General features: G+C 37.1%; 191 protein-coding genes and 1 tRNA gene (1 of these 192 cut by a window edge). 111 read left to right on the top strand and 81 right to left on the bottom strand.

The genetic code is table 11. The features are described 5' to 3' along the window. Window positions 1–9: 9 nt before the first annotated feature. The 5 genes from JR347_RS07165 (at window position 10) to JR347_RS07145 (ending at window position 3,857) form a co-directional block, all read left to right on the top strand. Window positions 10–465: a GNAT family N-acetyltransferase gene (locus tag JR347_RS07165; protein ID WP_205723366.1), complete on the top strand. Its 456-nt coding sequence runs from the start codon at window positions 10–12 to the stop codon at window positions 463–465. Between the two features lie 15 nt (window positions 466–480). Beyond that, the gene (locus JR347_RS07160; protein ID WP_205723365.1) at window positions 481–1,230 is read left to right on the top strand and encodes a DUF6090 family protein; all 750 of its coding nucleotides are present in this window, start codon (window positions 481–483) and stop codon (window positions 1,228–1,230) included. A 144-nt stretch (window positions 1,231–1,374) separates the two neighbouring features. Further along, window positions 1,375–2,526, top strand: coding sequence for an immunity 49 family protein (locus tag JR347_RS07155; protein WP_205723364.1), 1,152 nt, complete (start codon window positions 1,375–1,377; stop codon window positions 2,524–2,526). A 190-nt stretch (window positions 2,527–2,716) separates the two neighbouring features. Then, on the top strand, window positions 2,717–3,190 hold the full coding sequence (locus JR347_RS07150) for a GNAT family N-acetyltransferase (protein WP_205723363.1): 474 nt from the start codon (window positions 2,717–2,719) through the stop codon (window positions 3,188–3,190). 43 nt (window positions 3,191–3,233) lie between these two features. Next, window positions 3,234–3,857: a DUF4386 domain-containing protein gene (locus tag JR347_RS07145; protein ID WP_205723362.1), complete on the top strand. Its 624-nt coding sequence runs from the start codon at window positions 3,234–3,236 to the stop codon at window positions 3,855–3,857. Between the two features lie 55 nt (window positions 3,858–3,912). Here JR347_RS07145 and JR347_RS07140 read toward each other — a convergent pair whose 3' ends face one another. Together JR347_RS07140 and JR347_RS07135 are read right to left on the bottom strand one after the other, a co-directional pair. Then, window positions 3,913–7,908: an AAA domain-containing protein gene (locus tag JR347_RS07140; protein WP_205723361.1), complete on the bottom strand. Its 3,996-nt coding sequence runs from the start codon at window positions 7,906–7,908 to the stop codon at window positions 3,913–3,915. A gap of 66 nt (window positions 7,909–7,974) precedes the next feature. Next, the gene (locus tag JR347_RS07135; RefSeq protein ID WP_205723360.1) at window positions 7,975–8,742 is read right to left on the bottom strand and encodes a ComEA family DNA-binding protein; all 768 of its coding nucleotides are present in this window, start codon (window positions 8,740–8,742) and stop codon (window positions 7,975–7,977) included. A gap of 194 nt (window positions 8,743–8,936) precedes the next feature. Here JR347_RS07135 and hemA point away from each other — a divergent pair, with 194 nt between their 5' ends. The 3 genes from hemA to JR347_RS07120 all read left to right on the top strand — a co-directional run bounded on the left by hemA (window position 8,937) and on the right by JR347_RS07120 (window position 11,736). Then, on the top strand, window positions 8,937–10,202 hold the full coding sequence (hemA, locus tag JR347_RS07130) for a glutamyl-tRNA reductase (RefSeq protein ID WP_205723359.1): 1,266 nt from the start codon (window positions 8,937–8,939) through the stop codon (window positions 10,200–10,202). An 89-nt stretch (window positions 10,203–10,291) separates the two neighbouring features. Further along, window positions 10,292–11,059: a S1/P1 nuclease gene (locus JR347_RS07125; protein WP_205723358.1), complete on the top strand. Its 768-nt coding sequence runs from the start codon at window positions 10,292–10,294 to the stop codon at window positions 11,057–11,059. Continuing rightward, window positions 11,056–11,736: a DUF2461 domain-containing protein gene (locus JR347_RS07120; RefSeq protein WP_205723357.1), complete on the top strand. Its 681-nt coding sequence runs from the start codon at window positions 11,056–11,058 to the stop codon at window positions 11,734–11,736. The genes JR347_RS07125 and JR347_RS07120 overlap by 4 nt, the downstream gene beginning before the upstream one ends. Window positions 11,737–11,889: 153 nt before the next feature. Here the strand turns inward: JR347_RS07120 and JR347_RS07115 are convergent, their stop codons facing one another. From JR347_RS07115 to JR347_RS07105, 3 genes are all read right to left on the bottom strand, one after another. Beyond that, a complete protein-coding gene (locus tag JR347_RS07115) occupies window positions 11,890–12,759 on the bottom strand; it encodes a M57 family metalloprotease (RefSeq protein ID WP_205723356.1) in 870 nt (289 codons plus the stop codon). 224 nt (window positions 12,760–12,983) lie between these two features. Then, a complete protein-coding gene (locus tag JR347_RS07110; RefSeq protein WP_205723355.1) occupies window positions 12,984–13,805 on the bottom strand; it encodes a M57 family metalloprotease in 822 nt (273 codons plus the stop codon). A 227-nt stretch (window positions 13,806–14,032) separates the two neighbouring features. Further along, complete coding sequence (locus JR347_RS07105) at window positions 14,033–14,803, bottom strand: exodeoxyribonuclease III (RefSeq protein WP_205723354.1); 771 nt, start codon at window positions 14,801–14,803, stop codon at window positions 14,033–14,035. A 71-nt stretch (window positions 14,804–14,874) separates the two neighbouring features. Here JR347_RS07105 and JR347_RS07100 point away from each other — a divergent pair, with 71 nt between their 5' ends. Next, entirely contained in the window at window positions 14,875–15,249 is a 375-nt protein-coding gene (locus JR347_RS07100) for a group III truncated hemoglobin (RefSeq protein WP_205723353.1), read from the top strand. 125 nt (window positions 15,250–15,374) lie between these two features. On the opposite strand, the gene floA is transcribed toward JR347_RS07100, so the two are convergent. The 7 genes from floA to JR347_RS07065 all read right to left on the bottom strand — a co-directional run bounded on the left by floA (window position 15,375) and on the right by JR347_RS07065 (window position 25,187). Beyond that, window positions 15,375–16,370 carry a flotillin-like protein FloA gene (floA, locus tag JR347_RS07095; RefSeq protein WP_205723352.1) on the bottom strand — a complete coding sequence of 332 codons (996 nt, stop codon included), beginning with the start codon at window positions 16,368–16,370 and terminating at the stop codon, window positions 15,375–15,377. 7 nt (window positions 16,371–16,377) lie between these two features. Next, window positions 16,378–16,848 (bottom strand): NfeD family protein, encoded by a 471-nt coding sequence (locus JR347_RS07090; RefSeq protein ID WP_205723351.1) that lies wholly within the window; start codon window positions 16,846–16,848, stop codon window positions 16,378–16,380. Between the two features lie 26 nt (window positions 16,849–16,874). Continuing rightward, window positions 16,875–18,977 carry a WG repeat-containing protein gene (locus JR347_RS07085; protein WP_205723350.1) on the bottom strand — a complete coding sequence of 701 codons (2,103 nt, stop codon included), beginning with the start codon at window positions 18,975–18,977 and terminating at the stop codon, window positions 16,875–16,877. A 289-nt stretch (window positions 18,978–19,266) separates the two neighbouring features. Further along, complete coding sequence (locus tag JR347_RS07080; protein ID WP_205723349.1) at window positions 19,267–19,380, bottom strand: MetS family NSS transporter small subunit; 114 nt, start codon at window positions 19,378–19,380, stop codon at window positions 19,267–19,269. Continuing rightward, the gene (locus JR347_RS07075; RefSeq protein WP_205723348.1) at window positions 19,377–20,879 is read right to left on the bottom strand and encodes a sodium-dependent transporter; all 1,503 of its coding nucleotides are present in this window, start codon (window positions 20,877–20,879) and stop codon (window positions 19,377–19,379) included. The genes JR347_RS07080 and JR347_RS07075 overlap by 4 nt, the downstream gene beginning before the upstream one ends. Window positions 20,880–20,938: 59 nt before the next feature. Next, window positions 20,939–22,552 (bottom strand): alkaline phosphatase PafA, encoded by a 1,614-nt coding sequence (gene pafA / locus JR347_RS07070; RefSeq protein ID WP_205723347.1) that lies wholly within the window; start codon window positions 22,550–22,552, stop codon window positions 20,939–20,941. A gap of 58 nt (window positions 22,553–22,610) precedes the next feature. Next, complete coding sequence (locus tag JR347_RS07065) at window positions 22,611–25,187, bottom strand: WG repeat-containing protein (protein ID WP_205723346.1); 2,577 nt, start codon at window positions 25,185–25,187, stop codon at window positions 22,611–22,613. 77 nt (window positions 25,188–25,264) lie between these two features. Here JR347_RS07065 and JR347_RS07060 point away from each other — a divergent pair, with 77 nt between their 5' ends. Both JR347_RS07060 and JR347_RS07055 read left to right on the top strand, forming a co-directional pair. After that, the gene (locus JR347_RS07060; RefSeq protein ID WP_205723345.1) at window positions 25,265–28,210 is read left to right on the top strand and encodes a PAS domain S-box protein; all 2,946 of its coding nucleotides are present in this window, start codon (window positions 25,265–25,267) and stop codon (window positions 28,208–28,210) included. A gap of 31 nt (window positions 28,211–28,241) precedes the next feature. Next, complete coding sequence (locus JR347_RS07055; protein WP_205723344.1) at window positions 28,242–29,351, top strand: hybrid sensor histidine kinase/response regulator; 1,110 nt, start codon at window positions 28,242–28,244, stop codon at window positions 29,349–29,351. On the opposite strand, the gene JR347_RS07050 is transcribed toward JR347_RS07055, so the two are convergent. Further along, window positions 29,352–29,792, bottom strand: a complete 441-nt coding sequence (locus JR347_RS07050) for a hypothetical protein (RefSeq protein WP_205723343.1) — start codon at window positions 29,790–29,792, stop codon at window positions 29,352–29,354. Between the two features lie 128 nt (window positions 29,793–29,920). Between JR347_RS07050 and JR347_RS07045 the strand changes: the two genes are divergently transcribed. Then, a tRNA-Pro gene (locus tag JR347_RS07045) sits at window positions 29,921–29,995 on the top strand. Between the two features lie 53 nt (window positions 29,996–30,048). Here JR347_RS07045 and JR347_RS07040 read toward each other — a convergent pair. The 7 genes from JR347_RS07040 to JR347_RS07010 form a co-directional block, all read right to left on the bottom strand. Next, entirely contained in the window at window positions 30,049–30,705 is a 657-nt protein-coding gene (locus JR347_RS07040; RefSeq protein WP_205723342.1) for a response regulator transcription factor, read from the bottom strand. An 81-nt stretch (window positions 30,706–30,786) separates the two neighbouring features. Beyond that, window positions 30,787–31,239 carry a response regulator gene (locus JR347_RS07035; RefSeq protein WP_205723341.1) on the bottom strand — a complete coding sequence of 151 codons (453 nt, stop codon included), beginning with the start codon at window positions 31,237–31,239 and terminating at the stop codon, window positions 30,787–30,789. Further along, window positions 31,236–32,825 (bottom strand): sensor histidine kinase, encoded by a 1,590-nt coding sequence (locus JR347_RS07030; RefSeq protein ID WP_205723340.1) that lies wholly within the window; start codon window positions 32,823–32,825, stop codon window positions 31,236–31,238. Before JR347_RS07030 ends, JR347_RS07035 begins: the two co-directional genes overlap by 4 nt. Continuing rightward, window positions 32,822–34,633, bottom strand: coding sequence for a hybrid sensor histidine kinase/response regulator (locus JR347_RS07025; protein WP_205723339.1), 1,812 nt, complete (start codon window positions 34,631–34,633; stop codon window positions 32,822–32,824). Before JR347_RS07025 ends, JR347_RS07030 begins: the two co-directional genes overlap by 4 nt. Beyond that, complete coding sequence (locus JR347_RS07020; protein WP_205723338.1) at window positions 34,630–35,028, bottom strand: DUF7793 family protein; 399 nt, start codon at window positions 35,026–35,028, stop codon at window positions 34,630–34,632. The genes JR347_RS07025 and JR347_RS07020 overlap by 4 nt, the downstream gene beginning before the upstream one ends. Before the next feature lie 171 nt (window positions 35,029–35,199). Beyond that, window positions 35,200–39,063 (bottom strand): sigma 54-interacting transcriptional regulator, encoded by a 3,864-nt coding sequence (locus JR347_RS07015; RefSeq protein ID WP_205723337.1) that lies wholly within the window; start codon window positions 39,061–39,063, stop codon window positions 35,200–35,202. A gap of 194 nt (window positions 39,064–39,257) precedes the next feature. After that, window positions 39,258–39,878, bottom strand: a complete 621-nt coding sequence (locus JR347_RS07010; RefSeq protein WP_205723336.1) for a hypothetical protein — start codon at window positions 39,876–39,878, stop codon at window positions 39,258–39,260. A gap of 406 nt (window positions 39,879–40,284) precedes the next feature. On the opposite strand from JR347_RS07010, the gene JR347_RS07005 reads away from it, so the two are divergent. The 10 genes from JR347_RS07005 to JR347_RS06960 all read left to right on the top strand — a co-directional run bounded on the left by JR347_RS07005 (window position 40,285) and on the right by JR347_RS06960 (window position 54,994). Next, window positions 40,285–42,063, top strand: coding sequence for a sensor histidine kinase (locus JR347_RS07005; RefSeq protein WP_205723335.1), 1,779 nt, complete (start codon window positions 40,285–40,287; stop codon window positions 42,061–42,063). Continuing rightward, complete coding sequence (locus JR347_RS07000) at window positions 42,060–42,488, top strand: response regulator (RefSeq protein ID WP_205723334.1); 429 nt, start codon at window positions 42,060–42,062, stop codon at window positions 42,486–42,488. The genes JR347_RS07005 and JR347_RS07000 overlap by 4 nt, the downstream gene beginning before the upstream one ends. Window positions 42,489–42,491: 3 nt before the next feature. After that, window positions 42,492–43,949 (top strand): hybrid sensor histidine kinase/response regulator, encoded by a 1,458-nt coding sequence (locus JR347_RS06995; protein ID WP_205723333.1) that lies wholly within the window; start codon window positions 42,492–42,494, stop codon window positions 43,947–43,949. A 1-nt stretch (window position 43,950) separates the two neighbouring features. Beyond that, a complete protein-coding gene (locus tag JR347_RS06990; protein ID WP_205723332.1) occupies window positions 43,951–46,326 on the top strand; it encodes a PAS domain S-box protein in 2,376 nt (791 codons plus the stop codon). Beyond that, the gene (locus JR347_RS06985) at window positions 46,323–46,688 is read left to right on the top strand and encodes a response regulator (RefSeq protein WP_205723331.1); all 366 of its coding nucleotides are present in this window, start codon (window positions 46,323–46,325) and stop codon (window positions 46,686–46,688) included. The genes JR347_RS06990 and JR347_RS06985 overlap by 4 nt, the downstream gene beginning before the upstream one ends. Beyond that, window positions 46,688–47,344 (top strand): response regulator, encoded by a 657-nt coding sequence (locus JR347_RS06980; RefSeq protein ID WP_205723330.1) that lies wholly within the window; start codon window positions 46,688–46,690, stop codon window positions 47,342–47,344. Before JR347_RS06985 ends, JR347_RS06980 begins: the two co-directional genes overlap by 1 nt. Window positions 47,345–47,439: 95 nt before the next feature. Next, complete coding sequence (locus JR347_RS06975; RefSeq protein WP_205723329.1) at window positions 47,440–48,045, top strand: sensor histidine kinase; 606 nt, start codon at window positions 47,440–47,442, stop codon at window positions 48,043–48,045. 244 nt (window positions 48,046–48,289) lie between these two features. After that, the gene (locus JR347_RS06970; RefSeq protein ID WP_205723328.1) at window positions 48,290–49,264 is read left to right on the top strand and encodes a PorP/SprF family type IX secretion system membrane protein; all 975 of its coding nucleotides are present in this window, start codon (window positions 48,290–48,292) and stop codon (window positions 49,262–49,264) included. A gap of 35 nt (window positions 49,265–49,299) precedes the next feature. Then, window positions 49,300–49,728, top strand: coding sequence for a T9SS type B sorting domain-containing protein (locus tag JR347_RS06965; RefSeq protein ID WP_205723327.1), 429 nt, complete (start codon window positions 49,300–49,302; stop codon window positions 49,726–49,728). 13 nt (window positions 49,729–49,741) lie between these two features. Next, the gene (locus tag JR347_RS06960) at window positions 49,742–54,994 is read left to right on the top strand and encodes a PKD domain-containing protein (protein ID WP_205723326.1); all 5,253 of its coding nucleotides are present in this window, start codon (window positions 49,742–49,744) and stop codon (window positions 54,992–54,994) included. A gap of 215 nt (window positions 54,995–55,209) precedes the next feature. On the opposite strand, the gene JR347_RS06955 is transcribed toward JR347_RS06960, so the two are convergent. Genes JR347_RS06955 through JR347_RS06945 form a run of 3 tightly spaced genes read right to left on the bottom strand, consistent with a single transcriptional unit; the run spans window position 55,210 to window position 56,996 of the window. Beyond that, window positions 55,210–55,551 (bottom strand): 5-carboxymethyl-2-hydroxymuconate Delta-isomerase, encoded by a 342-nt coding sequence (locus tag JR347_RS06955; RefSeq protein WP_205723325.1) that lies wholly within the window; start codon window positions 55,549–55,551, stop codon window positions 55,210–55,212. 6 nt (window positions 55,552–55,557) lie between these two features. After that, window positions 55,558–56,319, bottom strand: a complete 762-nt coding sequence (locus JR347_RS06950; RefSeq protein ID WP_205723324.1) for a type 1 glutamine amidotransferase domain-containing protein — start codon at window positions 56,317–56,319, stop codon at window positions 55,558–55,560. Window positions 56,320–56,354: 35 nt separating this feature from the next. Beyond that, window positions 56,355–56,996, bottom strand: a complete 642-nt coding sequence (locus tag JR347_RS06945; protein ID WP_205723323.1) for a pirin family protein — start codon at window positions 56,994–56,996, stop codon at window positions 56,355–56,357. A gap of 97 nt (window positions 56,997–57,093) precedes the next feature. On the opposite strand from JR347_RS06945, the gene JR347_RS06940 reads away from it, so the two are divergent. From JR347_RS06940 to JR347_RS06905, 8 genes are all read left to right on the top strand, one after another. Beyond that, a complete protein-coding gene (locus JR347_RS06940; protein ID WP_205723322.1) occupies window positions 57,094–57,681 on the top strand; it encodes a Crp/Fnr family transcriptional regulator in 588 nt (195 codons plus the stop codon). 64 nt (window positions 57,682–57,745) lie between these two features. Continuing rightward, on the top strand, window positions 57,746–58,732 hold the full coding sequence (locus JR347_RS06935; protein WP_205723321.1) for a cyclase family protein: 987 nt from the start codon (window positions 57,746–57,748) through the stop codon (window positions 58,730–58,732). Window positions 58,733–58,740: 8 nt separating this feature from the next. Then, window positions 58,741–59,184, top strand: a complete 444-nt coding sequence (locus tag JR347_RS06930; protein ID WP_205723320.1) for a DMT family transporter — start codon at window positions 58,741–58,743, stop codon at window positions 59,182–59,184. 5 nt (window positions 59,185–59,189) lie between these two features. Then, a complete protein-coding gene (locus tag JR347_RS06925; RefSeq protein ID WP_205723319.1) occupies window positions 59,190–59,918 on the top strand; it encodes a GNAT family N-acetyltransferase in 729 nt (242 codons plus the stop codon). Window positions 59,919–59,922: 4 nt separating this feature from the next. Further along, window positions 59,923–60,552: an NAD(P)H-dependent oxidoreductase gene (locus JR347_RS06920; protein ID WP_205723318.1), complete on the top strand. Its 630-nt coding sequence runs from the start codon at window positions 59,923–59,925 to the stop codon at window positions 60,550–60,552. Window positions 60,553–60,554: 2 nt separating this feature from the next. Further along, window positions 60,555–61,235, top strand: a complete 681-nt coding sequence (locus tag JR347_RS06915) for a DUF4386 domain-containing protein (protein ID WP_205723317.1) — start codon at window positions 60,555–60,557, stop codon at window positions 61,233–61,235. An 18-nt stretch (window positions 61,236–61,253) separates the two neighbouring features. After that, window positions 61,254–61,601 (top strand): 5-carboxymethyl-2-hydroxymuconate Delta-isomerase, encoded by a 348-nt coding sequence (locus JR347_RS06910; RefSeq protein WP_205723316.1) that lies wholly within the window; start codon window positions 61,254–61,256, stop codon window positions 61,599–61,601. After that, window positions 61,601–62,257 (top strand): SDR family NAD(P)-dependent oxidoreductase, encoded by a 657-nt coding sequence (locus JR347_RS06905; RefSeq protein ID WP_205723315.1) that lies wholly within the window; start codon window positions 61,601–61,603, stop codon window positions 62,255–62,257. The genes JR347_RS06910 and JR347_RS06905 overlap by 1 nt, the downstream gene beginning before the upstream one ends. Before the next feature lie 67 nt (window positions 62,258–62,324). Here JR347_RS06905 and JR347_RS06900 read toward each other — a convergent pair whose 3' ends face one another. Then, window positions 62,325–63,416, bottom strand: a complete 1,092-nt coding sequence (locus JR347_RS06900) for a PAS domain S-box protein (RefSeq protein ID WP_205723314.1) — start codon at window positions 63,414–63,416, stop codon at window positions 62,325–62,327. Window positions 63,417–63,759: 343 nt separating this feature from the next. Continuing rightward, a complete protein-coding gene (locus JR347_RS06895) occupies window positions 63,760–66,261 on the bottom strand; it encodes a heavy metal translocating P-type ATPase (protein WP_205723313.1) in 2,502 nt (833 codons plus the stop codon). Between the two features lie 560 nt (window positions 66,262–66,821). On the opposite strand from JR347_RS06895, the gene JR347_RS06890 reads away from it, so the two are divergent. The 6 genes from JR347_RS06890 (at window position 66,822) to JR347_RS06865 (ending at window position 71,029) form a co-directional block, all read left to right on the top strand. After that, the gene (locus tag JR347_RS06890; RefSeq protein WP_205723312.1) at window positions 66,822–67,808 is read left to right on the top strand and encodes an AraC family transcriptional regulator; all 987 of its coding nucleotides are present in this window, start codon (window positions 66,822–66,824) and stop codon (window positions 67,806–67,808) included. Between the two features lie 99 nt (window positions 67,809–67,907). Then, window positions 67,908–68,837, top strand: coding sequence for a TolB-like translocation protein (locus JR347_RS06885; RefSeq protein ID WP_205723311.1), 930 nt, complete (start codon window positions 67,908–67,910; stop codon window positions 68,835–68,837). A 94-nt stretch (window positions 68,838–68,931) separates the two neighbouring features. Next, window positions 68,932–69,270 (top strand): hypothetical protein, encoded by a 339-nt coding sequence (locus tag JR347_RS06880; protein ID WP_205723310.1) that lies wholly within the window; start codon window positions 68,932–68,934, stop codon window positions 69,268–69,270. A 4-nt stretch (window positions 69,271–69,274) separates the two neighbouring features. After that, complete coding sequence (locus JR347_RS06875; RefSeq protein ID WP_205723309.1) at window positions 69,275–69,766, top strand: anthrone oxygenase family protein; 492 nt, start codon at window positions 69,275–69,277, stop codon at window positions 69,764–69,766. Between the two features lies 1 nt (window position 69,767). Further along, complete coding sequence (locus JR347_RS06870; protein ID WP_205723308.1) at window positions 69,768–70,610, top strand: NmrA family NAD(P)-binding protein; 843 nt, start codon at window positions 69,768–69,770, stop codon at window positions 70,608–70,610. Between the two features lie 11 nt (window positions 70,611–70,621). Then, complete coding sequence (locus tag JR347_RS06865; RefSeq protein WP_205723307.1) at window positions 70,622–71,029, top strand: DUF5367 family protein; 408 nt, start codon at window positions 70,622–70,624, stop codon at window positions 71,027–71,029. A 97-nt stretch (window positions 71,030–71,126) separates the two neighbouring features. Here JR347_RS06865 and JR347_RS06860 read toward each other — a convergent pair whose 3' ends face one another. From JR347_RS06860 to JR347_RS06845, 4 genes are all read right to left on the bottom strand, one after another. Further along, on the bottom strand, window positions 71,127–72,068 hold the full coding sequence (locus tag JR347_RS06860; protein WP_205723306.1) for a PorP/SprF family type IX secretion system membrane protein: 942 nt from the start codon (window positions 72,066–72,068) through the stop codon (window positions 71,127–71,129). 58 nt (window positions 72,069–72,126) lie between these two features. Next, complete coding sequence (locus JR347_RS06855) at window positions 72,127–75,570, bottom strand: FG-GAP-like repeat-containing protein (protein WP_205723305.1); 3,444 nt, start codon at window positions 75,568–75,570, stop codon at window positions 72,127–72,129. Between the two features lie 310 nt (window positions 75,571–75,880). Beyond that, on the bottom strand, window positions 75,881–76,648 hold the full coding sequence (locus JR347_RS06850) for a LytR/AlgR family response regulator transcription factor (RefSeq protein ID WP_205723304.1): 768 nt from the start codon (window positions 76,646–76,648) through the stop codon (window positions 75,881–75,883). Between the two features lie 22 nt (window positions 76,649–76,670). Then, window positions 76,671–78,692: a tetratricopeptide repeat-containing sensor histidine kinase gene (locus tag JR347_RS06845; RefSeq protein WP_205723303.1), complete on the bottom strand. Its 2,022-nt coding sequence runs from the start codon at window positions 78,690–78,692 to the stop codon at window positions 76,671–76,673. A 249-nt stretch (window positions 78,693–78,941) separates the two neighbouring features. Here JR347_RS06845 and JR347_RS06840 point away from each other — a divergent pair, with 249 nt between their 5' ends. The 6 genes from JR347_RS06840 (at window position 78,942) to JR347_RS06815 (ending at window position 85,289) form a co-directional block, all read left to right on the top strand. Then, window positions 78,942–81,101, top strand: a complete 2,160-nt coding sequence (locus JR347_RS06840) for a TonB-dependent receptor (protein WP_205723302.1) — start codon at window positions 78,942–78,944, stop codon at window positions 81,099–81,101. Between the two features lie 22 nt (window positions 81,102–81,123). Next, window positions 81,124–81,765, top strand: coding sequence for a tetratricopeptide repeat protein (locus JR347_RS06835; protein ID WP_205723301.1), 642 nt, complete (start codon window positions 81,124–81,126; stop codon window positions 81,763–81,765). A 28-nt stretch (window positions 81,766–81,793) separates the two neighbouring features. Continuing rightward, window positions 81,794–82,852, top strand: a complete 1,059-nt coding sequence (locus JR347_RS06830) for a sensor histidine kinase (RefSeq protein ID WP_205723300.1) — start codon at window positions 81,794–81,796, stop codon at window positions 82,850–82,852. Then, the gene (locus tag JR347_RS06825; RefSeq protein ID WP_205723299.1) at window positions 82,849–83,604 is read left to right on the top strand and encodes a LytR/AlgR family response regulator transcription factor; all 756 of its coding nucleotides are present in this window, start codon (window positions 82,849–82,851) and stop codon (window positions 83,602–83,604) included. Before JR347_RS06830 ends, JR347_RS06825 begins: the two co-directional genes overlap by 4 nt. A 99-nt stretch (window positions 83,605–83,703) precedes the next feature. Then, on the top strand, window positions 83,704–84,024 hold the full coding sequence (locus JR347_RS06820; RefSeq protein ID WP_205723298.1) for a helix-turn-helix domain-containing protein: 321 nt from the start codon (window positions 83,704–83,706) through the stop codon (window positions 84,022–84,024). Further along, window positions 84,021–85,289, top strand: coding sequence for a type II toxin-antitoxin system HipA family toxin (locus tag JR347_RS06815; protein WP_235689772.1), 1,269 nt, complete (start codon window positions 84,021–84,023; stop codon window positions 85,287–85,289). Before JR347_RS06820 ends, JR347_RS06815 begins: the two co-directional genes overlap by 4 nt. A 9-nt stretch (window positions 85,290–85,298) precedes the next feature. Here JR347_RS06815 and JR347_RS06810 read toward each other — a convergent pair whose 3' ends face one another. Together JR347_RS06810 and JR347_RS06805 are read right to left on the bottom strand one after the other, a co-directional pair. Further along, entirely contained in the window at window positions 85,299–85,814 is a 516-nt protein-coding gene (locus tag JR347_RS06810; RefSeq protein ID WP_205723297.1) for a hypothetical protein, read from the bottom strand. 345 nt (window positions 85,815–86,159) lie between these two features. Beyond that, on the bottom strand, window positions 86,160–86,963 hold the full coding sequence (locus JR347_RS06805) for a restriction endonuclease (RefSeq protein WP_205723296.1): 804 nt from the start codon (window positions 86,961–86,963) through the stop codon (window positions 86,160–86,162). Window positions 86,964–86,978: 15 nt separating this feature from the next. Here JR347_RS06805 and JR347_RS06800 point away from each other — a divergent pair, with 15 nt between their 5' ends. From JR347_RS06800 to JR347_RS06725, 15 genes are all read left to right on the top strand, one after another. Then, window positions 86,979–87,236: a hypothetical protein gene (locus JR347_RS06800; RefSeq protein WP_205723295.1), complete on the top strand. Its 258-nt coding sequence runs from the start codon at window positions 86,979–86,981 to the stop codon at window positions 87,234–87,236. A gap of 170 nt (window positions 87,237–87,406) precedes the next feature. Beyond that, window positions 87,407–88,618 carry an adenylate/guanylate cyclase domain-containing protein gene (locus JR347_RS06795; protein ID WP_205723294.1) on the top strand — a complete coding sequence of 404 codons (1,212 nt, stop codon included), beginning with the start codon at window positions 87,407–87,409 and terminating at the stop codon, window positions 88,616–88,618. Between the two features lie 280 nt (window positions 88,619–88,898). Beyond that, window positions 88,899–89,462 (top strand): helix-turn-helix domain-containing protein, encoded by a 564-nt coding sequence (locus tag JR347_RS06790; protein WP_205723293.1) that lies wholly within the window; start codon window positions 88,899–88,901, stop codon window positions 89,460–89,462. Between the two features lie 113 nt (window positions 89,463–89,575). Beyond that, on the top strand, window positions 89,576–89,788 hold the full coding sequence (locus tag JR347_RS06785; protein WP_205723292.1) for a hypothetical protein: 213 nt from the start codon (window positions 89,576–89,578) through the stop codon (window positions 89,786–89,788). Between the two features lie 57 nt (window positions 89,789–89,845). Continuing rightward, a complete protein-coding gene (locus JR347_RS06780; protein WP_449528492.1) occupies window positions 89,846–90,259 on the top strand; it encodes an HYC_CC_PP family protein in 414 nt (137 codons plus the stop codon). 98 nt (window positions 90,260–90,357) lie between these two features. Further along, window positions 90,358–94,182 (top strand): efflux RND transporter permease subunit, encoded by a 3,825-nt coding sequence (locus JR347_RS06775; RefSeq protein ID WP_205723290.1) that lies wholly within the window; start codon window positions 90,358–90,360, stop codon window positions 94,180–94,182. Next, window positions 94,179–95,408 (top strand): TolC family protein, encoded by a 1,230-nt coding sequence (locus JR347_RS06770; RefSeq protein ID WP_205723289.1) that lies wholly within the window; start codon window positions 94,179–94,181, stop codon window positions 95,406–95,408. The genes JR347_RS06775 and JR347_RS06770 overlap by 4 nt, the downstream gene beginning before the upstream one ends. Window positions 95,409–95,410: 2 nt before the next feature. Further along, on the top strand, window positions 95,411–96,637 hold the full coding sequence (locus JR347_RS06765; RefSeq protein ID WP_205723288.1) for a permease: 1,227 nt from the start codon (window positions 95,411–95,413) through the stop codon (window positions 96,635–96,637). A gap of 4 nt (window positions 96,638–96,641) precedes the next feature. Continuing rightward, window positions 96,642–98,909, top strand: coding sequence for an efflux RND transporter periplasmic adaptor subunit (locus tag JR347_RS06760; RefSeq protein ID WP_317192618.1), 2,268 nt, complete (start codon window positions 96,642–96,644; stop codon window positions 98,907–98,909). Between the two features lie 19 nt (window positions 98,910–98,928). Then, a complete protein-coding gene (locus tag JR347_RS06750; RefSeq protein WP_205723287.1) occupies window positions 98,929–99,450 on the top strand; it encodes a DUF3347 domain-containing protein in 522 nt (173 codons plus the stop codon). Then, window positions 99,434–99,919, top strand: a complete 486-nt coding sequence (locus JR347_RS06745) for a TlpA family protein disulfide reductase (protein WP_235689771.1) — start codon at window positions 99,434–99,436, stop codon at window positions 99,917–99,919. Before JR347_RS06750 ends, JR347_RS06745 begins: the two co-directional genes overlap by 17 nt. Then, window positions 99,912–101,111, top strand: a complete 1,200-nt coding sequence (locus tag JR347_RS06740) for a sialidase family protein (RefSeq protein WP_205723286.1) — start codon at window positions 99,912–99,914, stop codon at window positions 101,109–101,111. The genes JR347_RS06745 and JR347_RS06740 overlap by 8 nt, the downstream gene beginning before the upstream one ends. Window positions 101,112–101,215: 104 nt before the next feature. Further along, the gene (locus JR347_RS06735) at window positions 101,216–102,307 is read left to right on the top strand and encodes a serine hydrolase domain-containing protein (protein ID WP_205723285.1); all 1,092 of its coding nucleotides are present in this window, start codon (window positions 101,216–101,218) and stop codon (window positions 102,305–102,307) included. A gap of 67 nt (window positions 102,308–102,374) precedes the next feature. Further along, entirely contained in the window at window positions 102,375–103,442 is a 1,068-nt protein-coding gene (locus tag JR347_RS06730; protein WP_205723284.1) for a sensor histidine kinase, read from the top strand. Further along, complete coding sequence (locus JR347_RS06725) at window positions 103,439–104,134, top strand: LytR/AlgR family response regulator transcription factor (protein WP_205723283.1); 696 nt, start codon at window positions 103,439–103,441, stop codon at window positions 104,132–104,134. Before JR347_RS06730 ends, JR347_RS06725 begins: the two co-directional genes overlap by 4 nt. Window positions 104,135–104,155: 21 nt before the next feature. On the opposite strand, the gene JR347_RS06720 is transcribed toward JR347_RS06725, so the two are convergent. Both JR347_RS06720 and JR347_RS06715 read right to left on the bottom strand, forming a co-directional pair. Next, entirely contained in the window at window positions 104,156–105,250 is a 1,095-nt protein-coding gene (locus tag JR347_RS06720; RefSeq protein WP_205723282.1) for an adenylate/guanylate cyclase domain-containing protein, read from the bottom strand. A gap of 77 nt (window positions 105,251–105,327) precedes the next feature. After that, complete coding sequence (locus JR347_RS06715; RefSeq protein WP_205723281.1) at window positions 105,328–105,720, bottom strand: hypothetical protein; 393 nt, start codon at window positions 105,718–105,720, stop codon at window positions 105,328–105,330. A gap of 210 nt (window positions 105,721–105,930) precedes the next feature. On the opposite strand from JR347_RS06715, the gene JR347_RS06710 reads away from it, so the two are divergent. Further along, the gene (locus tag JR347_RS06710) at window positions 105,931–106,905 is read left to right on the top strand and encodes a hypothetical protein (protein WP_205723280.1); all 975 of its coding nucleotides are present in this window, start codon (window positions 105,931–105,933) and stop codon (window positions 106,903–106,905) included. A 65-nt stretch (window positions 106,906–106,970) separates the two neighbouring features. On the opposite strand, the gene JR347_RS06705 is transcribed toward JR347_RS06710, so the two are convergent. Together JR347_RS06705 and JR347_RS06700 are read right to left on the bottom strand one after the other, a co-directional pair. After that, window positions 106,971–109,037 (bottom strand): TonB-dependent receptor plug domain-containing protein, encoded by a 2,067-nt coding sequence (locus JR347_RS06705; protein WP_205723279.1) that lies wholly within the window; start codon window positions 109,035–109,037, stop codon window positions 106,971–106,973. Window positions 109,038–109,061: 24 nt separating this feature from the next. Then, the gene (locus JR347_RS06700) at window positions 109,062–109,565 is read right to left on the bottom strand and encodes a YfiR family protein (RefSeq protein WP_205723278.1); all 504 of its coding nucleotides are present in this window, start codon (window positions 109,563–109,565) and stop codon (window positions 109,062–109,064) included. A 124-nt stretch (window positions 109,566–109,689) separates the two neighbouring features. Here JR347_RS06700 and JR347_RS06695 point away from each other — a divergent pair, with 124 nt between their 5' ends. The 3 genes from JR347_RS06695 to JR347_RS06685 all read left to right on the top strand — a co-directional run bounded on the left by JR347_RS06695 (window position 109,690) and on the right by JR347_RS06685 (window position 113,162). Next, window positions 109,690–112,050 carry a PAS domain S-box protein gene (locus tag JR347_RS06695; protein WP_205723277.1) on the top strand — a complete coding sequence of 787 codons (2,361 nt, stop codon included), beginning with the start codon at window positions 109,690–109,692 and terminating at the stop codon, window positions 112,048–112,050. Next, window positions 112,047–112,688 carry a response regulator transcription factor gene (locus JR347_RS06690; protein ID WP_205723276.1) on the top strand — a complete coding sequence of 214 codons (642 nt, stop codon included), beginning with the start codon at window positions 112,047–112,049 and terminating at the stop codon, window positions 112,686–112,688. Before JR347_RS06695 ends, JR347_RS06690 begins: the two co-directional genes overlap by 4 nt. A gap of 102 nt (window positions 112,689–112,790) precedes the next feature. After that, complete coding sequence (locus JR347_RS06685; RefSeq protein WP_205723275.1) at window positions 112,791–113,162, top strand: hypothetical protein; 372 nt, start codon at window positions 112,791–112,793, stop codon at window positions 113,160–113,162. 331 nt (window positions 113,163–113,493) lie between these two features. On the opposite strand, the gene JR347_RS06680 is transcribed toward JR347_RS06685, so the two are convergent. The 8 genes from JR347_RS06680 to JR347_RS06645 all read right to left on the bottom strand — a co-directional run bounded on the left by JR347_RS06680 (window position 113,494) and on the right by JR347_RS06645 (window position 125,849). Then, a complete protein-coding gene (locus JR347_RS06680) occupies window positions 113,494–114,966 on the bottom strand; it encodes an SLC13 family permease (RefSeq protein WP_205723274.1) in 1,473 nt (490 codons plus the stop codon). After that, on the bottom strand, window positions 114,963–115,721 hold the full coding sequence (locus tag JR347_RS06675; protein ID WP_205723273.1) for a DUF4886 domain-containing protein: 759 nt from the start codon (window positions 115,719–115,721) through the stop codon (window positions 114,963–114,965). Before JR347_RS06675 ends, JR347_RS06680 begins: the two co-directional genes overlap by 4 nt. A 12-nt stretch (window positions 115,722–115,733) precedes the next feature. Then, window positions 115,734–116,840 carry a hypothetical protein gene (locus JR347_RS06670; RefSeq protein WP_205723272.1) on the bottom strand — a complete coding sequence of 369 codons (1,107 nt, stop codon included), beginning with the start codon at window positions 116,838–116,840 and terminating at the stop codon, window positions 115,734–115,736. Then, window positions 116,840–118,102, bottom strand: a complete 1,263-nt coding sequence (locus JR347_RS06665) for a hypothetical protein (protein WP_205723271.1) — start codon at window positions 118,100–118,102, stop codon at window positions 116,840–116,842. The genes JR347_RS06670 and JR347_RS06665 overlap by 1 nt, the downstream gene beginning before the upstream one ends. A gap of 10 nt (window positions 118,103–118,112) precedes the next feature. After that, window positions 118,113–119,666, bottom strand: coding sequence for a M14 family zinc carboxypeptidase (locus tag JR347_RS06660; RefSeq protein WP_205723270.1), 1,554 nt, complete (start codon window positions 119,664–119,666; stop codon window positions 118,113–118,115). Between the two features lie 2 nt (window positions 119,667–119,668). After that, entirely contained in the window at window positions 119,669–121,093 is a 1,425-nt protein-coding gene (locus JR347_RS06655; RefSeq protein WP_205723269.1) for a porin family protein, read from the bottom strand. A gap of 17 nt (window positions 121,094–121,110) precedes the next feature. Continuing rightward, entirely contained in the window at window positions 121,111–122,340 is a 1,230-nt protein-coding gene (locus JR347_RS06650) for a GLUG motif-containing protein (RefSeq protein ID WP_205723268.1), read from the bottom strand. A 206-nt stretch (window positions 122,341–122,546) separates the two neighbouring features. Next, window positions 122,547–125,849 (bottom strand): Ig-like domain-containing protein, encoded by a 3,303-nt coding sequence (locus tag JR347_RS06645; protein ID WP_205723267.1) that lies wholly within the window; start codon window positions 125,847–125,849, stop codon window positions 122,547–122,549. Between the two features lie 121 nt (window positions 125,850–125,970). On the opposite strand from JR347_RS06645, the gene JR347_RS06640 reads away from it, so the two are divergent. Further along, a complete protein-coding gene (locus JR347_RS06640; protein WP_205723266.1) occupies window positions 125,971–127,104 on the top strand; it encodes a hypothetical protein in 1,134 nt (377 codons plus the stop codon). 58 nt (window positions 127,105–127,162) lie between these two features. Here the strand turns inward: JR347_RS06640 and JR347_RS06635 are convergent, their stop codons facing one another. The 4 genes from JR347_RS06635 to JR347_RS06620 form a co-directional block, all read right to left on the bottom strand. Next, window positions 127,163–127,576: a DUF6691 family protein gene (locus tag JR347_RS06635; protein ID WP_205723265.1), complete on the bottom strand. Its 414-nt coding sequence runs from the start codon at window positions 127,574–127,576 to the stop codon at window positions 127,163–127,165. Window positions 127,577–127,580: 4 nt separating this feature from the next. Next, entirely contained in the window at window positions 127,581–128,156 is a 576-nt protein-coding gene (locus JR347_RS06630; RefSeq protein ID WP_205723264.1) for a YeeE/YedE family protein, read from the bottom strand. 60 nt (window positions 128,157–128,216) lie between these two features. Then, window positions 128,217–129,944 carry a SulP family inorganic anion transporter gene (locus JR347_RS06625; RefSeq protein WP_205723263.1) on the bottom strand — a complete coding sequence of 576 codons (1,728 nt, stop codon included), beginning with the start codon at window positions 129,942–129,944 and terminating at the stop codon, window positions 128,217–128,219. Between the two features lie 133 nt (window positions 129,945–130,077). Further along, entirely contained in the window at window positions 130,078–130,797 is a 720-nt protein-coding gene (locus JR347_RS06620) for a DUF2490 domain-containing protein (protein ID WP_205723262.1), read from the bottom strand. A gap of 132 nt (window positions 130,798–130,929) precedes the next feature. On the opposite strand from JR347_RS06620, the gene JR347_RS06615 reads away from it, so the two are divergent. Continuing rightward, window positions 130,930–132,234: an aspartate kinase gene (locus tag JR347_RS06615; protein ID WP_205723261.1), complete on the top strand. Its 1,305-nt coding sequence runs from the start codon at window positions 130,930–130,932 to the stop codon at window positions 132,232–132,234. Here the strand turns inward: JR347_RS06615 and JR347_RS06610 are convergent, their stop codons facing one another. From JR347_RS06610 to JR347_RS06595, 4 genes are all read right to left on the bottom strand, one after another. Next, on the bottom strand, window positions 132,235–133,677 hold the full coding sequence (locus tag JR347_RS06610) for a sodium:proton antiporter (protein ID WP_235689798.1): 1,443 nt from the start codon (window positions 133,675–133,677) through the stop codon (window positions 132,235–132,237). A 180-nt stretch (window positions 133,678–133,857) separates the two neighbouring features. After that, a complete protein-coding gene (locus JR347_RS06605) occupies window positions 133,858–134,664 on the bottom strand; it encodes a hypothetical protein (protein WP_205723260.1) in 807 nt (268 codons plus the stop codon). Window positions 134,665–134,782: 118 nt separating this feature from the next. Further along, window positions 134,783–136,009 (bottom strand): Glu/Leu/Phe/Val dehydrogenase dimerization domain-containing protein, encoded by a 1,227-nt coding sequence (locus JR347_RS06600; protein ID WP_205723259.1) that lies wholly within the window; start codon window positions 136,007–136,009, stop codon window positions 134,783–134,785. A 45-nt stretch (window positions 136,010–136,054) separates the two neighbouring features. Further along, entirely contained in the window at window positions 136,055–137,125 is a 1,071-nt protein-coding gene (locus tag JR347_RS06595; protein ID WP_205723258.1) for an anhydro-N-acetylmuramic acid kinase, read from the bottom strand. A gap of 48 nt (window positions 137,126–137,173) precedes the next feature. Between JR347_RS06595 and JR347_RS06590 the strand changes: the two genes are divergently transcribed. The 12 genes from JR347_RS06590 (at window position 137,174) to JR347_RS18465 (ending at window position 147,632) form a co-directional block, all read left to right on the top strand. Then, a complete protein-coding gene (locus JR347_RS06590; protein ID WP_205723257.1) occupies window positions 137,174–137,881 on the top strand; it encodes a type III pantothenate kinase in 708 nt (235 codons plus the stop codon). Further along, a complete protein-coding gene (locus JR347_RS06585; RefSeq protein WP_205723256.1) occupies window positions 137,871–139,157 on the top strand; it encodes a hypothetical protein in 1,287 nt (428 codons plus the stop codon). The genes JR347_RS06590 and JR347_RS06585 overlap by 11 nt, the downstream gene beginning before the upstream one ends. 10 nt (window positions 139,158–139,167) lie before the next feature. Then, window positions 139,168–140,466, top strand: a complete 1,299-nt coding sequence (locus JR347_RS06580; RefSeq protein WP_205723255.1) for a tetratricopeptide repeat protein — start codon at window positions 139,168–139,170, stop codon at window positions 140,464–140,466. 56 nt (window positions 140,467–140,522) lie between these two features. Beyond that, on the top strand, window positions 140,523–141,047 hold the full coding sequence (gene lptC, locus JR347_RS06575) for an LPS export ABC transporter periplasmic protein LptC (RefSeq protein ID WP_205723254.1): 525 nt from the start codon (window positions 140,523–140,525) through the stop codon (window positions 141,045–141,047). A gap of 168 nt (window positions 141,048–141,215) precedes the next feature. Then, window positions 141,216–142,487 carry a hemolysin family protein gene (locus tag JR347_RS06570; protein WP_205723253.1) on the top strand — a complete coding sequence of 424 codons (1,272 nt, stop codon included), beginning with the start codon at window positions 141,216–141,218 and terminating at the stop codon, window positions 142,485–142,487. A gap of 110 nt (window positions 142,488–142,597) precedes the next feature. After that, on the top strand, window positions 142,598–144,685 hold the full coding sequence (locus JR347_RS06565) for a peptidylprolyl isomerase (RefSeq protein WP_205723252.1): 2,088 nt from the start codon (window positions 142,598–142,600) through the stop codon (window positions 144,683–144,685). A gap of 63 nt (window positions 144,686–144,748) precedes the next feature. Next, window positions 144,749–145,021, top strand: coding sequence for a DUF493 family protein (locus tag JR347_RS06560; RefSeq protein WP_205723251.1), 273 nt, complete (start codon window positions 144,749–144,751; stop codon window positions 145,019–145,021). 2 nt (window positions 145,022–145,023) lie between these two features. Next, entirely contained in the window at window positions 145,024–145,263 is a 240-nt protein-coding gene (locus JR347_RS06555) for a 4a-hydroxytetrahydrobiopterin dehydratase (protein WP_205723250.1), read from the top strand. Beyond that, window positions 145,260–145,937: a 16S rRNA (cytidine(1402)-2'-O)-methyltransferase gene (gene rsmI / locus JR347_RS06550; RefSeq protein ID WP_205723249.1), complete on the top strand. Its 678-nt coding sequence runs from the start codon at window positions 145,260–145,262 to the stop codon at window positions 145,935–145,937. The genes JR347_RS06555 and rsmI overlap by 4 nt, the downstream gene beginning before the upstream one ends. Then, window positions 145,927–146,688 (top strand): hypothetical protein, encoded by a 762-nt coding sequence (locus JR347_RS06545; RefSeq protein WP_205723248.1) that lies wholly within the window; start codon window positions 145,927–145,929, stop codon window positions 146,686–146,688. Before rsmI ends, JR347_RS06545 begins: the two co-directional genes overlap by 11 nt. After that, entirely contained in the window at window positions 146,685–147,494 is an 810-nt protein-coding gene (locus JR347_RS06540) for an inositol monophosphatase family protein (RefSeq protein WP_205723247.1), read from the top strand. The genes JR347_RS06545 and JR347_RS06540 overlap by 4 nt, the downstream gene beginning before the upstream one ends. A gap of 18 nt (window positions 147,495–147,512) precedes the next feature. Further along, entirely contained in the window at window positions 147,513–147,632 is a 120-nt protein-coding gene (locus JR347_RS18465) for a FeoB-associated Cys-rich membrane protein (RefSeq protein WP_205723246.1), read from the top strand. On the opposite strand, the gene JR347_RS06530 is transcribed toward JR347_RS18465, so the two are convergent. Further along, window positions 147,629–148,654, bottom strand: a complete 1,026-nt coding sequence (locus JR347_RS06530) for a radical SAM/SPASM domain-containing protein (RefSeq protein ID WP_394369448.1) — start codon at window positions 148,652–148,654, stop codon at window positions 147,629–147,631. The two genes, JR347_RS18465 and JR347_RS06530, sit on opposite strands and share 4 nt — an antisense overlap. 109 nt (window positions 148,655–148,763) lie before the next feature. On the opposite strand from JR347_RS06530, the gene JR347_RS06525 reads away from it, so the two are divergent. The 5 genes from JR347_RS06525 to JR347_RS06505 all read left to right on the top strand — a co-directional run bounded on the left by JR347_RS06525 (window position 148,764) and on the right by JR347_RS06505 (window position 157,744). Continuing rightward, window positions 148,764–151,928, top strand: coding sequence for a VPS10 domain-containing protein (locus tag JR347_RS06525; RefSeq protein WP_205723245.1), 3,165 nt, complete (start codon window positions 148,764–148,766; stop codon window positions 151,926–151,928). Between the two features lie 61 nt (window positions 151,929–151,989). Further along, window positions 151,990–153,195 (top strand): lipoprotein N-acyltransferase Lnb domain-containing protein, encoded by a 1,206-nt coding sequence (locus tag JR347_RS06520; RefSeq protein WP_235689770.1) that lies wholly within the window; start codon window positions 151,990–151,992, stop codon window positions 153,193–153,195. After that, window positions 153,192–155,120 (top strand): DUF3857 domain-containing protein, encoded by a 1,929-nt coding sequence (locus tag JR347_RS06515; RefSeq protein ID WP_205723244.1) that lies wholly within the window; start codon window positions 153,192–153,194, stop codon window positions 155,118–155,120. The genes JR347_RS06520 and JR347_RS06515 overlap by 4 nt, the downstream gene beginning before the upstream one ends. A 10-nt stretch (window positions 155,121–155,130) precedes the next feature. Beyond that, window positions 155,131–157,083 carry a DUF3857 domain-containing protein gene (locus tag JR347_RS06510; RefSeq protein ID WP_205723243.1) on the top strand — a complete coding sequence of 651 codons (1,953 nt, stop codon included), beginning with the start codon at window positions 155,131–155,133 and terminating at the stop codon, window positions 157,081–157,083. Between the two features lies 1 nt (window position 157,084). Further along, window positions 157,085–157,744 (top strand): SRPBCC family protein, encoded by a 660-nt coding sequence (locus JR347_RS06505; RefSeq protein ID WP_205723242.1) that lies wholly within the window; start codon window positions 157,085–157,087, stop codon window positions 157,742–157,744. Between the two features lie 202 nt (window positions 157,745–157,946). On the opposite strand, the gene JR347_RS06500 is transcribed toward JR347_RS06505, so the two are convergent. From JR347_RS06500 to JR347_RS06415, 18 genes are all read right to left on the bottom strand, one after another. Further along, on the bottom strand, window positions 157,947–158,825 hold the full coding sequence (locus JR347_RS06500) for a hypothetical protein (RefSeq protein WP_205723241.1): 879 nt from the start codon (window positions 158,823–158,825) through the stop codon (window positions 157,947–157,949). Window positions 158,826–158,832: 7 nt separating this feature from the next. Beyond that, window positions 158,833–159,660, bottom strand: a complete 828-nt coding sequence (locus JR347_RS06495; protein WP_205723240.1) for a hypothetical protein — start codon at window positions 159,658–159,660, stop codon at window positions 158,833–158,835. A 15-nt stretch (window positions 159,661–159,675) separates the two neighbouring features. After that, entirely contained in the window at window positions 159,676–160,080 is a 405-nt protein-coding gene (locus JR347_RS06490) for a hypothetical protein (RefSeq protein ID WP_205723239.1), read from the bottom strand. 388 nt (window positions 160,081–160,468) lie between these two features. Beyond that, window positions 160,469–161,083 carry a hypothetical protein gene (locus tag JR347_RS06485; protein WP_205723238.1) on the bottom strand — a complete coding sequence of 205 codons (615 nt, stop codon included), beginning with the start codon at window positions 161,081–161,083 and terminating at the stop codon, window positions 160,469–160,471. A gap of 5 nt (window positions 161,084–161,088) precedes the next feature. After that, window positions 161,089–164,826 carry a fibronectin type III domain-containing protein gene (locus JR347_RS06480; protein ID WP_205723237.1) on the bottom strand — a complete coding sequence of 1,246 codons (3,738 nt, stop codon included), beginning with the start codon at window positions 164,824–164,826 and terminating at the stop codon, window positions 161,089–161,091. A gap of 34 nt (window positions 164,827–164,860) precedes the next feature. After that, window positions 164,861–165,325, bottom strand: coding sequence for a four helix bundle protein (locus tag JR347_RS06475; protein ID WP_205723236.1), 465 nt, complete (start codon window positions 165,323–165,325; stop codon window positions 164,861–164,863). A gap of 88 nt (window positions 165,326–165,413) precedes the next feature. Then, window positions 165,414–167,090: a porin family protein gene (locus JR347_RS06470; protein WP_205723235.1), complete on the bottom strand. Its 1,677-nt coding sequence runs from the start codon at window positions 167,088–167,090 to the stop codon at window positions 165,414–165,416. 113 nt (window positions 167,091–167,203) lie between these two features. Further along, window positions 167,204–168,703, bottom strand: coding sequence for a PorP/SprF family type IX secretion system membrane protein (locus JR347_RS06465; protein ID WP_205723234.1), 1,500 nt, complete (start codon window positions 168,701–168,703; stop codon window positions 167,204–167,206). Beyond that, window positions 168,703–173,043 carry an FG-GAP-like repeat-containing protein gene (locus JR347_RS06460; RefSeq protein WP_205723233.1) on the bottom strand — a complete coding sequence of 1,447 codons (4,341 nt, stop codon included), beginning with the start codon at window positions 173,041–173,043 and terminating at the stop codon, window positions 168,703–168,705. Before JR347_RS06460 ends, JR347_RS06465 begins: the two co-directional genes overlap by 1 nt. Then, window positions 173,043–179,417, bottom strand: coding sequence for a T9SS type A sorting domain-containing protein (locus JR347_RS06455; RefSeq protein WP_205723232.1), 6,375 nt, complete (start codon window positions 179,415–179,417; stop codon window positions 173,043–173,045). The genes JR347_RS06460 and JR347_RS06455 overlap by 1 nt, the downstream gene beginning before the upstream one ends. A 31-nt stretch (window positions 179,418–179,448) precedes the next feature. Further along, a complete protein-coding gene (locus JR347_RS06450; protein ID WP_205723231.1) occupies window positions 179,449–180,204 on the bottom strand; it encodes a hypothetical protein in 756 nt (251 codons plus the stop codon). A 10-nt stretch (window positions 180,205–180,214) separates the two neighbouring features. Next, window positions 180,215–182,278 carry a fibronectin type III domain-containing protein gene (locus JR347_RS06445; protein WP_205723230.1) on the bottom strand — a complete coding sequence of 688 codons (2,064 nt, stop codon included), beginning with the start codon at window positions 182,276–182,278 and terminating at the stop codon, window positions 180,215–180,217. Between the two features lie 31 nt (window positions 182,279–182,309). Further along, window positions 182,310–186,821, bottom strand: coding sequence for a hypothetical protein (locus tag JR347_RS06440; RefSeq protein ID WP_205723229.1), 4,512 nt, complete (start codon window positions 186,819–186,821; stop codon window positions 182,310–182,312). 460 nt (window positions 186,822–187,281) lie between these two features. Continuing rightward, the gene (locus tag JR347_RS06435) at window positions 187,282–187,692 is read right to left on the bottom strand and encodes a hypothetical protein (protein ID WP_205723228.1); all 411 of its coding nucleotides are present in this window, start codon (window positions 187,690–187,692) and stop codon (window positions 187,282–187,284) included. A 266-nt stretch (window positions 187,693–187,958) separates the two neighbouring features. Then, entirely contained in the window at window positions 187,959–188,828 is an 870-nt protein-coding gene (locus JR347_RS06430; protein WP_205723227.1) for a DUF5777 family beta-barrel protein, read from the bottom strand. Window positions 188,829–188,830: 2 nt separating this feature from the next. After that, on the bottom strand, window positions 188,831–189,388 hold the full coding sequence (locus tag JR347_RS06425) for a YceI family protein (RefSeq protein ID WP_205723226.1): 558 nt from the start codon (window positions 189,386–189,388) through the stop codon (window positions 188,831–188,833). A 40-nt stretch (window positions 189,389–189,428) separates the two neighbouring features. Continuing rightward, window positions 189,429–190,220 carry a hypothetical protein gene (locus JR347_RS06420; protein WP_205723225.1) on the bottom strand — a complete coding sequence of 264 codons (792 nt, stop codon included), beginning with the start codon at window positions 190,218–190,220 and terminating at the stop codon, window positions 189,429–189,431. Between the two features lie 236 nt (window positions 190,221–190,456). Continuing rightward, on the bottom strand, window positions 190,457–192,127 hold the full coding sequence (locus tag JR347_RS06415; protein ID WP_205723224.1) for an alpha/beta fold hydrolase: 1,671 nt from the start codon (window positions 192,125–192,127) through the stop codon (window positions 190,457–190,459). Window positions 192,128–192,340: 213 nt separating this feature from the next. Here JR347_RS06415 and JR347_RS06410 point away from each other — a divergent pair, with 213 nt between their 5' ends. From JR347_RS06410 to JR347_RS06400, 3 genes are all read left to right on the top strand, one after another. Then, window positions 192,341–193,216 (top strand): sterol desaturase family protein, encoded by an 876-nt coding sequence (locus tag JR347_RS06410; protein WP_205723223.1) that lies wholly within the window; start codon window positions 192,341–192,343, stop codon window positions 193,214–193,216. A gap of 366 nt (window positions 193,217–193,582) precedes the next feature. Beyond that, on the top strand, window positions 193,583–194,275 hold the full coding sequence (locus JR347_RS06405; protein WP_205723222.1) for an energy transducer TonB: 693 nt from the start codon (window positions 193,583–193,585) through the stop codon (window positions 194,273–194,275). Window positions 194,276–194,401: 126 nt separating this feature from the next. Next, window positions 194,402–194,953: a hypothetical protein gene (locus JR347_RS06400; protein ID WP_205723221.1), complete on the top strand. Its 552-nt coding sequence runs from the start codon at window positions 194,402–194,404 to the stop codon at window positions 194,951–194,953. Window positions 194,954–195,045: 92 nt separating this feature from the next. Here the strand turns inward: JR347_RS06400 and JR347_RS06395 are convergent, their stop codons facing one another. The 4 genes from JR347_RS06395 to JR347_RS06385 all read right to left on the bottom strand — a co-directional run bounded on the left by JR347_RS06395 (window position 195,046) and on the right by JR347_RS06385 (window position 198,464). After that, on the bottom strand, window positions 195,046–195,609 hold the full coding sequence (locus JR347_RS06395) for a type 1 glutamine amidotransferase domain-containing protein (RefSeq protein ID WP_205723220.1): 564 nt from the start codon (window positions 195,607–195,609) through the stop codon (window positions 195,046–195,048). Between the two features lie 204 nt (window positions 195,610–195,813). After that, a complete protein-coding gene (locus JR347_RS06390; RefSeq protein ID WP_205723219.1) occupies window positions 195,814–197,541 on the bottom strand; it encodes an ATP-binding protein in 1,728 nt (575 codons plus the stop codon). A 34-nt stretch (window positions 197,542–197,575) separates the two neighbouring features. Next, a complete protein-coding gene (locus tag JR347_RS18410) occupies window positions 197,576–197,710 on the bottom strand; it encodes a hypothetical protein (protein WP_262897032.1) in 135 nt (44 codons plus the stop codon). A gap of 118 nt (window positions 197,711–197,828) precedes the next feature. Next, on the bottom strand, window positions 197,829–198,464 hold the full coding sequence (locus tag JR347_RS06385) for a response regulator transcription factor (protein WP_205723218.1): 636 nt from the start codon (window positions 198,462–198,464) through the stop codon (window positions 197,829–197,831). 213 nt (window positions 198,465–198,677) lie between these two features. Here JR347_RS06385 and JR347_RS06380 point away from each other — a divergent pair, with 213 nt between their 5' ends. From JR347_RS06380 to JR347_RS06320, 13 genes are all read left to right on the top strand, one after another. Next, window positions 198,678–199,829 (top strand): hypothetical protein, encoded by a 1,152-nt coding sequence (locus JR347_RS06380; RefSeq protein WP_205723217.1) that lies wholly within the window; start codon window positions 198,678–198,680, stop codon window positions 199,827–199,829. A 327-nt stretch (window positions 199,830–200,156) separates the two neighbouring features. Next, the gene (locus JR347_RS06375; protein ID WP_205723216.1) at window positions 200,157–200,861 is read left to right on the top strand and encodes a hypothetical protein; all 705 of its coding nucleotides are present in this window, start codon (window positions 200,157–200,159) and stop codon (window positions 200,859–200,861) included. Window positions 200,862–201,131: 270 nt separating this feature from the next. Then, window positions 201,132–201,392, top strand: coding sequence for a hypothetical protein (locus tag JR347_RS06370; protein ID WP_205723215.1), 261 nt, complete (start codon window positions 201,132–201,134; stop codon window positions 201,390–201,392). 22 nt (window positions 201,393–201,414) lie between these two features. Then, window positions 201,415–202,149 carry a DNA/RNA non-specific endonuclease gene (locus JR347_RS06365; RefSeq protein ID WP_205723214.1) on the top strand — a complete coding sequence of 245 codons (735 nt, stop codon included), beginning with the start codon at window positions 201,415–201,417 and terminating at the stop codon, window positions 202,147–202,149. Between the two features lie 93 nt (window positions 202,150–202,242). Then, window positions 202,243–202,470, top strand: a complete 228-nt coding sequence (locus tag JR347_RS06360; protein WP_205723213.1) for a hypothetical protein — start codon at window positions 202,243–202,245, stop codon at window positions 202,468–202,470. Window positions 202,471–202,837: 367 nt separating this feature from the next. Next, a complete protein-coding gene (locus JR347_RS06355; protein WP_205723212.1) occupies window positions 202,838–204,052 on the top strand; it encodes a site-specific integrase in 1,215 nt (404 codons plus the stop codon). A 133-nt stretch (window positions 204,053–204,185) separates the two neighbouring features. Beyond that, window positions 204,186–204,767, top strand: coding sequence for a type 1 glutamine amidotransferase family protein (locus JR347_RS06350; RefSeq protein ID WP_205723211.1), 582 nt, complete (start codon window positions 204,186–204,188; stop codon window positions 204,765–204,767). A gap of 110 nt (window positions 204,768–204,877) precedes the next feature. Further along, on the top strand, window positions 204,878–205,741 hold the full coding sequence (locus JR347_RS06345) for a helix-turn-helix transcriptional regulator (protein ID WP_205723210.1): 864 nt from the start codon (window positions 204,878–204,880) through the stop codon (window positions 205,739–205,741). Window positions 205,742–205,834: 93 nt separating this feature from the next. Further along, a complete protein-coding gene (locus JR347_RS06340; RefSeq protein ID WP_205723209.1) occupies window positions 205,835–206,926 on the top strand; it encodes a hypothetical protein in 1,092 nt (363 codons plus the stop codon). A 127-nt stretch (window positions 206,927–207,053) separates the two neighbouring features. Further along, complete coding sequence (locus tag JR347_RS06335) at window positions 207,054–207,467, top strand: hypothetical protein (RefSeq protein WP_205723208.1); 414 nt, start codon at window positions 207,054–207,056, stop codon at window positions 207,465–207,467. A 48-nt stretch (window positions 207,468–207,515) separates the two neighbouring features. Continuing rightward, complete coding sequence (locus JR347_RS06330) at window positions 207,516–208,271, top strand: MBL fold metallo-hydrolase (RefSeq protein ID WP_205723207.1); 756 nt, start codon at window positions 207,516–207,518, stop codon at window positions 208,269–208,271. Between the two features lie 226 nt (window positions 208,272–208,497). Further along, window positions 208,498–209,163, top strand: a complete 666-nt coding sequence (locus tag JR347_RS06325) for a hypothetical protein (RefSeq protein WP_205723206.1) — start codon at window positions 208,498–208,500, stop codon at window positions 209,161–209,163. A gap of 270 nt (window positions 209,164–209,433) precedes the next feature. Then, window positions 209,434–209,811, top strand: a complete 378-nt coding sequence (locus JR347_RS06320; protein ID WP_205723205.1) for a VOC family protein — start codon at window positions 209,434–209,436, stop codon at window positions 209,809–209,811. A 22-nt stretch (window positions 209,812–209,833) separates the two neighbouring features. On the opposite strand, the gene JR347_RS06315 is transcribed toward JR347_RS06320, so the two are convergent. Both JR347_RS06315 and JR347_RS06310 read right to left on the bottom strand, forming a co-directional pair. Next, the gene (locus tag JR347_RS06315) at window positions 209,834–210,637 is read right to left on the bottom strand and encodes an arylamine N-acetyltransferase family protein (protein ID WP_205723204.1); all 804 of its coding nucleotides are present in this window, start codon (window positions 210,635–210,637) and stop codon (window positions 209,834–209,836) included. Between the two features lie 66 nt (window positions 210,638–210,703). Beyond that, window positions 210,704–211,267: a TlpA family protein disulfide reductase gene (locus JR347_RS06310; protein WP_205723203.1), complete on the bottom strand. Its 564-nt coding sequence runs from the start codon at window positions 211,265–211,267 to the stop codon at window positions 210,704–210,706. Window positions 211,268–211,445: 178 nt separating this feature from the next. On the opposite strand from JR347_RS06310, the gene JR347_RS06305 reads away from it, so the two are divergent. The 4 genes from JR347_RS06305 (at window position 211,446) to JR347_RS06290 (ending at window position 216,152) form a co-directional block, all read left to right on the top strand. Next, entirely contained in the window at window positions 211,446–213,788 is a 2,343-nt protein-coding gene (locus JR347_RS06305) for an ABC transporter permease (RefSeq protein WP_205723202.1), read from the top strand. Between the two features lie 133 nt (window positions 213,789–213,921). Beyond that, a complete protein-coding gene (locus tag JR347_RS06300; RefSeq protein WP_205723201.1) occupies window positions 213,922–214,806 on the top strand; it encodes a hypothetical protein in 885 nt (294 codons plus the stop codon). Between the two features lie 32 nt (window positions 214,807–214,838). Further along, window positions 214,839–215,351, top strand: a complete 513-nt coding sequence (locus JR347_RS06295; protein WP_205723200.1) for a GNAT family N-acetyltransferase — start codon at window positions 214,839–214,841, stop codon at window positions 215,349–215,351. Window positions 215,352–215,372: 21 nt separating this feature from the next. Beyond that, entirely contained in the window at window positions 215,373–216,152 is a 780-nt protein-coding gene (locus JR347_RS06290) for a hypothetical protein (RefSeq protein WP_205723199.1), read from the top strand. Window positions 216,153–216,553: 401 nt separating this feature from the next. Here the strand turns inward: JR347_RS06290 and JR347_RS06285 are convergent, their stop codons facing one another. Both JR347_RS06285 and JR347_RS06280 read right to left on the bottom strand, forming a co-directional pair. Continuing rightward, window positions 216,554–216,961, bottom strand: coding sequence for a VOC family protein (locus tag JR347_RS06285; protein WP_205723198.1), 408 nt, complete (start codon window positions 216,959–216,961; stop codon window positions 216,554–216,556). Between the two features lie 15 nt (window positions 216,962–216,976). Next, window positions 216,977–217,807 (bottom strand): type II toxin-antitoxin system RatA family toxin, encoded by an 831-nt coding sequence (locus JR347_RS06280; RefSeq protein WP_205723197.1) that lies wholly within the window; start codon window positions 217,805–217,807, stop codon window positions 216,977–216,979. 104 nt (window positions 217,808–217,911) lie between these two features. Here JR347_RS06280 and JR347_RS06275 point away from each other — a divergent pair, with 104 nt between their 5' ends. The 9 genes from JR347_RS06275 (at window position 217,912) to JR347_RS06235 (ending at window position 226,717) form a co-directional block, all read left to right on the top strand. Next, window positions 217,912–218,868 (top strand): AraC family transcriptional regulator ligand-binding domain-containing protein, encoded by a 957-nt coding sequence (locus tag JR347_RS06275; RefSeq protein ID WP_205723196.1) that lies wholly within the window; start codon window positions 217,912–217,914, stop codon window positions 218,866–218,868. Window position 218,869: 1 nt separating this feature from the next. Beyond that, a complete protein-coding gene (gene bla, locus JR347_RS06270) occupies window positions 218,870–219,778 on the top strand; it encodes a class A beta-lactamase, subclass A2 (protein ID WP_394369451.1) in 909 nt (302 codons plus the stop codon). Between the two features lie 348 nt (window positions 219,779–220,126). Beyond that, window positions 220,127–220,465: a PadR family transcriptional regulator gene (locus JR347_RS06265; RefSeq protein ID WP_205723195.1), complete on the top strand. Its 339-nt coding sequence runs from the start codon at window positions 220,127–220,129 to the stop codon at window positions 220,463–220,465. Between the two features lie 4 nt (window positions 220,466–220,469). Then, window positions 220,470–223,097, top strand: a complete 2,628-nt coding sequence (locus tag JR347_RS06260) for an ABC transporter permease (protein ID WP_205723194.1) — start codon at window positions 220,470–220,472, stop codon at window positions 223,095–223,097. 78 nt (window positions 223,098–223,175) lie between these two features. Further along, window positions 223,176–223,709, top strand: coding sequence for a DinB family protein (locus JR347_RS06255; RefSeq protein WP_205723193.1), 534 nt, complete (start codon window positions 223,176–223,178; stop codon window positions 223,707–223,709). 330 nt (window positions 223,710–224,039) lie between these two features. Continuing rightward, on the top strand, window positions 224,040–224,756 hold the full coding sequence (locus JR347_RS06250) for a hypothetical protein (protein ID WP_205723192.1): 717 nt from the start codon (window positions 224,040–224,042) through the stop codon (window positions 224,754–224,756). After that, window positions 224,711–225,370, top strand: a complete 660-nt coding sequence (locus JR347_RS06245) for a hypothetical protein (RefSeq protein WP_205723191.1) — start codon at window positions 224,711–224,713, stop codon at window positions 225,368–225,370. The genes JR347_RS06250 and JR347_RS06245 overlap by 46 nt, the downstream gene beginning before the upstream one ends. Beyond that, on the top strand, window positions 225,357–225,917 hold the full coding sequence (locus JR347_RS06240) for a hypothetical protein (RefSeq protein WP_205723190.1): 561 nt from the start codon (window positions 225,357–225,359) through the stop codon (window positions 225,915–225,917). The genes JR347_RS06245 and JR347_RS06240 overlap by 14 nt, the downstream gene beginning before the upstream one ends. Continuing rightward, window positions 225,914–226,717, top strand: a complete 804-nt coding sequence (locus tag JR347_RS06235) for a hypothetical protein (RefSeq protein WP_205723189.1) — start codon at window positions 225,914–225,916, stop codon at window positions 226,715–226,717. Before JR347_RS06240 ends, JR347_RS06235 begins: the two co-directional genes overlap by 4 nt. Before the next feature lie 236 nt (window positions 226,718–226,953). Here JR347_RS06235 and JR347_RS06230 read toward each other — a convergent pair whose 3' ends face one another. After that, window positions 226,954–227,514 carry a TlpA family protein disulfide reductase gene (locus JR347_RS06230; protein WP_205723188.1) on the bottom strand — a complete coding sequence of 187 codons (561 nt, stop codon included), beginning with the start codon at window positions 227,512–227,514 and terminating at the stop codon, window positions 226,954–226,956. 190 nt (window positions 227,515–227,704) lie between these two features. Beyond that, window positions 227,705–228,865, bottom strand: coding sequence for a DJ-1/PfpI family protein (locus tag JR347_RS06225; RefSeq protein WP_205723187.1), 1,161 nt, complete (start codon window positions 228,863–228,865; stop codon window positions 227,705–227,707). A 241-nt stretch (window positions 228,866–229,106) separates the two neighbouring features. Here JR347_RS06225 and JR347_RS06220 point away from each other — a divergent pair, with 241 nt between their 5' ends. Together JR347_RS06220 and JR347_RS06215 are read left to right on the top strand one after the other, a co-directional pair. After that, window positions 229,107–229,682, top strand: a complete 576-nt coding sequence (locus JR347_RS06220; protein ID WP_205723186.1) for a Crp/Fnr family transcriptional regulator — start codon at window positions 229,107–229,109, stop codon at window positions 229,680–229,682. Between the two features lie 66 nt (window positions 229,683–229,748). Beyond that, the gene (locus JR347_RS06215; RefSeq protein WP_205723185.1) at window positions 229,749–230,507 is read left to right on the top strand and encodes an arylamine N-acetyltransferase family protein; all 759 of its coding nucleotides are present in this window, start codon (window positions 229,749–229,751) and stop codon (window positions 230,505–230,507) included. Window positions 230,508–230,568: 61 nt separating this feature from the next. Here JR347_RS06215 and JR347_RS06210 read toward each other — a convergent pair whose 3' ends face one another. After that, window positions 230,569–230,686, bottom strand: the 3' end of a protein-coding gene (locus tag JR347_RS06210; RefSeq protein WP_205723184.1) for a S41 family peptidase. 1,118 nt of this gene lie beyond the right edge of the window; the window shows 118 of its 1,236 coding nt (coding positions 1,119–1,236); its start codon lies beyond the right edge, outside the window — the gene reads right to left on this strand; the stop codon is at window positions 230,569–230,571.

Here is a 230,686-nt window from a genome sequence, read left to right as displayed (position 1 = left end):
TACCCTCCAATGATTGAAATTCTTAAAACCGACTCTTCACATAGCGATTTTCAGGTACTTGTAAAACAATTAGATGCCTATTTGGCCGAAATAGATGGTGAGGAACATAGCTTCTACCATCAGTATAACAAGGTGGATGCATTGAAACATGTGGTGGTCATTTATGAAAATAATCAACCGGTAGGTTGTGGTGCTTTTAAAGAGCTTGACTCAAATACCGTTGAAATTAAAAGGATGTATGTGTTGCCTGAGCAAAGAGGTAAAGGCTACGCCACAAAAATTCTGAAAGCTTTGGAAAACTGGGCTGCAGAAAGTGAATACCAAAGTTGTAAACTAGAAACAGGAAGGCGCATGCCCGATGCCGTGGCTTTTTATCAATCTCAGGGCTATGCACCAATTCCTAATTATGGCCAATATGTGGGCGTGGAAAATAGCGTTTGCTTTGAAAAACAGCTTTCTCAATAATTTGTATCTTTAATAATGATCAATTTTTTTAGAGCTCTCCGAAAAGACTCATCAGCCGATAAGAACATAGGAATGTATCTTGCATATGCCTTAGGTGAAATTGTGCTGGTAGTTATAGGTATTCTCATTGCCTTGCAGGTGGATAATTGGAATAAGGAAAACGAGAACAGGGAGAAGGAAAGAAAATATTTAAGTGAAATTAGAACCAACCTGCAAGAAGACCTTCGAAATATTGATATGGTTTTTAGCTATAATAAAGGTAAGACCGCTTGCATTAATAATGTGTTAAATGATTTTGGCAAGATGAAGAATACTCCACAAATGGTTGTCAGGTTTTCTTCAAGCATGGATACGCTTTCCTCCTTTGAAGTGTTTAACACCAACAAAATTGCCTTTCAAAACCTCATGTCTTCGGCCAGTATTGATCTTATTCAGAACGATTCTTTAAGAACGCTCTTGCCCAGGTATTATAATGAGGTGAGTTTAAGTGTACAAAGCGGTACACAACAAAGAGTGGCGCAGTCATCCAGGAAATTTGTGGATGAAGTAGGGCCTCATTTAATGAATAGAGATATGCTTCAACGCTTTTTTAATGTAGAGATCCCCATCAAATCGATCACAGAAGTTAACCTGGCTAATAACGAATTAGTTGTCCACGATCTGTTTTTTATGGAGCGGATGATCGTTTCTCAAAATGCTGAAATAAAGCAGTATAGAGAAGATGTAATGCAGCTAATAGCCATCATTAATGCAGAACTGGAATAGTTTTATCATTATTTATTGAAATTTTATTTAGTATTTTTGATAAAGTCGTTTAATCAGCAATAGTAAACATTTGTAAATGATTACAAATAGAAAGGTGTTGTTATGCGGTTGTTATATGCCATCAAGTGTTACTTTTAGCTCCACATGAAAACATTAATTGAAGCTCACAGTTCAGGACAGGAACGCCTAAAAAGATATGCCAATAGTGATTACATTTTAAAAAATTGCTTATCATCCATATGGGAATCTTACGAAGCATCAGCTTGGTATTATGGACTTATTGAGAATGATGAATTGATGGCAAAACAATACTTTAATAATTGTGGATTTGTTGATTTAGAAGAATGTTTGTTTAATAAAGACATTTTTGGCTATAAACTAAATAGTCCAATTTACGCAGCGCTGTCCGACAATATTGACCTAATTAATCAATTTGCAAATGCTGATTATATTATCCAAAGTGGACCAAATAATAAAAAGACGTTTAAAGAAATTGCTAAAATAGGTGAAAGTCACATTTATATAGATACGATCATCAAATCTATGAATAAGGATCACAAAGGCCTATCGTTGAACATTCAATCAATGAAAGACGTCTTTATCAAAAAAAAGAAAAATGCTGTATTTGCTCCCGACATGAATTTCTTTGAAGGTATAATAAAGAATGATAAAGATAAGATATTCAAATCAATTCAATTATTGGCTACCACTTGGCATAGTTCAAGAAATAAACACTCCTCTATCTACCAGAATTTTGTCTCACAACCAGCTATGGGTTATGCTAAAATTGCTTGGATTAATGGTTTTGAACTTGAATTTAACTCTCCTCTAATTCATAATCATCTACTGCCACTAAAAGCTTTACCAAAATACTCCAATGACTTATTACTACTCAAAAAAGTCATGACCTATGAGCCTACTAATTCTGATTACAATGGAAGAAAAATAATTGAGTTAACTCAGAATAATAATGTGGACTTGGATAAATCCCAAGTAAATCCTTTAGTAATAGAAAATGACCAAGTCCTTAAAAAACCAAATTTAAAAAGTCTGGTTTTGATGTTGATATGCTTTGTTTTAGCTAGTTCTTTGCTTTTTGAACTTACATCTTCTGCGTTTCCGAATATAGATCCTACTCAAGGCACAACAAAAGGCAAATTGGGCAAATTACTTATTCATACATTCTCCAGAATTGAAGGAACTCCCCTCGGATATATTATTGGAATTTTATTGACTGTTATTGGTGTTTTTCAACTAAAAAGTAACATAAAATCAATTTTAAAAAAAGGCATATAACACATGCTATGAATGAATGGTGGTTTATCGGTCAGGATATTTTCGTGGGGATTGGAAAGTCCGCCACAAGTTTTAAATTTAAATCAAGGTGTGGCTATGTGCGAAACGAGAGGTTAGTGCTTTCTAATCCCCACTCATCATAGCTGGTCGTTGTATCGATTAGCGAAGCTTAAAAAAAATAACTATAAAATTGCTTCAACCGAAACTATCTATAGAGCAGTTATCGCAAACCACTGATATTCCATTCGATTTGCTTGAACTGGCTGATCCATCAAGGGTTCAGATAGATAAATATCTAAAAACAGGAACTTGCTATGTTGCAAAAATTGCATCAAAAACGGTGGGTGTTGTAGTTCTGAATGAAATAGACTCATTTCATATTGAAGTAAAAAATATAGCCGTTAGAACAAAGGAACAAGGCAAAGGAATTGGTAAAGCACTTTTAAGACACTCCGAAAGTAGAGGTCGAGATTTAGGCTATTCAAAACTCATAATAGGAACTGGAAATTCCAGTATCAGACAACTCGCACTTTATCAGAAAGAAGGGTTTGAGATGGATAGAATTGAGAAAGATTTTTTCCTCAAAAATTATTCAACCCCCATTTTCGAAAACGGAATACAGTGCAAACACTTAGTTATTCTGAAAAAGGATTTGTCAAAATAAGGATAAATGACCGAAATTGGACTAATTACGTTAGTATAAAGAGATGAATTTAACACCCAGAAACTTATCGATAATTACCGGACTTAGCTATTTGGTCATCTTTTTTGCCGCCATTTTCGCCAATTTCTTTGCCCTCGAATCCATCATCAACTCCCCGGTTGAAACGATACAGCTGAATGACTTTGTGGTAAGGTTGGGAATAGTGGCCTTTCTCATAACCGTTGTATTTGATGTTGTAATTGCCTGGGCGCTCAAAGAATTGTATACAAATCATCCGCTAACCACCTTAAGCACTTATTTCAGAATGATGCATGCCGCCATTATGGGAGTAGCCATTTTTGCCCTTCCCCTTGCACTCAAAGCAGCAACAGAATCTGAAATTCTTGCCTACATTGATACCTTTAATATCATTTGGCTCATTGGATTATTCTTTTTTGGAATTCACCTAATATTGTTAAGCAACATAGCAAATAGCCCTCGTTGGATACTAGTTTTCCTGGCCATTGCCGGTGTTATGTACATGGCAGATACAATTGCGCATTTCTCCCTTTCAAATTACGAAAATTATGCCTCTGTATTTTTGGCTTTAGTTGCCTTCCCAAGTATTGTAGGAGAAATGTCATTTGCGCTATGGCTGCTCCTTAAAGGAGGAAAAAACAGCCAATAAAAAGGTTTATAAGTAATTTTGGTATTAGGCAAACAACTTCATTTAGAGGTTTGGACTAGCTCCCCTCTACAAATCGTAAGATCGTTTCTTCCACCTGCTCGCGGTGGCTCCACCATTCCCTGCTAAAGAAGCCCCTAAATCGCCAGTTCTTTTTACTCAGCGTAAATGGAGTATATACGTGCACATCTTTAATCGATGGACTCTGGTAGTATAAATCGTCATCCGTCAGTAGTAATGCCTTGTATTGATCGCCTTGTTTTACAGTAATATCTGTAAAAGGTAGTTCTTCGGTTAGTGTGAAATTTTCTGAATGGTCGTTTACCCAGCTCATTAGCTGCGTTTTTAAATACCAATTGGCGGAATGTGGTTTTATGGCAGGCAAGGTAGGCTGGAAATTACCTTCCGATACCATATAAGCATACTCTAAATACTTTTTAAGAAGCTTCGGTCCTTCGTTTTTAGTGTCCTCCACTTTCAGTTGTTGTGGCATGAGACTACTTACAATAATCACTTTCTCACGTGCTCTGGTTACTGCTACATTTAATCGATTCTCCCCACCGCTGGCATTCAGGCTACCAAATTGCATGACTATCTTACCTTTTGGGTCCGGCCCGTAGGCTGTTGAGAAAATGATGATGTCTTTTTCATCACCCTGCACATTTTCAATATTTTTCACAAACCACCCCTCCGGCCATAAAACGCCTTGTTCTATGAACTTCTCATCAATTTTATCTAAAATATGCTGCTGTTGTTTGGCATTAAATGTTACCACCCCCACACTACTCTTATTAGAACTACCCGCAATTTTCAAGAGTAAATCCACCACCTTATCGGCTTCCATGTCATTGGTATTATTCTCCCAAACTCCATCTACTTTAAGGTATTCAATACCAGGCTCAGTGGTGTTCACCACATCAAAATCAGGTAGGAGTTTTAATTTGCCCTGGTAAAAATGTTGGTTAGAAAAATCAATGAGATCTAACGACCTACTTCTGTAATGGCCGTTCAGTTGAATGTTCATCAGATACCTTTCGGCCAGCTCCAACAAAGAGTCTACCTCCAACTCCGGTAGTTCAGATTCATCATCAAAGCGCACCTGATACAGGTCATTAGGTCTTAGCTGTTTGGAATCACCGGCAATGAGCACCTTACGCCCGCGATACATCGCAGGAATGCCCTTCTCTGCAAAACATTGAGACGCCTCATCAAATATAACGAGGTCAAACATTTCCCGCATCGGAAATATAGCCGAGACAGATTCCGGTGATGCTAACCAGCATGGCACCAGATCAAACAACTCATTACTATGCTCTGATATTAGTTTTCTGAGCGGCCACACTCTTCTTTTCTTCGTCACCTGATGGTACAAATCGCGATACGTAACCATATTGTTCAGGCGATTGTGCTCTGCGTTTACATAAGTTTTTTCACGCGCCCTGAGCAGGAGCATATCATTGGTGACAGAAAGCTTTTCCTTTACAGCATTCTGTAGTTCCGCTTCCAGTTTATGAAACTTGCGCGATGAAACCGATCTTAAAATGGGGTACTTCGTTTCAATATGATCTATCCAGGCTAGGCGAATGCTATTTTGGAATACGGTTTCCAAATCCTTTGTAGAAGTCACTTTCGCATCCTGAATCAACTTATCTAAAGCCTTTATTTGCCCCGGCTCCATTTCATCCTGCACCCTGTCAAAGTCGCAAAGCTCCTCAAAATCCTTTTTTAAAGATTCCTTCATTACCGCAGCCATTTCCGTATTGTTTTCAATACTTAAAATCTGGCCCTCCGTTAAATACAATAACCATTTCTCTTTGCGCTGTGGTGTTTCTTTGATGATTTCAAAAAGTTGCTCAATCTTATCCTTCAGTTCGCCATAGGTAATTTTCTGAACATTAAAATACTGCTTGAAATTTCTCAGTGAATTAAAAATCAACTTGGCTTTAATGGTGAGCTTAAACAGATGGAACCATGTTTGAAACTGTACTTTCTCATAGTTGGTAGGTATTCCAATAATCCAACCACGCTCCTTCATTTTGGTAATATTATGCTCCAGGTTTAAGCGGTTATCAATGCGCTCAACTAAAGTTTTGAATCCTTCCTTATTCCTTTTCAAGCCATTCTCTACCAATACTCTTTTAATCCAGTATTTATCCTTTGAAAACAATCGCCACTTAATCAGCCTAAAAAGGTTTTTACGGGCGTCCATATTTCGGTGCAGTGTTTCCTGGAATTTGCCCAACTGATCGGATGGAATAGATACTTCAGGCCCCTCGCCTTTGTAGCATTCCATCACCACGCGCTCTATATTGGAAAGCCAAAGTGCCGATGTTTCTGAATCGCTATAGTTATTGAGATGCTGAAAGTATTCATAGGCATTTGGATCTTTAAGTGTACCCAGCATCTGCACAATATAATCGCGCTTGCTCAGTATGAATTCAAAATCTTCCAAGGTGAGCTTAGAGCCAACAATATTCAATGCCCGTTCAGCAATCTCGTCCTGATAGGCAGGTATTTCATCCAGAATTTCATTGAGACGCTGACGTTCCGCCACGCCATAATCTTTGAAAGATCGTCTGTCTGACCATTCGTATTCAGGGCGACCAAACTTGTCAACATATTCTGTGTAATCCCTTAGTCTGATGATAAAATCATCTATTTCATTTAACCTGAACTGGGTATATTCTTGCTTGAAATTAACAGTTTGGGCATCCTGATCTGAAGTAAGGTAAAGTTCTTTCACAGCCACACCACATTCCGACTCATCGAATAAGGCAAACTTAAATTCCTCCAATTCTTCGGAAATCTGATCGATTCTACGGCTTACTTGCAAAAACTTTCTTTCCAACTGAATGGAGTCAAGACCGTTATTCAGCATTTTGTATTCATCGATACGATCTACCTGCCGGGCTATATTTTCAAAAATGGTCTTTCTATCATTTTTAAAATCATGTACCAACCCTAAAAACGGAGTTATTTCCTTTTCCTTCATTCGGTTGTACACAACATCTAAGGCTGCTCTTTTTTGGCTCACTACCAGCACCTTTTTACCCGTAGCAATGTGGTCAGATATCAGGTTACAGATCAGTTGAGATTTACCGGTTCCGGGAGGGCCTTGCACCACAATAGACTTACCCTTTTTTATCGCCTTTAAGGCATTTTCCTGGTGGGCATCCATTTTAAAAGGAGTAAACGTTTTCTCCTCGTCCACGCTATCTAAAAAACCATAACTCCTAGTGCTCTCTTCAGGTTGAGCGGATATAAAAAACTGTTCTATATCCTGGATGGTTTTGTTAGATAGTAGTGTATTATAATCAGGAACCAAATACGAACCTGATTGCGGGAAAATTCCCAGCACAGCCTCTGGAAATAACTTCAGCTCGCCAGTACCAAAGGCTTCTTCGTAATCGGACTTGGTATATTCCTCAAATTTTTGAAGCGTATCTTGAAAATTATCCTGGTTGAAATTCAGCTCAATATCGCTATCCTTAAAGAGTTGATAGAGTGACGTTCTAAATACGGTGCTGTCCGTGTCAAAGTCTTCGAGGTTTCGATCAATGAAGTCGTCCTCGATAGGCACATTATTATAATGTGAATAAGCCAGCAAAAAAGACTTGTTAAAGGAAGGTCCTTCGTCCGCTCTGGGTTTCAGCAGCCATTTGGAGGATTGTAACTCTAGATCAACGGGGAAAAACAAAAGCGGGCAACGGACAGGCGTTCCATCTGAAAGTTTACCCTTTACAAATGGCCAGCCTACATATAAATCTTTGGAGCCTCGCTCTTCGTAAATAAACTTCTCCGTTCTGGAAATTCTTTTCAGTCGGCTACTAGCCACATTAGTTTCTTCATCTCGGCTATCAAATTGCTGGCATAATGACAGTCGATTACCTGAAATTAGAGATTCTATAATCTGGAATGAACCATCTTTTATATTAAAATTAAAATCGTATAAATCAATAAACTGATCTTTGTTTTGCCGCAGCAGAAATAACGACCGGTTATTCAGCGTGAGGTTAGTAAGACGTTTTAAATATGATTTTAAAATTTCGTGCATAGCAGAAGCTCAAATAACAAAAAATTATCAGAATAACTGGACATTAAATGCAAATTCCTTTTGAGACTAAAAAGTGATGTAAGGCAAAAGTCGGCTTATTTTAGACGAGTCCAGCAGATGAATCTTTCGAAGGTCTTCGGCCGATTTAAATTCACCATGCTGATATCTGTAATTGATAATAGCATTGGCCTCTTTCCAAGAAAAGTAGGGATGCTTCTTCAATGTATTTTCATCTAACTGATTAATGTTCAATTGACTAGGGTTAAACGTATCGCCAATATAAGCCAAGGTGTCTAATGCCAATATCACGGAGTCCTGCAGCCCATAAACCTCTCTTAGCTGACTTTTGGATGTAAAACCACCCAATAACTCTCTATACTTTACAATTCTGTTTGCCAATACGGGCCCAATACCATAAACGCGCTTCAATCCAGTAGTATCAACCATATTCAAATCGAACGAAGTAATTACGGGTTTGGTGTATTTAGTTGTGGTTCTCTCAGTATTGTCAAATCTCTTTTCAGGATATTTATTAGTCAGATACTCAAACTTCTTACTTTTATTCGTTTCATACCGTTTATACGTTTTGAACGAAAGGGAGTCCTTTTTCTTAATCCTGGCTTCCATTTCTGTGGTGAGTTTATCCATTTCTGCATAATCCAACGCAATTGCCTCACCAAGCATTGCGTATTGATAAAAATATGGTGATGCAATGAGCATAAACATGACAGGGATCAGTAACATAATACCGTTGGCCTCTGTTTTAGAGATACCCAATGCAGACCTAAGGAGATAGTTCAATTTATTCACCGCTGCAATTTTAACTATAATCAATCAATTAATATATTGATATAGTTATATTAAGTAATCATCATGACAAAAATCAGTATAATTACTGATAGGCAGGTACTACCAACACTATTAAATTGACCAATCTTTGAAGACAAATTGGGAAAGACTTATTTGTACACATTCTAAATAATAAGATATCTTTTTTAGTATACGTGTACTATATAAATTTGCAAAACATGGAAAATGCCTTTAAAATCAGCGGGTTTTCATTTAAAAACACTCCTTTAGAAATAAGGGAGAAATTGGCTTTAAATGAGCCTGAAGCAAAACAATTGATGCAGTTTTTAAATCAAACTGTTCAAGCCAATGATTTAATGGTGTTATCTACCTGTAATAGAACTGAAATCTATTACGACCATGAACTAGACCTTAACAACGAAATTGCTACTTCGCTTTCACTTATTAAGGGCTTAAATAAAGAGGAAATTCTAAAACACCTGACATGCACTTCTGATTCGGAAGAGGCTGTTAACCACCTTTTTGAGGTGGCTATGGGCCTGGACGCTCAGGTTGTTGGAGATATTCAAATTAGCAATCAGGTTAAGAAAGCCTACCAGTGGAGTGCAGATGAAAATGTTGCAGGCCCATTCTTGCACCGTTTAATGCACACAATTTTTTATGCGAATAAAAGAGTCGTGCAAGAAACAGCCTTTAGAGATGGTGCGGCATCTGTTTCTTACGCAGCTAAAGAATTAATCGAAGACTTAACTTCTGAATTCAAAGAGCCGAAAATATTGATCTTAGGTCTTGGTGAAATTGGTGAGGATGTTTGCAGAAACTACGCAGGCACTACCAAAAGTGTCACCATTGCAAATCGCACAAAAGAGAAGGCTGTTACTTTGGGTGTTGAGTGCAATTTTCCTGTCATAGATTTTAACAAAGCATTAGAAACACTCGCAGACTATGACGTAATCGTTTCATCAGTCGCACATTCAGAGCCCATAATCACCAGAGATATGATTGTTTCTATGAACATTCTGTCTCACAAGTTTTTCATTGACCTTTCAGTGCCAAGAAGCATTGAAACCTCTATTGAAGATCATGCTGGTGCTTTATTATATAATATTGACAACATTCAAAGCAAAGCATCGGAAGCACTGAATAAGCGAATAGCTGCAGTGCCTGATGTAAAAAGAATTATTTCTGAAACTCAGGAAGAATTTGGCGAATGGTCGAGAGAAATGGCTGTTTCTCCAACCATTAAAAAACTTAAGAATGCGTTAGAAGCAATCCGCCAAGAAGAGCTAAAACGTTATTTAAAAGACGGTGATAGTACAGAGGCCAAAGTAATCGACACGGTTACAAAGAGCATGATGCAAAAAATTATCAAATTACCTGTTCTTCAGCTAAAAGCAGCATGCAAAAGAGGTGAAGCCGAAACACTTATCGATGTGCTGAATGATCTTTTTGATCTGGACAAAGCCGATCAAAAGGTAAAATAGTTCATTACTCTAATTAATATTTCTTTAACAGATTACTCTCCTATCTATCGCTGAGATTGTATAGATTTGAATGGATTTAACATTTTGCCATGAGAATTATTGCACTTCTAGTATTTAGCACGCTATTATCTATCCCATCTTTTGGTTGGGGACCTATTGGACACAGAACCATTGGGTTAGTAGCACAACAACATCTATCGAAAAAGACTAAGCGTAAGCTAAGGGAAATTTTAAAACATGAATCACTGGCGGTTGTAAGTATGTGGATGGATGAAGAACGCTCCAACCCGAACTATAAACACATGGAAGATTGGCACTGGGTAGACATACCGGACGGTAAAACCTATGCCGAATCTGAAAAGAACCCCAATGGTGATGCTATTCAAACGATCAACCGATTAATTGATGAACTGGAAAGTGGAACACTCTCATTGGAAGAAGAAAAGATTAACATAAAAATGCTTGTACACATAATCGGTGATATACACATGCCTTTACATGTTGGTAAAACTGGTGACCAGGGTGGTAACAAAGTAAAAGTTCGATTCTTTGGTGATGAAACGAACCTTCATACCGTATGGGATTCTAAAATTATCGACAGTAAAAAATTCAGCTATACCGAACTTGCTGCTGCCATAGATCATTTCGATGATGAAAGTACGATAGAAAAATGGCAAAGTGATGATGTGATGGTATGGGTAGAAGAATCTATGAGCTACAGGGATTTGATTTACGATCTACCTGAAGACAAATACATCGGGTATTATTATATCTATGATGCATGGCCGGTAATTCAGGAAAGGCTACACAAAGCTGGAGTTAGATTAGCAGGAGTACTGAACAAGATATACGGATGAGTTTATCAAAAGAAACGTTCACTTTCTTGAATGACCTTTCTCAAAATAATAACAGAGAGTGGTTTAATGCCAATAAAGATAGATATGTGAGCGCTCATGAAAAGGCCATTTCGTTTGCGGATGAGCTCATCGAACAAATGAAAAAGCATGATGATATTGAAACTCCTAATGGCAAAAAGTCGCTTTTTCGTATTTATAGAGATGTTCGTTTTTCTAAAGATAAATCTCCCTACAAAAATCACTTTAGTGGCAACCTAAAAAGGGCTACCAAATGGTTAAGAGGTGGTTATTATTTTCACCTGGAGCCAGGCAACGTTTTGATAGCTGGTGGCTTTTTCGATCCCAACAAAGATGATTTATTAAGAATCCGACAGGAAATTGCAGCTGATGCAGGGCCTTTAAGAGACATATTAAATAATGCAGCTTTTAAAAAAGCCTTTGGAACATTACAGGGTGATCAACTTAAAACTGCACCGAAAGGATTTGATAAGGATCATCCGGATATCGATCTAATAAACTATAAAAACTACTATGTGGTTAGCAAGTTTTCAGACACAGAAGCTCTTAAACCTGACTTTGCTCAAAAGGTATCTGAGCGCTTTCAAATTTTACGGCCTTACTTGAATTATTTTAGCGAGGTGCTTACTACCGATGAAAATGGTTTGCCGATAGAATAGGCAAATCGGCTGGCTGTTTTTAGAATTTCAGTTTAATGTAATTATTCCAATAATAAATTAAACAGTAAAAAATCAGAAAAGTGTGAAAATATAAAAGCATTCTGACGATAAAATCAGAATGCTTTTTTGGTTTACAGTGTTGAAATTATGCTATTAGTAAAGATAATCTAAAGCAGTTTTGTCTGCATTTGTGAAAGGTCTGTTTCCACCGTCAGTACAAGCTAACATCCAAGATCCGGCACCTTGCAAATCAGCACCAGTTGGAGTTCCAGGAATGTGGTTTGCTCCGATACTTCCAGCACCTTCGTTAGCAGTTCCACCACCACAGCTAATGCTTCTGTCGAAGAAGTCTGTGTGACGGAATCCGATGCAGTGACCCATTTCGTGAGCAATGATCGTAGCAATTCCGTTTGTACTTAGTCCGTAAGAAGACTCAAGAACACCACTCATTTTAATCTCACCGTAAGGATTGCAATTTGTAGGGAATCCGGCAGATCCTAACACACCTTGTCTTTCATCTCTTTTACTCAATCGAGTCATTACAATATCCGCGCCTGAAGCACTTGTAACTCGTTGGAAAGAAATAGTAAGGTTCTCAGAGTTATATCTAGAGATAGCCTCGTCAAGTCCGGCAATCATAGCAGGACTGTAGCCTCCGCTACCTCCGCCACCTTTTTTACCTTTTCCGCCACCACCGGAAGTTGCACCTTCTTCAGGAGCATAGATAGTGATTACTCTTGAGCCACATACTAATTCGTTAGTGCTGTACTGCTCAACAGTTGGAATGTAATTAGGCTCACTCATACTCGCAATTGAAGCGTCAGTTAGATAAATATCATTTTCTACAAGGTATCCCTCTTCGAATCTGATAACGCCTTCAGTACTGAACCCTAAAGATTTGATTTGTGACATAGTTTCTAAAGAGATTGGCTCTTCAGATGGAGCTACTTCTGCATTGTCACAAGAATAGAAAATACTACCTGCAAAAACGGTAGCTACAATGAAAGAATTAAACTTCTTCATAATGTAATATTTGGTTTAGGTTGAAAATTGAAATTCCCCGCAATATGGGGGATACATTTCTAACCTGCAAATTTTCTATTGCCGTAAACTTCTAACTCAAGTTTATAATCTTACTTTAGGATTAATCACAGTAGATTATTTAGGTGAAAAAAAATTTTACAAAATATAATAAATTAAAAAAGGCGACTTGTAAGTCGCCTTTAATTATTAAACTATTCTAACAATTAATATAAATAGTTAAGAGCAGTTTTGTCATCATTATTAAATGGTCTGTCGCCACCATCTGTACAAGCAAGCATCCAAGATTTAGCAGCAGCTGAAGCGCCTGTTGGAGTACCAGGGATGTGGTTTGCACCTACAGTGCTGGCACCTTCATTTGCAGGACCTCCACCACAGCTTATGCTTCTATCGAAGAAGTCAGTATGACGGAAACCGATGCAGTGACCCATTTCATGAGCAATAATAGTAGCGATGCCACCAGTGCTTAGCCCGTAAGAAGACTCAAGCACACCACTCATTTTAATTTGTCCATAAGGATTACAGCTAGAAGGAAATCCTGCAGATCCTAAAACTCCTTGTCTTTCATCTCTCTTGCTCAATCTTGTCATTACAATGTCAGCATTGTTAGAAGAAGATACTCTTTGGAAAGATATAGTAAGGTTTTCTGCGTTGTATCTAGCAATGGCTAAATCCAAACCAGCAATCATGCCTGCGCTATATCCACTTCTTCCACCAACAGGTGCATATACAGTAATTACTCTCGAACCACACACTAGTTCGTTGGTGCTATACTGCTCAACTGTTGGGATAAAGTTAGGCTCACTCATAGATGCGATAGAGGCATCAGTAAGATATATATCATTTTCAACGAGATATCCTTGCTCGAATCTAATCGCTCCTTCTGTGCTGAAGCCTAAAGACTTAATTTGTGATAATGTAGTTTCTGAGATTGGTTCTTCGGAAGGTGCAATTTCAGCATTGTCACAAGAATAGAAAATACTACCAGCGAAAACGGTAGCTAGAATGAAAGAATTAAACTTTCTCATAATAGTTATTTTGGTTAGGTTGAAAATTAAAAATCTCCGCAATATGCAATCGGGAAAAATATAAAACAAATATTATTTTATAATTTTTTGTATCTACCAAAACATCTAATTCATTATCAGCTTTTTAACATATATAATTTTATAATATCTGTTATTGTAAAATATTATAGTAAATAAAAAAAGCGCCTTATGGCGCTTTTGACTTTTATAACAATTATGCTGCAAATTTACTTCAAGTCTGCTGTAATGCTTACCGGACAATGGTCTGATCCGTAGTACTCATTATGTATTTCAGCTTTATTAACTTTAGGCATAAGTGACTCATTAACAAGGAAATAGTCGATCCTCCAGCCTACATTCCTTTCTCTTGATTTGAACATCTGATTCCAGTAAGAGTACTTCACTTCATCTGGGTGTTGTGCTCTAAAAGAATCAACTAATCCGTAATCTAAATACTTTTCCAAACCATCAATTTCAGCCTGAGTATAGCCGGCCGATTTATTGTAATTTGACTTTGGTCTGGCGATGTCCATTTCGGTGTGTGCAACGTTTAAATCACCACAGACAATTACCGGTTTCTTCTTTTCCAATTTCTTTAAATAATCCAAAAATGAGGCATCCCAGTCCTGGCGGTAATCTAACCGCTTTAAGCCCGACCCTGAGTTTGGTGTATAGACATTTACTAGCTGAAATTCCTCAAATTCGGCCATCACAATTCTGCCTTCCTGATCGTGTTCTTCAACACCCATATCATGTTCCACATTCAAGGGTTCAGTTTTACTCAAAATAGCTGTCCCGGAATAACCCTTTCTAGCCTTGGAATAGTTAATATAGCTATTATAACCGTCCATAACAGTGAGAGCTGTTTTAGCATCTTCGAGTTGAGCTTTTGTCTCTTGCAAACACAAAACATCTGGTGCCATATCGGCTACACTTTTTTGAAATTCTTTTTTCATAATGGCTCGTATGCCATTTACATTCCAGGAAACAAGCTTCATAATTCTATTTTTGTTTACCGCAAATTGAGGCAATAAGGATGAATTGTCAACCAAATCAATAACTTTAAATCGTGAGAGATATAGAGAACAGAGAAGATATAGAAAACCTGATGACCCAGTTCTACACCAAGGTTTTAAATGATAAAACCATCGGGTATATATTTACTGATATTGCCCAAATAGATTTAACAGAGCATTTGCCTATTATCTGTGACTTTTGGGAAACCATCATTCTGCATAATCAAGCATATAAAAAAGATGTGATGGCTATACACCTTGATTTAAATTCAAAGGTTACTTTAACCACCGATCACTTCAAACAATGGCTCTATTTATTTAATGAAACAGTAGAAGCCAATTATAGTGGCTCTAATGCAGACCTTATTAAAATCAGGGCGCAATCTATTGCTACTGTTATGCAGGTGAAATTGAAGCAATCTATGTGATTCTTGTTGACTTTCATACTGGTAAAGATTTCTTCGTTTCACTGCGAAATGACAACATATTTTTGAATTTTATTCATATAAAAAAGGCTCTGATTTCTCAGAGCCTTTAATGAAACTAATCTATTTTACTCGCCTTTACCTTTTGATTTTGATGAGCCTTTGCTGCCAGGTTTGGCGATGGACTCTCTCATTTCAGTATCAGCCTTTATATTATCCATTTTGTAGTAATCCATTATTCCAAGATTACCCTGACGGAACGCTTCTGCCATCGCTTTAGGCACTTCCGCTTCCGCTTCAATTACCTTCGCTCTGGCTTCCTGAGCTTTCGCTTTCATTTCCTGTTCGTGGGCAACGGCCATGGCTCTTCTCTCCTCCGCTTTAGCTTCCGCTACTTTTAAGTCGGCACTAGCCTGATCTGTTTGAAGCTCAGCACCAATGTTCTTACCAACATCCACATCGGCAATATCAATAGAAAGTATTTCAAATGCAGTACCAGCATCCAATCCTCTTTGCAGTACCAGTTTCGATATCTTATCAGGGTTTTCTAATACTTCTTTATGTGTATTTGCTGATCCAATAGATGTTACAATACCTTCACCCACTCTGGCCAGAATAGTATCTTCACCTGCACCACCAACAAGTTGCTGAATGTTTGCTCTTACTGTAACCCTTGCTATAGCTATCAACTGAATACCATCAGCTGCCACAGCAGCTACCTTAGGGGTAGTTATTACTTTTGGATTAACTGATATTTGAACGGCCTCAAATACATCTCTACCTGCCAAGTCAATAGCAGTTGCTTGCTTAAAATCAAGGTTAATATTTGCCTTGTCTGCCGAAATTAAAGCCTTAATTACTGACGGCACATGCCCACCAGCCAGATAGTGCGTTTCCAATTCTTTTGTACTAACTACCAACCCTGCCTTAGTGGCGGTAATTAATGAGTTAACAATGACACTCGGTGGTACTTTACGTATTCTCATAAACATTAGCTCAAATAAGCCTACACTCACGTTTGAGAATCTTGCAGTAATCCACAAGCCTACCGGAATGAAATACAGGAATATAAAAAACCCTATAATTCCGAGAAAAATAATTATGATTAATCCTAGTCCTTCCATTTAGATTTTAGTTGATTGGTTCTACTATTATATTGTTCTTGTCTATTTTAATGATTTTCAAACTCTGGCCGCTATCTACATATTCGCCCAAAGTTTTTACTTCATATACTACATCTTTGATTTCCGCTTTGCCTACAGGTTTTAATGAGCTGATGGCTATACCTTCTAAACCAACTTCTAATGTTGAAGTCAGGTTTTCGTTTACTTTGCCCGAGTTGGTGTCTTTTAAAGAGAAACGTTCCCAGGTTTTACTTTTAAAACTATAATAGAGAGCTAAGGCAAAACCTATTGTTGAACCCACAGTAAACCAACTTGCAGTAGCAGTCCCAAAATATTCGAAGCTCAGATAAACACCGAAAATGGCACACCCTACACCAAGAATTCCTACTAATGTAGTACCTGGCACAAATAGCACCTCGGCTATTAACAAAAGAATACCCGCAACAACAAGGGCAATTACTGTGATCCACTCTCCCATAACGAAAGGCTAAAGTACTAAATAAATCAGTTGGATAAATTTTCCCATTCAGATTTTTTCATTGCCAAATACTGATCAAACCGATGATCATAGATTAGTTGATCGTACATGACTGGTATGATATCTACTCCTTGACCAGTTAGAACACCATACTTATCGAAGAGTTTGACTTTCACCTCACCATTGGACAACTCCTCCAACTGCTGATACTTAGCGTGAATCATCAATGAGCCGTCTTTGGCAAGCATACCTAACTTGCCATCCTTTTCTGCAAGGAATTTACCATTTGGCAATCGGGAAATACCATCATACACAAAGGCAGATAATTTATTTCCCTTCTTATCAATCAGGCCATATTTCCCATTTTCTTGAACTACTGCCATGCCACTCTCAAAGTCTGAAGTACTTTGAAAAGTGGGTTGGATTACGATATTCTCATACCTATCGATAAATCCCCATTTACCTATCAACTTAACTGCCATGAGGTCTTCCTTAAAATCTCCCACATCTTCGTATCTGTTGGCAATGATCAGTCGATTCAGATGATCTACAAAGCCATATCTATTGTTAATTTTAACAGCAAATAAGCCGTTGGAAGAAGCTCTTATCTCTTCAAATTTTTGCTGAGGCAATTCTCTATTAACGATTCTGCCGCCAAAATCAATTTTCCATAATCCTCCATAACTCAAATACTCTAAAAGGTGATCTTCTTTTACTTCCACTCTATTTTCTGTGAAGTAGATAGTTTCATCATCAAAGCTTTTTAACGTGGTAAGCGTTTTGGTTTTCACCAGATACAACTTATCATTAATTATTTGAAGTCTTCCATTTTGGGGTAGCACAACCCAATCACCCTGCTTATTTAAAATGCCATACTGACCATGAAATTTAACAACTACTTTACCATGCTGTATATCTCCGATCTCATCATATACACAGTGGATAATTTCTTCGCCTTCACGATTTAAAAAGCCCCACTTATTATTCTTTTTTATGGCAAAGTAATTACCATAATGCTGTCCAATAGCCTGATAATTTTGAGTTGATTTCTCTACTCCATAGCGATCATAGATTGACCAGAACCCGTTCTTTAGCGCATAAAAATCAGTATTCACAACAACAAGCGAATCGAATGTTGGTGAGAGAACAATAGAGCTATCACTAGAAACTACTCCCCATTTGTTGTTATATCTAAACTTCAGACTACCGTTTTCTAGTAATTCTACATTGGAATAAGTTGGTGATGAAAGCAAATTTTGCGTTTTGTCAACAATCCATTCTCTGTTATTTGATGTGACTTTGAACAGATTATCGCCAACCAACGCTACCTTATCATAGTTCCATACTTTATTCCCATTGCCTTTTGAAATAAACTCCCACGAATTAAATTTCTTAATTTGAACTTCATCTTTCCACTGAACATCTTTAAACTGTGGGTCAGCTATAATTTGTCCGCTACTACTTATAATTCCTCTTAAATGATTATCATAAATTATGGCGTGCCCTTTATGAAATCGAGAAATGCTGTCTAGTGTAAAGCCCATGATCTCCCTGCCTGAATCAGTATATATGGCATACTTGTCTTCATGATTCTTGATGGCGTATCTCAAATTTCCTAATGAGCTAATTTCTTTATACTTAACCGGCAATATTGTTTTACCACCCATATCTACAATGCCGTAGAGATAACCTTCGCCTGATTTCATACTTACTATTGCTCTTAACCCAGACAAGGTGATGGAGGTATATTTGAAAGGCAGCACTACTTTACCTTTACTGTTAATCATTCCGAGAAAATCCTGATGGCTATACTTTCCCTTTTTTGCCGCTACAAAGAGTTCGCTACCTGCAGGGTATAATTGAGAATATTGATTGGATACTACTACTTCGTTTTGTGTGGTAATAAGACCCCAGTAAGACCCTTTTCTGAAACCTAAATACGTGCCTTTTACTTCCTGTGAGCCGTAACTCCATCCAAGCTGGTCATACTGTGTGGGTATTACAATGGTACCTGCAGAATCGGCCAGACCAACCTTCCCATTATCATAAACAAAATCGAAATTTGATGATTGTGCGACTGATGAAATGGCTAAAAGTAAAAAAGGAAGTACTCTAAAAAATAATCGCATTAATTAATAAAATTTCTCAAAATTAAGCCTTTACAATGAATCATGACTCAATTAAATAACTAATCTAGGGCAATGCTCGTATTGGAAGTATGAAATTTATTTTAACTTTTATTCTGTGGTGTATTTTATTCACAATCAGCTGGCCGATAGCAGTTATTGCCTTAGTGGCACTGCCTTTTGTTTGGTTAATATCTATACCCTTTAGAATATTTGGTGGACTTGTAGAGGCGCTAATTAGCCTGATCAAAGCAATACTATTATTGCCTTTTAGGCTATTGGGAGTTAAAGCTTAATCGGCTTTTTTACTGCTCTCCTTCTTCATTGCTAATCGTAGGAAGAAAATAAATCCTCCTAGCACCACTCCTATAATTCCAACCATGGAAATGATTGCTCCTACACTCATGATTTCACAAACTTGTTGTACAAATACTTATTAAAAATTATACCCACTACTATAACAATTACCCACTGGGTTACCACAGAAGCATTGCTATAAACATCGAAGACATTCCAGTTGCCATTAGCATCAAACCAGGGATACTCCGAATAACCGCGTGACATCCACCAATAGATGAGGATTGCCGCCAGAAAAACGTTAAATACTAACGTGATTAATAAATAAGAAATTGGTACTGAAATATCAGAATCGGTATCTATGAAGTCTTTTTTGAAATTCTTGATTCCATATTTAAGTGCTGCAATAATAATGAGCAACCCGCTAATTATCAGGCCAATACCCCACACCCAATCCTGATTATTAAAGAAGTCTAAAGACCAGGCAGAAGGGAAACCAAAAACTATACAGAATATCCCTGTTTTTATAGCAGCAGATTTTCTGGTCATACCCATATCTTTCAAGTTGCTGATAAACAACTCCAGCATTGGAAGAAGTGAACTGAATGCTGCCATAAAAAAAGCAAGGAAGAAGATGAATGATAATATGGCGCCACCGGTAACTGTAGAGAATAGTTTAGGGATAATCGTAAAAGTTAATGCCTGATTGCCCGATTGCAGAAAACTAATTGCTTCTGATTCATTAACAGCTAATGCAAACACAGCCGGTAATATTGCCATACCTGCCATTATGGATGCTGTATTATTTCCAAAGCCGCTTATAAAAGTGTTGAGCACCACATCTTCGCGCTTTCTTGAATAGGATGATATGGTCATGATTAGGCCCCAGCCTGCACCAGTGGACCATGCTGACTGTGAGAGAGCTTCGATCCAGATTGTGGGATTTGAAAAATGATTCCAATTGATGCCGAACATGTACTCAAGGCCTTTGGTGCCGTTTTCCATATTTAATGCAATGACTGTTATAATGATGAGCAACCCAAAAAGACTGGGAATAAGCACTTTATTAGCTTTCTCTAACCCATTTTGTATTCCTTTGATAAGTAGAAAAATACCAGCTATTACTGCCAATATGTACAGCACTACTGTTATACCGCTCTCATAAGCTATAGAGTTCCAAAAATTTTGCAGATAGGCGGGGTCAGTTTCAAGGTAGTTGGCTATTGTCTTTCTGCCAGTGATAAATGCAAAGAAGTTATCAGTGGCCAGCCCTAAGTACCTAAGTGCCCAACCGGTAACTACAGCATAATAAAAAGCGATGCCTAATGTACAAATGGTAATGAAAAAACCGCCCCAGGTAAATCCTTTTCCTGCTACTTTGCCAAAGGACCCAATGACACCTTTTTTATATTTTTTACCAATGGAGAATTCTGCCATTAATATTGGTATGGACCAGAGCAATAAGAAAACAATCCATAAAATGAGAAAGGCTCCACCGTACTGACCTGCAAGTCTTGGAAACCTCCACAAATTACCGGCACCAATGGCCATCCCAAGAGATGCCAAAACAATGCCCCATCTGTTACTAAACTCTTCTTTTTTGATCATAAGCCACTGAAATCGATAGCGGCCTAATGTTAGCTAAATTTTGAGAACTAAGAAAATGATCAATCTTCCAGCAATTCGTAAATCGGGTCGTCCATAGCTCCACTGGGTAATGAAATTCCTAACAACATAGATAAGGTTGGAGCTATTTGAGTGATTTCATGGCGTTGAAAACTCTTGCCTTGCTTTATTCCTGCTCCGTACCACAGCAAAGGAACATGTGTATCATATGTATAGCCGGAACCGTGGCCTGTAGCATCGGTATCCCAGGCGATTAACCAAGAAGGGTCTAATACAAAAACCAAATCTCCTGATCTTCGTGAATTAAAACCTCTACTCAACAGACCTTTTAAACCATCATCGCAATGTGAGAATGCCTTTACCTCATCATCAGTATAAGCTTCTGATACTCCATTGAATGTTAATAAAAATCGTTGAATAAATTTCTTCACTTCATCAATGGAAACATCTGTTTCTTCAAAGTACTTATGATTAAGATAAATGTTGTTATTTATTTCTTCCTCTATCCAAGGTGCGGTACCAAACTCTTCATTTAGGGCTTCTTTCAATTGTTTCATAACAGCATCTTTATCGAAATAGCCAGAGTTCATTTTTCTATCCAATAAAAACTGAGGTATGGTCGCTACAGCATGATCGGCAGTAAGGAATACTGTGTAATTTCCTTTCCCTACTTTCTCGTCTAGCCTGTTAAAAATCCTGCTCAATTCTTCATCTAAACGTAAGTAAGTGTCTTCCACTTCCACTGAGTAAGGCCCATTATCATGGCCAATATAGTCCGTGGCAGAAAAACTGATGGCCAGAAAATCGGTAATATCATCTTCACCCAAACTCTCATTATCTAAAGCAGATAGAACCAGTTCCGTTAAATACTCATTACCAAATGGTGTTTTTATTATATTTTCATAGTCCTTATCAAGTGTCGAAAGATCATAGGGAAAACCGTTCATTTGACCATCGATATTGGTTTCACTAGGCTCAAGGTCGGGCCCGCTGGCCGTGTAAGAACCTATATCGAATTTAGTATTCCAGGTTGATCTCAAATACTTATCAGCCAATTTGCGGTTATTGAACTTTGTTACCCAATCCGGTAATTGCTGCATATAGTACGTGCTTGAAATGAAATTTCCAGCTTCTTTATCCATCCAAATAGCGGTACCTGAACTACCAGCCGGCATAATAGCACCTCTATCTTTAATTGAAAGACTTAAAACCTTACTTTTAAATTGATAGATGAGTCGCAACTCATCAGTAATGGTGGTTGTCTTTATGTTTTTGGGCGACATTTCGCCATTATCAGTTTGACTTCCCACTGTCTGATAATTATGATCTTCAGCACAGTAAATTTCCCTGCCCTCCTCTCTACTGTACCAATCGTTGCCGATTATTCCATGCATATATGGTGTTGTTCCTGAATAAACAGATGCATGACCACACGCTGTTTTTGTAGGAATATAATTGTAGTGAACATTTTGAAATACGAACCCTTCATTATAAAATCTTTTGAAGCCATTCTCACCAAACCGTGAACCATATCTTAATAGATAATCTTGTCGCATTTGGTCGACAATTATTCCAACGACTAATTTGGACTTATTTTGCTGAGCTTGTGCGAGAACACCTGAAGCTACTAGTAGAATTATGGTAAATAATCTCATCGTAAAATTTCTTCGCCTCAATATTAAACAAACCCAAAGTTAAATGTTAGACGCGATGCTATTCTTCACAATAAATTAATGGATAGTCCTTCGCCTCAAAAACCAACTTTTGGATCAACTCACCCTCTTTGGTGTAATAAATGACGACATAGAATTCCGCTTCAGAAACATGTTTTTCAGTGAAATAAAGAGGTTCTTCGGCAGAACCAAGGTTAACAATATCATTGAAGGTAGGTGAAATAACTTCGCCATAAATGTTGCTAAATACACCATAACCAGTGTCTGTAAGAGCGATGATGAGCTTTTCGGCATTACTGTCATTAATTACCTGAAATGATTTGATAATCATTTCTTCACGTTCTTTGGAGTATATATTATAAAACTGCCAATTTGAACCTTCTTTTACTAAGGCAACACTATCTGTCCAGAATTGGATTTCATCAAAACTAAAGCTGGAGACTATTTGCCCCGCTTTGTCAACTAAACCGAGTGATCCGGATTTCTCCGCAATTAATAAGTTCTTATTATATGGAATAAGGTTTTTATCATAGTTGTTGATCACTTTTACCCCAAGTGAGTCATGCACTATTCCGAATTTTCTGTTACCCAGAAAAGAAACATAGCCTTGATTATAATTAGCAATAGCATCAAATTTAGGAGCTAGAAGTTGGCCGTTATTGATAGAAAAAAGCCCCTTTTTACCTCTATCAGTAACCACTAAATATTCATTACCTAAAGGAGTGACTGAATCGAAATTACCCTCAAGCACCAAAGCCCCATTGATATCATAATAGGATATATTCCTTCTTTTTGATTGAACACTGACATAAGAAGCAGAATTTGAGTTTGTTAAATACTCTATATCTCTATTGCCTGAGAAGTAGAGCATTTGTTCGTTTTTAAAATGAATAAAAGTAGAATCTTTAGAATAACCAACGGCAAAGTTTCTACCCAACAAGGCTGTGGAATCGTATTCTTTTACATTTTTAATCCCTTCCAAAGAATATAGGTTGGTTGCTGCCTTGTCCTTTACTGTAAGGTAAGAGTCGTTTGATTTAACTGACTCAGAATTAAGCTGTAAAACATTATTAAAGTCTGAATTTAGAACAGTGATTTTATCTTTCTTTTTTATGAGATAGCCAGATGTTAAGAAATTGATGTTATGGTTACTGTACGGAATTACTTCTACAAGATTTCGATTGAGCACAGCCTCCCCAACTTCGGAAGAAACCCACACTAACTCATCATTCAATAACTCATAATCATCATATAGAGGTTGGATATTTAATGGCTGATTATCTGCCGAATTAGTCAATTGCTCATGGCTAACCACATCAAACAGCTCGCCTATTTTAAAGAAGTAGAAATTACCAACGACAAATATCTCATCAAATTTCGGCTCTACGATTTGCCGGCCACCGAATGTTATAATACCCCATTTGCCGTGGATAGAAACGGCAATGAATGAGTTAATTCTTTTAACATCATTGAATTTGAGCGATGTTACTGGCCAACCTGATTTGTGCATAACAAATACTCCGGAAGGAGTAGTTATTTTTAGGATGCCTGAACCTAAGTCTTCGGTGCTCTCATACAGCCCACTGAAAATAACAGACTGATCTAAAGCTATAATTTCTCTGCCCGTTTCAAAGAAGTCGTTTTTAAGGGTATGGCATAAATAACCGGGTTTGAGATTGTCATAAATTGGAGGAACAACCTCCTCTCCTTTCACATCAGAAAAGCCATATTTTTTCTCCTTATTTATGGGTATCAGCTCGCCTTTTTCCATTAATATAAGCGCATTATTAATACTGTCAGATTTCCATTTAAAACCGGCCGGTGCTAAATGAAAGAGAATACGTTTGGCTTTAGCAGCGTAAATACTTTTAGGATATGCATTAATAAATTTCTGATAACTCGACTCGCTATTTCCTGCTGTGGAGATTTCAAATATTTCCTTTTCGGCTTCACTACGATAAGGTGTATCAGGATGTACTTTTAAAAATTTGATATAGCTTGCCAGCTTGCCATCAGATGTACTTTTAAGAAAGTAAAGTTTCTCATATTTCTTTTTAGCATCAGGAATTTGAATTGCACCGGGGTACTTGTTCATAAAATCTTCATAGGCCTGATAGGTATTTATTTCACTGGCAGTATTAAACGCTACACTATCTCTGCGCAGAATAGCCTCTTCATCATATTGGGTATCACCAAATTCATCCAAAAATTCATTGTATGATGCTTCACTTGAATTCATTTCCGCCCTGATGAAACCAGCATGTTCAATTCGTTTTCTTAATCTATCAATGGCTAAAAGGTCTATTCCAACATTAATATGCTTTTTCATCTCTTTCTCCTCCAGAGAAGCAAAAAACATTCTGCTCTGTTTTATTTGATGATACGCTTTATCAATGTTGAATTGATGATAACCTGAATCGAATAATAAAGCTGCCTTTGCATAAAATACTGCTGGTAGCAGGCTGTCCTTTTTCTGCGCTTTTAACACCAGAACTTCAGTTTTATCAAGTTTACCTTTCTGCTGAGACTTTAAGGCTGACTTTACATAGGAATATTCTGAGCAACTGGAAAGGCACACCAAAACAACAATTAAAAAATGAGCGACAAGTCGATACATGATGGCGTGAAATTGCGGCAGCTTCGAAGATTTGAATTGCTATTACAAATACTTAACTTAATTCTTATTTCAAAGTTATGAATTTATATAAAACTGAAGACCTGGAATCTTTTAGCAAAGAAAAGCTTGTTCAAATCGTTAGCAAGCAAGCTAAGCATATAAAAAATCTGGAGGATTCAATAATTGGCTCAGTGCTTATGACCTGGATTTATGACTTGGAATCTGAACGGCTCATTTTAGGTCAGGGAAGTGCTAAAATAATAGGTTTCGAAGATAATGATTCCATTTCTTTGAAAGACATCTTTGAAAGGATTCATCCTGAAGATACAGAGTTGATGCAACTCAATTTTATCAAATACCTTGAGAAGTATCCTGAAACCCACGAGTATCATGTAAGGGTGAAGGATAAAGCAGGAAATTATAGATGGATAGCCTCAAAAGGCAGAATGTTTAAAAATGAAGAAGGTAAGGCCTTTCAGATAGCCGGCACGTTACGCGATATCAGTGACAGAAAGGAAACAGAGACAAAACATCTGGTTAGTGAAAGTAGGTTTCAGGTACTATCAGAGCATTCCAGAGAGGGTATCATCATCTATGATAATAACAGAATAATTAGAGATTTAAACGAGGCCGCTCAGGAAATATTTGGCTACACACGTAGTCAGATTGTAGGGCAACACCTGGATAATATTGTGGATGCCAGAACAGCCAAAAGGCTGGAAGACTCAAAAAATAGTGGAGAATTCCTTGAGTTTTTAGCTATGCGCTCAACGGGAGATAGAATATACCTGGAAATACTGAATAAAGAGAGCATCAATGGCATTGGCCTTATACTCGTTAATAATATCAATAGCAGAAAGTTGGCAGAACTTGAGTTGAAGAAATACCAACAAGAGCTCGAGGACAAGGTAAAAAAGCGCACTCAGCAGCTGGAACTAAAAACTAAGGAAATTGAGGATAGTCAAAGGTCATACCAGGCATTGTTAGCCAATTTACAGGGGTTGGCCTATAAATATGAACCAAAAGGCAAGGGATGGAAAACCGCTTTTATTAGTGAGGGCGCCAAGGATTTAACAGGGTATTCAACTGAAGATTTTATCAATGAGAAAGTTACTGTAGATAAGGATTTGGTTGTTCCCGGCTTTAATACAGATGTCTGGAAAGAAATCACAGATAATTTAAAAAAGAAGAAAAACTTTAATGTTCAGTATCCGATTAAAACAAAATCTGGCAGCGAAAAATGGATTTTGGATAGAGGTATTGGGGTTTATGATGACAAAGGAAAACTTATTTCTTTAGAAGGTTTAATGTTGGACATTACCCGAGAAAAGCTTCAAGAGGAGAAGTTAATCATGGCTCAAGATGAAATTGTGAAGCAGAATAAGTTGATCTCCCAGCGGGAAAAAAGCTATTCCACTTTGTTAAAAAACCTTCAGGGCATGGCCTATCGTGTATTGGATGATTTGGTAACTGTAGAATATATTAGTGAAGGGTGTTTTGAGCTAACCGGATATTCAAGTGATCAAATACTGCACGGTAAGAAGTTCTTTGAAAAAAAGATCGTACGTAAGGACTATCAAAAACAAATTGGTGAAGCCATTGAGAAGGCTCTAAAAAATAAAACCACCTATGAAGTAAGCTATCCAATCATTACTAAAGAGAAAAAACAAAAATGGGTTTCTGAAAGAGGCATTGGCATATTTGATAGTAATGGGAAATTAGAAGCACTTGAAGGTTTTATTATTGATATCAGTGAAAGTAAGAGGCTGGAAGAGCGATTACGGTTGGCTCAGGTAACCATTGATAAAGCTCCTGTAATGATTGAATGGCTTAAAGAAGATGGGTCATTTTTCTACGTGAATGATGAAACAGTAAATGTCTCTCAGTTTAGTAAGGAAGAATTTTACAACAGTAAGATATATGACTTAGACCCTACCATAACTCCCAGTTCATGGAAAAAATTATTTGAAACAAGGCAAAAACACAGTATTAAAGATTTAGAATCGTCATACGAAAGGAAGGACGGTACAAAATTTCCAGTTCTTATAAGTGCATCTAATATTGATTATGACGGTGAGTCGTATAATATCTCCTACATAAATGATATATCGAAGTTAAAAGATATTGAAGATGAACTAAAGCAGGCTAATTACGAACTAAGCGCTTCAGAAGAAGAATTAAGGCAGCAAAGTGAAGAGCTTCACACGCTAAACGAAAATCTGGAGATACAAAAGCATGAGTTGGAAAACACGGTGTATCAATTACAAAATGCCAAAGATCAACTTATTCATACAGAAAAAATGGCCAGCCTTGGTGTATTAGTCGCGGGCATCGCGCATGAATTGAACAATCCTATTGGCTATATAAAAACCAGCTCCGAAGCACTAATGATGCTTTTAGACGATTTGAAAGAAGAAATTAAGAATGCTGTTGGTGAAGATCATTCAGGTGTTAACGAGCTTTCTGTTGACTTTGAACAAATGACCGAGCACATTAAAAGTGGGGCTGAACAAGCGGCAGAAATTGTTAGAGGCTTAAGAACCTTCTCCAGAATGGATAAAGAAAAAGTGGAGAAGCATCATATTCATGATACGCTAGAAAATGTTCTTTTAATGCTGCATAATAGTTATAAATATCATGTGAGCATCCATAAAGAATTTGCCGATATACCTGCCATAGAGTGCGCGCCAGGCCAGATTAATCAAGTGTTTATGAACCTGATTAATAATGCCGTTCAGGCCATTGATAAGAAAGGAAATATTTGGGTAAAAACAGAGCTGCACGAAAATAGAGTGATTATTTCCGTTAAGGATGACGGCCCTGGTATTCCGGAAGAAATGCAGAAAAGAATATTTGAGCCATTTTATACAACCAAAGATCCTGGAGAAGGTACGGGCCTGGGGTTATCCATAAGTTTAGGAATTATTCAAGATCATAATGGTAGCATAGATTTTAGCAGTGACAGCTCAGGAACAACCTTCACTGTTTCTTTACCTATTAAACAGGAGGAATATAAAAAATAATGCTATATTTTCACTTTTCTAAAAGATGCAGATGGAGAGTATGATTAAAAAGTCCTCGCCCCAAAAGGAACTCATCTTGTATGTAGATGACGAGGAAAAAAATCTCGATAGTTTCAAAATCATTTTCAGAAAGGAATATGATGTACTTGTAGCAAAATCTGCACAGGAAGGATTGGACATGCTGAAGGAGCATGATATTCGACTGGTAATCACAGATCAAAGAATGCCTAACATGACAGGCGTTGAGCTACTGGAGCAGATTGCCAATATGTATCCTGAAATAACCCGAATTATTCTGACTGGCTACAGCGATATGGAGGCTATTATATCTGCCATAAATAAAGGCCGCGTATTTAGGTACATCACCAAGCCATGGGACAGAAAAGAGCTGAAAGAAACCATAGATTATGCGCTTGAAGCCTACAGGTTGAAGGTGGAAAATAAAGAGTTGATTGATCAGCTTCAAAAAACGAACAAAGAGCTGGATGAGTTGGTGTATAGATCTTCACATGATTTGAGGGCTCCCCTTGCTTCCGTTTTAGGTTTAATAAATTTGGCAAAAACCGAAGAGCAACTGGATAAAATCAGAGAGTACCTTGACCTGCAGGAAAAAAGTGTTTTGAGGCTAGATTTACTACTTAAAGAGATAATTCAATATTCAAGAAACTCGCATTTAGAGGTTAAAAATGACGATATCAATCTGGAGCAATTAATCAAAGAATCTATTGATATTCACGAATATTTTATTGGCTCGCAGGATATTAAAAAAACCTATAAGGTAGATCAAAGTGTTCCATTTAAATGTGATAAATATCGCTTAGAAATTATTCTGAACAACCTCATATCCAATGCTATCAGATACAGCAACCTAAAGCAAGACTCTCCAGAGTTAGAAGTAACTGCCGAAGTAAATGAAGAAGAGGCTATTATTAAAGTAAAAGACAACGGCATTGGCATTAAACCTGATGTGAAAAACAACATCTTCAGTATGTTTTACAAAGGCTCCGATGAAAAAATGGGTGGTAGCGGCCTTGGTCTTTTCATAGTAAAAGAAACCATTGAACGCCTTGATGGTGAGATTCTCCTAGAATCAGAAGTTGGGAAGGGATCGACCTTTACCATTAAGATTCCGAATGTGTGATTAGGATGCTTTCCTTCTGATATTTTTAAAGTAGCTTTTATACTGCCATTTTCTAGGAATAAATGCTAGCCATAAAAATGGAGCAACCATAACATCGAATAAAAAGAAGCCGGTAGAAAAACTCATTCTATCTTCAATCCTCACATGGCTATTGACTTGTGTTAAAAGATGTTTGTGATGCCAACTTGCCAAAGGGAAAGGCAGTTTTTTGCCTACATCTATAAAATAACGCTGCCCTTCTGTAGATTCTTCTTCAATTATCTCACTAATCCATTCACCCGCCACAGGTAATTTCAGATGGACAATAGCTCCTTTTTCAGACCCTCCAAAGGCAATCAATTTAGCACCGGGCGGCAGTAAATAGCTAAATAATTCAGCATCGAAATTGGAATAAACCCAATCTAGCTCGCCCTTTACTTTCGAAGTAATAATCACTTGCATACCTGCGTATAACAGACTAGAGTAATTGATGTTCAGTCAATGTAATAATCTGTATCATAATCATATTTTATTATTAATCCGACTTCTATATGTTTGCAAATCATTTGAGACGCTAAGTCTTCATTATTCGGGATGTGGCGCAGCCCGGTTAGCGCACTACTTTAGGGTAGTAGGGGCCGCTGGTTCGAATCCAGTCATCCCGACTGATTTTGAAAGCAGAGATTCAATAGAGTCTCTGCTTTTTTTCCGTTTATTATTAATGAGTAGGTTCGCTGCCCACAAGATCTCTTTCTACTGCGTACATGACGAGCCCGGCCACATTTTTGCAACCCGTTTTTTCTAAAAGGTTTCGCTTGTGCGTTTCTACCGTACGGATACTAATGAATAACTGATCTGCTATTTCCTGATTAGTAAATTCTGCTACGATAAGTTTTAGAACCTCTATTTCTCGAGAACTTAATTCTATCTCTAGTGATAATCGTTTCTTAGGTTCTTTCTTTGCAATACGATTAATAATGGCTTCATACACATCTTTTGAAAAGTAATTTTCACCATTCAATATTTGGCCTATGGCCGTTTTAAGGTCTTGTTTTGTAGAGTTTTTTAATGTGTAACCATGTGCGCCCAAGGATATCATCTTGTTGATGGCACTAACATCTCCGTGCATGGAAAGCACTAATACTTTTTGATCAGGATAATTCCGTTTAATGTTTTCCATCAGTTCCATTCCATCCATTTTGGGCATGTTTATGTCGCAGATGAGAATATCATAGCTGTTATTCTTTAGCAACTCCAGTGCCTCTTCACCATTTGTAGCTTCATCTTTTACTACATAATCCGCATCATCACTAAAGTAGTATTTAATAGCATCTCTTATGAGCTCGTGGTCGTCTATTAATAATATCGTTTTCATCTTCAATTTGCTTTAATTATAAAATATTGCCTCACTTTACAGTATTGAAAACATACTTTTACCTGTTCATTCATTTCGGTGCTATGAGCTCTGATTAATATGTGGAGTGTTAATAACCAACCAATACATACCAACTTCTTTTACTGTTTTTGAGAATTGGTCAAAACTTACAGGTTTACTGATATAGCTATTCACTCCTAAATTATATGCCTCATAGATGTCTTTTTCATCTTTAGACGTGGTAAGAATAGTTACCGGAATGGCTTTAGTAATTGGATTACTCCTAATTTCTTTTAAAACTTCTAATCCGTTAACCTTTGGAAGATTAATGTCCAACAAAATAAGTCTTGGTTGTTCATTAATTGACCTTCCCTCGTACATACCTCTTCCGAACAAAAAATCCAGAGCCTCCGCTCCATCCTTTACCCATTTAATATTATTTACTAGAGATTCCAGGCCCATTAGCGCCAGTTCCCCATCCTCTTCTCGATCTTCAACAAGAAGTATTTGTACTATATTTGATTCGTTTATCATATTTTCTTTTTTATTAATGGAAGTGAAAAATAAAACGTGGCACCTTGCCCCTTACTTTCACCCCAAATTTCACCCCCATGCTTTACTACTATTTTTTTGGCTATGGTAAGACCAATGCCCGTTCCTTCAAACTCAGCGCTGGAGTGCAGGCGCTGAAAGAGTACAAATAATTTATCTTTATATTGATCGTCAAATCCTACCCCATTGTCCTTTATGCTGTACGTGACCTTAGTTGAACTCACTGTATTGCTTATTGTAATGGTTGCGTTCTCATTCTGAGAAGAATATTTCATGGCATTGGAAATTAAGTTTTGCCACAGTTGTTTCATGAGTCCGGCATCAGCTGACACATTTTCAAGGTCATCCACTTGAAAATTGAACTTAACATTTGGAAATAGAAGTTTATTTTCTTCAAATACTGTTAAGGCAAGTGATTTCATATCCACGACCGTCTTACTGATGGGACGCTGAGTAGTTCTTGATAATGCTAGAATATCTTCAATAAGATCATCCATATGTGCGGCATTCTTTTTAATAAAATTGACCCATCGGTTGCCTTTTTCTCCTAGAGCATCACCAAAACTTTCATAAAGTGCATCAGAAAACCCACTTAAGGCACGAAGAGGGGCTCGCAGGTCATGCGATACCGAATAGCTGAACGATCTGAGATCGGCATTTACTTCCTCTAACTCTTTTATTTTTTCGGCCAACTCAATAGTACGCAAGGCTACTTTTTCTTCCAGCTGTTCATTGGTGAGTTCCAGCTTCTTTTGTATCAGTCTGGTGTGCGTAACGTCCTGGTTGGTGCCTATCATTCTCACGGCTTCGCTTTGATCATTGTAGATGACACAGCCCATTCCTGTCAAATACTTTATATCACCATTCTTTAATTGAAGTCTAAATTCAGATCTAAATAATTCATGAGAAGCTATCGATTTTTCAATTTCATCCTTTACACGATTTAAATCTTCTGGATGTACGCGATTTGCAAAATCTTCATAGGAATTGTTTAATTCATGTGGTTGATAATTGAATATATGCAACATACAGCTATCCCATTCCAAAGAACCACTGTGTAGATCCCAATCCCAAATACCAATATTTCCTACTTGTAAAGCCAAATTCAATTTGTTGGATTGAATCTCAAGCTCCTTTTTGTCATTATTTAATTGACTGGTTTGTTCCGCTATCCGTTTTTCAAGAATCTCGTTAATTCTTTTTAACTTTTTTAATTTTTCGATGGCTGCTTGCTTACGAGAATTATAGTACAGCAATCCATTGGTGATAAAGCCGACTGTAAAGACCAAAAACAGCGCTATTGGAGTTATAATTCCAGCCCACCAATCATGATCGTTTGATTGTTGTGATGCAGGAAATATATTGCCATTGCTCGAGCTCTGAGTCATACTTTTGGAAGTAATGCTATGACTTACTTCCTGATGAGCTTCCGTGGATGTCGACTTACTATTTTTAATGTTACTTTCACCAGTAAAAGAAAATGAGATAAGTGCTACTACAACATAGAGTAGTAAAGTGTTAATCACATTTCTCTTTTTGGCGAATATGGACTTCAACCACTTTATCATTTTACTGGCACTTTAATCTCAATACTAAACCCATTGCCTTTATCAGAAGAATACCGTACTATACCATGGCAACGCTTCACGCGATGGGTTATATTTTTGATTCCATTTCCTTTACCATTCGCTTCATGAATGTTACAGCCCGACCCATTATCTTTAATATCCAACTTTAAAATTGACTGATCCTGAACCATTGAAAACTTAAATGCAGATGCCTCAGAATGTTTAAGCATGTTGTTAATTGCCTCTTGAACGATGCGATAAACCTGAGCTGCTATCATCGGACTTATCTCGTCCTCATTAATTTCAACTTTAATTTCCTTTTCAATTTCAGAAGGGATATGGTCAAATAAATCCTCAATGGCGTTTTCCAAGCCATTATCTTCAACCATTTTCACAGATAAACTTCTGGAGATATCCCGAATTTCATTTACAGAATCTAAAACGATGGTGCGTACTTTAGCAATTTTTTCATCTTGTTCTTTAATATGTAACTGATCCATATACATCATGGCCGCGGCCAGTTTCGGACCGATGCTGTCATGCAATTCACGAGAAATGCGCTTTCTTTCACTCTCCTGTATGTTGCTTATAATATCCTCTTGCTTTCGCTCAGGCGTCATATTGACTACGATACCATAATAAAGACCATTATTATTGGTTAGATCGGGCCTAATACTTGTCTTACAATACTTAATATCATTATCGATAAATATTCTATGAGTCAGACTTAATGCTTCTTTATTTTTAATTGCATTTTGAAATTGCTGCATAAAGAGCACTCTATCGGCTTCATAAACAATGTTGTAGAGTTTACTTAGAGATATTTGATCATGTTCCGAATTAATATGGAAAATCTTTAAGAGATTAGCCGAACATCTCAAAACCCCCAGATCATCATTCAACTCAAAACTTCCAGCTCCAGAAATTTCTTCAGCTTGACTTAAGGTTAATTGATTACGTCTAAGCATTTCTTCCAGTAGTCTTTTCTCAGTAACATCCCTACTAACACCTACCCACCCAATTACCTTACCGTTGCTTACTATAGGGGTTTTTACAATTTCTAAAATGGAAAACTTACCATTTGACTTCATGTATTCTGTATGAAACCTAACGGATTTTGCATTTTTTACAACCTTCTCATGAGCTTCTTCGGTTTTATTGTAGATCTCTGCGCAAAAAAGATCTCGATCGGTTTTCCCAATAATATTTTCTTCAGAGATATTAAAATAATTCACAAATGCTTTGTTAACACGTATGTATTTTGCTTCAGTATCTTTGAAGAACATCAAGTCGTCCAAACTATCAAGAATTGAGTTCAGTAAAGCGTTTTTATCTTCCAATTCTTTCAGGTATATCTGAGCTTGTTTTCTTCTTGTTGCTTCTTGAATAACTCTATCAATTACACGATGTATTCGTTTAAGATTTTGCTTCAGAATAAAATCGTAAGCACCTGAATGTAATATATTAACGGCTTCTTCTTCTCCCACTGTTCCAGATAATATAACAGGAGGGATATCAGGTCTGATTTTTTGGGCAATTTTAACAGCTTCTTTTCCATCGAATCCAACAAGACAGTAGTCACAGATAAAAATATCATATTCGCCCTTCAACTCTTTTATCAATTCATCCTTAGTTTCTATCGCTTTAATAAGATAATTACCTGTTTTTGATAACTCAATTTCTAAAAGATCTACATCACTTGAGTTGTCTTCTAAGTACAAGACTTTTATTTGTGTACGTTCTTCGAATCCATCCAATCTATCAACGGTTAAATCCATAACCCCTTCCTCCATTTTACTAATTTTCATAATTCACTTAACCAATTAACTGCTTCCTTTTTATCATTAAATACTTTAGCCTGATATGCCAAATCGTTTAATCTGATGTACTGCTTAAAAAAATATACATCAGCTAATGAGCTAACTACAAACGCCTCAGCTAACCGATGTTTATTGAGCGACTCGTTACCCCCCCAAACCCTTAGGGCATCAAAACTGAGTATATTATCAGATGTTGAAACGTCACTTAAAAACAGCATTTTCTTATTTCCAATAAAATCATCGAGAATGTCAATGTGCTCTGTTATCGCTTGACGATCTACAATTGGAAAATCTTCTGATACAAATAGTTCTGAATAAAATATCGCCCCTTTAATCCAGTGCCTTCCGGTTCTTAATACAATACCTTTTTTTGTACGTTTCACAAAAACGCTATACCAAGGGGTGTGCCAGTAATATAAAAGCTTGATGTTAAATTTTTAACTGACTGATAGTCAGATATATTCAAAATGTTTCTACTAATCGATGCAATCAAAAACCCACGGAATACCGAGGCTTACCTTGAGTAGAAATCGACTTCCACGAAATGCCGTGAGTTAATTCGGACGTTCGATGTTAAATTTTTTCATCTTATCACGTAGCGTACTTGGTTTAATTTTCAGTTGAACTGCTGCTCCGTTTTCACCTTCAATTTTCCAATTACAAGATTTCAATACTTGGCGAATATGATTCTGCATTACGACATCCAAAGAATTATCATGTTCCCATTTTTCCTGGGTAAACGCGCTGTTTACTACTTCGGGTAAATCAAATGTTTCACCAGAACTTAGAATGATTGCTCTTTCAATAGTATTTTCAAGCTCCCTTATATTACCCGGCCATGTGTAAGCTCTCAAATAATCCATAACAGTTTTAGGAATTACATTCACATTCTTGCTGTGTTTAAGGTTATATTTAGATATAAAGTGTTGTACGAGTATAGGCACATCATCCGGCCGGGATCGTAATGGTGGGATTTTAATAGGAAAAACATTTAACCTGTAAAAAAGATCTTCTCTGAATTTCCCTTCTTTTACCGCCTCTTCCAAATCTTTATTTGTAGCAGTAATGACCCTTACATCAACTTTTTTAGTTGACGTACTACCTAATCTTTCTACTTCACCTTCTTGTAATACCCTCAAAATTTTTACTTGAAGGTCCATCGTCATATCTCCTATTTCGTCAAGAAAAATTGAGCCACCATCCGCTAATTCAAACTTACCCGGTTTACTTGTGGTAGCTCCGGTAAATGCCCCTTTCTCATAACCAAATAGCTCGCTTTCAATAAGGTCTTTGGGTATGGCAGCAGCATTTAATTTAATCATAGGTTTCACAGAACGGTTACTTACGTTATGAATGGCTCTTGCAATAAGCTCCTTACCTGTTCCCGTTTCCCCTGTAATCAAAACTGTAGCATCCGTATTGGCTACCTGTTCTACTTTGTTTAGAACACTACGGAATTCCTTACTTTTAAAGACCATATTTTCGAAGTCATTGGCCTGTTTAATTTCCTCTTGCAGATAAATGTTTTCTTGCTCCAGTTGGGCTTTAAGCTTTTTTACTTCTTCATAAGCCTCTTCTAGTTTCTTTTGTCCCAAGTAATTTTCTGTAATATCCTTAGCTACCATCAGAAGATGAGTTACTTTATCTGCTTGAATGACTGGAACAACATCTACAGATGTTACAAGCAACCCTAAACCAGTTTGTATACTTTGTTGATAAGATATATGTTTTCGATTATCTTTTATTAGATCAAAATTCTTAATCCTTTCTTCAACTTTTTCTTTAGGATATTTGATTAAATCTTCATACACCTCTCTCATAGAGATTCCGATCAGCCTTGATTTTGGAATGTTGAGTTCAAAGAACTTAAGTAACTCTATACTTCTATCATTTATCTCTTCAAGTACGTATCTTTTCTCTTCACATCGAATTAATAGAATAAAATCATTTGTATTACTATATATGAGAGAAAGCTTACGCTCCCTTTCTATTACTTCTTTTTTGGATCGTTTTTCATTTGTTACATCAATTGCCTGGACGAGGATGTTTTCAGGCTCACCTTTCTGATTCCGTATCAAACTGTAATGTGATGTTGAGTAATGTATTTGTCCTAAGGGATCAGTAAACTCGTCTTCAGTTATAAATGATTCACCCTTATCTTTTAATCTATCAATTTGTTTTTTTACTTTCCTTTGTAAATTGTTGTCGCCTTCCCACCCCGGTGAATTCCAAAAATACCGCCCTACAAAACTCTCTTTTGAAACTCTCTGGGTTTTTAGAGCTAAGTCATTAATTTCCAATATTTTACCCTCCATATCTAGAAACGCACTATATTGAAATTGTTGATTGAAAATATTTCTATAGCGCTCTTCACTTTTCCGCATCCTTTCTTCTGACTCCCTTAGAGGAGTGATGTCTTGAACAGTTCCCACGATCCGTGAAGCTTCTCCTTTACCATCTCTAATGACCTGACCATAACCAAGGATATTTTTGACTTTACCACCTACCACAATCCGATATTCGAGATTAATTTCATTGAGCCCATTTCTTTTAATCCTCTCCTCGTAATGGGATCTTACTTTATCCAAATCATCATGATGAATTCTACTAAAAAAGGCTTCTGATAGCTCTTCCTTTTCATCCTTATCAATGCCAAATATTTCCCTGAACTTATTATCAAAATTGGATATATCTTGTTGAGGGTAATTTTCAAATGTTCCAATACTGGCAGAATCCAATACTAATTGAAGAAAATTTTCTGCCTCTCGAATTTCAGTGATGTCTTGTGAGGCTCCCAACATTCGAATAACTTCTCCACTTTTATCCCTGAATATTCGACTATGTGCTAGGATATATTTAGTCTTTCCATTTATTACAATCCGATATTCTATTTCATGACTACTTCTGCCACCTTCTGTTAAAGATTCTTGAAATTCTCTCGTCACTCGCTCTTTATCGTCAGGGTGTACTACATTAAAAAAGTGAGCATTTAGGTCTATATTTAGAGTTGGCTCTACTTCAAATATTTCGAATAATCGATCATCCCAGAAAAGTTGATCTTCTTTTGGGTACCAATCAAATGTGCCGACTTTTGCGGACTCTAAAGTTAATTGCAGCCGTTCTTTATTTTCTTCTAATTTGGCCTGAGATTCTACCGCTGTTGTTATATTTTGCCCTACACTTTGATATTCGATTGGTTTGCCTTCCTCATTAAAAAAAGCCCGATTCATCCACTGATGCCATTCGATGCTACCATCGGCTAGTATCATTTGATTTCTGTCGTAATTGACAGGATTGTCAGGTGTTAGCTCATTTATGATTTTTTTTACTCTTACTAGGCTATTGGCCGGGATTTGATCGTAGAAGCTTGTACCTAGTGCCTCCTCCTCAGTAATACCTAATTTTTCACAGTATGCACGATTAACAAATAACCGCTTTCCATCTGGCTTCCAACGCACGATCATCTCTGACTGGTCATCAGCTATGGATCTCATAAATATTTTTTCCTTTTTTAGTCGGTCTGCCAGATTTTTTTGATGATATAAAAGTCCGAGATGCTTGCAAATACTAAATATTAACTCCGATAAATGTTGGTCCTTTTTCTTCGTACCATCATGAAAAAAAGCCATGATACCATGAATCGAATCATTAAATAAAATAGGAAGTGCGAGGCCTGAATTAATTCCCAATTCATTTGCAATTTCAGCTCTTAAAAAGTCTTTACTTTCAGCTAAATTTTCGATCCATAAATATTTCTTTGTTGCCCAAACTCTTCCAGGTAGTCCAACTCCTTTTTCAAATCTGATTTCTTTGGCGGCTTCACAAAAAGCTTGCAGATCTCTTTTCTTACAATAACAAGCGCCACTATATTTAAGCAGTGAAGCTTCTTCTTGTGGGAGCCAAATTTCAGCTAACGTCCATTGAGAAAAATCGCATAATAGTTTTAGAACCTCATTAAGCGCTTTTAAAAAATCTTCTTCGTGGTGGATGATTTCTGATATTTTTAATAAGAGCTCAATTTCATCTGCCAGGCCAACTTCTGTAGTTTGATTTTCATGTATAATAATCGCATGAAGCTGATCTTCAACTATAATTTGCCTGGCCTTAGCTTTAAACCATCTTTTTTGAGTTGGGGAATGACAAGGGTACGCTACTTCAGCATACTCTTTTTTACGTGAAAGTATTTTTTTGACCTCGGCTATAAATTTCTCAACTTCCGCCTCGCATTTGTTACTAGCATGGAAATAATTGGCGCCTTCAAAGGAAGTGTGTACTGCACCATTTTCACTCGCAAAATCCTTCCATGCCTTATTAACCAGAAGTATATCACCCTGTTCATTTAATAAACAAATATGATGGTCAATTTGATCAAGGATGTGCCCGATAGACTTAAGAGTATTATGCAATGAATTAACCATGCAGAATTTATTTTGTCAATCTTTAACTTAGTATTATTCAATTTATTGAATAGTAATGGTTTTTTATAAAAATAAAATATAAGCATTTTTTAATAAAGATTAAAATCAATAATTCAGTAAATAAAGAAAGGCACTAGCATTAGTGCCTTTCTTGTGAGTTCAAAATTTGACTTTAATTTAGTAGCAAAAAAAACCTAATTATCAGCAAGTAATTGATTTTCAGTAGGTTCTAGAGAAGGCTCAAATAATGCAGGAACTGATTCTTTAAGTTCAAAAATTACATATCCATCAAGCTTAATGAGTTTATACTCATACAAATTTGAAATATATGATTTAGAAGGATTCTTAAACCGTTGGTCTACAACATATCCTCCAGAACTATTCTTAAAGTGAATCTCATTACTTGTTTCTTTAATTAAGTCCTTTTGATCTGATTTTAGTAGTTGACTAAAAGCTTTTAACAGGCCGTCAGTATCTTCTACCTGCACTGCAAAAACAGCCTCTATATCTCGCAAATAATTGAGATCCACCGACTTTAAATAAGCCCAAAAGTTGGCCTCTTGATTTTCAAAAATCAAACTATCAACTGCAGTACTCATCGATACCTTATGCAGCACATCTTTTACAATGTTTAACTCTTGATTCTGCATTAGTGATTTACATTTATCATAATCCTTAGCCTTATATAACTGATAGGCGTGAAATATGTCTGTTGCTAGTTTTTGCGAGTCAGATGGTTTGTTTTCCGGGCCATCATTACCAGCAAATGCGATAGAACTAAGAATAACTAAAAGAGATGTTAATAGAGTTTTCATGGCATTATCATTTTGTTCACTATTCAAATGTATCTCTAAAAAAAAGCCCAAACATCCGTGAATTGCTGATTTTGACGATTACGGGATTCACGTAGAGAACAAGATGTAACAAAGGATTTTGCAAATAATTAATAGGTTTAGGAGAAGCTATCAAGCCACTTGTGTAGATACAAATAAGGGATTTCCTTAAAAACTCAGGTTTTTCAGTAATTAAAAAGTATAAATTTTTAGTTTGTAAATCCCTGATTACTAATGTTGTGGGAGCAATATCCAGTATGTTATTACCTAATAAAATAATAAAAAAGTGAAATTATGATGGTTTTTATTGGTAAATTTATTATATTCATACAATTAATATTTACATTTTTTCAGAATATGAATTAGCACTTCATAAAATAATTTCACTTTGGCGACAAAATTCTTCTTATATGTTGTCATAATAACTTGGCTTACGAGTTGTCAGAATATCTCAGACAATCCTATAACTTCATGTATTGCATCACAAAAACCAGGAATTCATTCTCCTAACTGTCAATTAAAGTTAGCTTCATTCTCAAATGAAGTCCATAAGGATGCTTCGGAGCCAGTTGCCACGAGCCTATTTTATGTTTTTGATACAAGTCAATGGCCGGCAAGATGGAATTGTGGAGTATGGTCTCCTGCACATGGATGGTTATACATAATCTCAGATATTATTACCTGGCTTGCATATTTTTCTATTCCGGGTGTGCTAGGGTTTTACTATATAAAGAAACAAAGAGAGATACCATTCAAATATGTCTACCTTCTATTCATTACTTTCATTTTAGCTTGTGGTTTAACACATTTAATTGATGCTATTATTTTTTGGTGGCCCGCATATAAACTAAGCGCCTGGTTGAGGTTTTTCACTGCAATTGTATCAAGTATTTCTGTAGTAGCCTTGGTTAAGATTGCTCCTTCTGTGATGGAATACAAGGGGCCCAACGCTATTAAGGAGATATTCTCTAAAAAAGTTACTCAACTTTCTATGCTTAATGATCAGCTACAAGAAGAGGTGAAAAAACGTAGTGAAGCCGAACAACGACTACAACAGCTTAACGATTCACTCAGAATAAGTGAAGAGAAGTTTACCTCCATTTTAGAATACTCTGCTATTGGGATGGCAATAGTTTCATTGGAAGGTGATTTTTTAGATGTTAATAACTCCCTCTGCAATACTTTAGGTTATGCCCAAGACGAATTAAAAAGCCTAAATTATCTGGACATCACCCACAAAGATGACTTAGCGATTACCCGTGAAATGATTTCAAAAATGAACAATCTGGAAATTAAAAACTATGAACTAGAAAAAAGGTACTACCATAAAAATGGAAACTTACTTTGGGGCCAGACTAATGTTACCGCAGCTTATGATTCAAATGGGCAGTTGCAATATTTTATCAAGCAAATACAGGATGTCACGGAAAAGAGGCGTCAGGAAATAGAAAAGCAAAAAATTAATAAACAATTAGAGCAAAAGATTATCAGCTTAAAAACCATCAACGAGGAACTTGACTCTTTTACTTACAGCGTATCCCATGACCTACGGTCACCATTAAGAAGTATTAATGGATTCGGACAAGCCTTGAAAGAAGACTATTCAGAAAAGTTGGATGAGTTAGGTAAATCGTATTTAAAAAGAATTATCAAGGCGGCCATAAAAATGGGCGGTTTGATTGATGATTTATTGAATCTATCAAGAATATCAAGGAAACCATTAAAATTTGAGCCTGTCAACTTATCTGAAATTTGTCAACAAATTATTGATGAAAAAGAAGGTTTGGATAAATATGACTTTCAAATTGATAAAGAAATGAAAGCACATGGTGACCTTAATCTTCTAACCATTGCTGCTGAGAATTTAATTAATAATGCCATCAAATATTCTTCAAAAGTCGCACATCCGTTAATACAAATAGGAGTTGACCAAACTGATAAAGTTTTTTACATCAAGGACAATGGTGTCGGTTTTGACACCAACCACTCTGATAAATTATTTGGTCCTTTTCAAAGATTGCATAAGCAAGAAGAGTTTGAGGGTGTCGGAATAGGCCTGGCTATAGTAAAGAGAATAATCACCAAACATGGTGGCAGTATTTGGGCGGAAAGTAAGGTAAATAACGGAGCTACCTTCTATTTCAAACTTGATGAAACAGCGAGATGAAAAGAAAGATTTTACTAGTGGAAGACAATGAAGATGATGTAATACTTACGCTTCGTGCCTTTAAAAAAAATAATATTTTAAATGAGGTAGTAGTGGCCAGAGATGGGGAAGAAGCCCTTGATTTATTGTTTGGCTCAGAAGAAAGAAAACCCATCAAACCCTCAATAATTCTACTCGACTTGAAATTACCAAAATTAAGCGGATTGGAAGTTTTAAAAAGGATAAGAGAAAACGAAAGCACCAAAAATTTTCCTGTGGTTATTATGACTACTTCCAATCAGGAAGATGATGTAGTTAAATGCTATGAAAATGGCGCCAATAGTTATGTAAGGAAGCCTGTAGACTTTACCAGCTTTGTAGATGCAGTTGGTCAACTCGGCTTGTATTGGCTCGTCATTAACTATCCATATCCAGAAACTGAATAGGTAATGGATAAATCAATTAAAATATTAGTTGTAGAGGATGAAGTCGAGGATTATGAATTAATACGTCTCGAACTTAAGAAGGCTAACTTACAATTTCAGTCTAAGCGGGTAGCTTCCAAAGATGAATTGTATAATGAGTGTAATTCATTAGAATACGATTTGATCTTATGCGATAATAAACTTCCGGCTATGGATGCTACGTCAGCTCTTAAAATTGTTCGTGAAGTAAATCAGGAAATTCCATTCATTATTGTTTCTGGTACTATTGGAGAAGAGAATGCAGTAAAATTAATGCGTTTAGGAGCAAATGACTATGTGAATAAAGCAAATCAGAATCGCCTGATTGCAGTATTGAAGAGAGAGATTAAAGAATATGAAGTAAAGAAAAGTCAGAAAGAATATAGAAAGAACTTAGTTCTGAGTGAGCTCAGATATAAGAATCTAATGGAAAGTATCTCTGACATATTCTTTGCCATTGACGATAAACTTCATTTGTTATTTTGGAATACAGCTACAGAGAGGGAATTTCAAAAGAAAGTAGAATTAAACGCCCATTTGCTTTCGTTATTTCCAGAGTGGGCGGAGGAAGAGCTACTTATTACTATACAAAAGACAATTGACACTGGACAAAAGCAAACATTCAATCTGAGGAGTCAAATTAAAAACAAAATCGAATACTTTGAGGGCACAGCTACCTCTTCAAATTTTGGTGCTACTGTCTTAATACGAAAAGTAACCGAAAAGTACTTAAATCAAAAAAATCTGGAGAAGCTCAATAATGAATTGGAGGTTTTACTTTACAGAATTGGTCATGATTTGAAGGGACCTGTATCTTCTGTTGAAGGTCTGTTAAATATCATGCAAATGACCTCTGATTATGATAAGGAAAAGTTCATCAATATGATGTCTGTGAGGGTTGGTCATTTAAAAAAAACATTGAAAGTACTTCGTGATGTAGCCAACATAAAATATGGGAAATACATCCAGTACGAAATACATGTTAATCAGGCAATTCAAGAAATAATTGATTCTATTTCGTCAAATTATAATACAAGCTTGGTCTCCATAAATACACTTATTGATAAGAAGCTAAAGATAAAAGGAGATATTTTATTATTTAAAAGCATCATTCAAAACCTGATTGAAAATGCGATTAAATATGGCGCTGATGTCAATGGCAGGGTTACTATTGAGCTGGAAATAAGGGAATCAGGCAATGATATATTAATTAAAATTCTAGATTCCGGGAAGGGCATACCAGAACCACTGCAGGATAAAATATTTGACATGTTTTATAGAGGAGATGAGAGATCTGACGGGTCGGGATTGGGACTATATATTGTTAAGCAAGCAGTAGAAAAATTACATGGTAAAATAGCTGTAACAACTGAAGTTAATAAAGGTACGCTATTCACCATACTCATACCTCATTCCGAGCAATTACAATTAAATACCCAATAGCATGATAGAAAATGATGCTAATAAGAATAACGAAGAGAAATTCACCAATGAATTGATCAAAATATTAATCGTAGAAGATTCAGTGGATGACTATGAGTTAATCTTAAGGGTTATAAATCGATCAGGTCTTAACGCTGAGACGAAACGAGTAGAATCTCCTACCGAATTGCGAGATGCACTGAAAGATAATAAGGACTGGAATTTAATCATCAGTGATTACAGTCTCCCCGGATTTAACGCCATTGAGGCCTTGCGCATCACAAAAGAAATTAACCCTCACATACCCTTTATACTTGTTTCTGGTACTGTGGGAGAAGAAACCGCAGTAGAGGCCATGAAAATGGGGGCAGATGATTTTATTTTAAAAGATAATATTATAGATAACCATGAATCACGGTTTATTCCTGCGATCAAAAGAGAGATTGTAGATTATAGAAATCAACTTAAAATGTTGAAAACTAAAAGTCTACTCGACAAAAGTCGGTTGTATTATCAGTTGTTGGCTCAGAATGTACAGGATTTGGTATGTATTCATGATACCACCGGAGAGTTTTCCTGGGTAAGCCCCTCATCCATAAAGGTATTGGGGTATTCTCAGGAAGAGCTTCTATCATGCTCCTATTTTTCATTGATACATCCTGATGATGTAAATAGAGTAAAGGACTTGGTTTTTAAGCACATACAAAGTGGAGCAATAGTAGAACTACAAAGATTCAAATACAAAATCAAACGCAAAGATCAAAATTACATCCATCTGGAGACACTTGCAGAACCAATTTACATGCATGGTGAACTTCACAATATTGTAAGCACCTCTAGAGATATCACTGAACAAATACAGGCTTACAAGCTACTTGAAGAAAATCAGGCCAAATATGAAAGTGTACTGGAATCTATGACTGAAGGAGTAGCCTTAGTTGACTCAGAAGAAAAAATTTTAAATGCAAACAAGAGTGCCAAACACTTTTTGAAAATCGAAGAGTTGGACCAAATAACTTTTTCAAAATTGATTTTCAATAATTTTGCAGTATTTGATAGTGAAAACAATCCTTTGCAGAGATCCGACTTTTTTACAGTTAAAGAGGACATTAACGAAAAGACTCAATTTAATTTTATTTATAAGCTAAAAAATGGCTCTAAACACAAATGGTTGATCTTTAATAGTGCTCCTTATAGCATCCATGAAGAAAAACTTGGAGCAGTTATTTCATTTAGGGATGTAACCAGCTCTTATGAAAGTGAAAAGAAATTAAACAGGCTTGCTCAAGAACTTGTACAGTTAATCAAGACTGCAAACGCCCCCATATTTGGTATTGATAAAGATGGTAAAATCACAGAATGGAATGATTTCGCCCAGAATATTACAGGTTATGCCAAAAAAGAGGTTTTAGGAAAGAACCTCTTTGAGAAGTTCGTAATGGTCAATGAACAAGAAAAAGTAAGAGATTTCATTTCGTTCATCATCGAGGATGGCATTACAAGTAATTGTGAATTATCTCTAAAGACCAAATCAGGTGAAATAGTTATTTTTCTTTTCAGTGGTAATACAAGGATAGATTTCGAAACTGGAGATGTGGGGATAATCTGTGTTGGACAGGACATTACCGAATTAATTGAATATCGAAATCATCTTGAATATCGGGTTGAAGAACGCACCAGGGATTTGAAAGCGGCACTTGAGAAGGAAAAAGAATTGGTTCTCATGCAAACCAAATTTGTTTCTATGGCTTCTCATGAATTTAGGACACCATTGTCAAGTATCAAGTTTGCAGCTGATTATATCAAGAATTATTACCTTAAAATAGATTGGGAGAAAGTTAATGTGAAGTTGGAAAACATTATAGAGCAAGCTGATCATATGACGCATCTCCTGGATGATATTCTGGAAATTGGTAAGGATAAGGCAGGTAAGATTAAAGTTGAAAAAAGTGTATTCAATTTAAAAGAACATTGTGAAAAGCTCATTATTGAAGTTCAAAATCAAAGTAAAAATTCTCATGTTGTTGATTTTAAATTCTCATCAACAAAAGAAGAGGTATATTTAGATAATAAGCTTATTCGAAACATAATAAACAATTTACTCAACAATGCAATCAAATTTAGCCCTGAACGAGATGTAGTCAAATTGGACGTTTCGATAAATAATGACTTAATTATAATTATAGTTGAAGACAAAGGGATTGGTATCCCTGAAAATGAATTAGGTAATATTTATAACGAGTTTTATAGAAGCAAAAATGCTACATCAATTCAGGGTACCGGGTTAGGATTGTCTATAATTAAAAAGGCCGTGAATCTTTTAAAAGGCACCATCGAATTAGAAAGTAAAATAGAAAAGGGTACCAAATTCAAGGTGACATTGCCTCTTAAAGAATGAAAAGAATATTAATTGTTGACGATATCGATGACTTGCGCGAAAATATTCGAGATATACTTGAAATGGAAAATTTTCAAATTTCTACAGCTCGAAACGGACTGGAGGGTTTAGAAAAAATTATGATGGAGAAACCGGATTTAGTAATTACTGATTTACTTATGCCTGAGATGACTGGCCTCGAACTTTTACAGAAAGTAAAAGAAACGGACGCAACGAAGGATATACCTGTAATTATATTCTCAGCTCTTACTGATCCAATAAATATGGAAATCGCAAAATCACTTAATGTGGATGGGTATATAACAAAACCTTGCTCCTCTACTGACTTATTGGACGAAATTCATAAAATAATTAATGTGTGATGAAGAGTATTAAAGTGCTTTTAGTAGATGATCACAAGCTTCTCTTAGAAGGTATAGATGCTATGCTTAGTAATCTGGAATTCATCAAAATCATTGGTAAGGCTACAAGTGGTGAAGAAGCTATTAATGAAGCAAATGACAAAAACCCTGATGTGGTGCTCATGGATATTATTATGCATGGGATGACCGGAATAGAGGCATCAAAATGGATTAAAGAGCAGAACTCAGAAATTAAAATCATTCTAATATCAAGTGATGTCTCTGAAGAGTTAGTGCAATTGGCTATTCAAGCTGGTGTTGATGGGTATTTGCCCAAGAATGTTGACAAAAAAACACTTGTTGAAGCAGTAAAAACAGTACATGATGGTGAACGATTTTTTTCAAAGGATGTCACTAAAGTTGTAATGGATGCCATGTACAATGCAAAGAATAAACCCAAATCAAAACCCACTAAATCCAGCGAACTTACTAATCGAGAATTTGAGGTACTTCAACAACTAGCCTTAGGAAAATCAAATCATGAAATTGCTGATGAATTGTTTATAAGTGTAAAGACTGTTGAGACCCATAAGGGAAATTTAATGGCAAAGTTAGATTTAAAAAATGCGGTTGATCTTGTAAAATATGCCATAAAGAATAAGATTATTGAGATCTGATAAGTAGAATACGTACCTTTTTATAAGGATTTCCCTGCAATCAAAATCAGCAATTCCCTAATTTCTATTTCATTTGGTATGCTCATATTTACCTCATGACTAAAACGAAAAATATGGGGCTACTTAATCATCAAATAAAATTTCCTATTGATTCATTAGAAGAACCAGTAAGCACGTTTGAAGAAAACTATATAAGACATCTAAAAGGGCATTTATCCGGGTATGAACCTAATATAAATATGGTAAAAGTAGATGTTAGTGCCCACCTCAACCGTGCTGTAATAAGAGCTAAAAAATATCTTGATACTTCTCGAATAAGTATTTCACAACGTGTAAAAGGAGCTTTTACATTCTACTCTTACCCAGATTATTTTCAATTTATTTTGAATCAAATTATCGAAAATGGCATCATTTATTATGATCAAAGAAAGACCAATTCGTTTTTAGACATAGAGTTAAATATTGAAAAAGAAAAACTATTTATTGATGTTATAGATAATGGCATCGGAGTTCCGAAAGAGCATATTCCCAATATCTTCACCTGCTATTTTCGCTTATCTCATAAATCTAAAGGATTTGGCATCGGATTAGCCCTGGTGAAGCAGTTTGTCGAAGAAATGAATGGAAGTATTTATTTTGATTCAGCTTTTCAGGTTGGTAGTCATTTAAAGATTCAGCTTCCTAATATGTTTCATTTATAGTTTCTAACCTCACTTACTAAGCCCCCACCTAACTTAGGTTTAAGGTCATTACTAGTTAAAGCACCTGGTAGTCAACCCCTTTATAAGAGTGGGTCAATACACTTTTTCTGAATTCTAGTAAATAAGAGTAGTATATAAACCTGATATTTTAAGTGTTTTACTGATTTTTCAAATTGAGAAAATCTCTGATTTCTGGCGGTACCTAATACTTCATATTTGGAGTATCAATTTTAAAAATACGAATATGGCACGTCAGATATTATTAACCTTCATCTTAGGATTTGTTTCTTATTCTTACTCTACTGCTCAAGACGCACACTTCTCCCAATTCTATGCGAACCCTACCTATTTGAACCCATCGCTAGTTGGAATGGCTGGAAATATAAGAACTACGGTCGCTCATAGAGAACAAGGCACTGATACCTACAAATATTCAACTTCCATGTTCTCATTTGATGCTTCCTTAGGTGGGCGTTCAGGTTGGGGTATTCAAATTATTAATGATAGCCAAATGAATGGTGTTTTGAAATCTGTTTCTTACGCTGCCACCTTAGGTCATCGTATAGACATCAACAGAGATTCAAAACTTGCATTTGGTATTCAGGTTGGGGCGTATCAAAAAAAACTAGACTGGAGCTCTTTGACCTTTGAGGATCAGTTACATCAAAGAAATGGGGTTGTAGTTAATACTCAGGAGCGGTTTGGAAATGAAAATGTTACCCAGGCTGACGTTCATGTTGGTTTATCATATTCATCAGAAACCATTTATGGTGGACTTAAATTGAGCCATTTAAACAAGCCTAAGGAGAACTTTTCACTTGATTCTGAAACTACTATTCCGATTAAAACAACGGTTCATTTGGGAGCCATGCTTCCAATTTCAGGATTAAGAAATGATGGTCAATATGTTTCGCCCAATGTGATTTATGAAAAACAGGCCGAATTTGATTACCTGCATCTTGGGCTCTATTATGGAAATGGTATTTGGACTGCCGGAATGTGGTACCGACTAAATGATGCAATCATTACTTCTCTTGGTGTCAATATTTCAAAATTCAAAATCGGTTACAGTTATGATTTTGCAATTAGTGGTTATAAAACTACCAATGATAATGCGCATGAAATATCGATAGGCTACCAGTTTGATGTCGTAAAAAAATTTAAGGTCAAGAACAAGTACAAAGGTAAGTGTCCTTCATTCCAAAAATACCTCTTCTAGTAAACCATGTATAACAATGCTTAAATAAGAAAAACATGAAAACTCTAATTACAACCATCTTGATATGTTTAAGTACTCATGTATTTGCGCAACTACATGATAATCAGTCTATTAATTATAGAATTGTGGCCGTAAGCAATGATAATCCACGCATAGAAAGTGTTTCTAATGAAGTAAAACTCTTCTTACCAATGAAGCTTTATTTGCCATCGGCCTTTACCCCAAATAATGACGGTTTGAATGACACCTTTGGTGCTGTTGGTGAGGGCATTGAGAAATACAATCTGGTAGTATATAACAGGTGGGGAGAACCAGTATTTGAAACTAACAGCGCAAGCGCAAAATGGGATGGTACCTACCATGGAACGCCTGTACCGTTTGGAAGCTACACCTACAAACTCGTGGCATATGGTAAAGAGTTTGGTCAGGTGAATAAGACCGGAAGTGTGATGGTCATCAATTAAAAATCAAAGAATAATGAGAGCTTTATTATCGCTATTAATTTGTATCAGCTTTGTGCCAACTTTTGGACAATCTGAATCTATTTCTGCCTCAAAATATACAGGATGCATCCCATTTAGTGTAAGTTTTTCTTATACAGGAGGAAGTGCCACTTCGTATTTATGGGATTTTGGGAATGGCAAAACCTCTACTGTAGCATCTCCGTCAATATCTTATGAGGCCTTGGGCAGTTATGAAGTTAAATTGACAGTGAATAAATCAGATGGATCATCAAGTCAATTAACACTACCAAAAATAATAAAGGCCATTGCATACCCAGAAGTTAAATTCAGTACAGCAGCCACTTCCGTATGTATTAATTCGCCAATAGATTTTTTTAATACCACTACAGATGCGGTACGATATGTTTGGGATTTTGGTGATGGAAAAACCTCAGTTGAAAAGAATCCTCAACACACTTATACTAAAAGTGGTAAATACACAGTGTCACTAATTGCCTATAATGAAGAAGAGTGTTCTAAGGTACTCACCAAAACTAACCTTGTTGAGGTTATTGGTGTTGAGGAAATTCTAATAGCTGCTGATGATCGTAATTCATGTATTAGTTCCCCTACTGTAAGTTTTGATACTTCAGTGGATTATGACTCCTACGCATGGGATTTTGGGGATGGTGGCACTTCAAACCTTTCGAACCCTGTACATACCTATACTCAAACAGGGGCTTACGATATTTCCGTTGAAGTAACTTCTGAAAATGGATGTTCAGCCAAGAAATCTTTTGACAAATTCATACACATTTACGACTTACCCAATCCTATAATTGCTCAATCTGATTCCATTATTTGCGAAGGAAGTGTCATTGATTTCTCAGGAAACTTTAAAACTACTGATGCTGTATTGTGGCAATTTAGTGATGGCTTTACAACGGATAAAAAACAATTCTCAAAAGATTTTACAGATGCTGGTATTTATACTTATACAGTTCAAGTAACGAGTAAAGAAGGCTGTACTAACACTATTATTCCAGAGAATTCTATTGATGTAAAAAATATTTCTCAACCAGATATTGATTTAGGCATAACAGAGGGCTGTATTCCGTTTGTAGGTCATTTAGTGAATAATACACCTGGAGTGTTATCATCCGAATGGGTTATTAATGGCAAAAAATTAGTTGGGCCTTCTACTGATTTTGAATTAAATGATCCTGGAAAATATTCCCTTAAAGCCATATTAACGTATAGTTCAGGTTGCACTAAAACTGTAGAATATGACTCCATTTTTAATATTTACTCTGCTAAGAACAAAATCATAGCATCATCAATCAGTGGTTGCAGTCCTGTAGAAATTGAATTCACCCTGGAAGACCAGAAAGTAACTAATCCATTTTGGGAAATTGGAGGTATTACAAGTACAGAAATCAATCCTGTTTTAACATTTGATAATCCTGGAGAATATCCTGTAAGTGTGCATTTTATAAACAAGTTTGGATGTGATCAGCAACTTAACTTAAAAAATATGATCAGGGTATTTCCTAACGAAATTGAATACGACACCCCTGAACAAGTAACTACCTGTCAGTCAACGGAGGTTTTCTTTAATGGTGATGTTGGCAAAGATTTTTGGGAGTGGGATTTTGGTGATGGTGTAAAATCAAACGAACCTCACCCAGTACATTCATATGAGAAAATTGGAACCTACACAGTTACTTTAAGAACTAATAACATTCATGGCTGTGAGAGCTACATTGACAACTATAATCAAATTGAGGTTGATAAAGTAGAAGCCAAAATAACTTCTAATTTAGTTGATACTACAGCCGGATGTCCCAATTTTACCATTCAGTTTAATACTGAGAAAAAAACCGGAGCCTCTTACTTCTGGGATTTTGAGAATGGCACTACCAGCACGGATCAAAATCCGATAATTGATTTCTCTACCAATGGACAAACTAACGTACAGCTAACAGTAACAAATGAAAACGGCTGTTCTAATACTACGTCTCAATTAATTAGTTCTCCTTGGCCGTATTGCTCATTGGATGATGAAGAAGGTGATAATCAATTCGCAGACACAACATTTGTATATAAACATATCATTAAATTATGTGGAAGCCCGGCTGAAGTGAATTTTACAAACCCAAGATGGCAGGCAGAATCATGGCTGTGGGATTTTGGTGACGGTACTAATTCAACCGAAAAATTTCCTTCACATATCTATACAAATGACGGTCATTATTATGTTGGTTTAATCTCTTACTATGATAATGGGAATATTGATACACTAGATGTTTACTCAGAAGTGATCATCGAAAAACCAAACGCTAATTTTAGTTATTTAGAAGAATTTAATTGCTCTGGCTATACGGTCACATTCAATCAAGACATCGACAATTATAAATCAACAACATGGGATTTTGGTGATGGACAATTGAGCCTAGATTCAAATCCAACACATACCTACAAAGAACAGGGAGTGTATCAAGTTTCATTAAAAGTAGAAGATGCCTCAGGCTGTACTTCAAAAGTTCTTAAAAATGTGATCGTTGGAAATGACTATGTGATTTTCGATTATCCAACCAATTTATGTGAGAATGACTCCTTAATTATCAACCATAATATTAAAGGGTTTGAGACTTTGGTATGGGATTTTGGTGATGGTGAAGTAAGCACCGAAGACCTGCCAGTTCATGCTTACAAAAATGCAGGGACCTATCAAATTCAAGTAAAAGCTCATGGGTTAGATGGTTGCTCTCAGAACATTACTTTGCCAGAGGAAGTAACATATAATACGCCAAAGGCTGATTTTATTGTGAATAAAACTGATGGGTGTAATTCATTGAACGTTACATTCACAAACAATTCTACAGATGCTTCAAGCTTTCTTTGGCTATTTGGAGATTCTAGTACTTCATCAAAAGTAAATGTAAGCCATCAGTATAATTCTGGTACGTACGATGTTGAACTGATTGCTACAAACAATTCTTGTAGCAATACACTAAGTCGAAAAAATCTGATCGTAGTTGATTCTATCAGCGCTGACTTCTCTTACAGCCAAGAACAAACCTGTCTTCCTGCTAAGGTAGATTTTATCAATAATAGTAAAAATGCAGTCAGTTGGCAGTGGGACTTTGGGGATGGAACAATTTCAACTGAAGAAAATCCAAGCCACATATTCAATTCTGTACCTGATAAACCTGTTCAACTTACAGCAATATCAGATAGTGGATGTTCTATTACAGTCAAAAAACAAATAAACTCCTTCCTTACAGTAGATTTTGCAGTTTCAAACACCGAAATTTGTAAGGGTCAAGAATTGGTATTTAATAATCAGTCTAAGGGTGCAAAAAGCTATATCTGGGACTTTGGTGATGGAACAACTTCGGACCTCATTAATCCAGTTCATACATTTTCTGAACCAGGCCTGTACGACATTACACTCATCGCAACAAGTATAGATGGTTGCAATGACAAAGTAGTAAAAACGAGCTATATAAAGGTTAATTACGTAGAAGCTGAGTTTGAAATTGGTGAGACTGACTCAAAATGTGCTCCTCTCTTAATTGACTTCACTAATAATTCAAAGAATGCCACACAGTATCATTGGGATTTTGGGGATGGGGCCTTCTCTTCCAGTGTTGATCCAATCCATGTTTATTCAGACATAGGGCAATTTGACGTTACCATTATTGCCAGTGATGATATCGGTTGTTCAGATACATTAATAGTTAAAGATGCAATCAGCTCAAAAGGACCGAATTCTAAGATTGTACTTTCAGACTCTATTGTTTGTCATCCAGATCAAATTACTTTTAACGATACATCGACTGTTGCAGTACGATGGGAATGGCTCTTTGGTGATGGTAATTCTTCCTCGTTAAAAAGTCCTAGCCATGAATATGAATTACCTGGGGTTTATGACATATCATTAGTTTCATATGATGACAATGGCTGTAATCAATTTACCAAATTTGATTCAGTTGTTGTTATACCTACACCTAAAGCATCGTTTGAGGTTGATACATATAACCAGTGCTTACCAGTTTCCATAGATATTACCAACAAGTCCAGCAACTTACAGAACCCCACATTTAAATGGTTATTTGGTGATGATGAAACATCAACTTTAGAGAACCCCGAACATACTTACACGAAGCCCGGTGTATATCAAATAAAGATGGAGGTCTCAAACGAAGGATTCTGTACAGATAGCTTTGAGCTCTCAGAAAAAATTACCGTGTACGACACTACTTTTAGAAAACAACCTGATATCTACCGAATATCAGTTATCGACAATCAGGAAATAGATATAAATTATGATGAATACAAATTGAATAATTTAAAGTATCATGTATTGTATAAGAAATGCACATTTGAACCCGACTACCTTCCATATGATACATTATGGTCTACATCTAATGATTTATATCGGGATTTAAATGTTAAACTAAATGAAAATCCGTATCACTATAAAATTCAATCTCAAGGGTATTGTTATGAGCCTGCACCATTAGAGGACTTAATTCAGTACAAAACAATTTATGTTAAATCGGAACTTATCCGGGATTCAATTCAACTCACTTGGAACCACTACGAAGGGCATGATTTTGAAAACTATTTAGTATCGAGAAGACCAGAAGGAGGCGATTGGGAGCCCGTGGAAGTCATTTCAAAAGATCAAAATAGTTATAAAGAGAATGAGGCTCTCTGCCCAGGTGAATATTATTATTGTGTACGGGCATTGAATTTGAATGGAAGTCAATATTATTCAGAAAGTAATTTCTCCAGCATTACAGTCGAAAAAAACATGTTTGAGCAGCAACATGTGAATATCGTTAGGACTACAGTTGTGGATGATCAAAGTATATTAACCGAATGGAATGAACCAACTATAGCTTCTGACAAAGTTGTTGGTTATGATATTCTACGAAAAAATGGAAATGAATTTGAACTAATAGATTATGTGCCCAAAGGTATTACCAGCTATTATGATGAAGAGGTAGATGTACAATCCGAAAGTTTTACTTATCAGATACGGGTAATCAACGAATGCGATATTGAAACTACACTTAGCGGTGAAAGTAATTCTATTTTACTTCAAAAAACAACTGACAATTACGTAAACAAATTAAATTGGACGCCATATCAGGGATGGCATGGTGGGGTTAGTAAATACAAACTTCAAAAGTTAGATGAATACGGTCAGTGGATCACAGTTGAAGAGATAGACAGTACGAATTTTAAGACAGTTATAGATTTGTCGAAGGAATAAAATCTCTTTAAGTCAGTTTCGATTAAAACATACGGCTTCAATTCTTAATCTTTAAATAAGAATAATTATGTAACTTATTGATAAACAATGATATATGGGAAGAGGGTAAATTTTCGTTATCCGACTAAAACAAAAGGCATCGATAATTATATGATGCCTTTTGTTTAATTTTCGTCCATGTTGCTTATGAAGATATTTTAGTGATATTGAAGTATTTAAACCATCGATCGATTACAATAATTGGCCTTTTCAAAGTCTCTAACGTTCATGGAAATAAAAGGCACATTAGGTAGCATGTTTTTAAGCGCTGCGACAATCGATTCGGAAAGTTTCAGTTTTTGCTCATCCGTTCTCCCTTCCATGATGTTGCCAAATACGTTCAAAAAGGCTTCTGACTCACCAATATTATAATGTTTAAATGGGTTTATTCTCACTTTAATGTCTCCTTTAGCGAAAAGGCTCGATGAATCTGCAGTGTCATACACCTTTTGCATAATTCTTTCCGGAGATTCCTGATTCAACACATTCTCTGAACAGTCTATTATAAAATGTGGCATGGTTGTTTATTTTAGTTCTTTTTCAATTTCAATAATCATTTCCTTGGCTACTATAGCCGAAGATGGAAGAAACATGGTGGTTACAATTCTTTGATCAATAACCACATCGTGTTTATCGTTCAAATCATTTTTAGTTTGAAAAATGCCTCCATTAGCTCTCAATTGATCTTCCAGCATTATTGGTAATAGAGTTCCTTCTTTTGCCCAACTTTTAGTTACCTCGGTTGAATTTGGGAAACCCGTTACTTTTTTGCCCTTAACCATAAACTCCCCATTACTCAGTTTAACATTGGCTAAAGCACCCGGCCCATGCCCATAACCACCCACTATTCCCCCATTTTCGTAAATACCAGCAATTATTGATTGTATTTCTTTGTTATAGGCCACATCGAATAACGGTCCATAACCGCCACCAACAAATACTGCTTTATAGTTTTTATAATCTACCTCATCAGGTGTTGATGAATTTTCAACCTTCTCATTAAATTTTTCATACTTAATGGTATAACTACTAATGCCAACAGGATCCATCGAAAAAGGTACTTTTCCACCAGTTGGAGATACAAAATCTACTGCATAACCATGAGAAACAAATATGTGATATGGGGGAGCTACTTCCCAAAGATTGTTCCCAGCAAAGTGTTTTTCAGTATCACCCATATCCTCTGTATTTGATACAACAATCAGTATTCTGCCTTTTTCATTTGTATCGTTGTTACAAGAATTAAAAAGTAACAGCAACGATAGTATTATGAATCCTCTATTCATCTTTTTAGTCATTTTTTACAATAGTTAGTCTATTTTCAATTCAATGTACCTTTTTGTACTAGCTCACCGTAGATTTTATTAATCTTCATTTGGCTAGCCTGCAAATTAGATTCAGAGGTATGTATTGAGCCTCTCCCAAACACCAGATCATGTTCAAACTTCTTCGCAGAGCCTAATAAAAAGCTGGCACCATGCTCCGATGAAAATTCAACCGGTTGATTACCTTCTTCAAACACAATTAACTCCCCAACTGAAGCAATGAGTGCCCCACTCAACTTTCCCTCATACACCACCAACCATAAAATATCATGAGATTCCGGTGGAGTATACGTCCATTTCTCTTCAGGACCGAGATTAACGTCCAGGTAATTCATATCGTTAGGAGGATCAATTTTGCTTTTGATTCTTTCATGCTCACCAAGAAGAATTTTAAACCTTTCATTACGAAATATTTCATCAGGTGTTACATAAACGCTTTTTGCATCAGCCGTTTCAAGCTCAGGAGGAAGTGAAATCCAGAGCTGGAATCCTAGTGTAGGCTGATCTTTAAGCAGCATGCCCTTATGCCATGCCCCTGAACCAGCTTGTAGGTATTCAATATCTCCGGCTCTGAATGAAACCTTGTTTCCAGTTCTTTCATCAAAATAAAAATAGGAAGATATTAGTTTAAACCGCAATTTGGCCTTTTGTTATTTCGATTGCTGCTTAATTATAAAAGTTCAAAGAAAAAATGAAGATCGTAAATCATTAACTTAGAAATAGTTTTATTGAATTATGTCAATTGAGCTTATTAGAAATATCAGGGAACTTGTAACCCTTTCTAGTGAGGAGGAGGAATTGGTAAAGGGGTCATTCGAGCCTCGGCATCTTAAAAAGAAAGAATACCTTCTCTATAAAGGGGATATCTCAAACCATATGCGATTTATAGAAAATGGCTGCCTCCGCTCCTATTACATTAACGAACAGGCCCATGAGCGAATATTGCAATTTGGAATTGAAGGCTGGTGGGTAAATGATTTATACAGCTATCTAACTGAAACTCCGGCACAACTTTTTGTTCAGGCGCTGGAACCCACTACTGTATTACAAGTCCACCGAAATAAACTAAATACGTTATTTGATGATGTGCCTTCAATAGATCGGTTTTTCAGGTTTAAAATGCAAAATGCATATGTATCTCTTCAAAACCGAACCATACATACTATGAGTGACTCTGCTGAAACCCGTTACCTGGAATTTATAAAAACATATCGGGAAATAGAGCAAAGAGTGCCGCAATATATGATTGCTTCTTATTTGGGGATTACCCCTGAACATTTGAGCACTATTCGCAAAAATAGGATGAGACAAGATCTTTCTTAAGATACCTTAATTTTTAGTAAGGTACCGCTTCCAACCTTTGTACTGTAATCAAAAACACAGTACAATGAAGAAAATCATATTAACAAAATTAACAATGCTGGTGCTCTTGGTGAGTCCATCAATCGCACAGCAAAAAGAATCAGTAGGAAAAAGTCCCTGGGGACCTGATGATGAAATAGGCACGCTAAACATGATGTCTGATGCTTCAAAACTGTCAGTATTAAGTCAGATAGTATCCGGTGAAGTATTTGACTTGAGCGTGGATTATTTTGTGGGTATGCCAAGCTTTAGTGCATTGGGCGATCCCGGCTATCAGTACTGGTTAACGCATACTCCACATGGCACAGTGGTTGACAACCCAAATGGGTTAGGAAAAGCCATGAATGAAAAGGTTAGCTACACGGGTGACGCTATATCCATGTATACCCACATGGGTACACATATAGACGCGCTCAACCATTTTGGGCTAAATGGTAAAATATGGAATGGTTTTACTCCTGATCAATATCTTGGCGATAAAGGCTGGCAGAAAACCGGTGCGGAAACTATTCCCCCAATAATTGCCCGAGGTGTGTTAATCGATATCGCTTCTTACAAAGGCTATGAAAATATAAAGGACAACTATCGCATTAACTCTGATGATTTGAAAGGAGCAATAAAGCAACAGGGCATTGAATTAAAGAATGGCGATGTTGTCCTTATTCGGACGGGTCAGGCCCAATTTTATGAAGATGCAACTACGTATTTCCATCACTTTCCCGGTATTAACATGGATGCGGTAAAATGGTTAATTGAAGAACAAGGTGTGATGCTTTTAGGAGCTGACAATCTCAGTTTTGAGACTTTCCCGCCAGAAAGTGAAGACAATTGGGTACCCGTCCATACCTATTTACTAGCTGAAAAAGGGGTCATGTTTATTGAACAAATGAACCTGGAAGAGCTTTCCAAAGCGGAAATTTATGAGTTTGCATTTATCGCAGCCTCGCTAAAGTTAAAAGGAGCATCAGGTAGTCCTATGCGACCTTTAGCTATTCCAATAAACAGTAACTAATACAGGTCATGAATACTTCTTATTTATTGATCATGTCTGTTTCAGTAGGTGTTCTTGTTGTAATTCAAGGTGGTATTAATGCCAGACTAGGTTTGATGTTAAGTAATACGCTATTGGCAACTACCATAGCGTTAATCACAAGTGCTACTATTACGCTGGCGGCATTTCTTATAACTACCAGATCCTACCCTACGCTTCAGCAATTGAAGTCTATACCACTTCATTTGTTTTTGGGTGGTGTATTCAGCTTTTCTGCCCTGGCTCTCTTCTATTATGTGATTCCAAGATTAGGAATATCCACAGTGGTAACATTCGGCTTAACAGGCCAGATCATATTCGCATCAATAGCCGCGCACTATGGGTGGTTTGGGATGCCGGTAGAACTGATGTCAATAAAAAAGTTGATTGGAATGATCATCATGATCACCGGAGTATTTCTGATTAAAATTTAAAATAAATGAAACAAATAACTGAGAATATAAACAACCTGGTCAGCCTGTGGAACCTTGGCGGAAAGTTAGCAGGCCAATTATTTGCTAACCAGGATTATTCCATGAGTGTTGTAAAACAGTCAGAATGGCCAAATAAACTATGGTTTCATCGAAAACCTGACCAACCATTGATGGATGAAATCCAGGAACAATGGAAACTGAACAACATTTCAATTGCCATTTGGGATAACCCATTCAATAAAGCTGAAGACCTGTTAACGTCTAATGGTTTTGAATTAAAGAATGAGTTGACAGGTATGTCAGTCTCTCTTAAATCTAAATTTAGGACATCCGATAACCTGGATTTAGTAAGGGTAAACAACTTAGAACAAGCTGTCATTTGGTCGGACCTGTTTTTAAAAGCATTTGGGTATCAGATTACTGTCAGCACCATAATTAACACCATGCACATGGTTAATTACTTTATTGCCCATAGTAAAGAAAAGCAGGTAGGCACAGCAGTACTATATCAGGATAATCTAAACGTAATAGGAATACATTCCATGGGCATTATCCCCGAGCAACGCAGAAAAGGCTACGCCAAAGAGTTGCTACACCATGTATTGAGTATTGCTGAAAAAAAAGGAGCTACACTAGCCACCCTTCAGGCTTCAGAAATGGGCAAAGGCCTTTATTTAAAAACGGGGTTTAAAGAAGATTTTAAACTCAAAAATTTCATTAAATCTAACATATAAAAAAATGAACTTACTAGATAAATTAAATTGGCGATATGCAACAAAATTATTCGACACAGAGAAAAAAGTGAATGATGAGCAATTGGAGTTTCTGAAGGAAGCTATAAGACTATCAGTATCTTCTTACGGGTTGCAATTGTATAAGGTGTTCATCATCAAAGATCCTGAACTAAGAAAACAGCTAAGAAAGGCTTCCTGGGATCAGAGTCAGATCACAGACGCATCGCATTTATTCGTTTTTTGTAACTATACTACCAGCTTTGATCAGCACATAGATGGTTTCGTCAAACGTATTATTGAAGTGGATGATAATGACAAAGAGGGTGTAATAAACTACGGTGAATTTATTAAGCAGGCCGTGGGAAACATGGAATCGGACAAGAGAAAAAGTTGGTCTGAAAAGCAGACCTACCTGGCCTTAAACAATTTGTTAATTGCTTGTGCCGAGCTTAAGATAGATGCCTGCCCTATGGAAGGTTTTGAAAGTGAAGATTACAATAAAATACTTGGTTTAGACAAATTAGGGCTAAATGCAGCTGTGATTGCTCCGATTGGTTATCGCTCAGTGAATGACCATACACAAAACAGGAAAAAGGTAAGAAAACCAAAAAAAGAACTATTCATACATACATAATCATGGAAAACAACATTCAAAAAAAGGCAAGGCTAACCGGATTACTTTATTTGCTTGTAATCATCTGTGCCGGATTTGCCCAAGGCTATGTGAGAGGAACACTTGTGATCCCGAATGATGCAAACGCTACGCTTACTAATATTCTTAACGCTGATTTTCTTTTTCGTTTTGGGTTGGTGGCGGACCTGATTGCTTTTATGCTGGATGCCGTGATTTCAATTTTACTCTATCAACTATTAAAAGATACAAACAAAACCATTGCCATGGTTGCTTCGGCCTTTCGATTAATTGCCCAGCCCGCCATTGCAAGTATTAATTTGGTTAATCATTACATGGCGCTCAAAGTTACTGATGGTAATGCAGCCACCTCAGAACTGGCAGGTACTGTAATGAACTTTATGACTGCACACACTACCGGATACTTAATTGCAGGAGCTTTCTTTGGTGTGCATTGTCTACTTCTAGGTATCTTGTTATACAAATCCAGCTATTTTCCGAGAATACTTGGAATATTAATGGTCTTGGCTGCTGGTGGCTATTTAATTGAGACATTTGGTAACTTTTTATTCCCTGGCAACGAGATGCTGTTAGCAACAATTGTTGGTATTTCTGCTGCCATCGGAGAAATTACATTAACCTTTTATCTACTAATTGCTGGTACACGCAAACAAATTTTAAACTGATTTTAAACAACGTAATACATGCCACATTTCATCATAGATTGCTCAGACAATATAATTAACAGGAAGTCTCCAGAAGAAATAATGGAGTCCGTTTACAGCGCTGCTGAATCCACAGGCCTCTTTGCCGAAGGAGACATTAAAGTGAGAATTAATCCCTTTAGCAACTACCGTTTAGGTAAGGGTAAAAATGGGTTTATTCACGTATTTGCCAACATTATGGAAGGTAGAACAGCAGAACAGAAACAAGGTTTGTCTCAAAAGATTGTTTCTGCTCTGAATGTAATGTTTCCTGATATAGCTATAATTTCAATGAATATCAGGGATTTTGAAAAAGCCTCTTACTGTAACAAATCAATGGTAATGTAATGAAAACAGGAATAGTAACGGGTGCCAACAGAGGTATTGGTAAGGCAACGTTTAAATATTTGGCTGACAGAAACTATAACGTAATAGGCACTGCCAGAAATGTTGATGTGACCCAAAAATTGGATAATACAAAATGGTATCAATTGGATTTGGCGGAACCTAATTCAATTCATGCACTGACTCAAAAACTACAGTCAGAAAAAATTGATTTCATCATTAACAATGCGGGCATATTATTAGAACAATGGGATAACACAAACATCAACCTTCAACAGTTACGAGATACTTTTAATGTAAACGTGTTTGGCACAATAGAACTAACTGAAAAATTGTTGCCATACCTCAATATGGGAGGCCATATTATTAATATCAGTTCGGCTTGGGGTTCATTTAGTGATCCTTATTTCGATGAATTTCAACCTCATTATAAGATGTCAAAAGCTGCATTAAATATGTATACAAAGCTGTTGGCTAATAGACTGAGGCCTAATAATATAAAAGTATCTGCGCTCGATCCCGGATGGACACAGACCGACATGGGAGGTGCTAATGCCTCCAGAAAACCTGACGAAGTGGCCAAGGAAATCTTTGAACTACTCGAAGGGAATTTGAAAACGGGGAAGTTCTGGCATAGAGGAACGATCAGAGAGTGGTAACTCGTAAAATTGATAAGATCTTTTAAAAAGTAATGTGATAAGTAACACAAAACGCTCTTAGAAAGAACTATTCTGGAAAGGTTAGAATAAATTCATTTCCGTTATCATATTTTACTTCCATTTTACCTTTTAGTTGCTCTGTAAATATATTTATTAATTCCCAACCAGAGGATTCAATCCCTTGATTAGCCTTTTCATTAAAACTTTGGGCGGAATAATCCTTTACAGAGAAAGTATAAGTGTCATTGGTCTTGCTCAATTTTAAATCAATGAATCCTTTACCATCAGGATAAGCATGTTTTATAACATTAGTAATTAGCTCATTCGTTATGAATCCTAGATTTAATGCATAATCTGATTGTAAAGAATGTTTTTCGAAATCAGAACGAACGGTATGTTTAAATTTGGAGCTATTCTGCAAAATATTATTTGTTATAGACAGAATATAATCTTTGATCAATAAATTATCGTGATTTTCCGACTGTAAAAGGAGTTCATGGATTTTTGCTATAGAATATATTTTGCTACTTACGGATTTAATGAAAACCTGAGTATCATAATTCTTCTGCTTTAAAGCTTGCAAAGAAATAATGCTATTAAGCATTTGTAAGTTATTTTTTGTCCTGTGATGGATTTCTTTCGTTAGGTAATCATTTAAATTTATTGAATCTTTCAATTCTTGATTTGTACTTAACAGTTTCTTATTGAGAGCATTTAAATTCTTCTCCTCTACTTTTCTACTTGTAATATTTTTAATGTACACATGAATTATAGGAGTTTGTCCAATAAGATAGCGACATGGAGTTACTTCTGCATCAAATACTGACCCGTCTTTTCTTTTAAATTTAGTTTCTACACTAATTGTATCTTCTGTCTTCATCTTTTTCCGAACTTCCTCAGAATGATTTAACTGGCCTTCTGTATGAAGTTCAAAAACACTTTTAGATAAGAATTCTTCCTTTGAATAGCCGAATTCTTTTAGTGCTGAATTATTAACATCTATTATGTTCATGTTAAGATCATGCACAATAGTGGGAATGATGGAAAACTCAAAAATTTGTTTATAAATATCCTTATTAGGATCAAGATATTTGAAATCCTTTAAAGGGTCTTTATCATTTTTATAAGGCTGATTTTTCCGTTTTTCATTTAAACTCATCAACGTATTGTTATTGAAAAAATCAAAATAGAAACATTATTAAGTTAATAAATTTTAATCAGCCTATCATTAATATTTATACACTATGAAGTGTAATGATCGTAATTATTAAAAGATTGATTTGAAGTTAAATCTGTGATGTCTCACAAAACGCTCGTTTAACTTTCAATTTATTAGCACCTATCTCTGATTCTTTTAAATTAGACAGTGCACTATTACGGTTAGAAAAATAATTAAGCAAAATTTAAATTGCATGTAACATAAAAGCACTTACGATTTTGATCTCGTAAGTGCTCCGGTTTCAGCATAGTTATAGGTTTGAATCAGTAACCATTTCCAGAACCTAAATACTTTTACCTCTTAATCTCAAGGCATTCCCAATTACAGATACTGAACTAAAACTCATTGCCAAGGCTGCAATCATAGGTGATAATAAAATTCCAAAAAACGGGAACAACACACCCGCTGCAATAGGCACACCCAAAGTATTATAAATTAATGCAAAAAATAGATTCTGCTTAATATTCTTCATTACTGCTTCGCTTAAATTACGTGCTTTTACTATGCCATTTAAATCACCTTTAACCAGTGTTATCATTGCACTTTCAATAGCTACATCAGTTCCTGTTCCCATAGCTATACCAACATCACTTTTTGTTAATGCTGGTGCATCGTTAATACCATCTCCTGCCATAGACACCACTTTGCCACTGTTCTGAAGTTTCTCTACTTCTTTCAATTTATCCTCTGGTAACATACTTGCTTTAAAGTCTGCAAGATTAAGCTCTGCTGCTACCGCTTGTGCTGTTTCATGATTATCACCGGTAAGCATAACCACATCGATGCCTTTACTCTGCAATTCTTTGATAGCTTTTGCACTGGTATCTTTAATTTTATCACCTATTACTACATATCCTACCACGGTAGAATCAATGGCGAGATAAGAAACAGTCTTCCCTTGTTTTTGATAGGACTTTGCTTCTTCATCCATTTTTGAGCTGATTTCAGCATTAGCATATTCCATCATTTTGGGATTACCCAAAGCAATCTTTTTGTTATTTATTTCAGCTTCTACACCTTTCCCTGTAACCGCACTAAATTTGGCTGATTCTAACATTTCAGCGTTGTGCTCTTTGCCATAGTTAACAGTTGCCTCTGCCAAAGGATGTTCGCTATTGGTGTTTAATGATACAATGTAATTCAATACTTCTTTTTCGCTGTATTCACTTCCAAAAGCTCCTACCTTTTCTACGGTTGGTTTACCTTCTGTAATTGTTCCGGTTTTGTCTACTATAAGCGTATTAACTTTATTCATTTTTTCCAATGCCTCTGCATTTTTGATGAGTACACCATTTTGAGCACCTTTACCTACACCAACCATTACGGACATTGGCGTTGCTAACCCTAAGGCACATGGGCAGGCAATAATTAAAACAGCAATTGCATTAACCAATGCAAAAACATATGCTGGTTCAGGACCCAAAATGGCCCAAACGATAAACGTGATAATAGAAATAATTACCACTACAGGAACGAAATATGCGGACACTTTATCAGCTAGATTTTGAATTGGCGCACGACTTCTACTGGCATCATTTACCATATGAATGATTTGTGATAATAGCGTATCACTACCAACCTTTTCAGCTTTCATGAAAAAAGTTTGATTGCCATTGATTGTGCCACTACTCACCTTGTCATTTTTAGCTTTATTGACGGGAATGGGCTCACCTGTAATCATTGATTCATCAATACTGGTTTCACCTTCTGTGATGATACCATCTACAGGTATTTTATCTCCAGGTTTTACTTTTAGTATATCATTAAGTTCAATCTCATCAATACTCACTTCAACTTCTTCACCATCAACAATTTTAATTGCTTTGTTAGGTGCTAATTTGAGCAACTCCTTTACAGCGGAGTTGGTTTTACTATGAGCTCGCGCTTCCAATAATTGGCCTAACAAAACCAAAGTCAGAATAACTGACGCAGCTTCAAAATACACGTGAACGGCACCTGATTCCGATTTAAATTGCTCTGGAAATAAATCTGGAAATGACATTCCAACTACACTAAACAGCCAAGCCACTCCAGCGCCTATACCAATAAGTGTAAACATGTTGAGGTTCCATGTCTTAATACTCTTATAAGCACGTTCAAAGAACATCCATGTAGCATAAAATACAACTGGTAAGGAAAGGGTAAACTGTACCCAGTTCCAGTATTTCTGTTCCATTAAATCATATAGTGGATTGTTAGTAATCATTTCACTCATTGCTATCAAGAAAATGGGCAATGTGAATACCGTAGCAATCCAGAATTTTTTCAACAGCCTTTTATAGGTCTTTTCTTCTGAAGATAGGTCTGGTTCCATAGGCACTAAATCCATTCCACAAATTGGGCATGAACCTGCTTCATCTTTTACTACTTCGGGATGCATAGGACAAGTCCATTTTTCTGCCGAAGCCGATGATAAACTTTGTTCTTCTACTAAATCCATTCCACAAACAGGACAATCACCTGGTTGATTATATGTTTTTTCACCCTCACAATGCATGGGGCAATAAAATGTGCCTGTGCCTTTACCTGATGGTTTCTCTTTTTTTGTCTCAGGATGGTGGTGGTGATGCTCTCCCGGATTATGAATGGTATACCTTCCGCCATCATCCTTCAAAGCCTGTTGAAAAGTTTCCAAAGAAATGTGCTGTTCCATTTCTATGGTTGCTTCAGCATCTTCAAGATTAACGGATGCGTTAGAAACCCCTTTTACTTTTGAAAGCGTCTCTTCTACGTGACTTCGACAACCATTGCAGGTCATTCCATGTATATGATATGTATGTTTCATAACTCTTGACTTTTCAATTATTCAAAACTATGAAACAAAGTACAGCACCCTTGATTGCATAAGTATTACATAATTTTGGAAAAAAGTTATAAGATTTACTAGCTATCCAGGGGTTTACGATTAACTGTTAGAAGTTTTTTTAAAACGATTCGGAGCAAGACCGATAACTTCTTAAAATGGGTTATTCAAATATTCCATGCTTGAGTATTTAAACCTAAAAGCGCACTCGAGGTAAATCATCATACACTAAGAGCTCCTTAACCTTCTCTATTTTTAAAAGGGTATAACACTTTTCTATAGTTACACTTTCCGCATCTGAAAACAGAATACTTATTGTCCACTAAGCCTGTTGAAGCTCCTGTGTTAAATAGTCGGAAAGAGTTATTTGCAGATGGCCGTATTTGTTCTGAATCAAGCCAGCAAGTAGGTTGTTAATTTTAGCTTATTAAATAAAAACAGGAAGCGATGGTTTAAATCTCAGGATTGACTTCTGTTACAATCTGTAAATGCAATAGTCATTTTTTTGTAACTTCAATGGTTAGCCAAAGCATTCATAGCTAATGAGTTATATCTCCATCAGTCTATACAAGAAAATTGTGAATCATGGATTAGCAGAAGGCCTTACCAGTGAAGACTTGTCTGACATACCAGTTTCTTTGGAGAAGATGGAGCAATTGCAAGCAGTGCCCTCAGATCAGTTTTTTGCTACGCATGAATTACTGGATGATAAATTGGGCCCCGGTTTCGCTGTTCGTGTTGGTCAGGAAATGAAGATTGATGATTATGGCGTTCTGGGATTATCCTGGCGTACCTGCTCCTGGGCGGGGGAAATCTTTGTGAGAAGTGAACGGTACTTCAAATTACTTTCCGACACGTATGTTTTCAAAGTAGAAAAAAGAGGCGATTGGTCTTACATTTACCTCCACCGAGAACCGCATAGACGAGGTGTACAACTTTCTAATGAAGCTACTTTATCAGCCACCGTTGTGGTGTTGCAGGCTATCACTGAAACTGACATCCTTCCTGTTCAGGTGGCATTCAAGCATAAAGCTCCAAAAGATCTCTCCAGTCATAAAAAAGGATTTCGCTGTGAATTACTTTTTGAACAGCCACACTACTATATAGCCTATAAAACCAAAGACCTCGAGTTGAGAACGGCTAAGGCCGATGAGAGCATCAATAAGTTTCTAGTCGATCGTGTGAAAGAAGAAACCGAAGGAATACAAGCCGATTTAGTCCAGTTTACCAAGGATGTAGAACAGCTTATTAAGGAGGCACTTCCAAGTGGAATTCCAGGTGTTATACATATTGCAGAGCATATGGGCATGAGCAACCGCACGCTTACCCGAAGACTGGCAGAACACGGAGTTACCTTTCGGGATCTCATTAAAAAGACACAGGAAGCTATTGCCAAAGACCTACTTGCTCATTCAAATCGTAGTATTGCAGAAATCGCTTTTGAAACCGGTTTCTCAGAACAAAGCTCCTTTAATCGTGCTTTTAAGCGATGGACTGATCAATCGCCTCTCGAATTCAGAAATAGCTAACCTATTTAGTGGTATGGCGTAAACTGTCAAAGACTTGGCCGAAAAAGTTAAGTGGGCAAAAGTCATCAAAGCACACCTTTGCTGTAAAAAAACAATCACATGAATCAATCAAAAACAGTTTTACTACTTTTCTTTATCACTATCATTTTCGCTTCATCATGTCAAAAAGAAGCTGAATCTAACCTGACCCTATTCAGTGAGCAGATACCTCAGGACTCTGCTTTAATTTTTGGGGAAGGTATTATATCAAAAGAGAACTTTGAGTTTGCCATCACCTTTAGTCCGGAGATGGACGAATTGTTCTACACGAGTAGAAAACCTGAGGGTGCCAATGAGATAATAACCATGCAATACAAAAATGGGCAATGGTCCAACCCATCGCCAGTATTCTTTAAAGCTGAAGTAGGTTGGGATTTTGAGCCACACATTAACCCTACTGGAGACAAGCTATACTTCGGAAGCATCAGGCCACACTTGGATACCTTAAAACCGAGAGCGCTGTACCAATGGTATGCAGAAAAAAGTGATCATGGTTGGAGTACTCCAAAACCTATTGAAAAAAACTTTGAAGATCGGTTTATGATGTACCTGACCACATCAAAAAATGGGAATCTATATTTTACATCTCAGGAAGAGGAAGATGAAATGGAAGATGGCGGTATTTATTATTCGATCAATGAAAATGGACAATATAATAAGGTTAAAAAACTAGGCGATGAAGTAAACTTTGATGGTAAATGGATAGCTCACCCCTACATTGCCCCAGATGAAAGCTATCTCATTTACGATGGAGAAAGTGAGTCAGGCTTTGGTGAAAATGATTTGTATATCAGCTTTAATCAAAATGGCAATTGGACAAAAGCAGTTAACATGGGTCCAAAAGTAAATACTCCATTGACCGAAATGTGTGCCAGTGTATCACCCGATGGCCAGTACTTATTCTTTCATAGGGGTGATGATGAAACAGGAGATATTTACTGGATCGACTTCATTCGCTTAAAAAAGGACCTCCTTTCCCAAAGTAAATAACCGCATGGCTTAAACTGCCAAAAACTTGGCTTAAATGGTCAAGTTATCACTAAAGCAAGCACTCATCTTTACATCATGATCAATTTGATGTAAGATGAAAACACGACAACCCCTAAAAACCATTTTAATAGGAATTATAACCGTTATTATAATTCTCCTAACACATATGATTAAGGCAGAGGCGCCAGCAAAGCATCAACCTTTTGCCATCAACACAACCTTGTCGGCAGAAGTAATGAGCCTATTAGAGGCAAAGTGCAATTCCTGTCACAGAAAGAAAAACCCATTCATGGTATTTACTAAAAAGAACATGAATAAGCGGGCAGGAAAAATCTATAAGCAAGTATTTGTAAAAAAGCGAATGCCCAAGGGAAGTAAGCTGTCCTACAGTGAAAGTGAATTACTGAAAGCATGGTTGGAATCAAACATATAAACTCATGGAATACTCAAAAACAACAATACACATCATAACAATCCTGCTCCTCGGACTTTCAGGTGGCTTTTTTTACGCGTGGCAAGTATCTGTCATTCCCGGCACATTGAAAATCTCTGATGCTTCATATCTGGAAACAATGAAATCCATCAACAAGGAGATTCTAAACCCTTATTTCTTTATCATATTTTTTGGCGCACTGCTGTTGGCCATTACAGATGCAGGGATTCATCTCTTCAACACATGGAGCATGGCAACATTTTGGGTAGTTCTAGCAGCTATTTTTTACGCTATAACATTTGGAATAACTGCCTTTGGCAATGTGCCGCTCAATGATGCTCTGGAAGCACTCAAACTCAATGATTTGAATGCTGATGAGCTCAAAAACTTCAGAAACTATTACGAAGTCCTCTGGAACAAATACCATCTGTATCGCACGTGGGCTTCCGTGATGGCTTTCATTTTCATAATTCTTGGAACTATAAACAATAAATAAAATGACACACAACATCTTAGTAATCGGTGGCACCGGTAAGACCGGAAGCCGCGTAGTTGAAAACTTAACAAAATTGGGCCACGATGTAACCATCGGCTCCAGAAACGGCAGTCCGGCTTTCGACTGGGACGACCCAAGCACTTACGCACCTGCCCTCAAGGGTATGGATAGAGCTTACATTGTTTACTATCCTGATCTGGCAGTGCCGGGTGCAAGAACTGCAATCGAACAATTGACTGCAGCAGCTCTAAAAGAAGGGCTGGAAAAAGTAGTACTACTATCAGGTAAGGGCGAAACAGAAGCAGAAGCTTGTGAAGAAATTGTCGCTCATTCCGGTTTGAATTATACATTGGTACGTGCCTCCTGGTTTAATCAGAACTTCAGTGAAGGTGCCTTTCGAGATTTTATTTTGGCTGGCGCTGTGGCATTGCCTATGCCTGATGCAGAAATCCCTTTTGTAGATGCGAATGACATCGCAGAAGTCGTGACAAAAGTTTTGCTTGATGATAGTTACAACGGACAAACTGTAACAGTGACAGGCCCGAGGAAAATGACTTTTAGGGAAGTAGTAGAAACCATGTCTGAAGCTGTAGGCAGAGAAATTCACTATCAGCCTATTTCAATTGAAGAATTTAAGGCCGGTATGAAAGCAGCCGGATTGCCGGACTCTTACGTTTGGCTTTTTGGATACTTGTTTAAAGAAGTATTAGGCAATCCTGATAATCAGGAAGTTTCTGATGATGTAGAAAGAGTTTTGAGCAGAAAGGCCATTGACTTTAAAGCATTCGCTGAGAAAACTGCGGCATCGGGTATCTGGAATGAAGAAATTCCACAGAGCATTTAAATCTAACTAGCATGAAAAGCTTGAACTTGAAACAAGTGGTGATCAGTTCATTGGTAGTTTACATTATAGGAATTACAGCTTTTGTAGGCTCTTACTTCGTTGAGATCTTAGAAAATGCCAACCAACAGGCAAACTATGTTTTGATGTTGGCCATCATTCCTGCTGCGCTTATTGGTGCGTACTTGTATTATCGCAGAGGCTACCAAACCAATGGATTTTTATTAGGAACAATGATGTTTTTGGGCGCGATGTTACTGGATGCAATAATCACTGTTCCGGTTTTTATCATCCCCAATGGTGGTGATTACCTATCCTTTTTTGGTGACCCCGGATTTTGGCTTATAGCCGTTGAGTACATAAGCGTAGTGGCGGCCTATTGGAAGGTTGAACGAATGACGGGAAGATTGAAGACAGATTAATAGCATTCTTCGAGATAATTTTACTAAGCAGAGATTCTATTGAGTCTCTGCTTTTTTTATTCATCGATACCTAAGACTTTTATTTCTGAAGATTGGGTTAGCTCTTCTTCTTTATTCTGAAAGACACGGCCAATTCAAAAATTCCATTCTGAGCAGTATTCAAATCGGCTCCAACAGGAAGGTCATAACTCACACCAATCGTAAGATTTGGCTGCTCGTAGGCGATGGAAAAGACACCTAGGTTATTGGTATTGTACCAGATTCCTAAATCAATTTTTTTTACTCCTTCTTCTGAATTATCCAATTCATAACCAAATCGTGAACCGATATTGAGAAAATTGTTACTGGCCTGTCTTACTAACCTTGCGGTAGGCATTACAGAAAATTTATATCCTTGATAAATTCTATATCCTACAGATGCACGAATACTGGATGGCAATTTGTCCTTGCCGCTTTCATCTAGGGAAACATTCGGCTCTGTAGCATTGAAAAGGGCTACCCCGACAAAAGCCTTTTCTTGGCCTTGTTCATCATTAAGCTGGTATTGTATTCCTAAGCTAAGCGTTGGATAGCTTACTGTCTGACCTAGTACTGCATCGCCAGAAACAATGTTGGGGTTAAACACTCCATCCACAAACTGATCGTCTGTAGTGAAGTTATTGTTAATCCTGCGTTGGTAAAATCCAGACTGTGCCCCAAAACTTAATTCTGATAAAGGAGTAATTTGGATAGCGTATGCCACGCCTAAAAGCCCACCATTAACCTGGGCAAAATCAGCTATCTGGTCGTTCAAAAAGTTTCCCGCAACCACCAGACGATGATTTCTTATTTTAATCGGGTAATAACCAGATAAGGAAGATGCCCTGAAATTTTCACCTACTTCTACTGACTGAGATCGATAGTTTAACATGATGCTAACATTCTCTTGTAGGCCAATACTACCCGGATTAGTAAATAAAGGTGTGTAGTGGTACATAGAAAAATTAGGATCCTGTGCACTCACCTTGACGATTGATAGCAGCAGAGTGAATACACTCAAGGCTATAATTTTATTGATTGAAACCATATCTAAATGTGTTTTTTTTGAATTTTAAAATTTATCTAAGGAGTCTTATGATGCCGGTATTTTTTCCGTTTACTAATAGTGGCGACCCATCAGTAAAACTACCGCTGATGCCCCACAGATAAGCGCCCTGCGGTTGGCCCCCTCCGTCCCAACCTGTCTGAAAGAGCTCTGTTAAACTTTCAGAACTGTATACAAGATTATTTTCCCTATCAAATATTTTCATTTGAATGCTTGCCACGTTACCTCCGCCTCTTACGATAAAAAAGTCATTATTCGAATCTCCATTTGGAGTAAATAAAGTGGGTAAGAACAGGTCAGTGCCAAACATTTCGAAAGAGACTATAGCTGTTCCTGAAGAGCTGTTGCCGTTTACATCGGTTACGGTAAGTGTTACTGTGGATGATGTTGTAGGAATGTTAAATGTAGTAATGTCCAATTCCAAGCTGGCTATGCCACAATTGTCCGTACTTCCATTGTCGATATCTTCAGGTATAATGGAAGCTTGACCGCTTTCATCTAGAGGTAGGGTGATGTTCCGAGTGATAACTGTGGGGGCAATGTTGTCCTCCACCGTAACCGTAGCGGTAGCGAAGCTCGAATTCCCACTTCCATCAGTAGCCGTTAAGGTAACTATATTAGTGCCAATATCTGCACAAGTAAAGTTGGTTTGATCCAGGGCCAGAGATAAAGAACAGTTATCCGTACTGCCGTTATCAATATCACTCGTTGCAATAGATGCCTGTCCATTCACATCCAATTGTATGGTGATGTCCCTAGCAATCACTGAAGGTGGCGTATCGTCCGTAGGGATGACCTCAAAGGTGGTAGTCGCGGTATTACCTGCATCATCAGTAGCCGTTAATGTCACCATTTGAGTAGTAGTGATCACCGTACCAACTGCCGGGCTTTGTGTTATGATCGGAGTAGTGTTACAAAAATCAGTAGCGGTGGCCAATCCGGTATAATCAAGCAGTGTAAACTGGCAGTTTGCATCAAATTCTACATTTTGGTCTGCTACGGTAGAAATAACCGGATCGGTAGTATCGACAATGATAACCTCAAAGGTGATAGTGGCTGTATTGCCTGCATCGTCAGTGGCCATCAATGTAACTGTTTGACTTGAAGTAATCTCCGTGCCTACCGCAGGGCTTTGCGTAATAACCAGGGTGTTGGTGCAATTATCAGTAACTGTGGCCAATCCAGTATAATCAAGCAGTGTGAACTGGCAGTTTGCATCAAATTCTACATTTTGATCCGCTACTGCAGAAATGATCGGTTCGCTAGTATCAGCAGGGATGACCTCAAACGTGGTTGTAGCTGTGTTGCCTGAATCATCAGTGGCGGTCAAGGTCACTGTTTGGGTAGTGGTGATCACTGTACCAACTACCGGGCTTTGCGTAATGACTGGCGTTGCGGTACAATTATCTGTGGCGGTGGCCAATCCGGTATAATCAATCAGTGCGAACTGGCAGTTTGTATCAAAATCTACATTTTGATCCGCTACTGCAGAAATCACCGGATCGTTAGTATCAGAAGGGATGACCTCAAAGGTGGTAGTAGCGGTATTACCTGCATCATCAGTAGCGGTTAAAGTCACCGTTTGGGTAGTATTGATCACCGTACCAACTACCGGGCTTTGCGTAATGACCGGAGTAGCGGTACAATTATCTGTAGCGGTGGCCAATCCAGTATAATCAATCAGTACAAACTGGCAGTTCACATTTTGATCCGCTACTGCAGAAATCACCGGTTCGGTATTGTCTGCCGGGATTAATTCAAAGGTGCATTGATCTGTATTACCATTACTATCAGTTACCGTAAATGTAACTGTTTGACTGGTTGTAATGACTGTACCTGCTATAGGTGATTGAACAAGGGTTGGTGTAGGAGATACATTATTTTCTACACTGACTAACTCGCTAAAATCAGGAATGACAAATTCACAATTGGCATTAAAATTCACATTTTGATTTGCTGGGCAGGTGATAGAAATTGGAAGCGCATTCTCATACCACGCGATTTGGTTATCAAATTCAGAAGCAGAAAGCACGTCCAGATCTCCGTCTCCATCGAGATCCGCGGCATAGACACTGATGGCACCATTTGCGCTCGTAGTAATGGTCTGCTGTGACCCGAAACTGCCTGAACCATCGTTTTCGTACCATGCGATGCGGGCATCAGCTTGAGAAGCTGAAAGCACGTCCAGGTCTCCGTCACCATCCAGATCCGCGGCATAGACACTGAAGGCATCATTCGCACTTGTAGTAATGGTTTGCTGTGAACCGAAACTGCCTGAACCATCGTTTTCGTACCATGCGATGCGATCGTCAACTAGAGAAGCAGACAGTACGTCCAAATCCCCGTCCCCGTCCAGGTCTGCAGCATAGACACTCCAAGCAGCACTTGCCCCGGTAGTAATAGTCTGTAGTGGCCCGAAACTACCTGACCCATCATTTTCGCACCATGCGATGCGGTTATCGAATTGAGAAGCAGACAGCACGTCCAGGTCCCCGTCACCATCCAGATCTGCGGCATAGACACTTTTGGCACCACTTGCCTCGGTAGTAATGGTCTGTAGTGCCCCAAAACTGCCTGACCCATCGTTTTCATACCATGCAATACCATTTGCTTCTGAAGCAGACAGCACATCCAGGTCCCCATCACCATCCAGGTCCGCGGCATAGACACTTGAGGCAGTAGGTGCTCCGTTAGTAATGGTCTGCATTGCTCCAAAAGTGCCTGATCCATCATTTTCATGCCATGCAATGAAGCCACCTCCTTCAGCAGCTGACAGCACATCCAAGTCACCATCTCCATCCAAATCCGCGGCATAGACACTTATAGCACCAAACACTGCGGTAGTAATGGTCTGCGTTGTACCGAAACTGCCTGACCCATCGTTTTCATACCACGCAATGAGTCCATTATTTTGAGATGCAGAAAGCACATCCAAGTCACCATCACCATCCAAGTCCGCGGCATGGACACTTCTGGTACCACCTTGGTTACCTGCATCGGAATTAATCCTATTTTGCCCATTGGCGAAGACGCCAGGGCTCGCTGGGCTTACCGCTGTAGTAAACCGGGATACAAAAGGAGTTTCCAAAATCCCGCCATCGGTAGCGGTTACGCCTGAAGTAAATGAGATGGAGACTACCTCACCCGGAAAGAAATTCCTGACTGGGTCAAAGGTAGCTGTAGAACCTGACACGGTGGGCATAGGGAAATCCAAAACAGGGCCATTGCCTCCGTGGATAACCACACCGCCTGTAGTGAGCGTGGTGGGGTTTACCTCTTTATCAAACGTGACGCTTATGTTGGCGGTGTTTGTCACCGCAGTGGCATTATTAGAAGGGTTAGTGGCCGTGAGTTGTATTGGCAATTGAGCAAATATTTGCCAATTCAGAAGTAGCAAAAAAAGGGTAGTTAAAGCTGATTTGATCATGTCTTTTTTAATTTTATTTACGTGAGCCATCTTGTTAATTTTATTTGCCTCCATTACCAGATCAGAATATTCTGTTCAATTTATTTCATGGTGGCCAGGCAAGATGCCATTACACTTAAATTGTTTACGATAGCCTTCATGCGAAGAAAATTGATAGATTGTTATGTTCTAACTTTTTGGCGTAGACAACCGGAATAAGGCGTGAATGACAGGGAATGATGGTGGCTTTTGCTTGCTTAGTGCGAAGAGCTTGGAGCTTAGAGCTTAGAGTAAAGGGTTGAAAATTTTTCCTTGTTACTAGTGGCTGATTTCTTATTGCAGGTGGACAGATGCAGGGTGCTTAATCAGGGAGTTGACCAAGGCTGTTGAGAAAGGAAGCTTTGTAAGATCGGCCAATCGGTACGGCATATTGCCCCACACTTACCTTACTTTCAGAAAGGTTTACTTGTGAGATTGCTTCTTTGTTGATAATGAATGATCGATGTACCCTCAAAAAACGATCGCTGATCAGTTGTTCTTCGAGCTTTTGTAGTGATATTCTTGTGTCGATGCTTTCTTTGATAAGGCCTATCTGGCAAATCTTGTCTTTCGCTTCCACACAAAGGATGTCACTCAATTTTATTTTTACCAGGCTTCCATTGCTTTTTACGTACATGGTGTCATTCACCAGTTGATCTTCGTTCCATCCCTGATAGTCAGTTTGAGTGTGAATAGTATCTAGGTGCTTAGACGTTTTTGAAAACTTGTACACTGCCAGTTCAATGGCAGCTTGAAGCATATCTTTATCATAAGGTTTGATGATGTACGCATAAGGGTCAGTCAGCTTGGCTCTGTCAAAAGTCTCTTTGTCTCTAAAGGAGGTGATGAATATAGCGGGGATGGGATTTTTCTTGTTGAGCTGTTCTACCATTTGCACCCCATCCCGATTGCCCTCCAGATGAATATCTACTAGTAGTAAGTCAGGCTTTGTAGCCGCGATCAAATTGATAGCTTCTTCTGCATTGGCTACCAATCCAGCCAGTTCATACCCCATTTCTTCCAGATACATTTCCAGGCGATTGGCGTGTATAAAATCATCTTCTACAATAAAGACTCTTACTTTCGACATAGCTGATAAAGTTATCTTTTCATTAACCTGCCTTAGCGTATTTTGTTGGGAGGGTAATCGAAAAAACACTCCCATCACCAGGCTTGCTCGCTACCCTGATTGTACCCTGATTCAAACGTACAAAATCATCTACAAGCACAAGACCCAGGCCTGTACCTTTTTCATTGGCTGTTCCTGAAGTGCTTTTGTTATCATCCAACACAAATAAATTTTTCAGCCTTTCTTCTTCAATTCCAGCGCCATTGTCTTGTACATCTATTTGCACCTGATCCTCTTTATCAGTCACTGCTAAGTTTACAGCACCACCACGAGGAGTGAACTTGATACTATTGTTGATCAAATTTCTAAAAATGGTGCTCAAGGTTTCTTTATCTGCATGGATGTGCACGTCTTGCGCAATGTCAGCATGTAGATGAATGTCTTTAGCTGCTGCCATGTCTTTAAAGTAATGAAGATTTTCCTCAATTATAGGTTTTAGTGCCAATCGTTGTGGCCGATGCGGCATAGCCCCTCCCTGACTTAAGGCCCACTTCAGCAAATTGTCCAGCAACGTGTTTACTTTCTGGGCAGAATCCTCAATCTGCAAAGCGATCTTATTTAAATTGTCGATGTTCCCTTTTTTGATATTGTAATTGAGTAGCCCCGAAATACCCTGTAGGGCAGTCAATGGCCCGCGAAGGTCGTGGGCTATGATACCAAAAAACCGGTCCTTCGTGGCATTGAGCCTAGCCAGCTCTTCTTTCTGAGCTTTCAATACCTCATTACTCCTATTTTTTTGTCGATATGCCCGAAAAAGTAAACCTGCAAGTGCTAGCAGGATTAATAAACCGATAATGGTTAACGTAACCTGCTGATTTTTCTGTGCAATGGTGGCCAGTTGTTGTTCTGTTTCCATTTTCAGCAAGTTATTTTCAGCTTCTTTTTTAGCGGTTTCGTATTTTGTCGCCATATCTGACATGATAACTTCCTTGGCTTTATTAAATACCGAATCCTTCAGCGAAGAGTATCTTTCATAATACTGTAGTGCCTGCTCAAATCGACCAAAGGACTTGTAAATTTCAGACAGTGTCTTGTAAGTTTTAGACTCCATGTTTACATTGCCAACCTCGTTGTAAAAGGCAAGGCTTTTTTTGGCAAATTTATCTGCGTTTTTGAAATCATTTAGCCTACTGTAAACCGAAGCTAGCTGCCTTGAGGTAAATGCTATTCCTTCCTGGTTATCCAAGCGTACTTTGATCTCAAGCGATTTCTGAAAATACTCTACCGCTTTCTTTAATTGACCTTGCACAGCATACAACTCACCAAGATTGTTATAACTGATTGCCAGACCATAATCATCTCCTAACTCAGTTTTGATCCTTATAACTTGCATTCTATACTCCTGGGCTTTTTCGTAATCGCCCTTTTGCCGATAAATGATCTCAATGTTGTTAAGCGCCTGAGAAATATGGTCTTTATTTTGTGTTTTATTTCCTTCCTCCAGCGCGCGGAAATAATATTCCAATGCTTTGTCATCATCCCTTCTCTTCCTATACACTTCTCCTATTGAATTCAGTGTACTTGATATTGCCACCCCACCCAGGGAGTCTTTCATGTCCAATGCTTTAAACAGGTATCCCATGGCAGTTGGATAATCCTCTTTTATACTGTAGGTTACCCCAATATTATGCATTACGAAAGCCTCGCTCTCGTAATTTGCTGTTTCCTTAAATATCAACCTGGCCTTTTCATATAAATCCAAAGCCATTTCCAATCTGCCAGAGTGCTTGTACACAGTCCCCAAATCCTGATAAGAAGCACCCATTCCATTTTTATCCCCAATTTCGGAGGCATAGGCAATGGCCTCAAGTCCGTAGGAGACAGCCTCTTCAAAATCAGTTTTAAAGCCGCTGTAGTAGCATAAATCCCTAAGCACTTTTACCTTTTCCTCTCCAGAGAGACCCAGCAAAACAGACTTGAGGCTATCAATCATTGCAAGGTTTTGTGCAGCCCCAGACTTGGTGAGATACAACAGGCAAGTGAGTAGTAAAAAAGTTTTCTTCATGGTTTGTGGCAGCTTATTTCAGAGTTTAAAAATATCCGATTTATTTAATTTCAGAATTTTCCATCGATAAAGTTGCAAACATGGACTGATTATTCGTCATAGAAGTAAAAGAGATTTAGTGAGTTTATCACCACCATAATTTCAGTCAGTCCAATCTAAACTTCATCCTCCCAATCCTACACTTCGGTAAGGTTAATTACTAAACCGCATAACCTTCTCTCAATTTAGCACCATCAAAATGCTAAAGACATGAAAAGGTTTATCTACTTATCGCTCCTAATAACAACACTCTATGCTCAGTTTGCCTTCGGCCAAACCACCATCAAAGGTCAGGTGCTTTCGGCCAAAGGTGAGCAACTCATAGGTGCCAATATTTACCTTGACAACACATACGATGGCACTTCATCAGATATCAATGGTCAATTCACATTCAAGACCAATGAAAAAAATGAACAGACACTAGTGGTCTCTATGATTGGGTATCATGAGTATAGAGAAATAATCAACTGCAACGGTCAGCCACTTCAATTTACGGTAAACCTTCGTGAAAAGATCGATGAAATGACTGCCGTGACCATCACGGCTGGTGCCATGGACGCCAGTGATGAGAAAAAGGCCGTTGTGATGAAACCTTTGGATATAGTTACAACATCGGGAGCTTTGGGAGATGTGATTGGTGCACTCACGAAGCTACCGGGAACATCAACGGTAGGGAATGACGGGCGGCTTTTCGTTCGAGGTGGTGATGCTTCTGAAACCAATATCTACTTTGACGGCTTGCAGGTTGGTAATGCTTACGGTAGCACTGCACAAAATGTGCCTACCCGATCACGTTTTAACCCAAACCTGTTTAGAGGTAGCTTTTTTAGCACGGGTGGCTATTCGGCTGAATACGGTCAGGCACTATCCTCGGCTTTGGTTTTAAATAGTATCGATATGCCGATCAGAGATCAAACCGACATCAGTCTTATGTCTGTTGGTGGTGGCCTGAGTCACACCATGGTGGGTGAAAATAGAGCATTTACTGCTTCAGCAAATTTCACAGATTTATCCCCTTACATGTCTATCATTAACCAAAACATGGACTTTACCGATGCGCCAAGCAACTGGGATGCTGAGGTTTTGGGTAGACAAAAAATTGGCAAATCAGGCATATTGAAAGGCTTCATGCATATCGAAGGTGCAAAAATGTCCTTAAACAGAGAAGACATTAACAGCGGTGAAATACAAGCTACAACTATTGAGAATAGCTATCAGTTTGGCAACGTTAGCTTCAGAAATGTTGCTGGCAATGGCTGGTCGTATTACGGAGGAGCCTCGATTTCTAATAATGAAGACCGTATTTCCATAGACAATGAAAATTACACCAGAACAAGCCTGTTAAATCATAACAAAGCGGTGCTCATCAAAGATTTCAGTGACAAGTTTTCTCTTAAGAATGGATTAGAGGCTTATGCCAACCAATACGAAGAAACTGTTTTGAATGACGGGATGAGCAGAAAGCTGGATGAGCTCACGATCAATCATTTTATTGAGGCCGACTATTACTTCAGCAGCAATCTGGTATTACGAGCTGGAATCAGAAGTACTTACAATGATCTTTTAGAAGATAACTGGAGTACTTACCGTGCCTCATTAGGTTATAAATTTTCAAAGTATTCACAGGTATCAGTTGCATCAGGCACATTTAATCAGCTGCCCGCAAACGAAGTAAGAATACAAAACACGGCACTGGAAAATACTCAGTCTACCCATTATATTGCCAACTATTTGTACAGCAAAGAAGGTCGAACTTTTCGTACAGAAGCTTTTTACAAATCCTATGACAACTTGGTTCTTTTCGGTCAATCTGATGGGTTAGATTTTACTGACTTAACCAATGATGGCTCTGGCTATGCGCAAGGTTTCGATTTATTTTATCGGGACAACAAATCGTTAAAAAATACTGACTTCTGGATCACTTACTCCTATACAGACAGCAAAAGAAATCTGAGCGGGTTTGAGTCCCAAGTACGCCCTGGCTTTGCGCCTTTGCACAATGCTTCGTTGGTGATGAAAAAGTTCTTTCGAGAGCTACGTTCTCAGTTGGGATTTTCCTATAGCTGGAATAGCGGTTACACCTATCACAACCCGAACCTGGAAGGTGAAATGCAATCCGAAACACCTGCTTTCAATAACCTGAGCTTAAGCTGGAGCTACCTTCCTACACCGAACCTCATCATCCATTTTGAGTGTAGCAATGTGCTAGGCAGCGATAACATTTTCGGTTATCAATACACCAACCAAGCAAATGAAAATGGTGTGTTTGAAGGAAGACCACAAGGCATGGTAGCAGATCGGTTCATCTTTTTAGGTGTATTTCTGACTTTATCTAAAGACAAAAAAGCAAATCAATTAAACAATTTATAAATCAATATTAAATACAAATACCATGAAAAAATTAACTCTAATCTTAACCCTTTTAGTAGGTGCATTATTCACTAATGCCAAAGACAAATCTGCATATATTAATGCAATGCAAGACCAAATTGAGACTTTCAAAGGCTCTAAAAGCCAGGAAGAATTGCAGGCCTCGGCCAATGCTTTTGAACGAATAGCACAAAAAGAAAATGAGGAATGGCTGCCGCTTTACTACGCTGCCCATGCTTATATTAAAATAGGCTTTAACAACACATTATCATTAGATGAAAGGGATAGTTATTTTGATAAGGCTATCGCGTTGATAGAAAAGGCAGGAGAAATCTCACCAAACAATTCAGAGCTAACCGCCTTAAAAGGATTTGCCCTGATGGGAAAATTATCTGCTGATCCTGCCAACAGAGGTCAAACTATGAGCCCGTTGGTAATGCAAACATTCGGACAGGCCATGCAGCAAAACCCAGAAAACCCAAGAGCGCTTGTTTTAATGGCTCAAATGGAATTTGGTATGGCCCAATTCTTTGGCAATGGCACAGAAAAAGCTTGCGGAATGGCCAATGGCAGTCTTGCCTTATTCGAGGCAGAAGCATCTGAAGGTATTAACCCTACCTGGGGAGCTGGTCAGGCTCAAGCATTGCTTTCTAAGTGTAAATAATAAAAAAGAGCTATTTTAGGTTTTAAGTATGGATGAATATAATTCTAACGCACCCAGAAGCTGGAAATACTATAAAAACCTAAGGTTATTAATCTTAATAAACTTGATAATCGCGTTGGTAATTACCATTTCTTTCAATCTTGATACAATCGGAACTTCGGCTTTTTTCACAAAATGGCCGGAGTTCATTTATTCTTTTCTCATATCATTTACCTTAAGTTATGGTATATCATTTATAACAGACAAAACAGATCAGCGGATAAGTTGGATTCAAAACCCGCTTAAGAGGCTATTGGTTGAAGTTACGGCCGTATCATTATTTGCATTCATTGTCAGCCTGCTATTTTCAACCCTCATTTTGGTTTCTTTTTATGACCATAATTTTGAAACCCTACCCTGGCAAACATTGATGTGGCGCACCCGTTATGCCATTTTGATTTCACTATTTATTACACTCATATTTACCAGCAGGGCCTTTTTGTTTGAGTGGAGATCAGCTGCCATTGCTTCGGAAAAAATGCGTGCAGATAAGTTTGAAGGGCAATATCAGTCCTTAAAAAATCAATTGAATCCGCATTTTCTATTCAATTCTTTTAATACGCTGAGTAACCTTGTTCATGAAGATCAGGATAAGGCCACTGAGTTTATTCAGAAGCTGTCCAAGATTTACCGCTATGTGCTTGAAGTACAAAAGGAAGAGCTAGTCAGTTTAGGTCAAGAGTTGTCGTTTTTAGAAAGCTATATCGGACTCCAAAAGTTACGATTTGGAGATAGTTTATTAGTGAGTATGGATGTTAAACACAAAAATCTATTAATACCTCCACTTACACTTCAGCTATTGCTTGAAAATGCCATCAAGCATAACATTATTTCTAAAGACCAACCCTTAGAGATTAAAATCTTCGATAAGGAAGATTCAATTACAATTTCGAATAATCTACAGCCTAAAGATGTAGGGGAAAACTCAACCGGCATTGGCTTGGAGAATATCCGATCACAGTTAAACTATTTTACCAGCAGCAAATTAAATGTTATCAAATCGGATGATGCCTTTGTTGTAGAAGTACCCTTACTCAAAGACCTATGAAAGTTCTGATAATAGAGGATGAACTACCGGCACAAAAGCGGTTAAAGCGGCAACTAGCAGAAATTGACGAGTTCATTGAGGTGCTGGATTGCCTGGATTCTATTTCAAGTGGCATTGCATGGTTTCAAAATAACCCCGATCCAGACCTGCTGTTTTTAGACATCCAACTGGCCGATGGCTTGAGCTTTAAAATACTCGAGCAGGTAAAAACGGAATGCCCCATTATTTTCTGTACGGCATATGATGAATATGCCATCAAAGCCTTCAAGCATAACAGTATCGATTACCTGCTTAAACCAATAGATCAGGCTGATTTAGAAGCTGCACTAAAGAAGTTTCAGAAGAATTACGGCACTAAAAATCAGATAGATTTACAGAAGCTTCAGGAAATACTTACACAACCCAAAAAAGACTATAAGCAGCGGTTTATGGTCAAGATTGGCGAGAAAATACAAAGTATCAACATTGCCTCTATCGACTACTTTTACAGTGACCAAAAAGCCACGTTTCTAAAAACCAAAGACAATAAAAAATACCTCATTGATTATCCGTTGGATCAGTTAGAAGAGCTTTTAGACCCGGCAGTCTATTTTAGATTAAACAGAAAATACATCACCCACCACAACGCCATTGATTCGGTATTTTCTTTCAGTAATAGCCGTTTAAAAGTCACCCTTAAAAACAGTGACGATGATAACATCTTAATCAGCCGGGAGAAGGTACAGAAGTTTAAGGAGTGGTTGGATGCTTGAAGGCTTCAGGTTTAATAGGTAAAAGAGTATAAATTTTTTAAGTATAATGTTAAATACTTTTTACAATAGATATTATATTTGTAAATACAATTTAACGTTATGGGAAGAGAAAAGCCAATATTATTACCAAAACATAAGAAACTGCTAACAGAACTAGGTGAGAATATTAAGCTGGCAAGGCTAAGAAGAAAATTTAGTGCTGAGCAGGTTTCAGAACGTGCAAATATCAGTCGCCCTACGTTATTATCTATAGAAAAAGGATCAGAGAGTGTGAGTATAGGTCTCTATCTGCAGGTACTCATTGTGCTTGGGTTGGAAAAGGACTTATCATTAATTGCAAAAGATGATGAATTGGGCAGAAAACTGCAGGATGCGGAATTAAGAGTAAAAGAACGGGCTCCTAAAGAGAATAGCGGATGAGGAAAAATATTTATGTATACGCAGATTGGGAAGGGTTACATAAACCAAGCCTTATGGGTATATTACATGCAGATTTACTACGCGGAAATGAGATATTTTCATTTGAGTATGATTCAAATTGGTTGAAATCTGGGCATACTCAATTACTCGATCCCGACTTGAAGCTCTACGCAGGGGTTCAATACCTGAATGATCAAGAGAAAACGAATTTCGGCTTATTTCTAGATTCTTCACCCGATCGATGGGGGCGGGTTTTGATGCTGCGTAAAGAAGCTGCACTGGCCAGGGCTGAAAATCGTAACAAAAAAACCTTGTTTGAAACTGACTATTTACTAGGTGTATATGATGAACATCGCATGGGTGCATTACGATTTAAACTTGATCCAAACCAACCATTTTTAAGCGATGATAAGATTTTAGCAAGTCCCCCCTGGACTTCAATCCGCGAACTCGAACAAATTAGTTTGAAGTTAGAAGATGATGATATAATTGATCATCCTGAATATATTAAATGGCTTAATATGTTGGTGGCTCCAGGCTCTTCATTAGGTGGTGCACGACCAAAAGCAAGTGTATTGGATCAAGACAATCACTTATGGATTGCTAAGTTTCCAAGTCAAAAAGATGATATGGACATTGGCGGATGGGAGATAGTAACATATGAATTGGCACTTGCAGCTGGAATAACAATGGCGCAAAGCCAGGCAATTAAGTTTTCCAGTAAACATCATACATTTTTAACAAAAAGGTTTGATCGTACAACAAGAGGGAGGCGTTTGCATTTTGCTTCTGCCATGACCCTATTAGGTCATACTGATGGTGCCGATTACAAGGCAAATGTAAGTTACCTTGAATTAGTGGAGTTTATTATGACCCGAGGTTCAAATGTTAATCAGGATCTCGAGCAATTATGGCGCAGAATCGTATTCAGCATTTGCGTTTCTAATGTAGATGACCATTTACGTAATCATGGCTTTATGCTATCAGAAAAAGGCTGGCTGCTGTCTCCTGCCTATGATATCAATCCCGTTGAGTCAGGTAATGGACTCAAATTAAATATCTCAGACACTGATAATGCTCTAGACCTCAAACTTGCATTGGAGGTATACCCATTTTTCCGAATATCAAAGGATCAAGCTTTAGCAATAATTAAAGAAGTAAAGGAGGCTGTAAAAAATTGGCGACAAATTGCCACCAAGTATGGCATATCAAAAACAGAGCAGGAATTAAAATCTATGGCTTTTAAACAGGCTGATGAAAATTGAAACCTATTCTCACCGAGGCCTTCCAGCAAACACCTCCTCAAAATACAAATCCCACGATTTGGTTTCATTTTGGATTTCGGGAGGAGAAAAGGTAAGGTTGGATTTGTTTTCCCCTTCCCAAGTTAGTACAGTTTTAAAACCCGGATTCTCATGGTCTGGAAGCGCCAATTCGTACTGGTCTTCAATGCGTACAAAAGGCTTGTTCTTTAAGATTTCATCCATGGTAGTTTTAAAAGCTCCGGTTTCATCCTGAGTATGTAGGATTTCAACCCACTCATAACCCATGATGAGCAACAGAATTTCACCTTTACTATCGTCCTGATGTCTAAACACTTTTTTTGTGCCGGGCTTGTGATCTAACACGTAGCCTTTGTCCTCTAAATAGCTATCTAGTTCACTAAATTGCTGGGTTTTGCAATAGTAGGAAGCTGTTATGCCATCTATGATAATTTGCTTTTCCAGTTCTTGGGCAAAGCCAGACTGAATGACGGAACAACAAAAAATAGTCAGGGCAAATCGAAACATGTATGAAAGATGGTTAATAAATCAAAACTAAGCAAAGTAGAAACTCTGAATCAATGATCATTTCGTCTATTGAAATGATCATTTTGTAGGTGTGGTGAGATGGGATTCTTGGGTTAGGTTGGTGGGATGGGTTTGTATTTTTGGCTGAGAACTTCAAAAGAAATGATTATGTTACTTCCTTATTTAAAACTAAAAATCTATCCCAACCTTGACTAGCTTCTAATCCTCTAAGAAATGCGTCCTTTTCTGAAATAATATTGAATTGAAATGTTTTGGCATTTGAAACTAAGTCATTTATTGAAATCAAATTGATAACATTTCTGTATTCCAAAAAGAATTTATTTTTCAACCATTTTCAAAATTCCTAAACCAATTTTTATCGATACTTATTTTTTCTCTGATTTCAATATGAACACCAAGACTTAGTTCCTTAAGCTTCTCAGCTAACTTTTCGCCATCCATTAAATCTATTGCTGGCGCTCCATCACGAGAAGCCTCAAAAATAGCATCCCTTGTGAATTGACCTGTCGTAATAAATAATCCTTTATCAGTTCGCCCGACCATGGCTCCTCTAAAATCTCTGATCTCTTTTGAGCTCACTTTTCCTTTATAGCGTTTGCACTGAAATATTATATGGAAGCTAAGAATACCATTTATTGTTGCAACACCTCGCCCATCTATACCTCCATCACCAGATCTGCCTGTGACCTCTACCTGAATAAATCCTTTTTCTCTCAATAATCTTTTGACTAATCTCTCAAAAGCATTAGGTGATAATTCATCTGTGATCGTTTTAATTAGTTCATCTTTCCAATTCTCACGCTCAGAAATTTCATTCGCAATTTGTTTTTCTTCTTTCAAGCTCACAGAAAAATTCAGATCTACCTTATGATCGGTTTTAATTGCCCAAATTCCTCTTGCTGAATTTTCCAAATATCCTTGGTTTTCCAACATAGTTCGTACCCAAGCCATCTCATACTCAAATTTTGTTTGTGTCTCAGTATGTTGAATTTCCAAAAGGTCTGCAGGTAATTGAAGCAGCTCAATTACTTTATTATTTATTTCATCATTTCTTCCTGAACCGCCTAGCTCATATATCGCTTTTAACACAGGTTTGAAAAAATCTTCTCTTTTAGGTAAACTTTTCATAGTATTATATCAATTATGAAAGTACGGAACTTTAATCATTTAAAGGAACTTGCTTCCAAAAATGATGACATGCAGCACTTTTATGTCATTTTAGCTGGTGGTTTAGCAAAGTCTGGACTACGAATTTCTTACCATAGAGATTCGGATACTTTTGACATAATTCATGAGATTGATGAATCCCACGTGGAGCTTAACAGTTTGGAATTGCTGAATAATTTTTTTTTCAAGGAAGCTATATTTAATAATTGCCTCTTTCTGTCAGAAATTGACTAATAGTAACCCGATTTTGAATTTCGTCTTATTAATATTCTATTTGTTTACCCCATTCAACTAACTAAACCTCACCCCCTGTCAAAGGAAGAGCCGTGCCATACCTTCGCGTTTAGCCATATCTAATAATAATCAGTTAACTTCAAAAAATCAGAATAACTAAACGGCCGAAGATGACACGAAAAAAAACTCTTTTGCAAAGAGTTGCTGATATTGGCGTAAGGGAGAATTTCTTAGGAACTAAGAAAAGGTATTTACAGGTATCCAATATAGCCGCCATGCTGGGGGTGCTTTTCAATACGTTATGGATGTCCATTGCCCTATCCATTTCGGAAATAACAAGTGCTGTATGGAATGGAGTATTGGGCTTGATGTTTCTGATGGTATTGGTTTTAAACAAGAAAGGAAGTCGGGTAGCTGCTTCGGTCTGGCTGGCCATCTCTGCATACATTTCCGTTCTCGTATTTCTTTACTTGTCAGGATACGGTTCAGGGATTACCACAGTTTGTTTTTTGATCATCATCTTGCCCTACATGACTTTCCCGCGCAAGGCAAGAGCCCTTGCCCATGGTTTCAGTGTATTGGCCTGCCTAACTTTAATTTTTGCCGTTGTTTTTCAATCAGAATTCTATGCGCACAACGAGGGCATGGATCCCTATTTATCACAGATTGTGAATATGGGCATGACGGCATTCATTTGTCTCGCATTAATTTGGAGCTTGTCAGTGCTGATTGATCGATCCGAAGATTCATTAATGGCAGAACAGAAAAAATCAGATGACCTTCTACATAATATTCTACCTAAAAAGATCATACACGACTTGAAAATACATGGTAAGACCATTCCTAAAAGGCATGAGAATGTTTCGATACTATTCACTGATTTTGAAGGTTTTACCGAAATAGTGGCAACCATTCCCGCAATCACCTTAGTGAATGAGCTGAATGAAATCTTCGGGCGATTTGATGAAATCATGGAGGAAACCGGCATGGAAAAAATTGAAACCATTGGTGATGCCTATATGGCCGCATGTGGTCTTGAAGATGAGGCCACAAATCATGCAGTAATTTGTATCAGAGCGGCAAAAAAGATGCTATCCTACCTTGAGGAAAGGAATAAGAACCATGAATTACAATGGAAAATGCGGGTTGGTATACATTCAGGAACTGTAGTTGCCGGTGTGGTAGGCAAAAAAAAGTTTGCCTATGACCTTTTTGGAGATACGATAAACACTGCCAGCAGAATGGAATCTGCAGGTGAATCTGGCAGAATTAATATCTCCTCATCCACCTTTGAACTGGTAAAGAACGAATTCAATTGTATTGCTCGCGGAAAAATCTTTGCCAAGGGAAAAGGGGAATTGGACATGTATTTTGTAGGATAGTGCTAATGAAGCTTTCTCAAAACTTAAATTTTTGACACTAATGCAATTTTATTTACACAAAACGGACTTCGACAAGCTCAGCCCTGCAATATGAGGTATTTTTGAGACAGCTTCGTAAATTCTATCATTTTGTAATCACTCCACTCACCCAACCAACACCCCTCACCCCAGTCAAAGAAAATGCCGTTTAATGCGTTCCTAGGATTTCTTTATTGTTTAGTGATAGGAACTTCTTATAAAAATTCTAAGTTGATTTCATTCCAAATGGATATATTCAAGTATGTCAACGCTCTATATCAAAAACATGGTATGCAACCGCTGCATTGAAGCGGTAAGCGAGGAATTTAGTAAACTGAATATTCCAATACAAAGTATAGCATTAGGTGAGGCCATAGTTCCTTCCGAGCTCTCTTCAAATCAAATGGATCAACTATCCAAAGCTCTGAGCATTCGCGGGTTTGAATTATTAAAAGATAACAACTCAAAACTAATCACTCAGATTAAGTCCATTTTGGTAGACCAAATTCATCATAAAGGCCAAATGCCCAAGGTAAATTTCTCCACATTACTTTCGGATAAGTTAAAACATGACTATTCATCATTAAGTCGCTTGTTTTCATCAGTAGAGGGCATTACCGTTGAAAAGTACCTTCTCAAGCTTAAGATTGAGAAAGTAAAGGAACTGATCATTTATGATGAGTTAAACCTATCTGAAATTTCTTATCAATTAAATTATAGCAGTGTAGCCCATCTTTCATCTCAGTTTAAAAAGGAGACCGGCATGACCCCTTCAGAATTTAAAAAGTTGGAGATAGGTAATAGAAACGAGTTGGATAAGCTCTGACAAAATCTTATAAATCATACCCGGAATTTTGTAAAACGATTACTCTGGTTTCTGTCGTTATTTGTATCGTAAATGAAATCAGTTTAGAAAGATGAAAAGCAATTCAAGTACCTATGGATATGCGTTATATGGGCTGTGTCGATAAATTATCTCCGCATTTGGATGGTGACCATTCCATAAAAAATTGGTCGGTTGATATAAGTGGCGAAAACAAAATGCTTAAGGTAACAGATGAAGAAGTTACTGATAGATATGTAAATGGTATTTTATCTAAAGAAGACTATCAAGTTTTGGGCTCCAACATCAGACAACAGATAATTCATTGACATGTCTAATCTCGCCAAGTTCGATTTAACTGAGGTATTTCGTAACTTAGTACAGCTTTGAGAAAGATTATTTCCATATCGCTTTCCCTCGTTTTGCTGATTAGTCAGCTGGGTTTTGCCATGACTACACATTATTGTGGTGGCCATGCTGTTGAATCTAAATTGATTTATGGGCACGAGAAACTCGACTGTGGAATGCCCAACATGGACGAAGAACACCATGAAGATGAGCACTCTGCCACACACTATAGCAAAGCAAAATGCTGTGATAATAAATTTCAGTACTTGGATACTGAAGATAGTTTTAAATCTAAAGTACAGCATTTCATCAACGAACTAGCTCCAGCAGTTCCGCAATTTCTAGTAATTCCGAATTACATCGCACTTGATGTAAAAACACCAATTTCAGGAGACGCTCCACCTCTGGTCGATAAAGATATATTGACCCTACATCAAGTATTCCGCTTATAGCCCGGCATTTTCATTCAAAAACAACCTGATAAAACCATTGGGTTGACGAGAGCTATTCTGCTCTTTAGAACACACGTTCGATTTTTATTTTGAATACTATGCTTAACAGATTAATTAAATATTTTTTGGAAAATAAACTGGTGACCGTTCTCGTTCTCTCGGGCTTTGTGCTGTGGGGAATAATAACGGCTCCATTTGGTTGGCAGGTAGATTTTCTACCCTCCGATCCGGTTCCTGTTGATGCCATTCCAGATATTGGTGAGAATCAGCAGATTGTATTTACCCAATGGCCGGGTCGTTCGCCACAGGATATTGAGGATCAAATCTCCTATCCGCTTACCACCTATTTATTAGGTATACCCGGTGTGAAGTCCATCAGAAGTTCTTCCATATTCGGGTTTTCGAGCATTTATGTCATTTTTTCAGAAGATGTTGAATTCTACTGGTCACGATCCAGAATTCTGGAAAAACTCAACTCACTGCCTTCAGGGTTACTGCCTGATGGTGTGCAACCTGCACTCGGTCCAGATGCTACAGCCCTCGGACAGGTATTTTGGTATACTATTGAAGGGCGAGATAAAGACGGCAATCCAACAGGTGGTTGGGACTTGCACGAGATTAGAACCGTCCAGGATTTTTACATCAAATATGGATTAAATGCCACTGAGGGGGTTTCTGAAGTGGCTTCGATTGGGGGTTTCATTAAAGAATATCAGGTAGATGTAAATCCCGATGCTTTGAAGGCCTATAATATTCCATTGTACAAGGTCATGCAGGCTGTGCAGAAGTCTAATAGAGATGTGGGCGCCAAAACCATTGAAATTAACCAGGCTGAATATCTGGTGCGTGGCTTAGGGTATGTAAAAAAGGTAGAAGATATAGAAAAAGCAGTGGTGGCTGTTCAGGACAATGTACCAATTAGAATTAAAGATGTGGCTGTTGTTTCCTTAGGGCCTGCCACCCGCAGAGGACTTTTGGACAAAGATGGAGCCGAAGTAGTTGGTGGTGTGGTAGTAGCCAGATATGGCGCGAATCCTTTGCAGGTAATCAACAATGTTAAAGATAAGATTAAGGAAATTGCTCCTGGCTTACCTACAAGAACTTTAGCTGACGGCAGAGAGAGTCAACTAACAATTGTTCCTTTTTACGATCGGTCAGAGTTGATTTATGAGACACTCGGCACTCTTGAAGAAGCCTTATCACTGGAGATTTTAATTACCATTCTGGTAGTGATCGTGATGGTGTACAACCTGAGAGCTTCTCTGCTGATTTCCTGTCTGCTGCCAATAGCAGTGTTGATGGTCTTCATTGCCATGCGATACTTTGGTATAGATGCCAACATTGTGGCACTGTCGGGTATCGCCATTGCCATCGGCACCATGGTCGATCTGGGAATTATACTTTCGGAGAATATCATTAAACATCTGGATGAAGCACCGAAAGAGCAGAAACTAATTACAACTATTTACAATGGCGCCTCGGAAGTATCAACTGCCATTCTTACTGCCGTTTCCACAACCATAGTCAGTTTTATTCCTGTCTTTACCATGGAAGCTGCGGAGGGTAAACTATTCGGGCCGTTAGCATTCACTAAAACATTTGCTTTAATAGCCGCATTAATTGTATCGTTATTAATTCTGCCAACCCTGGCCCACTGGTTCTTTGGCTTCAAAATAGAAAATAAGCTATTCAAAAAATATGGGCCTTATGCCCTTATCGTAATTGGTGTTACTGGCTTAATCAGCGGACAACTATGGGCGGGGGTTTTATTGATTCTTTTTGGTGGCATCGCGCTTACAAAACAGCTTTTGGCTACTAAAGTTGATGCCTTACCCGGTTGGGCAAAATTCCTTTATAACTATGCGGAATTGATCATTGTGTTGATCGGTGTGGTTTGGTTACTAGCCAAATACTGGCTGCCATTGGGTCCATCACACTCTTTGCTAACTAACTTCTTGTTTGTCACCATGTTGGTAGGTGCCATATTGGGTGGCTTTTCACTTTTAGAATATCAGTATAAGCGTGTTTTAAACTGGTGCCTGAATAATAAATTCAAGTTTTTGATCCTGCCAACGGTACTCATTATTACAGGAGCTACGATTTGGTTAGGCTTTAACAAAGTGTTTGGGGTTGTTTCTAAGGGTTTTAATGCGATTGGAGTGAATGTAGCTACAACAAAAGCCTGGTCTACCCTTGCCCACACTTTCCCCGGCATTGGTAAGGAATTTATGCCTTCACTCGATGAAGGAAGTTTCCTGCTTATGCCTACTTCTATGCCACATTCCGGTATTGAATTCAACCGAAAAGTTGTAGGGCAACTGGATATGCTGCTTACCAACATTCCTGAAGTGGATTTAACCGTTGGAAAACTTGGTAGAGTGGAATCAGCATTAGATCCAGCTCCAATTTCAATGTACGAAAACATCATCAACTATAAGCCAGAGTATATCCTCAACAAAAAAGGACACAGACAACGGTTTAAAGTAGATGATAACGGAAAGTTTATCACCAGAAAAGATGATTCCATCACCAATGAAGAAGGTCTGGCTCTTGGCATTAAGGCCGATCAGTTAACTCCGGATGAGAATGGTGAGTACTATCGAAACTGGAGGGATCACATTCAATCACCGGATGATATCTGGGAGGAAATTGTGAAGGTGACCAAAATTCCGGGCGTTACTTCCGCACCAAAACTGCAACCTATCGAAACACGATTGGTAATGCTGCAAACAGGAATGCGAGCACCCATGGGTATCAAAGTTTATGGACCCGATTTAAAGACTATCGAACAATTTGGCCTGGAGCTGGAAAGTATTTTACAACAAGTTCCTTCCGTAAAAAAAGAGGCCGTTTTTGCAGATAGAATTGTAGGCAAACCATATATCCACCTCAATATCAATCGTGAAGAAATTGCCCGCTACGGATTAAATATCGAAGATGTACAACAAGCAATAGAAACGGCTATTGGTGGTATGAAAATAAGCTCTACTGTGGAAGGTAGAGAGCGTTTCCCGATACGGGTTCGCTATCCAAGAGAGCTAAGGGATGACCCACAGGCTTTAGGTAGAATACTAATGCCTACGCCTACCGGTGCGCAAATTCCATTATCACAATTAATTGATTTTGAGTACGTAAGAGGCCCTCAAGCCATTAAAAGTGAAGAGACATTTTTGGTGGGTTATGTACTGTTCGATAAACGTGATGGCTACTCTGAGATAACGGTTGTGAACGATGCTCAGGAAAGAATTCGAACAATGATCGAATCAGGGCAGTTGAAGGTGCCTTCGGGTGTAAGTTATAAATTCTCAGGAAGCTATGAGAACCAGGTGAGAGCAGAAAAACGCCTGATGATAATAGTCCCTGTGGTGCTTGGTATCGTGTTTTTGATCTTGTATTTCCAATTCCGATCGGTAACAACTTCTCTGATGGTATTCACCGGTATTGCCATGGCGTTTAGTGGTGGATTTATAGTCTTGTGGTTGTACGATCAATCGTGGTTATTAAATTTCTCGTTGTTCGACACCAATTTCAGAGATCTATTTCAGGTGCAGACCATTAACTTGAGTGTGGCCGTTTGGGTCGGTTTTATCGCCCTATTTGGTATCGCCACAGATGATGGAGTACTTATGGCCACTTATCTCGATCAGAGTTTCGATAAAAATAAAACAACCGACTTAAAAGGAATTAGAGCAGCAATTGTAGAAGCAGGCCAGCGCAGAATTAAGCCCGCGATTATGACCTCAGCTACTACCATCATAGCCTTATTACCAATTCTCACGTCAACAGGTAGAGGTTCTGATATTATGATCCCAATGGCCATCCCAGCTTTTGGAGGCATGTTGGTGGCTGCGATTACTTATTTTATTGTGCCTGTACTTTATTCAATACGTGAGGAAAGAAAACTTAATCAATCAGCATCATGAAAACACTTGCCTTACTTTTAACAATTACACTAAGATTGGGTATTTCAAATGCTCAGAAGTTAGATGACTACTACAAAATAGCTGCGGAGAACAATCCGGGGTTACAGGCTAAGTTTAAAAACTTTGAGGCAGCCATGCAGAAGGTAACGCAAGTAAGCAGCCTACCAGATCCTAGTTTGTCATTTGGCTATTTCATTTCTCCGGTAGAAACCAGAGTTGGGCCTCAAAAAGCACGGTTTTCTTTAACGCAGATGTTTCCATGGTTTGGAACACTTAAAGCTCAGAAAAATGCTTCTACACTAATGGCTGAAGCGAAGTATCAGGAATTTATTGATGAGAGGAACAAACTTTACTACAGTGTTTCGGCTGCCTATTATCCGCTGTATGAGCTTCAGCAGATTAAAGGCATTGAAAAAGAAAACATTGCCATACTATCCACCTATAAAGATATTTCTACTGCCAAATTCCAAAATGGAAAAGGGTCTATGGTAGATGTTCTTAGAGTAGATATTATGCTTAAAGATGCTACGACTAACCTTTCGATACTTGAGAAAAAAGAAATGCCTTTAAAGGCTAGGTTTAATAGTTTGCTCAATAGAAATAGTGATGAAGAGGTTATTGTATCAGATTCTTTATCGGTTCAAGACTTAGGTGTTAACTATCAAAAAGATTCATTACTAACTTCAAATCCGCTGTTGGAAGAACTTAATTTAAAGTATCAGGCAAGTGAGGCTCAGGAAAAAATTGCCCACAAACAGGGCTTGCCAAAGCTTGGTGTTGGGGTAGACTATGTTATTGTTGGAGAGCGATCGGATGTGTCCATGCCCGATAATGGCCAGGATGTATTCATGCCTATGGTTACGTTGAGCTTACCCATTTTCAGAGCCAAGTACACTGCCGCTAAAAAAGAAGCGGTGCTTATGCAAGAATCTTATGCTCTGCAAAAAGAAGAGGTATCTAACCGACTGGTAAGCTCTTACGAAATGACCTGGTTTGAAATTCAAAAACAAGTCGAACTCATTCAGTTATACAATGATCAGATAGAAACGTCTCAACAATCATTGAACTTACTATATAGTGGCTATAGCAACTCAGGGAATGATTTTGATGAAGTTTTAAGTATGCAGCAGCAAATATTAAAGTACCAAAAGCTGAAAGCGAGTGCTGTTGCATCTTATCATATAGCATTAGCTGAACTAGAATATATCACTGCTAAAACGAAATAATCATGGAACAGACAAGCTTTTTAAGACATTGGAGTGATGCAGCCCATACAAGTGTAGGTTTCTTCTGGATGGCTTTATGGGCCTTTATTCTGGGTTATGCAATCAGTTCAATTATTCAAATATTCGTGACTGAAAAGCGCATGCAAAAAACCATGGGCGATGCAGGCGGTAAGAGTGTTTTCCTTGGAGCATTCTTTGGATTTATAAGTAGCTCCTGCAGTTTCTCAGCACTTGCCACTTCTAAGTCGTTGTTTCAAAAAGGAGCAAGCTTTGTATCTTCTATTGCCTTTTTACTGGCATCTACCAACCTGGTAATTGAATTAGGAATTATCATTTCAATTTTCCTTGGTTGGCAATTTCTTGTAGGCGAGTATGTCGGGGGTATTTTGCTTATTCTATTCAGCTGGTTATTAATTAAACTGATAAACCCTACCAAGCTTATTCAGAATGCACGCAATAAACTAAGCGATTCGAAAGATGAAGCAGGTGATGACAAATCATTTAATCAAAAGTTAACCTCCGAAGAAAGCTGGGCCAAAGTAGGTAAACAGTATTTTATGGAGTGGAAGATGGTTTGGAAAGATGTAACAGTCGGTTTTACTATTGCCGGAATTGTATCTGCTTTTGTGCCAGATTCTTTCTTTCAAACTCTATTTATCAATACAGGTGTTGGCAAACAATCGTATGACTTTTTTACGTTGCTGGAGCATGTTATTGTAGGTCCGGTAGCTGCCTTTTTAACATTTATTGGCTCAATGGGTAATATTCCATTAGCGGCCTTGCTATTTGGTAAAGGTGTAAGTTTTGCCGGTGTAATAGCCTTCATATTTAGCGATTTAGTGGTTTTTCCAGTGCTTAGAATCAATGCTAAATATTATGGTTGGAAGATGTCGTTTTTTATCCTCTTCCTATTATTTACATCGCTCATTGGCACCTCACTAATTCTGCATTATGGATTTGAACTATTCAATTTAATTCCTCAGAGCAGCGGTGTAAGCATTGCAGAAAATGATCACTTTGCTATTGACTATACATTTTACATGAACCTAGGCTTTCTACTCATATCCGGGGCGCTCCTCTATTTCGGTTTGATAAAAGGAAAAGATGTAATGCATCATAAAGAAATGGCTCCCAAAAGTCCCTTACTCGAAAAAATTCTTAAATGGCTTGCCCTTACTTGCTACTTATGGTTAGCAGTAGGCTTGCTACTAAAATTTGTAATTGAATAAAGAAATGAAAAACATCACTAAAACTATACTGGTTGCCGTCAGCACACTTTTGATTGGTTTGCTAATAGGCTGGTTGATCTTTGGTAATTCCAACGATACCAATAATGCAGAACACGATCATTCGGCTGCCGCAGTAGGTGTTGAAACCGTTTGGACTTGCTCCATGCATCCACAGATTCGACAAAATGAAGCAGGTGATTGCCCTATTTGTGGAATGGACTTAATTCCTCTGGAGGAAGATGCCGGAAATTTAGATCCGAATGCCATTTCTATGTCACCCACAGCCATGCAACTCGCTAATGTGAGAACGTTGATTGTTGGTACGAATGCAGCAAATAAATCGGTAAGACTAACAGGTAAAGTTCAAGCTGATGAAAGACAACTGTTTACGCAATCATCGCACATTCCGGGGCGTGTCGAAAAGTTGAATGTAAACTTTACTGGCGATTATGTAAATAAAGGTCAGGTGATCGCCTATGTCTATTCACCGGAATTAGTTACAGCTCAGGAAGAATTACTGGAGGCTGAGAAAATCAAAGAAAAGCAACCGGCATTATTCAGTGCCGCCAAAGAGAAGTTGAAAAATTGGAAGCTTACCGATGCTCAGGTAGAAAAGGTAGTAACTTCTAAAAAAACGATTACTGAATTTCCAATTGTAGCCAATGTTTCCGGCTATGTAACCAAAAAAATGGTGAACTTGGGTGATTATCTAAAAGCCGGTCAGCCCATTTACGAAATAGCCAATCTCTCTAAAGTTTGGGTACTGTTTGATGTATATGAATCGGACTTGCAATGGGTGAAAAAAGGCAATGAAATTTCTTATACTGTAAAGTCTTTGCCGGGTAAAACCTTTACAGGCAAAGTAACCTACATCGACCCAACTATTGATCCTAAAACAAGGGTGGCCAAAGCCAGAGTGGAAGTGGCGAATAAAGATTTGGCATTAAAGCCGGAGATGTTTGCAACGGGTCAAATTAAAAGCAGCCAGGATGGAAAAGATGCCACGCTAACCGTTCCCAAATCTGCCGTTATGTGGACGGGCAAAAGATCTGTTGTGTATGTGATGAACCAAAGCAGCGAAGGCGTGAGCTTTATGATGCGGGAAGTTACTTTAGGGCCGGAACTTGGTGAAGAATATGTGATTGAGTCAGGTCTGGAGGCTGGTGAAGAAATTGCAGTGAATGGAACCTTTAGCATAGATGCTGCAGCTCAGCTAGCCGGTAAACCTAGCATGATGAACCCCGCGGGTGGTGCTGTAATGACTGGTCATAATCATGGTGGAAGCTCAGGCCAGATGGCCGAAATGAAGGTGGAAGTTCAAAAAACAGCCATAGATCCACAAGCCAAGGATGCTTTAAAGCCTATTTACACGCATTATTTAAAGCTTAAAGATGCATTGGTTGCGAGTAATTTTGATCAAGCGAAAGAAGCAGCTAACATGCTTAAAAAGAGTGTAAATAATGTGAATATGGCCCTGTTTAAAGGCGATGCACATAACACCTGGATGGCACTGTCAGATAACTTCAAATCAAGCCTGGAGCATACCAATCACTGGTCTGATATTGAAGCAATTAGAACAGCTTTTATTCCCATTTCCAACACATTGATCAGTTTAACCAAGGCATTTAATCCTAACAGAGAAAAAATATATGTGCAATATTGTCCGATGGCCGCTAACAATACCGGTGCAAGCTGGATAAGCATGGAAGAGCAAATTAGAAATCCATATTTTGGAGACGCAATGCTCACTTGTGGAAATGTGGAGGAAGAGTTGGCTGGAAGTGCGAAAGCTACCCCGGCAGAATCCGACAAACCCAAACCAAAAAGTCCAAAAACATCAGCTATGGGTAACATTGGTAATACACACATTCATATCGATTACTCATCTCCAAGTGTAAGAGGCCGTGTAATTTGGGGTGGACTAGTTGCGTATGACAAAGTTTGGTCGAGCGGTGCGCACAAAGCTACGACCATCGACTTCTCTAATGACGTAACGATCAATAACACAAAAGTGCCTGCGGGCAAATATGGATTCTTTACGATACCAGGTAAAGATCAGTGGACTATCATTTTAAGCAAAGATTGGGACATGCACTTAGCTGATGATTATACACAAGCCAATGATCTGCTTAGGTTTAAAGTAAAACCGACAAAGCTCAATGAACCGGTTGAATCTCTTAAGTACGAGGTAATTCCATCAAACGATAAATCAGGTGTAATCAAGTTAAGCTGGTCTGATTTAAGCGTATCATTTAAAGTAATAAACAATTAATCAATTAATACATACAACTATGAAAACAACACTTTTATCAATTGCCACAGTTAGTCTTTTGATGGCTTGTGGAGCTCAAAAAGGAGAAGAAAAAGAAACAACTACTGAAGCTACAACAGAGGTTAAGGAAGAAGCTACTTCTGAAGAAGCTGCAACTGATAGCTCCGCTGAGTTAGTGCAGGCTTACATGAAGCTGAAAGATGCTTTAGTAGCAACTAACGGGGCAGAAGCAAAAGCTGCAGCCACAGAAATGCATAACGTCATCACCGAAAATGATAATCAGGGCGAGTTAATGTCAGCAGCAATGAAAATCTCAAACACTGAGGATGTTGAAGAGCAAAGAAAAGCTTTCCTCGACCTTACGGCAGCCTTTATCGCCCATGTGAAAGCTAACGGCTCTGATGAAACATTATACGTGCAGTATTGCCCTATGGCTTTTGACAATAACGGAGGAAATTGGGTGAGCTTGTCGTCAGAAATCAGAAATCCATATTTTGGAGATAAAATGTTGAAATGTGGTAAGGTTGAAGAAGAAATATAAGTCTGCACTAGCCTTACTCACGATTGTACTTGTAAGCGTAGCCTGCTCAACGAAGGAGCAGGCAAATACGCCTCAAATCGATATTAAAACACTCTCAGGTGAATCGTCTACGTTAGAGGATTATGAGGGTAAGGTTGTATTTCTAAATATTTGGGCCACATGGTGCGCACCCTGTATTAAAGAAATGCCTTCCATTGAAAAGTTGACTGAATTGTATGGGGATGACGTGGAATTCCTGATAGCCTCCAATGAGGAAGTAGACAAAATCATTCAATTTAAAGAGAAAAAGTCTTTCAAATTAAACTTCGTACAATTGCAAAATACACCTGAATCACTGGGCGTATTTGCTTTACCCGCCACTTTTGTTTTTAATAGAGCTGGCGAACTGGCTTTTGAAGAAAAAGGGAGCAGGAACTGGTATAGCGAAGAAAGTAAAAGCCAGATCAAGAAAATTATTACTGATGAATAAACATTTACAAATCTTGGCGGCTATTGCATTACTTGTTGCAGGCTGCAAGTCTTCAACTGATCAAGAGACAGTAAGCGAAAATGTCCCATCACAAGTTAATTGGCTGGATGAATTTCCGGGCTCATTACCGCACTTGTATACCGATCTTGATTCCAACGTTTATCTGTCATGGGTAATTGAATCTGACGATACGGCCAGGCTGGTTTATGATCAGATTGGAACGGATATGAACCCAAAACCTATCACCTCAGGCACTGACTGGTTTGTGAATTGGGCGGATTATCCGATGATATCTACTCTACACGGTCAGAATTTTCTGGCCCATTATCTGCAAAAAAGTAGTGAAGGCACATATAGCTATGACATTAAAGTGACTGTTTCGAATGATAGCGGTAATGCTTGGAATGCGCCTTTTGTTTTACATGATGACGGCAAAGAAGCGGAACATGGATTTGTATCAGTAACACCATATATGGACAATTTTTTAGTGGTTTGGCTGGATGGAAGAAATACAGTTATGGAAGAATCGCATGATGGGCATGGACAAGGAGGTGCAATGACATTAAGAGCAGCCATCTTGAATACAAACGGTGAAAAACTGAATGAATGGGAACTCGACAATAGTGTATGCGATTGCTGTCAAACATCGGTGGCCATTACTTCTTCGGGGCCGGCAGTTGTGTACAGAAACCGCTCCGAGGATGAGATCAGGGATATGTATGTGGTTCGATTTGTTGATAATGAATGGACAGAACCTGTAGCGGTACATCATGACAATTGGAATATTGCAGGCTGCCCGGTTAATGGACCAAGAATAAGTGCTTATGGCAATCAGGCCGTGGTAGCCTGGTTCACCGCGCCTGACGAACCCAGAGTGAATGTGGTATTTACCAAAGATGGAGGGGAGACATTTTCGAATCCTGTTAGACTGGATAAAGGCTCAGCCATCGGCCGCGTTGATGCAGTGATGTTAGACGATGAAAAGGCCTTTGTCACCTGGATGGAAGGTGAAAACATTGAAGGTGCCCTAGTGTCAGCTTCAGGAGAAGTCTTAAAAAGAACTGTCATAGCCAGCTCATCAACAGCCAGAAGCAGCGGTTTCCCGCAAATCACCTCCGATGGTGACGATATTTTTGTGGCTTTTACAGATACTTCTAGTGGCAGGGTTAAGTTGGGGGTGGTAAAGATTTAAGCTCTAACGACCAAATCACAATTTTCACTATTTCACCACCAAAATAAGCACATTCGTCACAACCAATTGTTTTAGTAAACATTTGGTTCAAGTTTTATTCATCTATGAAAATAATGAATAAGTATTGCCTGAGTGTAATCAGTGTTCTTACACTTTTGGTTTTCTCATCATGTGGTGATGACAGTAATGATGATGGTGTATCGGTTAATATGGTTCAGACCGTACTCAATGAATTTGAGGATACCTTTGTAAAAGGAGGGGCAGCTGCACTTATATTAAAGTCAAATGGCGAAATTATTAGTGGAGCTATTGGTGAGTCTGAAGAAGGCACTCCTCTTAGTGCAGATCTGAGCTTTGCCGTTGGAAGTATTAGCAAAACCTTTACGTGTGTATTAACCCTTCAATTAATAGAAGAGGGTTCATTGAAATTAACTTCGACCATTAATGAACTATTACCAGAGATTGTTAGCGAAAAAATTCCAGGTAATATTACCATCCAACAATTGCTTATTCATAATTCAGGGTTAGATCATCCATTACCAGGATCCAATGGGTTGTTTAACTTCGTAATCAACAATCCCTCCACTGAAATTACCTTCGAAAAATTTGTTGAATTTATGGAGCCCCCACATTCTGAACCAGGCACTAAGTTTTTGTATTCTGATGCTAATTACAAAGTGTTAGGCATGGTGGTTGAAAAAATAAAAGGAGCTGAATTCAGCGAAGTGTTAAGAAATGAGCTTTTCAACTCTTTAGAATTAAATGACACATTTCTAGGGCTGCTGGAGGTACCCACTAATGAGCAGGCATTTGCATGGGTAAACACTGAATCAATTAAAGATTTAGACCGTACTGCAGTAGAGAGTATGGGAAGATACACGGGCGATGTATGGTCATCCTGCGGTAATCTGGCCAATTGGTTTCATGCCATTTTTCAGAAAGAAGTGATCAGTGAGTCATCTCTTAGCCTGATAACTACATTTAATAAAGGTGCGGACGGTTTGGATTACGGTGCAGGTATGTTTCGAAGTGCATATGGTGGCAAGCTTGTTTATTGGCATTCCGGCTTCACTATCGCTTACAGTTCATTTGTGGGCTACGTGCCATCCACCGGAGATATAGTTGTCATAATTAATAACCAATGGAACAATGAGGAGCTCATTAATATGGTCAACGATTTAGTCAAAGAGCTCTAATTTCAGAGAAAAGCTGTTCTTTAAAGGTATTTTCCTCAATTTGAGGATTATTGAATACCTTACCATTATGAGGAGGAAAGTATTTACGATAATCATCCACATAACATGCTGGAGTCTATTTATTTTACTTTTATGTAAGCTTTTCCCAGCATACTCTCTTATACAATCCGATGAAGGCGAAACCGGCTTTTTAATTACTCATACTTATTACTATTGGGTGTTGGGCGGCTCTTGCATGTTTTTTTTCTACTTCCATTCTCAGCTACTTTTCCCTAAACTGTTTCTTAGAAAGAAGTACTTAGCCTATTTCATTTCATTAATTTTATTGATGGTATTTGTACCTGCAATGCAGTATTTAATAGATACGCTACTCATTCAATACCTGACATTGCCTTCAGATAGTAAAGTAAGCGTCAAAGGTTTTTTTATTGAATCAATTGGGTTAAACACATCCAGTCTCACCTATGTCAATTGCTTCGCTTTTACACTTGGTTATTCGTTTTATGATAGCTGGGTAAAGGATCAGCAGCTCAAAAAGTTAATACTACAGGATAAAATAAAGGCTGAAAACCAGTTACTACGTGCACAAATTAACCCACACTTTTTATTCAACACATTAAATACATTTTTCTCACTTGCACAGAAACATAAGGCACCTGTAATTGAAGATGGTGTAGCAACTTTATCTGAGATGTTCAGATACACTTTAGAGAATAAAGACACCACATTAATGCCTCTGACAAAGGAAATTGAATACGTAAAATCTTATGTCCATTTACAAGGCCTGAGGTTCAAAGATGGGGATGATGTCGATATACAGTTTAAGATAGAAGGTGATTTTGAAGGCAAAGAAATCCATCAAATGATATTGATTAATTTTATTGAAAATGCCTTTAAACATGGCATCAATATTTCTGGTCGCTCCTATATACATATCGATATTGATGTTGCCGAGAAATTTCAGATGAAAGTTCGGAATTCAGTGGGTAGTAAAGCAAGAGATGATATTTCCTTTGGAGTTGGTTTGGATAATACTAAAAACAGGCTGGACTTACTTTATCCTAATAAACACCAGCTTTATATTGAATCGACAGATAATTATTATGAGGTTATACTTACTTTGGAGTTACCATGAACAATTTTAACTGCATAATAGTAGATGATGAGCATAACGCCAGAGAAGTTATTAAGCGTTACATTTCTCAAGTTGAATGGCTGCAACTAAAAGAGGAATTTAAAGACCCCCTCAAAGCATTACACTTTTTACATACAGAGACTGTTGATATAATTTTTCTGGATATTAATATGCCAGGACTAAACGGAGTGGAGTTTATCCAATCCCTCACTAAAAAGCCTACTATTATTTTCACTACTGCCTATGCAGAGTTTGCTTTGGATGGTTACGAAAATGATGTGGCAGACTATCTTTTGAAACCCATACGGTTTGAACGATTTCTAAAAGCCATCAATAAGGTTAAATCATCATCAGAAGGATCTGTTTCTGAAGATGACTTTATTATGGTAAAAATTGCCCACGGACTTCAGAAAATAAGGCTTGAAGAAATCCTTTTTCTTAAAAAGGACAGCAATTACATCGAAATTCATCAGGTGGATGGGCGAAAGGATTTGATAAGAGAAAATATGAATACGATTTACGATGTATTCCCTCAGCAGCATTTTATGCGCATTCATAAATCATTTGTAGTAGCTAAGCGGCATATTAAAATTATCGAATCGCATCAGGTAACATTACAAAGCGGTCATAAAATTAGCATAGGCCCCAGTTATCGAGAGGATATTATTAAAGAGTTTCCATATCGAAAATAAATTCACGCTCATTGTTACACATCAGACAACAGCTACCAACTCCAAAGATGCTATCTTTCCCTTCAGATCATGCGTACCCATCGATTTAAAACTGAAGTTTTCTGTATAGGGTAATTGATCTGCGAGCTCTTTTGAGATGAGGTTGTCAACGCCCAATTCGTTACACAAACCCTGAATTCGGGATGTCGTATTGAGCACATCGCCTGTAAAGATGATTTCCTTTTTCAATGCTCCAATTTCACCGGTTGTTACCAATCCTGCGTGTATGCCTACCTTGAAAGTGGGTATCACCCCAAATGTTTTTTGAAAGTATGCCGATCTGTTCTCAAGGTCTTGCTTCATTGCCAAAAAAGACCTGATGCAGTTCTGATTTTGCAGGCCTTTTTCAAACGGCCAAGAAATAACAATCTCATCACCTATGTATTGATATACCTCTCCTCCGTGTTTAATAATGGCATGTGTAAGTGTATTGTAATATTCCTTCAACAGCTTGAAATAGGTGATATGGCCTAGTTGCTCAGCAATAGTGGTTGACGATTTCATATCCAAAAACATAAACACACGCTTCTCTTCTACCGGTTGGTGATACTTTCCGGTAAAAAAATTCAGAAGAACATTCTGGCCAATATTCTCGCTGATTTCAGCATAAAAAAGGCAGGCAAATAATGATACACTCATCTGAACGAATGTGCTGAGATTGGTTATACTCGTTAGATAATAAATATACTTAGCCCAAACTCTTTTATCGAATATTCCAGTTTCCAGTTCCATGCTGGCTGCAATAGGAAAGGTGATTAATATTACGAGAAAAAGAAATACGATGTAGAACGCAAACTTGTAAACTATTTTGGTAGTGAAACTTTTATTAGAAAACGCCTTATTGAGCCAAATAACCTCAACAGTACCAATCAATAGCCCGAGGATTGTTACTGCAATACTGGCAAACACCAATATTTGCGAATTTACCCGTATGGCCGTAGAAGAAACATTGTCGAAACCTCCTAAGGCAGCATATTCAATAAACATGAATATCACACCCAAGGTGAGCCAGATAAAGCCGAATGGCAAAATTCTAATAATATTCCTTTTTGTAGCCGGAGAAAGTGAGTTGAACATGGCTGCCAAGCTATAATTTCAACCTGTAAGATAGTTTAAAATTGAATTTCAATTAACGGTATTGTGACAAAGCTTCTTTATTGATTCTTTCCAATAAAATACCCTTGCTTTTTATCATCAAAATAAATGTCAAAGGTATATTGGTCATCTTCCTGCCTCACTTTATAAATGGTAACACCGTCTTTTTTAGCTCCATTGGTAGCAGTTATCCACTTAATATGGATTTCATTATTGCTATTCTTTATAACATTTGCCTTTCCAATTACTACATCCCGCATGTTGCGCTCTGTCCATATGCCATCAACAATAGTTACTGATTTAAGGCTGTCCGAAATGTCATTACCCTGTATCATCAACTTAGAGATGCTCAGATTCAGATCATTCAGAGGTTTTAATTGTGAATCTTGTGCATATAATTGACTTACAGTACTAAGGCAGATACTAAAAAATAAGGAAGTGAAGGTTTTCATGGAATTCAACTTATTGTTCAACAAAAGTTACAAATTTTTATTAACATAATTTTTAAATAGGCCTTTTGAGTGCAATAATCTCATACTTAATGTTGAAACGCGGTATACCATTAAAATAAAACTGCCATCTCCTTCATTAAATACGGCATTGACAACTCCCTAAATTGTAGTATATTCTCGTATTATTTAATCTGGCAGTACATTCTATCCATGAATATTGTCCAACATATTGTCAAAAGTGGGATTACCAATGCTAAGAGCTATCAGGATAAACGTGGCATCTTAATATCCAACTACATAAGTCTCATACTGAGTGTTGCCATTTTAATGATTTATCTAGTAAGGTTTATCTATTTCAGCGATTTGTCTTATGGTGTATCAGGAATAAATCTTGTTATCGGACTATTAGTTTTTTCATCCCCAATTCTCTTAAACAGACTTGGGTTTGATTACTTGGGTCGATTTTTAATTTGTCTGATGCCCATTCTGTACCTATGGTTCATGTTCATTTCTCAAATGCATAATCTACCCATTGTGTACCCAACCATTTACAGTGCAATTCGAATATTTCTTCTCACATTTAGTACCATACCTTTTTTAGTATTCTCTTACAGATCTAAATATTCGTTGATAGCCGGCATTTTACCTGGACTGATATCGGTGCTATTTTTTGAGCAGATATTCTCTGCTGTAAACCTCAGTTACTATACCCAAGGGCTGCCTCTTGAGGACTATCCACTCATGCAAATGCGAACCATCATTGCCTACTTCATTCTAAATGCGGGTAGCTATACATTTCATCTCATCATCGTGAAAAATGACATGTATACTCAGAAGCTTTTGGAGGAGCTTGAAGAACAATCAAAACAATTAGAGCTAAAGAATAAAACACTCTACGAATTAAACAATACACTAGACCAAAAGGTAAAACGTAGAACTGCAGAAATAGAGAAAAAGAATATTGAACTAATAAATAAAAATGTAAAACTCTCTGAATATGCGTTTATTAACTCGCACAAACTAAGAAGCCCGCTGGCCTCTATTCTGGGGTTGGTAAATTTGTTTGAAACTCACATTCTCTCAGAACATGAAAGGCTTAAGATCATTGAGAAAATCAAAAAATCAAGTGAGGATTTAGACCGTGTAGTAAAAGAAATTAACGCCATACTTGACGAGACAAAATAAACAAAGAAAGCTGCAGGTTTCCCCACAGCTTTCGCCCTCAACACTAATCAATCTACCATGAAATCTTAGAATTTGATGGAAGCGCCAGCCATCAATAACATGCTGGTTCTGTCAGTTCCATAAAACTCTGCCTTTTCATCACCTAATAAGTTTCTTCCGTTTAGATATACATTAAAGTGGTTGTTAATCATATAATTCACTTTTGCATTTACGATTAAACGGCTATCTATTTCACCCACAGTAGTAGCTGGGTTTACATTGTCATAAAAACTGTACTGATTTTGCTCACTCATAAAGTAAGGGTTCAAATTCACAGTTAGCTTTTCTGTGGCTTTCACGTTTAAGTAGAACCCACCATATACTGCAGGAGTTTGATCGTTCTCATCATCACTAAGATCTGCCAGTCCAAAAATGCTTTGGGATGATGCCAGGTTCTCAGATTCTGTTTTTTGGAATGTTACAAATGGCTTTAGCTGCACTTTTGTAGACGGCACATAATTAGCTGAAAGTGTAACACCATTTTGAACAGACTCAACCGGCATGTTTACATACCTGAAGTAGTCACCGCCAGGAGTATAAGGTGCCTGTGGTATGTCTACAATCAAGGCATTGGTATTCTCTGCTTGTTGTCTGAATAATTCAATATTCAATTCTAACTTATTGCTCAATTTAGTTCTATAACCTAATTCAAACATTTGAATCTGAAATAAATCTAGGTTTTTATCTCCCTGATAGTACAGGTTAGCAGGAGGTAATTGTACATCTAAAAAGTTGGGCCCTATAAATGATCCACTGTTAGATTTTGAAACAACTGCTCTAATCAAGTTCTTATCGTTAATGTCATATGTTGCAGCAAATTGATAAGCAAAATACGCTTCGTCAGGTGAGTTAAATTTATCTACTCGACCGCCAGCAACCAATCTTAGTTTTTCAGTTACTTCAATGTCAGCCATTAAAGATCCGGCTATATTTTCTACCGTTTGCTCGCCTTGAAATACGCCTATTGTACCCTGTGATAAATCCACATAATCTTCATTATTATATGCTGCACTTTGATAACTGAACCCCGGACGAACAGAGATTTTATCTGACAAATTCCAATTATATTCCAGATTGGCATCTACAATGGAGTAATCGTATTTTAACAACACCTGTGCTGCTCCCTTATTAAGGTCATCAAAACCTGTTGTATAAGAAAATCTACCTGATAATCCACCTTTGTTTACAGCTAAGTTCACATATTCTGACTCATACACTGACTGTGAAAATGGTGTGGTAGCATTTTGAGTAAACGGCTTAACAACTTCTGCTCTTTGCAATCCTGTTTGTACTCCGATATTAAAATCTTCAGCAACAGCATAATCTAACATTAGATTTACACCATTTCTTTCTACACCTGTTTCAAAATTGTCGTTACCCGGATCGCCATATGCATTTTGCTGATACAAGAAAATTTCATCGTCTTGTCTGTCTCTACGCTGGAAATTACCAGACACCTGAGCAGAGAATTTCTCATTGAATTGGTAGCCTAATCTAACACCACCGATATACGTATTATCCGTTCCGGCTGAAACATTGGCATTGGCAACTACGCCATCACCGTCTACATCTTTTGTAATAATGTTAATAACACCTGCTACTGCATTTGGTCCGTAAAGTGGTGCTGAAGGACCTCTAACTACTTCAATTCGCTCAACATCCACTAAGTCTACCGGCAATGCTTCCCAGTTAGTTCCGCCTAAGTTGTAGTTAAATACAGGTCTGCCGTCAATCATTACCAAGGTAATTTGGTTAGCAGAACTTGTTCCGTCACCGTACCTGTTAATGTTGTCAAAACCTCTTAAATGAATATCATAGGAGCCATTCGTCATTTCTCTTACAATAAGACCGGGAACTAAACGCAACGCTTCAGGAATGCTGGTAGCACCTGCGTTATAAATCTCTTCTTTTGTAAGCGTAGAACTTGAAAGCGGTGCTTCAAATAATGATTCCGCCTTTTTTGATACAGAATAAATATCTATATCCATTAACTCTTCGAGGCTCAACTCGAAAATATCTTCTTCCTGGCCGTATGACGGTGCAATAACCATCGCTAAGGCCATAACTGTTAAAAATTTGATTGTATTTTTCATGGTATTTATTAATTACTAGTTTGATTAAACAACAATGGCAAGACTTACTAGCTGGCTCGCCACTTTGAATTGTGAATTGTCAATAGACTTTTTGTTCAATTCAAATCGAATTTTACCGTCTTTATGCACAAAATTGATATCGCTTCCTTTTTGTGTCATACCTGGCTTTTCAGAAACCAAAACGGTCTTAGCCGATTTGGAAACCGATGAGATTAGATGGCTACTACCTTCAGGAATGTAAACCAGTTCATAGTTTCCTGATTTGGACACATCGGTAAATACTTCAATAATAATTTTGGCCGAGGAACTTGATTTTTTTGCGGCCATTTCCTTAAACGCTGCAACAATCTGCTCATCATTGCCAAGAATACCGATGGTTACATTTCCATCGTTGTTAGGCCATTGAATGTACCTTGTAAAATTGTATACAAACAAGGTTTTGATCTGACTCTCTGCATTTTGAGCCAAAAGCGGCATGCTTAAGGCACACATTAATATTAGGGCTGTTAAATAGTTTAGTTTTTTCATGGTTGTATTGATTTAACTAATTTTTCAATGCAAACTTGATAAACTATCATGCACATGATTTAAGCAGATTCACGTATTTTAATGTCTAAGTGAAACACGTAGATTATTCAATATATCCGAAGAAATGACTCTCAATTTGGTTTTATACATGTTTTTGTCTGCTGGAACTGCCGGATTGCTAGTCTACCTTCTTATGTATTTGCACTATTGGAAGATCAAAAGCTCTGTTGAAGCTGATAGTAGTTTAGCCCAGAAAAAGTATCAAGAGTCGGAAAGGATTCTATCATCTATGTACACCTACACAAAGGAATTTGTGGCGTTGTTAAAAAAAGATAAGAATAATTTGATCATCATTAAATTCCCTGAATCTTACTGGATACAAATACAAAAGCACACTAATTATTCTAAAGAAGATGTCATTGGAAAATCTTTGAAATGGTTTTATGTGGAAATATTAAAGCTAAATGAAAACGAAATTGCTACCAGGCAAAGCAAGATTTTGAAAACCATTATTGAAAGAAAGCCCATTACCTACCTTGAAAATTACAAAGACCCTGACGGGAAAAGAGGCTGGTCAAACTCAAGCTTTATACCACTTTTGGATGATAAAGGGGAGATAGATTATATTCTTTTTACATCAAAAGATGTAACGAAAGAAAAAGAAGTAGAATCTGAATTGAGATTTAATGTAACGCTTCTGGAAAGCATTCTGGACTATAGCCAATTTGCTATTGTTTTGTTTAAGGATGGTAAAATCCATCAGATTAATAAAACCTTCACCCACTATTTCGATTATCAGATCAATGAGATTTTAGGCGAACCAGGCGAAATAATAGTACCGGAGAAATACTACCCGCTGCTTCATAAAGTTCGTCAAGGTTTAATCAACGATTTCAAGGTGTTTCATCTTGGTTTAGAGGAAGAAATAACGCTGAAGCGTAAAGATGGCTCTGAATTTTATTGTGAGGTAAGTGTGTATCCGCTTCCGGTAGAAGGAACAAGGTACAGTGTTTTATCCATTTCCAATATTACAGAACAAAGGCGTATCAGACATGAGTTGGAAGAAAGCAAAGAACAATTGCAATCGCTTATAGAAAATATGCCCGGTATGTTTTTCAGGCTGGGCACTGATAGCGAGTTTAGCCTGCAATACATTAGCGGAAACAGCGAGGCGTATCTGGGTATAAAAAATAGCGATATAAAAGAAAAGAATTTGCGCGGTCGTGATGTACTACCTGATGAGTTCATTACAAAATCTCGTGAATATTTGAGCCAATTAATGCAAACTGGTGGTAATGGTGAAATGACTCTGCCAATAGAATATAGTTCTGTAAAAAAATGGGTGAATGCTCGCTTTAAACCTACAAAACTAAGTAGTGGCGAGCGCGTGATTGATGGGCTGTTATTTGATGTTACGGAACAGGTACTGAATGAAAAAAATCGAAAAAAAGCCGAAGAAAGCTTAAGAAAGAATCAATCGCGATTACTTGCGTTAATGGCCAATCTGCCAGGCATGGTGTATCGGTCTGCCCATAAGAATGATTTCAAACTCACTTTTGTGAGTGAAGGCTCTCTTGAACTCACAGGCTACACACCCGACCAGTTGAAAACTTCGAAGTCCTCAATTTTCAATATCATTAAAGAAAATTATCACGACAAAATTAGAAGGGATGTAGCAGAGGCCATTGCTGAAAAAAAGCCGTACAAATTATTCTATGAAATCTACACGGCAGCTGGCCCTAAATGGGTATTCGATCGGGGTCAGGAAATCGAGAAGGGTTATCTGGAAGGTATCATCATCGATATCACCGATCGTGTGGAATCAGAAGAAAAAATAGTGCAAACCATTATTCAGACAGAGGACAGAGAACGAAAAAGAATTGCCAAGGAACTACACGACAGTTTGGGCCAAAAACTAACTACTGTTTCACTATATTTCAATTCATTGAAAGACAAAGAATTAGAGTATAACGAATTAAACACTCGATTGGTGAAAGGTTTAGGCTTTTTAGAGTTGGCAATAAAAGAGACACGTAACATTTCACATAACCTAATGCCACGAAATGTTGAAGATTTTGGCCTCAAGCTATCGATAGAGAGTTTGGTGAATGAGTTGAATGCCATTTCTGAAACCAAATTTTCGTTTTATGATAACTTACAGGACAAAGATATTTCTGTGAACCTGGGTTTACACCTATATCGCATAACACAGGAAGCAATAAACAATGTATTAAAATATGCAGAGGCCAAACAGGTTGCTATTCAATTAATGCTCTACCCTGATTTAATTATTTGGTCGATTGAAGATGATGGTAAAGGCTTTGATATCACCCAACTCGAGAAAGAACAGCAGTTTGGCCTGGAGGGCATCAGACAACGAGCACAACTTTTATCGGGCAATGCAACAATAGAATCGAGGATAAATCACGGAACAAGCATTACTATCGAAATACCGTTTAAGAGTCATTATGTAATAGAAAAATGAATGTATTAATTGTTGATGATCACAAAATAGTTAGGGATGGAGTTAGGCTCTATGTTGAAAAGCACCCTAAAGTTAAAACCATTGAAGAAGCAAAAAATGGCAACGAAGCCCTGGCCCATTTAAGGCAACACCCTGTTGACCTGGTGTTGATAGATATTAACATGGCTGTGCTCAATGGTATTGATTCTACAACTCAGATCACAAAAGAATTTGAAAACGTGAAGGTAATTGCACTTACCATGCATAACGATTATCACCATATTAAATCAATGATGGATGCAGGTGCTAGTGGTTATCTGCTAAAAAATTGCAACCAGTCAGAAATGATTGAAGCCATCGATCGGGTGATGGATAACGAAATTTTCTACAGCCCTGAAGTGGCACAAACGGTCATGAACAATCTTGCCAAGAAAAAGGTGAGGCAATCCAACTCCATACCTCTAACACCCAGAGAGTTAGATATTTACAAACTAATTATGGATGATAAATCCAATCAGGAAATTGCCGATGAGCTGTTTATAAGCATTAGAACTGTGGAAGTGCACAAGCGTAATTTAATGGAAAAGACAGGTGCCAAAAGTTCTGCAGGCCTGGTAATATATGCCGTAAAAAACAGAATTTTTGATGATATAATTTGAGTTTATCCTTCCTCTAAGTGAATCACGTAGATGTTGAAATACGTGTGCATGCTTAAATAAATACTCCCTACCCTACCGAGGTTTGCAGTCATATTCTTTGTCATGGACTGCATTTATTTAATAAGTAAAAATATTCACTTAGCAGAATTCCTTTCGGAAGAAGGTTATGAGTGCGTTTGGTTTAACGACCAGCCCTGTGAACTTCATTCCGTTGAATTCTATACCAGCATTGTGGTTTATGACACCTTAAGCTACGGCTATAATATCCCCCAATTACTTAAAAATCATGCGCGTGGCTTAATCATATTAAGTGATTACCTCAGTGATTTTTATCTCAAGAACTTCACTGAAGAAAATCAGGCCATTTTACTAATACACAATTTCATTCATGAGCTTAATGATGCCATTGCTTCTGTATTGAGTAGAAAAAACTATCAATCAAAAAAATTAAAAACCAAACTAACAGCGATATAAAATTATGAAAGTAAATGTGAGCGAACGGATCGAAAAAAACATATACTTCCTAGCAATAATTACTGTTTCAATAGTATTAGTTAAAGTGCTTGAGTTTTTAAATAAGCTTACCACTTTACTTTGGTAGCTGAAACACGATGTTGATTAGTTAATTGGTCTGGTTAATGCGGTAGCTTATCCTTTAACAAACCATAGGTGTAAATGTCACGAGTGTTAACAGTCAGTTCAATGCTACTTCAAATACTTCATACAATGTAACGCCATTCTAACATGCAGTCTCATACATTTCTGCTATGAAACTAAACACTCAAGTATTTTAGAGTTTTTAATATTATTTCTGCATAAAAGCTGCCGGAAAAGCATCCTGATCAAAATCCCAAATTATAGGGAGCATGTAAAATGTTAATAATGAAATAATTAGTATTGAAACAAGATTCATAAAAAATCCTGTCCTCACCATATCGGGGATGCGCAAGTAGCCCGAACCAAATACTACTGCGTTAGGCGGGGTTGCCACTGGCAGCATAAAGGCACAGGAAGCAGATATAGTCACAGATACCATGATCATATAAGGGTGCAAGTCAAAAGCCAATGCCATAGGTGCCAGCACTGGTAATAGCATGGCTGTTGTAGCTAAATTCGAAGTAATTTCAGTTAAGAAATTAACTGACGCCACCATCACCAGAATTAAGAATATCAATGATAGCCCTTGTAAATCGGTTAGCTGCGAGGCAATCCAAACCGCTAATCCTGTTTCATTAAATCCTCTGGCCAGGGCTAAACCTCCTCCAAATAATAGTATGATGTCCCAGGGAAGTCTCTTCGCATCTTTCCAAACCAACAAAGTTTTCCCTTTGCCTGAAGGTAAAATAAATAACAATGTACCAGCTGCCATAGCGATGATGGTATCATCCAAATTTGGAATTAACTTTTGCAGTAATGATCTTGTGACCCATAAAGTGGCAGTAGCAATAAATACCCATAAAACAACGCGCTCTTGTTTGGATATTTTGCCTAAGTCCTTCTTCATTTTTCTGATGGCCTTTCTTCCACCTGGAAACTCCACATTCTTCAGTGGAAATGCTTTCAACGTTAAATACTTCCAGCAAATAAAAATAAGCGTGATTGAAATAGGCAGCCCAAATTTCATCCAATCAAAAAAACTAATCTTTACCCCATAGGTTTCTTCAAGTACACCTGCCAAAACCAAATTAGGCGGAGTACCTATAAGAGTTGAAAAACCACCAATAGAAGCACTATATGCAACTGCCAGCATTAATGCTTTACCAATCGCATCAAGTTTTCCATTTTTCTTGCCATCATGGCTTTTCTTAAACTGCTCAGCCACGGCAATCGCAATTGGTAACATCATTACTGAAGTGGCTGTATTAGAAATCCACATAGATAAAAAAGCAGTGGCCACCATAAAACCCAGTATGATACGTACAAAATTTGACCCTATTAGATCAATGATGGTAAGTGCAATACGTTTATGCAAATCCCATTTTTCTATTGCAATAGCTATTAAAAATCCACCTAAGTACAGGAATATGTATTTATCGCCAAATGCTGTTGTTGTTTCTTTAATATCAAGCGCACCTGTTAAAGGAAATAAAAGTATAGGTAACATGGCAGTTACAGCCATTGGTATAGCTTCTGTTACCCACCAGATAGCCACCCAAAAGGTAACTGCAAGCACCTGAAATGCCAGTGGTGGCATGGAGCTAGGCGCACCTATGAGCTGCATTAGTAAGAAGACCGAAGGCCCTAACAAAATGGGTATTATTTTCTTTCCAACGTTCATTCGCTTGCTATTTCAAATTCAAAATCTTCAACCAACATTTTCAGGAATTCGGCATTTTCCTTTGATAAAATGAGTAGATATAACCTCTGCCCGTTTTTATCTGTAGTAGTAGTTCGTTCCGGTATTTGTAAGGTAGACTTGCCTGTAAAAAACTTATAGAATGCCAGGCCAATCATGTAGGTACCTATAGATGTGGGGTGCTTATCATCAAAATAAAGGTCCAAATTTGGGCGCCACTCTCTGGCTTGAGCCATGAGCGAACCTGCCGGAACTATCTGGGAATCGGTTTCTTCGGCAAGTTTTATGTATGCTTCATTAATTGGCTTAAACAGCCTGGGGTTCGATTTATAGCCCCATGTGATCATAAATACAGGCTTAGCCCCTTTTTCTTTCACTAATTCAGCGAACTTCTTTCCATAAGTTTCGAAACTTTCAGGAGTTTCAATGGCGCTCAGGCTGTGATTATTAAAAACCACATAATCCCATTTTTGATCGTTTAAAAGTTTACGTGTTTCTGTACCCTTTTCCTCTTTCCAATGCTGTTCCAAATTTGACCCTGACACTGTAGAATGGCGCGTTTCAATGGTTACTCCCTGGCTCTCTGCCATCGCATTTACTACCTGTGGTAGATTATTAAAAAACATGAAACTATTACCCACAAAAAGGACTCGAATCGGTTCTTTTTCCTGTGAGTGTAGTTCAACAGTATAGAAGCTTGCACATAGAAATAGTAGTATGGAAATTTTAAACCTCATTCGCAGCTCTTTTTATTGTAGAAGTTGATTCAGAAGTTGCACATGTTCAGGTGAGTTATAAATACCATCTGCACTATGACCTACGCCCGGTACACTTAAAATCTCATGTTCATTTGTAGGGTATTGATTATTCATATATTGAAGCATATATTGCCCCCGCTGGTACCTACTGTCACCAGATCCACCTTGCTGATTTTCAGATTCACAACCACTTGTAGCCCCATTCACATCAAGTTCCCCAAGCACATAGTATACTTTTCTATTAATGAATTGAACACGTATGTTTTCGAGCCCTATTAATGAAATAAAGGCATATCTGCTGTCCTCCGTCAGTGCAGATAATCCGTAGGGATAGTCATCATACGTATCACAATCTATTGGTAAGTAAGTGTCAGATCCATTCCATCTTAGTGAATTAGGATACGCATAATGAGAGGCATTTGCTGCCAGGTATGTAAATGTGTAATCAGGAAACTGACCTTCAGTTTCGCTGATAGAAGCATATCGCTGTACAAATTGCCCACCAGCAGAGTGGCCGGCAATAATGACATTGGTTAAATCAGGAAAATTTGAATTTTCCAGTAACAATTCTGTTAGAAAATAATCTATAATTTGAGATGAGCTTAGTGGAGCTCCGGATGGGGAAGAAGCCTTGCCTCCTGCCCTCCAAACGGCATTGTCCCAGTCTATTTCTGCCCCTGTACCTTCATGAAAAAAATGTGGCGCAATAACCATTGTGCTACTGCCTGCCGAGGAAGAATTTACAGCAGAGTTCATGGAGTTATATTCAGATTGCACTGCGCCATCTAAAGCACTTAACCCATGTACTGAAAAGATTACATTCCTAATTCCTGAATTCACTGAATTAACATTGTGTGATGCATAGAAATAGAAATTTCCTACATTATTTTCCTCAGCGACTGTTCTAAATTGGATGGTCTGACGTGCAGCAGCGTCAAATGTGCTGGTAACCTCAGCAGAGGTGATAGTTAGTAATTCATTAGGGTCTACAGGAGCCTTTTTTGCTATTGGTTTTACCTCATTTGAATTACAGGCAGGCAATAAAATTACAATGCTAACCGCAACCAGGAAAAAAATATGTTTTAGCATTTTGTTCATTAGAAAATGATTTGAAGTGCAGCGCTTGCCCTGATTTCGCCTTTTTCCACCAATGCGTCATTTTCTAACTGATCATAAGTAAGAAAATCGGCATTCAACTGAATCTTCATTGCTTGCCCCTTTAAAAATTTTGTTAGACCAACAGTAATATCTTCCTGATTGGTGATCACTGAAAAAGGCTCATTATCAAATTCCGGTGTAATCTGAGTATAGCGAACATCCAAAGACCAATTGTTTTTTGTTAAATAACCTGCCTGAACATTTAATCCTGTTCCCAATACCAGGTATTGTGAAATATCTCCTTTGTAGATAGGTATTTGCGCTAGTGGATCTGTATTGGTGTAAAGACCTGTTATCTCACTTCCAAATGCATTCACGTATTCCAATGAAGCATTAAACCCTTTGAATTTAACTATCACATCTGCATAAAGCTTTTGATAATTTGGATAAGCATTTCTGAACTGCCCATCAGAATCAATCTGACTATAGAACACGAATTGCCCATGGCCTTCACCCACCTGATCACTTGCACCTTGATTACTTGAAAACGCACTACCAATCATTATTTTGGGTGTACTTTCCCTGGCTAAATCTGCCCCAAGAAAATCATTCCCTTCAGAAAATTCTCCAAATGGATATACCTCTAGTCTGCCTCCAAATTTAGCGCCTCCGTAGTCGTACCGATCTGTGGTTCCATTACCGAAAGAGTTAATTCCATCCCCTGAAGTAAATGCTAAAGAAGGCTTCAATACCACTCCTCCAACATCGAAATTACCATCAATGAATAAACCAAACTCCCGTCCCAATCTGGCATAGTTGGAGCTTAGAATGCTTCTATTTACAAACTGAAAATAATTCTGATGTGTATTTACTTCCCTGTTGTTTGTATTTACCAGTTTTTGACCGGCTGAAATAAACAATTTTTTATTGGCCACATCAAACCCCACCCATGCTTCTAATAACGACCAGGTGTTTACGAAGTCCGCCAAAATGAAGAAGGTCATTTTTTCATTTTTAGCTTTACCGAGTAACGAGAATTGCGCTCTTTGCAAGGCAAAACCATGCTTACTTTCAAGAATTTCTGCTGTATCTCTCGTATAAGTGTATGCGGATTTTAAGTTTCCTCCAATACTAAAAAAGTAGTCGCCATCATTCAATGATAGGTTGGCGCCTTCCCCCAATTCGAAGTAGGTACTATCCTGGCTAATAGCCTCACCAAAAACGGTGAAATGTATTAAGGCTAAAATGATAAATTTCTTCATATTCAATTCATTAAAAATTTTGGCTCTCATCAACGTTCATTAATCGATAAATTGGGATTTCCTCTCCCTTTTGAGCTTCCACTACCCGCACGCGCACAAAACTGTTTTCATTTTCAGGCTCTAAGGCAGTTACTGCCAGATTTGCATTCTTTTGATTGAGGCGTATAATAAAAGCTCCTTGCTCAAATTGCTTTTCGATGGTAGATATTTGTGTGGATACATTATTAGGAAAGTAGCCCTGATATTTTGATGCTTCAATTTCCTGAGCCTCTACTACATAAGATTGCACTTCAAACGTTTGGGGGGTTTTGAGTGTATCGATATCAAGACCAAGGATTCGTAAATTTTCAATGGCCTGTGTTTGATTTGATGGTAACACATAGGCATAAGGCCTTTCTCTGGAAACTACAGGTGTCATCTCCTTAGAACTTGCTACAGGAAATTCATTTTCTACCGCTTCATTCTCAGCTATGTCAATGAATTTAATAGGCAGCTCTACATTAGACTTTTTACTTTTTATCACCACATCATGTTCCCTGGCTATGGTGGATTCAATGGCTTCGTTCACTCCGGCAAGAACCCGATCATGATTTTCATAAGCCGTTTTTAGATATGAAAATGCAGCAGTATAGGTGATGTAAACCCTTCGTTCAAAAGAATTTCTATTCAATCTAATTCCTCTTATTTCCATCAAAACGCTGATTGAATTACCCAAGGCAAAGGAAGTAGCACTTGACCTGGCACTCGTTGACCCCATGTTAAAATAGAGTTTACCAAGGTTCTCCTGTGGTGAGAAATAATCATTATACTGAAAGCCTTCTTCAGTGAATTTGGCTTTGGCATTTTTCACAAATAAATTCTCTGTTAAATCGCGTATTTTGGGCTCAACATTTAGCTCACCGGTGTAAAGAAACATAGCATCATAAAAGGATGTATAGCCCATATCGCCAAATTGCCTAAAGGCCGCTCTGAAAGGATTATACTCATGAAAATCTATGGAAACATGTGGGGAGTAGTCAGCATAAGTAGCTCTTAATTGCTTGATTTCCGGTATTTGAAGCTTCATGAGATCACGGTTTAAATCAAGGTCGTTTTTAGCTCTTCTATTTTGCTTAACATACCCATCAATATTTACCATTGGCACTATCACTACCTCAAGCCTATCGAGTAAAAAGGAGTTTTCATCTTTCGTGAGCAAGTCACTCAACACGGCCAGCATACCTTCGGAGCTGGCAGGCTCATTACCATGAATTCCACCTTGCATCCAAATTCTTAATTTATCCGTGCTTCCGGGTTTTGATATCTTTACATAAGGAATTTTTCTGCCTTTTTGTGTCTTGCCTAAATACAGAAGTTGAGCATGTTCATTTGAAGAAGTTAACTCTTCCAAAAATGCAATTAGCTCTTTATAATTAGTAAACCCGTGTTTGCTCTCAAATGCAGGAGTGTTAAAAGTTACATCCAAATCTGGAAAGAACTTATTGGTAAGCCTACCTGGCTGTTGAGAATAACCAACCACGGCTAGCTGAATTAGGATGAGTATGTATATTAATTTTAGTTTCATAATTAAAATGCTAGAGAAAATACCATCCTATAAGTCCATTCATCAGGGATTGCTACATCTATATCAGAACCACCTGAGGGGTTGGCTCCTGAATAAATTCGGGCATCTCCCCCTGTTTTTGTTTCCACAGAATTGTAGGTAATTGACGCCTGAATTTTCATGGCATATTTTTGCATGTATTTCGTTAAGCCAAAAGTGTAGTACTCCGGTCTGTTATAGATACCAGCATCAAGAAAAGTCTCTGATTCAGGGATGATTGCACCTGTGTTATCAAGCTCAATTAAATCGTTGATCTTTTCGTAACGTGCATCTACGGACCAATCGCCTCTGAAAAGATAACCTGCCTGGATATTCCATATCTCGCCCAGATTTAATCGCCCTCGTACTGTTGCTTCATCATCTGTTATGCCGGATGGAACAGAAGCCTGGGTTTTTACATAAGCCCCCAGTACCACAAACCCTCGATATTTAAGAAGAAAATCAGCCACGAATTTTTCGTAGTCTGGCAATAATTCATTGCCTTCGATATCTGTATATAAGAATCTATCCGGTACTTGCCTGAAATTTCCATTTCTGTTCGACATGCCCTTATTGATTGAATAGGCACCTCCTACCACTAGCTTAGGCTTCCATTCCCTCAGCATATCCACACCATTAAATTCACCGCCTTTGAATAAGCCAAAAGGAAAAATATCTAATCGACCGCCATACTTTAGCCCTCCATAGTTCTCAAAAGCATTTTGCCCTTCCCCGGTGGTAATTTCTAAATAGGATTTGATGTACAGATCACGATATACTTTATCTCTTCTATCAACAAAAAGGCCCATATCTCTAAATACAGAAAATAAAGAAGTGATTCTGCTTCGCTCTACCATCTGAAGGGTATTTGATGTCATAAAAAATTCGCGATAGTTAGTTCTAGGTGCCTTTTGGCCAAGGCTAACTCTGGTATATCTAAAAGGGCGATAAGTGATGTAAGCATCCCAAAGGAAATTGTTCTCTTCATCTATTAATGTATTTCTATCACCCTCACTATTATTTCTACTTAAATCAAAACTGATGCGGTAAGACATTTTTAATTTTTTACTCTCACCACTCATTTTAATTCTAGCCCTGGAGATTCTATATCGATTTTCACGGTAGGAATTGCCAAGAGTATCGGTACCCCAAAACAACTCGTAATAAGGCTGGATATAGCCTGTGATGCGCATAGAATAGTCATTAGTTCTGGAGCTGAATCTTAAGCCGTCTCCAATGGTGTACCAATTAGGTAAAGCATACATTGCATCGGTATCAAAAGTATACTCGGTATCATCTTCATCCACTCCAAATTCAGCGTCAGGATCATCTTGACTGAAGGCAGAAGTACTAATTAATAAAAATGAACTGCATGCCAATGACATTAGCAACCGCTTGAATTGGCACATTATTAAATCGTGCGTTATCAAGGATTATTGATTAATGTTGGAAAACTACCATCTACACAAGACCAGATTGATAAGTCAAATGCTGAAAAATCTGAACAAGTTGAAGCGCTAATGTTGAGAAGTGTAAAACCACTGTCTTCAGAGACGGCATCTACACTTATATCAGCATTAGAACCATTTAAGATTGTTTGTAAGTTACTTCCGAAAATTCCAGACCCACCATCGCCATCACCGGAAAAATATCCAAATGAATTAGAATTATCCGGACTAAACCCAGGTGTAAAACTGGGTACATCCAAAATTAAATTGCTTGTACTATAACAATTAGTAATAGGTGAAATAGCACTATTGGCCGCACCGATAAAACCTCCTATATCGTCAGTACTGCTGGAGGTAATACTAACTGTACCGGTTGAATAACTATTTGATATGGATGTTCCTGCATTAGCGGCAAAGCCAATTAACCCACCAATACGAATTGAAGATCCTGAAACATTACCTGATGCATAGCACTGATCAATAGTTGTAGTATTCACCATTCCAACCAAACCACCAATTCTATTAGCAGCACTTGTTACGTTGATAGCCGATGAGCTTAAGGTAATTATAGATCTGTCGGCTTCGCCTATTAACCCTCCAGATCGACCTAATTCAGTTTCAGAGCCTGATGCAGTACTTTCTACACGCGAGTCGGTATTGGCGCCACGGACATGCGTATTTGTTACACGTAAACCATCGTTAGCATACCCTAATAAAACACCTACGTGCGTACTACCTCTTACTGCTTCAGATGGGGCAACTTCAATTGTTAGATTTCTTATTTCAATTGAAATTGCTGTTGAATTGTTATCATTTCCCAATACACCAAAAAAACCAATCCCATCCACATCGGGTCGGTCAATTTTCAAACCAGAAATAGTAAACCCACCGCCATTAAAATTTCCTTCGAAATTGTTGATCGGCAACCACCCTTCAGTTGGGTAGTTTTCTGAGATATAAGCAGATAGGTCAATATCATTGTTTAGTACATAAGTGCTTGACAATCTGTTTCTTAAAAATAAATCTAAGTGCTCAGCTGTTGATAACCGATAGGGGTCTGCATCAGTTCCTGAACCTGTTACTTCACTACCATTACCACCTCCGCCTACTGTGTCTATAGGATCTATTTCATCAGTATCATCGGTAGAGCAAGACATGAATGCCGCTGACATTAATGCAAGTGAGAAAAAAATGTATTTAAATTTCATAGTGTTTTAATAATAGAAGTATTCTCAAAAGATTGGTAAAGTCATTATAAAATCATTCTGACCTGCCTGCATGTAGCCGTTTTTGGCAGAGGCAGGCGAAGGAAGAATCTTACTCAGTTGTTAAATTATTAATTTCTGACTGAGTAAGATCCCTCGTTTCCTCGGGATGACCTGTCTTATGAGTCATCTTCTAATTGATCTGTTTATTATAATTCCCACTGAAGCACCGGGCCGTTAGAGCCGCTGATTCCTGAAGTTCCGAAAGACCAAACTGAGCCGCTAAATCCTGTAAATGAGGCTGCATTATCACCGTCCGTTCCAAAATCTATGCCTACAGGTGTTCCGTCATTGCCATCAGCCACAATAGAATGTGATAATGAATTGTCATAATAAAGATTTGAGAATGATGGTCCTGTAGAAGCCTCTCCCAAAATAAAACCTCCTTCACCAGCAGAGGTTATTGTTCCTCCAGAGTAACAATTCGACACGTCATTAGTTGCGGCAGATTTCATATCACCAATCAACCCACCCACTTCATTTGAACCAGTTACATTTCCAATTGCGTAACAATCACTTATAGTACCATCTGTTGCTTGTCCTATAAGACCGCCAACATCATCAATACCAGTTACATTACCTGAAGCGAAGCATTCTGTAATTATTATAGCATCAGCATCATCTGTTGTATATCCAATAAGTCCGCCAACTCTATCACCATCGGCACCTCCATTTACATCAACAGTTGAATAAGACCTTGTAATAGTCGCACTCGACACTACCTCACCAATTAAACCACCAATTCCTGCTGCTCCAGCTGCATTTATTGAAGATACAGTTCCTGAACCTGTAGCGTAACAATCTATAACTGTACCTCCATCCATAGAACCAATTAAACTTCCAACCATTTCTTGACCTACAACACCTCCTGATCCAAGACTAACACCTAAATCAGATATTTCAGCTCCTTGTGTTGAGCCAAATAGTCCAACCATATCCGTAGTATTTAAATCAATTTGAAGATTTGAAATTTCATTTCCGTTACCATTAAATGATCCAGTGAAAAGCATTATAGGATCCCAGAAACCAGCATTAAATCCAGATAAATTAACATCACTCATCAAAATGAAGCTTGCGCTCAGATTATTGCGCACCTCATCCAATTCTTCGGCTGTGCTAATCTCGTATGGAGAGCCTCCTGTACCTTCACCAATATAAAATGCTGTAGTAAAATCATACACCAAATCTGATGGAAGGCTTCCGTCATTATCAGCTATTGGATTAGCTGACAATAGGGTCAATGTGTAGTCCGTCTCGCCATCAAAATTGGCATCAGGTGTAATTGTAACCATGCTGCCTGTTGCCACAAAGCTTGAGCCTACAGTGCTTCCACCGGAAGTTAATGTGTAGCTATTTTCATCAAACCTGGTTTCTACGCTTGTATCAAAAGTTACGATTATCTCTCCTGCCCTATCTATTTCGGTGGCAGTTACACCCGTTGTTAATAGATCTGAAGAGATTTCTACGCTCACCACGGCCACAGCTCCTGGGGCAATTGTTGTGAATGTAGAGCTAAACGTATTTTCAATGCCTGCACCATTAGTACCTTCGGCTGAAGTAATTTCCAGTGTGTGCACTGCCGAATTAGATAAATTTGTATTAGGTGTCAATGTTAACACGGCACCTGTAACATCCGAGGTATGTGGTACATCCGTTGAGCCTTCTTTGAGAGTGTATACTAAACTGGCTTCATTTATATCGCTTGAAAATGTGATAATAATTTGTGTGGATGTTGCCACATCTGCCGTGGCATCAGCCGGATTAACGCTTACAACTGAGAACGTTTCAGGTGGTGCCGCAGCGGCCACTCCGTCTTTATTTCCTGTTGCATCGCTCGTTAGCTGGTCAAAAAGTGCCTGGCTTACTTCATAGGTAATAGGATCACCAGAACCATCTAAATTGCCGCCCATATCTAAATGAACCAGGGCGGTATTTATACTTTCATCTACTGTTAATGTAGACAATACATTCGTTACACCACCTACTTCTGCATTTGCTATGCCATCGCCATCAAGACGCAAATAGGTTAATTCAGGAAAATCTGTAGCATCAAAATCTGATAAGTTATGTCTAAAGATTCTAATTCTTTTCATTCCGGCAGGAAGCGTTAAATTAGTTAAGAAATTCGCCTGATTATCAGAGGAATTAGTATACTGCAGTGTATCTAAAGTTGTAACTGCTGACAAGTCTAAATCACTAATACTCGTGTAATCAATATCTAAATTAACCAACGAAGTAAAGAATTGAATTCCATCAATATCTTGTATGTTAAGTGGTGTTCCACTACTGCCACCCAAGTCTAAGAATGTAATTGTAGCTGCTGCATCTTCATCCAAAAAGTAAGAACCTCCATCTTCAGTAGCTAATCCTTGAGCCATTAGCGCTTTACCAAATTCTGCATCAGGCAATTCGTAACCTGCCTCACCTTCAAAGGCTCCAACAACACCATCTTTATTGCCTGTGCCGTCACTCGTTAGTTGTGCAAATAATGCCTGGCTTACTTCGTAGGTAATTGGTTCACCATCAGCATCAAGATTGCCTCCCATATCTAAATGAACAAGTACTGTATTTATCGTTTCATCAACAGTAAGTGTGGTTAGAACATTTGTTACCCCATCTACTTCTGCATTTGGAATATCATCACCGTCTAATCTTAAATAGGTCAGCTCAGCAAATTGTGTTGCATCAAACTCTGCCAGGTTGTGTCTGAAAATTCTAATTCTCTTCATACCTGAAGGCAGTACCAGATTGGTCAAGAAATTTGCCTGATTATCTGAAGAGTTAGTATATTGAAGTGTATCCAAGGTAGGGTTGTCCGACAAATCCAAGTCTGAAATGCTTGTATAATCAATATCCAATTCTACCAAAGAAGTGAAGAATTGAATACCATCAATATTTTTAATATCAAGCGGTGCTGAGCTACTACCTCCTAAATCCAAATTCTTTACGGTAGCTGCAGCTGTTTCATTTAAAACATATGTGTCACCATTAGCCGTAGCATAACCTTGTGCTTCTAGCGCTTTTCCAAATTCCACATCAGGTATTTCAAAACCTGTGTCTGCTTTTGTTGTAAATGAAAATATCTCACTCGTAGCTATTTGATCGTTCAGATCTTTTACCTGAACCTTCCAGTAATACTTGGTTGTAAAAGCAAGAGCAGTAGATAATGTTACTTCTGTTGTTGTTACCGTTGCCAGTAAATCTGTAGGGTCTTCACTCGTTCCGAAGAAGACGGCATATTCTTTTATACCAGCAACTGACTCTGATGCCTGCCACGAAAGTGTTGGTGTTAAAGATTGGTCTACTGCTTCATTAACAGGAGCAGTTAGTACCGGAACTGATGGCCCCGCTACAGTTGGATCATCATCGTCTTTACATGACGAATAAGTTAAAATTGTAATTGCCGTAAGCAGCGACAAGTAGGTTTTGTAAGAACTAATTAACCACTTCATATGTAGATAAGTTTATTTAAAACGTTTGCAATCAGCAGCCAATTAAAATGTTTTATGCTAAAAAAATGTACTTTCAACGATTTTTATCGAATTTTAAGAAAGATTATTAATAGAAAACTAATTGACCGACCTGTATAAAGATTTAGTTTCCAAATTAGAGCTGCTGTTTGGCAAATTTGATGAGGAAAATAAGAAGTTTCCTAAAGCTCCTAATTCTGAAGTAGCCCGAGAGCTTGGCTATAGCGATGCACAGTTTTCCAGACTAATTAATCAGCATGCAACTGAAGGCGAATACCAAAGAGCCAATAAAAATGCAGAAAGAATTTTAACTCTTCTGGAATTAGAAAATCGATTGAAAAAAGTGGGTGTAAACCCAAAGCAAGCACTTGCCTCACCCAAGAAAAGAATTATGTTTTTGATTGTGGGATTAATCGTTGGGTCTGTTTCGGCTTACCTCTTGTTTTTTAATAACGAGAATATAGTTGAATCTTCAATATCCAAATATGATATGCTTCGCTGGAGCTTTGAAACATCTTATGTAAAACCGTATGTTAATCTTAATAATCTGCCAGAAGACTGCAACTTTCCTTGTTATAAGTATCAAGGTAAATGGGAATTAAAAGACCCATATAAAATACCTTTTTTTAGGGAGCAGAATGGGTATCATTATGCTGCCACTGAGGTTATAATGTACGCGCGGTGCATAACGGAAGAAGCTGAAAGAGGAAGTAAATTCGAAGGCTATGAATACCAAAAGCATGAAATTTGGTATGATAAACGAGAATTACCTGTTGATTCATTCATTTACACTAACGGTAATATCAAAGAAGCATATCAAAAACTAGATTTTAAGGAAGATGACAACTTTATTAAAGTTGCAACGGTTCATACATTTTTCAGGAATGAATTCGTGCTGGAAGGTTCAGTGATAGCACGAACAGGGAAGGTTATCGGAAGAGATTTGGAAATGGTAACAACTGATGAGTTATCTCAATTAATTCAAGATAGAAATAAACTGGCAAAAATTGAAAGTAACATTAATCGGATTGCAAGTAATCGCCTCGAAGATTTCTCCCGGCCTATTTCTTGTGATAAGGCTACTGCACCAGAAGCTGATTTTAATATGGTGAAAGATGGAGATTTAATAAGTTTCGATTGCAGGCTTACCACCAGCAGAGTTTCATTGGATTATGTTAAGACATACATTTTGGAAGATCAGTATATTAAAAATACTTGCAGGGCGTCAGATAATTAGCCATTAAATCAAGAACCATGCTGTTTTAAGGAACACTCCTTTGATCTTGCACTAATAATTAATGCGGCAGCTTATCCTTCACCAACCCATAGGTGTAAGTTCCAAGCAATGCTGAGGCAATTACCACCAATACAACGCTTACTCCATTACCAACTAGAATAAATAACGGCCCCGGACAAGCACCGGTTAATGCCCAGCCTAATCCAAATATAATACCGCCAAATAGGTATCTGGAAACGCTTTTAGCTTTTGGTGCAATAATAATTCGAGAGCCATCAGCCGACTTCATATTAGTGCGTTTAATGATTTGCGTAGCAATAACTCCCAACACCACGGCTGTACCTATTACTCCATACATGTGAAAAGACTGAAAGCGGAACATCTCATAAATCCTGTACCACGAAATAATTTCTGCTTTGGTAAGCGTGATACCGAATACAATTCCGATTAATAAATATCTAAAAAATTTCATTTTCCTAAAGAGTTAATAAGAGTGGTAAAACAAGATAAGTAATAAAAAGGCCACCTATAAAAAAGCCAATAACTGCTATTAGAGAGGGTAGTTGCAAATCACTCAACCCACTAATGGCATGCCCCGAAGTACAACCCCCTGCATAGCGAGTACCAAAACCCACCAAGAATCCGCCAACAATAAGCATTACAAATCCTTTTAGGGTTAAAAGGGATTCCCAGGAAAAGAGTTGCTCAGGAACGATATTCTCTCCCGGATTTTCAATTCCTAAAGATTGCAATTCAGCAATGGTCTCATCTGAAATCTGAACACTCGAATCGGGAGTGAGCCATTGTGCCGCTATGAAGCCTCCGATCATCATTCCACCAGCAAAAATCAGGTTCCAAGTTTGAGCCCTCCAGTTAAAATCAAAAAATTCGCAATTTTTTCCCGCACCAAAAATGGAACATACCGTTCTCAGATTAGAGGATATGCCAAACGTATTACCTAAATAAAGTAGCGTAAACATCACCAGGGCAATGATAAAGCCCGCTACATACCACGGCCAGGGTTGACTTATAATTTCAAATAGTTCTTTCATCAACATTCATTTTTTAGCACAACACTTAATGCGCTGTAATTCTCTTGTATGTATTAACAATTAATTTTTATGATTTTCTAAAATGCCATGTTGTGTGGCATATTCTTTCGACTGCTGATCCGTTTCTGTAGGCCGACCATTAACCGCTGAATTAAGGGTAAGGAAAATGTTGTCTTCACCAAGTTCATCCATCAAACCTATCTTATAGAACACGTCTCGTACCGGCCCAATAACATCGCTAAACGATAGCCTGATATTCTTTTCCTTCAATGAAGCATGTATTTCTCGAATCCCCTGTGCTGCTGTGGCATCTATCATGCTTACAGGCCCTGCATCAATAATCACTCGCTCAATTTTTGGGTTAGAACTAATGGCATTTTCTATATAATCTTTCACAAACTGTATATTGATAAATGTTATTGGCGCATCCACCCTCATTATCAGCAATTCATCCCAAACCTCTAAATTTCTAAAGCGTGCGAGGTTTCTGTATTCATTAAAGCCTTTTAATTTACCTAACCTCGCAATGTGCGGATATGCTGTTCGATATAATAACACCAATATTGAAAGTACAACCCCCGAAACAATACCAGGCACCATACTGAAATTCAACGTGATGAGTAACGTAGCCATGAGCAAGGCAAAATCTACTTTACTATCATGCCAAAGTTGTTTAATATAACTGACATCAATTAACCCCGACACTGCTACCATGATAACCGAAGCCAATATTGCCTCGGGCAAATAGTAGAACAATGGCGTAAGAAATAGTAAGGTTAGCGCAATCAAAACCGCACTTATTACAGAAGCCATAGGTGTTTTAGCTCCCGCCTGATAATTGACTGCGCTTCGTGAAAAACCTCCCGTTACCGGGTATGACTGAAATAATGAACCTATTACATTGGCGGCTCCAAGGCCTATCAATTCCTGATTGGCTTTTACTTTATGATCGCCACTTTTAGTTTCCAATGCTTTTGAAACTGAGTATGCCTCCATAAAAGCCACTATAGAAATGGTTAACGCCAACGGCAACAATGAACTGATTGTTTCCAAATCAAAAGAAGGTAATATAAAAGATGGTAAACCACTTGGTATTTCCCGGACTACCGCCACTCCGGTTTGGTCCAGAGAAAATATAACCACCACTCCAATACCTACAATAACTGCCAGAAGTGAACCTGGTATATTACTATTTAGCCGCTTTACAAGCTTAATAAGCACAATACCAGCTACACCAAGTAATAAGGTAGTTATATGTGTTTCATTAATTTTCTGAATCGCATCCCAAACTATGAGATAAACCTTGTTGCTTTTCAATATCTCAACACCCATTAAATACTTAAGTTGATTGAGCCCTATGATGATTGCCGCTGCAGATGTAAACCCATTAATTACCGGTTTTGATAGAAGATTAGTAATAAAACCCATCCTAAATACACCTAAAAGCAATTGAAATAAGCCCATGAAAAAAGCCAGCAATATAGCATAGGTAATGTATTGCTCAGTACCCTGAGTAGCCATTACTGAAACACCCGCAGCCACCATGAGTGAGTCCATAGCAACCGGGGCAACAGAAAGCTGCCTTGAGGTACCGAAGAACGCATAAATAATTTGTGGAACTATTGAAGCGTACAATCCATAAACAGGAGGTAATCCGGCAATTAGGGCATAGGCCATTCCCTGCGGAATAAGCATTACGCCTACAGTAAGTCCGGCAAAAAGGTCGCCTTTTAAATCAGTACCCGAGTATTTCGGAAGCCACTCTATTATTGGGAAGAATTTTTTCAAAGTATTTATATCCCGTTTATTTCAACAAGTTGCAAAAATGATTATTCAGAATCTATGATTAAGTAACTTATGTTACACAAAAGAATGATCAAGAATTGCAGTACATAACCTCAAATGAATAGAGGAGTATGATCTAATTCAACCTCCAGTCAAAAATAAACCATGCTGTAGGGTGGCGCTCAAATCTATCAGCTGAATTTTTTGCATAGTGATGCATATAGCCACCTAACAAAGACAACCGATCTGAAAAGTGGTAATTGGTTCCAATAAAAAACCAATTTCTATCAAAACCAACACTTTTTAAATCGTCACTACTGTTTATAAAAAGTTCATCGAACAACACTATCTCCCATGCATCATTCAATGGTCTTCTATACATCAATCTGTACCTCAAGCGATGACTGAAATCATAATCATCTACTTCAAAAGAACCATCTGTTTGTTCTGCCAAGTTAGCCTGCCAGCGATGTTCCAGCCTATACCTATGAGCAAATATGGATTTATTGATTTGCTGATTGAATGTTATCTGCTCCCAAATATTATGTTCTGGTTTGGTTTCAGGTAATGGATATTGACCGTACGGATAGGTACGTATATAAGTATAACCACCAGAATAAATGATATTAGCATTCGCATAGTAGTTAAAAAAGGGTCTTAATAAAAACTGCTGATCATCATTCAGATAGTCATCAAAACGTAGATGTATCTCATTGCCAACATCCCACTTATCATTCAATTTGAAGGTATGCAACATCATAAACCAAACATCATCCCTGCCATGAATTTCCTGAGAATACGAGTGAAAATTTATGAATATAGTGAGTAGAACAGTAATTAAAAGTGTGTTTTTCATCTTAACAATTTTCCGCAAGTTTCAATTAAACATCCAGTTTAACTGTAACAAATATTACATTATTAGTTTTTAATTCTTTTACTACACTCTATTAACTTCAAAACCACTATTTTCGTGGCCTAATTTTCGATTATGATTATTTACAAATTTGGTGGCACCTCGGTAGGAAGTGCCTCACGCATGCACAAAGTGGCAGATCTCATTACATTAGATAATGAACCCAAAATCGTGGTGCTATCAGCGGTATCTGGCACAACTAATACCTTGGTAGAAATTGGAGAGCTGTTACTTAAAGGTAGCAATGAAACTGCTCTTAAGCTTGTAGCCAGTTTAAAAAACGATTATTATAAAATTGTTGAAGAGCTATACAATCAAAAGGAATGGAAAGACCGGGGCCTTACTATTGTAGATAAATTTTTCGGTCAGATTGAGAATTTAGCCAATATTCCTGACTTTAATTTAGGGAATAATAAAACGCTGGTAGCATATGGCGAAATTTTGTCAACCAACCTCTTTGCTACCTATCTGCAAAGTAAAAGCATCGAATCTCAGCTAGTATCCGCTTTCGAATTTATGACTATCGATGAAGATGGTGAACCTGAGATTGAAAAGATAGGATCAAAACTTAAGCCTTTAATACAAGGAAAGGCACTTACCATTACCCAGGGCTTCATTTGCAAAAACCATGAAGGCCAAACAGATAACCTCAAAAGAGGCGGTAGCGATTATACAGCGTCTATTATTGGAGCAGCCGTTGCAGCCAAAGAAGTTCAAATTTGGACAGACATAGATGGTATGCACAATAATGATCCGCGTGTAGTAACTAATACAAAACCCATAGAAGCTTTAACTTTTGATGAAGCCGCAGAGCTGGCTTATTTCGGAGCTAAAATACTTCACCCTACTTCAATTCTGCCTGCTCAGAAATATAAAATTCCGGTTCGATTGAAAAGCACCATGGATCATGAAGCCAAGGGAACAATCATTAGTCTCGAATCCAATCAATCGGATATTAAGGCTATTGCTGCTAAGGATAATATTACTGCGATAAAAATTAAGTCAACGCGAATGTTATTGGCGTATGGGTTCTTGCAAAACATATTTGAGGTGTTTGGTAAGTACAAGACTCCTATAGATATGATCACCACATCTGAGGTGGCCGTTTCACTAACTATTGATGATAATAGAAACCTGAACAATATTGTTAAAGATTTGAACAAATTCGGGGTGGTAGAAGTAGATGAAAATCAAACCATTATTTGCATTGTTGGGAATATGGTTTCTGAAAAGAGTGGAATGCTCAAAAAGATATTCGATAGTATTTCAGATATACCTGTGAGAATGGTATCTTATGGAGGTAGTCGACATAATATCTCATTATTAATCGACTCCACCCACAAAACCGAAATTTTGAAAAAACTGAACCTGCTTTTCTAATTATATAAACGCAAAGAAAATTAGCCAGATAACTAAAAGCAGTGGCAGAAGGAATGGAATAGAAAATCGAATAATGTACCCAAAGAAGGACGGCATTTTTAAACCAATCTGTTCTGCTATTGATTTAACCATAAAGTTCGGACCATTACCAATATAAGTAAATGCTCCAAAGAAAACTGCCGCAATAGAAATTGCCTTAAGGTCGAGTACTGAATCGTGGAATACACCTCCATTGGCGAAGGCAACAACATCATTCAATTTGGTGATCTCACCGCCTTGTGATGCTAGTGCAGCCGTTAAAAAGTTAATATAAGTTGGAGCATTATCCAGGAATCCTGATAAAATACCGGTTCCCCAATAGAGCGTGTTATGGCTTATTAGTTTAGCGCCAGCCGGTGATGCGGCAAAACCACCCACCAGTTCAAGTGCCGGCATCATAGTTCCAAAAATTCCAATGAAAATAAATGCCACTTCTCTAATTGGCTCAAAACTAAACTCATTCCCTTGAATTGCCTTTTTATTGGCCAACTTGAACGATAAAAAGGCCACAAACAACATGATCAGCTCTCTCAGGAAAGAGAATTTTTGCCCGTGATATTCTATTGCTGGTACCCATGATATTACATTGGGGTCCAAAAATACAGAGGCAATTACCAGTCCAAGCCAAAAGAAGTTCCTGGCCCCGACCAGTTTAATTTTATTTGAGTAAGTAATTTCTTCATCACTCAAACCATAATTTGATTTGTTGTGTGAATCAAACCAATAGAAAACGATGACTAACAATATAATGGCTACAGCCCACGGAACAATGTTGTGCTCTAACGTCCAGAAGAAAGGCACCCCTTTTAGGAATCCTAAAAATAACGGTGGATCTCCAATAGGTGTAAGTGAGCCTCCAATATTACTCACAAGGAAAATGAAGAATATCACATGATAGGCCTTGAGTCTTGTTTTGTTCAACCTCATAAAAGGACGAATAAGTAACATGGATGCCCCGGTTGTACCAATTAAATTTGAAATCACAGCGCCCGTTACCAACAGTATCACATTGGCCATGGGAGTGGCTTTCTTATCAATATCGATCATAATACCACCTGAAGCGATATATAGCGCAGCCAGTAAAGAAATAAATTGCACATACTCAGCCAGGGCATGAACCGGCCCATGGGTATTACCTAAAACAAACAGATAGTAAAGTACTACCATTGCGGCAAAGGCCACGGCTACCTTTGGGTAATTCTTATGCCAAAAATGCTCATAGAAAAGCGGCCCAGTGGCAATCATTAAAAGTAAAATGATAAAAGGAAGAACTGTCCAGCCGGGAGGTGCATGATCTTCTTCATGGCCGGCTATGGTTTCTGCATGTGAATCATGATACACATCCACATTTTCAATGGTATCAGAATCGCTCGGATTGGAAGCTTCCGCGTTAGCCGGAAGCATAACCACCATGGTTAGAATAAGAAATAAAATGCCAACAAGCTTACTATTCACTAATCCTTAGTTTTTGTCAAATTAATTGAAAATGCTCCTTTTTGTCAAAAGCTCGTTACTGGTGGAAGCCCCAAAGGTATACAATTGACTTAATAATTTTCAATATGAAAATTAACAAGCCATTAAATTTTAACTAAAGAGCTCATAATTTATGAGCAATTCACCATTTTCATACCACCGCAGCCAGGCATCACCCAAAAGCTGGTAACCATCATTGTAAATTTCCACTCTCATCCAATCAGAATTTATCTCAACAGGTTTATAAATACCCTGAAGATTTACTGCTGCTGAATTTCCAAGAGGTTTCACCCTTAATTGATTATTTGTGGAAATATTTTTAACGGAGTGGCATTTTAACAAGAATGAAGGCCAGAACTCTACGTTTAAATCATGAACACTCATCCACATAGTTTTCCCCGTTTGTTTGTTTACAATTACCTGAACCCAATCTGTTGTAATAGACATACACCTAATCAATAGAATATCATAATCCAATTTTATGTACTCAGGATAAAACCATGGCGGTGCGTATGTTAATGTGTACCCTAATTCTGTTCTCTGAAACACTAAACTATCTAACGGTAAGTGCTCGTTAACAGATTTTTTGAGCTGTGGTTGGTAAAAATAGATAGTATTCTTCTCAAAGAAGTTTGGTTTGGCCATACCCAATCCCATTGAAATGGTCTCACCACGCTTTTGATAAGAGATCAAGGAAAATTGAGCATCTTTTCTTTTCTCTTCTCTAGCTTGTTTTGCTCTCCATAACAATAGTAGTATGAGAGCAGAAACAATTAATGCCGTTACTGCTAAAATCATCGCACGTTTTGCTGAGCATTTCGAAAGAATGATGAGCGAGGTTATTAAGCCGAAGGCAGCACCAAACATACCAGTACCTACCACTATACCAGGGCCAGCCAAGCCACTTGGGTATTCCAAGGTTAGGGAAGCTAAATATCCGCAAAGGAAAAATCCCAGAATTATAAAGCTTAACGCAACAAATATTGATTGAATGACCTTCACAAATGTCAGCTTTTTTAGAACTATTATGTTATTATCAAACCAGCTGTTTCAATGCTATTTCAAAAGATGTCTTCGCAATATTCGTTTTAGAATTATTCGCTCTAAACGTTTTTTCTAATGCCATACGTATCTTTTCTGAAGTATCTGTAAAGATCGATTCATCTGTAAGTTCTACTTCTGACTCCATCAAATAAGCAAATACCCTTGCCATACCACAGTTTGCGATAAAATCTGGGATAACAGAAAAGTTACTATCTGCGAATAAACCGGTCGGACCAAAGAAGATTTCAGGATCGGCAAAAGGCACATTAGCACCACATGAAAACACTTCCAAATCAGAGGCAATCATTCGATCTACCTGTTCTTTAGTTATCAACCTCGAAGCAGCTGCAGGAATGAATATTTCGAAATTCAAATCCCAAATCTTTTCATTGATTTCATCAAAAGGAATCATATCTGGTGTAGAAAGTCTGTTCCCATCACGATTAAGAAACAATTCTCTTATTTCTTCCAATGAGTAACCTTCCTCATTCATCACTCCACCATCTCTATCAATAATACCTACCACCTTAACTCCCATTTGAGCTAAATAGAATGCTGCCGCTGCGCCTACATTACCCCAGCCCTGAATAACAGCTCTTTTTGTTTGCACACTACCACCCCATAGGTTATAGTAATGCCGTACAGCTTCAGATACACCATAACCAGTAATCATATCAGCAACAGTATATTTCCTTTTCAGTGATGGTGAATATTTCTCATCTTCCAATACTTTAATTACACCTATCCTTAGCTGACCAATACGATTGATCAATTCTGGTTCTCTGGGCTGAAAGTGACCATTAAATACCCCTTCTTGTGGATGCCAAACACCTACATCTTCAGTAATGGGTATTACTTCATGTATCTCGTCTACATTTAAATCGCCACCCGTTCCATAATAATATTTAAGTAAAGGCTTCACCGCAGCATACCAACGCTCCAAAACTCCTCTTTTTCTAGGATCGCTTGGATCGAAATTGATACCCGATTTAGCACCCCCAATGGCAGGACCTGAAACGGTGAATTTCACTTCCATAGTCTTAGCCAGTGATTCTACTTCTCTTTTATCTAACCCCTTGCGCATTCTGGTTCCACCACCTGCAGCGCCTCCGCGTAATGAGTTAATTACAACCCAGCCTTCAGCTTCGGTTTCTGAGTCGCTCCATTCAAAAACAATTTCCGGTTTTTTATTTTCAAATTTCTCGAGAAGTTCTTTCATCGTAAACGTTTTAAATTTCTTTGGCGGGCAAAACTACAAAAATTTTCAGCCTAAGAAACCCACTACCACTCCAGAACATGAGTCTCTGGAAGCACCGGTAACGCTTGACAAAACATTTACCTCGCCCCTCACGCGTTTCACCCCTAAAAATGCAAAAGCAACGGCCTCCTTAAAGTCTATCAACATAGAATCAGGAATAACCACGTCAACTTTGGGCAAAGCTTCATTTAGCTTCGATATCAGAAATTTATTCTTAGCACCACCTCCTGTCACCAACATTTTAGTGTTGAAATTTTCGGTGTCTTGAACACACATTTTTAATTGTCCGACAATATGTTCCACACTTGTAGCCAGAAGATCGTTTATATCATAGTGTTCGAAATCTGAAAAATAGTGTGATGACACATATTCATACCCCAATGACTTTGGGCCATTGGTCGTGTAATATTCTAGCTCATTCCATTTATTTAATAGGGCATCTATCACTTTGCCCTCTGCCGCCAACTTGCCTTCGTTATCGTAAGGTTGATTAAGCTTATTGGCAAGTTTGTTCAATATCATATTACATGGCACCACATCAAAAGCTTTTCTTTCTTTTGCTTGATCAAATGAAATATTGGCTATCCCGCCAAGGTTTAGGCAGAAATCATAATCCGAAAACAATAGTTGATCAACTAGCGGAACGAGTGGAGCCCCTTGTCCGCCCAAAGCGACATCCAAACTTCTGAAGTCATAAACTACTGGCAACTTGCAAATGCCTGATATAATTTGTCCATTACCAATTTGAAGAGTAATACTTTTTTCTGGTTGATGAAAAACTGTGTGGCCATGCGAGGCTATGAAATCAACCGAGTGGCCTTGAGTTATTTTATGGCATTGCTGTCCGATAAATACACCTAATTGATTATCTAATTCCTTTAACTCAAGGCCAGAATTTTCAGTAGCAGAAGATAGACTTTCATATAGGCTTTTTGGAAAATCTACTGTTTTACAATCAACAATATCGAATTCCCATTTCTCACCAACTAGGCTAAAATCGCAAATAGCCAAATCAAGGCCATCTAATGATGTTCCAGACATTACGCCTAACACACGATAGGTTGAATTATTTTTCATAGCTTTGCCACTCCTTTCAGAACTTACCTTGATTTACAGGTACAAATTATGAATTTAGTTATCGATTTTGGCAATACTACAGGCAAAGTAGGTCTTTTTACTAATAATGACCTTATAAAGGTAATGCGTCCTGTACAACTTGACGACATTGCTAAATTTTTTGATGAGTATGATATTCAGAATACGATAATTAGTTCATCCAGCATTTCTACATCAAATATTCGAAAAAAAGTACATGGCAATTGTTTGGAGCTGAGCCATAAAACTCCGCTACCATTTGCCATTAACTATAAAACCCCGGAAACGCTAGGGTTAGATAGAATTGCTGGGGTAGCAGGTGCTTATTTCAACCACCCTAATGAAAATTGTTTAGTGATAGATATTGGCACTTGCATCACATATGATGTGCTCGTTAATGGCCAGTATCCGGGAGGAGCGATTTCTCCGGGGTTAACAATGCGATTTAAAGCATTGAATACTTTCACAGCAAATTTACCGTTGGTTGAAAATGAAGGTTCAACAGAGTTAGTAGGCGATAGTACTAAAAACTCAATATTAAGCGGGGTTGCAAATGGTATGGCGGCTGAAATTGATGGGTTCATAGAGAACTTCAATCACAAATTTGGCCCGTTAAAGGTGCTAATTTGTGGTGGAGATTACATTTTCTTTGAAAACAAACTCAAAGCTAGCATATTTGCAGCCCCTGAATTGGTTTTGAAAGGTTTAAACGGGATTTTACAGTATAATGTATCATAGAATAGCAAGCCGTATTTTGGCGGTAGTATTGATTTGTGTAGTAGGAAACGCGGCAATGGGTCAGGCAACAAGATCCCCCTTTACGGCTAATGGTATCGGTGATATTGTAGAATTAGCCCAGGCGCATAATCAGGGTAATGGTGGATTAGGCATCAGCAATGGTAACTATTGGAACCTCAATAACATGAATCCTGCCCTTTTACCATACAACTCTTTAACAGTTTTTTCAGCAGGTTTTGTTGGTGGTCAGCGTACTGTAGCCAGCGAAAGTCTTGAAGAACAGTATACTGCCGGAAACTTAAACTATTTGGTCACAGCCTTTCCCGTTAAAAAAGGTATTTGGACTACATCTATAGGTTTAATGCCTTACAGTAATGTGAATTACGACTTCACCTACACCAGTGTGGTTACAGGAAGCAATGATGTAGTAGAGATTAGGGAAAGAGGAACGGGTGGCTTCAATCAATTCTACTGGTCTAATGGTGTCGCATTAAACAAATATCTATTTGTAGGCTTAAAAGCTACCTACATTTTTAGTTCAATTGAAAAGAAATTCTCAAACACCATACAAAATGTGGGTAATGTATATACACCCGTAGTAACGGATAGAGTAACGGTTTCAGACTTTCTATTGAGTGGTGGCTTAGCTTTTAACGCTGATTCCATATTTAACAGCAAGGTAAAGTTCAAAGCCGGATTAACGTATGATTTAGGTACAGATGTAAATGCTAAAAAATTCCAAAGCTTCGACAGAACCGTAGATAATAGACCTCCAATTGCTACTGATACTTTAATAGACAATCAAAGCGGCATAGTTAGAATTCCTCAGGCTATTGGTTTAGGTATATCTTTCAATAGAGGGTTAAGATGGATGATTGGTATGGATGTTAAAATGCAAAAATGGTCTGAATACAAGCGATTTGATGGCTCTGACGGCTCATTTGACGATTCATTTAAAATTACATTGGGTGGTGAATGGACTCCAGACCCCTCTTCAGTAACCAGTTATATTAAACGTATAACCTATAGAATAGGTGGTTCATATGAAAATACCCCCTATTTGGTTGATAATGAAGGGGAAATGAATCAGGTTAAAGATTTTGGCATTAACTTTGGATGGTCTTTACCAGCAGGAAGGTTTTCAAGTTTTGATATGGCCTTCCGTTATGGTAGAAGAGGATCAATTGACAAAACAATATTGGAAGAAAACTATTACAGAGTATACTTGGGCATTACATTTAATGACCAGTGGTTCATAAAACGGAAATACGATTAATAAAACGATTATGAAAAGATCAATTTTTAAACACATTTTATTGACAACTGCATTTGCTGCTTCTACAGGATTAGCTAGCGCACAATGCAACGACTGGAATTGGCCTGAAGATAAAGCCACCGCTGAAGAAAAAAATGTGTTGTACACCGATGCATTAAGAAACGATAATTTCAAGGCTGCCCAAAAACCACATATGTGGATTTTGAAAAACGCCCCGAATTTAAATACAGCTATTTACATCAACGGTGAGAAAATTTATAAAGGCTTAATGGAAAGTACCAAGGATGAAGCTAAGCAAGAAGTGTACTTTGACTCACTAATGATGATGTACGATATGCGAGTGAGGTACTGTGGAGAAGAAAAGGACGTAATCATTAGAAAAGCTTATGAAAACTATAAGCAAAATGCCAGGAAGGTAAGTGAATTACCAAAAGTTCTTGAGCTTTTCGATAGGGCTCTTGAGCTAAATGGAAATAATTTGGATTACTATGTTGTATTGCCTTACATGAGTGCCATTGTTAATAATGCAAAATATGTAAAGAACCTTTCTGAGGCCGAGATTTTGGAGAGATATGACAAACTTTCTGAAGTTATTAATCACAATATAGCTAATGGTACAAGAAAAGATAAGTGGGAAGATTACAAAGGTAAGGTTGATGGTATGCTTGTAAGTGTGGTGAATATCGACTGTGACTTTGTGAGAACTAATTTAGGTCCAAAATTCAAAGAGAATCCTAGCGACTTAAAGCTCGCTAAGAAAATCTTCGGCTTCATGTTGAATGGCAAATGTACTGATGATCCTTTGTGGTTAGAGGCTGGTAAAAAAATTCAGGAGAAAGAGCCTGAGTTTGGTTTAGCAAAAAATATAGCGCTAAAATTAAAGGGTACCAACAACGCTGAAGCTGAGAAATTCTTTAACCAAGCTATTGAGTTAACTGATGATCCAAGCAATAAAGCAGATATGTACATTCAGTTAGGTACTATGAGATCAGGTTCGGCAGCAAGAGAAATGTATAGAAAAGCATTGGCTGCGGATCCGACTAAAAGAGATGCCTACAGTGCCATTGGAATACTTTATTTCCAGAGCTTCGATGATTGTGCAGGTAAATCTGACATCGTTAAAGATAGAGCTGTTTTCTTAGCTGCTTATGATATGTTTGAAAAAGCAGGTAACTCTAAAATGATGGAACAGGCTAAAGGCCAGTTTCCTTCTAAAGAAGAAGTATTTACCTACAACTATACCACTGGTGATGCGATTACTGTAGGCTGCTGGATTGGTGAGACTACAACAATAAGAACCAGAGACTAATTAATAATTTGATTAAATTAAGAGGCCTTTGAATATTCATAGGCCTCTTTTACTATATGAAGCTACCAATTAAAATAGTATTTATTGCCTTTCTTTTTAGCTGTGGAAACACAGATAAAGAGTTAGAAACAGTAAAGCCCTATGAAGGGCCCACTGAAGAAATGGCAGACATGGTACTTTATAGAAGTGAATCTGCCACAAAAAGGGTAAAACTTGTAACCCCATTGCTTCAACAATTTGCCAATGGAAATCAAGAATTTCCTAAAGGTGTGTACCTGGAGTTTTATAATGAAGAAGGCCAACTAAAAACTACGTTAAAGGCCAATGAAGCAAAGTATTTTAAAGAAGAAGATCATTGGCGTGGCAGAGGTGATGTAGTTATCAAAAATGTTGAAACAAAAGAGCAACTCAATACAGAAGAGCTATTCTGGAAGCCTTCAGAAGAAAGAATGTACACAGAAAAGTTTGTAAAAATTACCTTGCCTGACCAGGTTTTGTATGGTACTGGGTTAGATGCCAAGCAGGATTTATCGGAATACACCATAAAACAACCAGAGGGCGAATTTTATCTCGATGAATAAGTTAGGCCCTACCCTTCTTTTTTCGGCTGTGGTAGCATTATTTATCATTGCGATCCACCAAACCATTACTTTAGGGTTTTCTTACTCGTACTGGATTTTCATGTTAACCATAAGTCTTTTATTTTTATATCAATTGATCAAGTCAAAAGACAAGTCGTCCGATAAATAATGGATCCAAGCATTCTACTTCCGATTATCGCTACATTAATGTTTTCTGCATTTTTCTCAGGGATAGAAATTGCCTTTGTATCTGCCGATAGGCTGCATATTGAACTTCAAAACAAGAAAGGCTTAATCGCAGGCAGAATTGTTTCAAAATTCATTCAAAACGCCTCGAGGTTTATAAGTACAACATTAGTAGGTAACACTCTTGCACTCGTGCTTTATGGTATTTATATGGCTAAGCTGTTAGATCCAATCATTCGATCTTCCTTGCCTGAAATATTTCTGAACGAGCCTATAATTCTGTTTTCCCAAACAGTACTTTCCACAATTATTGTTCTTTTTACTGCAGAGTTTCTTCCTAAAAGTATCTTTTTGCTTAACCCAAATTGGATGCTATCCATTTTTGCTATTCCAATGGATATCATTTACAGGCTGATGTACCCAATTGTAGTTTTGGTAGTTTCTCTATCTAAATTCATTATCACGAAAGTATTAAGACAAAAATATGAAGAAGACAAGCCCGCATTTCGACTGACCGATTTAAACAACTACATCAGGAATACTTTAATGGCTGATGAGGAAACGAATGTAGAAGTGGATACCAAAATCTTTAATAATGCCCTTGAATTTAAATCTATTAGGGTTAGGGAGTGCATGCTACCCAGAACAGAGATTGTAGCAGTAGATATTGAAGATACTATTGAAGAATTAAAAAAGGCCTTCATCGATAGCGGTCATTCAAAAATACTGGTATACAGAGAGTCAATTGACGATGTAATTGGGTATTGCCATTCACTTGAGCTCTTTAAAAAACCAAAGAGTATAGAAAACATGCTCACGCCCATCATCATTGTTCCTGAAACAATGTTGGCCAACGAATTAATGATCCAGTTTATCTCAGAAAGAAAAAGTTTAGCACTTGTTGTGGATGAATTTGGTGGAACTTCCGGCATAGTAAGTATTGAGGATATTATAGAGGAGATTTTCGGTGAAATACAAGATGAACATGACGATGAGGATTGGGTAGAACAAGAACTTGACCCCAATACCTATCTGTTTAGCGCACGACATGAGATTGACTATTTGAACGATAAATACAACTGGGATTTGCCTATTGGTGATTATGAAACACTAGGTGGGCTTATCCTATCTTTAACTGAAGACCTACCAAAAGCTGGTGATGTGGTGAAAAGTGAAGATTATACCTTTATTATACAAACCACAAACGACATCAGAATTGATACAGTAAAATTATTGGTAGATAAAAGCCGTTAATTGGCCTAAAAACAAAGTTTTAATCCTCTAAAATACTTTGTTTGATTTTAGTAATATACTCATTAAATTTGCGCCTCTTTTAGACTTTAGAAAGTAATCAATTAAACAAAATGGCAGTAATAAATACGCTGAGAAATAAGATGGGGAAATTCATAGTTGCGGCAGTAGCAATCGCAATTATGTCTTTCGTACTTGCAGACCTTCTAGGACCAAACTCTAGCCTTATGGGAGGTGGCAACGATGTGGGTGAGATAGCAGGCGAAACTATATCTCTGAAAGAATTTCAGGCTACAGTACAAGAACGTGAGAGTAGCTATATTTTAAATTTTAACCGTCAGCCTACGGAGCGTGAGCGTCCAACGCTTAGACAGCAGGCTTGGGATCTATTAATCTCAAAATATGCTTTCGATAAGCAGTATGATGAGGTGGGTGTTCAGGTAACTGACGATGAAATCTGGGATATGCTTCAGGGTAAAAACATTAACCCTAGCTTAGAGCAGGCATTCACAAACCCTGAAACTGGTGAGTACGACAGAAACCAATTCATGACATACTTGCAACAACTTCCATCATTAGATGCTAATGCTAGAATGCGATGGGAAGTGTTCAAAAATGAATTAATTCAAAGCAGAGTTAGGTTGAAATACGAAAACCTATTGACAAAAACTAACTACGTTACTACAGCTGAGGCTCAGAGAGAGTATCAAGCTCAAAACAACGTAGCGGAAGTAAAGTATTTATACATCCCATATTATACTGTAAGTGATTCTCTTATCTCGCTTGACGATAGCAAGATGAAAGAATACTACAATAAGAATAAAGACCGATACAAAATTGAGGCAACAAGATCGTTAAAATATGTGGCATTTGACATCACTCCTTCAGCAGCTGATACTGCGTTTGTAAAAGAAGAGTTGCTACAATTAGTAGATGATTTTAAAACTGCTGAAAATGATTCTGTTTTCGCTAGTTTGAACTCTGATGACTTAACTTCTTTTGGAAACTACAACCCTGGTAACCTACCTGTACAATTGAAGGCTAACATCAGCAACCTTTCTAAAGGTGATGTTAGAGGACCCTATTTAGATGCTGAAGGGTTTAAACTTTATAAAATCACAGATATCTATGAAGATTCTGTAAGCTATGCTAAGGCCAGCCACATCCTTTTAAAAGGTGATGATGATGAGACAAAAGCTAAAGCACAAGGTATCTTAAATGACATTAAAAATGGTGCTGACTTTGCTGAAATGGCAAAAGAGCATGGTACTGATGGAACATCATCAAGAGGTGGAGATCTTGGGTGGTTTGGCACTGGTAAAATGGTGGCTGAATTTGAGGAAGCTGTATTCAACGCCAATGAAAAAGGGTTGATTAATAATTTAGTTAAAACTCAGTTTGGCTATCACATCATTAATGTTACGGAAACCAAAACAAATACCGCTTATAAAGTGGCAACTGTTGCAAGAGAAATTCTACCAGGTGATGAAACGATCAACGAGGCATTTACAAAGGCAGATCTTTTTGCTTCTAGTGTTGATGATTTAGAATCTTTTGAATCACAAGCTGCGGCAGATTCAGTACAAGTTATGACAGCAAACAACCTAAAGGCAAATGACAGAAGAGTTGGAACATTAGGTGATGCAAGACAGATTGTACAGTGGGTATTCTCTGATGCTTCTGAAGGTGAAGTTTCTGAAGTATATGAGCTTGATGAAGCGTATGTAGTAGCTGTTATGACTGACGAAGTAGAAGAAGGAACAAAACCATTTGAGATGGTTAAGAACGAAATTGGTGTAATCATCAGAAAAGAGGCGAAAGCCAAAGTGATAACAGATAAGTTAAGTAGCCTTTCAGGAACGCTGGATGAGAAAGCAGCAGCTTATGGTGACGATGCTAATGTGTATAGCAGCAGTGCTTTACAGCTAAGTGCTACCTCCATACCAAGTGTAGGTTTTGACCCGAAAGCAGTAGGTGCAGCATTTGCATTGGAATCTGGTGAAACAGGCGCTCCAATAGAAGGCGAGAATGGAGTTATCGTATTCAAAATGGAAAATAAAACAATTGCTCCTGAAATTGCTGACTACGCAACTTACAGAGATCAAGTTCAGCAAAAAGCTAATAGCCAGGTAAGCTATGGCATTACAGAAGCTATAAAAGAACACGCTGATATTCAGGACGAACGTTATAAATTTTATTAATAACTAAGAATTCATAAGAGTAAAAAGCGGGATTTTGTCCCGCTTTTCTTATTTTAAGGAAGTATGAAAGCACAAGACCTACAGGCCATACAGTCTTTCAAAGAGAAATTAGAGAATGAATATGATTGGCCTTCATTGTACACGTTTAAGTTTATCGTGCCAATAGATAAGAAGGATGAGATTAAGAAAATCTTTGTGAAGCATGATGTTTCTGAGAAACAGTCAAGCAAAGGAAATTACATAAGCATAACCTCTAAAGTTATGGCCTCATCGAGCGACACCATTGTAGAATATTATTTAGAAGCAAATAAAGTAGAAGGAGTAATAGCGTTATAGATATGTGGAAAGAAGAAAATAATAAACTCGTTAAGTCATTTCAATTTAAAGATTTTGTAGAAGCTTTTGGCTTCATGAGCCAAGTGGCCATTGTTGCTGAAAAGATGAACCATCATCCCAATTGGAATAATGTGTACAACACAGTAAATTTTGAGCTTAACACGCACGATGCCGGTGATGTTGTCACTGAAAAAGATCATAAATTAGCTAAAGCAATTGATAAAATAGCTGGCGATAAGTGAGTGAAACAACCCAACTCTATTTAGTACCAACACCCATTGGCAACCTTGAAGACATCACCCTAAGGGCGTTAAAAGTATTAAAATCGGTTGATGTCATATTAGCTGAAGACACACGAACTTCTGGCAAGTTACTCAAGCACTTCGACATTAGTCAGCCTTTAAAGAGCTACCATATTTTTAATGAGCATAAGGCCATTGAAAAGCTATTAACTGAATTTGAAGAGGGCAAAACCATGGCACTCATTTCTGATGCAGGCACGCCTTCCATTTCCGATCCCGGCTTTTTATTGGTTAGAGAATGTTTGGCTAACAATATTAAAATTGAATGTTTACCGGGAGCTACTGCCTTTGTACCGGCTCTTGTAAAATCAGGATTACCATCCGATAAGTTTGTGTTTGAGGGTTTCTTACCCCACAAAAAGGGTCGAAAAACTAGAATTGATAAACTCAAAGAGGAAGAAAGAACAATCATCTTGTATGAATCGCCACACCGCTTGGTTAAAACACTCGGTCAGTTAGCCGATGAGTTTGGTGCTGACCGACAAGCATCAGTTTCTCGCGAACTGACTAAAATCTACGAAGAGACAATGAATGGAACTTTGGATGAGCTTAAAAAGCACTATGAAAAAGGAACAGTGAAGGGCGAAATTGTTATAGTGGTACATGGAAAATAAACTTAAATACATTTACCCTCTTGTTTCACTTATTCTGTTACTTCTTGGGAGAATTACAAACCTCGAGTTAGTTTATCTGATATGTCTGGTTCCTATCTTCCTACTCTATCTTCAGAATACAGACAGTTCAAGTTGGATTATATCGTTAGGACTCGTTTTACTAGTGAATGGAGCCATTCACATTGGCACTACTGAAACACCATTATCTTTAGGGGTGATTGTTTACCCACTTATAATCTACACTACACTTTATTTGAATTTAATAACTCGCAGAGCACTTTCAGGTGCAATGCGAACTGTAATAATGGTGGCATTTTGGTTGGGCGGACATTATCTATTATTGAAGTTGAACCCTGTATGGGCTGTTTATTTTCCGTTTATAAATTTAGATGGGATTTTTACTCAATGGACAGATCATACAGGCTTGATGGGTATAACAGCATGGGTACTATTCGCGAATATTATTATTGCAAAAAGCATATATAACCCGAAAGGAAACCTGCTTATACAAATTTCACCTTCAGTGCTAATAGCATTGGTTATTGTAGCCATTCCAGCTTTCATCTCGGTCTTTTTAAATGATGCACCTGTTGTTAATTTTGATCACATGGTTGCCTTTTACTATGGAGCAGATATAACAGAAATTAGTCAGCAATATGCTGAACGAGGCGAATGGTTGGCTAGAACATGTGCCTGGCTATCGGTTTTGGTTTTAATATACAGCTTAGTTAAACTAAAGACCACCAAATGATACTTCTGCAGCAAGTTTTAGATCACATTAAAGCAGGTATTTTACAAACCGGACAGTTTATTAGGGAAGAAGCCTATCAATTCTCTGCAGATCGAATCGAGAGAAAGGGCTTTAATGATCTGGTTTCTTATGTGGATAAAGAAGCTGAGAAAATGCTGGTGAGCTCATGCTCTGAGGCCTTACCAGAAGCAGGTTTTATTACTGAGGAAGGCACTAAAACAGAAAGAAAAGTAGAATACAATTGGATCATCGATCCGTTAGATGGCACCACTAACTTCACTCATGGACTTCCAGTTTATTCCATTAGTGTGGCACTCATGAGAAATGAAAAACTGGTTATTGGCGTAGTTTATGAAATAAATAGAGATGAGTTTTTCTACGCGGTAGAAGGCAGCCCAGCCTATTGTAATGATGAAGAAATAAAGGTTTCTAAAGTGAACACGCTTTCCGAAAGTCTTTTAGCTACTGGCTTCCCATATTATGATTTTGAGCAAATGCAGTCATACCTAAAAATACTAAACGACTTCATGCAGAGCACGCATGGCTTAAGAAGAATGGGCAGCGCAGCTGTGGATTTAGCCTATGTGGCTTGTGGCCGATTCGAAGGTTTCTTTGAATACAATCTCAATGCCTGGGATGTAGCTGCCGGTGCCTTTATCGTACAGCAAGCAGGTGGCCAGGTGACGGACTTTAAAGGAGGAAATGACTTTGTGTTTGGACGTGAGATTGTGGCTTCGAGCAATGTACAAAATGAAATGTTACAGGTTATTCAGAAGCATTGGCAAAACAAAGAACCAAAAGCGTAAATTTGCAGTTACAAAGCTATGATTGAAGGCGTTATCATCGGATTACTATTTGTGGGAGCGATTGCCTATGTTGGCCGTGGTGTCTACAAAACCTACAAGTCAGAAGATTCTGGGTGTTCTAAGAATTGTGATTGTTAAGCCCAAACAGCTGTCCCTTCCGTACAATTTTTGCACATCTCAATTTCCTTTCTTGATTTCAAAAGCAGCTTTCTGAACTCATTGTATTCATTGCTTTTCCAGACAGATGTAAGCGAAGCACTTTCGACTGCACCAAGTGTGTGATGCGCATCTTTATCAAAGCAACAAGGCACCACCTTGCCATCCCAGGTAATCACACAACTGTGCCACATTTTCCAACAATGGTCTAACAATTTACTTTTAATTTCATACTTGCCGTTTTTCAACTTTCTGTAGCGCGAATACTTTTCCTGGGAAGGAATTAGATCTGAGCCATTTTCATAATCATAGATTTGTGCTGTTTTTAGTTTTACCTCATCTACACCTAGCTCATTGGCCAATTCATATACCTCATTAATTTGATGTTCATTAGGCTTAACCACCAAAAACTGAAATATAATATGTGGGGTAGAAGATTTCAATTGTTTCTTCCACTTCACTATGTTCTTTGTTCCTTCTATTACTTTATCCAGCTTGCCCCCTACCCTATACGATTCATACGTTTCCTGCGAGGCACCATCAATAGAAATAATCAATCGGTCTAAGCCAGATTCAACTGTTTTTTTGGCATTATCATCATTTAGATAATGCGCATTGGTAGATGTAGCCGTATAAATCTTAGCTGTTGAGGCTTCTTGAACTAAATCCAAAAACTGAGGATGTAAATAGGGTTCTCCTTGAAAGTAAAAAAGAAGGTATGAAAGCGTATTTTTCTGCTCATCAATCACTTTTTTAAATAGATCACTTTCTAACATCCCAGTTGGGCGTGTAAAGGAGCGCAAACCACTTGGGCATTCCGGGCACCTTAGATTGCAAGATGTGGTAGGTTCAAAAGAAATACTCAAAGGCATTCCCCAGTGTATTGGCTTGCGTATAGCGCGTGATAAAAGGTAGCTACTAACCAATTTAGTGGCGTTCCATAGCCTTTTTACTCTAAAAAACTTAGTTAAGAAATTAGCTACATCTTTTATTATCGCCTTCACACATTAAATATAGACCGCATCTTCGAGTATTTGAACTGATAGGATTAGTTAATTGAAATAAGTAACTTTTCTGATTCAATTTATCAGAACAAGTTCAATTTACTAGCCCATGAAATTAACTACCTCCCTAATTATCATTTTAAGCTTATTATACACAGCACCTGCTTTTTCTCAGAAAAAGAAGAAAGGAAATCAGCCTTCAGAAACCTATGACGAAAAGTTATTTAACAAAATGACTTGGAGAAATATTGGTCCGTTCAGAGGTGGGCGTTCGCTAACCTCCACAGGTGTGGTAGGCGATCCAATGACCTATTATTTCGGTTCTGTTGGTGGCGGTGTTTGGAAAACAGATGATGCAGGCATTAACTGGCGTAACATTTCAGATACGTTTTTTAATACTACGTCCATTGGAGCGATATCGGTAAGTGAGTCAGACCCAAATGTAATTTATGTAGGCACTGGCGAGGCTTGTATTAGAGGTGTAATGACTTCACACGGAGATGGCGTTTACAAATCAACAGATGCAGGCAAAACATGGAAACACATAGGCTTAGATGGGACCTCGCAAATTTCAGAAATTCGAATTCATCCGAATAATCCAGATGTGGTTTATGTAGCAGCTCAAGGCAGTCCTTATGCTCCCACTTCAGAGAGAGGGATTTACAAATCTGAGGATGGTGGTAAAAATTGGAAGAGAGTACATTTTGTTAATGAAAGCAGTGGAGCAAACAATCTATCCATGGATATGAATAATCCGCGTATTCTATATGCAGCCTATTGGGATCATCAGCGTAAGCCATGGTATGTAAGAAGTGGTGGTAACGGTAGTGGTATTTATAAAACAAAAGACGGTGGAGAAACCTGGGAGAAACTATCTGAAGGTCTACCAAAAGCAATGATGGGTAAGATTGGCGTTTCTGTGAGCAGAGCTAATTCTAATAGAGTATATGCAGTAATTGAGTCAGAGGAAGGCGGATTATACCGCTCTGATGATGGCGGTGAAAAATGGGCGCTTATGAATAGCCAAAGGGTTTTAAGAACGCGTTCTTGGTACTATATGCATGTGTTTACAGATCCTAAAAACGAAAATGTAGTTTATGTGCTGAATGCTCCTTTTATGAAGTCCATTGATGGTGGTAGGACATTTATGCCTGTAGCAGTTCCCCATGGCGATAATCATGATTTATGGATTAACCCAAATGATCCAACTAATATGATTAACTCGAATGATGGTGGAGCTAACATAAGTTTTAATGGAGGCAAAAGCTGGTCTACACAGCAAAACCAACCTACAGCACAGTTCTATCGAGTAAACGCAGATAATCGCTTTCCTTATTGGGTTTATGGTGGACAACAAGATAATAGCACAGTTGCGATAAAAAATAGAACAGATGGATTTGGTATCGGCTGGCAGGATTTTATTGCTGGTGTAGGTGGTGGTGAAGCGGCACATATTGCCTTCAATCCAGATGATCCAAAATATGTGTATTCATCTAATATCACAGGCTTTATTGATGAATACAATATGGAAACTGATAAATCTAAACCCATCAAACCTTACCCGGTTTTTGATTTAGGAGAACCATCAGATGAAATGAAGTACAGATATAACTGGAACCCACCGGTCATTACTTCATCTCACAACCCTGAAACTATTTATTATGGAAGTAATGTACTCCACAAATCTACCAATAGAGGGTTGAGCTGGACAGATATTTCTCCAGATTTAACCAGGAATGACACCACCAAATTAGGTTTAATGGGTGGGCCAATTACAAATGAAGCGGCAGGAGGTGAAACCTATCACACGCTGATGTCCGTAGCAGAATCGCCTCACGATGCGAATGTAATTTACACTGGTGCCGATGATGGGTTGATGCATATTACCAGAGATGGAGGTAAAAACTGGCAAAAAATAAGTCCTGCTGGTGAGGGAATTATCAACTCAATAGAAGTATCTCATCATGATCCGGCTACGGTTTATGTAACCTTTATGAAGTATAAGTTCAATGACTTTACACCTTTCATTTATAAGAGTAATAATTATGGTGCTTCATGGTCGCTCATTACTAACGGCATTGATAAAAGAGCCTATGCTCGTGTGGTTAGAGAAGACCCTGTAAGAAAAGGGCTATTATATGCTGGAACCGAGCAGGGCGTTTATATTAGTTTTGATGATGGTAGCAACTGGAAAAAACTAGAACTTAATTTTCCTACCGTACCTGTATTAGATCTAAAAGTTCATAAGAATGATTTATTAGCAGCTACGTCTGGAAGAGCATTTTGGGTATTGGATGATTTAACTCCATTCCACCAGCTAACTCCAGAAGTAGCCAATGCAGCAACTTATTTCTATAAGCCTGCTGATGCTTATAAAACCAATGCATTCGATTTAGTGGACTTACCAATTCCGAATGTTGGCAAGAACCCTTTCCCAGGAGTAAGTATGAAATATTATTTAAAGGCAGTAGGCGAAAATGATACCCTTCCTTTGACTATCGATATTATGGATAAGAGTGGAAAAGTATTGAGGACTCTTTCCTCAGACTCTGAAGACAGCTGGAATAAAATAGAAAAGAAAGAAGGTATGAACCTGGCAAGATGGGACTTAAGGGTTGCCAATATTAAGCCAGCTGAAAATGTATTTGTTATGTCTTTCGGGGAAACCGGAATGCAAGGTTATAAAGTGGGGCCCGGAGAGTACTCTGCTAAATTCACCTATGGCGATTATAGTAGTACTCAAAATTTTAAAGTCCTAAAAGACCCTCGCGATGAAGCTACACCTGAGCAAATCGAAGCTCAACAGCAACTATTGAAAGAAATTTATAAAGACCTGAATGACTTGAATGAATCTTTAGTCGATTTGCAGGAGGTAAGGGAGCAAGTGGAATATATGATTGATCGGGAGCAAAATGATGAGGATATTAAGAAAAATGGTGAGAGCATTATGGACAAGGTAAATGGAGTAGAAGAAGAACTGATTTCCCCTAGTCAAGAAACTTTTCAGGATATCATCAACTTTAGAAATAAGTTAGATGGTCAGCTTTATCAACTATTGCAAACCATAGATAATAGTGTGCCCCCACTAACTAAAGGCGAGCAAGATCTTTATAATGAGTTGGAAAAAGAGTGGACTAAACAGCAGCAATCAGTAAAAGAAATTCTCAATGAAGATGTTCCTTCTTTTAACAAACTTCTTAAAGAAAAAGGCGTACAATATATAGCTCCAAAGAAAGAGGAGAAACCTAAAGAAGAAACTAAACCAACAACTTAATCCTGATAGAGCGAAAAGAGGAGAAAGTATTTAGTTTTACGATAACTATATCGTACTAAAAGTGAAGAAAAGGATTACAAAAATACACACACTCATATTAGTAACTCTTTGTCTATTCTCTTTCATAGGGAATGGACAAGGGTTTAAATTATCTGAAGAAGCTGAAATTCATGTACTTACCTGTGGACCGTATCAAGGTGAGTTGTACTCGGCTTTTGGGCATAGCGCCATAAGAGTCCATGATCCAAAAAGAGGCTTGGATTGGCTATACAACTATGGTGTTTTTGATTTCAACCAGCCTAACTTCTATTTAAATTTTGCCAGAGGCTATTTGAATTACAAGTTGGCCGTGATGGATTATAGTCGTTTTAGAGACTATTACATCTACCAAAACCGATATATCCATGAGCAAGTTTTAAACCTCAATCAAGAGCAAAAACAGGCCTTTTTCGATTTCCTGCAGTGGAATGCGCAGCCTGAAAACCAATATTATTATTACGATTATTTCTATGATAACTGCGCTACTCGCGTAAGAGATGCTTTAAAAACTACATTTGGAGAAAAAGTAACATTCGATGGTTCCTACATCAATACCGATTATACCATCAGAGAATTAACAGATTTATATCTCACGTATCAGCCCTGGGGCGATTTGGGAATCGATATTTGTCTCGGTTTACCGATGGATAAAAAAGCAACTCCTGAGATGTATATGTTTTTACCGGATTATATTGAGAGCGCTTTCAATAATGCCACTATTGAGTCAGATTCCGGTAAACTTCCATTAGTTAAAGAAACTATAGTTACGTATGAATCAAAGCCGGAAACATTTGAAATATCGTTTTTTAATCCTCTCAATGTGTTTAGCATTTTATTTGGTGCGATACTATTGACAACGGTTTTAGGCTGGAAAAGAGGCAAACATATAAAGCTTATAGATGTCTCTTTGTTTGGCATCATTGGTTTAGTGGGTTTGTTGTTATTTGTATTGTGGGTAGCTACCGACCATAACGCTGCCGCCAGAAATATGAACATTCTCTGGGCACTGCCGTTTCACTTAATTGCTGCGGTATTATTAGCTAGAAGTAATCCACCAAAATGGCTGAAACATTACTTCCTTGGTTATTCTATTTTGGGAGTGATTTTAGTGCTTACATGGAATTTTTTACCTCAACAAATGCACTATTCTTTGATCCCAATAGTTTTAATACTTGTGGTAAGATCTTTGTTCAATTATAAAAAGTTAGGAAAGGCAAAGAAGGTATGAGAATATATGCGCTGTTAGTTTTATTAGTTATTTCGCAGTCGCTTTTTGCGCAAAAGTATGACGAAGATGAGTTTCTAAAGTATAAGGAGAAATACCCCAATGATCAGGCTATTTTTTTGAAGCAATTCGAGGACGTAGATATTAAAATAGTTGGCGACTCCCTCCAAATAATTACTACTAACACAGAAGAAATTTTGCACCTGGGCAGCCAGTCGAGCGTATATGCCAAAGATGCTATACACAGCTCTTCCTTCTACAAAACGGAAAATATAAAAGCCAAAACGTTAATTCCTGATAAAAGAAAATATAAAATACTGGAAGTAACCGATTTTAAAGAGAGTTATGATAAGAACTCATCTGTATTTTATGACGATTCTAAAACCATTAAATTCTATTTTCCTGGAGTTCAGGAAGGTGCCATTACTTCATTAACCTATAATCAGGTAATTATTGACCCTAAATTTTTAACCAGCTTTTTATTCCAGAGTTACCTGCCTGTGGCGCATTCTAAATACACCATTATTGCAGATGAAGGCGTAGAACTGAGACTGGATATATTAAATGATGACAAATCCCTCATTAAAAAGAAGGTAGAAGATTTAAAAGGCAGAAAGAAATACACTTTTGAGGCATTTGATGTACCAAAACTCAAATTTGAAGATGATGCCCCTCCCATTCGCTATTCGAGCACTAGTGTTATTTCATTGGTCAAGAGTTTCGAGGTGAATGGTAAAAAGAATAATGTTTTATCATCTCCAGAAGATTTGTTTGCTTGGTACTCCACATTTATTGATGGTTTAAAAGAATACAGCCATGAAAATGTGAAGGCAATTGTCAATGAAATTATTGATGACTCTGACACGGAATTAGAGAAGGTAAGAAAGGTTTTCTACTGGGTTCAAAACAATATAAAATACATTGCTTTTGAAGATGGTATGCGTGGGCTCATACCACACACGGCAGAGTATGTATGTACAAAACGATATGGAGATTGTAAGGATATGGCCACAATCGTAATAAACATGCTGCACGAAGCTGGTGTGGAAGCTTATTTTACCTGGATAGGAACAAGAGATATTCCTTATAAATATTCGGAGTATCCATCGCCCATGGTGGATAATCATATGATTGCCACTTATAAGAATGGTGACCGATATTATTTCTTAGATGCTACCTCGCAATATTCTTCGTTCGAATTGCCTTCAGCCATGATACAGGGAAAAGAGGCGCTCATCGCTCTTGATAATGAGACCTTTGAAATTAAAACTGTACCCGTTATTGATAAGGAAGTAAACCTGCGACAAGATTCAATCAGTTTTCAATTAGAAAATGGGAGTGTTAAAGGTTCAGGACTGGCCTCTTTGCATGGATATCCGAAGGTGTATAACAGCTACAGAATGGTAAAAAGTAGCAAACAGGAGGTTGATGATTACCTTGTGAATATCTTACAAAAAGGAAGCAACAAGTTTTTTATCGATGACTATACCATTAAAAATCTGGATGATCTGGACACTCCTATTGAAGTGAAATATCAGTTCAGGGTGCAGGATTATTATCGGGAAATTGGCGATAAGATTTATTTCAATATGAACCTCGATCGGTCAATCACCAATGAAATTATTGATGAAGATCGGGAGCAGCCGCGAGAATTTAATTTTAAGCTTACCAATAAAAATACCTCAGTTTTAAACTTACCTGATGGTTATAAAATTAATCGAATGCCCGAAAATGCTAAATTTGACTCTGAAGTTTTTGGATTCAATATCAATTATGAAGTAGTTGACAATAAGGTTATTCTCCACAGAACCTATTATATTAATGAGTTGCTGATTATGCCTGAACATTTTGATCAGTGGAATGAGGCAATAAAAAAATTGAATGACGCTTACCGGGCCGTTCTCATACTGGAGAAAACCGAAGCTTAAATCTGGTTATATGCATAAATCCTTTTTGATACTCATTGCCTTTTTGGCATCCTTAAATTACGTACACGCTCAACATTTAAAATACGAATGGGAAGAAGACCGCGAGCGATACGATTTAGGTAATTCGTTTACCGATGAAGCATTAATTTATTTAAAATACCATCAGCAGTTTGAATACATCTATGAAGGGGAGGATAGAAATTTATACCTCTATCAAACGGAGCATCAAATCATGCGCGCTAATAACGATAATGCATTAGCCAGAAGCAACCGCATTTACATACCTATGCGTAACGCACTGGAATTGGTTGAGTTACATGCCCGAACCATCAACAAAGATGGCAGTGTAATTGAATTTGATAAGAGTGAGATTAAAGAACTGGAGGACGAAGAAACAGGCTCCGGCTATAAAATATTTGCCATTGAAGGTGCGGAAGTAGGCAGTGAAATTGAATATTACTATACCAAAAAACTAGAAGCCGATTATTTCGGTCGTGAATTCTTTCAGTTTTCTGAACCTATCATCAAAGGATCATTTGTATTGCTGGCTCCTAGTAACTTACAGTTCGTTTTCAAAAGCTACAACGGACTTCCGGAGATAAAAACTGACACCGTTGAAAACACCAATGTGTATACTATGGTATGCGAAAATGTACCTGCCTTACGTGAAGAAGAATTCTCTTCTTATAATGGCAGCAGACAACGACTGGAGTTTAAATTAGGGTATAATGAAGCAACTGGCAGAAAGCTGTTTCAATGGTCAGATGCATCTCAACTGTTATATGGCAGAGCATTTTTATTGGAAAAAGAAGAGAGCAAGGCACTCGAAGATTTACTTAAAGATATAAAACTCAAGGGGCTGAAAACTATACCGGAAAAAGTAGCGGCCATTGAAGACTTCATAAAGACTTCTTACTACCTGAATGAAAATGCCCCTTATGAGGCATCCAGCATACCATTTATTTTAGAAAATAGGATCGGAAGTAAATTGGGCCTCACCAAGCTAACCTTAAATGCGTTCAAGTTGGTTGGAGCCAATCCTTCCTTAGTGCTGACCAGCGATAGAAGCGAAGTGCCATTTGATGGTGAGTTTGAATCCTACAATTACCTACAAGAATACCTGATTTATCTACCAGAAGACGACTCGTTTGTGGCTCCTTACAACCCTGAGTTCAGGTACGGCATGGTTCCGGCAACATTAACTGCCACAGAAGGTTTGTTCATAAGTCAGGTTACGGAAGAAGGAATGGCCTTTCCTAAATATGAAATTAAACACATACCTGCACTTCCGGCAGCTGACAACCTGGATAAAATGGATGTAAATGTCACTTTCAACGAAGACCTGACAACAAACACAGTGCATTTAAAAAGAAGCTTCAATGGCTACCAGGCCGCTTTTATTAAAGCAGTATACCCGCTAATTGAAGAAGCACGAAAAGAAGAGCTACTTAAAAGTTTGGTAAAGTTTTTAGCGGCTGATGCCAACATCACAACCCTTGAAATGAAGGATAAGGAATTTCATTACAAAACCTGGGAAGACCCATTGGTGATAGATAGTGAATTTACCTCGCCAAGCTTTATTGAGCTGGCTGGAGATATTATACTTCTGAAAGTAGGTGAACTGATTGGTCCTCAAACAGAAATGTATCAGGAAAATGAGCGCATGACAGAAGTTGAGAATGATTTCAACAGAGAATATCAACGAAATATTACCATCACGTTGCCAGAAGGCTATAAAGTAGAAAATTTAGAGGACTTAAACTTTGATGAAAAAGTAGTAGAAGATGGTGAAACCATATTTTACTTCAAATCGGGCTATGAATTAAAAGGCCAAAAGTTAAAAATATATGTGAACGAGGCTTATGAAGAAATTTACTACCCTAAAGAAAAGTTTGAAGCCTTCAGAACAGTTATTAATGCTGCTGCAGATTGGAATAAGATTGTTTTAGTGATGTCGAAATAAGATGATTACCCGTAATTCGATTTTCAATAGTATACTGTTACTTATACTTTCTTGTCTTTCAGTAAGCGCACAGAAGCCGAATTTCAGCCAGTGGGACTTAGAAAATTCAGTTGATGATATTAAAATATTTACGAAAGACTCCACTGGAAGCCTTAAAAAATTCGGTGCTGAGTTTGTAGTGAATGCTTCTTCTGAGAAGGTAAAGATTTTCTTAAGAAAGGTGAAGGACTATGAAAATTGGATTGACGGTATAAATGCCTGTGATCTAGTTAGCAAATTGAGTGAGGATTCTTACAGCTACCACTTCTATATTAACCGCAAAATATTCTTTGGCCTCTATGAGATTAAGAAAGATGGGGTTGTGAATAGCACGGTTACACAAAAACCTGATTTTGTTTACGTAGAATCGAATATCGATCGTGCAGCAGCGAAAGTGGAAGATTATGACAGAATTAGCCATTACCAGGTTAAATGGTATGTTCTACCCATCGATGGAAGTCGTTCGAAAATTATTTATGAAGGAGTTGTTGATGTACAGCTCAACTTCGCTTATAGTATTATCAAACCTGCAATTTTAGAAAATCTGGAAGGCACTTTTAAGAATATGAGGGCGGGGTTGAAGGGGATGAGGCAGTCAACGGCTAGTTTGAAGTCCGAATAAAGAAGTGACTCAAAAGGTATGTCATTCTGAGGAAACAAGGGATCTTACTCTTTTTAAAACGCATATTAAAAACTGAGTGAGATTCTTCCTTCGCCTGCCATTGCCGAAAAGGCTACTTGCAGGCAGGTCTGAATGACCTTTTATTAACTTAACCTACCTTTTGAGTCTGACTCTTTATTAATGAATAGGATTCTATTTCATTTTACAAATAGCCTTCTTTCACCATCCAGCGAATTAGATGTTGTTCAGCGCTGCTATCACTTTTAGGTTCATCCTCATATCGTAATTTATGTTCCTTAAAGTCTTGAAAAGTTACAATAGTAGCAGTTGGAGCTGGTAGCTCAATTTGTGCTGCTAAAACCTGATTTGTTGTTTCTTCACCAATTGTAAACTCTTTATATAAGTTTTTATAAACACTGTATCTATATTTCTCCGCAGCTAAATATAATCGCTTCTCCTTGGTTATCCATCCGATAAATTCACCTCCCTGGTATACATCAATGCGGTTTACAAGCTGAAAACTTTCTGTGCTATTTTCCTTTTTAGAAATTACTGGAGATACTGTTTTCACTTTAAATTTCAACTCCTCATCTTCTCTGTTTCTATGCCCTTCTTTTAAAGCATTAGACACGCTGGCTTTAAATTCCACAGCTCTAATTGAATCGGCTATAATGGCTTCACTTTCATCAATAGAAGCTAGTGTAGAAAAGTCACCATCAAAAATGGCAACACTAGTTCTTTCAATTAAATCTTCTATGATTTTGCGATCATTAAAAATAGGTCTATCCATCACAAATGATATTTTGGAACTATCTGAAGAAACTATCAAATCAGTCCAGATTTTATTATCCAGTGCCGGGTGCTTCTGTCTTCGATAGTTTTGCTTTATGCTAAATAGTGGTTTGTTGTCCAAAGTTGTGAAATTTAACTCCACACCTTTAAATGCACTGGCAAATCCAGAGTAATTGGCAACTGCCTCTTTATCGATGTATACAACATCTTTTTTTGTTTTTACATCCTGTGCAAAAGACTGAGCCATGCTAAGGATAGTAATACATAATGGTAATATTAACTTTCTCATTTTCACTTTATAAATAGTTTGTTTTAAACAGATATCTTGCTACCCAAACGTGTGGTGAACTCTTACGACTTAGATCAAGCTTATGTAGCTTGCCATCGGCCACAGTGGTTAACTCTAAATTGGTAGAATGCATATTGCTTTTGGCCAAGGGCACTAATTCCTCTGTACTATCAGGCAATAAAACTTTTTTATAAAACTCGTATACTGCTGAAACGGAATAATCATACTTTACCAAGTGGCCTATAACCTGCGAATCTTGTAAAATGGTATATGTGATCTTATCTGTAGATGATTCCTCCTCTTTCTTATAAAACATCAGGTCTACAGGTTTTGATCTATCACGCTTAACTTCTGGGTAGGTAAGCTTTTCCTGTATCGCTTTATATTCTGCCAATTGCTTTAGCGTATCTGCATTAATCTTTGCACTTATGTCATAATCTTTAAGCACCTCAATCTGATCTTTTGCCGGTTTATCAAAGGGCACTTCCGTTGGAAATATCTTGCGCTTAAAAACGCATTTTACATTACAGTTATACACATAACCTAATCTGATTACCTCATCTGATCCGGAATATCGCAGCTCATACCAATAGGTACCTGTTGAGAATGGATTACCAGATTTAAATCCATCTTGAGTTACTTCAAATATCTCATCCTTATTTGAAGATAAAACTTTGAATGACGTATAATCAGCTCCTGCTTCACCTTCAACTAATGCCACTTCCTCTTTATCTAAAAAAATGACGTCTTTCTTGAATTTATACTCTTGAGCTGTTGTAAGATGGGCACAAAGAATAACCGCAGAAAAAACTGCGGTATTTACAAATTTCTTCATTCTTAGAAACACTGTTTATTCTTTGTAGTATCTAACAGTAAGGATACAATCGCCCGAATTATTGGTGATGATTAAATCGTCTCCAACGATTTCCCACTGTACGATATCACCATCCACATTATTCACAGTATTGCCATTGATTGTGTAGCTATAAGTGTCATCAATAGTTTCTACACCATCGTAAGTACCGACAACAGTGGCGGTACCATTGAGATAAATTACCCTTATACAGTCCTGATCATCGCAAGTAACGCTAGTTTCAGAATCATTATCTGTACCCTCACAGTCTCTTACAAAAGATTTAAGAACCCAGGTTCCTTCTAGTGGATCTGGTGCGGCTGCCTCATCGTCATCGCTGCATGCCAATGAAAAAATAGCTAAGGCTATAAATAGTAATGATTTCAGTAAATTGTTTTTCATAAAAAATTAAGGTTTATAGGTTTTAAAGCGTCTTATTCTTTCTGAACAAAACGATGCAAGACTACCCTAATATTTTATAAATTAAAAGTTCTTTTTTTGTGTTTTTATTACATGGATGGTGAGGAATATGAATGGGTTTATTGAAGGATTAACCAAAGATTTCTGAAATGAAGTGAGTATCAATCATTTATAAACGAGCAAGAAGATACAAATAGCCAATCTATAACTGTGGTGGTTATAAAATGAGGTCGTTCAGATTCTCCAATTTTACACTTTTCTGACATTTGAATTAAAAATAAGGCTTTCAATTGAAATGTTGGTAAAATGAGCACGCTTTACAGAAGCGTGCTAGATAGGGGATTATAAAACCAGTAGGGCTTATTCCTGATCACTCCAACCGCAATTTGAACCGGAGTGGCTTACTCCTGATTGAGTAATTACCCAAGTTCAGTGATACATTGAAGATTGTGTAATACTCTCCTTTAAAAAGTGGTTTGATATAAGGCTTGTTGTTTTCATCTGCCAACACCTGTTCAAACAGGTTTAATTCATATCGTATGCTTTCCCCCGGATCAATTGATAATGTATCCGTCTCCCAATAGTTTTTGTACTGATCTTTTGACACTTCTTCTCCTGATACAGTTACCTTTTCCAACCTATAAGGCTTTATGTTTTCTGCTGAACGAGGATTTGGCCAACGGGACACTTCTTTTAAAATGAACTGCTCCTTTGTTTTAAAATCATATATTCTAAATCTGACTCTTAGTTTTGTATCATACAATGGGTTCGTAAGTATTAATTGCTTCCCACCTTCATTTACAATCTCCAAAGCAAACCTCACTCCGCTGGAATCAGTTACTGCATAGACACTGTCTATTTCAAGATACAATTTAAGCCCTTTAAGTTTTACCGAGTCATCAGGGTCTGTAAACTCATGCTGGAAGTCCTGAGCATGAAGGCCAGAAAGGCATAAGGTTAAAACGATGAGTATTATATATTTCATGGCATTCAGTGCTTTATATTAAAGTTGTACTGGCTATACTGGTAGCTTATGTTGACGATCTCCGGGGTATCCTTGAGCTGGTCTTTCCTGAACACGATCTCCCGGCTTCCATTAACCTGCCCCCCGTCAAAAGTATACTTCCAGTTTACATCCTTACCAATAACCATGCTGTTTTCCAGGCTAAGCCGTAACCTGACTTCTTCCCTGTCACCCATAGGGATATTGACATATTCGCTAAGATCATAGCTCACCGGACTTGCCGGGTCAGTCACGTCTATGATGTAAGGAATTTCCGGGCCAAAGGATAATGGTTCGTTGCAGGCATCAGGATCACAAACCTGCCAGTTAGCCGATTTGGAATGATCGCATATTTGCTCGATCATCGGGTTGATCACCGCATATTCGGCCTGCTCAGCTGCACCGCCCGGATCATGATCATTTGCCGCTCTTTTATAAGAAGTTTCTAGCCAATCTAATGCTACTTCTTTCGAGATATCATTTATCAAGAAATCAAGAATCACAAAATTCTCACTTTCTATTTCGGAAAAGCTCTTTTGTGGTTGATCATCAAATACCAGTTCATTTTCAATAACAGCAAATAAGCTATCCTGGATATCCTTAAAGTATGCATCAATCACATTCGGCTCATGCACCTTCTCATGCTCCTTCACAGCTTCCAGCATATACCAGATCGGCTGCCCGGCTGCCTGCTGTCGGTCGTAGTAATTTTGATAGTCCGGGCCATGGTTGTATTTCGGGATACTGCCCAACACCATTACCTGTTCACAGTAATTGTCCTCGGTAGTATTCCCGCCAGGGCCTGTCACTTCCTGCTGGCCATCAATCAATCGGTAATCAAAAAAGTACTCTCCTTCTACACGCTCGATGTAGGGATACCATTTATCTTCTTTTAAATAGAAAAACTGCGGCTCATCAATTGTGATTATTTCAGGCGAACAGAGGCCATTAACTGCACCTCCTGCAACTTCTGGAAGCATAATTGTGGTGTAATTAATGGAAGATGCTGTAATGTTATCAAAATTAACATTACTCACCACAGGTCGTACAAATTTCACTTCCGGCTCCTCAATCACCCTGATTGATTTTTGATGAAAAACGGTATTCCCAGCTTTGGCCGTCACGGTGGTTTCTCCAGGTTTGCCTGCCGTAAGTTTTAAGGTTGGATAGCCTTCTAATAGCGTTAATATATCTTTATTGTCAGCCTCAAAAGTAATCTGGTCAGCAATACCTTCCGGCTCAATTAGGGGGTATAGGTTAGCATTTACGGCCATGGTAATGCTACGCAGAAGCAGGACTTGCGCCACTACGATCTTTACTGTTACTTGTTTATTGCCAAGGCTGGCTGTTACTGTCTTTCCTTCTGCATCTGCTGAGACTGTACCTGCATCAAATACCACTGAAGTTCCGGTCTGGTTCTCATCATCAATCGTCCAGCTAAGTTCTTCGGCTATTTCATTATTGCCCTGGTAAGCGGTAAGCATAATTTCTTTTTTGTACTCCCGCTTTACAATGGCTGTTTCTCCATCTTTATATTTGGTGCCTTCGATGCTCACATACAGCTTGGCCAATGCTTCTTCCACTCCGGCCTGCAGGTAATCGCAAGTGGCTTCTTTTACCTCTGTCCATTGCTCTGATTCCAATTGAGATTTAACAGACTGGCTATCATCGTCAAGGCCACCAATTAACCCGCTTAATAGTGCTTTGTGTCCATCATTGGCATTCATCTGGTCAAGCAATGAAGTCGGATTCTCTTTGTAAGCCGGTATCTTTTCTTCACTGATCCAGGTCAGGGCTTCTTCATCTTCCGGTAGGCAATTAGGAAGGTCAAGTGCCCTTCTTAATTCTTCTTCTGATAGTGGACCTTTGCCATAAGTGTCTAACCAGGCATTGATCTCCGTTTCAAACTCTTCCAGTACTTCAACGATAAGTTTTTCCTGTAGCAATTGGATTTGAACCGGTGTTTGATTTCCGGTATCTGAACCTGCATTTCCAGTTCCAGCAGTAACATTCCCCCCACTATCCACAGTCCAGGTATTACCTTCACTATCAGTGATTACTGTATCTTCAGGTTCCTCATCTTCACTGCCATCTTGGTCGGGCGTTACTGTGTCTGTGCTGCCATCTTCTAATACAACTACTATATCACCATTATCATCTACATATACTGAATCAATGGGTTCGTCATAGGAGATGCCATTGCCAGCATCTGCAACAACATCATTGCCACTGTTTCCGTCATCATCTACATCTGCTTCATCATCTAATGAATCTTGAGGGTCTAAATCCACCATCATGCTACTATTGGGGTCATATATCGTGGTTACAACACCATCCACCAAGCGGTAATCTGTATTTACACTAATACCTTCAAAATTTACCCGAACCTTTGCCATGCTAAATAATGGCATTTCAGCTACTCCTGTACCTGTGAATACTCCGTTGCTTCCTGTTACCTCTCTCACTTTAATGTCAAAATCGTTGGCATAAATATACTCACCAATAAGAAGGTTTTGAAGTGGTTCCCGGTTTTCCAAACCATACGTTTCGGGTGGTAATCCACAACTGAAAGCTATTTCGCCTTCGGTATCTGTTACTACAGCCAAAGATTCAGAATACGGGCTTTCCAAACTACCACAGGCAGCACGTACTTGTACTTCATAAGCAGTTTCAGGTTTGAGGGCGCCAATGCGCTGCTCTCCAATGAACGTTTCTTCTTCGTACCATGAATTATTCCTTTCATCTGATTCACGATAGCGCACATTAAATCCGGTATGATTAAATGCTGTGTTCCATGTGGCGTTGAAGCTTTTAGCACTTATCGTATTACTTTCTATTCCTGTAGGAGGCTTACATTCATCACCAAAAGTAAATGTGCCCGTCTGGCTATAGCCATCATTTTTAAAAAGGTCCAATTCATCAATTCCTACAATACTTTTAGCTCTTACTCTAAAGGCATAGCTTCTGCCGGGCACCAATGCTGGTTCGGCAATACCATAAACGAGTGTAGTACTTTGAGTAGTGGTTTGGTAAATGGGACTGGTTGAACGTATAGCTATTTCAGGATCGCGACCTGCAGGCCAGATTTCTACCAGTGAGAATTCATATTCAGTAGCAAAGGCAGAGTTGGGTGACCCGGTATGCCTTGGTGTCCACTGAAAAATAACATTTTGAGGGTCAGTCGCCCTTACTTTTTCTCCATTAAACGGGAGGTTAATTAAAGGTGGATCATTTAGAATAATCCAGGCAACAACAAAAGCTCTATTTGAGATCACCACATTTCTGTTGAACTCCAAGACTTCAATATTGATACGGTAAACCCCTTCTGGCAGGGCTCCATTCTGCAAAAACTGTTGTTTTGAGATGCCTTGAAAATCGAGGTTATCAGGATTAAAATATTCAGCCAAGTCAAAACCAGTTAACCTTAGCGGCACGCCACCATTAATAAATAATGGTGTTGGCTGGAAGGAAGGTTTAGTGCGCAACGTAACGTTCTGGCCTTCAATACTAATCCTGAGTTTTACACGAAGCTCTGAAATGGTAAAATCCGTTGGAAGGATGTTTACATTTAATTTATCAACCCCCGGGGATATGTAATCTTGCAGATATACTGAATAAGGTGGAGAAATAGATAAATTGGCTTGGACAGGGAAGTTTTGAGTTTTTGCTGTAATGCTAAATATCAGCAGAATTAGAATGGTTAATATGGTATGATAGGCTTTCAAGAGTATTGGTTATTGGTATTTTGGTTGTTGGTTCTTAGTTCTTAGTTCTTAGTTGTTGGTTGTTGGTTGTTGGTTGTTGGTTGTTGGTGTTTTGGTTGTTGGTGTTTTGGTTATTGATTTTATATTCTTCTAATGGTTCTTTAGCCATATTTTTACTCATTGAGGTTATGAATGCATTGAGCATTTTGCCGAGCTTTTCGAGCTCATTTATTTTCTCCTGATAAAAATCATTACCAATAAGTTTTCTTCTATTTGCTTTGGTTAGCCATGTTTTAGTTTCGAACAGGCTACCTCTGGAATAGTAGTAGAACTTCTTAGAGTCATTTAAATGATATCTTCCAAAACCTTCACTTATATTGGCGGCAATGCTATCCGCTGATCTTACTAGTTGTTTACCAATGGTGTCACGATCAAAATGTTTCCATATCATTACTTTTTCATAGACCTCTTCGGCCAAATCCAGTGATATACTGTAGATATTTAATTTTTCTAACTCCATTTTTTTATTTCTAATAACCAATAACTAACTACTCTTTTGATGTTGGTTATTAGTTGTTGGTTATTGGTTTTAAGTTTATCATTCATTTTTAATTCCCAAGCGTCAAATTATACCCTATTGTGCCAGTAAACTCTAAAAAGTCTACAGCTCCATCCTCGCCTACTGTTGTTCTGTTCAATGCCACTGCACTAATATTAAAAGCGTGCTTTTTCTTTAAGGTGTAGCTACCTGTTAATCGGTAATTAACCACTCTGTTTACCAGCTGATTATTGGTGTAGGCATTGTTTAAAGACACGGATAAACCGGTTCGCATTTTCTTGTCTAGTAATGTTTTGTTAATACCTAAGGTTGGCCCCAAGGTGGTAGAATTTAAACCTGCTGCTTCATTTTTGTTATAATTAAAAGCGAGTGTAAATGAGGTGTTCGTAGGCACGATACTCAAATTATAAGCTGCATTAAACATATAAAACTGTGATCCGCTATTTTGCTCAACACCGCCTTGTTCATCTGCTGCATTCTGATAAGTAATATTGACATTAATATTCTGCCTTCTGGCTTCGTTTGTAGAAAGCATATAATTAACATTTGAATTAACGCTTTGTGAAATCTGGGTAAAGTTTAATGTATCGAGATTATCATATGGGGTTAACTGATTTATATCCTGAAACTGTGAACGGATGTTCGTATAGGTGTTAAAGCTTGAGTAATTAACAGCAATATTCAGCCTGTTGCTCGGGGTGTAGCCAACATTCATAGAACCAACAAAACGGCTCATAGAAGATACCTTTTCACCATCTAAATTATCTCGCTGCAAACCGGCATTCACACCAACATTTACCTTTCCACTGAACAGTGCAGTGTTTGCATTGGCAGTAATATTTTCAAGATTATTATTGAAGAAATAAGCTCCTAACGTTTCATAGCCAGGATCAATTCTTTCATAACCAGCTCCTATAGAAAATGTACTGAAGGCATAAGATACGCCTAAGTTATAGGCATTGTAATAGCCCGTAGATTGCTTCTGATTAAAAATACCTGTTGAGAATATGTTTTTATTTGAAGGTTCATAAGAAGCTGCTCGTTTATCTCTTGTCAGTGCACTTGTTGCAAACTCTCCTTTCAAGACTAGATTTGGTACAATTGTTTTACTACCAGCAAGGCTGAGTACAAGGTTTTCTCTTGGCAAGACCTCGAGTGATTCAGGAACATAATTCAATGAATTCTCATCATCTGTAGCGCTAAAGAAAATGAATGTGACATTATCTGAAGCAGAGCCATAACTGGTTTTTAACCCAAAACCAGTTCTATGAAAAGCTGGCAAAACCGACTCATTCGTTGAATCCGGCTGTACTGCTTTTTGAAGTCGACCATACATGGCAGAAATTGATAATTTATCTGTTGGCTGCAAATCAACTCCCGCTCCCAAAAACAAATGTCCATTTAAGGTGTATGGCGAAAAAGACATACTTGTATAGCCAATATGCCCCGTTATCCACTTATAGGTTGGATGTAATCCATATTGATTAAATGGCTGCTGAAAAGAGCTATTTTGATTTGAAAAGGCGAAAGAAAATGGCACTGACCATCCGTATAAGCTTAACGTTACATTACCTGAGGCAAAATAGGTATAAGGATCCCTTCTTTGATCAATTCCATCGGCAGCATAGATTATATTACTTAGCGAGAGCCCTCCACTTACTTCTATTGGTTTTGATTGACCAATGGATTCAAGGTTTTGTGAATAGGAGTTTATTGAACAAAGCAACAATAGGAGACTTATAGTCAAATTGAACCTTTCGAAATGTGAATGGGGTTTCGACAAGCTCAACCTGACATTCTCATTGAATATTGACCGTGCGATATGGTTTATCAACTTCACTATTTTGTATAGATGATAAATTCCACACGTCTGTTTTGAGCCCTGTTGGATTCGCTGGAGTTGTCAAGAAGTGGTTCGTCTGCTCCTTTTCCAGTCACTTTCAGTCTTTTAGATCGTATGCCTTTTTCTACCAGATAATCTACTACCACCTGAGCTCTGGCAACCGATACTTTTTTATTGGCAGCATTGGTGCCCACATTATCTGTATGACCAATAACTTCTAAATAAAGGCGATCATTTGAATTTAATAGTCGGATAATGTCATCCAAAAAGAACTTAGCCTCTTCACTTAAATTAGCTTCGTTAAATCCAAAGCTAAAGTCCTTTCGTAATTCGAATTGATAATTTTCCTCCTCCCAATTAATTTCCTCTTCATCTTGCCTTTCTGCATCATCAGATGGTTGTGCATTATTCTCATTACCAAAATATCGCACTTTGTCACTTGCATAAAAATCTCTTACCTCCCCCAAGGAATAGTTATCAATTACGACCTTGTTTGACTGCTTTCTATTACCAAGTGACTTTTTGATTGAAATAAATATTTCTGATGAATTACGGCCTGTGGTTAGTACTGCATTATTACCTACTGCAAAATCGTAGCTAAAACCTACAGAAAAGTTGGGTTGTGTAAGCTGAATTCCAAGAACGATAGAGTTATTGATTGTATATCGGGACTTGAAATCTATAGACCCGGAACGAATGGCACTTAAAGGATTGTCATTCTTAAAAAAATAGGATAGTGAGGAACCAGCACTAATGAGGTCATCATTTGCTTCATACAGATAAAGCAATTCCGGGCCGTATAATACTTTTTCATTTTTAAGAAGAGCAATAAATGCATTCCCTGTAAGCCTGTAATCTAACCTATCTTCAACTTCAGTAAAGGCAATATCTGGTTTATTTAGGTGTGCAACTCCAACTCCTAGTCTAAAAATTTGTCTTTGACTGGCATCTTCGGCATACCATGTAGCTCCTGACGCAATAGAAAAATAACTGGTTTGGTTATCTAAGAAAGTCTCGCCTAATGGTGCATTTCTATCAAACCCTATATTGTTAACCCATTGACTACCCGTAGTATAACCATCTGAATTAATACTACGTTGAAAATAGCCCGTTTGAAGACCAAAACTTACAAACTGATTAGAAGCAAAAGGTAAGTTGTAGGCATAACCAAGGTTTATTCCTTGTAATTTAAATGCCTGCTCTCCGTTTTGGGCATCTCTTAAAATTGAAAAACCAACACCACCTCTACGCCTAAACGTTTTCTTATTTATTAGCGCATAACTGCCTGTTAATTGTGTTGTGTTGAATTTTATATCTGCAGCAAGCTGTTGAGTTCGATGCAAAAAGGACACAGATGCCTCGTTTTTCATTCCCAGAATTGAAGGATTTGTTGTAAATGGCGATTGGTCAAATTGATTGAACGACACATTTTGAGCCATGCTGCTTAATGCAGTTAATATTAAAAGTAATATTGGGAGTATCGATCTCGTTCTCATTACCTGGCTAATTTTATTATTCCCGTTTTTTCGATTAACGATGTGAGTGGCCTGCCATCATAGAATGTGCCGCTCACAGTCCAGATATAATTTCCGGATGCTGCTTGTTTACCTGCAATCATACCATCCCAACTCTTATCAGGGTCATCGGTCATAAATACCTCTTGCCCATATCGATCAAATACACGTAAGATTATTGATTGAATACCTGTACCAAAAACCCTGAATTCATCATTGTTGCCATCCCCATTAGGCGTGAAAAGATTGGGAATGAATACTTCAGAATTCACACGAACAATCACCTCGGCCTGGTCTGAACAGCCATTATCATCGGTAACTGTCACTGTGTAAGTGGTAGTCTCATCAGGAGAGGCTTGTGGGTTGGCAACATCATTAAAAGTTAGCCCTTCAAAAGGCGACCAAAGATATTCTATGCCCCCAGAAGCAAAGAGCGTTATAGTTTCATTCAAGCCTATCGTAATGTCTTTACTCACCTCCACGGTTGGAAGGGCATTAACTAAAACATTCACATAAGACGTATCTACTATACAGCCACCGGTTTTGGTTATTAGCTGAATTATGGTGGATTCTGAAGGTGAGACTTTAGGATTTGACGAATTATTATCATCAATCGACTCATCACCCGACCAGATAAACTCGTAAGGCAAGGTGCTTCCAGTAGCTGTTGGCTGACCTCCGAGTGTTATCGAGTCGCCAAAACACATGACCCTATTACCGCCCGTATTTACGGTACTTTTCGGATCAACTTCTACATACACAGAGTCTGTAAATTGACAGTTATTTTGAGTTGTGATTTCAAGAATGTAATTTATTGAAGAATCAGGGTTTGCTAGTGGATTGGGAATTGAGTTGTCATCTAAGCCAGACTCAGGGAGCCATTTATAAGATACATCGATTGGTGAAACAAGTGTGGGGCTACCTCCTATAGTTACAGATTCATTATTACAAAGTGCTTTATCTTCGCCAGCAGTAAATTCAGGTACTTCAAAGTGATTGACATTGATAGAGTCATAGTTTACACAATTGTTAGCATCAATTACTTCTGCTATTAAGGTTTCTGGATTAATAACATTTCTTGTTAATGAATTAGTTGATTCACTGATTAGTCCTTCTTCAAAAGAATACCAATTGGTAGTTACTCCAGAGGCCTCCAATAAAACCTCCGAACCAAAGCACACCGTGGTATCCTGACCAATGTTTACTTCAGGCAATTGAAATACATCTACAATTACAGAATCTGAGTTAGCACAATCATTAAAATCAGTAACAACCACAGAAATAGTGTCCTTTTGTGTTACTTCATAATCAAATAATTGCTCGGTTGAGAGTAAATTAAGCTCAGCATTATACCAGGAAATTGTATTTCTATTAGCGCCAGCATCTAAGGGCAAGCTTTGGCCAAAACAAATGGTAGTATCCGAAGCTATGCTAATCTCAGGTAATTCTAACTTGGTAACTTGTAGGGTATCATAGTTGGTGCAGCCATTATCATTGGTAAATTCTGCAATAATATCATCCGTACTCTTAACCTGATAACTAAAATCCAGACCGGTAAATAATAAACCATCAACCTTTGAGTACCAGTTGACATTACTCCATTCACCAATATTTAAGTCCAAAACCTGATCAAGGCATACAGATTGATCCACTCCCAGAGAAGCAGCTGGGAGATCGAAGACATCAATAATAACAGAATCGTACTGGACACAGCCGGATACATTGAAGACTTCTGCAACGATGGTATCTATTTTTTCAACTCTATGATCGAGCTGAAAGGATGATGCTAAAAGCCCCTCGCCCGGTGAATACCAATTCACTGCACTCCATGAATCACCTAAGTCAAATGATTTAATCTCATCGAAACAAATAGTTTCATTGCTACCTAAATCAAAATCCGGTAAGGTTATGAAGTCTATAATTATACTGTCATACTTTACGCATCCGACAGTATTAAAAACCTCGGATATTATGGTGTCTTTTTTAGTAACTAAGTGGTTGTAACTATTTTGATCTGTTGCAAGTAATCCCTCTCCGGGTGAATACCAATTTACATTGAAGTACTCTTCAGGTACATTTAATTGTTTTACTTCATTTAGGCACACTTCACCGTCTTCACCTAAGTTGTAAGTCGGCAGGTCGAATACATCCAAAACTATTGTGTCAATTTTTACACACCTCGAAGTATTAAAAACTTCTGCTATGAGAGTATCTTTTTCTATTACAGGATAGCTTATTCCAGTAGTTGTAGCCACAAGACCTTGGCCCGGTGAGTACCAATTAGTTTCATCCCAACCAGTACCAAGATCAAAATCAAAGGTTTCATTTAAACAAATTGATGTGTTAGCACCCAGTTCAATATCTGGCAAGGCAATAACCTCAATTTTGACGCTATCATAATTTAAACAGCCATTAATATCTTCTACCAGGGCGATAATGGTATCATTTTTTAAGGTTTCATGGTCATAAGTAAATGATCCTGCTAGAATTTCTCCTTCGCCCGGGGAATACCAATTAACATTAGCCCAAGAACTACCGGCATCAAATTGTGTAGTGGTACCATAACATAGTTGATTATCATTACCAATTGAAAAATCCGGTAAGGCATAGACTTCAATATTCATTGTGTCGTAAACTGTACATCCCAAAGGCTTTGTCCACGCAGCTACCAGCTTATCAGCTTCCATAGGTCTATACTCAAAATCATTTGAATTGCTTAATAACAATCCATCATTCACTGAATACCAGTCTACTTGTTGTCCGCTTATACCCGCTGAGACAGGTATTGGTGCTCCTACACACACTGTAGTATCATTTCCTATGCTAAAATCATGACAGATAATAAAGTTTTCCTCAGTTGAAAATGCTGAGGCCATTCCTGAATTATCAACTGATTGTACTGACCAGTAATATTGACCCTCATATAGGTTTTTAATTGTCTTGCTAAGATTATGAAAAGCATTAGATGAAATTACCTTTTGGTTTTTGCCCGTACTTAATGTGTTTGCCGAATAAATATCATTTGAACCTGATGAAGTACCTACTCTCAAATTATAGTACAATCCATCAGCAATTGTTTCGGCATCTGTAGAACTATCCCATGACAACTGAATAGTAGAATCATTTGATTCCGAAGTAAGATTAAGCGGGATTGAAGGCGCATTATTTGATACTAGTGCATCATTTTCTAAGAGGTCAGTATCTTCACCCAAAACTGAAAATCCAGTAGCCAATACGTCATTATCTCCATCATTATCATAATCACCTATCGCAATTGCTCCATAAATTCTACCATCTATGGTATGCGTAATTTCTGTAAATGTATTATCTCCATTATTTGAATATAGGTGAGTATTATAATTTCCAACATCATCTATTCCATGCATCACGATATCTGCTTCTCCATCATTATTTACATCAATTACTGATACACTGCCATCTGATATCGCTTCAAGTGTTGTAGACAAAAATGTAAAGCCAAGGCCACTATTATTCAGATAAACCTTTGATAGCCTTGAACCAGAGCTATTAAAACCGATAACAACTACATCTTCATAACCATCATTATTAAAATCGCCAGAGGCCAATTTACCTGAGATGATTTTTTCTATTGGTGTTATGTTTTGACTGAATGTAAAATCTCCTTCGTTTAAGTAAAGCTGACTGATTTTTTCACCAGTATTTTTTATTCCATTGATTAGAATATCAACCTTGCCATCATTGTTAAAATCGGAAGCAATTGCATCTCCGGATGAGAAATTAGGGAGTGATGTAGTTTCTACTTGAAAAGTATTATCTCCAATATTCGAATAGAGATATGAAACTCTATTCCCGAGATTATTTAACCCAAAAAGAAACAGATCTATCCTGCCATCATTATTAAAGTCTGACACTTCAATTCCACCTGAATTAAGCGTAGGTAGCTCTAAGTTTAAGGCGCTGAATGTATTGTTTTTATTATTTAAATAAACATCTGCATTTACATTTCCACCACCATCAATACCTGTAAAAAAAACATCCAGATAACCATCATTATTCACATCTAACCATTCAATTTCACCGCCTTTCAATTGAGGGAAATTGGCGCCCAAATCAGTGAAAGTATCATCACCATTATTTAAATAGATGCCTGAATAAAGTGTTGAAGCCCCATCATCACCTGAAATAAATAAATCCAGTAATCCGTCATTATTAATATCACCCCATTTTGTGCCCTGACTATTCCCAAGATCTGGTAAGCCTGTTGATGGCAAGACACTATACGTTTGGGCAATGGACAATTGAAACAGCCCTAGAAAAACAGTAACTAAAAAAACTCTCATTATTTCACAACGAACCTTAAATTCTTCTCTTTATTTCCCACTCGTAGATTGGCTAAATACACCCCTTTTACTAATTGTGGGAGATTAAATTCCACATTATATTCATTGGCCTCTTGACCTAAGTATTTTGACTCAATCAAACCATTTTGAAGGCTTACGATTGATAATTCTACATCATCAACCGTTGAGAGTAGAACCCTAATGGTAAATTCACCATCGTTAGGGTTAGGATAAATGATGAACTGTTTAATTAGTTCTTCTGAAGCAGAGCGACCGTTGGTTCTTAACTCACCCCTTCCAAAAATTCTGATTGATTTAGAATAAAAATCTTCGCATTCGCCAATAGTGGCATTTAGTCCGACAGAATGATTTCCACTTTCTTCAAAAACAAGTTCTTTGAAAAATGAACCTGAACTAATTTCCCTTGCCGCTGATGGTATTTCCCAAGTGATATTATCTGGTTCAGGCCACGATATTTCTACAATTACAACGGTATCACCTACTTCAGCTTCAGTAGCCATCAAGAAATGTGCTTCTAAAATATCATCTCTATTCTCAAGTAAGAAGGTATCCTGAACAAGGCAGTTATTTTCAGAAAATACGCTTAAATAGTAATTCCCTGGGTCGGATAAAGTAACAGATGTTTCTTCAGAATAAAATCCATTGTCGGACTCCCAAATATGACCTGACCAGGTAGGGCCAGGATTCAAAGTGACGGTTTGCCCCTCACAAAGTATCTCATGTTCGGGTATTCCTGTTTCAGTAATTTTATCTGGTTGACCGAGATCAAACGTTGTTGTAAAAGCACAACCATTTCTATCTCGAATTGTCAATTCCTGTATTCCTGCACAAAGACCAGTTGCTATATTGCCATTTTGTCCGTCAGACCATTCGAAGCTATAACCTCCCACGCCACCAGTAGCATAAACTTCAATGCTTCCATCGCACCCGTCAAAACAAGATGGTTCTGTATAAACAGTATTTAAAATAGATATTGGTTCAGGAGATGGTATTGTTACAGTAAGTGATTGGCTACATCCATTATTATCAATAATTGTTACTTCATAATCACCTCCTGAAACATTCACTAAATGAAGATCATTCTGGCTGTTATTATCGTTCCAGGAAATAGAATAAGGTTCTGCAGCATTAACAACCTCAATGATGGCCTCTCCATCGGCACTATCATGACAAGAAGTTGGTATGATTTCAACAGTATTAATTTGCATGGATGGTAAGTCATTAATACTAATCTGTAAAGTATTAGTTGTGCACCCATTGGCATCTTCGCCATATACCTGATAAGATCCTGCACTTAGCCTTTCAGCAAATGATGTTGTTTGATTTTCAGGATCATTCCAATAATATGTATAGGGCTCCTCCCCTCCACTCATTAGTACTTCAGCTGTACCTAATGAAAGTCCACATGCAGATGAGGTTTTAGAAACAAAACTCAGCACGGGATCAGGTTCATCAACCACTTGTAAACTAACACTCACCTGGCAGCCTTTTTTATCCGTACCAATGACAGTATATGTTCCAGCAATAAGACCAGTTGCTGTTGCATTGGTTGAATTGCTATTGTCATTCCACTGATAAGTATAGGGTGGTAAACCACCTGTCATCTGTACTGATGCAGAACCAATTGCCAAGTCACATGCAGAATTTGAAATATCAACCACCTCAATAGATGGTTCCAATGATGCATCATCTGTTACAATAATTGATTGAGAGACAATACAACCGGTAGCATCCGTAATTTGTACTATGTGCTCACCTGCTAATAGATTAATGGCTGTTGCCGATGTTTGAACAGGATTAGTTGTTATCCATTGGTAAATATATGGCGAGGTACCTCCACTTACCGTCACAGATGCTTCACCCGTTGCTAAACCACACCAAGACGAAGAAGTTAAAAAACTATCTATAGTTGGTCCATCTTCATTATTGATGATTACATTATAACTTAATGTACATCCAACTGCATCTGTAATTATAACGGTGTAGTTACCTGCAAAAAGATTGGTTTGATTATTAGTGGGATTCGATAACCCAATCCATTCATAAGAGTAGGGTTCCACACCGCCAGAAATATTCACTATTGCTTCGCCATTGTTTTGATTACAAGTGGCATTAATAACTGATTGACTTGCTGTCAAAGGCTCACCATCGGATAGGACCACATCTATAAACTCATTACAACCCGTGTATTGATCGGTGACACTCACTGTATGTGTTCCTGCTTTTAAAACCTCAGAGACAGCCGTGGACTCAGATGTAGATTCCCAGGAATACTCGAATGGACCTACTCCACCTGAAACCAAGACTTCAGCACTTCCTATGGGTAATCCACAATAAGGTGTAGTTAGAATAGAATAGCTCAAGGTGTGAGGTGGTAAATTTTCAATCATTACACTTTCCGATTTGGAACAGCCATTTACATCAGATACAATAATTTGATATGTACCAGATTTTAAGGTTATGGGATTAACCTCTTGCAAATCACCATCCAGGAAAGTAATAGTATAATGACCATCGAAAGCCGGTGTTCCGCCCGCTATTTCCACACTAACTTGCCCATTGGCCTGATCGCAATAAGCATGTCGGTCAACAACTGGATTAATTACGAGATCTGTAGGCTGTGAAAGGGTAATTTCTGTTACATCTGAGGTACAACCTGTGGCATCCTTAGCGACAAGTTGATATGACTGAGCATTCAAATTAATAAACTCACTATAACTGAAAAAGTCAGTACCATTAATAGAGTATGTGTAAGGCGAAGATCCACCTGCAGCGCTGAGTTTGATTACCCCATCGTTAGATTGATAACAGCTTAGATTCTGACTAGATTCTATTTGAACGATAATAATGCCATTTTCAATATCAAATTCTTCAATTGCACTACACCCTTGGTTATCGCTAATTTCAACCTGATGTGTACCAACAGGTAAGTCCGTAAAAAAGCCTACTTGTTTTGTAATTCCATTTACGGTGTATTGGTAAGGAGGCGTTCCGCCTGATGCACCAATAGTCACAAATCCATCATTTCTTCCAGTGCATGACGTAGTTGAAGGAATAACATATTGAACCTTTAACTCTGAAGGTTCGCTAATTGTAAATGATTCAAATTTAGGTGGACAGGCTCCATTTTTAACTTTCACTCTATAGTTACCTGCACTTAGTGAAGCCAAATTATCATCTACACCTAACACTGCAGTATTAGATAAGTCAACCCATTCATAAGAGTAACCATCGGCAGGTTTGCCACCAGTTACTACCACAGATAATTCACCATCACTACCACCAAAGCAAGAGACATCACTTATTGTTTCAGTTATTGTTACAAATGACGGTTCTGTTAATATTTGATTGAACGATTCAACACACGATGAGGGGTATACTTCTGTGTAATTTGCATCCCTAACATATAGCGTATATCCGGATGATACGTTGGCCGGTAGACCAGTATATTCAAACAGTCCGTCATTTAGTAGGTCTGCAAAATAGTTTTCGTTATCGAAAGAAAATTGATAAGGTTTATCACCACCTTCAGCTAAGTAGGTTATAACCCCATCACTAAAGCCATTACAAGATGGTTCTTGAATAGAAGCTTCTAGTTTTAAAGGGTCATCACGGTTTATTAATGCATAATTTTCAATAGTTTTTTCACATGGCTTTGAAACAGCTAAATCAAAAACTTTTAGTGTGTATAAACCGTCAACCAAATTTGTAAACTCGAAGCTGGGTGATGTAACAACACCGGAATTTAGTATTGATCCATCAGGAGTTATTATTTCAAATCGAAGGTTAGGGTTACCCTGATAATTACTAGCTGTTAATACAAAAGATCCGTTATATATGCCAGAACAACGCGGTGAGACAAAACTACTAACCTCCAAATTTAAGGGATTTGGATTATCATTAATGTTAATACCTAACGAGGCAATACAATTATTATATCCTTGAACGTAAACAGTATAGGATCCCTTGACCAATTTATCAAATGTTACTACTGTATCAATTTTATAGTCAGTCATATCATCATTTAGTGAAAACTTGTATCCATCTTCATTAAATGGTATTCCGCCAATCCCTTTAACAATTAGATAACCATCATCTCCTCCGATACATAACGGGTGTCTTTTATCTACTTCCAATAATTCTAAAGGTGGATCTGGCTCGTCCATTTCAAATTCCAAACTTTCGCTGGTACATGAATTTTGATCCTCTAATTGGATTTTATAAGTACCCTCATCAATTACTATCCCCCTATCGTCATCTTGGGTGAAAATAACTCCTTTATCTGCTTGATTGCTTGCAACAGTTTTTGAATCGATTAAATCGAAATTGTTTCCAGTATTCTTTTTCAGTAGATAGTAGGTATAATCTCCAGCACCACCAGTCCCAGAAACTGATATCTCACCATCCCCTGCACCTTCACAGCTTATCTGAAAACCCGTATTTTGTTTATCAGATAAAACAGGCATCTCAATTTCAAGCTCTTGTGGTTCCTCAATGGTAATTTGCTCTTTATTGGATACACATCCTTGTTCATCTACAATTTCAGCTTCGTAATCATATGCGCCATCTTTACTAATATTTGATAAACCCGTAAACTTATGTGATGACTTATAAGCACTTGTATCTACTAATGTTTCAGAGCCGTCTACCGGATATAGATAAAAGTGGTAATTACCAATACCATCGCTACCTTCTATGGTTACTTCTCCGTCTGATTCACCTTTGCACGAAACATTATAACCTGTATAATTTCTTTTAACTGTGTCAATAGATGGTAGTGCTGCCGGTTCCTTAACTATGATTTCATAAGTATTGTAGCACATTCTAACTGGATTAGGATCATCTGGATCTTCGTAAGGACTTTCTAAATTTTCTATTCTTAGCAAGTAAGTACCCGCTTCTAAGGGTTCGGCTCCGTCATCAGGGTCATCATCAGGAAATACTATGTAATCTCCTATGGATGGCTTTGTTAAATTAAGAGTTTGTAATGTTCCTGGTTTAATTGGACCTGGACCTCCATCTCCAGGATCGCCATCACCGGGATCACCACCTCCGCCAGAACCGGGGTCTCCATTATTAGGTAAATCGGCACCATTGATATTAAATACTTGTCCTGAATTTAAATGCTTAAGATTGTAATAATATTTGCCGCTACCTGTAACTTTTTTAATGCGAATTTTTGCATCCCCACCGTTAGTACAAGACACATTTAAAACTTCAATGGATTGCAAATCACCATGAGATAGCCTTTCACTTGGCTCAGAATAGTGCTGGATTTCTATATCGGTAGGTATTTCATCATTACCAATATCATTTTCATAATCATGCAATGAAGGTGCTTCTGGCCAAACGAATAATTTGGACGACTGATTATTCCAGGGTATACTTTTCACGCCATTTGCACCTACCGCTTCTACTTTAATCCTTACCTCTTTGACATTTGTTGTGGCGGTTGGTGCAACAATATCCATTTCAGGCAATATCGATGTACCGATAGAAGTCCATTTGGTACCATAAATAGGTTCATCATAATAACAATCAGCTATGTCGCATGAAGTTGGATCAACGATTGGGGTTAGAGTATTATTAAACGTACTTGCCGCCATTCTCGCAGATTGTTGTTGACCATCACAATTCGCATAAATCCAATCTGCACAGGCTTGATCGAACTTAGTTTGATAGCCAGTTATTACTTGTTCATTATCTACATTGATATACCAGTTGTATGACTGAATACCCGGATAACTTTTTGTTTCCATTGTAAATGAAGTACCAGAGCATAAATTATTTACCCCACCCTCCGGAAGCTTAGGAGTATCTGGTACAGGAGGCGTCCAACGCCAACGGTATTTGAATGTGTATTTATCTTGTATTGCTTTTAAAACTGGATTATGCCATTGACCAGCAGGTACATCATTCAAATTAAAGGTAATATTTTGTGCGAAACTCTTTACATCATCATCTTCTTGATTTCCTCCACAATCACTCGGGCTCCAATCCGGGCTACAATCATGTTCCCAAGCTAGAACATCAAAAAATGCTTGATGGGATGTGACGCTCGAATTGTGCTCATATGTTATATCAACCAATGCATACGGTAATCTACTTCCAGGTTGTGTAGGATTATCAGGAGTGATACATGTCCCATTATATAAGTTAGATGAGCCAAATTGACCATTCCTAACAGATCCTCCCTCTTCAGTCACTGTGAATAGATATCGGTAATCACCATCATCAGTTTGTCCCAAACCACAAAGCTCAACTATTTCAACCCTTAAATTATACCTACCGTTTTGGGCTAATGATATAATAAAATTGCTTGTTAAGATTAAAGTGAATACTAGTCGTTTCATGTGAGGTGACATTGAAAGTGATCTGTAAATATTAATTTACACCTACAGTAATTGAAGTAGACACATCCGGATCATCCGGCAAGGGTTGATCAAGGCTTATAATGCCACCGTCATTGGAAAGGCCATTCTCAGTGGTTATTCTAAACCAATATTTTCTAGGTTCCAGGTATTTAAGGACTACAATACCCTCTTCATCTGTTATTCCATCAAATTGACCTGAAGGCAATTTATCACCATATGAAATATTTAATTCATTCCCTTCACTATTTTTAGGTGTAATATTATTTCTATAGTCTTCTTCAGTTAAGTAAAGTTGGACTTGAGCATCAGCTTGAGGAATTGCCTCATTCAAAACCAAAAATTGAATATTAGTTGGGGTTCTTGTCAATTTAATGCGATAATATACTTCGAAAAGCTCATCATCTGATACGATTGATTCATCAGACATTCTATCAAATGGCGGAGCACCTAATCTTTCACCACTATAAGAAACATATCGGTAACTATTTAAATTACCACTAACAGCATCAATCCAATAATTTGTATTTTCATGCTTGGACTCTGGAATAATTATTGGGTTACTAATGCTCAAATCATGTTCAGAGATTGGATTTGTTTTCAAAAAGAAATCCTCTCGCCCTCCATAAACCGTTACTGTGCCTTCACTGATCTCATTTAATTGATTATCGGTGACAACAATAACTGTTTGATAAATTTTTTCTTCCTCATCACACGCATTGAGTGATATGAGAATAGCAAACAGGGTAATTATTCTTATTAATTTCATTTAAATTGAGTTAATATTTAATTTTAATAGTTTCACTTAGTGGTGATTTAGCTCCGCCCTGATAGATAGCTTGCACTCGATAAGTATACTCGCTATTCACCGTGAGAGATAAATCTTCAAATTGGTTTTGGTCGGCATTTACTGACTTATAAATGCTTGCAGGATTATCAGCTAATCCTCTGTAAATGATGTAGCGCTCCACGCCCGGTTCATTATAATTCCAGGCTAATATAATTTTTTGATTTTTTCGATCAACAGAAGCAAATACATCTTCAATTACTTTTCTAACCCCTCTATCAATTCTTTTGGATCTAACAGGTTTCGCTGGATCAGATTCCAGCCCGCTATCATCTACAGCAATAAGCGTATACTCATAATAATTTGCATAGCTCACATCATAATCAACATAGGTAGTATCTGGTCTTGTATTATTAAAAACAGCTACTAATTTCCAGCTGCGCTCGGTGTCTTTTCTCCTGTAGAGCAAGTGATTGGTAACATCTGTGCTTGAGCTATTTATCCATCCTAATTGGATTCCTTCTTCATCAGACTTTACAGATTTAAATATGGGTGTAACCGGAGGGAAAATATCCGGTCTTTTAATTTCAATGAGTTCCGAATATTCCGATGGATTAAAATGCTGGTCAATCGCCTTAATTCTGTAGTAGATCGACTCTGTGAGCGTATTGATATTGATTTTTTCACTAAAAGTGGTATCCGTTATTGGGTCCACAGTTATTTCTGAAAACTCATCGCTTTTGAAGTTTGAACTGAATACTCGATACCCGAGCAAATCATCCTCAGTATTTTGTTTCCAGCTTAGTGTAACATTTCCTACAGAGTCCACTTTACCATAGACATTCATTGGTTTAGTTGGTGGAATGCTATCAATTAATTGAGCCAGGTAAGGCTGTGAAGATTTAGATTGCCCATGTTGATCGACAATTTTTATTCGATAGTAATTGATCGTATTGGGTATGGAATCGGTAACGCTTCTGATAGTTTTTGAAATATTTTTTCTGATGGTTGCGTAAGGGCCAGATGCTCTACCTGCTCGCTCAAGTTCAAAGTATTCTATATCGGCCTCACCTAAATATTCCCATTGAAGATTAATTCTAGCGTTGTTAATTACATCAGCGGAGATTATTGTTGCACTTCTATCAAGTGAAACAAACCCCTCACCTGACACTGATTCAGAAACCGGGCCCTTCTCACCAAAAGCGTCAATACCTCTAATTCTATAATGGTAGGTTTTATAATTCTCTTGAAGCGAGTCGGCCTTAAAGAAATATCGGCTTTCTTTTCCTGTTGGAGATTCTGTGTTGATGATAGGCAATTCATCAACCGCTTTGAAATTCAATCCATCTTCAGATTTCTCTAAGAAATACCCAATGTAGATATCTTCATAGAACGATTTATTCCAACTTAAAATAACGCTTCGATTGGCGAAATCTGCCTTCAACTCTTTAATCTGAGGTAATTCTGCTTTTACATTTGGGTCAACAAATACATACCCTGAATCCATCGCATGGGCACTTTTTGGGATATTGGCGAAGATTTTATAAACATATTGTTCGGATTCACTTACATCATTATCCAGATAAAGTAGACCTGATGCATTGGCCGCATTTTTAGAAATATCTGCGGCAAACAAAGCAAAAGAATACCGCTGTTCAATTTCTCTTGCTTTCTGAATGATGGTCGTTATGTCTGACCCAGTATTAGTATCCACCTCAAATGAATCACCATAAATAGCCTGTGCGGCTATAAGGGCATAGTCATCATTTTCAACAATGGTTTCCCATTGATCCAATGGCAAAGGTTTTATCGGTTCAGAGGTAATTGTTTGCCTTTCAGGAATATTTAATCGCTCTCCATTCCTGGATAGAATATATTTCTCGATTGAATAGCCGTACTTATTTCCTAATTGCCAGCTAACAGCATCTGTTGGTGCCCATCTGAGTAATACTGTATCATTTTTGATCTTCGATAATATCCTTACTGTCGGCAACTTAAAAGAGTCACCTTCCACACCTTGAGCTGAGGTAACAGCTGGTATTAAGACTAGTAACAAAAGTACAGTCAAGAAATATGGTGCTATCCGGTTAGTCAACATGAATATTTATTTCTTTACTGGACGTGATGATATTTTTACCAGGAAGCTTATACTTGATCCTCATTTTGTAATCCCCTGACCGTATACCTGGAAATGGAGTATTAGCAAGAGTGCTAAACCATGAATTGTTACCTTCAAGAAGGTCCTGAGCCATCTGATACCTGTAATCAGAATAATCTTTATACATTGTTAATGGTAAATCATACAAGAAAACACCGGAACCTGAAGTTGTAGGATTGGCTGCTGAAAAGGCATCTGTTAATGGCAACGCTTCGAGTGCCAAATTTTGCTCAATATAAATAGCCTTAGCAGGTGGGGCTCCAAGTTTATCTGCTTGCCTCCATGTTAAGCTCAATCCATAGGCAGGATATGAAGGATATATTAGAGATTTAATATAGTTCTGATACCAATAATTATTACCCAAAGTCGCTTCTAGTTCTATTAATGGATCAACCTCTTTAAAGCCGTTCATTTCATAATATGAGAACAATTCAGGCCCTGACATATTAACCCCCAATTCATGAATCCCAGTTCTTACAGGCCAGCTCCAGCCATTATTTAATGAAAGGCTATTAATCTTCGCAATAAAAGTTGGATACGCACTCGTTCTAAAGAATGATCCATAAATGGCATCTTCCTGAAGAATATTCACTTCACCTTGCGCTTCTTTAGTCTCAACTTCCAATGTTGATTGCTGATCGCCCAAATCAACTTTTGAAGTTTTGGTACTTATATTGTCATCTATACTTGCTGAGGCCGTTTTGGGTACGTTAACAATATCAAAACTGTAAGTTGTATTTGTAGCTAAGCCTTTAGGAATAGTATAGTTTACATTTTGTGTAGTGTAACTGACTTCAAAATACTTAGGCGAGCCATTAGAGGCAACAATTCGGCCTTTTTGATCCCACTCACCACTTTCATCAAATAAATACGCCTGCCCAACCTTCAATTTAATATACCCTTGGTAGGATTCATCTTTGTAGAAATTACGCTGACTAATTACAGGGTAACTGTATTCTACATTCTCAAAAGGAATATAATCTGGAGCTTCACCTGTTGTAAACTCAACTTGCTTAGCTTCCGTAAATTTTGAGCCATCGACTTCAACAACTTTCCAAATTCCATTTACTTTTTCTTCAAAAGAAACTTGTAAAACGGCCTTTAATTTCTTTTTTGGAGGTAAGATTTCAATAGGGTTGAAAGCAACTACATCATTCGTATAGTTCCACTCTAATTTTCCTGGTATTTCCTGATTGCCGTCAAGAATCTTAAAGTGATCCATTTTAATTCTAAAGGACTTTTTAATATCATCCAGGTCAACCATCTCAAAGACCTTACCTACCTCCATATTAAAAACACCTTGAGATACATTGAATACGCTTACATCATTAGCTCCTTCATTTGGAGTAATTTCAGAAATGACCTGAATACCTTCAAGAACACTTCCCCCCTCAATTTGACAGTTGTCACCAATTGTTACCTCAAACTTGCAATCACCCTTAACTAAACCGCCAAGCACGCTAAATCTACCACCAACTACACCTCTTATCCAGATAGGGTTTGGCAATTTCGCCTGCATTACGACTGCTGCGGCTAAACTCAAAATATTGATTTTCTTTCGCTTGCCCAGGATTTTGACTTTAATGCCAATGGCACCATCGAAATATCCAAAGGCCTGACCATTGGCATACCAGCCATTGATTCCAATTGGACCAGAACTTCCAACACATGAAGCATTACCATAATCTTTAAGCATAATATCAAAGCCCAAGCCTGCTGCTAATCGGGCATAGAACATTAAGAATGTAATATCACCCGTGTCGAACTCTACCCTACTTCCAAATGCTACTCCTCTTCCACTGGCTAGCTCATTCAGGTCAGCCATATAGTCAAGGTCCATTCCTCCAAGGATTTGTGATACTCTTTCAGGTGGCGGTGGGCTAGCAGGAATATAATCGCCCATCATTAAGTAACTTTTCGTCTTTAGTATTTTGATCATCTCTAGCCCTAAAGGATCATCAGGACTTCCTGCATGGATATACCACTCACCAGGCTCAAAGTGTATTACTACCCATCCAGCTATGTTGTTTTGGCCAATGCCTTTCATAGTGCCACCAATTACTTCCACGAAAACTTCAAAATTTCCATGGAGTGTTTTATTCGGCACATCATAGTTTATGTGAATATGAGCAGCAATCATTGCGTCAGGGTTCAACTGATCCATTGCTCCTTGTGCAGCTCCGGCAACAAGTCCGCCAACTTTATCCTTCAAACCAGCTACATTCGGAGTAATGGAGGGTGTTAAAAAGTAGCCGTTGCCTTTAAAGTCAATCATGCGAACACCGCCACCAGAATTAAAGGTGATTTCGAGTGTTGCATCACCATTGAAAAGACCATCTGAACCAGAAGTTGCTAAATAAACAGTAGCTTTTAACCCCAGATTTACTGTTGGATCTGGGACATATACTATTCCGGACAAGGACTCACCAAGATAACTTCCCGCACCATCCATACTCTGCCTCATATGATAATAAGCGCCCCCACCAAAACTAGTAATGTCTATGCCGGTGCCAGATGGGGGTATGTTAGGAGCCAACGCATCAAAGAACCAAAATCGGTTAGTTCCCCTTTTACCAAATAATAATACAGCCTGTACCTCGAACTCATCCATAACAAGGACGGTGGCTTCTCCTCTTATTCCGTCTCCGTATGTATTATCATTCTTGAACCATTCTAATGTACCATCAACAGCTACAGGTCCTATATTCATGGCTATGCCTAGTCTGCTTATTTCTAGGCGCTCATAGCTAAACCTTTTTCCATCTGAATTGGTGCTCCCTACTACTACAATTCCTCCGGTAGCACCTATTCCTCCGCCATCTTCACCAATAACTTTTACCGTAACATCAAACACAATCCCAATCTCGTTAGGATCATCCATTAGTTTTGAACCAATTCTATTCAATGCAATTTCAAAGGCGCCAAGATTTTGCTTTACCCCTTCGGTGCCCAATGTAAATGCACCTAGTTGAACATATGGCTCTACAGTTTGTAATTGCAGTGCTTCAAAGTCTAATGAATTAAGCTTTGCCTCACCTGAACTAATAGAAAGACTACCATTTAGGTATGCCCTAGGCATAAATTTTTGATTTTTCACACTTACTTCCAGAAAAGAGCTCTCACGAAGTATTACTTCTGACGTTTTTAAAAACTCGAATTGTAAATCTTTCGAAGGTGAAACAGCAAACAAATACTCATTACCAGGATTGATTATAGCTGAATATTCAAATGGATTTTCTTTATCAACAGGCAGTGTTATTAGGCCATCAAATCCGGCAGCAGATATTTGATTAGATATGAGTTCAATGCGGATATTATTTACCGTGAATGGCCACTTATCCATTGTTCCATTGCCAAGAACATTAGTCGCTTCTAATACTCCCGAGAACCCACTGTCGTCAATAATCAAATTATATCCGGCAAAGCCAATACGATTATTCGAATCTTCTTCGTTAAACTGTTTTGGCAATTTAACAGAGACCTCACTTATAAATATACCTTGCCAGAAATTTGGATTGCCGGGGTCAAATGCATCACCATTGTAACCAGATGGATAGACAACCCCAGGAGCCTGATTAATAGAACTGTAATCCAATACAGCCTTTTTAACCTCAAACCCAACACCATCTAATCCATTAACTTGAAATGGCTCCATATTTACCTCAGCCACAAGTGCATCCCAACTAGTTAAATTTACTGCAGTAAATCTTCCACGCACATTGCCTGGACCTGGAGTACCATTTTCGGTGTCGGGCTTCAGCATGTTTCTTGAAAACTCTATTTCCGCATCTAAACCAAATGATTTAAAGCCAAAGCAATCCCACTCGACATACGTTAAACCTTCCCCTTTAAATATTAATAGGGAGTTTGGGCCCATTCCAATTTGATGATCTCCAAGAAGTTCGAGACGTGATACACCGCTAAGACCACCGTTCTTTGAAAATTCTATATTCGTTCCTCTGAAAGCCAATTTTTTACCGTTAGATGGGATTTCAAAGGCCATATAGGCAGTTAAGTAAGAGCGGGTAGGTAGCATTACTATGCTATCAATTACGATTGTATAAATAATATTCCCGATCGTTTTTTTGATGCCTACAGGTAAATCCAGTATGGTAGTTTCATCCAGCTGATCTACGAAACGCTGCTGTTCTTCAACGTAATTATTTAAAGAAAGTGCCCTTTCCTTGTATGAATCGATTATTGGATCGGCTGAATTCGGTGCTTCAAAACTTAAAGACTTTTCATCACTTAACTTGCTAGCATTCTCAGTTGAGAACTCAAATTTTCTGACTTTTTTAAATTTTGAAGATTTCGTTTCTAGTCTGTTGTAATGCGTTTCAGAAATTTCTTCAGTTGACCGTAGAACTGAATAATCTATAAATGATGTGGCATTGGTTTTAGATGAAAAAAATACCGCTCCCAGGCAAATGAATAATATCATTAGCCTCCAGCAATTGAGTCTCCCTAATCTATTATAGTGGTATATTTTACTAGCCAACTTTCACTTTTTAACCACATTTAACGTGTGGATAGTTTTTTACAAATTGGCTGCAAGAATAGTAGATTAAGAATTTAATAAAAATTCAATCTTGCCCTTATTATTACATTACATTAAAGTTTATTCGCGGAATTTTTCAATATTTTACCTAACTAAATTCATAATCAACTGAATTTGAGATAATTATAATATTTTACTAATCTAATAAAGTATATAACTTATTTAATAGATGTAAGTGACATGTAAGAATTATATAATAAATGAACAAAATTATAATTTAGTTGCTCTTTCTGTAAATCACTCAATATCAAATGCTTGCTAATTCAATGTTTTAACATCATTCATCAAAATCAAAAAAAACCAGCAACTTTCGTTCACTGGCTTTTTAACAATCACACACTAATTAATCATTCAACACATACAATCCAGCTAAAATCAGAAGCTCATCTTGAAAGATGTAGTTAATCTCACCTTTTCTAAAAATGCGTTTGGTGAATTCTATTAGCTCATTATTCTTAGCAAAGAGCTTCCATCTCGAGCTTAATAATCCGGCTGGCCTTAACTCATATTCATCCTCATCATTCAATTTTATCTTCGCGCTTTTCGACCATCTGGATTTATAAATCATGCCCAACCTATTTCTATTCTCATCCATAATGGCCACTTGCTTCTTACTAACGTCTATACTTTCAAACTGCAGCCTGCACTTGTTTAATTTATACTCGTTCGATTGTATCTCATCATTCATAAAATCACCTACCGGCATTTCTTCATGATAAATTAATCCGTTGTTCCAATGCAATGTTAATTTCATTTTTCCTCTTGTTAATTCCTTCTTTTTTAACGACCCAATCATTTAGATCGATCTTATTAAAACCAACTACATTGTAAATTTAGAGGGTATTTAAGGCATTTGGCTAGCACAAATACGGTAAATGCTTTCACTATCCCGACAAGGCAGCACTACCACAACTAACAACTGTTACAAATCCGACATTCGAGTAATAAAAATAAAAAAGGAGTGATTCAGTGAACCACTCCTAACATTCGCTCAATTTTCAATCTAGCTAACTTTAAATATTACTTAAGTTGAAATGTTCTGGATACATTAAACCCAAAATGTATTTCACCTTCGAAGAAGTCATTGGTTGTTTCTGTTACAAAACCCTTCGGAATCATCGCTGTGGCATTGGTAAATTGTAATTGAAATACGTGCCCGCCCGTTTCAATATCTACTCCCACTGCTATGGCATTGGTACTGTTTTCATTTAACTTCTGAAATTGATGGTAGTACTCAGCACAGAGGGCAAGTCGCTGAGAAATTTTAACCCTTCCGCCAACGCCCAATGCGTAGGCATCATTATTAATATCCTCTTCACCAATAAGGTTTCTGTGAACAAATGTGGGCATCAGCTGCAATGAAATGCCACTACTAATTTTACTCGCTATTAATAATTGATGCGTATTTGCCACTTTATCAGTAAAGCCTAGCTCCCTTTCCGGATCTTTTAATGTTTTAATGGCCATTGAACTCAACCAAGTTGCCGAGAAAGGCTTACTTCCTTTTCCTTTGGATTGTCTAATCAAGCGATATTTCAAAAATCCATCGAATGTTTTCTCGAAAGTACTCCTGCCCAAACCAAAATATAATCGATCTGATAATGCGTATTCCAATCCGATTCGCATCGTGGCTACATCCAATCCAAATAGATCATAACTTCCGCCATCAATGGTTCCAAATCGGTGCGAAATAATAAAGTCCATAACGCCTTTCTTACGGGTTTCGATTGTGTGTCCATTAATCAATCGAGTTCCTTTAAAGGTAGCCTCCACCCATGTATGCTCGTTCGATTGGGTTTCTTCCAAGCTTGCTAACAAATCATCTTGAGCAATGGCTGAAATCGTCAATAAGTATAATAATGATCCGATTACTATTTTTATCCCCTGCATGATTACATAGAAAAGTTAAATGACGCCTTTACTTCCACCACTTCAGCAATATTCTTTATTACTAACCGTGGAATTTTAATATCGTGATCTGCAATGGAGATATCGAATGACGTATTAGCTGATATTTTATCCCCAGAAATAGCGAATTGCACCATCGTTTTCAACGGTTTAGTAACGCCATGAATTTCCAATTCACCAATAGCTTGAGCTTCGAAGTTGCCCTGCTTGCTAAAGTCTAATTCACTAAAATTCTTGATCATCCCTTTAAATGATGCCTTTGGGTATTTATCAGACTCAAGGTAATTTTCGTTAAAGTGTTCTTCCATCAAACTTTTATCAAAGTGGAATCCTTTAATCTGCATGGTTACTGCCAAAATACCTTTCTGAAGGTCAATTGCTCCAATCACCTTTCTATTAATGGCTTCTATATCTTCCATCGGTGCTTCTGAAAAGAAGGTTGCAGTTCCATTATGGTCGATCAATGGGTTTTGAGCTAGTATTTTAGATACTGAAATTATAATTAGCAGCAGTATATAAATGCTCGTTTTTATCTTTTTCATGTGTATGTGATTTGATTAATTTCTTTGATTTATGTGAGTATCAGTTTTGGAGTGCGCCATCATCTACCCAACAAGCGATCATGTCAATTTCTTGTTGAGTTAATGTTCGTCCTCGTGGCATTGATCTGTTGGCTGTTCTTGCTTCTATTCTGTTAGCGCTTGATTGTATGCTTGAAAAAGATGTGAGGTTTGGCGAAACACTTCCATTATGGCAACCTGAAATAGCACAGTTGGTTTCTATGATACCCTTAATTGAGCTTTGATAGCTCACGCCTGACGTGATTTTCACATTACTTTTTACTTCACAGTCCAGATTATCTATGGCAGTTATCGAATAACTACCAGCATCCAATCCATTGAATACATTACTTGTTTGTGCTGCACCTCCATTAATAAAAAATGAATAGGGTTCTTCCCCGCCTGATACTGCCACTTGAATTGAGCCATTCGCAGAACCACAACCCGCTTCGCTTGCTGTAATATCGTCCAAATTAACTCCACCTAAATTCTGAATAGTTACCGCCAGTTCTGAAGAACATCCTTTAGCATCTTTTACTATCACATTGTACGTCCCGGCTGCTACATTGCTAAAAACACCATCTGAGTTGCTGCCCGCTTCTGAGCTGAAGGTATAGGGCAATTCGCCACCACTCGCAGCAACAGAAAAACTACCATTAGAAGAACTGCACTCTGCATCTTTACTTTCAATCAATACCATTTCCACAGGTGATGTTGTGCAATCAACTTGTGGTTCGATTTGATCATACGTACATGAAAAAATACCAAATATGGCTAAAATCAATATGATTGAAATTACTTTGTTCACCTCCATGGCGTAATAATTTTGTTTTAATGATGAATTGGCAATCAAAACAAAAGGGTGGATAGTAACCCCAATTAATAAGGGGCTACTGTACTATCAACCCAAACTATGATAACCTTACTGAAAGCAAAGCTAGGTGGTAATTAAGCCTGTCGGCTAGCATAAAAACAGTGAATGTGAGTACTTTTCCGACAGTGGCCTGAGAATATTCCGACCGACTATAACAAAACCGACAAAGTAACTTCCTATGCCCTTCCTTGAACTAAATCTGAGGGGCTAGCGCCAAATTCTTTCTTAAAACTTTTAGAAAAGTATGATGGGTTGGAAAACCCGGTTTGAAATGCTATTTCGGCAATATTATTTTCATTTTTTAAAATAAGTTCTTTAGCGCGGTGCAACCTCACTGAGGAAATTAACTGGTTTGGAGATTTATTTGAGATGGCCTTAAGTTTTCTTTGAACTTGTCGTTCACTCATGCCAATTTCACGGCAAAGCATTTCCACACCAAAAAACTCATCACTCAAATGTTTGTCGATAATTTGCAGCACGCTCTCCAAAAAAGAATCATTTAGTGGGAGTTTATTTTTAATTGTTATATCCGATCTGCTGTTTTCATCTAAGTGATCCATAACCATGAAAAGTGGCTGCGCTTCGCCACTAAGTGGATCAACAATAGTCTTATATTGTGTAATAGTTAAGCCTGCCCCAGAAAGTAAAAACTTAACAGGTTGTGTAATTAATATTTGGTTTGGTTCTGCCGGTTCAAGAATTGAGTGATTCAAATCTTTTGTTTTATCGCTCAAATAGTAAGTTTCATCTACAAAACCTTCAGTAATATGTATACCTGCAGCTAATTGTACATTGGAACTACCAAAAGTCTCAAATAAGTCTAAACAACAATGAACTGCTTTACTTGGTCCCTCAAAAACAGCAGTAAATGAATCATTATCATACTGCACTATTTTACCTCTGTATTGAGCTACCCTTTGATTAACAAGCTCCTGACTATTTATATTTTCTTCTCCATTCGAAATGAGTCGTACAGCCACAACGGTATAAAGTCTAACCTCATAAGTAGCTGAGGGTTCAACATTAGCAATGAAAGATTTCATTTCTTCCAGAACTTCATCCGTATTTCCTGCCCAGAATAAATGGTCATCCCCATCGAACTCTACGAACTTTGCCCCTTTAATCCTCTCCGCAATAAATCTTCCCTCTTCTATTTTAACATCAATATCATTGGTACGCTGCATAATTAAAGCAGGTACTTTAATAGAGCTTAAAATATTAATGATGTCGACTTCAGTATTCATTTTAGTGAGCACCATGGCCGCGCTGGGGCTCGCACCGGAACGAAAATAGTTGGCTAACCAATCCATAAAAACAGGGTCATTGGCCTTAGAAGGTGCAAGAGATTCTAAATTCATATCTCCACTACCCCAGCTATTTTCAATCATATCATACACCTTTTGGCGCTCTTCATCAGTTGGTGCCCAAGGATATTCCGGTGCATATCTGCGCTTTGCAAATATTCCAAAAGTGATCATAGATATTACTCTATTTGGGTAGGTGGCAGCAAAAAGTGCTGAAACGCAACCACCTTCAGAATGTCCAAATAATATAGCTTTTTCAGAGCCAATGGCATCCATCACTGCCCTTATGTCATCCATGCGCTCTTCTAGCGTGGAAAGCTCCACCACCCGATCTGACAGACCAGTACCTCTTTTATCAAAAAGTACTACACGGCATATTTTACCTAACTCTTCCAGAAAGCCAACAAGCTCGGGGCATGCCCACATCCAATCGATATTAGAAACCCAGCCAGGTATATAAACCAGGTCTACAGAACCTGAACCAAAAACCTGGTAGGCTATGTTAATACGACCACTTTTTGTGTATTGAGTTGCTGGCTTCATTAGTTGGTTAGGGTCTGTAATTACTGCTAAATTATCGTCATTTTATTTTATAAGGAGATAATAAAGACATTTTTTAAAATAACACTGCTACAAACTCAATAAATATAAGCTACCGTCAACTAAACATATTAATAAAGCCATGGATTGAATTCTAATTATGTAACAAACGTTACAATCTGGTATCTTGACATTTAGTTATTTTGCCATTTACAGATGGAACGCTATTTAGAAATTTTTATTGAAGGGTATAAAGGGTACGCCAGCTACCTGTGGAATGAGATAACCAACCCCAGCTGGCATAGTTACTTTTACTGGTTAGTTGGCGTTTCTGCCTTCTTTTTTGTTATTGAATTAGTTAAACCCTGGAGAAAAAGCCAACCTACCTTCCGTAAAGATTTCTGGCTGGATTTCTTCTACATGTTTTTCAACTTTTTTCTTTTTTCTCTGATCATTTACAATGCAGCAAGCGATGTGGTGGTTAACTTTTTTAATGATGCTCTTAAAAGCATTGGTATTACCAACCTGGTGGCTTTTGAAGTGATGACATGGCCAGTTTGGGCTCATCTGTTAATAGGATTTGTAGTTAGGGATTTTGTGCAATGGTGGACGCATCGCTTACTTCATCGGGTTCCTGCTCTCTGGGAATTTCACAAAGTACATCACTCCGTTGAACAAATGGGTTTTGCCGCTCACTTGCGTTATCACTGGATGGAAAATGTGGTGTATCGATCGATTGAGTATATACCATTAGCCTTAATCGGAATTGGGCTACGTGATTTTTTTATCATTCATATTTTTACGCTGGCTGTTGGCCATTTCAACCATTCCAACTTCAGATTAAATCTGGGCCCGTTAAAATATATTTTCAATAATCCACAAATGCACATTTGGCATCATGCTTATAACTTACCTAAAGAAAAGAGATATGGTGTAAATTTTGGCCTAACCCTAAGCATTTGGGACTATCTCTTCAAAACCAACTACATTCCGCATGATGGGCGCGACATAAAACTTGGTTTTCCCGGAGTAGAAAAATTCCCTCAAGATTTTGTTCACCAGAACTTTCATGGGTTTGGTAAGAAGAGATAAGAAAATCCTATTATTTACAGTAAAGTATAGACCGTATATTTTCTAACAATTATTAATAAAGACAAAGGGTCTAACTATCACCTTGATTTCTTTTTTGACGGACACAGTGCAAATCGAAAATGTCATCACAAAGAAATCACATTCATAAATTGATATTAGTTTTTGCCAGATTGTAAATACAGGCTCATTTATTGGTTTTATGTAGAAATCACCTAAATGGAGCTTTTTTGTGTAAATTTTCCACATCACTAGAGAAAAATATTACTCAAATATGATAGTCAAACGGCTATAAATGTACTGAGCAGAGAATGGCATGATATTACCATTTTATAGGGTATAGAATTTTAACATTAAAACTAAAATATCATGAAAACTAAATTTAAGCACATCTTTTTGACTTCGTTATTACTAGTAGGGCCGATGGTTCTACCACACACAACGATTGCTCAGAATGATGATAAAAGCTATCAAGAAATTGAAGAAACCCAGAATGACATTGAAAAATTGTACGTTGAAGTACATCGTATAATTGACGAATATCCTGAGGCTACTTACAGCTATGTATACGATGACGGAACAGTAACTGAGGTTGTTATTGATGGAATTCCTAATAATCGTGATAGAAAACAACTTGAAGTTTATCTTATCGATTTAGAGGAAATGAAAGATGACATTAATAACACTCCCAACCGTGTAGGTGTGTACTATGCAGCTGAAACGGAACCAAAACCTAAAATAGGTATGGAAAAATTCTACAATGAATTACATAGTAACCTAACATACCCTGAAGACGCTAAGGAATTAGCGGTAGAAGGTACCGTTTATGTCAAATTCATAGTCGATCGCACAGGAAATGTAGAAAATGTAATTGCCAGTGAAGATTTAGAAGCTCCTGGTGAATGGGTAGTGAAAGCTATGAAAAAAGAAGCTATAAAAGCTGTTAAAGAAACTAGCGGTGAATGGAAACCTGCAGAAATAGCGGATATTCCAGTAGCTCAGTGGGTTGTACTTCCAGTACAATTTAAAATTGAAAACCCATACTATACTCCAGTATTGTAATAGGGAAGTATAATAACTATTAATAATATAAATCATCCGTGACACCATTGTTGCGGATGATTTACTATTCTATATCAATAGTGATACTTCGAGCTTTGAATTAGCTATAACTAAAAGAATATATTCATGAAGAAGACAATAACCATATTAATTTTATTAACAATTTGTAATACATCATTTCTTAAAGCACAAAACAGCTCATGGCTGGAAAAGGAATTTATTACAGCTACAGAAAATGCACGTGACCGAATTGATAGCCTGAAACGAAATGGAAGCGTGGTACGCGTACAATATGAAGATGAAAAAGAGCTATTAAGACGTGCAGAACAGTTTGTCGGGCTTTTAAAAGATGACCATGAAGTTGATGTTCAATTATTAAAAAATTGGACTTTAAGAATGAAAAGACTTGGCGTTAAGCCAAGCGATGAAGCAGAAGGAGTTCAATACACCAGCACAGATACAAAGCCATATGACGAGCTTGAGTATGAACTTACCATACATATCAATATGCTCAATGGTCAAAAAAAATCAGGTAAAATAAGTGCCTCTGAATATGAAACAAAAATTAAGGAGGCTAAGAGTTTATTGAAAGAAATAAATTCATTACGTGATAAAATGGTCGAAGTAAAAAATGAACTTGATGCCCTTCAGACAAAGTTTCATAAAATGAAATATTAGTGACTTCAGAGTGGCCACTTTATTCTATACACAATAAAAAAACTGACCTGTGAAAAGGTCAGTTTTAGTTTAGCATCGTGCTTTATAATGGTTTAAACTGTTTTTTGATAGGCATGCTTACCTTCAGCAAACTCTTCTACCATTTTTTTATTGAAAGCCTCAAGGTCACCAGGGTTTCTGCTTGTAACCAAACCGCTGTCTACAACCACTTCCTTATCTACCCATTTTACACCTGCATTTATTAAATCGGTTTTAATGGAAGAAAAAGAGGTCATGGTACGTCCTTGAAGCGCATTAGTTTCTATTAAAACCTGTGGGCCATGGCATATTGAAGCAATAGGTTTACCCGCTTTAAAAAAATTCTTTGTAAACTCAACGCTATCCTCATTTCGTCTTAGCAAATCAGGATTAGCCACACCACCAGGAATTAAGAGTGCATCAAAATCATCGGCAGAAACTTCTTGAACTTGTTTATCTACTTTTAGATCAACACCCCAATTTTCGCCTTTCCAACTCTTTATCGAATCTTTTCTGGGCGAAACAACGGTTACATCTGCTCCTTGTTCCTTCAATATTTTCATTGGAGACATGAGTTCATCTTCTTCAAACCCATTTTCTGCCAAAATGGCTACTTTAATATCTTTTAGTTTATTCATAATTACTTATTTAAATTTTATGTTTTGAGACAATATTGTCACACTCATAAAGTCCAATGACCATACCAAATGCCATACAAGGCCGTTAAGCAATTATCTATTATTGTTTGGGTAATAACTTCTACACATAACTGGTGAGTTTATCTCGAAATAGTGTAAAAGTGGCTGAAATAATGGCGTAGTTACTTTACGATTTATCAAATTCTAATGAACTAACACCTCAATACTACACAGAAACCCTTCGCCAGTTGCGGAGTTGACTTCTACACTGCCGTTGAGTAATGCCACGCGATTTTTAATATTGGAAAGGCCTATTCCTTCAGCTAAGTCATTGGTATTAAACCCTTTGCCATCATCTTCATAGGTTAATATTACAACATCATCGATTACATTAATTTGCAGTTCTATGGACTCTGCATTGGCATGCTTCACCGTGTTATTTACTAACTCCTTCACAATATAATCGAGCGATCGCTCAACTTCTTTCCCTACTCCTTTTTCAGGCAAATTGATAGAATAATTCACTTCAATAGTATCAGGCAGCGACTCGAACATGTGCTCTAATGACTTTTTCAACCCATAGCGATTGAGCGTTGTAGGCGAAATATTATGCGAAACTTCTCTCACCGTTTCAGCTGCTTCAGATAAGAGCATATCTACTTTCGTCCCACTTTCGCCCACCTGGTTTTTGTAACTCGAGTGTATCATCCTTACTGCTGTTAATATACTCCCTACACTGTCGTGCAAGTCAGTTGCCAAGCGCTTTCTTTCCTTATTTTCACCTTCAATACTGGCTTTGAGGGTTTCAATTTCTTTTTGTCTTTCCAGCGTATTTCGCTCTTCCATTCTCCGCTTTTTATTTAGCCAAATAATCACACATAGCCCTGTAATTAGAGCCAATGACAGAATAGTTAGAAAAATATTGCGCCACTTACGTTCATTGTTCAACTCAATCTCTTTGGCTAAAAGCTCCTCTTTTTCCTTCGTCTGATATTTAACTTGCAGTTCAGTTAACGACTCCATCTTATCATCATCATAAATGGAATCTCTAAGTGATTTATATTTTTCAAGGTAAAACTGAGCTTCGTGAAAATTGCCCAAGCTCATATTTACATCCACCAGATTAGAAAGGATATGAATGTAATTGATGGGGTCAGAAATGGAAATGGCTATTTCTTCGGCCTTTTCTAAGTTCTCCAGTGATAGTTGGTATTCACCGATTTCTTTGTAGAGAATTGAAATATTGTGATATCCTTTAAGTAAAGAAGAATTATTATTCTCTTTTAATCCAAAATCTATATATTTTATATATGAATCAATGGCTTTAGAGTATTCTCCTCTTTCCTTATGTAACCTTGAGAGATTATTAAGAACAAAACCTGCTTGATCAATATCTCTTTCTTCTTCAAAAATATTTAAAGCTTGGTTTAAATATTTTTCAGCTTTATCTAGATTTCTATTTTCAAAATCATTTCTAAGAAAAATACTACCTAGTCCATTGTAAATATATGCTAGGTAAGTATCTATTCGAGAATTAATGGAATAATTTTCAGCCTTCAAATAATAAGCAAATGCCTCATTTATATTGTTGAGCTTGAGCTGCTGATTAGCCAGGTTTACATTAACTTTAATCAACCCCTGTACATCATTTAGGTTTTGATAGCAATCAAGCGCCTCGTGATATAGCTTAAATGAACGTACGAAATCGCCTTTGGTGTTTTCGAGTGAAGCTAGATTTACCAATACATTGGCTATCCCAAATGAATCCTGAACGGCAGAAAATTGACCTAATGCTCGTTCTAAAAAATATAGTGCGCTATCAGGCTGTCCCAAATTCTTATACTCAATGCCCTTTTGTCTATCATTTTCGGCATCTATGAGAGGATCATAAACTTGAATTACAGCAAATAAAAATACCAGTAATAGCCGCATACTCTAAGATAAGAATATGCGACTATTAATATTTTCAGTCAATGTCAGGAGTATCAGGTATTTCTTCTCCATCACCTTTTAAAACAATTTCCTCCTCTTCGCAAGAAGTTATAACGCCAGTAAATAGTAGTAAGCTACCCACAATAAATAATGATTTAACGAATTTCATAATCCACATTTTTAGTTAGACATGGGTCTAAGCTATAAATGTTGTCATTAGTAGAAATCACTTGTTTGGTGTAGTCCGCCTCACCTGAAAAGGTTAAGGCAATGAATGTTGTGCGTGCTTATTTAATGTAACCTAACTCTCTCGACTTATTAATCAATTCGGAAATTTTGCTTACTTCAAATTTTAAGTGAAGTTGCTTGCGGTAGGTGTTTACGGTATTGTAGGAAATGCCAATTACTTCACCAATCTCTTTAGAGGTAAGGCCCTGACAGAGTAACGGCAATACACGCTTTTCTTGTTTAGTAAGCCTGATCTGTTCACTCTCATTCAGGCGCCTCATCTTGCCGGCCACTTTTCGCATCACCTCCTGCGAGTAATAGGTTTTACCATTGGCCAGTTCTCGCATGGCAGTAATCATCTCTTCGGTAGAATTTGACTTGAGCAGGTAGCCATCTGCGCCTACTTCCATGGCTTCATCTATAAAACCAATTTCATCGTGCATGCTTACCACTAATATGGGTAACGATGGGTGCGTTTTTTTTATGGAACGTATGGCTGCCAGTCCATCATCTCTTCGGCTGCCCATGTCAATATCGGTAACGAGCAAATCCACATTATTTCTTTTTAGGAATTCTATAATATCTTCACCTTTTCGTGCCTCGCCCACCACCTTAAAATTAGCTTCATTGGCCAGAACAGTACGCCAACCTTCCAGCATCATCTGATGATCATCTGCAATTAAGACCTTTACCATAGCCATTCTATTTTGACTCATTAAATATACTAGAGCCAGACTACGAAAACCAATCCCTCACCTGAATAGGTGATTTTTCATTGATTAGTGTATTGTAATTTTATCGTTTAATCATTTTAACAACACTTTTTGTCCTGATATTCAAAATTATGGGTCAAACTAACACTAGTGTTGGCTAGAAAAGTGTTGAGATGAACAGAAATTATCATTAATATGAAGAATTCAAAATCACTTATCATTGGACTATTTGTTTTGGCTGCATGTGATAGTCCATATCGTGCACCTGCTCCAGTAACGGAAACTACTGAACTAAATCAACCATTCCTTAATGAAATTGCAGCAATCGCAGAACAGTTGGATACAACAGCAGTAAAAGCAAATTTAAATGGAGAGAACTTTGGTTTGAAAGTGGATATCTATGATGAAATGTTAGAACTCTTCCACCCTGATAAATTGACTTGTGGTTTAAGTGATAAAATTAGAAAAAGGCTAAAAGAGTCAACAAGGAGTAAAAAAGAAAAAAATGGATATGTACCAGATATCGTTGTTAACAATACCAGTGAATATAAAGATGCAATAAAACTGGATGGTAGAGGTGCAAATGTGCTTGTCCATTACTTTACTTATGAGTTAGATAACGGAGAAGAATCAAAGCCAATAATATCTAAAGACACTCCGACTCAAGAAAGCTTTAACGTTACACAACTCATAGATAACCAGAATGACGCATATGAAAGCTTCATCTTTACAATGGATTGCTCAGGATATTTTTCAGCCGCAGCAAAAGCTGCAGCAAGTGGTGGTTTCTTAGGCTTTGGTAAAGGATCAGTAGCTGCCGAAGGAGAGAAAACAATCAATCAAAGCCAATCAGTTGTTGTAATGCGAGCATTAATATATAGCCCTTTATATGCTGCATATGATGGAAGTTTCATTTACAAAATAAACGAAGAAATGAAAATTGAAGATAAAAGACGAATTTATCAAAATAGACTTCAAACTTTAAATGGTGTTATTAATGCAATTCCAAATAGTCATCAATTTGATTCAATGAGGGTTTTTCTAAATTCAAATTATGAAGCAATTATTACATCAAATAAGGGTAATTCTGGATATAACGGCACTGGTAAACTTAACTCAAATGTTGAGTTAAGTTTTACAATTGCTCAGGCTTCTGGAAATATAGAGGCATCTAATTCTGTGAGTAGAAAAAGTGAATATAGCAGTTATGATACTTATATTATTGAAGCTAACAAAGATGTAATTCCTGAAGAACTTACATTGAAGAAACTAAATGATAAGGTTGAGGAAATAGAGAATCTAATTGAAAATATTGATAGTCCCCAAATAGATCAACCGAATACATAATGCTTATAAATGATTGATCAATTGTAAATGAGTTAAACTAACATAGAAATCAATGGCCATTAAATTTATTTATAGGTACGTCCTATTTCTGGTAATTAATTTGCATTTAAGCATTATTGAACAAGTTGAACTTCAATCTCTCACCTGAATAGGTGATTTTTCGGAGTGAAAGGCCTTGTACATTGCACGGGTATTAAAAAAAATAACAACACCCTTCGTCCTGTTATTTGAAGATATCAGGATATAACAACCATTAATTGAGGTTAGCCGGGTGTTAAGAGTAATTGCAGAACGAAATATGTCTATCTGAAAGAAAACTAAAGTGATTTGAAAATAACTCCAAAACAAAAAAAGTCCTTCCAAGAAAACCTTACGGCTAAGAATATCAAATGGGGTGAATTTGGGGTGGTAACTATATCGGAAAATGATGATCATCAAGAATATCAGAGATTAGTACATAACCCAACTGAATTGTTTTTCGGTTTTTACCACAATGAAATCTTCCAATCTCTTTACCCTGACATTGGAGGATGGTATGTTGAATATAGCCCTGGATCAAATAACACTCCAATTGCTTCTCATCCTACAGTAAAGAACTGGGAAGCTGTTATGGAACTATTCGATACTTGGTCAGAATTACTCAAGTTGGAAATAGAGGCTTATGACTTCTTAGATAAGTTAAAAGAATTCAGTAGAAGTCAATCTGAAATAAATAACCTTCCTACAGATGCTGAACAACAGTTCGAGCCATCAGAAGAAATTTTTATTAAAGAACAGCTTGACCATTTTAGTGAAAAAGTAAGCAAACTTAATTTACTTCCCGAGCAACTTTCAGAAATTAACCTTAAACTCGATTATCTAAATTCTAGAATAGACAAAAAATACCCACGAGTTGACTGGCTTAACATTTTTGTTGGAACTATAATTTCAACCTTATCAGGTGTAGGGATGGAAAACTTGAAAGATCCAAGTGTGATTGAACATCTCAAAATATTATTTCATACCATTACAGCAGGCAGGTTTTTAAAATAAAAAAACTCTTAACATCAGCTATGAATGAATGGGGTTTAATCGTTCAGGATAGTTTGGCGGGGATTGTTAGTCCGCCACAAGTTTTAAATTTAAATCAAAGCGTGGCTATGTGCGAGACGATAGGTTAGTGCTTTCTAATCCCCACTCATCATAGCTGGTCGTTTGCTATTCCCTTAGCGGAGCTATTGTCTTTTAGAATTTTAACTCCCTCACCTAAACAGGTGATTTTTTCAATTACAATGCAGCCGAACTTTATTGAAAAGTACAACTATGGCTTCTATTGTAGGAATTTCGTCAAACCCCGAGAAATCAAGATTGCTTTGGCAAACAAAGGTTTCTGATATGCATGATTGGCTCGTTGTTAGCCACTTTCCACTTCAGCAGCTGGCCATTATCAATGGCTTAAGCTATGCAGATGCCCATAATGCCGATTTTAAAATTGAAACCGGTGATCCAGGCTCCATGTGGTATGTCTATCGGTTCGACTACATCAATTATAAGGGTAAAATCGTCAGACCACAAGCTAAATGATAACACATTAACTCAAAATACTATGAACAACCCTTTTCAGATACAACCAGAATTACGCTATGGCGCTCCGGTCTGTGATGAAATCTTAACCGGTCGCTACTTTACCATTGGCTACTCCTGGTATTTCCGCCAGGCCAAGTGGACACTAGAGATTATTAACCGTAATGACTATTTGCTCACCGAGGCCGATCGCATGAACAACTTCAGAGCTGATGTTCGCATACCTAAAAGGTTTAGAGCAGGTTTAAGGGCTTACGTTGGTAGCGGTTATGATCGCGGCCATTTAGTGGCCAGTGCCAATAACGACATCCTGGACATTCAAAACAGCGAGACATTTCTGCTGTCCAACATGTCGCCACAACAGCCCAATTTCAACAGAAGGATTTGGAGGGAGTTAGAGTCTGCAATTAGAAAGTTAAATGACCAAGAGCATATTTTAGAAACTTATGTTCTCACCTGTCCAATTTTCTACTTTGATAGAAAAATTGAAACCATCGGTGATAATGAAAATGAATACGGAATAAATGTGCCTGTGCCTCATGCATTTGCTAAAAGCGTGCTGGCCGAAGACGACAAAGGAAAACTGAAACTTTGGACTTTCGAAATGGAGAATAAAGCACTAAGTGGAAGAATAGAAGATTACCTGGCTGTAACCTACGATGTGGAACAGATAGTAGGTTGTCAGTTTTGGGATCGGGTAAGTGGTGGTGATTTGCATGAGCAAAAAAAGACGCCTAACAGGATTTGGGATTATTAATGATTGATAGAAATGAACAAAACTACCCTACTCACCTAAACAGGTGATTTTTTTATTGCTTCCATTACAGAACTTCATAAAAAAAGATGAGTTATGCCTTCTATAGTAGGAATATCGTGCAATCCGGCAAAATCTAAGATGAAATGGGAAAAGAAAGTTTCCCACTTTACAGACTGGGAAATAATCGCAAAATATCCACTGAAAGATCAGGCCAGAGTGTATGGTCTAAGTTACGCTTACACTTTCCTTTCTGACTTCATTACTGAAAGTGGTAAAGAAGAAAGTATGTGGTATGTGTATCGTTTTGACTATATAAAATAAGAAGTTTAATCTATGAAATTAAAAGAATCAACCATGAATAGTAATGTTACTTATTGCGAGATATAAAAGTATTTTTTCAACCCACAAACCTACGTTTAACCAAAAAATGCTCCTGAATAGGAGCATTTTTTTTGTTTTAGTCTAAAGGCCAAAACAAAAAAAGCCAGCAACTTTCGTTCACTGGCTTTGATGGTAGCGGGGACAGGACTCGAACCTGTGACCTTTGGGTTATGAGATCAAGGGCTATTAATATTTGTTGATCTAAAATGTTATATATTAAAATTAATATCTCATTTTAGATATATTTGAAACTAATAGAAATTATCATAATTCAATATTTATTTACCCTATTGTTTACCCTTTACATATGGCAACAGCTAAACTTGTTTTAAGAAAAGACAAAAAGCCTTTAAAAGATGGCTCTTTCCCCATCGCAATAAGAATCACTCAGAATAGAAAAGTAAGATATATTTTCTTCAAGAAATATGCTCTTGAAAAGCATTGGGATTCTAATAAGGGACGGTTAAAAAATGGTCATCCAAATTATAATAGACTCAATAAAATATTAGAGAATAAATTAAGAGAAGCAACTGATTTAATATACGAAGATGAGATTAACGAAGAGAATAAATCAGCCAGTGAACTCAAAGAAAAAATCAAACGATCAGGCAAGCAACTATCTTTTTTTGAATTGGCAGAATTGAGATTTCAAGAATATAAAGAAAGAGGTACTTTCTCAGTAGTTCAACCAGAAGAAACACGAGTCAAAAACATTAAAGAATTCAATAAATCAGATGATCTGAGTTTCAGACAAATCACAGTATCATATATAGAAAAATTTGCTCACTACAGTAAAACAGTCCTTAAGCATGAAAACAGAACAACAACCAATCATCTAATCTTTATAAGAACACTGTTCAATCGAGCTATCAAAGAAGGAATTGTTGATAAAAAATACTATCCTTTTGGTAAAGAAAAAGTGCAAATAAAAATAAGTTCTGGTAATAAAATTGGCCTAACAAGAGAAGAAGTTGAGAAAATAGAAAGTCTCGATTTAGAACCAAATAGCACTATTTGGCACTCAAGAAATGTATGGCTATTTTCTTTCTATTTTGCAGGAATTCGAATCAGTGACGTGGTGGAAATGAAATGGTCGGATTTTAAAGATAATAGGGTCTATTACATTATGAATAAGAATGAAAAACCAGTTTCTCTAAAAATTCCAGAAAAAGCAGGCAAAATTCTGGATTTATATAGAGGTTATGAAAATAAAGGATATCTATTTCATTATTTGAATAATGCTAACTTAAACGATCCGAGAGATGTTTTTAGGAAATCCAGAAACGCGGCTCGTTTAATGAACAAATATCTAAAACGAATAGCAGATCAGGCGAATATAGACAAAAAGCTATCCAATCACATTGCTAGGCATACATTTGGAAATATAGCCGGTGACAAAATTCATCCTTTAATGTTGCAGAAATTGTATAGACATTTTGACTTAAAAACTACTTTAAATTATCAAGCAAATTTTATTCACAAGGATGCTGATGATGCACTGGATAGTGTTGTGGATTTTTAATATTTCAAAATATCAGATTTTAAAATAATATTTTTACCTGAATTGAATATTATTCTTTTTAAATAATGGAATCATCAATCCTCCTAAACTTTAAACATCAACTTTCACTATCGAAAGAATAAAAAATTAAAATATGGATCAAATAAGCGTTTACATTTTTCTTTTTACTGGCTTTTCCGATTGGGAAATCTCCTACCTAACACCTGAACTACAAACAAGTGAAAAAATAGACTTAAAGTATTTCTCAGTAGATGGCAAACCAATAAAATCAATGGGAGGACTGACTATCATGCCTGATTATTCTATTGAACAGGTAACCCCAGATCAAATATCGTTGCTTATCCTTCCTGGGGGTGCTGCGTGGGAAGATAATTCTATAACTGGAATTGATGAATTAACCGAAAAACTACATACTGAAAACAAAACTATAGGGGCCATTTGCGGTGCAACAACCTACCTAGCGCGTAAAGGCTATCTAAACAATTTAAATCATACGAGTAACGCTTTATTTTATCTTCAAAATTTTGCAAAGGAATACAATGGTGCGAATAATTATGTGGATGAATTAGCTGTTACAGATCAAAATTTAATTACTGCCAATGGGATTGGGCCGATTGAATTTGCTCGTGAAGTTTTTAAAAAAGTTGATTTGCATAGTGAAGAAAAAATAGAAAAATGGTTTAAACTATTTAAAAATGGAGAATGGTCAGAGTGATTGAGCAATAGTGTTCTAGCTTTAGTTGTATTCTTAATTTATGCTCTTTAGGATACAACCCGACTAAATTATAAATTACACCTTACAAAAATCGATGCTTTATTAGCCAGATGCAGTCATTTTATATAAACGAATATTTTGTAATTAAGGAAAGTCTTAAAGACTTATCTGAGCATCAAACTATAAAACCCACAGTAGAAAAAAGCTTAATAGGTTTTGTCTTTTATAAAAAGGGTGATGTATTAATTGATATTAAAAATGGGAGTAAGACTCAAACCTCACATAAAAAAAGTGGAATAGCTTCTTCATTTTATATTAGCAATGAAGCAAACGTTACACACCATGTATTGTCAAATTCAGATTTAGAAAAAATCACCATATTTCTTCCTCCTGAGAAACTACTTGAACTTATCGATGGTCAAGAAATACATTTCCAGCATTATTTTAAAAATCTAGTAACTCCTGATGCACCCTTTATTCAGGGTAAAAACTTTGCCTCTAGCTTGGAAATGGACACCGCGATGTCAAATATTTTTCAGCCGAATAAGTACACTGGGATTGTCCAAAATCTTTTTATAGAAAGTCAGATTAATGAATTAATGTTTGCCTATTTCAATAGGATTGAATTCGATGCCAAGAAATCTTCAAAACTATCTAAAAGTGATATTGAAAAAATTTACTATGTAAGAGAGTTAATCTTAAGCGATTTAGAAGCGCCTCTTACTTTAAATAGTTTAGCTCGCCAGTCGCTTTTAAATGAATTTAAACTCAAGTCTGGATTTAAAGAGTTATTTGGGATGCCTGTTTACCAATACATTCTACACAAGAGATTAGAAAAAGCACACCATTATATTATTAATCGCGGATATTCTATTCAAGAGGCTGCATTGTTGGTAGGCTATTCTAGTCTAGGCTCTTTTTCGAATGCGTTTCTTAAAAAATTCGGTTATCGGCCTAGTAATCTTCGCGGTTAATCCCGATTTGATAAATTATACTCCATTTTCAATAAATTTATAGGATTAATACCCCAGTTATTTGTGAAAAGAAAATAACCAACCCAATTCACAATGATTAGCGTATTTCGTTTCGATAAAGAAAGTCCTTCACTATTTAAGCAAAGAAATTGTAGACATTTTAGGAGAGAAATGTTTTTTGTCATAATGTTATTTAGCCCATTAATTTATGCACAAAAGGCCGATCGCCCCAATACCATAGACACACGCTTGTTCCCTACTTATAATAGTGACTTTAGCTACTTTTTTTTACGAAGAGACATGAGGCTTTACGAGCAAATGGTAAGTACTGAAGTAATTGCATATGAAGATGGCGCTGTTGACGTTCGAACCAAAGGATTTGTACCAGTCCATAATTCTAAAAAGTGGACATACATTATTCCCTTCTATTTAGATAGATACCAGTATGTTGCTGTCGAAACAGATGATGAATTAGCAGTCAATAATTTATTTGGCCAATCAATTTTAACATTTTATCCAAATGAGCGATGGACATACTTGCACATAATTGAGTTTAGATTTAAGGGTGCCAATGATTATTTCATGAAAAAAGAAGGAAATTTTTTAGCCCAATTCATGACAGTTAGATATAACATTAATACTAAAACATCTATTACTGCTGGAGGGCTTTTTGGAATAGGTTGGGATCAAAATGGAGACTCTTATTGGGATGTAAAGCCTTCTTTAGCCTTTAATTGGAGCCCAAATAAATTTTTTACATTAATGCTAGGTGTACCAGGTGCTGGCATTGAATGGAGTGCCCCCGCAGGTTTTGACATAGTTATACATTCGCTGATGGATGGTGAAGACATTAATACTACTGCAGCCATCAGAAAAAATATAAGTAGTAAATTCGATTTCACTTTTAGGTACCTTCGAGAAGGATATGACGGACTATACACACCCAATGAAGCTGTTGATTTTACAAATGACATTGATCTTAAACAGATTAGTCAATACCAGAATAAAGTACAGGCAGAGTTGACGGTACGACCAGAAGATAATACTGTCATTCAATTTATAGGTGGTTATGGTACGAATAGAAAACTTGAAGCCTTAGATATTAATGGAATTACAACCGACTTCTCATCATCTAATGGTTATTACCTAGGTATTAATTTAGCCAAAACAATAGTATTAAATTAATTCAATAAGCCTAAAATAGGCGATTAAAGTAAGCATGAAATTAATGTGAAAGCTGATTGCAAAGCATTAATCTTTTGCTGGAACGGCATGCAAAATGTTTAAGGAATAAAATTATAAATAGAATTATATGGAACTGCATTTTAATCTTTCGGATTCCGATTTTGAAAATAAATTCAATAGGTGTGAATTAAATCCATCGGACTTTTCTCACGAAGCTCACCTGAGGTTAGCGTGGATTAATATCAACAAATATGGAATTAAGCAAGCTGAAATAAATATCCAACATCAGTTACGAAAATATGTGGAGTTTTTTGGAGCGAAAGACAAATACAATATCACATTGACATTAGCAGCAATTGAAGCTGTATATCATTTTATACTTAAATCCAATTCAGACAATTTCAAAGACTTTATAACTGAATTTCCTCGTTTAAAATATAATTTCAAAGAATTGATAGATTGTCATTATAGCTTTGATATTTACCATTTTGAAAAAGCAAAAAAAGAATTCTTACAACCAGACCTAGTTCCTTTTGATTAAAAGAAGGTAAAAATCTCCCAGTACAAGACAAAAATTACAACTCTAATAATGAAAATTCATCATTTAAATTGTGTTACAATAGACTCACCATTTGGTCCTGCAATTGGACATTGTATGTTATTAAATGAAAATGGGAGACTAATTTTAATTGATGCAGGAATAGGAATTAACGAGACAAAAAATCCTAACGCATTACTTGGTAAAGAATTAGTTGAAATAACAGGCTATATATTTGACGAAAATATTACTGCAGTTAAACAAATTGAGAAGTTAGGATACAAACCTGATCAGGTCGAAAATATTATCTGCTCACATCTTGACCCAGACCATATTGGAGGATTAATAGATTTCCCAAATGCTAAAATCCATACTTCACTAGAAGAATATGAGAGCTTTAAGTCAGGTCATCCTAGGTATATCACCAGACAATTATCTCATGATCCGGAAATGCAACTTTATAAAAATAACGATTCTGAATTATTTGGATTACCTGCCCGAAAATTGAATTTAGGTTTTAAAACACTTTTCTACTTAATTCCGCTATTTGGACATACCAATGGCCATTGTGGAATAGCTTTTATAGAAAATGGCAAATGGACTTTTTACATTGGGGACGCTTATTATTACCGAGCTGAATTAACAAATAAAAATCATCCTGTTGGCCAATTGGCAACTATTGCGGCAGTGGACAATGAATTAAGAAAAGAAAGTTTAAATAAAGTCCTGGAAATAGTTAAAAAATACGGTGATAAAATTCAATACTTCGGTTATCACGACCCCAGTGAGTTTGAACAAATCGGTTGAAAGAAAATAGTTAACAAAGAGCATGCTCCAAAATCCAATTGATCATATTAAGATGTTCAAATTACTTTAAAAAATTAAACCTAATTAGATTGCATCGCCCCTTTTAAATCAAGCCTTATATGAGTATAGAAACCAGCTTATTGGTTTTGATTCAAGTCTTGTATAATTTTGGATAATTCTGGGGAACCTTGCGAACCGCATCATTAGAAATAATTAAAGGACTAATTTGAGCCATAGATTTTATTTAAAGTCCAAAAAGGAACAAACTCAGATTCAATTTTTAATTGCTTTTGTTTCATTAATAATTATTCTGACAACTCTATTAATTTCTTGGATAACAGGAATCTATTTATTTACGATTTTAATCTTCCCGATAACGTTATCCATAATTGCACCTTTCTTTGATACTCCAGCTTTAAAAAAGAGTGGTAGGTTAATTTACTATTCGCCACTCTTTATTACAGAAAAACCTAAAAATGGTATGATTAAAATACATGGTGGAACATTGTTTGACTATGTCTTTGTCATTGACTTCGATATGAATGGAAAACAAAGAAAAACTTTTATCATTCAACAATACTTGGAAGGGCTTTTGAAATTAATTGAAGAGCATGAAGCTACTAATGATGATGAATTTAAAATCCGCGGAACAAGCTACATCATGAATAATAACACAGCTCAAAGAATTGGTTTTAAAATCACTGAGACAAATTTTCTAGAGAAATTAATATTGATATTCAATTATTTTAATGTTTTGATTTCAAATTCAATAGCAAATAAAAAACTCTCTTTTCCTAATCTGAATGAAACAAAAACATTTGAGACAGACTTGAATAATCTCATAAATAAGAAAGATTATATCAAGAAATTGAATGACAGATTTAAGTCTTAATTCATCAAACTTTTCAAGTTTAAATTTTCAAAACCCTGCGATTCATCAATTGGACTTATGATTGATTTGTCTAAGCACCTTTCCGGACATTGGTAGTTGATTATTGAAGTGAATTCAATATTAATTTATAGCATAAATGAGACCTAACCACGTTAAATTCTATGATACTTGTCATATAATATGTTCCGGTTTACATTGGCACTTATTATCAATCAACTTGGGTTAAAATAAAATATTATTGTCCTAATAAATCGAAGAAATTGATCTTGTATGAATCTAAATCAAGTAACGCTTCCATCTAAAGACCTTGATAAGTCAGTAAAATTCTATAAAAAATTGGGTTTCAACCTAATTGTTGACGCTTTACCTAATTATGCGAGATTTGAATGTCCGGATGGTGACAGCAGCTTTTCTTTACATAAAGTGGAAGAACTTATCTCAAATTCAGGTGTTTCAATTTATTTTGAAATCCAAGAGATTGATCAGAAAGTAAATGAACTAGTTAAAAAAGGAATACAGTTTGACGAAGCCCCAATTGATAAAGGATGGCTATGGCGAGAGTCACGGCTTAAAGATCCTGATGGTAATCAATTAATATTATTTTATGGAGGTAAAAACAGACTCAATCCGACATGGAGAATTAATTAGAATGACGAAAATTTAGATTGTATCATCGCTCGAATAAAATATTATATTCATCCTTTGAGAAATCTAACTCGATATTGAATTCTCTTCTCAGTTTTTCAATCCAATCATCACCATAATTAACAACTTCTGTAGATACCACATTAATACCATCCCTCTTTGAGAATTTATTATTAAAAAGTCCAATTCGGCCGTGAGCATTAAATTTACCTAAGAATCTATCTTTGTAAAAGTGTGATGCAGGGTTTCTAGACATATAAAAGTTTGAAATTTGTATGTCATCTTCACTTATTTCAGCAAGCTCAAAGCTATATTGGTTTGCCCAGCCATTATCGGTTCGTCTTTGAATCATAAGCTCACCATTTATTAAGGACTGTATTCTTATCTCACCATCATTATCATTTTTGACGGATGTATCATGAATGTTTAGAGGAATTCTTGGTGCTAAACCCCCAAATCCAACATCAGTAATATAAAGGTCGCTATTCACTTTAACCAAATGAGCCAAATGATTTCGCGGGGGTCTATTGGGAGGATTACGCAGCCATACTCTTCCCAATACAGGTTGTATTGTAAACCCAAGTGCTGCTAGCAAATCAGCGTAAAGTAGATTTAATTCAAAGCAGTACCCCCCTCTTCCTCTATGTATAATTTTATCATATAAATATGATCGATCAAGGTCAATTTCTCTTCCAACTACAACATCTAGGTTTTCAAAGGGTATATTTTCTATATGATGTTGTTGGAGCTCTATCAGAGACTCTAAGCCAGTTTTTGAGTCATGGAGCCCAATCCTTTCTAAGTATTGACTAATGGAATTAGTAGTCATTTGTTATCAAATTTGATTTTGAAGTGGGTATTCAATTACTATATTATTGATGTAGTCCAATTTTATTCAACGACCAGAATGATTTGTCAATATCTTTTCTATCAAAAGAAACTCTTCTTTTTGTCCGCCAGAGTCAGACTTTGTAGTGATTAAATTACCATTTTCATCAATAATTATTTTATATGGAATAGATTTTAATGATAAAATCCTCTCCAATTCACCTGCCCAGATAAACTGGAAAGAATAGTTATTCTTTTTTATAAATCTTTTAATTTTTCCTTCTTTATCTGCCCATTCAGGTGATGCAGCTATTATTTCTAACTTGTCAGGATATTTCAATTTTGCGTCTTGTAATCCTTTAAATGCTATAATGCATGGTCCGCACCATGTTTGCCAAAAGTCTATAACTACAACTTTGCCCTTAAAATCCCTTAGGGTCAAAGTTTCACCATCTATTTTTTTGAATTTGGTTTTGTTGATTACAGTATCTACAAACTGTTGATCTAAAATTGGGTTCCCCGAATCATCCCGTTCAAATACAATTTCTTGAGCAGTACTATTTGTTTGAAAGAAGAAAATAAAGAATGTAAAAGAAAGGAAAAGCATTGATGTCTTCATAAAATTTTTCAATTGGTTGTTTTTGGATATTATATGGATAGGGTTAAAGTGAATATTTATATTTTATAATGATTGTTATTTTATGCCAATAACTATAAAAAGAAAGTGCTGGCATAAAACATCAATAGATTAAATATTTCATTTTTTATAATTGTAAGCTCATTTTGTTCATCATGAAAAGAATAGAGGCGTGATAAAGAATTTTATTAAAATCGCTAGTAGAGGCTTAAAAAAAAGAATACTCTTTACTTTAATAAACGTAATCGGCCTTGCAATTGGTTTAGGGAGCAGTTTTGTAATTGGTAATTGGGTTTGGCAAGAACTCAATTATGACAAACAATTTGAAGGTCATTCAAGAATCTACCGTATTTCTGTTAGCTATTTTAACTCAGATATTTTTGCAAGAGGACCAGAAGCGCTTGTAAATGAACTTCGTAGTAATTCGACAGAGTTGAATCAAGTTGCTCCTTTATTTTCTTGGTTTGATGATCAACTTGAGGTTAATGGCAATAATTTTAAAGAAGATGTTTATTTTTCAGACTCATCTTTCTTTGATCTTTTTTCATTTGATTTCATTCATGGTAACTCTAAAACCTCTTTTTTAAAATCAAACTCAGTTATACTAACAAAAAGTTTAGCAATTAAATATTTTGGAATTGACTCAGTTATTGGACGCGAGATTAAACTTCATAGCACTGACAAAACTTATTACATAACCGGAGTAGTAAACGATGAACCAAATAGTCATTTTGCGAGTAAAATTTGGTTTTATAAAGAGGTTTCAAACAATATAAAATGGACATCTGCGAACCCTTTTATTTACGTGAAGTTGAAGAAGGATCATTACCTTTCAGACCTAGAAAATCGTTTAGAATTAATCAAAAAACATATAGTTTATCCATTTTTCCAGGATAATATTCCTTACAGCAAATGGCAAACTAATTATTCCTTTCACATACTGCCACTAACGGATATACACTTGGCACCTGCAATGAAATTTGAAATGAAAGCAGGGGGGAATTTATCGAATGTTAGAATATTTACTTTCGTCTCCATATTACTCATAGTTATTGCTTCAATAAATTATATTAATCTTAGTACTGCTCAGTCAATAAGAAGATCTAAAGAAATTTGTATCAGAAAAACACTTGGAACTTCCAGGTATGGAATTGTTAAGCAATTTTTAACAGAGTCTTTTCTTACGAGTACCTTCTCCATGGTTATTGGTTTTTTTCTTGCAGTATTATTTTCATTAATGCTAGAAGCATATACTGGTGAAAAGTTAAATTCAGGCCTTTTTAATAATGTTTTTCAAATTCTTATATATGTATTGTTAAGCCTTTTAGTAGGCGTTCTGACAGGTGTTTATCCGGCACTATATATGAGTAAATTAAACCTAGCATTAATTTTAAAAAATAGTGATCAAGGGAGGGGGGACAGGCTTTTTCAAAATATTCTAGTAGTTGTTCAATTTGCAGTCTCTGTGAGCTTAATTATTGGATCTCTTGTTGTTTACAAGCAGCTTAATCATTTGAAAAACGGAGATCTTGGGATAAATCAAAATGGAGTTATTGTGATTGAAAATTTAAATCAGCTTGGCTCTAAAACAGATGACTTTATTAATAGACTTAATAATAATTCTTCGATACAATTGACTACAAAACATACTCGTGTGCCGGGTGATAAGAGCTCTTTAATAAGCACTTTTAAAAGTAATGAAATGGAAATTGATGAGCCATTTGAAATTTTTGAAGCAGATGAAAATTTTATTGAAGTGTTCGGTTTACATCTTCAGAAAGGCAGAAATTTTAATAGTGATATTAAATCCGATTCGCTTAGTGTTATTCTAAATGAGTCTGCCGTAAGAGCAATGAGTCTAAGTAATCCACTAGGTACTAATTTAAAAGAAGGTTATCATGTAGTGGGTGTCGTATCAGATTTTGTATTTCAATCATTCTATGACGAACCTCAACCTGTAGTACTTATGTATAATACTCAAGGCAGGTCATTATCTGCTAGGTTTATAACTAATCCAAAACATGTGATAGACCAGTTATCTTCTGCATGGAGTATTTATGGAATAGCTGAGCAGTTGGAATTTGAATTTCTTGAAGAGCGCTTTGGTCAGCTGTTAAGCAAAGAAAAATCTTTATCTAAAACGCTTATTTTCTTCACTGTAATTTCAATATTAATTTCTTGCATGGGTTTGTTCGGTTTAGCGGCATATTTTGTGCACGAAAGAAAAGGTGAAATAGGAATAAGGAAAACATTTGGAGCCAGTACAAGTGATATCGTCTTACTATTCTTGATCATATTTTTAAAAATGATATTCATAGCCATTTGTATTGGTATTGTACTATCTGTCTATACTATGAATCAATGGTTACAAAGCTTTGAGTATCGGGTCAGCATTGATTTTGGTTTGGTTATATTGTCATCTACAACAATACTTATTGCAGCAATTATCACCGTGGCGTATACATCGTATAAAGGTGGTTGTATTAACCCCATCGAAGCAATTCGCCACCACTAAAGTTTAGTACTATTCTATTGACTGACTAAAATTGACTATAAAACAATTTTGAGAATGCCATATTGGCGCTAATTATCAATATTCTTATGAATTCATTTAATAAAATTGTTTAGTAACATATTTTACTGAACAGATGTATACCTTTTTAGAAAGTTCAATCGACCGAATATATTTCCTCTTATTATTTTCCTTGCTTTTAGGTTGCAGTCCCAAAGATTTAAGAAACAATGACCTGCAACAGAATGGTATTTCATTGGAAAATGTAAACAAGGGCAAGTCATTATTAATGCATGCAATCGACAATCAAAATTTAATGAAGCTCAACGAATACAAAGTTTATTCTTTAAAGGCATCTGATAAGTGGAATAAACAATATATGATGGATATTAACCCATGGCCAGGTGATAATGGCGCCCTTTGTGAGTTTAGAATGGTGTTTAATACATTCGATAGCCAGGTAACTTGGCTAGAAGGGGAATTAAAAAATCATACCTACGGAATTCAGTCATGGCAACTCTATAAATATGAGTTAGGCAATTCTCCAGTTAAAATCGAAGATGATGATATTGAATTCATTATTCCTACCATGCAATATTTTTTGGAATTACCAGCGAGACTTTTAAATGCAGACATAGTAACATACATGGGGGAGGAAATTATTGATCAACACACATATCACAAGGTATTTGTGACATGGGAAACACTAACACCTAATGAGCATGACCAATATATTGTTTATATAAATGCCGATACTGGAAGAGTTGAGCGTACCACTTATACTATCAGAGATAATTTTATGTGGACACCGAGTAATTTTTACGGAACTGCAGTTTATAGTAACTACGTTGAGTACAAAGACAGAATCATTTTACCACAAAAAATCGAGGTTTATCCATTTGACAATGTGGATAAAAAATCGGTTCACACTTTTGAAATTGTCTCATTTAATGCTGGTGGTTTTGATATTGATGAACTCTATCCTTTTCCTGAAATCCCTAAAATGGGAGATTCAAAATAGTAGTAGCACTTTAATAAATTGAATCCCTCAAAATGATAGACATTATAGAGTATAAAAAGTTGGATAATGATACTGTACTGAATCTGAATGAAATCATCGATGCTGAATTTGGTCATATTCCTTTAGTAAAGAATACACAATGGGCAATTCCCGATTGGACTATAATTTATTCTCAAAACGAGACTTTAGCCGCCTTTTATAATATTATTGAAAGGGAAGTTATCATGGATGATGAGAAGGTGAAGGTAGCAGGAGTCAACAATGTAATTACACTTAAAAAGTATAGAGGTAAAGGTTTTTCTGCCAGACTACTTAAGGATACCCAGCACTTTATTTTTGATGAACTAAGGAGCAAATTCGGGCTACTACTTTGTGCTGACACACTTATTCCGTACTATCAAAAATTAAACTGGTATAAGGTTGATTGTCCTGTTTACTTTAGCCAACCTACTGGTAAAAAGCTTTGGGCAGCAAATACAATGTTGCTTTCAAACTCTCACTATGAAAATCCTGAATTGATAGATCTTAACGGATTACCCTGGTAAATTCAATAAATAAAAATTAAAATGGAATTAAAAAGAATCACAAGACAACTGAATTGGTTAAAAATATATTCAATTGTAAATACAGCGGTACTAGCTGGCATTTTAGTTTATTTAGGTCTTGGTGGTGCTTCCAATAGTGGATATAAATCACTCAATAATCAGGACACATTAAACATCAGCTATATTAAGGCTCAGAGAGTTGATATCATAGAGAATGATGATAAATTGGCCATAAGTTTATCAAACTCTCAGACTTCTCCAAACCCAACATTCGACAATATTGAACTTAAGGGAGTGTCAAATAGAAATACCCCAAACATCATATTTTTTGACGGTGAGGGTGATGAAGTAGGTGGAATGGCGTTTTCAAATAGTCTTAATTCGGAATGGCAACAAGGGATAAGGCATTTAGCATTTGACGGTAACCATCAGGATGAGGTTGTAACAGTTAGTCATTTTATCAAAAACGATTCTATCTCTCGCACAGGATTTTACATACACCAGCGACCACAAATACACATTCTGGATGCACTAAGTGAAATGGGTGTGTCTCCAAACGACAGTGAGGATATCCTAGCCAACAAGATCTCAGAATTTAAAAAAAGTAACCCCAAACGATTTGAAGAAATATGGCAACTAAAGTCTCGCGTTTCTATAGAGAAAAATGAACAAGATGATGCTGTAATTAACTTGTATGATGGTGAAGGGAGAGTTAGAATGAAGTTGTTTGTAGAGAAGAGTGGTAATGCCGGGATTCACTTCATTGGCGAAGATGGTGGCGTAGTAAGTAAGTTAAAATAATATCACAAAATGAAGAATTTGAAACATAATGGTATGAGTCGTAGGTGCACCGGCATTGGTTAGCTATGTAATTTTGCTGAAGTCTAAGAAAAAAAACAAGAATATTTTTTAATCCCACACAAGATTATTATTTGCTCTTTAGTAGTTTAAATTAATGAATTAACACTACCTTATTGGTTGAGATGAGTTGTGCGAATTAGTCATAACGCAAACACTAACAACTAATTTGACAAAATTCGTTAAAATTTAAAGTGATTTGGTTTAGCGAATCCAAGATATTTAAAAAAAGTAACAGGTTACGATTTCTTTTCTGAACTTGAAGATCGCAAAGAGTCGGCCATTGTAAACTCTAAACCTGAATCCCTTTGGCCTGTTACAAATTAATCAAGCATTTCTATTCTCTAACCTTTACCGCCAAGCCAATTAAATGGATTATAAACTACTTCCCACAAGTGTTTATCTAAGTCCATAAAATAACCATGACAACCACCCCATTCTGCTTTGTGTGCTTTTTTTACCAAATCTCCCCCTGCTTCTTTGGCTCTACTTAAGATTTCAAAAACTCTCTGTTCAGATGAAACAGTATAGGTCAAATTAATACCACTATAACCTGAGCAATCAGGTTTCATTCCTGCCTCTTGAACAATGTGGCTTACAATTGAAATTTCAATCCACTTGCCATTGAGTTGTAATAATGCCGCTCCCGGAGGAGACTCTAGAATGGGTAGTCCTAACCCTTCATGATAAAATTTTATGGAGGCTCGCAAATCTCTTACTCCTAATGTTACCATGCTTAAGCCTAACTTCATAACACATATTTTGAATTATTTCTTCTCAATCATTTCCTGCCATTTATCCAAAAGTTCTTCACAAACTTTCGTGAATTGATATTTCATTAATGGGTGCAACACAACATTATGTATGGGCTTTTTATATTCAAACTCAAAAACCATAATAATCTCCTTCTCATGATTAAGATTTTCATCAATTTTCCATGTTCCGCTTAAAGTTTTTAGTGGGTAAGGGTAATCTGGTGCATTAGTATTAACCTTAAAAGAATATTGCCTTTCATCTTGCCATAAAGTGCATGTTTCAGTCCATGAATCACCTTTATGCGTACATTGCCTTACTAACCCTTCTTTTTCTCCAGATACTATTTTGGCACCGTCTATATTTGGTGCAACCTTATGATAATTTCCTACATCAGATATTACCTCCCATATTTTTGATTTACTTCCTTTAACTTTTCTACTAAATCTGAATATTTTCATCCCTCTTTGGCTGCCTTCATCCATTCTTGCCAAACCTTTAGATTGTCCTACAGCTACAACTGTTACTACCGCTGCCACAGCGGCTATGGCTATATTGCCTTCAAATGTTATGTTATAAGGATCCCAAATTAATATAATAATGCTCGCAACTACCCAGAGTACATCTTGTACTATTATCCATAAAACAGGCAACGCGCGTTGTTTTATTATTTCTACAACCAGAGTAAGAGCAAAGACCAATAAAAGTATTCCTAATATGAAAAAGAAGTTTGAATGAGGAAGTCCAAAAAGTTGTTCCACTTCTTCTTGAAATAGGAGTAATTCAACTCCAATGGCAGTAGAGAATAAGGCATTTGCTGCTAAAAATTTTTGTAAAGTATTCATTTTCTTAAAGTTGTTGATAAAGTGAAAATTATTGTTGGAGTGAAATTATCAGATACAACATTTAAATTATTGATACTTTGCGCCAGATTATTGAACTTTATAAAATGAAAATTTCAGCACCCTACATGCACAACCTTTTGGTTTATGCTTCATATCAAAATATTGATGTTGTTGTATTTTCCGAAAAGATGAAAAATCTAAATATTGATCTTTTGGACCATGAAGCTTATGTTGATGCCGAGGATTACTTGGCCGCCTTCAAGCATGTTATTAACCGCTCGGATAAGGAATACATAGGATTAAATTTCGGAAGCTTTTTAAACTTGGGAGCACTAGGCCTAATACTTGAAATATCATTGAATACATCGAGTATTGAACAAGCTGTTTTAATTCTTCAAAACTATCTAAAGTATAAATTTCCTATTGTAAGTTTAAAAACGGTTGAATCTAATGGTAGCTACTATTTACGACTTGAAAGTAATATTGAAGATCATTCGTTAAGGTCTCAGATTTTAGATATGGTAATAGCCATAATGTTCAGAGAACTTCAGTTAATGCTGCCAGATGGTTTTGAGCCAATGATTAGTTTACCGCATAAGAATAGAAAAGTATTTGAAGAAATACTAAATGGCAAAACCCAATATCATGATCATCATCAATTATCTATGCCGGCTGAGCTTCTATCTACTGAAATAAATAGCACCAGAGTAAAGGAAATAGAATTATTACTTCCCAAATTTCTTTCCATGTTAAACTCCAATGCGTACCATAGCAACCAATTTGCTTATCAGATTCGGAATATTGCTCTAAATATGTGCTCACCAGAAATACCAAATTTCAAGCAAGTCCAAGAGCAAATGCCTTATAGTAGGCGTACAATACAAAGAATGCTTACCAAAGAGGGGAGCTCCTTTAGAAGTATAACCAATACTATTAAAAAAGAGCTGGCAACATATTTAATAAATGAAAAACACCTTAAAACCAAAGATGTTGCATTTATCCTCGGCTACTCTGATTCAAGTGCTTATTTACATGCAGCTAAATCATGGAAGGTCAATTAAAATTAAAAGAGTGAAGAAAATATATTTTTCTCTGTTAATCCTCTTTACATTCTTTGTTCAAGGAAATTCTCAAACAATTGAAACATTAAGACAGGATATTGTCAGAATTATAAATGTAAAGAATGCTCTGGTTGGTGTTGTTATCAATGGTATCGATATAAAGGATTCACTTAGTATAAATGGTAAAGGACATTTTCCAATGCAAAGCGTATTCAAGTTACCAATTGCGTTAACTGTTCTAAATGAAATAGACAAAGGTAATTTATCTCATAATCAGAAAATAGAAATTACTAAAAATGAGTTATTACCTGGCCTATGGAGTCCAATACGCACTAAATACCCTGAAGGTGTTACTCTTTCTGTTTCAAAAATAATAGAATACACAGTTGCCTTGAGTGACAATGTGGGTTGCGATGTTCTTTTAAAACTCCTCGGAGGCCCCCATGTCGTTACAAATTATTTCTCGAGTCTTGGCTTTAATGATTTTTCAGTTAAAATTAATGAAGAGACAATGCAAAATAATTGGGAGTTACAGTTTCTAAATTGGACAACACCAAAAGAAGCAAACAAAATACTAATAACGTTCTATGAAAATAAAAAGGGCCTGTTGTCAAAAAGAAATTATGACTTCATATGGAACATATTGAAAGAAACTAAAACAGGAAAATACAGACTAAGAGGACAATTACCTGAAAAAACAATTGTTGCTCATAAGACTGGATGGTCAGGTAAAAATAAAGAATCAGGTATTACTGCTGCTGTAAACGACATTGGAATAATTTTCCTTCCGGATGGTAAGTATTATATAATAAGCATATTTATTACCGAATCACTTGAAGAATTAGAAACAAACGAGAAAATTATAGCTGATATTTCTAAATCAGCGTGGGACTATTTTAATACCCAATGACCGATCTATCTTGTCAACCTACAACAAATAATTATCCGAAATTTTAGAATTACATTAGATTCGATTCATACATTCTTATCAAGAATGTGAAAGGCGTGATCATTAAAATACTAAGCAAGACGTCAATTGATTGCTGCACGTAGTGTGTAAACTATGCTTACAAATTAACCAATTATTGTCACCACCATCGTTGTCACTTATTAAGTACTAATTCCCTCCTAATTTGATGGAAAACGAACATCTATTTAGTAAAAAAAACTCTCAATATGCAACCTTATATTAATCCGTTCGTAATACTTTGTGTTTCTATGTATATAGAAATATTAAGTAACTAACATTATCAATTGTATGATATCTAAAAACTTAACAGCAGCTTCTACAAAGCCTATAATTCTTGGAATTCTAAAGCAGGGTAACAGCTATGGCTATTTGATCATTAAAAAAATTAAAGAGATATCTGAAGGTAAAATGGAGTATTCGGACGGCATGCTTTATCCTGTGCTTCACCGTCTTGAAAAAGAAGGTCTGATAAAATCAAACTGGTCTATGGAAGACGATACAAGACCGAGAAAGTACTATGAAATCACAGAAACAGGCAAGCAATCTCTTGTAGAAGAAAAACAGCAATGGCAACAAGTAAATGCTGTGCTAGACCAGCTGTGGAATGTGAAACAAAGTACCAATTAGACTCATGTTTGATATTGATAAAGCTATAAAAACCTGGCTCAGATCTTTTAGAAAACATCGAGCTTTTGATGATGGTACAATCCTGGAAATGGAATTACATATCAGAGATCATATTGATGATCTCGAAGCTCGAGGATACAATAAAAAAGAGGCTTTTGATTTGGCGGTTTCCGAATTTGGAGAAATCAGTCCTATGGCCGATGAAGAATTTTCAAATATAAAATCTAGAACTACACTTAAATCATTAATACAAGCAGCTATGTTCAAAAACTACTCAAAAGTTGCCATCAGAAATCTGATGCGAAACCCTTTAAATTCATTCATAAACCTATTCGGATTGTCTGTAGGAATAGGTCTTGTCATTTTCGTTTATGCCTATATTCAGTTTGTTTATAAAACAGATCAGTTTCATGAAAATAAAGATAAAGTATATCTTGTTACATTTTTTTCCGATCGCGATGGTTCGTTACAACAGTTTGGCAAGTCTCCTGAGCCACTTGCTGAAATGCTCAAAAATGATTTTACAAATATTGAAAAGGTCTCAAGAATTGAAGATAGGAATGTTATACTAAAACTTGAAGACAATGTTTTTCATGAAACAGTGCGATTTACAGATTCCGATTTTCTTGAGATGCTCACCTTTCCAATGAAATGGGGAACATCCAGTTCATTAAACGATATAAATAGCATCATTTTAAGTGAAAATATGTCCATCAAGTATTTTGGAGGAGACAATCCTATAGGACGTGATATAAAATTAAAATTTGATGAAACCACGAGTAAGGTATTTAAAGTTTCTGGTGTGGCTAAAAAGTTCCCCGAGTCTCGGACGATTAGTTTTAATTTCCTGGTTAATATTGAGAACCTCAGAAATTCATCTCCTGAATATGATTTCCAAGACTGGAATGAAACACTGGATGCCACTTTAATACAGGTAGATGACCCCAGCAACATTTCATCTATTCAGCAACGAATGGAGAAATACAAGCATTTTCACAACAGTGCTGTTAATGAAGAGTGGGTGATTGCTTCTTTCGGGTTCGAACCATTAACCACTTTACATTTAAATTCACACAACATAAGAGATAGGATTGTCAGAGGCTCCAAGAGCAATATAGAAGCTAGTTATTTTTTATCCTTCATTGCCGGTGCGATGCTTCTTCTGGCATGCTTGAATTACGTTAATATCGCAATTGTATCTGCAACTAGGCGGCTTAAAGAAATAGGAGTTCGAAAGACTGTCGGGGCTTCTCGTAAGGTAGTCATTGTACAATTCCTGACAGAAAATATAGTTATTACCTCTTTTGCGCTAGCTTTTGGAGTACTATTAGGAGCCGTTCTGTTTATTCCATGGTTTGAAGAGATCAACGGCTTTAACATGGGGTTCACTTTTATCGACCCAACTTTATGGATATACCTACCCGCTGTCCTGTTATTCACAGCAATACTATCAGGAAGTTATCCCGCTTTTTATATTTCTTCACTTAAGATAACCGGAATACTCAAAGGGTCTGTAAAATTTGGAAGCAAAAACAGGTTGACAAAATTACTGCTGGGTTTTCAGCTGATACTTGCATATATTTTTATAACAGCTGCAGTTACATTCACCTTAAACACAAATTATTTATCAGAAAGGAGCTGGGGCTATGATAACCGACAGGTTTTGTATATATCAATTCCTGATGATTCAGGCTTTGAAAAAATGAAGCCTCTTTTTGAACAGAACCCAAATGTATTGTCAGTGTCAGGCGCCAAACACCATCTGGGGAAAAATCGGCTGCAAATAGTAATTAATAAACCTGACCGACAATTTGAGGTAGATCAATTCTCTGTAGGGGACAATTACTTCGAGACTATGGGGATAGATTTACTAAAAGGTCGTGTCTTTAATGAAGATTTTGAAAGCGATAAAACAAAAATAATTGTCAATGAAACTTTCGTAAACAAACTTAGTCTCACTGATCCAATCGATGAGTTATTCAAAATTGATTCAGTAGAGTATACCATCATTGGATTGGCAAAGGATGTACATAGCGATAACTTTGGTGAAGAGGTTCAGCCCACAATATTTAAATTAGCCGAAAAAGATAATTTTAATTATTTATCAATGAAGGTAAGACCTGGTTCCGAAAAAGAGACTTATGAGGCTGCTCGAGCTATATGGGCTCAATTATACCCTGAAATACCATTTGACGGAGGATATCAAGAGGACGTATGGGGCAACTATTATGAGCGAATTGATGTCCACGCTCATGTTTGGCAGGTTTTTGCAGTCCTAGCCATATTATTAGCAAGCATGGGGTTGTATGGCCTCATAACGCTGAATGTCACTAGGCGCATTAAAGAATTCAGCATTCGCAAGGTATTAGGCGCAGGAATTAAGAGTCTAACTTCTAATATCTCGAAACAATATGTAATTCTACTTTCTATAGCAACCGTTATTGGCGCACCCGTAAGTTTTTACATTATGAGGTTTATCTTAAATTTCACTTATAGTTATCACTTACCAATGTCAATCGAGATTTTGGGAATTGCCATTACGATTCTTAGTCTCGTATTATTGCTAATTATATCTACACAAATCCGAAAAATAAATAAATCAAATCCTGTCAATGGTTTGAGAATTGAATGACGTTTATACTTCCCCCTTTAATTCTCTCATTTAATGGTGATTAATCTAATTAGGATTTATCGGCTTTGACCTAGAATTATGCTGCATTACACTAAAGAAGATTTAATTCAAGAATTTAAACAACGACATCTAGATTTTTTCCAATATTTGAATAGTCTCACGAACGAAGAATTTGCAATTGGGAGAAACACAAAATGGAGTGCAGCGCAAGAGTTAGATCATATTTTGAAGAGCATAAAACCTCTGTCAAGTATACTTCCAAACAAGAAATTAATCATAAATAAATTTGGAAAAGGTAGAGGTATTTCATCCGATTATTACACACTAACAAATCGATATAAAACCAAACTTTCGGAGGGTTACAAGGCATTTGGAAATTTTTTACCCGTAAAAGTGAATGGGTACGAAAGAGCAAACCTGTTGAATCAATTTTTTCAAATAACTAATAAAATAGAAAATACCTTAGAACAATATTCAGAAGAGGAATTAAATACACTTAGAATTCCCCATCCACTTTTGGGAATGCTGACTATCAAAGAAATGATGTATTTTACAAATTATCATGTGTTACACCACAAAAACAATATTATCAATAACTTAAATACCAATTAACAAAAGACAATTAGAGCTAAAAACCAATAATATTTCGTTCTATTCCAATATTTTTAGGATAGCATTTTACAACGATTATAGCGAGCACTAGGTAGTATTTTCTTCTTTCAGACATGCTAAAGTTAGGCCACTCAAATTACCCTTGGTAAAGCGGTGCATCTGCGGTACTCGGCCGGTGCTTTGTTCCGTAAACTGCAAATCTACCTTCTGAAAAAGGCTGGTGTTCACAGCTTAAGTTATTGTTACACTTTTTCAACTTAATCATATAGACACATTTTGTCCTGATAAAATTCTATAAAATCATTAGCTTAGTTCGACTGAGTTAGACAAATGAAAAAATTAATATCTCTTCTTTTATTTCTAACCTCTTTTCATGCTAATGGACAGGACTTACAACATAGTAATGAGAATACAATCCATCAAGTCAAAAATCTTGATTTTGCACGACTAATAAATACTGAATTTAAGCATGAAGGTATAATTGGTCAGAAATTCAGAAGAATCACGTTTAAGTTTAGTAATGTATCTAAAACGGAGAATGATTTTATTTATAGTCTAAAGGGTAAGTCAAAAGTTGGCAATAACATTGTTCCGTTTGAAGGAAATCTCATGCTATCGGAGGCACATCAAGTAGAATCAGAAATTATCGATGTGGAAGGAGTAATAACAGGCCATTTTATTTTAAGGGAAGACCCAACAAATAAATCTTCTGGTATTTTTGAGGGGCAATTCACAGCCTACTGGTCAGTTGAGGATAATCAGGTCGTTAAAGCCAATGGATCCTATGTTATCCTGCCAAGAATATGGAGTTTCATAGGTAAATGGAAAGGCTACAACTCCAAAAATGAAATAGTCTGTTGTTGGTCAGACTATCAAATTCCTTGCACACCAGAAGATTTCAATATAAGTGATGGTCCGGATGTAATTCCAAATTCAAAGTATGATGAAGTAGGTTGGTGGCCACTAAGAATAATTTACACCGCTCACCCTGATTCTGAGGAATGGAAAAAAGCTTCAGAAATAGAAAAAGCAAAATGGTGGGAATAGCGGTACCTGAAATTAACTTCATAATCATTTTTTCCATCAAGAAATTCAATCTTAATTTAAAAATGATTAAAGCGATTCGTATCATAATTTGTATTTCTATTACATTCAATTCATTTGCTCAAGAACAACTTAGAACAGATAATTGGCTTACCCATCCGGATATTGTTGACATCAGAGAAATCTACAAAGAGGTTAACAACCTTATAGATAAGGGGTCTTTAACTAAGCATAGAAATGATCTGGGGTCAATGGGTGAGTACACGCATCATAAAGAGTTATTCGTTGATGATGATTTTAAGATACGCATGCTTAGAGTTTACCAGGGAGCTGAAATGGGATCTTATTTAGCTGAACTTTATTATGATATAAATACCCTCTTAAGGTTTGTTTACATTAAAGAGATAGCCTATGATCATGATTTAGGTAATGCTTTATTACTGGAGTATAGGGTTTATTATCATACTGATATTCGGAGTAGTCTCAAACCTCACTGGATCGTCATTTCCAAGAATGGCGAAATAGATGAAATCGGTGCAGGGACGATCGATATTAGCAAACCATTCAAATATTTAAACGAAAGACATCCCTATTCTGAGTTTCATGATAGATTCTAGTCAATTGAAAAACAGAACTTTCATTGAGTACCTTTCAGGTATAAAGAAAGCTGTACTTTTTTTTGTTGCGATTTGTCTGACCATAATAATACCACTGTGGAGTTCTATAGATCTAGAATCTAATCTGGTAAATCTACTATTCCTTAGTATATTTTGGATCGGCATAATACTTTGGATTATTTATTTGCTTTATGCCCAACATAAAAGACTAATTAAGGACTTAAAGGAAACTGGAGTTTATAGGTTTTTAACCCAGCATGGATTTAAAATACTAGAGACATCTAATGGATGGAATTATATAATTACAATCTCAGGTAAATATCAGAATGCAAGAATTAACATTGTTCTGGACTATGAAAAGGGTAATCTTTGGCATAAGTATTACTTATACTTAGAAGGCTTAACAAAGTTAGAAAAGAAACAAATCCACCAATATCCAAAAACCATCAAGCTTACAAAAAATGATACCATTTTATCGGATTTGAAATACCACCTTGAAATTTTCGCGACACAACTTAATGAGGTAAATCCTGACTTTAAATCATGAGAACTTTTATTACCACTGTTATTATATTGTTTGCGCTTTATAGCAATGCTCAGCACTACCGTATCAATTCAGCTGAAAAATATACAGTACCTTGGAATCAAATAGAGATTGATCAAAGTGATAGAAGTATAGAGTCGGTTAGTAAACTCAATTCTCAACTAGAATCATTCTATTCCAATTTTCCTCACCTTTTTCATCTAGTCAACTTAAATAATGATGACAAACCCGATTTACTTTTTTATTGGCCTGAAAATTCTAATGAACCAATTTTTGAGCTGTTCATAAATCAAGGGACTAGACTCAAAAATGTGCTAGATAAAAGAGGTTCAATAATTGACGTACAGTTAAAGAAGATAAAAGGTCAATTTAATGTTTCTCTAAATGAAGTTGCCTACAGCGAGCCTCCTTTTTTGAATAGACATCATATTATTGAAATCAATCCATTTAAATCTGATTCAGCAATTGTTTCAAAAACGGTCTTATTTTTTGGAGGTACCGAAATACCAAATGAATTTCCCCTAAGACAGAATTTTGAAGTGACCCAGCCTAAATACAGACTTCGATTAACACCTGAAATAAGCAACGAGAATGTTATTTGCGAACTTACAACAGGAGATAAAGGCATGGCATTAGCACAAAAAACTGATAGTACAGGTAGAGTATGGTACTATGCGATGATTGACAATAACATTCCAAAAAATACAAATGAGTTCTACTATATTGATTCAAATTCACCAGAAGGCTTAGCTCAAAAAATGTACGGTTGGATCAGTAGTAGATACCTTAAAATAAAAGAATAGACGTACTAATAAAGTTTGGCATGTAAAGCGGTGCATCTGCGGTACTCGGCCGGTGCTGCGTTCCGTAAACTGCAAATTTACCTGCCGTAAAAGGCAGGTGTTCACACCGTAAATCGTTCCACAAGGAAGCTAATAAAGTGATAGTGTTTGTTTTATCCTGCACTCCTAACAAAGAAAGTAATTCAATAAGATAATCAAATCCTTTTATTTATTAACCGATAATTTTTGAGCAACTATCATCGAAAATACTTATCCACGAGAGACTTTAAATAGGCATACTCTTTATCTCCATCACCAAAACCAGTTTTAGATTCAATTATATTTCCGCCTAGCCCAATGACAATTTTATAGGGTATAACCCTTATTGGTAAATCTTTGGAAAGCTCTTTACCAAGAACAAATTCAAAAGGATAATCGTGTTTAGACATGAATTCTAAAATTTGCTCTATCTTATCTACTATTGGAATTAATTGATTTTGATCATCAAACAAGTCTGGAGAAACAGCAATTATCTCAATTTTATCTGGCCACTCTAATTTCGCTTTTTGAAGTCCTTCAAATCCTTTTAAACATGGTTTACACCATGTCTGCCAAAAGTCAAGAACTATAATCTTATCATTGTACTTTTTAAGATTTAAAGAACCTCCTTCTACATATTCAAAATCCTTATCGAGAATAATGTTTGTAAATTCTTGTGTAATTATTGGATTGCCAGATTCATCTTTTTGGAATTGAGCCCTAAGCTCTATTTGAAATAAGAGTATGCTTAAGCTAGCTAAAATAGATATTCGTTTCATATGTTTATTTTTTGAAATTTTTGACTATACAAACATCTGTTTTTTATAACGCTTAACATTTGACAAAAATCAAAAAGTATTGCATCACTTGAATGTTGGTAATTTTTACCACATGTTAACTAAGTTCAAACGAGGTAAATCACTGCTCAATAATAGCTTGTTTGTTATTCGGATGTTCATCATAGCCATTTTAATCATAGTCGAGTAAAGCCTTTACTACTGGCACGTAAGCCTCACCGTGTTTTTCACCTATCTCGTCTAATAAGTAATCGAAAATATATCGTTGTTTTGGTTTAAGCACTTTGACGGATTGATCATAAAACCCTAGGCTATCTTCTAAAGCATACAATTCATAATTCTCTATCTGAGCAATGTTTCCGGTCGGATAAATTCTCAAACCATGCTTTGTGGTAACTGCCATATTCTTCGATGAAAAACTCTTAATCTCGTGCGGAAAAGAACGATAATATACGTCAAGTGTTGCGGCAAGGTTGAACTCTGAAATTCCTTCATGCAGTATCACGCCTATCTGTTCCTTTGAGCTAAACATACTCTTTTTTAGAATTTTTAACTTTTGACCAAAAGTAATTGCTTCTCCTTTGTGTTCATCTGTGATAATCTGTTGCGGGTAATTGATATGATTAATGAGCTCCAATTGTGCCTCCTCACCAAAAAAGTCTTTTATTACTTTCAATGAACCTTCAACAGCATTTGAAACTCCTGCGGTGCTATATAAATTAAGGCTTTTAGTATACGATTTACCCCTTACCCATTCTGGCTCTGCAAATTGTTTTCTTAGAAAATCAAGGTCTGAAGCATGCGTAGTAATAGGGTGTTGATCGTAAATTCCAGTTGCCGCTGCTGTGAGTGCTCCATCACATACGGATAAAATTCGTGTTTCTGGCTGGTAATTCTTTTTAATCCAACCAATAATATCTCCATTCAGCTCGCTTTTATCCATTGCTGATAAATTAGGAATCACAATAATATCGGGGTCAACATTTAACAGATCAAATTGATCATAAGTAGAATGAGGTAATAGAAAAAGTCCTTTTCTTAGAACAATGGGTTGGAATTCCTGAGCCAAAATATACACGTTGGCACTATACGTTTCTCTCAACAAATAGAATGGTGCTAGTAAGTCGAATATTTCAGTTCCATTATTATCCGCTACAATTACAACAACTGGTAGCGTTGGGTTATAATCCAACTTGGGCTCATTAGTTAATGATGGTCCAATATATTTATCAAATGTATAGAACTCACGTATCGGTTTTGCACAGGAGTATAATATGGTGGCAGCTAAAATAATTACTGATGTGACTAGAGTAATCTTTTTGGTTTTCTTCATTACAGTTCGTATCAATTTGAGATTTTACGTTTAGGCAAAGGACGGGTAGTATTTGGAATAAAACCTTAATGTAGATTAAGGAACGGACTGATTGCAGAATTTTTAGAGGGAAACAAAGTATACTTTGTCATTTTGATTTATGTCAAATTAATTGTAGTCACATAAGTTAATCTTTGAGATCAAATAGGATTAGTGGCATCTAACTGGCCAACAATTCTATCATTTACTAAAATTATTTGTTATGATTTCTTTTGAGGTTCCAGTATCAATTGAATTAGATTCTAAAGATTGGGATTCATTATTTTCTGTTTCAATCTCAAAAATTTACAAGAGAAAAGAGTTTCTTGTGGAGGCTGGCAAGGTTAATCAAAGCCTTTTCCTAATTCAGAAAGGTGCTGTAAAAAAAACTTACACCAGTGTAGATGGAAAAGAAAGTATTTTTGAGTTCGCTTATAATAGTGATTGGATCTTCGATGTTAATGGCATCGCAGAAGGTCAAAAAGCGAGTAAAGCAATTCAAGCTATTAAAGAAACTCACGCTTATGTACTTAATAGAGAACAGTATGTGCAATTAAGTAAACATAATATAACATTGAAGCTTTATTTCGATAAGATATTTTCTAAATCACTACTTAAGCACGAAAAGCGAATGAAGCAGTTGCTGGCCTATTCGGCACAAGATCGTTATAAGGTTTTCCAAAAGGATTATCCAGGGCTCGAACTATTAGTCCCTCAAAATCAAATAGCCGCATATCTTGGTATATCGCCCGAATTTCTGAGTGTTTTAAGAAATAAAAGATTATCAGGTCGAGATTAATTTGGGTCAAAACTTTGATCCAATTATTGTATTAATAAAAGTGGTCCTTATTTTTTTAAATCAATTATGTGCAATAAATCATTATCCAAAACAGCTTATCTCGATCGGTTAGGTTGTTCAGAACCAACCCAAACAACATTTCACTATCTTAAAAAACTTGTGTTAGCGCATCTTTTGTCTATTCCATTTGAAAATCTGGATATACACGACAAAATTCCAATTACCTTGAATATCGACAATATTTACAATAAGATAGTAGCTAGAAAGCGAGGTGGCTTCTGTTATGAATTGAATGGCCTATTTTTTCATCTGCTAAAATCTGTTGGTTATGACGTAAGAATGATTTCTGCGAGAGTATACGGAGAGGATGGATCACTTTCCCCTGAATATGATCACTTAGCACTTTTAGTAACCATTAATGACACTTCTTACCTGACTGATGTGGGTTTCGGGGAATTTGCCATTATCCCTTTAACAATTAACACGGAGAGAGAGCAATATGACGGAAGAAAATATTACCGTGTAATTAAAGAGCTTAATGGTCGATATTTAGTAATGCATAAGGACAAAAACAAATGGGTTTATGATTATAATTTTAATCTAAAACCAAGATCGCTCGATGAATTCAATCAAATGTGTGAATTTCATCAAACTAACTCAGAATCGCACTTCATGAAGAAAAGAGTTTGTACGATCTTAACAAAAGATGGCAGGATAACAATGGCTGATGCTGAATTAAAAATCGATTGGAGAGGTGAAAAATTTAATACTTCTTTCGATTCTAGATTAATCAATAAAATACAAAAATATTACTTTTTTAATTAGGTTACCTTGCTTTAAACTAAGCTATATGATTTCTTTGAAGTTCATATTTTTTCATCTGACGTTATTTTTTAGTCTTAATAAACAATTCTGGTTCATTCAACATTCTTTTGATTAAGTCCTTGGAGTCATTTTCGTTATCATTTCTGGGGGAAAATTCTTCTCGCAATGTGCCATCAATA

The sequence above is a fragment of the Fulvivirga lutea genome, from assembly GCF_017068455.1.
Lineage (GTDB): Bacteria > Bacteroidota > Bacteroidia > Cytophagales > Cyclobacteriaceae > Fulvivirga > Fulvivirga lutea.
This window is presented reverse-complemented; position numbering and strand designations above follow the sequence as displayed.

What these genes read in the sequence shown, in the direction of transcription:
- JR347_RS07165 (WP_205723366.1), top strand. Translation starts at nt 10, where the DNA reads ATGATTGAAATTCTTAAAACCGACTCTTCACATAGCGATTTTCAGGTA.
- JR347_RS07160 (WP_205723365.1), top strand. Translation starts at nt 481, where the DNA reads ATGATCAATTTTTTTAGAGCTCTCCGAAAAGACTCATCAGCCGATAAG.
- JR347_RS07155 (WP_205723364.1), top strand. Translation starts at nt 1,375, where the DNA reads ATGAAAACATTAATTGAAGCTCACAGTTCAGGACAGGAACGCCTAAAA.
- JR347_RS07145 (WP_205723362.1), top strand. Translation starts at nt 3,234, where the DNA reads ATGAATTTAACACCCAGAAACTTATCGATAATTACCGGACTTAGCTAT.
- JR347_RS07140 (WP_205723361.1), bottom strand. Translation starts at nt 7,908, where the DNA reads ATGCACGAAATTTTAAAATCATATTTAAAACGTCTTACTAACCTCACG.
- hemA (WP_205723359.1), top strand. Translation starts at nt 8,937, where the DNA reads ATGGAAAATGCCTTTAAAATCAGCGGGTTTTCATTTAAAAACACTCCT.
- JR347_RS07125 (WP_205723358.1), top strand. Translation starts at nt 10,292, where the DNA reads ATGAGAATTATTGCACTTCTAGTATTTAGCACGCTATTATCTATCCCA.
- JR347_RS07120 (WP_205723357.1), top strand. Translation starts at nt 11,056, where the DNA reads ATGAGTTTATCAAAAGAAACGTTCACTTTCTTGAATGACCTTTCTCAA.
- JR347_RS07115 (WP_205723356.1), bottom strand. Translation starts at nt 12,759, where the DNA reads ATGAAGAAGTTTAATTCTTTCATTGTAGCTACCGTTTTTGCAGGTAGT.
- JR347_RS07110 (WP_205723355.1), bottom strand. Translation starts at nt 13,805, where the DNA reads ATGAGAAAGTTTAATTCTTTCATTCTAGCTACCGTTTTCGCTGGTAGT.
- JR347_RS07105 (WP_205723354.1), bottom strand. Translation starts at nt 14,803, where the DNA reads ATGAAGCTTGTTTCCTGGAATGTAAATGGCATACGAGCCATTATGAAA.
- floA (WP_205723352.1), bottom strand. Translation starts at nt 16,370, where the DNA reads ATGGAAGGACTAGGATTAATCATAATTATTTTTCTCGGAATTATAGGG.
- JR347_RS07090 (WP_205723351.1), bottom strand. Translation starts at nt 16,848, where the DNA reads ATGGGAGAGTGGATCACAGTAATTGCCCTTGTTGTTGCGGGTATTCTT.
- JR347_RS07085 (WP_205723350.1), bottom strand. Translation starts at nt 18,977, where the DNA reads ATGCGATTATTTTTTAGAGTACTTCCTTTTTTACTTTTAGCCATTTCA.
- JR347_RS07080 (WP_205723349.1), bottom strand. Translation starts at nt 19,380, where the DNA reads ATGAGTGTAGGAGCAATCATTTCCATGGTTGGAATTATAGGAGTGGTG.
- JR347_RS07075 (WP_205723348.1), bottom strand. Translation starts at nt 20,879, where the DNA reads ATGATCAAAAAAGAAGAGTTTAGTAACAGATGGGGCATTGTTTTGGCA.
- pafA (WP_205723347.1), bottom strand. Translation starts at nt 22,552, where the DNA reads ATGAGATTATTTACCATAATTCTACTAGTAGCTTCAGGTGTTCTCGCA.
- JR347_RS07065 (WP_205723346.1), bottom strand. Translation starts at nt 25,187, where the DNA reads ATGTATCGACTTGTCGCTCATTTTTTAATTGTTGTTTTGGTGTGCCTT.
- JR347_RS07060 (WP_205723345.1), top strand. Translation starts at nt 25,265, where the DNA reads ATGAATTTATATAAAACTGAAGACCTGGAATCTTTTAGCAAAGAAAAG.
- JR347_RS07055 (WP_205723344.1), top strand. Translation starts at nt 28,242, where the DNA reads ATGGAGAGTATGATTAAAAAGTCCTCGCCCCAAAAGGAACTCATCTTG.
- JR347_RS07050 (WP_205723343.1), bottom strand. Translation starts at nt 29,792, where the DNA reads ATGCAAGTGATTATTACTTCGAAAGTAAAGGGCGAGCTAGATTGGGTT.
- JR347_RS07040 (WP_205723342.1), bottom strand. Translation starts at nt 30,705, where the DNA reads ATGAAAACGATATTATTAATAGACGACCACGAGCTCATAAGAGATGCT.
- JR347_RS07035 (WP_205723341.1), bottom strand. Translation starts at nt 31,239, where the DNA reads ATGATAAACGAATCAAATATAGTACAAATACTTCTTGTTGAAGATCGA.
- JR347_RS07030 (WP_205723340.1), bottom strand. Translation starts at nt 32,825, where the DNA reads ATGATAAAGTGGTTGAAGTCCATATTCGCCAAAAAGAGAAATGTGATT.
- JR347_RS07025 (WP_205723339.1), bottom strand. Translation starts at nt 34,633, where the DNA reads ATGAAAATTAGTAAAATGGAGGAAGGGGTTATGGATTTAACCGTTGAT.
- JR347_RS07015 (WP_205723337.1), bottom strand. Translation starts at nt 39,063, where the DNA reads ATGGTTAATTCATTGCATAATACTCTTAAGTCTATCGGGCACATCCTT.
- JR347_RS07010 (WP_205723336.1), bottom strand. Translation starts at nt 39,878, where the DNA reads ATGAAAACTCTATTAACATCTCTTTTAGTTATTCTTAGTTCTATCGCA.
- JR347_RS07000 (WP_205723334.1), top strand. Translation starts at nt 42,060, where the DNA reads ATGAAAAGAAAGATTTTACTAGTGGAAGACAATGAAGATGATGTAATA.
- JR347_RS06995 (WP_205723333.1), top strand. Translation starts at nt 42,492, where the DNA reads ATGGATAAATCAATTAAAATATTAGTTGTAGAGGATGAAGTCGAGGAT.
- JR347_RS06990 (WP_205723332.1), top strand. Translation starts at nt 43,951, where the DNA reads ATGATAGAAAATGATGCTAATAAGAATAACGAAGAGAAATTCACCAAT.
- JR347_RS06985 (WP_205723331.1), top strand. Translation starts at nt 46,323, where the DNA reads ATGAAAAGAATATTAATTGTTGACGATATCGATGACTTGCGCGAAAAT.
- JR347_RS06980 (WP_205723330.1), top strand. Translation starts at nt 46,688, where the DNA reads ATGAAGAGTATTAAAGTGCTTTTAGTAGATGATCACAAGCTTCTCTTA.
- JR347_RS06975 (WP_205723329.1), top strand. Translation starts at nt 47,440, where the DNA reads ATGACTAAAACGAAAAATATGGGGCTACTTAATCATCAAATAAAATTT.
- JR347_RS06970 (WP_205723328.1), top strand. Translation starts at nt 48,290, where the DNA reads ATGGCACGTCAGATATTATTAACCTTCATCTTAGGATTTGTTTCTTAT.
- JR347_RS06965 (WP_205723327.1), top strand. Translation starts at nt 49,300, where the DNA reads ATGAAAACTCTAATTACAACCATCTTGATATGTTTAAGTACTCATGTA.
- JR347_RS06960 (WP_205723326.1), top strand. Translation starts at nt 49,742, where the DNA reads ATGAGAGCTTTATTATCGCTATTAATTTGTATCAGCTTTGTGCCAACT.
- JR347_RS06955 (WP_205723325.1), bottom strand. Translation starts at nt 55,551, where the DNA reads ATGCCACATTTTATAATAGACTGTTCAGAGAATGTGTTGAATCAGGAA.
- JR347_RS06950 (WP_205723324.1), bottom strand. Translation starts at nt 56,319, where the DNA reads ATGAATAGAGGATTCATAATACTATCGTTGCTGTTACTTTTTAATTCT.
- JR347_RS06940 (WP_205723322.1), top strand. Translation starts at nt 57,094, where the DNA reads ATGTCAATTGAGCTTATTAGAAATATCAGGGAACTTGTAACCCTTTCT.
- JR347_RS06935 (WP_205723321.1), top strand. Translation starts at nt 57,746, where the DNA reads ATGAAGAAAATCATATTAACAAAATTAACAATGCTGGTGCTCTTGGTG.
- JR347_RS06930 (WP_205723320.1), top strand. Translation starts at nt 58,741, where the DNA reads ATGAATACTTCTTATTTATTGATCATGTCTGTTTCAGTAGGTGTTCTT.
- JR347_RS06925 (WP_205723319.1), top strand. Translation starts at nt 59,190, where the DNA reads ATGAAACAAATAACTGAGAATATAAACAACCTGGTCAGCCTGTGGAAC.
- JR347_RS06920 (WP_205723318.1), top strand. Translation starts at nt 59,923, where the DNA reads ATGAACTTACTAGATAAATTAAATTGGCGATATGCAACAAAATTATTC.
- JR347_RS06915 (WP_205723317.1), top strand. Translation starts at nt 60,555, where the DNA reads ATGGAAAACAACATTCAAAAAAAGGCAAGGCTAACCGGATTACTTTAT.
- JR347_RS06910 (WP_205723316.1), top strand. Translation starts at nt 61,254, where the DNA reads ATGCCACATTTCATCATAGATTGCTCAGACAATATAATTAACAGGAAG.
- JR347_RS06905 (WP_205723315.1), top strand. Translation starts at nt 61,601, where the DNA reads ATGAAAACAGGAATAGTAACGGGTGCCAACAGAGGTATTGGTAAGGCA.
- JR347_RS06900 (WP_205723314.1), bottom strand. Translation starts at nt 63,416, where the DNA reads ATGAGTTTAAATGAAAAACGGAAAAATCAGCCTTATAAAAATGATAAA.
- JR347_RS06895 (WP_205723313.1), bottom strand. Translation starts at nt 66,261, where the DNA reads ATGAAACATACATATCATATACATGGAATGACCTGCAATGGTTGTCGA.
- JR347_RS06890 (WP_205723312.1), top strand. Translation starts at nt 66,822, where the DNA reads ATGAGTTATATCTCCATCAGTCTATACAAGAAAATTGTGAATCATGGA.
- JR347_RS06885 (WP_205723311.1), top strand. Translation starts at nt 67,908, where the DNA reads ATGAATCAATCAAAAACAGTTTTACTACTTTTCTTTATCACTATCATT.
- JR347_RS06880 (WP_205723310.1), top strand. Translation starts at nt 68,932, where the DNA reads ATGAAAACACGACAACCCCTAAAAACCATTTTAATAGGAATTATAACC.
- JR347_RS06875 (WP_205723309.1), top strand. Translation starts at nt 69,275, where the DNA reads ATGGAATACTCAAAAACAACAATACACATCATAACAATCCTGCTCCTC.
- JR347_RS06870 (WP_205723308.1), top strand. Translation starts at nt 69,768, where the DNA reads ATGACACACAACATCTTAGTAATCGGTGGCACCGGTAAGACCGGAAGC.
- JR347_RS06865 (WP_205723307.1), top strand. Translation starts at nt 70,622, where the DNA reads ATGAAAAGCTTGAACTTGAAACAAGTGGTGATCAGTTCATTGGTAGTT.
- JR347_RS06855 (WP_205723305.1), bottom strand. Translation starts at nt 75,570, where the DNA reads ATGGCTCACGTAAATAAAATTAAAAAAGACATGATCAAATCAGCTTTA.
- JR347_RS06850 (WP_205723304.1), bottom strand. Translation starts at nt 76,648, where the DNA reads ATGTCGAAAGTAAGAGTCTTTATTGTAGAAGATGATTTTATACACGCC.
- JR347_RS06845 (WP_205723303.1), bottom strand. Translation starts at nt 78,692, where the DNA reads ATGAAGAAAACTTTTTTACTACTCACTTGCCTGTTGTATCTCACCAAG.
- JR347_RS06840 (WP_205723302.1), top strand. Translation starts at nt 78,942, where the DNA reads ATGAAAAGGTTTATCTACTTATCGCTCCTAATAACAACACTCTATGCT.
- JR347_RS06835 (WP_205723301.1), top strand. Translation starts at nt 81,124, where the DNA reads ATGAAAAAATTAACTCTAATCTTAACCCTTTTAGTAGGTGCATTATTC.
- JR347_RS06830 (WP_205723300.1), top strand. Translation starts at nt 81,794, where the DNA reads ATGGATGAATATAATTCTAACGCACCCAGAAGCTGGAAATACTATAAA.
- JR347_RS06825 (WP_205723299.1), top strand. Translation starts at nt 82,849, where the DNA reads ATGAAAGTTCTGATAATAGAGGATGAACTACCGGCACAAAAGCGGTTA.
- JR347_RS06820 (WP_205723298.1), top strand. Translation starts at nt 83,704, where the DNA reads ATGGGAAGAGAAAAGCCAATATTATTACCAAAACATAAGAAACTGCTA.
- JR347_RS06815 (WP_235689772.1), top strand. Translation starts at nt 84,021, where the DNA reads ATGAGGAAAAATATTTATGTATACGCAGATTGGGAAGGGTTACATAAA.
- JR347_RS06810 (WP_205723297.1), bottom strand. Translation starts at nt 85,814, where the DNA reads ATGTTTCGATTTGCCCTGACTATTTTTTGTTGTTCCGTCATTCAGTCT.
- JR347_RS06805 (WP_205723296.1), bottom strand. Translation starts at nt 86,963, where the DNA reads ATGAAAAGTTTACCTAAAAGAGAAGATTTTTTCAAACCTGTGTTAAAA.
- JR347_RS06800 (WP_205723295.1), top strand. Translation starts at nt 86,979, where the DNA reads ATGAAAGTACGGAACTTTAATCATTTAAAGGAACTTGCTTCCAAAAAT.
- JR347_RS06795 (WP_205723294.1), top strand. Translation starts at nt 87,407, where the DNA reads ATGACACGAAAAAAAACTCTTTTGCAAAGAGTTGCTGATATTGGCGTA.
- JR347_RS06790 (WP_205723293.1), top strand. Translation starts at nt 88,899, where the DNA reads ATGTCAACGCTCTATATCAAAAACATGGTATGCAACCGCTGCATTGAA.
- JR347_RS06785 (WP_205723292.1), top strand. Translation starts at nt 89,576, where the DNA reads ATGGATATGCGTTATATGGGCTGTGTCGATAAATTATCTCCGCATTTG.
- JR347_RS06775 (WP_205723290.1), top strand. Translation starts at nt 90,358, where the DNA reads ATGCTTAACAGATTAATTAAATATTTTTTGGAAAATAAACTGGTGACC.
- JR347_RS06770 (WP_205723289.1), top strand. Translation starts at nt 94,179, where the DNA reads ATGAAAACACTTGCCTTACTTTTAACAATTACACTAAGATTGGGTATT.
- JR347_RS06765 (WP_205723288.1), top strand. Translation starts at nt 95,411, where the DNA reads ATGGAACAGACAAGCTTTTTAAGACATTGGAGTGATGCAGCCCATACA.
- JR347_RS06760 (WP_317192618.1), top strand. Translation starts at nt 96,642, where the DNA reads ATGAAAAACATCACTAAAACTATACTGGTTGCCGTCAGCACACTTTTG.
- JR347_RS06750 (WP_205723287.1), top strand. Translation starts at nt 98,929, where the DNA reads ATGAAAACAACACTTTTATCAATTGCCACAGTTAGTCTTTTGATGGCT.
- JR347_RS06740 (WP_205723286.1), top strand. Translation starts at nt 99,912, where the DNA reads ATGAATAAACATTTACAAATCTTGGCGGCTATTGCATTACTTGTTGCA.
- JR347_RS06735 (WP_205723285.1), top strand. Translation starts at nt 101,216, where the DNA reads ATGAAAATAATGAATAAGTATTGCCTGAGTGTAATCAGTGTTCTTACA.
- JR347_RS06730 (WP_205723284.1), top strand. Translation starts at nt 102,375, where the DNA reads ATGAGGAGGAAAGTATTTACGATAATCATCCACATAACATGCTGGAGT.
- JR347_RS06725 (WP_205723283.1), top strand. Translation starts at nt 103,439, where the DNA reads ATGAACAATTTTAACTGCATAATAGTAGATGATGAGCATAACGCCAGA.
- JR347_RS06720 (WP_205723282.1), bottom strand. Translation starts at nt 105,250, where the DNA reads ATGTTCAACTCACTTTCTCCGGCTACAAAAAGGAATATTATTAGAATT.
- JR347_RS06715 (WP_205723281.1), bottom strand. Translation starts at nt 105,720, where the DNA reads ATGAAAACCTTCACTTCCTTATTTTTTAGTATCTGCCTTAGTACTGTA.
- JR347_RS06710 (WP_205723280.1), top strand. Translation starts at nt 105,931, where the DNA reads ATGAATATTGTCCAACATATTGTCAAAAGTGGGATTACCAATGCTAAG.
- JR347_RS06705 (WP_205723279.1), bottom strand. Translation starts at nt 109,037, where the DNA reads ATGAAAAATACAATCAAATTTTTAACAGTTATGGCCTTAGCGATGGTT.
- JR347_RS06700 (WP_205723278.1), bottom strand. Translation starts at nt 109,565, where the DNA reads ATGAAAAAACTAAACTATTTAACAGCCCTAATATTAATGTGTGCCTTA.
- JR347_RS06695 (WP_205723277.1), top strand. Translation starts at nt 109,690, where the DNA reads ATGACTCTCAATTTGGTTTTATACATGTTTTTGTCTGCTGGAACTGCC.
- JR347_RS06690 (WP_205723276.1), top strand. Translation starts at nt 112,047, where the DNA reads ATGAATGTATTAATTGTTGATGATCACAAAATAGTTAGGGATGGAGTT.
- JR347_RS06685 (WP_205723275.1), top strand. Translation starts at nt 112,791, where the DNA reads ATGGACTGCATTTATTTAATAAGTAAAAATATTCACTTAGCAGAATTC.
- JR347_RS06680 (WP_205723274.1), bottom strand. Translation starts at nt 114,966, where the DNA reads ATGAACGTTGGAAAGAAAATAATACCCATTTTGTTAGGGCCTTCGGTC.
- JR347_RS06675 (WP_205723273.1), bottom strand. Translation starts at nt 115,721, where the DNA reads ATGAGGTTTAAAATTTCCATACTACTATTTCTATGTGCAAGCTTCTAT.
- JR347_RS06670 (WP_205723272.1), bottom strand. Translation starts at nt 116,840, where the DNA reads ATGAACAAAATGCTAAAACATATTTTTTTCCTGGTTGCGGTTAGCATT.
- JR347_RS06665 (WP_205723271.1), bottom strand. Translation starts at nt 118,102, where the DNA reads ATGAAGAAATTTATCATTTTAGCCTTAATACATTTCACCGTTTTTGGT.
- JR347_RS06660 (WP_205723270.1), bottom strand. Translation starts at nt 119,666, where the DNA reads ATGAAACTAAAATTAATATACATACTCATCCTAATTCAGCTAGCCGTG.
- JR347_RS06655 (WP_205723269.1), bottom strand. Translation starts at nt 121,093, where the DNA reads ATGTGCCAATTCAAGCGGTTGCTAATGTCATTGGCATGCAGTTCATTT.
- JR347_RS06650 (WP_205723268.1), bottom strand. Translation starts at nt 122,340, where the DNA reads ATGAAATTTAAATACATTTTTTTCTCACTTGCATTAATGTCAGCGGCA.
- JR347_RS06645 (WP_205723267.1), bottom strand. Translation starts at nt 125,849, where the DNA reads ATGAAGTGGTTAATTAGTTCTTACAAAACCTACTTGTCGCTGCTTACG.
- JR347_RS06635 (WP_205723265.1), bottom strand. Translation starts at nt 127,576, where the DNA reads ATGAAATTTTTTAGATATTTATTAATCGGAATTGTATTCGGTATCACG.
- JR347_RS06630 (WP_205723264.1), bottom strand. Translation starts at nt 128,156, where the DNA reads ATGAAAGAACTATTTGAAATTATAAGTCAACCCTGGCCGTGGTATGTA.
- JR347_RS06620 (WP_205723262.1), bottom strand. Translation starts at nt 130,797, where the DNA reads ATGAAAAACACACTTTTAATTACTGTTCTACTCACTATATTCATAAAT.
- JR347_RS06615 (WP_205723261.1), top strand. Translation starts at nt 130,930, where the DNA reads ATGATTATTTACAAATTTGGTGGCACCTCGGTAGGAAGTGCCTCACGC.
- JR347_RS06610 (WP_235689798.1), bottom strand. Translation starts at nt 133,677, where the DNA reads ATGCTTCCGGCTAACGCGGAAGCTTCCAATCCGAGCGATTCTGATACC.
- JR347_RS06600 (WP_205723259.1), bottom strand. Translation starts at nt 136,009, where the DNA reads ATGAAAGAACTTCTCGAGAAATTTGAAAATAAAAAACCGGAAATTGTT.
- JR347_RS06595 (WP_205723258.1), bottom strand. Translation starts at nt 137,125, where the DNA reads ATGAAAAATAATTCAACCTATCGTGTGTTAGGCGTAATGTCTGGAACA.
- JR347_RS06590 (WP_205723257.1), top strand. Translation starts at nt 137,174, where the DNA reads ATGAATTTAGTTATCGATTTTGGCAATACTACAGGCAAAGTAGGTCTT.
- JR347_RS06585 (WP_205723256.1), top strand. Translation starts at nt 137,871, where the DNA reads ATGTATCATAGAATAGCAAGCCGTATTTTGGCGGTAGTATTGATTTGT.
- JR347_RS06580 (WP_205723255.1), top strand. Translation starts at nt 139,168, where the DNA reads ATGAAAAGATCAATTTTTAAACACATTTTATTGACAACTGCATTTGCT.
- lptC (WP_205723254.1), top strand. Translation starts at nt 140,523, where the DNA reads ATGAAGCTACCAATTAAAATAGTATTTATTGCCTTTCTTTTTAGCTGT.
- JR347_RS06570 (WP_205723253.1), top strand. Translation starts at nt 141,216, where the DNA reads ATGGATCCAAGCATTCTACTTCCGATTATCGCTACATTAATGTTTTCT.
- JR347_RS06565 (WP_205723252.1), top strand. Translation starts at nt 142,598, where the DNA reads ATGGCAGTAATAAATACGCTGAGAAATAAGATGGGGAAATTCATAGTT.
- JR347_RS06560 (WP_205723251.1), top strand. Translation starts at nt 144,749, where the DNA reads ATGAAAGCACAAGACCTACAGGCCATACAGTCTTTCAAAGAGAAATTA.
- JR347_RS06555 (WP_205723250.1), top strand. Translation starts at nt 145,024, where the DNA reads ATGTGGAAAGAAGAAAATAATAAACTCGTTAAGTCATTTCAATTTAAA.
- JR347_RS06545 (WP_205723248.1), top strand. Translation starts at nt 145,927, where the DNA reads ATGGAAAATAAACTTAAATACATTTACCCTCTTGTTTCACTTATTCTG.
- JR347_RS06540 (WP_205723247.1), top strand. Translation starts at nt 146,685, where the DNA reads ATGATACTTCTGCAGCAAGTTTTAGATCACATTAAAGCAGGTATTTTA.
- JR347_RS18465 (WP_205723246.1), top strand. Translation starts at nt 147,513, where the DNA reads ATGATTGAAGGCGTTATCATCGGATTACTATTTGTGGGAGCGATTGCC.
- JR347_RS06525 (WP_205723245.1), top strand. Translation starts at nt 148,764, where the DNA reads ATGAAATTAACTACCTCCCTAATTATCATTTTAAGCTTATTATACACA.
- JR347_RS06515 (WP_205723244.1), top strand. Translation starts at nt 153,192, where the DNA reads ATGAGAATATATGCGCTGTTAGTTTTATTAGTTATTTCGCAGTCGCTT.
- JR347_RS06510 (WP_205723243.1), top strand. Translation starts at nt 155,131, where the DNA reads ATGCATAAATCCTTTTTGATACTCATTGCCTTTTTGGCATCCTTAAAT.
- JR347_RS06505 (WP_205723242.1), top strand. Translation starts at nt 157,085, where the DNA reads ATGATTACCCGTAATTCGATTTTCAATAGTATACTGTTACTTATACTT.
- JR347_RS06500 (WP_205723241.1), bottom strand. Translation starts at nt 158,825, where the DNA reads ATGAGAAAGTTAATATTACCATTATGTATTACTATCCTTAGCATGGCT.
- JR347_RS06495 (WP_205723240.1), bottom strand. Translation starts at nt 159,660, where the DNA reads ATGAAGAAATTTGTAAATACCGCAGTTTTTTCTGCGGTTATTCTTTGT.
- JR347_RS06490 (WP_205723239.1), bottom strand. Translation starts at nt 160,080, where the DNA reads ATGAAAAACAATTTACTGAAATCATTACTATTTATAGCCTTAGCTATT.
- JR347_RS06485 (WP_205723238.1), bottom strand. Translation starts at nt 161,083, where the DNA reads ATGAAATATATAATACTCATCGTTTTAACCTTATGCCTTTCTGGCCTT.
- JR347_RS06475 (WP_205723236.1), bottom strand. Translation starts at nt 165,325, where the DNA reads ATGGAGTTAGAAAAATTAAATATCTACAGTATATCACTGGATTTGGCC.
- JR347_RS06465 (WP_205723234.1), bottom strand. Translation starts at nt 168,703, where the DNA reads ATGAGAACGAGATCGATACTCCCAATATTACTTTTAATATTAACTGCA.
- JR347_RS06460 (WP_205723233.1), bottom strand. Translation starts at nt 173,043, where the DNA reads ATGAGAGTTTTTTTAGTTACTGTTTTTCTAGGGCTGTTTCAATTGTCC.
- JR347_RS06455 (WP_205723232.1), bottom strand. Translation starts at nt 179,417, where the DNA reads ATGAAACGACTAGTATTCACTTTAATCTTAACAAGCAATTTTATTATA.
- JR347_RS06450 (WP_205723231.1), bottom strand. Translation starts at nt 180,204, where the DNA reads ATGAAATTAATAAGAATAATTACCCTGTTTGCTATTCTCATATCACTC.
- JR347_RS06440 (WP_205723229.1), bottom strand. Translation starts at nt 186,821, where the DNA reads ATGATATTATTCATTTGCCTGGGAGCGGTATTTTTTTCATCTAAAACC.
- JR347_RS06435 (WP_205723228.1), bottom strand. Translation starts at nt 187,692, where the DNA reads ATGAAATTAACATTGCATTGGAACAACGGATTAATTTATCATGAAGAA.
- JR347_RS06430 (WP_205723227.1), bottom strand. Translation starts at nt 188,828, where the DNA reads ATGCAGGGGATAAAAATAGTAATCGGATCATTATTATACTTATTGACG.
- JR347_RS06425 (WP_205723226.1), bottom strand. Translation starts at nt 189,388, where the DNA reads ATGAAAAAGATAAAAACGAGCATTTATATACTGCTGCTAATTATAATT.
- JR347_RS06420 (WP_205723225.1), bottom strand. Translation starts at nt 190,220, where the DNA reads ATGGAGGTGAACAAAGTAATTTCAATCATATTGATTTTAGCCATATTT.
- JR347_RS06415 (WP_205723224.1), bottom strand. Translation starts at nt 192,127, where the DNA reads ATGAAGCCAGCAACTCAATACACAAAAAGTGGTCGTATTAACATAGCC.
- JR347_RS06410 (WP_205723223.1), top strand. Translation starts at nt 192,341, where the DNA reads ATGGAACGCTATTTAGAAATTTTTATTGAAGGGTATAAAGGGTACGCC.
- JR347_RS06405 (WP_205723222.1), top strand. Translation starts at nt 193,583, where the DNA reads ATGAAAACTAAATTTAAGCACATCTTTTTGACTTCGTTATTACTAGTA.
- JR347_RS06400 (WP_205723221.1), top strand. Translation starts at nt 194,402, where the DNA reads ATGAAGAAGACAATAACCATATTAATTTTATTAACAATTTGTAATACA.
- JR347_RS06395 (WP_205723220.1), bottom strand. Translation starts at nt 195,609, where the DNA reads ATGAATAAACTAAAAGATATTAAAGTAGCCATTTTGGCAGAAAATGGG.
- JR347_RS06390 (WP_205723219.1), bottom strand. Translation starts at nt 197,541, where the DNA reads ATGCGGCTATTACTGGTATTTTTATTTGCTGTAATTCAAGTTTATGAT.
- JR347_RS18410 (WP_262897032.1), bottom strand. Translation starts at nt 197,710, where the DNA reads ATGAAATTCGTTAAATCATTATTTATTGTGGGTAGCTTACTACTATTT.
- JR347_RS06385 (WP_205723218.1), bottom strand. Translation starts at nt 198,464, where the DNA reads ATGGTAAAGGTCTTAATTGCAGATGATCATCAGATGATGCTGGAAGGT.
- JR347_RS06380 (WP_205723217.1), top strand. Translation starts at nt 198,678, where the DNA reads ATGAAGAATTCAAAATCACTTATCATTGGACTATTTGTTTTGGCTGCA.
- JR347_RS06370 (WP_205723215.1), top strand. Translation starts at nt 201,132, where the DNA reads ATGGCTTCTATTGTAGGAATTTCGTCAAACCCCGAGAAATCAAGATTG.
- JR347_RS06365 (WP_205723214.1), top strand. Translation starts at nt 201,415, where the DNA reads ATGAACAACCCTTTTCAGATACAACCAGAATTACGCTATGGCGCTCCG.
- JR347_RS06360 (WP_205723213.1), top strand. Translation starts at nt 202,243, where the DNA reads ATGCCTTCTATAGTAGGAATATCGTGCAATCCGGCAAAATCTAAGATG.
- JR347_RS06355 (WP_205723212.1), top strand. Translation starts at nt 202,838, where the DNA reads ATGGCAACAGCTAAACTTGTTTTAAGAAAAGACAAAAAGCCTTTAAAA.
- JR347_RS06350 (WP_205723211.1), top strand. Translation starts at nt 204,186, where the DNA reads ATGGATCAAATAAGCGTTTACATTTTTCTTTTTACTGGCTTTTCCGAT.
- JR347_RS06345 (WP_205723210.1), top strand. Translation starts at nt 204,878, where the DNA reads ATGCAGTCATTTTATATAAACGAATATTTTGTAATTAAGGAAAGTCTT.
- JR347_RS06340 (WP_205723209.1), top strand. Translation starts at nt 205,835, where the DNA reads ATGATTAGCGTATTTCGTTTCGATAAAGAAAGTCCTTCACTATTTAAG.
- JR347_RS06335 (WP_205723208.1), top strand. Translation starts at nt 207,054, where the DNA reads ATGGAACTGCATTTTAATCTTTCGGATTCCGATTTTGAAAATAAATTC.
- JR347_RS06330 (WP_205723207.1), top strand. Translation starts at nt 207,516, where the DNA reads ATGAAAATTCATCATTTAAATTGTGTTACAATAGACTCACCATTTGGT.
- JR347_RS06320 (WP_205723205.1), top strand. Translation starts at nt 209,434, where the DNA reads ATGAATCTAAATCAAGTAACGCTTCCATCTAAAGACCTTGATAAGTCA.
- JR347_RS06315 (WP_205723204.1), bottom strand. Translation starts at nt 210,637, where the DNA reads ATGACTACTAATTCCATTAGTCAATACTTAGAAAGGATTGGGCTCCAT.
- JR347_RS06300 (WP_205723201.1), top strand. Translation starts at nt 213,922, where the DNA reads ATGTATACCTTTTTAGAAAGTTCAATCGACCGAATATATTTCCTCTTA.
- JR347_RS06295 (WP_205723200.1), top strand. Translation starts at nt 214,839, where the DNA reads ATGATAGACATTATAGAGTATAAAAAGTTGGATAATGATACTGTACTG.
- JR347_RS06290 (WP_205723199.1), top strand. Translation starts at nt 215,373, where the DNA reads ATGGAATTAAAAAGAATCACAAGACAACTGAATTGGTTAAAAATATAT.
- JR347_RS06285 (WP_205723198.1), bottom strand. Translation starts at nt 216,961, where the DNA reads ATGAAGTTAGGCTTAAGCATGGTAACATTAGGAGTAAGAGATTTGCGA.
- JR347_RS06280 (WP_205723197.1), bottom strand. Translation starts at nt 217,807, where the DNA reads ATGAATACTTTACAAAAATTTTTAGCAGCAAATGCCTTATTCTCTACT.
- JR347_RS06275 (WP_205723196.1), top strand. Translation starts at nt 217,912, where the DNA reads ATGAAAATTTCAGCACCCTACATGCACAACCTTTTGGTTTATGCTTCA.
- JR347_RS06265 (WP_205723195.1), top strand. Translation starts at nt 220,127, where the DNA reads ATGATATCTAAAAACTTAACAGCAGCTTCTACAAAGCCTATAATTCTT.
- JR347_RS06260 (WP_205723194.1), top strand. Translation starts at nt 220,470, where the DNA reads ATGTTTGATATTGATAAAGCTATAAAAACCTGGCTCAGATCTTTTAGA.
- JR347_RS06255 (WP_205723193.1), top strand. Translation starts at nt 223,176, where the DNA reads ATGCTGCATTACACTAAAGAAGATTTAATTCAAGAATTTAAACAACGA.
- JR347_RS06250 (WP_205723192.1), top strand. Translation starts at nt 224,040, where the DNA reads ATGAAAAAATTAATATCTCTTCTTTTATTTCTAACCTCTTTTCATGCT.
- JR347_RS06245 (WP_205723191.1), top strand. Translation starts at nt 224,711, where the DNA reads ATGGAAAAAAGCTTCAGAAATAGAAAAAGCAAAATGGTGGGAATAGCG.
- JR347_RS06240 (WP_205723190.1), top strand. Translation starts at nt 225,357, where the DNA reads ATGATAGATTCTAGTCAATTGAAAAACAGAACTTTCATTGAGTACCTT.
- JR347_RS06235 (WP_205723189.1), top strand. Translation starts at nt 225,914, where the DNA reads ATGAGAACTTTTATTACCACTGTTATTATATTGTTTGCGCTTTATAGC.
- JR347_RS06230 (WP_205723188.1), bottom strand. Translation starts at nt 227,514, where the DNA reads ATGAAACGAATATCTATTTTAGCTAGCTTAAGCATACTCTTATTTCAA.
- JR347_RS06225 (WP_205723187.1), bottom strand. Translation starts at nt 228,865, where the DNA reads ATGAAGAAAACCAAAAAGATTACTCTAGTCACATCAGTAATTATTTTA.
- JR347_RS06220 (WP_205723186.1), top strand. Translation starts at nt 229,107, where the DNA reads ATGATTTCTTTTGAGGTTCCAGTATCAATTGAATTAGATTCTAAAGAT.
- JR347_RS06215 (WP_205723185.1), top strand. Translation starts at nt 229,749, where the DNA reads ATGTGCAATAAATCATTATCCAAAACAGCTTATCTCGATCGGTTAGGT.